We start from the raw sequence: 229,762 nt of genomic DNA, 5'->3' as shown, positions 1-229,762 counted from the left end.
GCGAACGGGACTGAGCCGCGTGCCCGGGCGGATCTGACTGTCTCGACCCGCGCGCGTGCGGGCGGGCGCCGGGCACGCGCGCGTAGGGCGCGCCCGGGGCCGCCCGGGGGTCGTACGACACTGGGGGGCGTGATCCGTTACGACGCGCTGGACTCCCTTCCCGTTCGCGCCGCCCTGCCCGCCCTGGACGACGCTCTGGAGGAGCACGGCACCGCGGTCCTCGTGGCACCGCCAGGCACCGGCAAGACGACGCTGGTGCCCCTGGAGCTGGCCGGGCTGCTGGGTGAGGGTCCGGCGCGCCGGGTGGTCGTGGCCGAGCCGCGGCGGATCGCCGCGCGGGCGGCGGCCCGGCGGATGGCGTGGCTGCTCGGCGAGGAGACCGGCCGGAGCGTCGGCTACACGGTGCGCGGTGAGCGGGTCGTGGGCCCCCACGCGCGCGTGGAGGTCGTCACGACCGGGGTGCTGCTTCAGCGGCTCCAGCGGGACCAGGAGCTGGCGGGCGTCGACGTGGTGGTGCTGGACGAGTGCCACGAACGGCATCTGGACGCGGACACGGCGGCCGCGTTCCTGTGGGACGTACGGCAGACCCTGCGGCCGGAGCTGCGCCTGGTGGCCGCGTCGGCGACGACCGACGCCGAGGGATGGTCCCGGCTGCTGGGCGATGCGCCCGTGGTCGAGGCGGCCGGCGTGTCGTATCCCGTGGAGGTGGTGTGGGCGCCGCCCGCCCGTCCGGTGCGACCGCCGCACGGGATGCGGGTGGACCCCGCACTGGTGTCGCACGTGGCCTCGGTGGTCCGGCGGGCGTTGACCGAGCGGGCCGGGGACGTGCTGTGCTTCCTGCCGGGCGTGGGCGAGATCGCGCGGGTGGCCGGCCGGCTGGGCGAGCTGGACGGCGTCGAGGTGCTCCAGGTGCACGGGCGGGCGCCGGCGGCCGTGCAGGACGCGGTGCTGGCACCCGGCGAACGGCGTCGGGTGGTGCTCGCCACCGCGGTGGCGGAGTCCTCGCTGACGGTGCCCGGGGTGCGGGTGGTGGTGGACGCCGGGCTGGCCCGGGAGCCGCGCGTCGACCACGCGCGCGGGCTGAGCGCGCTGGCGACGGTACGGGCCTCGCGGGCGGCGGGGCGGCAGCGGGCGGGCCGGGCCGGGCGTGAGGCACCGGGGACGGTGTACCGGTGCTGGACGGAGGCCGAGGACACCCGGCTGCCGCGTTTCCCGCCACCGGAGATCAAGGTGGCCGACCTGACGGCGTTCGCCCTTCAGGCGTCCTGCTGGGGCGATCCGGACGCGTCCGGGCTGGCGCTGCTGGATCCACCGCCGGGCGGGGCGATGGCGGCAGCGCGTGGGGTGTTGTCGGCGGTCGGTGCGGTGGATCCTGCCGGTCGGGTGACGGAGCGGGGCGCGCGGCTGGCGCGGCTGGGGTTGCACCCCCGGCTGGGACGGGCGCTGCTCGATGCCGGGGGCGGGCGGGCCGCGGAGGTCGTCGCGCTGCTCAGCGAAGAGGCTCCGCGGGAGTACGGGGACGATCTCGCCGGTGCCGTGCGGGGTGCCCGGGGCGGGGGTGACGCCTACTCGGGGCGGTGGCGGGCGGAGGTTCGGCGGTTGCGGGCCGTCGCCGGGGAGGTGTCCCGACAGCCTGCCCGTGAGCCTTCGTCACAGGAACGGCTCGCCGGGCTGGTCGCCGCGCTCGCGTTTCCCGAGCGGGTCGCCCGGCTCGACGGCGGTTCGTATCTCATGGTGTCCGGGACCCGGGCCGAACTCTTCGACGGGTCGCCGCTGCGCGGGGCGCCCTGGATCGCCGTGGCCGTCGCCGACCGGCCGGTGGGCAGCGGGCACGCGCGCGTGCGGCTCGGGGCGGCGGTGGACGAGGACGTCGCCCGGCTCGCCGCCGGGGCACTGCTGGCGGAGCGGGACGAGGTCCACTGGGCCGACGGGGACGTGGTGGCGCGGCGGGTGGAACGGCTCGGGGCCGTCGAGCTGTCGGTGCGGCCGCTGCCGGACGCCGATCCCGCCCTCGTACGCGAGGCGCTGCGCGAGGGGCTGCGGCGGGAGGGGCTCGGTCTGCTGCGGTGGTCGCCGGACGCGGGCGTGCTCCGGCAGCGGCTGGCCTTCCTGCGGCTGCGCCTCGGGGAGCCGTGGCCGGACGTGTCGGACGAGGTCCTGTCCGCGCGCGCGGACGACTGGCTGGAGCCCGAACTGGGGCGGGCCCGGCGGCGGGCCGATCTCGCGCGGATCGACGCCGGGGAGGCGCTCGGGCGGCTGCTGCCCTGGGCGGGCGGGGAGGCGGCGCGGCTGGACGAACTGGCGCCCGAGCGGATCACCGTACCGAGCGGGTCCAGGATCCGGATCGACTACACGAACCCCGAGCAGCCCGTGCTCGCCGTGAAGCTGCAGGAGATGTTCGGGCTTCAGGAGTCGCCGCGGGTGGCCGGGGTACCGCTGCTCGTGCACCTCCTCTCCCCCGCCGGGCGGCCCGCGGCCGTCACCGCCGACCTGGCCTCCTTCTGGCGGGACGGCTACAAGGGCGTACGGGCGGAGCTGCGGGGCCGCTATCCGCGGCATCCGTGGCCGGAGGATCCTGCCGGGGCGGAGCCGACGCGCCACACCAACGCCCGGCTCAGGCGCTGACCGGCTCCGGATCCGCGGACCGCGCGGGAGCGGGGTCGTCCGGCCGGCGGCCACGTGCCTCCAGGTACAGGGCGAGCGCCAGCAGCAGGAGTCCGACGCCCAACAGGCCCCAGGGCAGATACGAGGTGAGCAGCAGGACCAGGGTGCGGTTGTGCTTGACCAGGGCCACGGTGTGCTCGATGTAGTCCTCGCGCATCTTCACGTGCCCGGCGAACGCCGTCACCCTGTCCCGGCCGCCCAGCAGGGTGCCGCCGCGCAGTTCCTCCTGGTGGATCTCCTCGCCGTAGACGGGGGCACCGGTCACCGGTTCGACCCAGAACCTGCGGACGGTGGTGTACCAGCGGGTCGTGCCCGTCTTCGCGACCGACTCCGGGGTGATGCCCTGCACGGGCATGGTCCTGGGGAAGGGGACCTTGGTCCAGGGGACGGTCTGCTCGAAGTAGTAGACCTTCACCCCGCGGAAGGTTCGGGTGTCCTTGTAGTGGATGGGGTTGGCGGTCCGGGTCTGCGCGTCGAAGTACTGGTAGTCCCGCTTCTCGGTCAGGAACGGGAACTTGAACTCGATGCCCTGGCGGGTGACCGGGTCGCCGTCGACCATCTCACCGGTGGCGTGGACGGGTTCCTGGGAGTGGGCGTCGAAGATGTAGCGCTCGGGGAAGCTGGAGACCATGTTGCCGTCGGGGCCCTGGACGTAGGACAGGCCGTCCCAGACGACGACGTCCTTGCCCGCCGTCGCCCCGATCCGCTTCGAGGCCGCCACGTCGCCCTTGAGGGTCTGCACGATGGTGACCTTGGAGACCTTCCTGGCCTGCATCGTGCCGTAGTCGAGGAGAGTGGCGTCCTTGGCCTCCAGGACCATGTCCTGGTACTGGTTCGCGGGAATCCTGGCCAGGCGCGGGAAGGCGTACCAGCGCAGCAGCGGGGACAGGGCCGTGCAGAACACGGCGAGGGCGAGCAGGACCAGGCCGGCCGTGCGGCGCATGTCGGCCTCCCTCCCGGACGGGCGGTTACGGGTGTGCGGGCACCGTGGTGAGCAGTGGTCTGGGGGACGTGCCGCCGTCCGGTGAGCCCATGGCGGTGATCGCCACGACCAGGGCCAGCGCGAGGGCGAGGCCGATCGCGGCGGCGATCAGAGCACGCATGAGGCCTCCCCACGAACAATTCCTGACAGGTCGTCAGGTCGGGCACCGTAGCAATGGCGGAGCGAGATGAGAACACGTCGTACGCAGGTGGCACGCGGACGAGGGCGCCCCTCCGTGAAACGGAGGGGCGCCCTCGGTGGAACGCGGGGTGCGGTGTCCCTATGCGGAGTGGCTCGGAGCGGGGCTCGCCGGGCTGCTCGTGGAGGGGCTGGGCGACGGGTCGGCCGCCGCGACCGTCAGCTCGACGGTCAGGGTCGCGCCACCGGTGGTGGTGATGCGCAGCAGGAAGGTGCCCGCGGTGTCGTCCGCGTACAGCTTCGGCAGCTTGAGCAGGCCGTTGGTGTCCGTCTGGAGATCCGTCAGAGTGCGTACAACCTTGCCGTCGGCGTCCTTGAAGTAGGGACCCTTGTCGTTCTCGGCCGGGTCGTCCGCGGACTTGACGAGCGTCGCGGTGGCCGCGACCTTGTCCGCGACGGCGCCCTTGTAGGTGGCCTTCACCTCGATCTGGTCGGCGAACTCGCCGTTCGGGACACAGGTCGGCGGGGTGTCGCTGGTGCGGGCCAGGGCGTCGGCCGCGCGCGCGGTGACCGAGGCGCGGTAGTCGACGCCGTGGAGGGAGCGGCCCACGACGGCCGCGTGGACCGTGAAGTCGCCGGTCTTCTCGCCCGCCCGGAGCGATGGCGCGAGGGCCACGCCCTTGGCGTCGGTCGCGACCGTGGCGACGGTCTCGCCGCCGCTGAACGTGGCGTCCGTGGCCCCGGTGATGGTGAACCGGATCCGGACCTTGCCGACGGCCTTGCCCGCCTTGGTCTCGGTGCGCGCGCCGATCCTCGTGGTGAAGGCGTCCCCGGCCATCGCGGTGAGCTTGGCCGTGCCCACGTCCTCCAGGTGGTCCACCGTGTCGGTGGGGGTCTGCGGCGGCTTGGACGGCTGCTCCGGGGCCGGGTGCGGGGTTCCCCGGTGCGGCTTGCCCGGGGTCGAGGGCTTCGGCCTGCCCGGCTTCGCGGGCGGCGGGTTCTTGCCCGCGCGGTCGTCGCTGCGGCCCGAGGGCAGGCTTCCGGTGCCGTCGGGCACGGAGTGGGTGCCCCTGGTGTAGTAGTCGAACCACGACAGGACCGTGTGGAGGTAGTCCTGCGAGTCGTTGTAGCTGAGGATCGCCCGGTTCCTGTCCTTCTGGTCGGACAGGTCCCAGCTGTTGCGGCACAGGTAGTGGCCCGCGGCGAGCGCTGCGTCGTAGACGTTGTTGGGGTCCTCCACGCCGTCGCCGTTGCCGTCGCGGCCCGCCCATTTCCAGGTGGACGGGATGAACTGCATGGGGCCGACGGCCTGGTCGTAGGCGCTGTTGCCGTCGTACTGGCCGTGGTCGGTGTCGGGGATGAGCGCGAAGCCGTTTCCGTCGAGCTGGGGGCCGAGGATCGGGCTCAGGGTGGTGCCGTTCGCGTCGACGCTGCCACCGCGGGCCTGGCCCGACTCGACCTTGCCGATGGCGGCGAGGAGTTGCCAGGGCAGGTTGCAGCCCGGCTTGGCCTCGCGCAGGTTGTCCGCGGCCCTGCGGTAGGCGTCGAGGACGGTCGCGGGGATGCCCGCCTCGGCCTCGCCCTGCACGACCGGGGTGCCGGCGGCCGGCGTGGAGGAGGGGCTGGGCTTCGGGCTGCTGAGCGGCGGCAGGTCCGTGTAGTAGGGCGAACTGCCGGTGGCGTCGCCCGTGGAGCTGCCGCCGGTCTCCGCGTCCGGTGTGTCGACGGTGGCTCCGGCCGCGGTGTGTCTGCCCTGGTCGTCGGCTGTCACGCCCGGAGCCTGGGACGCGGAGAGCGCCGCGACCGCTGCCGCGGCCACGGCGGTCGTCGCCGCCCCCTTGCGCAACCGTTTGCCGATGTGCGCCGTCATCGAGTGAACCCCTCCCGTGGACGCCCGGGCGTCCGTCTTCTGCTGTCTGCTCGCCCTGGTGTGACGGTTGACCCGGCGCTCTGGTTGCCCCGCCCCGCTGTCCGATCGATGCGGCGGCGCCGTCGTTCGCGCGTCCCGGCACCATGGGCCCAGGCGACCCTACGGCAACTTACCGAGCGGGGGCACCCGGTGGCGCCCGGTTTTCACCGGCCCGACAGGTTCCGTTGTTCCGAGTTGTCCTCGCCCATACTTGACGGACATGTGTGCCGGGTGAAATTCGGCCAACATCCTTTCCAGGGAGACCCGTTGCCATTCACTCTCAGCCATGCGGCCGCCGTCCTGCCGGCGGTGCGCGGGGACGGATCCGGCCGGGGCAGGCTGGTTCCCGCGGTACTCGTGGCGGGCTCGTTCTCTCCCGACATGACCTATTACGCGGCGAGCGTCCTGCCGGGTGCGATGGAGTTCGGGGAGGTGACGCACTCGTTCGCCGGTGTCTTCACCGTCGACGTGCTGATCACGTGGGCGCTGGTCGGGCTGTGGCTGCTGGCCCGGGAGCCGCTGGTCGCGCTGCTGCCGCGGGCCCGGCAGGGCAGGGTGGCCGCGCTGCTGCGCTGCGGGACGCCCCGCGCACAGGTACGGCCGTCCTCGGTCGTGTGGTGGTACGTGTCGGCGGTGCTCGGCGCGCTGACGCATGTCGTGTGGGACGCCTTCACCCACCTCGACCGATGGGGGATGCGGCTGTTCCCGGCCCTCGGGCAGGAGCTGGCGGGCATGCCGCTGTACTGGTACCTCCAGTACGGCGGTTCGGCGGCGGCCGCTGTCGCGATCGCCGCGTTCCTGGCGCACGCGGTACGGCGGGCTCCCTCGGCCGAACCGGTGGGGGTGCCGCCGTTGTCCGCACGGGACCGCCGGCTGGCCGGGGCCGTACTCGGCGGCTGCGCCGCGGCGGGGGCGGCGCAGCGGGTGGCGCTGTGGTCGGGGAGCCCGGGCGGGGTCGCGGCGAAGCCCTGGGCGGTGGTGCCGACGGTGTGCTTCGGGGCGGGCGCGGGACTGGTGCTGGGGGTGCTGCTGTACGCCGTGGGGGTCAGGGTGTGGCGTCCGGTTCGGGCGCCCGCGGAGCCGCAGCGTTCGGGCGCTCGGTGAGCGGCGCCACGAAGACGGTCATCCTGCGCGGCGGGCGCGGCTTCGGAAGCAGGGCGAGGAGCAGCGCGAGGTAGCCGCGGCAGAGGTCGGCCCACTGGCGCCCGGCGAACCGGTGTCTGAGGCGTGTGGCCCTCTTGCGTACGGCCGCGGTCCGGTCGGCGGGGATGCGGGCGGTGCTTGCGTCGGCCGCGAGGGCCGGGATCCGCGAGGACGGCATCGGCGTGGGCGCGGCGGCGTCCGCTTGTGGCGTGGTCCGCGCCTGGGCCGCCCGGCGGTGGAGCATGCGTATACCCATGCCCGCATCCTTGCCGCCCGGGGTGCGAGGGGCGTTCTGACGGGGTCCACGTGAGTGACGGGTCCCTGCGGGGCCGGGCGGTGACCGGGTGGCCGGGGCGGTGATGGGGGGGCGGTGCGCCGGAGGGGGCGCTGTCGCTGTCGGCCGGTGACAGCGCCCTCTCCGGCGGGCCGGTGGTCAGTGCGCGGCCGACTCCCAGTCCGGGCCGACGCCCACCGAGACGTCCAGGGGTGCCCTCAGCCGGACCGCGCTCGCCATCTCGCGGCGGACGATCTCCTCCGTGGCGGCTCGCTCGCCGGGGGCGATCTCCAGGACGATTTCGTCGTGGACCTGGAGGAGCATGCGGGAGCTGAGGTCCGCCTCCCGCAGTGCGCGTCCGACGTTGAGCATGGCGATCTTGACGATGTCCGCCGCCGTGCCCTGGATGGGCGCGTTCAGGGCCATGCGCTCGGCCGCCTCGCGGCGCTGGCGGTTGTCGCTGTTGAGGTCGGGGAGGTAGCGACGGCGGCCGAAGAGCGTCGCCGTGTAGCCCGTCGCCCGCGCCTCGTCGACCGCACGCCGCAGATAGTCCCGTACGCCGCCGAAGCGCTCGAAGTACGTGTCCATCAGGGCCCGTGCCTCGGCCGCCTCGATGTTCAGCTGCTGGGAGAGGCCGAAGGCCGACAGCCCGTAGGCCAGGCCGTAGGACATCGCCTTGATCTTGCGGCGCATCTCCGCGTCGACGGCGGAGCGCTCCACGGAGAACACCTGTGAGGCGACGGTGGTGTGCAGGTCCTCGCCGGAGGTGAACGCCTCGATCAGGCCCTCGTCCTCGGAGAGGTGGGCCATCACGCGCAGTTCGATCTGGCTGTAGTCGGCGGTCATCAAGGACTCGAAGCCCTCACCGACGACGAAGCCGCGGCGGATCGCGCGGCCCTCGTCCGTACGGACCGGGATGTTCTGGAGGTTCGGGTCCGTGGAGGACAGGCGGCCGGTCGCGGCCACCGTCTGGTTGAAGGTGGTGTGGATACGGCCGTCGCCCGCGATGGTCTTGATCAGGCCCTCGACCGTCACACGCAGCTTCGCCTGCTCCCGGTGGCGCAGCATGATCACCGGGAGTTCGTTGTCGGTCTGGGTGGCGAGCCAGGCCAGGGCGTCCGCGTCGGTGGTGTAGCCGGTCTTGGTCTTCTTGGTCTTGGGCAGGCCCAGCTCGCCGAAGAGGACCTCCTGGAGCTGCTTGGGCGAGCCCAGGTTGAACTCGTGCCCGGCGGCGGCGTGCGCCTCCTTCACCGCCTGCTGCACCGCACCGGCGAACATCTCCTCCATCGCCGTCAGATGCGAGCGGTCGGCCGCGATGCCGTGCCGCTCCATCGCGGAGAGCAGCGCGGAGGTGGGCAGCTCGACGTCCCGCAGCAGATCCGCCGCGCCGACCTCCTGGAGACGGCCCTCGAAGGCCTGGCCCAGGTCGAGGACGGCGCGCGCCTGGACCATGAGGGCCTCGGCCTCGGCGCCGTCGTCCGCGCCGAAGGCCAGCTGGCCGTCCGCCGTGGCGGCGGGCGCCAGCTCCCGGCCGAGGTACTCCAGGGACAGCGCGTCCAGGTCGAAGGAGCGGCGGCCCGGCTTGACCAGGTAGGCCGCGAGCGCGGTGTCCATGGTGACGCCCTCGACGCGCCAGCCGTGCTCGGCGACGACCCGCATGACGCCCTTGGCGTTGTGCAGCACCTTGGGCCGGTCCGCGTCGGCCAGCCAGGCGGCGAACGCGTTCTCGTCGGCCTCGTCCAGCTGGGCCGGGTCGAACCAGGCGGCCGGCCCGTCGGCCGTGGCGAGCGCGACCTCGGCGACCGCTCCGGTGCCCAGCGCCCAGGTGTCGACCGTGGCGACACCGAGGGCCCGCGCGCCGTGCTCGGCGAGCCATGGGGCCAGCTCGCCGGTGCCGAGCACGGTGCCGTCCAGCTCCACGCCCGCCGCGACGACCGGGGTGGCCTCGGCCTCCTCGGCGCCGGGGTCGACGGCGAAGAGGCGCTCGCGCAGGGAGGGGTTCCTGATCTCCAGGGTGTCCAGGACCATCGTGACCGTCTTGCGGTCGTACGGCGCGCGCGCCAGGTCGGTGACCGCCCTGGGCAGTTTCACGTCGCGCTCCAGCTCGGTGAGCCGGCGGTTGAGCTTGACCGCTTCCAGGTGGTCGCGCAGATTCTGGCCGGCCTTGCCCTTGACCTCCTGCACGCGCTCGACCAGCTCCGCGAACGAACCGAACTGGTTGATCCACTTGGCGGCCGTCTTCTCGCCGACGCCGGGGATGCCCGGGAGGTTGTCGGACGGGTCGCCGCGCAGCGCCGCGAAGTCGGGGTACTGGGCGGGCGTCAGCCCGTACTTCTCGAGAACCTTCTCCGGGGTGAACCGGGTCAGCTCCGAGACTCCCTTCGTCGGATACAGCACCGTGGTGTGCTCGGTGACCAGCTGGAACGAGTCGCGGTCGCCGGTGACGATCAGCACCTCGAAGCCCTCGGCCTCGGCCTGGGTGGCGAGCGTGGCGATCACGTCGTCCGCCTCGAAGCCCTCGACCGCGAACCGCTGGGCGTGCATGGCGTCCAGCAGTTCGCCGATCAGCTCCACCTGCCCCTTGAACTCGTCCGGGGTCTTGGAGCGGTTCGCCTTGTACTCGGTGAACTCCTCGGAGCGCCATGTCTTGCGGGACACGTCGAAGGCGACCGCGAAGTGCGTGGGCGCCTCGTCACGGAGCGTGTTGGCCAGCATCGAGGCGAAGCCGTAGATCGCGTTCGTCGGCTGGCCGGTCGCCGTCGTGAAGTTCTCCGCGGGCAGCGCGAAGAACGCACGGTAGGCAAGTGAGTGCCCGTCCATGAGCATCAGCCGGGGCCGGCCGCCGGAGGTCTTGTCGGTCTTCTTCGATGCTGTCTCTGCCACGGACCCGATCCTGCCACGCCGCACTGACAGCCGGGACCCGCGGCCGCTCGGGCGGGCGGTGCCCGGCACCGGGCCCGGTCTCGATCGCTGTCGGTGCCGCGTGGGAGGATCGGGCCCGACCGGCCGACGGGAGTGTCCACGGCACGGCACACGCACTCGAAGGGGGAGCGCGCGATGGCGACGAGGCCACCGAAGAGCGATCCGGTACAGGACGCGCCGCAGGTCGCGGTGCCGCAGCAGGCCGCGGCCGGGCTGCCCGCCATCGGTCACACGCTGCGCGTCGCCCAGCGGCAGATGGGCGTGAGGCGCACCGCGCTGACCCTGCTGCGCGTCAATCAGAAGGACGGCTTCGACTGTCCGGGCTGTGCGTGGCCGGAGCCGGAGCACCGGCACGCGGCGGAGTTCTGCGAGAACGGCGCGAAGGCGGTGGCCGAGGAGGCGACACTGCGCCGGGTCACCCCGGAGTTCTTCGCCGAGCACAGCGTGGCCGGTCTGGCGAACCGCAGCGGTTACTGGCTGGGCCAGCAGGGCCGGCTCACCCATCCCATGTATCTGCCCGAGGGCGCCGAGCACTACGAGCCGGTGTCCTGGGAGCGCGCCTTCGGCATCGTCGCCGAGGAGATAGCCGCCCTCGGCTCCCCCGACGAGGCCGTCTTCTATACCTCGGGGCGCACGAGCAACGAAGCCGCGTTCCTGTACCAGCTGTTCGCACGCGAGCTGGGCACGAACAACCTGCCGGACTGCTCGAACATGTGCCACGAGTCGTCCGGTTCGGCGCTGAACGAGACGATCGGCATCGGCAAGGGCAGTGTCCTGCTGGAAGACCTCCACAAGGCCGACCTGATCATCGTCGCCGGACAGAATCCCGGAACCAACCACCCGCGGATGCTCTCCGCCCTGGAGAAGGCCAAGGCGGGCGGCGCGAAGATCATCAGCGTGAACCCGCTGCCCGAGGCTGGACTGGGACGCTTCAAGAACCCGCAGACCCCGCAGGGCATGCTCAGGGGCACGGCGCTGACCGACCTCTTCCTGCAGATTCGGATCGGCGGCGACCAGGCCCTCTTCCGCCTCCTCAACAGACTGGTCCTGGAGACCGAGGGCGCGGTCGACCAGGACTTCGTCGACACCCACACGCACGGGTTCGAGGAGTTCGCCGCGGCCGCCCGCGCGGCCGACTGGGACGAGACGCTGACGGCGACCGGTCTCACGCGCGCGGAGATCGAGGAAGCCCTGCGGATGGTGCTCGCCTCCGAGCGCACCATCGTCTGCTGGGCCATGGGGCTCACCCAGCACAAGCACTCCGTGCCGACCATCCGTGAAGTGGTCAACCTCCTCCTCCTGCGCGGCGCCATCGGCCGTCCGGGAGCGGGTGTGTGCCCGGTGCGCGGTCACTCGAACGTGCAGGGCGACCGCACCATGGGCATCTTCGAGCGGCCCGCGCCGGCCTTCCTGGACGCCCTGGAGAAGGAGTTCGGGTTCGCCCCGCCGCGCGAGCACGGCTATGACGTCGTGCGGGCCATCGGCGCGCTGCGCGACGGTGACGCCAAGGTGTTCTTCGCCATGGGCGGCAACTTCGTCGCCGCCTCGCCGGACACCGAGGTGACCGAGGCGGCCATGCGCCGCGCGCGGCTGACCGTGCACGTGTCGACGAAGCTGAACCGCTCGCACGTCGTGACGGGCGCGCGGGCGCTGATCCTGCCGACGCTCGGGCGCACCGAGCGGGACGTCCAGTCGGGCGGCGAGCAGTTCGTGACCGTCGAGGACTCGATGGGCATGGTGCACGCCTCGCGCGGCAGGCTGGAGCCGGCGAGCCCGATGCTGCTGTCCGAGCCCGCGATCGTGTGCCGTCTCGCGCGCGGGGTGCTGGGCGAGGGCAGCGTGGTGCCGTGGGCGGAGTTCGAGCGGGACTACGCCGCGATCCGGGACCGGATCGCCCGGGTGATACCGGGCTTCGACGACTTCAACGCGCGGGTGGCCCGCCCCGGTGGGTTCACCCTGCCGCACGCCCCGCGCGACGAGCGCCGGTTCCCGACGGCCACCGGCAAGGCGAACTTCACCGCGGCACCGGTCGAGTACCCGAAGCTGCCCGAGGGTCGGCTGCTGCTCCAGACGCTGCGCTCGCACGACCAGTACAACACCACGATCTACGGCCTCGACGACCGCTACCGGGGCATCCGGAACGGCCGCCGGGTGGTGCTGGTCAACCCCGAGGACGCGCGGGAGCTGGGCGTCGCGGACGGCTCCTACGTGGACCTGGTGAGCGAGTGGCGGGACGGTGTGGAGCGGCGGGCGCCCGGCTTCCGGGTCGTGCACTACCCGACGGCCAGGGGCTGCGCGGCGGCGTACTACCCGGAGACCAACGTGCTGGTGCCGCTGGACGCCACGGCCGACACCAGCAACACCCCGGCCAGCAAGTCCGTCGTCGTGCGTCTGGAACAATCGGCGACCGACTGAGCGTTTGCTCAGCCGACAGACAGGTGTACACAGCCAGGTGTACGACGAACGGAGCCGGGTTCATGGGTGAGCAGCAGAGCGCGAAGTTCCCGCAGGAGGTCATCGACGAGTACGCGGCGCTCGGGGTCGACCTGCCGGCGCTCTTCTCCGCGGGCCACCTCGGCACGCGGATGGGCGTGAACATCGTCGAGGCGTCCGCGGATCGGGTCGTCGGGACCATGCCGGTGGAGGGCAACACCCAGCCGTACGGGCTGCTGCACGGAGGCGCGTCCGCCGTGCTGGCGGAGACCCTGGGCTCGGTGGGCGCGATGCTCCACGGGGGCAGCTCCAAGATCGCGGTGGGTGTCGACCTCAACTGCACGCACCACCGCGGGGCGCGCTCGGGCCTGGTGACCGGCGTGGCCACGCCCGTACACCGGGGGCGGTCCACGACGACGTACGAGATCGTGATCAGCGACGAGCAGGGCCGCAGGGTGTGCACCGCCCGGCTGACCTGCCTGCTGCGTGACGTGAAGGCGGGCGACGAGGCGCACGCGCGGCCCGTCCAGGGCTGAGCCCGGCCCGTCCGGACCGAGACCCGGCACGGGCGGGCCCGTACCCGGCGGTCCCTGAACCGCCCGTCACCGAGGCGTTGCCCCTCGCCCTCCCTTCCCCTTAGCGTCGCCCCCATGTCGATGGGGCTGTCCCACGGGCAGTACGAGATCCTGCGTCAGGTCGTTGACGCGGCGCGCCCGGTGAAACGCGGTCAGGGCGCTTCGGCCGCGCACGAGTTGATCGACCGTCGGACGCGCACCGCCGGTGCCGCCCTCCACCGTCACGGATCCCCCAGCGAAGGTCCGTGGCGGTGAGCGGCGTCGGCCCCGTCGAGCCGGGGGAAGGCACGAGCGCGGGGGGCGGGGACGCCCCCGGTGCCGTCCGCCCGCCGGGGCGCGTACGCGCGCGCCTCGCGCCGCTGTACTCCCGTCACCGCCGCGCCGTAGTGGCCGTGTTCGCGGCCGCCGCCCTTCTCACGGGCGGCGGATATCTCTACGCGACCCGCCCGCGGCAGCCTCCCCCGCCCGAGCCTCCGTACCCCGCGCAGGCGGTGTCCGTGTCCTTCCTGAGCGGCCGGCCCACCCCGGCCGGCGCCCCGCCCCGCAGCTTCAGCTTCGCGGTGTCCCTCACCGTCCTGGCGGGACCCCCGGTGACCGTGACCCGGGTGACCCAGCCGTACGCCGGGCTGGCGCTGACCGTGACACCGCGCGCGCCCTTCGAAACGGAGGCCGGGGCCCCTCGCAAGATCACAATAACCATGCATGTGACGGAATGCGGAACGGTACCCAAGGACGCCGGGCTGCCTTTCCTGCAAGTAACTCTACGTAATGCGCGGGCAATGCAGGTACAGAGTTTCATCCTCGGGCCGCGCTACGCCCGGCACCTCTCCGAAGCGGTACAGGTCGCCTGCGGCAACAATTCCAGGTAATCACCAAAACCCTTGAGACACCTGAACAGATCGGCGCGGGTCCTGCGGATTCTCACCATGCGGACAGGGCGAATCAGGCTTAATTCCATTGTTCCCCTCATCGTGTACCGCTGTGCGTTACCTCGTGTCATAACAAGAGCGTCACAGCATTCGTCAGACACTCCTCCACGTTCCCCACACACGCTTAGAGTCACGGCCAGTCACCACGACGTCGGATTCTCAGTTCGACTCCGCGGGAGACTCGGCCGTTTCCACGGGGATGCGGTCGTGCCAGGGGAAAGGACTGATCGTGCGTCAACGTTCGCTCATCGCCATCACCGCCGCACTGGCGGCGGGAGCACTCACTCTCACCGCTTGTGGCTCGCGTGACAGCGGCGACAAGAGCTCGGACTCCGGCTCCGACGGCACCACCGTCGTCATCGGCGTCGACGCTCCGCTGACCGGTGACCTGTCCGCGCTCGGCCTGGGTATCAAGAACTCGGCCGACCTCGCCACCAAGCAGGCCAACAAGAAGAACTACGTCAAGGGCGTCACCTTCAAGATCGAGGCCCTCGACGACCAGGCCCAGCCCTCCTCGGGCCAGACGAACGCCACCAAGTTCGTCGGCGAGAAGGACGTCCTCGGTGTCGTCGGCCCGCTGAACTCCTCCGTCGCCCAGTCGATGCAGAAGGTCTTCGACGACGCGAAGCTGGTGGAGGTCTCCCCGGCCAACACCAACCCGGCGCTGACCCAGGGTGACGACTGGCAGAAGACCAAGGCGCGCCCGTACAAGTCGTACTTCCGCACCGCGACCACGGACGCCATCCAGGGCCCGTACGCCGCGCAGTACGTCTACAACCAGGCCAAGAAGAAGAAGGTCTTCGTCATCGACGACAAGAAGACCTACGGCGCCGGCCTCGCCGCCACGTTCACCGACGAGTTCAAGAAGCTCGGCGGCAAGGTGGCCGGCACCGAGCACATCAACCCCGACACCAAGGACTTCTCCGCGGTCGCCACCAAGGTGAAGAACTCGGGCGCCGAGGTTGTCTACTACGGCGGCGAGTACCCGCAGGCCGGTCCGCTCAGCAAGCAGATCAAGGCCGCGGGCGCCAAGATCCCGGTGGTCGGCGGCGACGGCATCTACGCCGAGGACTACATCAAGCTGGCCGGTTCCACCGGCACGGGCGACCTCGCCACCTCGGTCGGCGCGCCGGTCGAGACGCTGCCCTCCGCCAAGGAGTTCGTCTCCAACTACAAGGCGGGCGGTTACGGCGAGGAGTACGGCGCGTACGGCGGTTACTCCTACGACTCCACCTGGGCGATCATCGAGGCCGTCAAGAAGGTCGTCGACGACAACGGCGGCAAGCTGCCGTCCGACGCCCGCGAGAAGGTCACCGCGGCGATGCAGAACGTCTCCTTCGACGGTGTGACCGGCAAGGTCTCCTTCGACGAATACGGCGACGCCACCAACAAGCAGCTCACCGTGTACTCGGTCGAGAAGGGCGCCTGGACGTCCGTGGTGTCGGGTACCTACAACCCGAGCTGACCCACACCCGTATCACCGAGCCGCGCGGGGCGCTGTTCCACTGGCGCCCCGCGCGGACTCGCATCCGGCACCATCTCTCGATATCCGTCGAACTTTCCGAACGCTCGGAGGACATGCGGTGAACGAACTGCCGCAGCAGCTGGTCAACGGCCTGCTACTGGGATCCATGTACGGGCTGGTCGCCATCGGCTACACGATGGTCTATGGCATTGTCCAGCTCATCAACTTCGCCCATGGCGAGATTTTCATGACCGGTGCCTTCGGCGCGCTGACGGTCTACGTCTACATCCTTCCCGACGGCACCTCCATGCTGGTGGCCCTGCCACTGATGCTCATCGGAGCCATCCTGGTCTCCGTCACCCTCGCCGTCGGAGCGGAACGGCTCGCCTACCGGCCGCTGCGCAGCGCACCCCGCCTCGCTCCGCTCATCACCGCCATCGGTCTCTCCCTCGCCCTCCAGCAGGCCGTGTGGGCCTGGTACCCGGGCGCCAAGTCCGCGCGCACCTTCCCGAGCATCCCGGGCGGCCCCTTCGAGATCGGCAACGTCACCATCCAGACCGGTGACGTCTTCCTGGTCATCGCCGCTCCGCTCAGCATGGCCTTCCTCGCCTACTTCGTGATGCGCACCCGGACCGGGCGCGGCATGCAGGCCACCGCCCAGGACCCGGACACCGCGAAGCTGATGGGCGTCAACACCGACCGCATCATCGTGGTCGCGTTCGCCCTCGGTGCCACCTTCGCCGCCGTCGGAGCCGTCGCGTACGGCTTCAAGTACGGCCAGATCGACTTCCGCATGGGCTTCATCCTGGGCCTGAAGGCGTTCACCGCGGCCGTCCTCGGCGGCATCGGCAACATCTACGGCGCCATGCTCGGCGGCATCGTCCTCGGCGTCGCCGAGGCTCTGTCCACTGCCTACATCTCGGACATACCGGGCATGGACAAGTTCGGCAGCCAGTCCTGGGCAGACGTCTGGGCGTTCGTACTCCTCATCCTCGTATTGCTGTTCAGACCACAGGGTCTGCTCGGCGAGCGCGTCGCGGACAGGGCGTGACACCGATGACCACACAGACCGCAGCAGAGACCTCCGGCGCCACCGCCACCACCCAGTCCGGGCTCATCGCCCTGCCCGTGGCGCTCGGCCGGGCCCTCGCCACCGGCGGCGGCGCCCTCACCATCGTCTCCACGTTCCTCGCCTGGACCTGGACCGCCGCCTTCCCCGGTGACCTCACCGTCTACGGCTACCCGGGCGGCCTCCAGGTCCTCGTCCTGATCGGTGGCATCCTCACCACGCTGTTCGGCCTCGCCTCCTACGGCGTCAAGGGCCTCGACCGGCTGACCCCCGGGAGCGCCGACAGCGCCCTGAAGGTGTCCGCGCTCGGCACGTTCGCCACCGCCTGGTACACCGTCACCGCCATCAGCGTGAAGCTCGGCGGCCTGGCGAACCTGGAGCCCGGTGGCTACGTCGTGGCCATCGCCACAGCGGTCGCGCTGCTCGGCGCGCTGGCCCTGCCGTTCGAGCGTCCGGCGCCCGAGCCCTTCGACCCGGACGACACCGGGCGCGAGCGGTTCGTCCACAACGCCCGGGAGCGGTGGAACGTCGTCAAGGCGGCCTTCGCCTCCGAGGCCCCGGCCCCGGCGAAGAAGCTGCCGTCCTACGTCGAGATCCTGGTCATCGTGGCGGCCATGGCCGTCGGTCTGACCGTCTTCACCTACGGCATCGGCACCGAGTACGACCAGCTGTTCATCGGCTTCCTCCTCACCGCCGGGTTCGGCTTCGCCTCCCTCGCCAAGGCCGGGATCGTGGCCCGGGTCTCGGCGATCACCGCGCGCCACCGCAACATCACCATGACCGGTGCCTTCGTCGCCGCGGCCGCCTTCCCCTTCACCCAGGCCAACGACCAGTACGCGACGATCGGCGTCTACATCCTGATCTTCGCGACCGTCGCGCTCGGTCTGAACATCGTCGTCGGCCTCGCCGGCCTCCTCGACCTCGGTTACGTCGCCTTCCTCGGTGTCGGCGCGTACACGGCGGCCCTGGTTTCCGGTTCGCCGTCGTCGCCGCTGCACGTGCAGTGGCCGTTCTGGGCCGCGGCGCTGGCCGGCGCCGCCGTCGCAATGATCTTCGGTGTGCTCATCGGCGCCCCGACACTGCGACTGCGCGGTGACTACCTGGCCATCGTCACCCTCGGCTTTGGTGAGATCTTCCGCATCACCGTCCTCAACATGGACGGCACCTCCGGCCCGGACGTCACCAACGGCTCCAACGGCATCTCGTCGATCCCGAACCTGAACATCCTCGGGTTCGACTTCGGCCAGGAGCACACCATCCTCGGCACGACCGTGGGCCGGTTCGCGAACTACTTCCTGCTGATGCTGCTCATCACGCTCGTCGTGGTCGTGGTGTTCCAGCGCAGCAGCGACTCCCGCATCGGCCGCGCCTGGATCGCCATCCGTGAGGACGAGACGGCCGCGCTCGCCATGGGCATCAACGGCTTCCGGGTCAAGCTCATCGCCTTCGCGCTCGGCGCGTGCCTCGCCGGTCTGGCCGGCTCCGTCCAGGCCCACGTCACCTACACGGTGACCCCTGAGCAGTACCAGTTCGCCCATGTGGTTCCGCCCAACTCGGCCTTCCTGCTGGCCGCGGTGGTCCTCGGCGGCATGGGCACCATCGCCGGACCGCTGGTCGGTGCCGCGCTGCTCTACCTGATCCCCGCGAAGCTCCAGTTCCTGGGCAACTACCAGCTCTTCGCCTTCGGTGTCGTGCTCGTGCTGCTGATGCGCTTCCGCCCTGAGGGCATCATCCCCAACCGGCGCCGCCAGCTCGAGTTCCACGAAGAGGCCGAAGCGCCCGCCGTTCTCACCAAGGCAGGGGCCTGACCACGATGACTACCGACACCACCACCAAGGACGGCGTCCCCGGCGCCTCCGCCTCCGGCGAGGTCGTGCTCGACGCCCGCGGCGTCACCATGCGCTTCGGTGGCCTCACCGCCGTACGCAATGTCGACCTCACCGTCAACAGCGGCGAGATCGTCGGCCTGATCGGCCCCAACGGAGCCGGCAAGACGACCTTCTTCAACTGCCTCACCGGCCTCTACGTGCCCACCGAGGGCGAGGTCCGCTACAAGGGCAACGTCCTGCCGCCCAAGTCCTTCAAGGTGACCGCGGCCGGTATCGCCCGTACCTTCCAGAACATCCGTCTGTTCGCCAACATGACGGTCCTGGAGAACGTGCTCGTCGGCCGGCACACCCGCACCAAGGAGGGCCTGTGGTCCGCCCTGCTGCGCGGCCCCGGCTTCCACAAGGCCGAGGCGGCCTCCCGCGAACGGGCCATGGAACTCCTGGAGTTCGTGGGCCTGGACAAGAAGGCCGAGCACCTGGCCCGCAACCTGCCCTACGGTGAGCAGCGCAAGCTGGAGATCGCCCGCGCGCTGGCGAGCGAGCCCGGTCTGCTGCTCCTCGACGAGCCGACGGCGGGCATGAACCCGCAGGAGACCCGGACCACCGAGGAACTGGTCTTCGCGATCCGGGACAAGGGCATCGCCGTCCTCGTGATCGAGCACGACATGCGCTTCATCTTCAACCTCTGCGACCGCGTCGCCGTCCTCGTGCAGGGCCAGAAGCTGGTCGAGGGCGACAGCGCGACCGTTCAGGGCGACGAGCGGGTCGTCGCCGCGTACCTCGGCGAGCCCTTCGAGAACGCCCCCGGTGACGAGGAGGTGGCCGAGGTCGAGGCCGCCGAGGCGAACGCCGGGGCGAGTGCCGAGACCACGACGGACGCCGCGCCCGGCAAGGAGAACGACTGATGACCGCACTGCTCGAGGTCGAGGACCTCCGGGTCGCCTACGGCAAGATCGAGGCCGTCAAGGGCATCTCGTTCAAGGTCGAGGCCGGCGAGGTGGTCACCCTGATCGGCACCAACGGTGCCGGCAAGACCACCACCCTGCGCACCCTCTCCGGTCTGCTCAAGCCGGTCGGCGGGCAGATCAGGTTCAACGGCAAGTCGCTGAAGAAGGTCCCGGCCCACAACGTGGTCTCGCTGGGACTCGCCCATTCCCCCGAGGGGCGGCACATCTTCCCGCGCATGACCATCGAGGACAACCTGCGCCTCGGGGCCTTCCTGCGCAACGACAAGCCGGGCATCGAGAAGGACATCCAGCGCGCCTACGACCTGTTCCCCATCCTCGGGGAGCGCAGGAAGCAGGCGGCCGGCACCCTGTCGGGCGGTGAGCAGCAGATGCTGGCGATGGGCCGGGCCCTGATGTCCCAGCCGAAGCTGCTCATGCTGGACGAGCCGTCCATGGGTCTGTCGCCCATCATGATGCAGAAGATCATGGCGACCATCGCCGAGCTGAAGTCCCAGGGAACAACGATTCTGCTCGTCGAGCAGAACGCCCAGGCGGCTCTGTCGCTGGCCGACCAGGGCCATGTGATGGAGGTCGGCAACATCGTTCTGTCGGGCTCCGGCCAGGACCTGCTGCGCGACGACTCCGTGCGCAAGGCGTACCTCGGCGAGGACTGACCCGAGGACCGAACGCCGAAACGATGAGGCCCGCACCCCTTCCCCGGGGTGCGGGCCTCATCATGTCCTTGGGGCGGGGCGGTTCGGCCCTCTCCCGACGCGCGGCGGTCAGCCCTTGGCGGCCTTCTTCTCCTCGTTGTCCGCGATGACGGCCTCGGCGACCTGCTGCATGGACATCCGGCGGTCCATGGAGGTCTTCTGGATCCAGCGGAAGGCGGCCGGCTCGGTCAGCCCGTACTCGCTCTGGAGGATGGACTTGGCCCGGTCGACGAGCTTGCGGGTCTCCAGTCGCTGGGTGAGGTCGGCGACCTCCTGCTCCAGCTGCTTCAGCTCGGTGAAGCGGGACACCGCCATCTCGATGGCGGGCACGACGTCACTCTTGCTGAACGGCTTCACCAGGTAGGCCATCGCGCCGGCGTCGCGGGCACGCTCGACCAGATCGCGCTGGGAGAAGGCGGTGAGCATCAGGACGGGTGCGATGGACTCCTCGGCGATCTTCTCGGCCGCCGAGATGCCGTCCAGCTTGGGCATCTTGACGTCGAGGATGACCAGGTCGGGCCGGTGCTCGCGGGCGAGTTCCACCGCCCGCTCGCCGTCCCCGGCCTCGCCGACGACGGTGTACCCCTCCTCCTCCAGCATCTCCTTGAGGTCGAGGCGGATCAGTGCCTCGTCCTCGGCGATGACGACTCGGGTCGTCACCGGAGGCACGTGCGACCTGTCGTCGTCGGGCGCGTCTACGGGCTGTGGCGACTCGGCGGTCACGGGGGCTCCTCGTTCAGGGCAGGGGTACTGCTGACAAGAGCCTACCTAGCTACGGTATGGTGGACGCGCGGAGGGTCAAGGGAAACCTTGGAATCTGCTGGCCCCGGTAGCCCAATTGGCAGCAGGCAACGGATTCAAAACCCGTACAGTGTCGGTTCGAGTCCGACCCGGGGCACTTTTCCTCAGATTCCAAGGTCACCAGATTCCAAGGTCACCACGCGGAGTCGTTCACCTGGGACTGTCGTCCTCGCCGACGTGGTGCACCCGGACCAGGTTCGTCGAACCGGAGACGCCGGGCGGGGAGCCCGCCGTGATGACCACGATGTCGCCCTTCCGGCAGCGGCCGTACTTCAGGAGCAGTTCGTCCACCTGGTCGACCATCGCGTCCGTCGATCCCACCTGCGGGCCGAGGAACGTCTCGACCCCCCAGGTGAGACAGAGCTGGGAGCGGGTGGCCGGCTCCGGGGTGAACGCGAGCAGCGGGATGGGCGAGCGGTAGCGGGACAGTCGCCGGGCGGTGTCGCCCGATTCGGTGAAGGCCACCAGGAACCCGGCGCTGAGGAAGTCGCCCATCTCTGCCGCGGCCCGGGCGACCGCGCCGCCCTGGGTGCGCGGTTTGTTCTGTTCGGTCAGCGGCGGCAGGCCCTTGGCGAGAATGTCCTCCTCGGCCGCCGCGAGGATCCGGGCCATGGTGCGCACCGTCTCGACTGGGTGGTTGCCGACGCTCGTCTCGCCCGACAGCATCACCGCGTCCGTGCCGTCGATGACCGCGTTGGCGACATCGGAGGCCTCCGCCCTGGTCGGGCGGGAGTTGACAATCATGGAGTCGAGCATCTGCGTCGCCACGATGACCGGCTTGGCGTTGCGCCTGGCCAGCTTGATGGCCCGCTTCTGGACGATCGGGACCTGCTCCAGGGGCATCTCCACGCCCAGGTCACCGCGCGCCACCATGATGCCGTCGAAGGCGGCGACGATGTCCTCGATCGCCTCGACCGCCTGCGGCTTCTCCACCTTGGCGATCACCGGCAGGCGGCGGCCCTCCTCGTCCATGATCCGGTGGACGTCCTCGATGTCCCTGCCGCTGCGCACGAAGGACAGCGCGACGACGTCGAAGCCGGTGCGCAGCGCCCAGCGGAGGTCGGCCTCGTCCTTCTCCGAGAGGGCGGAAACCGACACGGCGACGCCGGGGAGGTTCAGCCCCTTGTGGTCGGAGATCACGCCGGGTTCGACCACCCTGGTGTGCACCCGGGGACCGTCGACGGAGACGACCTCGAGGGAGACCTTGCCGTCGTCCACGAGAATGCGCTCGCCCTCGGTGACGTCGGCGGCGAGGCCGGGGTAGGTCGTTCCGCACTGGTTCCGGTCGCCCTTCGCGTCCGGCTCGACGGTGATGGTGAAGGTGTCACCGCGTTCAAGAAGTACGGGACCCTCGGCGAAACGGCCGAGCCGGATCTTCGGACCCTGAAGGTCGGCGAGGAGGCCGACACTGCGGCCGGTTTCGTCGGCCGCCTTGCGGACGCGCTGGTAACGCTCCTCGTGCTCGGCGTGGCCGCCGTGGCTGAGGTTGAATCGGGCGACGTCCATTCCGGCCTCGACCAGTGCCTTGATCTGGTCGTATGAATCGGTGGCGGGCCCCAGAGTGCAGACGATCTTTGCTCGGCGCATGCATCGAGCCTATGCCTTACCCGCCGGTAGAGAATTGGCCCCACATGTCCACTCAACGACCTTTGCATGTAAGGACCGTTGACAAGTATTGAATTGTGCGCCGGGAGTCGCCGGGAATCACGGACGCAAGAATCACAGACGCGGGGGCGTCATCGTGAATCGCGCGTTCACCTGTGCGTAGACCTGCTGACGCTGGGGTTCGAGATCCAGGGGCGGCGCCTCTTCCGCGGAGGCCAGGGACGCCAGGGACGCGGAGCGGGCCCGGGCGCCGCCCCCGGGCGGGCGGGGTCCGGCGCTCTCCGCGCCGATGTCGGCGAGTTCCACCAGGGCGGCGAGCGAGGCGCCGACCGCCTCCGCGTACTCCCGGGCACGCTGAACGGCCTCGCGTACCGCCTGCTGCCGCGCCTCACGGTGCACCGGGGAGTCCGGGCGCAGCGCCCACCAGGGGCCGTCGACCTGGGTGAGTTCCAAGTCGGCGAGACGCGTTACGAGTTCACCGAGGGACGTGAAGTCGCGGAGCACGGCACCGATGTGGACGCGGCCGTGGTAGGTACGGACGCGTTCGCCGCGGCCGTGCGCGGACGTCTCCGGGGTGATGGCGAGGAAGCCGGTCTCCAGGCGCTCCACGGCGTCGCCGTAGGACCTGACGAGGTCGAGGACGGCGGCGTTGCGGCGGGTGAGGTCGTCCAGGGCCGCTCGCCGGTCCCGTCCCCGTGCGCCGACAGTGACTCCGATGCGGGCGATCTCCGGTGCGACTTCGAGCCGGGCCTCGCCCCGGACGGCGATCCGGGGGGCGTCGGCGGTGCCGTACGAAGCGGTCATACGGCCCACTGTGTCATGTCTTCTCAGGCGACCGCCGGGTCACTGGAGCGGCGGTTCACCCTCCGGGTCATCCGATCGCAACCTCCCGGACCTGTTGCCGCATGGCATGTGCAGGGCAGAATCTACGCGCGTCGTTGATCACCCATCGAGGAGAACGAGCCATGCCGTTGAACCGCCGGAAGTTCCTGAAGAAGTCCGCCGCGACCGGGGCCGGGGCGGTGGTCGTCGGTGCGGCGGCGGCTCCGGCGGCCGAGGCCGCGCCGGAGCGCGGGCACGACAGGCGGCACCCCAAGCGGTACTCCCTCACGGTCATGGGCACCACCGACCTGCACGGGCACGTCTTCAACTGGGACTACTTCAAGGACGCGGAGTACTCCGACCAGGCGGGCAACTCCATGGGCCTGGCCCGCATCTCGACGCTGGTCGAGCGGGTGCGCAAGGAGAAGGGCCGCCGCAACACCCTGCTGCTCGACGCCGGCGACACGATCCAGGGCACCCCGCTGACGTACTACTTCGCGAAGGTCGACCCGATCACCGCCAAGGGCGGACCGGTGCACCCGATGGCACAGGCGATGAACGCGATCGGCTACGACGCGGCCGCCCTCGGCAACCACGAGTTCAACTACGGCATCGAGACGCTGCGCAAGTTCGAGGACCAGCTGGACTTTCCGCTGCTCGGCGCCAACGCGGTCGACGCGAAGACACTGCGGCCGGCCTTTCCGCCGTACTTCATCAAGAAGTTCCATGTGCCGGGCGCCCCGCCGGTGAAGGTCGCCGTCCTCGGGCTGACCAACCCCGGCATCGCGATCTGGGACAAGGCCTATGTACAGGGCAAGCTGAAGTTCCCGGGTCTGGAGGAGCAGGCCGCGAAGTGGGTGCCGAAGCTGAAGGCGATGGGTGCCGACGTCGTCGTGGTGTCGGCGCACTCCGGTTCCTCCGGCACCTCGTCCTACGGCGACCAGTTGCCTTACGTCGAGAACGCCGCCGCCAACGTCGCCCGTCAGGTGCCCGGCATCGACGCGATCCTGGTGGGCCACGCCCACGTGGAGATCCCGGAGCTGAAGGTCACCAACGAGGCCACCGGCAAGACGGTGATCCTGTCCGAGCCGCTGTGCTACGCCGAGCGACTCACCCTGTTCGACATCGAGTTGGTGCGCGGCAAGTGCGGCTGGGAGGTCGAGTCGGTCGCCGCCTCGCTGCTGAACTCCAACTCGGTCGCCGACGACCCGAGGATCACCAGGCTGCTGAAGGACGAGCACGCGAAGGTCGTCGCGTACGTTAACCAGGTCGTCGGCACCGCGACCGCGACACTGACCACGGCCGAGGCCCGCTACAAGGACGCCCCGATCGTCGACCTGATCACCAAGGTCCAGGAGGACGTGGTCGAGGCGGCGCTGGCGGGCACCGAGTACGCCGCGCTGCCGGTGATCGCGCAGGCCTCGCCGTTCTCCCGCACCTCGGAGATCCCGGCCGGGGACGTGACCATCCGGGGCCTGTCCGGCCTGTACGTGTACGACAACACGCTGGTCGCCAAGCTGATGACGGGCGCGCAGGTCAGGGCGTACCTGGAGTACTCCGCCGAGTACTTCGTGCAGACGGCCGCCGACGCCGCCGTGGACGTGGAGAAGCTGACGAACGCGAACGGCCGCCCGGACTACAACTACGACTATGTGTCGGGTCTTCAGTACGACATCGACATCGCCCAGCCGGCCGGCTCCCGGATCAGGAACCTCACCTACAAGGGCGCCGCGCTGGACGACGCCCAGCAGTTCGTGCTCGCCGTGAACAACTACCGGGCCAACGGCGGCGGCGCGTTCCCGCACGTCGCCACGGCCAAGGAGCTGTGGGCGGAGTCGACGGAGATCCGTACCCGGATCGCGGAGTGGGTGACCGCGAAGGGTGTCCTGGACCCGAAGGACTTCGCGTCGGCGGACTGGAAGCTGACCCGCAACGGCACGCCGGTATTCTAGGACGATTTTCCGGACGGTGTCCTTCAGGACACCGTCCGGATCACTGACCGCTGTCGACCAGCGGGGTCAGGACCTGGGCCTCGCGTGCCTCCGGTACGCGGGGCCGCTCCTGAAGGCCGAACGTGGTGAACGCCGTCCGCCGTGGCAGCGGGTAGGTCTCCTTGCCCGTCAGGGAGTTGAGGATGGTGGCGCTGCGCCAGGCGGCGAGCCCCAGGTCGGGGGCGCCGACGCCGTGGGTGTGCAGTTCGGCGTTCTGCACATACACCGAGCCGGTGACACACGGGTCGAGGACGAGGCGGTACGACTCGTCCACCCGTGGCCGTGCGCTGCTGTCGAGGCGCAGATACGGCTCCAGACCGGCGAGGATGCGGTCGAGCGGGCGTTCCCGGTAGCCGGTGGCGAGGACGACCGCGTCGGTGACGAGCCGGGAACGGGTCCCCTGCTGCTCGTGATCGAGGTGCAGCTCGACCTGGGTGGTGGCGACACGCCCCGCCGTGCGGACACGGACGCCGGGGGTGAGGACGGCGTCGGGCCAGCCGCCGTGCAGGCTGCGGCGGTAGAGCTCGTCGTGGATGGCGGAGATGGTTTCGGCGTCGATGCCCTTGTGGAGCTGCCACTGGGAGGTGACCAGTCCGTCGCGGACTTCTTCGCCGAGGGCGTGGAAATAGCGGGTGTAGTCGGGCGTGAAGTGCTCCAGGCCCAGCTTGGAGTACTCCATGGGCGCGAAGGCGGCGCTCCGGCCGATCCAGTGGAGCCGCTCGCGGCCGGACGGACGGTGGCGCAGCAGGTCCAGGAAGACCTCGGCACCGGACTGTCCCGAGCCGACCACGGTGACATGGCCCGCGGCGTGGAAGGCGTCGCGGTGCGCGAGGTAGTCGGCGGCGTGGATCACCGGCACGCCGGGGGCCTCGGCCAGGGGCCTGAGCGGTTCGGGGACGTGAGGGGCGGTGCCGACGCCGAGAACGACGTTGCGCGTGAGGGTGCGGCCCAGGGTCTCGGCCTTGCCCTCGGCGCCGAGCCCGGTGAAGTCGACCTCGAAGGCGTCGCGTTCCGGGTTCCAGCGGACGGAGTCGACCTGGTGGGAGAAGCGCAGGCCGGGGAGGTTCTCGGCGACCCAGCGGCAGTAGGAGTCGTACTCGGCGCGCTGGATGTGGAAGCGCTCGGCGAAGTAGAACGGGAACAGCCGGTCGCGGGACTTGAGGTAGTTGAGGAAGCTCCAGCGGCTGACCGGGTCGGCGAGGGTCACCAGGTCGGCGAGGAACGGCACCTGGACGGTGGCGCCGTCGATGAGCAGACCGGGGTGCCAGTCGAAGCCGGCGCGCTGCTCGTAGAAGACGGTGTCCAGTTCGGCGAGCGGGTGCGCGAGGGCGGCCAGGGAGAGATTGAACGGTCCGATACCGATGCCGACCAGGTCGCGGGGTGCGTCGGACTCGTGGGGCGGGGGGTTGGTCATCGCGGCGTGGTTCCTTCCACGAGTTTCAGGAGATCGGCCAGTTCGTGCGGCCGGATGTGCGGATTGAGGAGGGTGGCCTTGAGCCACAGGGACCCGTCGAGGCGGGCCCGGCCGAGGACGGCACGGCCCTCGTGCAGCAAGGTGCGCCGTACGTCGGCGACGGCCTCGTCGGTGGCCCCGGCCGGCCGGAACAGGACCGTGCTGATGACCGGCCGGTCGTACAGCTCGAAGCCGGGGTGGTCCTGGACGAGGGCGGCGAACTCCCGCGCCCGCGCACACACCTGGTCCACGAGGGCGCCGAGTCCCGCGCGGCCGAGCGTTCCGAGGGTGACCGCGATCTTGAGGATGTCGGGGCGGCGCGTGGTCCGCAGGGAGCGGCCGAGCAGGTCGGGGAATCCGGCCTCGGTGTCGTCGTCGGCGTTGAGGTAGTCGGCGTGCTGGCGCAGGACGGCCAGGTCGCGGGGGCGGGCCACCGCGAGGAGGCCCGCGGCGACCGGCTGCCAGCCGAGTTTGTGCAGGTCGAGTGTGACGGTGTGGGCGGCTTCCAGTCCGGCGAGCTTCTCGCGGTGCCGGTCGCTGAAGACGAGTCCGCCGCCGTACGCGGCGTCGATGTGCAGGCGCGCGCCGTGTGCCGCGCACAGTCCGGCGATCTCGGGCAGCGGGTCGATGAGTCCGGCGTCGGTGGTGCCGGCGGTGGCGGCGACCAGCAGCGGGCGGGGGAAGCGGGTGAGGACCTCGTCCAGGGCGGCGGGGTCGAGCGTGCCGTTGGGCGCGGGGACCACGACGGGATCGGGCAGGCCGAGGAGCCAGGCGGCACGGGGCAGTGAGTGGTGGGCGTTGGCGCCGCACACGAGCTGGACGCTGCTGCCGGACGCCTCGCGGGCGAGCAGCAGGGCGAGGAGGTTGGACTCGGTGCCGCCGCTGGTGACGAGCGCGTCCGCCAGACCGGTCTCCTGGGCGAGCCGCCGGGTGACGAGGCCTTCCAGGACGGAGGCGGCCGGGGCCTGGTCCCAGGAGTCGAGGGACGGGTTGAGGACGCTCGCGGCGAGGTCGGCGGCTGCGGCCACGGCGAGCGGCGGGCAGTGCAGATGGGCGGCGCACAGCGGGTCGGCGGGGTCGGCGGCGCCCGCGGCGAGAGCGTGCACGAGGGTGCGCAGGGCGTCGGGGTCCCCCTGGTCGGGCAGTACGTCCCCCAGGGCGGCGGTGACGGCCGCGGCGACGGCCTCCGGGCCGCCCGAGGGCAGCGGGCCGCCGCGCGCCCGCGCGCCCTCCCGCAGCGCGCCGAGCACGGTTTCGAGCAACGGCCGCAGGGCGTCGGGCCCCGCGGGTCCTGAGGCGAGGGGCGGCGGCATGCTCATGGGCTCTCCTCCGGGGCACGGGGCAGGGGAACATCCATGCGGGACTTCGGCGGAGTTCCACCATGTACGCCCATGAGGTCGGCGCGCCCGGAAAGCCTGCGATCAGAACCCGAAAGTGGGTACTCGCGTGCGGGGAAAACCTGTTGGGGCCGATGATGGGGCGGCGTGTCGTCCGGCGCGGCCCCGAGGACGGCGGGCACGTCCGCACCTGGCCGTACGGCCCTGAGCCCCCGAACCCCGGCGACCGCCCGTCGGCCAGGTCATGGCGGGCGGTCGCCGGGGACGGATGCCGGGTCGGCTCCTATGCCTCCCGTACCGCTTCCCGCACGCGCAGCGCGCGTGCCAGGTCGTCGAGTTCGTCGGCGAGGCGGCGGCGCAGGGCGGTGACCGGGGCGGCGTCGCGCAGACAGGCCTCGCCCAGGGCGAGGTTCTCCGCGTCCACGGCGTACGCCGGGAAGGCGTGGCGTCCGGCGGCGACGGCGATGGCGGGACCGCGCCGGGCGGCGACGGCGGGCACGTCCTCGTAGTAGCGGGCCACGTACTCCCGTACCAGTTCGGCCTGCTCGGGCTGCCAGAAGCCCTGGGCGGTCGCCGTGAACAGGTAGTTGGACAGGTCGTCCGTGGCGAACATCGCCTCCCAGGCGGCGCGCTTGGCCTCCGGGTCGGGCAGCGCGGCCCGGCAGCGGGCGGCGCCCTCCTGGCCGGCGGCGCTCGGGTCGCGCTGCAGCTCGGCGGCGATGGCGGCCTCGTCGGTGGCACCGAGGACGGCGAGTCGGCACAGGACGCGCCAGCGCAGCTCGGGGTCGAGCTCGGGTCCGCCGGGCACCGTGCCGTCGGCCAGCCAGGCGGCGATGGTGTGCGGGTGGGCGGCCACGTCGATGAAGTGGCGGACGGCGATCAGCCGCAGCCCGGGGTTGTCGCCGTCCTCGGTGCGGCGGATGAGGTCGCGGCACAGGGCGGAGAGGGTGGCCTGGGCGGCGGGCCGCTCGCCGGGCGGCAGGAAGCGGTTGGCGACCTGCCCGGCGGCGAAGGCCAGTACGCCCTGCACGAGGGCCAGGTCGGTCTCCCGGGGGAGGTGGGCGCGGGCGGTCTCCAGGTAGTCGGCGGGCGGGAGTTCGCCGTCGCGGACCGCGTCGCGCAGGGCGTTCCACACGACCGCGCGGGTGAGCGGCTCGGGCAGGCCGGACAGACCGGTGCGGACCGCCTCGAAGGACTCGGTGTCGAACCTGACCTTGGCGTAGGTCAGGTCGCCGTCGTTGAGGAGGATCAGCGCGGGCCGCTTGCCGATGAGCTGGGGCGCGGTCTGCGGGATGTCGAGGCCGATGCGCTCGCGCAGCACCAGCCCGCCCTCGCCGGTGACGTCGTGGTCGTACAGGCCGACGGTGATCCGGTGCGGGCGGCTGCCCTCGCGGCCGACGGTGAGCGCGCGCGTACCGTTGTCTCCGTCGGGAGTGACGTGCGGGGTGAGCGTGTCGACGCCGGTGGTGCGCAGCCAGGCGTCGGCCCAGGCGTGTACGTCGCGGTCGGTGGCGGCGGCCAGGGAGTCGATGAAGTCGGCGAGGGTGGCGTTGGCGAACCGGTGCCGGGCGAAGTGGATGTTGATGCCGGCGAGGAAGTCCTTCTCGCCGAGCCAGGCCACCAGCTGGCGCAGCGCGGAGGCGCCCTTGGCGTAGGAGATGCCGTCGAAGTTGAGCAGGGCGGCGGCCGTGTCGTCGACGGCGTCGGGGGCGACCGGGTGGGTTGAGGGACGCTGGTCGGCGTCGTAGCCCCAGGCCTTGCGCGCCACACCGAAGTCGACCCAGGTGTCGGTGAAGCGGGTCGCCTCGATGGTGGTCTGGTACCCCATGTACTCGGCGAACGACTCGTTCAGCCAGATGTCGTCCCACCACCTGAGGGTGACCAGGTCGCCGAACCACATGTGCGCCATCTCGTGGGCGATCACCATCGCGCGGGTCTGCCGCTCGGTGTCGGTGACGGCGGAGCGGTAGACGAACTCGTCGCGGAAGGTGACCAGGCCCGGGTTCTCCATGGCGCCCGCGTTGAACTCGGGGACGAAGGCCTGGTCGTAGGAGTCGAAGGGGTAGGGCTCCTCGAACTTCTCGTGGAACCGGTCGAAGCACGCGCGCGTGACGTCGAGGATCTCGTCGGCGTCGGCATCGAGGTACGGGGCGAGGGAGCGGCGGCAGTGGATGCCGAAGGGCAGGCCGCGGTGCTCGGTGCGCACGGAGTGCCAGGGGCCGGCGGCGACGGCGACGAGGTAGGTGGAGACGGGCGGGGTGGGGGCGGCCTGCCAGCGGCCGTCGCCGAGGTGCTCGGTGACGCCGTTGGCGAGGACGGTCCAGCCGTGGGGCGCGGTGACGGTCAGCTCGAAGACGGCCTTCAGGTCGGGCTGGTCGAAGGCGGCGAAGACGCGCTGCACGTCGCCGAGGAAGAGCTGGGTGTAGAGGTATGTCTCGCCGTCGCTGGGGTCGGTGAAGCGGTGCATGCCCTCCCCGGTGCGGGAGTAACTCATGACGGCGTCGACGCGCAGTTCGTGCTCGCCCGCGGTGAGGTTCCTCAGCGGCAGCCGGTCCTGGTCCAGGGTCTCCGGGTCGAGGGGCTGTCCGTCGAGGGTGACGGAGCGCAGCTCGGCGGGCTTGAGCTCGACGAACGTGTCCCCGGCCGACAGCGCGGTGAACCGGATCACGGCACGCGAGTCGAAGGTCTCGTCCCCGGTGGTGAGGTCGAGCTCGACCGTGTAGCGGTGGACGTCGAGGAGCTGTGCTCGGGTCTGCGCTTCGTCGCGCGTCAGTACGGACATGAACGCCATGCTGCCTGATGGCTCCGACGGCGCACAGAGGCGGATCGGTACGCGGCTTATGTCCGTTCCTGGCCGGACGCCTGGGGGTTGACGGTGTCCTCGGCGATGCGCTCGTGGTGTCTGATCACCTCGGCGATGATGAAGTTGAGGAACTTCTCGGCGAAGGCCGGGTCGAGCTTGGCGTTCTCGGCGAGGCTGCGGAGCCGGTCGATCTGCCGTCCCTCGCGGGCCGGGTCGGCGGGCGGCAGCTGGTGGACGGCCTTGAGGCGGCCGACCTGCTGGGTGCACTTGAACCGCTCGGCGAGCATGTGGACGACGGCCGCGTCGATGTTGTCGATGCTGTCGCGCAGCCGGTCGAGTTCGGCGCGGACGGCGGGGTCGACGTCGCCGGTGTGGGTGTTGCTGGTGGTCATGGGTGATCACCCTAGTGCCGCGGCAGCCGTGTGTGCCGGGCCCCGCGTCTGCGGCGTGATCCGAACGACGGGCCCCGGTCCCGCACTAGAGTGGGGTGGAGTCCAGGGCGTCTTATGGGGGTCGGGGCGTGGCGAACGGCGGACCGGTCGAGCACGGGTTCCCGCATCTGGAGACGGTGCGGACGGCTGTCACCGCGCTGTACCGGCGGCTGTCGTACGAGACCGTCCGGACCTTCTCGGCCAGCGTGGCCCCCGCCGACGTGGCCTTCTGCGACACCGACGACCTGCATCTGGGCGCGCAGCGGGTGGCCCGTGAGCTGGTACGGCACTTCCGGCTGCCGGACGCCCGTATGATCGTCGGCTTCCGTGAGATGACGCACGCGGCGAGCGTGGAACTGGCGGCGGGCCCGGAGTACTTCGTCGAACTGAACGACCGGTTCCGCACCCACCGCGAGGACATCGGCGCGGCGCTGGCCCACGAGGTGACGCATGTCTATCTGCACCGGCTGGACCTGTCGTTCCCCAGCACGGCGGAGAACGAGATCCTCACGGACACGGTGACGACGTATCTGGGCGCGGGCTGGCTCCTCCTGGACGCCTACCGCGAGGACGCGGTCTCGTCGCAGAAGCTGGGCTATCTCACACCGGAGGAGTTCGGCTACGTGCTGGCGAAGCGCTCCCTGGCCTTCGGCGAGGACCCGTCGGTGTGGTTCACCAGCCCGCAGGCGTACACCGCCTACGGCAAGGGCATGGCCCGCGCCCGCCGTGACGCGCAGCAGCCCCCGCTGACCGACGCCGGCTGGGCGGGCCGTCGCCGCTACGCCCACGACCGCCGCCACGCCGACCGGCCGCAGCCCGGCACCCCGTACGACTTCAGCCCCGACGCGACCGGCGGGCTGCGGGTCTCCTTCCCCTGCCCGACCTGCCTCCAGCGGATCCGGGTACCGGTGCGGGGGCGGGTCCGCGCGCGGTGCGGACTGTGCCGGACGGTGCTGGAGTGCGACACCTGACGACTCGTCCTCACGCGCCGTACACGCGCCCCGGCTCCTGGGCCTTGGCGAGGAGCTTCAGCGCCGTCTCCCCCGCCTCGGCCGGAGTCCACCGCGCGCCCTTGTCAGCGGTGGGGCCCGGGCGCCAGCCCTCCATGACGGTGATCCGCCCGGCCTCCGCCTCGAAGACCCGGCCGGTGACATCGGCGGCGGCAGAGCCCAGCCAGACCACGAGGGGTGACACGTTCTCCGGTGCCATGGCGTCGAAGCCGGCGGCGGGGGCGGCCATGGTGTCGGCGAAGACGTGTTCCGTCATGCGGGTACGGGCCGCGGGGGCGACGGCGTTGACGAGGACGCCGTAGCGGCGCAGCTCCGCGGCCGCGACCAGGGTCAGCCCGACGATCCCGGCCTTGGCTGCGCTGTAGTTGCCCTGTCCGACGGAGCCCAGCAGGCCCGCGCCGCTGCTGGTGTTGATGATCCGGGCCACCGGTGTCCGGCCGGCCCTGGTCTCGGCCCGCCAGTGCGCGGCGGCGTGTTTCAGGGGCAGGAAGTGGCCCTTGAGATGGACCCGGAGTACGGCGTCCCAGTCGTCCTCGTCGAGGTTGACGAGCATGCGGTCGCGCAGGAAGCCCGCGTTGTTGACGAGGGTGTCGAGCCGGCCGTAGGCCTCCAGGGCCGCCGCCACCAGGGACTCGGCCCCGGCGCCGGTCGCGATGTCGCCGCCGTGGACGATCGCCTCGCCGCCCGCCGCCCGGATCTCGTCGGCGACCCGTCCGGCCGGGCTGCCGTCGCCCGGTGACCCGTCCGGGCCGACGCCGAGGTCGTTGACGACGACCCGGGCGCCCTCGGCGGCGAACGCCAGCGCGTGCGCCCGTCCGAGGCCCCGTCCGGCGCCGGTGACGACGACGACCCGGTCCGCGCAGATTCCGCTCATCTCACTCCTTGTTGTCGGCAGTGGCCGCGTCCAGGAAGGCGGGGCGTTCGCCGCCGCCGTGGACGAGCAGGCTCGCCCCGCTGATGTAGGCGGCGGCGTCGGAGGCGAGGAACACGGCGGCGGCGCCGATGTCGGCCGGCAGGGCCAGCCGTCCGAGCGGAACGGTCCCGGAGACCGCCGCGACGCCGTCCTCGCCGCCGTAGTGGAGGTGGGACAGCTCGGTGCGCACCATGCCGGCCACGAGGGTGTTGACGCGAACGTCCGGCGCCCACTCCACCGCCATGGAGCGGGCCAGGTTCTCCAGCCCCGCCTTGGCCGCGCCGTAGGCGGCGGAACCCGGCGAGGGGCGTCCGCCGCTGACGCTGCCCACCATCACGACCGAGCCCCGAGTCCGTCTGAGGTGCTCGTAGGCGGCGAGGGAGGCGGTCAGCGGGGTGAGCAGGTTCAGCTCGATCACCCGCGCGTGCCGTTCGGCGTCCGCGTCGGCGAGCCGTCGGTAGGGGGTGCCGCCCGCGTTGTTGACGAGGACGTCGAGCCGCGGCAGTGCGTCGAAGAAGTCGCGTACGGCGGACCGGTCGCGCAGGTCGAGCGGGGCGAACCGCACGCCGTCCAGAAGGACTTCGGGCGGTCTGCGGGCGCAGACGACGACGTGGGCGCCGGTGTCGGCGAAGGCCTTCGCGATCCCGGCGCCGACGCCCCGGGTGCCGCCGGTGACGACGACGGTCCTGCCGGTCGGCGAGTTGTCCACAGGCCCTCCCGCTCGTCTTCGACGGCTGCTAGCTTCGAAGCCCCACACCTAACAAATGTTTGGTGGAAAGGCAGCTGAGTGCGAAGGTAGCTGATGCGTCCATGGGTGTCTCCACCTCGTCCCCGGAAAAGGGGATTTCGCTCGTCACGGTCGACTACCCGCCGGTGAACGCGGTGCCGGCGGCAGGCTGGTCCGCCCTGGCCGGGGCCGTGCGCTCGGCGGGCCGCGATCCCCGGGTGCGCTGCGTGGTGCTGACCGCGGCGGGCCGCGGCTTCAACGCGGGCGTGGACATCAAGGAGATACAGACCCGGGGGCAGGAGGCCCTGATCGGCGCCAACCGGGGCTGCGCGGAGGCCTTCGCGGCGGTGTACGAGTGCGAGACACCCGTGGTCGCGGCGGTGCACGGCTTCTGCCTGGGCGGCGGGATAGGCCTGGTGGGCAACGCGGACGCGATCGTGGCGAGCGAGGACGCCGTGTTCGGGCTGCCCGAGCTGGACCGGGGCGCGCTGGGGGCGGCCACGCATCTGGCCCGGCTGGTCCCGCAGCATCTGATGCGGGCGCTCTACTACACCTCGCGGACCGCGAGCGCGGCCGAGTTGCACGCGCACGGCTCGGTGTGGCGGGTGGTGCCGCGCGCGGAGCTGCGGGCGGCCGCGCTGGAGCTGGCGCGCGAGATCGCGGCCAAGGACGGAGAGCTGCTGCGCATGGCCAAGGCGGCCATCAACGGCATCGACCCGGTCGATGTGCGCCGCAGTTACCGCTTCGAGCAGGGCTTCACCTTCGAGGCCAACCTCAGTGGGCTGGCCGACCGGGTCAGGGACACGTTCGGAAAGGAGGACGCGTAGGTGGGCGACAAGACGATGACCGCCGACGAGGCGGTGTCCCGGCTGGCGAGCGGGATGACGGTCGGCATCGGTGGCTGGGGGTCCCGCCGCAAACCGATGGCACTGGTCAGAGCGCTGCTCCGGTCGGGTATCGGCGATCTGACGGTGGTGTCGTACGGCGGCCCGGACGTCGGCATGCTGGCGGCGGCCGGGCGGGTGCGCAAACTGGTGACGGCCTTCGTCACCCTCGACTCCATTCCGCTCGAACCGCACTACCGGGCGGCGCGCGAGCGCGGTGGCTTCGAGCTCATGGAGATCGACGAGGGCATGTTCATGTGGGGACTGCGCGCGGCCGCGCAGCGGCTGCCCTTCCTGCCGGTGCGGGCGGGGATCGGTTCGGACGTCATGCGGGTCAACCCCGGCCTGCGGACCGTCGACTCGCCGTACGAGGACGGGGAGACCTTCGTGGCGATGCCCGCCCTGCGGCTGGACGCGGCCCTGGTGCACGTCAACCGCGGGGACCGGCTGGGCAACGGGCAGTATCTGGGCCCGGACCCGTACTTCGACGACCTGTTCTGCGAGGCGGCGGACGCGGCCTACGTCTCGTGCGAACGGATCGTCGACACGGCCGAGCTGACCAAGGAGGCACCGCCCCAGACGCTGCTGCTGCGACGGCACACGGTGACGGGGGTGGTCGAGGCCCCGAACGGCGCGCACTTCACGTCCTGCGCCCCGGACTACGGCAGGGACGAGGACTTCCAGCGGGCGTACGCGTCCATGGCCTGGCCGGAGTTCGCCGAGCGGTTCCTCGGCGGCGACGAGGGGGTGTACCGGTCGGCGGTGCGCGACTGGCGGAGGGAGCGGGGATGACCGCACTGCGGAGCGACTACTGCGTGATCGCCTGTGCCGAGGCCTGGCGTGGGGCCGGTGAGATCCTGGCGAGCCCCATGGGTCCGATCCCCTCGCTGGGTGCCCGGCTGGCCCGGCTGACCTTCGCGCCGGACCTGCTGCTGACCGACGGGGAGGCGACCCTCGTGCGGCCGGACGGGACGCCGGAGGGCTGGCTGCCGTACCGCGAGCACCTGGCCCTGGTGACCGGCGGGCGGCGGCACGTAATGATGGGTGCGAGCCAGATCGACCGGTTCGGCAACCAGAACATCTCATGCGTCGGCGACTGGGAAAGACCCCGGCGGCAACTACTCGGCGTACGCGGCGCACCGCTGAACACGTTGAACAACCCGACGAGTTACTGGATCCCGAGACACTCCAGGCGGGTCTTCGTGGAGCAGGTCGACATGGTGTGCGGGGTGGGGTACGACCGTGCCGCCCGGCATCCGGGCACGGCCCGTCACCACCGCCTCGCGCGAGTCGTCTCCGATCTCGGCGTCCTCGACTTCGCCACACCCGACCGCACCATGCGGCTGGCGTCGCTGCACCCGGGGGTGAGCGTCGAGGAGGTGCGGGAGGCGACCGGGTTCGCGCTCACGGTCCCGGAGGAGGTGCCCCGCACCCGCGAGCCCACCACCGGGGAACTGCGCCTGATCCGCGAGGTGCTCGACCCCGGCGGCGCCCGGCTGCGCGAGGTGCCGGAGGGGGCGAGGGGCTGATGGAGACGGCGTTCACCCGGCTGGTCGGGGTCCGGCACCCGATCGTGCAGACCGGGATGGGCTGGGTGGCGGGCCCACGGCTGGTGTCGGCGGTGGCGAACGCGGGCGCGCTGGGCATCCTGGCGTCCGCGACCATGACACTGGACGAGCTGCGCGGGGCGATACACGAGGTCCGGTCCCGTACGGACGCGCCGTTCGGCGTGAACCTGCGGGCGGACGCGGGCGACGCCGGCGACCGGGTGCGGCTGATCATCGACGAGGGTGTTCGGGTGGCGTCGTTCGCGCTCGCCCCTTCCCCGGAGTTGATCGCCGGGCTCAAGGCGGCGGGGGTGGTGGTGATCCCGTCGGTCGGGGCGCGGCGGCACGCGGAGAAGGTCGCCGAGTGGGGCGCGGACGCGGTGATCGTGCAGGGCGGGGAGGGCGGCGGGCACACCGGTGAGGTGGCCACGAGCGTGCTGCTGCCGCAGGTGGTGGACGCGGTGCGCATACCCGTGGTGGCGGCGGGCGGCTTCTTCGACGGCCGGGGGTTGGTGGCGGCGCTGGCCTACGGGGCGGCGGGAGTGGCGATGGGCACGCGGTTCCTGCTCACCGCGGACTCGACGGTGCCGGACACGGTGAAGGCCAGGTATCTGGCGGCGACGGTCCGGGACGTCACGGTCACCCGGGCGGTGGACGGGCTGCCGCACCGGATGCTGCGTACCGACCTGGTGGATTCGCTGGAGCGGTCCGGGCGGGTCCGTGTACTGGCGCACGCGGTGCGCCGGGCGGCCGGGTTCCGGAGGCTGTCGGGGCTCACCTGGCGGCGGATGGTCCGGGACGGGCTGGCGATGAAGCACGGCAAGGAGCTGTCCTGGAGTCAGGTGCTGCTCGCCGCGAACACGCCGATGCTGCTGCGGGCCGCGATGGTGGAGGGCCGTACGGATCTGGGGGTGATGGCGTCCGGGCAGGTCGCCGGGGTGATCGAGGATCTGCCGTCGTGCGCGGAGCTGGTGGCGCGGATCATGGCCGAGGCCGGGGAAGTCGTCGGCGCGCTGCCGGGGGCGGGGGCTTCGGTGCGGGGATGACGGAGAAGGCCGTCCGGGCCGGCTCGGTCGAAGCTCACGGTGGACGGGCTGGAACCGGCCCCGGACGCGACGTTCCCGATCGCGGCACGGCGGTGGCGCGGTGACGTGAGGTGCCGCGCCGCACGGGACAGCGGGTGCCGCGGTCCCGGGACCGTGGCACTCGACGCGTTGCAGCGGCCGGTCGTGGACTCGGTCGGCGCGTGGGGGGCTCCAGGCCGCCGACCACTTGGGGGTTCGGCGTTGGCGAAAAAGCCTGCCCTGCGGGACGAGGCGCGGCACAGGGCGGTGGCGGCCGCCCGCCGCGAGGCCGAGGTGTGCACGCGAGATGTACACGGAGGCGGCGGGCGTGCCGCCGGGCTGCTCTCCCGGCCTCCTGACGCACGGCGCCCGGAGTCCGGCGGCCCGGGCGCCGGATGTCGGGTGTCGGGCGCCGGCGGGGTGTCAGATCCGTTCGATGATGGTCACGTTGGCCTGACCGCCGCCCTCGCACATGGTCTGGAGGCCGAACCGGCCGCCGGTGCGCTCCAGTTCGTGCAGCAGGGTGGTCATCAGCCGGACACCGGTCGCACCGAGGGGGTGGCCGAGGGCGATGGCGCCGCCGTTGACGTTGACCTTCTCGGGGTCGGCGCCGGTCTCCTTGAGCCAGGCGAGGACGACCGGGGCGAAGGCCTCGTTGATCTCGACGAGGTCGATGGCGTCGATGGTCAGGCCGGTCTTCTTCAGGGCGTGCGCGGTGGCCGGGATCGGCGCGGTGAGCATGCGGATGGGGTCCTCGCCGCGGACGGAGAGGTGGTGCACACGAGCGCGGGGTCGCAGACCGTGTTCGCGTACCGCCCGCTCGGAGGCGATCAGCATGGCGGCGGCGCCGTCCGAGACCTGCGAGGAGCAGGCCGCGGTGACGGTGCCGCCGTCGACGACCGGCTTCAGCGCGGCCATCTTCTCCAGTGAGGTGTCGCGGCGCGGGCCCTCGTCGGCCGTGACCCGGCCGAGGGCGACGGTCTCGCGGTCGAAGCGGCCTTCGTCGATCGCCCGGATCGCGCGCCGGTGCGAGCGCAGGGCGTACTCCTCCTGGTCCTGCCGGGTGATGCCCCACTTGGCGGCGATCATCTCGGCGCCGGCGAACTGGTTGACGGGCTTTCGGCCGTAGCGGGCCCGCCAGCCCTCGCTGCCGGCGAACGGCCCCTCGGTCAGTCCGAGCGGCTCGGCGGCCTGCCGGGTGGCGAAGGCGATGGGGATCTGCGACATGTTCTGCACCCCGCCGGCGACCACCAGGTCCTGGGTGCCGGAGAGCACACCCTGGGCGGCGAAGTGGACGGCCTGCTGCGAGGAGCCGCACTGCCGGTCGATGGTGACACCCGGCACCTCCTCGGGCAGCCCGGCCGCCAGCCAGCAGGTCCGGGCGATGTCGCCGGCCTGCGGCCCGACCGTGTCCAGGCAGCCGAAGACGACGTCCTCCACGGCGCCCGGGTCCACGCCCGCGCGGGCGACGAGTTCCTTGAGCACATGGGCGCCCAGGTCGGCCGGGTGGACCCCGCTCAGTCCGCCCCCGCGCCGCCCGACGGGCGTCCGCACCGCTTCGACCAGGTAGGCCTCGGTCATGACAACTCCCCTGAGAGAAAGGGTCGTTCAGGATGAATGGGTCATTCGCGTATGGCGATGCCGTCCAGCACCATCGAGAGGTACTGCCGGGCGATCTCCTCCGGGCTGTGCAGCCCGCCGGGCCGGTACCAGGACGCGGCGACCCACACCGTGTCGCGCACGAACCGGTAGGTGAGCCGGACGTCGAGGTCGTCGCGGAAGACACCGGCCGCGACTCCGCGTTCCAGGGTGGACAGCCAGGCCTTCTCGAACCTGAGCTGGGACTCGGCGAGGAAGGTGAACCGGTCCTGCGCGACCAGTTGCCTGCTCTCCTTCTGGTAGATGGCGACGGCGGCACGGTGCCGGTCGATCTCCCGGAACGACTCGGTGACGAGCGCCTCCAGCGTCTGACGGGGTCCCAGACCGGAGTCCAGGACGGTGTCGTAGCCGCCCCACAGCTCGTCGAGGAAGGTGCGCAGGATCTCCTCCAGCATCGACTCCTTGGAGTCGAAGTGGTAGTAGAGGCTGCCCGCGAGCATGCCGGCGTGGTCCGCGATCTTGCGGACGGTGGTGGCGTTGTAGCCCTGTTCGGCGAAGACCTCGGCGGCAGTGTCGAGGAGTTCACGGCGGCGGTCCTGGGCGGCGGTCACCTGGGGCTTCTTCTTGGTCGGCACGGGTCCATTGTCCTAGGCGCGCTGGCTGCTGACGCTGACGACTTCGCCGGTCAGGTAGGAGGAGTAGCCGGAGGCCAGGAAGACAATCACGTTGGCCACCTCCCACGGCTCCGCGTACCGGCCGAAGGCCTCGCGGGCGGTCAGTTCCGCCAGCAGTTCCGGGGTGGTCACGCTCGCCAGGTGCGGATGCATGGCGAGGCTCGGCGCAACCGCGTTCACCCGCACGCCGTACTCCGCCGCCTCGACGGCCGCGCACCGGGTCAGGGCCATCACCCCGGCCTTCGCCGCCGCGTAGTGCGCCTGACCGGCCTGGGCGCGCCAGCCGAGGACCGAGGCGTTGTTGACGATCACGCCCGCGCCGCTCTCCCGCATCGAGCGCAGGGCCGCGCGGGTGCAGCGGAAGGTGCCGTTCAGGGTCACGTCCAGGACCCGGGACCACTGCTCGTCGGTCATGTCGGCCAGGTCGGAGGTGCCGCCGAGTCCGGCGTTGTTGACGACCACGTCCAGTCGGCCATGCTCCCGTTCGGCGGTGGCGAACAGCGCCCGCACCTGGGACTCGTCGGTGACGTCACAGGGGGTCGCGGTCACTGCTCCCGGGAACTCCCGGGCCAGCCGGGTCTCGTGCTCCTTCAGCCTGCGCGGGTGCGCGTCGCTGATCAGCACGCGCGCGCCCTCCTCCAGGAAGCGGCGGGCCGTCGCCCCGCCGATGCCCGCTCCGGCCGCCGCGGTGATGACGGCGGTGCGCCCTTTCAGCAGCCCGTGTCCGGGGACGTACGCCGGACTCTCGACGCCTGTCATGGCCCCACGCTAACCTACCAAACACTTGTTAGGGAAGCTTCCGGGAACGCTCCGGGGAAGGAGGGCCGCCGTGGACCTCGCCCACACTCCGGCCGACGAGGAGTTCCGCGCCGAGGCCCGCTCCTGGCTCCGCGCCCATGTGCCCCGCACGCCACTGCCGTCCCTGGAGACCGGGGAAGGCTTCGCGGCGCACCGCGCCTGGGAGGCCGAACTGGCCGCGGACCGCTGGTCGGTGGTGTCCTGGCCCGAGGAGTACGGCGGCCGGGGCGCCGGGCTGATGCGCTGGCTGGTCTTCGAGGAGGAGTACTGGGCCGCGGGCGCGCCCGGCCGGGTCGGCCAGAACGGCGTCAGCCTGCTCGCCCCGACCCTCTTCGAGCACGGGGGCCGGGAGCAACGCGCGCGTGTGCTGCCGCCGATGGCCACGGGCGAGGTGGTCTGGGCACAGGCCTGGTCCGAACCGGGGGCGGGCTCCGACCTCGCCTCCCTGGCCTCGCGGGCGGTGCGCACGGACGGCGGCTGGCTGCTGAGCGGGCAGAAGACGTGGTCGTCGCGGGCCGCGTTCGCCGACCGCGCCTTCGGGCTGTTCCGCAGTGAACCCGGGGCGCCGAAGCCCCACCAGGGCCTCACCTACCTGATGTTCGACCTGCGGGCACCCGGCGTCACGGTCCGTCCGATCGGCCGCCTGGACGGGAAGCCCGCGTTCGCCGAGCTGTTCCTGGACGAGGTGTTCGTGCCGGACGAGGACGTGATCGGCGAGCCCGGCCAGGGCTGGCGGATCGCGATGTCGACGGCGGGCAACGAGCGCGGCCTCACCCTGCGCTCCCCCGGCCGCTACCTCGCCTCGGCCGCCCGGCTGGCGGAGCTGTGGCGGGCCAAGGGCAGCCCCGCGTCCGCGCGCGCCCGGGTGGCCGAAGCGGTGATCGGCGCCCGCGCCTACCAGTTGTTCACCTACGCGGCCGCCTCCCGGCTCCTGGACGGCGAGTCCCTCGGCGCCGAGTCCAGCCTGAACAAGGTCTTCTGGTCAGAGCTCGACCTCACGCTGCACGAGACGGCGCTCGACCTGCTCGGCGACGACGGCGAGTTCGCGGACTCCGGCTGGGCGGAGGGCTATGTCTTCGCCCTCGCGGGCCCCATCTACGCGGGCACGAACGAGATCCAGCGCGACATCATCGCCGAGCGCCTGCTCGGCCTGCCGAAGGGACGCCGCTGATGCGCTTCCTCCTCGACGCCGAGCAGCGCGCCTTCACCGGCTCGCTGCACGCGATGCTCACGGCCGCGGACACGCCGTCCGTGATCCGGGACTGGAGCCGCGGCGACCACGCGAGCGGCCGGGCGCTGTGGTCCCGTCTCGCGGAGGCGGGGGTGTTCGGACTGGCGGTGCCGGAGGCCTACGAGGGTCTGGGCCCGCGGCCGGTGGAACTCGCGGCCGCCTTCGTGGAACTGGGCCGGCACGCGGTCCCCGGCCCCCTGGTGGAGACGGTCGCCGCGGCCGCGCTGCTCACCGGGCCGGGCCCGGCCAAACGGTTCCTGCCCGCGCTCGCCGACGGCACGGCCATGGCGACGGTCGCCTCCGGCGGTGGGTACGCCCTGGACGGGGACGCGGCGACGGTCCACCTCGCGCTCGCCCCCGACGGCCTGTGGCTGTCCCCGGGCCCCGGCCCGGTGCGCCACTCCCTGGACCCCGCCCGCCGCCTCACCCTCCTCTCCCCCGGCGGTGAACTCCTCACGCCCGGCCCGCCCACGGACCACGCCCTGGCCTGGGCCCGCCTCGCCACGGCCGCCCAGGCACTCGGCGTGGGGCTCGCACTCCTCGACCGGACCGTCGCGTACGCCGGACAGCGCAGCCAGTTCGGCGTGCCCGTCGGTTCCTTCCAGGCGGTCAAGCACCGGCTGGCCGACGCGAAGACCGCCCTGGAGTTCGCGCGCCCCCTGCTCTTCGGCGCCGCCCTGACGATGGACCCGGCGGACGTGGCCGCCGCCAAGCTGACGGCGTGCGAGGCGGCGTACTCCACCGCCCGTACCGCGCTGCATCTGCACGGTGCGATCGGCTACACCGCCGAGTACGACCTGTCCCTGTGGTTGACCAGGGCGCGCGCGCTCCGCTCGGCCTGGGGCGGTCCTGACGAGTGTCGTGAGCGGGCCCTCGGCGGACAGGCCCGCTGACCCGGCCCGGGGCGGGTCAGCGGGCCCACTTCTCGCGCAGCACCTGCTCCGCCGGTTTGCCGTGCGGGGTGTATGCCAGGCGGGCCGGTGTCTCACCGCTGCCCGGCCAGTCGTCCCACATCCACCAGCACACGCCGGCCCACCAGGAGCGGCCCTCGAAGGAGTCGAGGAGCGCGCGGTAGGCGGCGGCCTGTTCGGCGGGGGCCGGGCGTTCGCTGACGGTCCAGGAGTACGGGGCGGTGGTGGAGCCGCTCTGGCTGACGTAGCCGGCCTCGGTGAAGAGGATCCGGCGGCCCTGACGCGCCGAGAACTCGGCGAGCTCCCGCCGGATCGGGGCCCAGGCGCGGTTCAGCACGGCGGGGTCGGCGCTGGGCTTACCGGTGAGCGGCCAGTAGGCGTCGATGCCGATCACGTCGAGGGCCTTCCAGAAGCGGATGTGCCGGTACTCGTCGTAGTTGGCGGCGTAGGTCAGCGGGCCGTCGTAGTGGTCGCGGACCGCCTTGATCACCTCGGTCCACGGCGCGGTGTCGCCGGAGACCCCGGCGAGTTCGGTGCCGACCGCCAGTTGCTCGGCGTCGGTGTCCGCGGCCAGGTCCGCGTAGTGGGTGATGAAACGGCGGTAGGCGGTGAACCAGGCGCCCCGGTCGCGGGGACGGATCCGCGCGCGGTCGAGGTCGCCCGGCAGGTCCACATGCGGCTTGATCATCACCTTGAGACCGGCGGCGTGGGCCCGCTCCACGATCCGGCGCAGGCTCGCGTCGTCGGCGGTCTCCTCCGTGGTGTGCGGGCCGGAGTCGGTGGCGCGGGCCTGGTACCAGGTCGGGGTGAGGGTCACCCAGCGCGCGCCGGTGGCCCGGATGTCGCGCAGATAGCGGGGCGCGTCCGGGCTGTCGTAGTCGTCGCGGTTCCACGAGGGCAGGGTCATGCCGCGCATGGTCGTCTCCGTGCCGGGAGTGCTGCCGGGGGCGGCCCCCTTGTCCGTGCCGGTGGACGTGCATCCGGCGACGGCGAGGAGGACCGCCGCCATGACGGCGACGGTCCTCCTCTTCGGGGCGTGCGCCGTCACAGGGCCGCCGGGCTGACGAAGGTGTAACCGAGGGCCTTGATGCCGTCGATCGTGTCCTTCAGGGGCTGGAGTTCGTAGTACGGGTGGTAGAAGAAGCTCGCCACACCATCACGTACGGCCAGGTTCGCCTTGGCCGAAGCGATCAGGTCGGCGGGCAGGCGGGCCGGGTGGTTGTTGGCCGCCTCCGGCTCGTAGTTGCCGATGTTCTCGGGCAGCACCTTGGTTCCGTACACGTCCTTGACGACGTACGGGAAGAACTGTCCGATGAACGTGTTCGGGGCCGCAGAAGCGCCACCCAGGGTGCCGGCGAAGTAGAGCGAACGTTCCAGCCGGGCGTTGAAGTTGGCGCTGAACACCTTGTAGTCGGCCGCGGAGCCCGCGTAGTGCGGGGTGGTCCACAGCGTCGGCTTCGGCAGGCCCGCCAGCGTGAACTGGAGCAGGGCGCTGGTCACCCGGGTCTGCGCCCACAGGGCGGAGTCCTCGGCGACCGGGCCGTCGTAGACGACATTGTCCGCGGTGTCCACGTGAGCACGGTAGAACTCGAAGTCGTCACCCGTCACGCCGTTGTAGGGGTTGGCGACGTTCTTGTACTGGTGGGTGTAGCCGTGGTCCATCAGGACCGCGCCGTGCGCCAGCATGTACTTGAGTGCGCTGACCACCTGCGGCTTCTGCGCGAGGGTGATCGTCTGCGCGGTCCCGTTGTTGTAGGTGCCGTTCGGGTCCGTGTAGACGGGGATCACGTTGATGCCGTACGGGATGTTCTGCGAGGCGAGGTAGTCGGCCATCGACCGCAGCTCGGTGGGATCCGAGTTGGGGCTGATGTCCTCCAGCCGCACCATCGCCCGGTGCCGTTCGGCCGTGGCCGGGGCGAGGGCGTCGAAGAGCAGGTCCTCGAAGGCGATGATCCGGTCGGCCTCGGAGACGTAGGCGAACGGGATCTCGCCGATGTAGGTGAGGTTGGACGACCGCACCGCCCAGCCGAAGGTGTGTCCGTTGGAGCTGTCCAGACCCTCGGCGACCCGGGTGACGGCGGGGTAGCCGGTGCCGGTCAGGACGTTGGGGCGCAGCACGCCGCCGTCCTGGCCTGCCGGGATGTTGCGGGTGAGGTCCTGGCCGCGGTACGACACCTTCGTGACGGTGCCGACCGAGCCGCCGTCCTCGTAGTACGAGGTCGTCGGGTCCCAGCCGTACTTCTGGGCGAACTGGGTCGCGCCGACCGCGCTGCCCATGTTCCAGATGTTGGCGCCCATCCAGATCACCGGCTTGGTGCCGGCCGCCACGTCGGTGTAGAACGCGGCCGGGATGGCGTCCGGGACGCTGCCGCCGTAGTAGGTGGAGCCGATGTAGATGACGGCCGAGTACGAGTTGAGCATGCCGGCGGTGTACTGCTGCACCGGCTTGGCGGTCACCGTGCCGAAGTGGCCGGAGAGGTTGGCCGCGGCCATCGCGTACAACTCGCCGAGCTGACCGTAGGGGCCCTGGTTGTCGTACAGGACCAGAGTGGTCGGGTTGGCCGCCGCCGCCGTGTCCGCGGAGGCGAGCAGGGCGGTCGCCTGCCGGGTCACCGCGGTCGCGGTGCCGACGACGGACCCGAGGGCACCGGTGATGGGCTTCTTCTTGGCACGCCGGGCCTTGTCCGCCGCGAGCTGGGCCTTCGCCCAGCCGGCCAGGTCGATCTTGCTCAGTCCCGACCTGGGTCCATGGGCCTCACCATGGTGGCGGCGCGCTCCGGGTCCCCCCACGGCCTGCGCGTTGGTGGCCAGGAATGTGCCGCTCAGCAGAGCGACCACGACCAGTAGAACAACTGAAATTCGATTGCGTGCCCGATTCCAGGCTGGAGTCGCACGTCTCACGATAACTTCCCCCCTCTTTGCCAAATGATTGACGAAACATTTGGCGACAGGAAGGCACCGATTCTTCTGATCACCAGGTCGGCTGTCAAACGCACTCCGCGCTCATCGGAAGGTCTGCTAAGTTCACCACCGCGCGTTGGGGACGCGCACCGAATATGGGGGGACAATGTACGGACGACCCGCCCTGGGGGCACTGTTGCCTCTCGCAGGAGCGATGGCCGCACCGAAAGCCATTCCCGGCCTACCGCTGGCCAAAGCGCTACAGGCAACCGCGGGAGCCGGATTCCTGTTCTATTGCCTGACGGCCGCTCTGATACTGCTCGCCCGGGTACCGCTGCGACGGCAGCGGAACAGGGTGCGGGCCCATACCGGGGGCACTCGTGATTATTGAGTCGCTCCTGTGGTCCAGCATGGTCCTGATCGTCATGGCCGGCTGCTACAACACAAGCCTTTTCCTTCTCTCGCGACGCAGAATTCGCCGCTCCCGGACCGACCGGAGAGAACGGTTCTACGTTTTTCTGCTCGCGTGCCTCAACGAGGAGAAAGTGCTTTCCGAAAGTCTGGCGCGCATCACTTCGCTGCCCGCCGACAATTTCATGGCACTCGTGATCGACGACGGCTCGGACGACCGCACCAGCGAGATCGCACTGGCCGCGGAGCCGGGCCTCGTCCGGCTGCACCGGCGCAATCCGCCGAACGCGCGCCGGGGCAAGGGCGCCGCGCTCAACGACGGGGTGCGGTACCTGCGGGAGTCGGGCCTGCTCGCCGGACGCGATCCGGCGGACGTGGTCCTTTGCGTGGTCGACGCGGACGGGCGGCTCGATCCGCACATCATGCAGTCCGTCGACCCGTACTTCGACGACCCGGGCACGGGCGCGGTTCAGGTCTGCGTCCGTATGTACAACCGGGACCTCGGGCTGCTCGCCCGGATGCAGGACATGGAGTTCGTCGTGTACGGCGACGTCTTCCAGAGCGCCCGGCGCTTCATCGGCAGCGTGGGCATGGGCGGCAACGGCCAGTTCATGCGGCTGGCGGCGCTCGACACGCTGGACGGCGACGGCCCCTGGAGCGACAGTCTCACCGAGGATCTCGACCTCGGGGTGCGGCTGATCGCCAAGGGCTGGACCAACATGCACTGCACCACCGCCGCGGTCTCCCAGCAGGCCGTGCTCAGCCTGCGGCGCCTGGTCCGGCAGCGATCCCGCTGGTTCCAGGGGCACCTCCAGTCCGCGGGGCTCGTGCCGCTCATCCTGCGGGACGTGCCCACCCGCCCGGCGCTGGACATGCTCTACCACCTGTCCAGCCCGGTACTGATCCTGCTCACCTCGCTGCTGCCCATCTCCTTCCTGGCGGCCCTCGGCGCCACGGTCGTGGCGTCCCTTCAGGTGGGACACACGCTCGTGTCGCCCATGTGGCTGTTCGGGCCGTACGTGCTGTCGTTCACGGCGGCCTACACCTACGGCTTCGTGTACTTCAAGCGTGAGCGGCAGCTCGGGCTGACGCGCTGTGTGCTGCTCGCCCACGCCTTCGTCTTCTACGGCTACATCTGGTTCGCCGCCGGCTGGTGGGGGTTCTGGCGGATGCTCACCGGCAAACGGACCTGGCTGAAGACCGCGCGCACCTGAGCGCACCTCATCTCTCTTCTCTCAGCTTCTCTCCGCTTCTCTCAGCGTCTCTTCTTCTCTCATCTCACCGCACGTCCCGCGCGGCCCCGTGACGGTCGCGCATGCCCTAGGGGGGCTTTCCATGTCCACACCCACGTCAACCGTGCCCGTACGCGCCATGCTCGTGCTCGGCACCCGGCCGGAGGCGATCAAACTCGCCCCGGTGGCGCGGGCGATGGCCGACAGCGAGCAGTTCGAGCCGATCGTCGTGACCACCGGCCAGCACCGCGAGATGCTGGACCAGATGCTCGGACTTCTCTGTGTCGACGTACGCGTCTCACTCGACGTGATGCGCACCAGGCAGCAGTTGTCCGAGCTGACCGCCCGACTGGTCGACCGGCTGGGCGAGGTGATGCGCGAGCAGCGGCCGGACCTGGTGGTGGTGCAGGGGGACACCACCACCGCGCTGGCCGGTGCCCTGGCGGCCTTCTACGAGAAGGTGCCGGTCGCACATGTCGAGGCGGGCCTGCGCACCGGCGTCATCGACAACCCCTTCCCCGAGGAGCTGAACCGCAGCCTCATCGGCCGTATCGCCCGCTGGCACTTCGCCCCGACCTCGCGCGCCGCACGGCATCTGACCGACGAGGGGGTCCCGGCGGAGCAGGTCTTCACCACCGGCAACACGGTGATCGACAATCTGCTGTGGGTGCTGGCGGAGGGCACCGGCACCTCCGCGTTCCGCACCGCCGGGCGCCGCGTCCTGGTCACCCTGCACCGCAGGGAGAACCAGGGCGAGCGGATGCGCGGCATGGGCCGGGCACTCACCCGGCTCGCCCGGCGCGGGGACGTGGAGATCGTGCTGCCGCTGCACAAGAGTCCCGCCGTACGGGACGCGCTGCTGCCCGAACTCGACGGCCAGGCCGGAATCTCGATCGTGGAACCGCTGGACTACCTGGACTTCGCCGCGACGCTCGCCGAGTGCGATCTGGTGCTCACCGACTCAGGCGGCATCCAGGAGGAGGCGCCGAGCCTGAGCAAGCCCGCGCTGGTACTGCGCACGACCACCGAGCGCCCGGAGGCGGTCGAGGCCGGCGCCGCGCGGCTGATCGGCACGGATCCGGACACCATCGTGACCTGGGCCGGGAAGCTGCTGGACGATCCGGAGGAGTACCGGCGGATGGCGGACGCCGGCAACCCGTTCGGCGACGGGCTGGCCGCCGCCCGCGTACTGGCCCAGCTGGCCGAGGACTTCGCCGCCGAAGTACCCGTCGGCCTCACCGCTTCCGGGCCATACTCGGCGGCATGACTCCCTCACCCCTGCGCCCCGCCCGCCGGATCCCGCCGGTCCCGGCCGGGCGCAGGGGCCGTCTGCTCACCTCGCTGGCGCTGACGCTCGCGCTGGCCGCGCTGCTGTCGGTCGCGATCAGCCAGTGCCGCAGTGCCGCGCCGGCACCCGAGCCCTGGATCGACGGCACGACCCACGGCCGCTGGCTCTCGGTGTTCAACGGCCACGGCACCAACGTGGGCGACGACGGCTCCCTGTGGCTCTCCCCCCGGCCCGCCGAGGACCCGGGGAGCACCCACGCGGGCCTGGTGGTGAGCACCGCCTCCTACACGGATGTGCGGTACGAGGCACGGATGCGGACGGAGAAGCAGCTGCGTGATCCCGACCCGAACCCCTGGGAAGTGCCGTGGCTGGTCTGGGCGTACACCGACCCGGAGCACTTCTACTACATCACCCTCAAGCCCAACGGATGGGAGCTGGGCAAACGGGACCCCGCCTATCCCGGGGGCCAGCGGTTCCTGGCGACGGGGCCGGCGCCGTACCCGGTCGGCGACTGGTACCCGGTGCGGGTGGAGCAGAACGGCGCCGTCCTCGACGTCGAGACGGGCGGGAAACATCTGGTGACCTTCACCGACACCGAACGCCCCTACAACGAGGGCAGGGTGGGGGCGTACACCGAGGACGCGACCGTGCGGTTCGAGGGGCTGACGGCACGTTCGGGATGACAAAGGGGTGGCAAGGGGCGACAAAGGGCGATGGCGCCTGCCCAGTCCGGTCGGGGACTGCGGGCAGGCGCCATCTGTGTTCCGCACGCCTTTGTGCGGGACGTTCTTGAGGGGCCGTCAGACCATCAGCGAGCGGTCCGTCGGGCGGATCGGGGCCGGCAGTTCGCTGGCGCCGGCCAGGAACCGGTCGACGCCGCGGGCGGCCGAGCGGCCCTCCGCGATTGCCCACACGATGAGGGACTGGCCGCGGCCCGCGTCACCGGCGACGAACACACCGGGCACGTTGGTCTGGAAGTCCGCGTCGCGGGCGACGTTGCCGCGCTCGTCCAGCTCCAGGCCGAACTGCTCGACCAGGCCGTTCTCCCGATCGGTGCCGGTGAAGCCCATGGCGAGGGTGACCAGCTGCGCGGGGATCTTGCGCTCGGTGCCCGGCTTCTGGGTGAGCTTGCCGTCGACGAACTCGACCTCGACGAGGTGCAGCCACTGGACGTTGCCGTCCTCGTCGCCCTCGAAGTGACTGGTCGAGACGGAGTAGACCCGCTCGCCACCCTCCTCGTGGGCGCTCGTCACCTTGTAGAGCATCGGGAAGGTCGGCCAGGGCTGGGCGACCGGGTTCCGCTCGTCGTTCGGGCGGGGCATGATCTCCAGCTGGGTCACGGAGGCCGCGCCCTGGCGGTGGGCGGTGCCCACGCAGTCGGCGCCGGTGTCACCGCCGCCGATCACGACCACGTGCTTGCCCTCGGCCGAGATCGGGGTGGTGACGTAGTCGCCCTCCTGGACCTTGTTGGCGAGCGGCAGGTACTCCATCGCCTGGTGGACGCCCGTGAGTTCACGGCCGGGGACCGGCAGGTCGCGGGCGGTGGTGGCGCCGGCGGCGATGACGACCGCGTCGTACCGCTTCTTCAGGTCGGTGGCCTTGAGGTCGCGGCCGATCTCGATGCCGGTGCGGAACCGGGTGCCCTCCGCGCGCATCTGCTCGATACGGCGGTTGATGTGCCGCTTCTCCATCTTGAACTCGGGGATGCCGTAGCGCAGCAGACCGCCGACGCGGTCGGCGCGCTCGTACACGGCGACCGTGTGGCCCGCCCGGGTGAGCTGCTGGGCGGCGGCCAGACCGGCCGGGCCGGAGCCGATGACGGCGACCGTCTTGCCGGAGAGGCGCTCGGGCGACTGCGGGGCGACGTCACCGGTCTCCCACGCCTTGTCGATGATCGAGACCTCGACGTTCTTGATGGTGACCGGCGACTGGTTGATGCCGAGCACGCACGCCGACTCGCAGGGAGCCGGGCAGAGGCGACCGGTGAACTCCGGGAAGTTGTTGGTCGCGTGCAGGCGGTCGGAGGCGGCCGCCCAGTCCTCGCGGTAGGCGTAGTCGTTCCACTCGGGGATCAGGTTCCCGAGCGGACAGCCGTTGTGGCAGAACGGGATGCCGCAGTCCATGCACCGGCTGGCCTGCTTGCTGATGATCGGCAGCAGGGATCCGGGGACGTAGACCTCGTTCCAGTCCTTGACCCGCTCGGGGACGGGACGCGACGTGGCGAGCTCACGGCCGTGGTTGAGGAAGCCCTTCGGGTCAGCCATTGGTCGCCGCCTCCATCATCTTCTCCTGGGTCTCGGTCTCGGAGAGACCGGCTCGCTCGGCGGCGTCCTTGGCGGCGAGCACTGCCTTGTAGGTGCTGGGGATGATCTTGCTGAACCGGGCGGCCGCGGTGTCCCAGTCGGCCAGGAGCTTCTCGGCGACCGTCGAGGCGGTCTCCTCCTGGTGACGGCGGACCACGTCGTGCAGCCACTGCCTGTCGGTCTCGTCCAGCGGCTCCACGGCGTCGGCGTTGCCGATGTTGACGTTGTCGCGGTCGAGGTCGATGACGTACGCGATGCCGCCGGACATGCCGGCCGCGAAGTTGCGGCCCGTCTCGCCGAGGACCACCGCGTGACCGCCGGTCATGTACTCGCAGCCGTGGTCGCCCACGCCCTCGGAGACGACCAGCGCGCCGGAGTTGCGGACGCAGAACCGCTCGCCGGTGCGGCCGCGCAGGAACAGCTCGCCGCCGGTCGCGCCGTAGGCGATGGTGTTGCCCGCGATGGTGGAGAACTCGGCGAGGTGGTCGGCGGCCCGGTCCGGACGGACGACCACGCGGCCGCCGGAGAGGCCCTTGCCGACGTAGTCGTTGGCGTCGCCCTCCAGGCGCAGCGTGACTCCGCGCGGCAGGAAGGCGCCGAAGGACTGGCCCGCGGAGCCGGTGAAGGTGATGTCGATGGTGTCGTCGGGCAGGCCCGCGCCGCCGAACTTCTTCGTCACCTCATGGCCGAGCATGGTGCCGACCGTGCGGTTGATGTTGCGGATCTGCACCTGGGCACGCACCGGATGGGCGTCGGCCGCGCCGGTGGCGGACAGGGCGTCGGAGGCAAGCTTGATCAGCTCGTTGTCCAGTGCCTTGGCGAGGCCGTGGTCCTGCTCGACGACCTGGTGGCGCACCGCGCCCTCGGGCAGATCGGGCACGTGGAGCAGCGGCTCCAGGTCCAGGCCCTGGGCCTTCCAGTGGTTGACGGCCCGGGTGACGTCGAGTGTCTCGGCGTGGCCCACGGCCTCCTCGATGGAGCGGAAGCCCAGCTCGGCGAGGAGCTCGCGGACCTCTTCGGCGATGAACCGGAAGAAGTTCACCACGTGCTCGGCCTGGCCGGTGAAGCGCTCGCGCAGCACCGGGTTCTGGGTGGCGACGCCGACCGGGCAGGTGTCCAGGTGGCAGACGCGCATCATGATGCAGCCGGAGACCACCAGCGGGGCGGTCGCGAAGCCGAACTCCTCGGCGCCGAGCAGCGCGGCGATGACGACGTCGCGGCCGGTCTTGAGCTGGCCGTCGGTCTGCACCACGATGCGGTCGCGCAGGCCGTTGAGCAACAGGGTCTGCTGGGTCTCGGCGAGGCCGAGCTCCCAGGGGCCGCCCGCGTGCTTGAGGCTGGTGAGCGGGGAGGCGCCGGTGCCGCCGTCGTGGCCGGAGATCAGCACCACGTCCGCGTGCGCCTTGGACACACCGGCCGCGACCGTGCCGACGCCGACCTCGGAGACCAGCTTGACGTGGATCCGCGCCTTCGGGTTGGCGTTCTTCAGGTCGTGGATCAGCTGGGCGAGGTCTTCGATCGAGTAGATGTCGTGGTGCGGCGGCGGGGAGATCAGGCCGACGCCGGGGGTCGAGTGCCGGGTCTTGGCAACCCACGGGTAGACCTTGTGGCCGGGCAGCTGACCGCCCTCGCCGGGCTTGGCGCCCTGCGCCATCTTGATCTGGATGTCGTCCGCGTTGACCAGGTACTCGGAGGTCACGCCGAAGCGGCCGGAGGCGACCTGCTTGATGCTGGAGCGGCGCGCCGGGTCGTACAGGCGCTCCGGGTCCTCGCCGCCCTCACCGGTGTTGGACTTGCCGCCCAGCTGGTTCATGGCGATGGCGAGGGTCTCGTGCGCCTCCTTGGAGATGGAGCCGTACGACATGGCGCCCGTCGAGAAACGCTTGACGATCTCACTGGCCGGCTCCACCTCGTCGATGGAGATCGGCTGCCGGTCGGACTTGAAGCCGAACATGCCGCGCAGCGTCATCAGCCGCTCGGACTGCTCGTTCACGCGGTCCGTGTACTTCTTGAAGATGTCGTAGCTGCCGGTGCGCGTGGAGTGCTGGAGGCGGAAGACCGTCTCGGGGTCGAACAGGTGCGGCTCGCCCTCGCGGCGCCACTGGTACTCGCCGCCGATGTCGAGCGCGCGGTGCGCGGGGGCGATGCCGGAGGCGGGGTAGGCCTTGGCGTGCCGGGCGGCGACCTCCTTGGCGACGACGTCGATGCCGACGCCGCCGATCTTGGTGGCGGTGCCGTTGAAGTACGTGTCGACGAACGCCTGGTCGAGACCGACGGCCTCGAAGACCTGGGCGCCGCGGTAGGAGGCGACGGTGGAGATGCCCATCTTGGACATGACCTTGAGGACGCCCTTGCCGAGCGCGTAGATCAGGTTGCGGATGGCCTGCTCGGGCTCCAGGCCCGACAGGAAGGTGCCCGCGCGGACCAGGTCCTCCACGGACTCCATGGCCAGGTACGGGTTGACGGCGGCGGCGCCGAAGCCGATGAGCAGGGCGACGTGGTGGACCTCGCGGACGTCTCCGGCCTCGACCAGCAGGCCCACCTGGGTGCGCTGCTTGGTGCGGATGAGGTGGTGGTGGACGGCCGCGGTGAGCAGCAGCGACGGGATCGGCGCGTGCTCGGCGTCCGAGTGCCGGTCGGACAGGACGATCAGCCGGGCGCCGTTCTCTATGGCGGCGTCGGCCTCACCGCAGATCTCGGCGATGCGCGCGGCGAGGGTGTCACCGCCGCCGCTCACCCGGTAGAGGCCGGAGAGGGTCGCGGCCTTGAAGCCGGGCATGTCGCCGTCGGCGTTGATGTGGATGAGCTTGGCGAGCTCGTCGTTGTCGATGACCGGGAAGGGCAGGGTCACGCTGCGACAGGACGCCGCGTTCGGGTCCAGCAGGTTGCCCTCCGGGCCGAGCGAGGAGCGCAGCGAGGTGACCAGTTCCTCGCGGATGGCGTCCAGCGGCGGGTTGGTGACCTGCGCGAACAGCTGGGTGAAGTAGTCGAAGAGCAGCCGCGGGCGCTCGGAGAGGGCGGCGATCGGGGAGTCCGTGCCCATCGAGCCGATCGGCTCGGCGCCGGCCTTGGCCATGGGCGCCAGGATGATGCGCAGCTCCTCCTCGGTGTAGCCGAAGGTCTGCTGGCGGCGGGTGACCGAGGCGTGGGTGTGGACGATGTGCTCGCGCTCGGGCAGGTCGCAGAGCTCGATCTCGCCGGTCTCCAGCCACTCGCCGTAGGGCTGCTCGGCGGCCAGGGACGCCTTGATCTCGTCGTCCTCGATGATGCGGTGCTCGGCGGTGTCGACGAGGAACATGCGGCCGGGCTGGAGGCGGCCCTTGCGGACCACCTTGGCGGGGTCGATGTCGAGGACGCCGACCTCGGAGCCGAGGACGACGAGGCCCTCGTCGGTGACCCAGTAGCGGCCGGGGCGCAGGCCGTTGCGGTCGAGCACGGCGCCGACCTGGGTGCCGTCGGTGAAGGTGACACAGGCCGGGCCGTCCCAGGGCTCCATCATCGTGGAGTGGTACTGGTAGAAGGCGCGCCGGGCCGGGTCCATGGAGTCGTGGTTCTCCCACGCCTCCGGGATCATCATCAGCACGGAGTGCGGCAGCGAGCGGCCGCCGAGGTGCAGGAGTTCGAGGACCTCGTCGAAGGACGCGGAGTCCGAGGCGTCCGGCGTGCACACCGGGAAGACCCGGTCCAGGGCGCCGCCCCCGAACAGGTCGCCGCCCAGCTGGGACTCGCGGGCGCGCATCCAGTTGCGGTTGCCCTTGACGGTGTTGATCTCACCGTTGTGCGCGACGAAGCGGTAGGGGTGCGCGAGCGGCCACGACGGGAAGGTGTTGGTGGAGAAGCGCGAGTGGACGAGCGCGATCGCGGACGTGAAGCGGCGGTCGGACAGGTCCGGGAAGAAGGGCTCCAGCTGGCCGGTGGTCAGCATGCCCTTGTAGACGATCGTGCGGGCGGAGAGCGAGGGGAAGTAGACGCCGGCCTCGCGCTCGGCGCGCTTGCGCAGCACGAACGCCTTGCGGTCCAGCGCGATGCCCTCGCTGGCGCCGTCGGTGACGAAGATCTGCCGGAAGGCCGGCATGGTCGAGCGGGCGGTGGCGCCGAGCAGCACGGGGGCGACCGGGACCTCGCGCCAGCCGAGGACGGTGAGGCCCTCTTCGCCGGCGATCGTCTCGATCTGTGAGACGGCGTCGTCGGTGCCCTGCTCCGGCAGGAAGGCGATGCCGACCGCGTACGAGCCGGCGTCGGGGAGCTCGAATCCGGCCACCTCGCGGAAGAAGGCGTCGGGGACCTGGGCGAGGATGCCCGCGCCGTCGCCCGAGTCGGGCTCGGAGCCGGTGGCGCCGCGGTGCTCCAGGTTCCGCAGAACCGTGAGCGCCTGTTCGACCAGCGCGTGGCTCGCCTCACCGGTGAGGGTGGCCACGAAGCCGACGCCACAGGCGTCGCGCTCGTTGCGGGGGTCGTACATACCCTGTGCAGCAGGGCGAGCATCCATGAAGGACCAGTTCTGGCCATTCGCGGAATGCTGGGACGGCTGGCGCGGCGTACGCATCGGCTCTCCCGTCGTCGTCATGTGGCAGGTGGCGAGTGCCGAGGGACGACGTTGGCCCTCTGCGGAGATCTGCGAGATCGCGAAGATCTGTGAGATCCACGGCGATCTGTTGAGATCAGTGGAGATCAAAATTTCGTGCAGGTTACATGATGAGCTGAATCCCGGAAACCGGATACTCGTGTTCCACCATGCGGACGCCAGGGGGTACGGCGGGGTGCCGCGCGAAGGCGGCGAGGTCATGGGGGAGCCGGACGGACAGGATCGGTCGGATCGGTGTCGTCGGCCCGAAGAGCGGGGGGAGCGTCGTCGCCCACCCCGCAGGTGCGCGCGGCGGGCGTCATTGCCTACAGCGCTTACGGCTCATGCCCCGTGGTCAGTCATTCGAAACCCACGAGTAACGGGTACTTATGCGGCCCATCGCATAAGCGCCGGCCTGCCTATCCTACGGCTGTCCCGATCAAGCCGCCCAGGGCATAGGTCACACCGGCCGCCGCACCGCCGAGCGCGAGCTGCCGGAGCCCGCTGAACCACCAGCTGCGGGCCGTCACCTTGGCCACCACGGCACCGCATCCGAACAGCCCGACCAGCGCGAGCAGCAGCGCGGGCCAGAGCGCGGTCGCGCCCAGCAGGTACGGCAGTACGGGCAGCACGGCGCCCAGCGCGAAGGAGCCGAACGAGGACACGGCCGCGACGAGGGGTGAGGGCAGGTCGCCGGGGTCGATGCCCAGTTCCTCGCGGGCGTGTATCTCCAGGGCCTGCTCGGGATCCTTGGACAGCTGCCGGGCCACCTCGCGGGCCAGGTCCGGCTCGACTCCACGGGCCGCGTAGAGGGCGGCGAGCTCCTTCTCCTCGTCCTCCGGGTGTTTACGCAGCTCACGCCGCTCGATGTCGAGCTCCGCCTCGACCAGCTCACGCTGGGAGGCGACGGAGGTGTACTCGCCGGCCGCCATGGAGAAGGCCCCGGCGGCGAGACCGGCGAGGCCGGTGATCACAATGGTCTGGTGGCCGACCGAGCCGCCCGCGACACCGGTGAGCAGGGCGAGGTTGGAGACCAGTCCGTCCATGGCACCGAAGACGGCGGGGCGCAGCCAGCCGCCGTTCACGTCGCGGTGCGTGTGGTTGTCCCGGTGCGCCTCGTGCAGCGGCGCGTCCAGATCGATGATGGCCATGATGTCCCCCGGTGAGCTGAGGCAAAGCTAAGTTTTGGACTCGTTCTACTTTTCGACAACAACGAATCTACGCCTTGATCTTCCCGCCCGCCAGCAAGGAAAGGCTGAGCTAACCTGCGGTTTTACCCGGCGATGCTCATCCGAGTGTGATCTTGCACATATGTCGACCGGGTGACGCTGTGCGTCAGGAGGCTCAGGTGAACCGCTCGGGTGGCACACATTCCGCATGGCATCGATCGCCTGCATTCCGCCGGTCCCGGCGCCGGGTGACGCCGCCGGGCTCCGCGAACGAGCACGCGGCGCACTGCTCGGCCTCGCCGTCGGGGACGCGCTCGGCGCCCCGGCGGAGAATCTGCGCCCGTCCGAGATCCGCGCCCGCTGGGGCCGGATCACCGGGTACGTCGCCGAGAAGCCGTCCGGCACCGACGACACCGAGTACGCGATCTTCTCCGGGCTGCTGCTCGCCCGGCACGGCTCGGCGCTCACACCGGCCCATGTCGAGTCGGCCTGGCACCAGTGGATCGCCGACCGCGCGGAGGGGCCCTTCCGCGGGGCGGGCTTCAGCGAACGCGGCACCCTGGAGAATCTGCGGCGGGGCCTGGCCGCGCCGATCTCGGCCCAGCACCGGCACGCCTGGAGCGACGGCCTCGCGATGCGGGCGGCCCCCTTCGGGGTGTTCGCGGCGGGACGGCCCGCCGAGGCGGCCCGGCTGGTGGCGATCGACGGCTCGGTGAGTCACGACGGCGAGGGCATCTACGGCGGCCAGGCGGTGGCGGCCGGAGTCGCGGCGGCGATGGCGGGAGCCCCGCCCAGCGCGGTCGTCGCCGCCGCCCTCGCGGTCGTCCCCGACGACTCGTGGACGGCCCGCTCGCTGCGCCGGGCGGTGACGGTGGCCCACCGCGGCGAACGTGCCGTCCGTTCCGCCGTGGTCATCGGCGGCTACCCCTGGACCGACCTCGCGCCGGAGGCGGTGGCGCTGGCCTTCGGCGCGTACGCGGCGGCCGACGGCGACTTCCGGGAGGCCGTCCTCACGGCGGTGAACATGGGCCGCGACGCCGACACCACGGCCGCGGTCGCGGGCGCCCTGGCCGGCGCGACCCAGGGTGTCCGCGCCGTCCCGCCCGACTGGGCCGCCGCGATCGGCCCCGCCCGCGGCACCTGCCTGCCCGCCATGGCCGGCCACCACGTGCTCGACGTCGCCGAACTGCTGGTGCCGGGCGAGGGCGGCAAGTGGGGCGCCGACGTGGTCGTCCCCGACTACCTCCCCGGGGTGGTCAGGGAACTCGGCGCCGCCCCACGGCACACGACGCTCCGGCCGGGCCGGACCACCCTGGTGGCCGGCGCGAACGGCGTCAGCGAAGTCCTGCCGAACCCCGGTGCCGACGTCGTCAGCGAGGTCCTCCCATGAGCCGCCGCATCGAGGGCCTCCTGCTGGGCCTGGCCGCGGGCGACGCCGCCGGATGGCCCGCCGCCCGACACCGGGCCGCGCGGATGCCGGAGTGGACGCGACGGCTGACCCGGGAGCTGGACACGTTCGCGGAGCAGAACGCGACCACCACCCTCCCCGTGCCCATCGCGCTGAACCAGCCGCCCGAGCCGCTGCGGCTCGGCCCCTCCGACGACGCCGAGTGGGCGGTGTTCGCGGCGGAGGCGGTGCTGCGGGCCGGGGACGACAGCGTGCTCGGCGACCTGAGCCGGGAGCGCCGGACCCGGGCCGCCATCGACCTCACCTGGAGCGCCGTCGCCTCCGAGGTGGCCGCGGCGGCCGACCGTGCCCCCGAGGTGGAGTCGGCGGTACTGCCCTTGCGCGCTCGCATCTCGGTGCGCGCGGGCCTCGGCAACCTTGCCGCCGGCCTGCGGCCGCCCGCGACCGGTCACGACAACCCGCACTTCTTCGACGACGCGGCCTGTGTCCGCGCCTGCGTCCTGGCCGTGGCGCATCCCGGTGACCCCGGGCGCGCGGCCGACCTGGCCGAGTTCGACGCCCGCTACACCCAGGACGGCGACGGGGTGCACGGCGCGCGGGCGATGGCGGCGGCGCTCGCGCTGGCCCTCGCCGGGGCGGACGCCGAGACCTGTGTGACGGCCGCGCTCGGGGAGCTGCCCGGGGAGACCGAGATCGGCCGCAACGCCCGGCAGGCACTGGCGCTCGCCCGGGACACGGAGACCGCCTTCGCCCTCATCCCGCTGCTCGAACACCAGATCGTCGACCATGTCTACAGCTACGGCATCGCCGCCGCCGAGACGGTCCCGGTGGCCCTCGCCCTGGCCGTGGCGGCGGGCGGCAGGATCGCCGAGGCCGTGCCCGCCGCGGCCTGCCTCTCCCGGGTCGCCGACTCGGCCCCCGCCCTCGTCGGCGCGCTGACCGGCGCCCTGGGCGGCGGCGAGTCGATCCCGGCCGCCTGGCGGGACGCCTGCCGCACCCTCCCCGGCTGCACGCTCCCCCGTCTGACCGGCACCGACCTGGTGGAACTCGCCGGACTCCTGGAAGCCGCGCAACCGGCCGTACCAGGAGGATGATTCGGGGCATGACGCCCAAAGGACAAGAAAACAGCGGTGCTGGGCTGGACGAACGCATCACCGGCGCCCTCGTCGGGGCCGCGGTCGGCGACGCCCTCGGCGGTCCCGTCGAGGGCTACTCCCCCGACCAGATCCTCGAACGCCACGGCGGCCGCGTCACCGGCGTCGTCGGTCCCTGGCACGGCGACGACTGGCGCACCGCCCGCCCCATCGCCCCGTACCACAAGGGCGATGGACACGTCACCGACGACACCCTGATGACGCACGCGCTGGTCCGGGTGTACGCGAAGGTCCGCGACCACCTCGACGCCTACGCGGTCGCCGACCACCTGGTCCCGGACCTGATGACAAACCCGCGCTGGATTCCGGAGCTGGAGGCCGAGGCACTCCCGCTCCAGCGGGTCTTCCTCGCGGAGAAGTGGCTGGTGGCGCGGCTGGCGTACGGTCACGTGGACCCTCGGGAGGCCGGCACCGGCAACATCGTCAACTGCGGTGCGGCGATGTACATGGCCCCCGTCGGCCTGGTCAACGCGGCCGACCCGGTGGCCGCCTACACCGAGGCGCTCGACATCGCGGGCGCCCACCAGTCGTCGTACGGCCGGGAGGCGGCCGGGGTCTTCGCCGCCGCGGTCGCGGCGGCGTGCGCGCCGGGGGCGACGCCGGAATCGGTGGTGTCGGCCTGTCTGCGGCTCGCGAAGGACGGCACACGGGAGGCGATCGAGCGGGTCTGCGAAGTCGCGGCCGGGCAGCGTGACTTCGAGTCGGCACTGGTGCCGCTGCGGCAGGCGGTGGCCCCGTACGACACGGTCGGCCCCGACTACCGCTCGCCCTCCCTCGCCGCCCGCCGCCCGTCCCGTCTCCACTCGATCGAGGAACTCCCGGTCGCGCTCGGCATGCTGGTCGTCTCCGGCGGCGACTACCGGCAGGCCGTGCTCGGCTCGGTCAACTACGGCCGTGACTGCGACTCGACCGCCACGATGGCCGGTGCCCTGGCCGGGGCCCTCGGCTCGCCGGTCCCCGACGACTGGTCGAAGCGGGTCGCCGAGGCCAGCCGCCTGGACCTGTGGGAACCGGCGCGGGCGCTCACCGAGGTGGCCCGCGAGGTCTTCGCCCGGGACGTACGGCGGCGGCGGGCGCACGAGCGGGCGTTCACCGAGCTCGGGGGCCCGGAATGCTCCGACTGACGTGGGTCCAGCCGGAGGACCTGCTCGGCCACGAACTGCGCCAGGCGCGTCAGGACGGCCGCGAGCCCTCGGCGATCGCGACGCGCTGGCGGGCGGCGGGCGGCGCCGAGGCCCCTGCCCGGGCCGGGGCCTCCCAGACGCGGGGGTCCCGGTATCTGCGGCTGCTGGCCGAGGATCTGCTCGACGAACTCGCCGATCTGCCGAGCAGACTGGCGGACGAGGAGCCGACGGAACTGGCCCGGATCAAGGCACTCTGCCCGGCCTGGCCCGCACCCGCCCCCGTACGCACCCCCACTCCCCCGCTCGCCCTGGAGGCCGCCTGGCTCGGCCGGGCCGTGGGCTGTCTGCTCGGCAAACCGGTGGAGAAACTCCCCCTCGACGGCATCCGCGCACTCGCCAGGGCCACCGGCAACTGGCCCCTGAACACCTGGTTCACCGCGAAGGGCGTCCCCGCCGAACTCCTCGACATCCACCCCTGGAACCGCCGCTCGGCCGCTACCTCGCTGCTTGAGAACATCGACGGCATGCCCGAGGACGACGACCTCAACTACCCGCTCCTCAACCTGCTTCTGCTCCGCCGGCACGGCCGGGCCTTCAGCACCGCCGACGTGGCCCGGCTCTGGCTCGACGAACTCCCGGCGGGCCGCACCTTCACCGCCGAGCGGATCGCCTACCGCAACCTCCTCACCGGCATCGAGCCCCCGCACACCGCCCGCCACCGCAACCCCTTCCGCGAGTGGATCGGCGCGCTGATCCGCGCCGACGTGCACGGCTGGACGAACCCGGGTGACCCGGCGGCCGCCGCCGAGCAGGCGCACCGCGACGCCACCCTCAGCCACACCGCCAACGGCGTCTACGCGGCGATGTTCACCGCGGCCGCCATCGCCGCCGCGGCCACCGGCACCCACGACGTCCACGCCTGTCTGCGGGCCGGCCGCGCGGTGGTGCCGGAGGAGTCCCGGCTGGCCGCGGCCGTCGACCACGCCGTACGACTCGCCGCGCGTCACGCGGACTTCGACACCGTCGTGGACGAACTGCACGACACGCACTCCGCCCATCACTGGGTGCACGCCGTCCCCAACACCGCGCTGATCGCCGCCGCCCTCACCCACGCGGACGGCGACTTCACCGGCTCGGTCTGCCGCGCGGTCTCCGGCGGCTGGGACACCGACTCGAACGGCGCGACGGCGGGCAGTGTCGCCGGGCTCCTGGCCGGCTCCCCCGCCGCACTCCCCGACCGCTGGACGCGCCCGCTGAAGAACCGGCTCGCCACCTCCGTCGCCGGTTTCGACGGCACCGGTTTCGACACCCTCGCCCATCTCACCCACCTGGAGGCGACCCGCCCATGACCCATATCGCCGTGCTCGGCAGCTTGAACATGGACCTCGTCGTGTACGTCGAGAAGGCCCCGCAGGCCGGGGAGACCGTCACCGGACGCGAGTTCCGCACCACTCCCGGCGGCAAGGGCGCCAACCAGGCGATCGCCGCGGCCCGTTCCGGCGCCACCGTCTCGATGATCGGCGCCGTGGGCAACGACGCCTTCGGCACCCGGCTGCGCGAGACGCTGGAGCACTCCGGCGTGGACACCGACGACCTGCGCACCATGGAGGGCCGGTCCGGCACCGCGCACATCGTGGTGGACGCCGAGGGCGGCAACTCGATCGTGGTGATCCCGGGTGCGAACGGCACCGTGGACCATCTCTCCCCCGGCGACGAGGGGGTGATCGCCTCCGCCGACGCGCTGCTCCTGCAACTGGAGATCCCGTTGCGGGCGGTGCTCGCGGGCGCCGAGGCGGCCCGCCGGCACGGAGTCCGGACGATTCTCACCCCCGCGCCCGTGCAGCCGCTTCCGCCCGCGCTGCTCGCCGCCACCGACCTGCTGGTCCCCAACGAGATCGAGGCGGCGGCCCTCACCGGCCGCCCGGAGCCGCGCGAGGCCGGGGCCGCCCTGCTCGACCTGGTGCCGGAGGTGGTGATCACCCTCGGCGCGACCGGCTGCCTCTATCTGGCCCGTGATGTCGAACCGCTCCTGATCCCCGCGCCCCGGGTGGCGGCGGTGGACTCGACGGGCGCGGGCGACACCTTCGTCGGCGCCCTCGCCGTCGCCCTCGGCGAGGAGCGGCCCATCCGGGAGGCGCTGACCTGGGCCGCCGCGGCGGCCGCCGTCTCGGTGCAGCGGGAGGGCGCGTCGGCGGCGATGCCCTACCGCCCGGAGATCGAAGCGCAGTACGGCGCATGAACACGACGACACCGACCCCGCCACCGCCCCTGGACGGCCTTCGCGTCCTCGACCTGGCCACCCTGTTCGCCGGTCCCCTCGCCGCCACCCTGCTCGGTGACTTCGGCGCCGAGGTGATCAAGGTCGAGCACCCGGCCAAGCCCGACCCCTCCCGTGGCCACGGGCCCGCCAAGGAGGGAGTCGGGCTGTGGTGGAAGCTGCTCGGCCGCAACAAGCGCGCCATCACTCTCGACCTGTCAAGGCCCGGCGGCCGTGCCACCCTGCTGCGGCTGGCCGCGGCCGCCGATGTCGTCGTCGAGAACTTCCGCCCCGGCACCCTGGAGAAGTGGGACCTGGGCTGGCCGGAGCTGTCCGCCGCCAACCCACGGCTGGTCCTCGCCCGGGTCACCGCCTTCGGCCAGTTCGGCCCCTACTCGCACCGCCCCGGGTTCGGGACCCTGGCGGAGGCGATGAGCGGTTTCGCCGCTATCACCGGCGAGCCCGACGCGCCCCCGACCCTCCCACCCTTCGGCCTCGCCGACTCCATCGCGGGCCTCGCCACCGCGTATGCGGTGATGACGGCGCTGGCCGCCCGGGAGCGCACCGGCGAAGGGCAGGTCGTGGACATGGCGATCATCGAGCCGATCCTGACCGTGCTCGGGCCGCAGCCCATCTGGTACGACCAGTTGGGCCATGTGCAGCCGCGCACCGGCAACCGCTCCACGAACAACGCCCCGCGCAACACCTATCGCACGGCGGACGGCGCCTGGGTCGCCGTCTCCACGTCCGCGCAGTCGGTGGCCGAGCGGGTGATGCACCTGGTCGGCCGTCCGGAGCTGATCGAGGAGCCGTGGTTCGCGACCGGCGCCGGCCGGGCGGAGCACACCGAGGTCCTGGACCGGGCGGTGGGCGGCTGGATCGCCGCCCACACCCGGGACAACGTCCTCGCGGCCTTCGAGAAGGCGGAGGCGGCCGTCGCACCGGTCCAGGACGTACGGGACGTGATGACCGACCCGCAGTACCAGGCGCTCGGCACCATCACGGCCGTGGACGATCCGGAGCTGGGCACGCTGCGCATGCAGAACGTGCTGTTCCGGCTCTCCGCCACGCCCGGCGCGATCCGCTGGGCGGGCCGCCCGCACGGCGCGGACACGGAGGAGGTGCTGACCGAGCTGGGCCTGACCCCGGCGGAAATCGGCTCCCTGCGCGCGGAGGGCGTCCTGTGATCCCGTTCCCGCTCACCTGGCTCTACGTCCCCGGCGACCGCCCGCACGTGGTGGCCAAGGCGCTGGCCTGCGGCGCGGACGTGGTGGTGATCGACCTGGAGGACGCGGTCGCCCCCGACCGGAAGGCATACGGCCGTACGGCCACCGCCGAGCTGCTGTCCGAACCCCACGCGGCCCGGATCCACGTCCGGGTCAACGCCCTGGACGGGCCGTGGGCGGCGGACGACCTGCGGGCGGTGGCGGCGCTGCCCGGGGTGTCCGGGCTTCGCCTGCCGAAGGTGACGTCCGCCGGGGAGGTCGTCCGGGTGGCGGAGGAGACCGGTCTCGCCCTCTACGCCCTCCTGGAATCGGCCCTGGCCATCGAGCGCGCCCACGCGATCGCGTCGGCCCACCCGTCGCTGCGGGGTGTCTCGCTGGGCGAGGCGGATCTCCGGGCCGATCTGGGGGTACGCGACGACGCGGGCCTGGACTGGTGCCGTTCCCGGGTGGTGGTGGCCGCGCGGGCGGCCGGGCTCGCCCCGCCGCCGCAGTCCGTGCACCCCGACATCCGGGACCTGGAAGGGCTGGCCGCGTCCTGCGCCCACGGGCGTGACCTCGGATTTCTCGGACGGGCCGCCATCCATCCCCGGCAGCTTCCGGTGATCGAGCGGGCGTATCTCCCGACGGACCAGGAGATCGAGGAGGCGGAGACGATCGTCAAGGCCGCGACGGAGGAGCAGGGCGCGCTGGCGCTGCCGGACGGCCGGTTCGTCGACGCTGCGGTGGTGGCGGCGGCCCAGCGCACGCTGGCCCTGGCCCACCGGACCTGAAACCCGGGGTCCCTGCGCATACGGCGAGGGCGCCCGGAACGACTGCTCGTTCCGGGCGCCCTCGATGTTGTCGTGATGGGGCGGCCTGGGGCCGGGATCAGCCCTTCTTGGTCGCGGACGACGCCGACTCGGCCTCGTCGGCGGACTTCGCCTCGTCCGTCGGCCCGGACGCGTCCGCGGCTTCGGCCCCGGATTCGGGCGCGCCCTCGGATCCGGCCCCGCCGGATGCCTTGCCCTCGGACTTCCGGCCTTCGGAGTTCCGGCCCTCGGAGTTCCGGCCCTCGGAGTCCTTGTCCTCGACGTCCTCGACGTCCTTGCCGTCGGCGCTGTCGGCTCCGTCGGCGGACCCCTCGACGGGCTCGCCGAGTTCGTCGGCCGCGCCCGGCTCCACGACCGTCTCCCGTCCGGGCCGCTTCCTGGACGACAGCACGATGTAGGCCACCGCGAGCAGGAACACGATGATCGCGGTCCAGTCGTTGAGGCGGAGGCCCAGGATGTGGTGGGCGTCGTCGACGCGCATGTACTCGATCCAGCCGCGGCCCACGCAGTACGCGGCGACGTACAGGGCGAAGGCCCGGCCGTGGCCCAGCTTGAAGCGCCGGTCGGCCCAGATCACCAGGACGCCGACGCCGACGCACCACAGCGACTCGTAGAGGAAGGTCGGGTGGTAGTAGCCCGGCACCCGGCCGCCCTCGGAGGACGTGATGTGCAGCGCCCATGGAAGGTGCGTCTCGCGGCCGTACAGCTCCTGGTTGAACCAGTTGCCCCAGCGGCCGATGGCCTGGGCGAAGGCGATGCCGGGGGCGATCGCGTCGGCGTAGGCGGGCAGCGGGATGCCCCGGCGCCGGCAGCCGATCCAGGCGCCGACCGCTCCGAACGCGATGGCGCCCCAGATGCCGAGGCCGCCCTCCCACACCTTGAAGGCGTCCACCCAGTCGCGGCCCGCGCTGAAGTACAGCTCGTAGTCCGTGATCACGTGGTAGAGCCGGCCGCCGACGAGGCCGAAGGGCACGGCCCACACGGCGATGTCGGCCACCGTGCCGGCCCGGCCGCCGCGGGCGATCCAGCGCTTGTTGCCGAGCCAGACGGCTACGAAGACGCCGATGATGATGCAGAACGCGTAGCCGCGCAGCGGAATCGGGCCGAGGTGCAGGACCCCGCGCGACGGGCTGGGAATGTAGGCAAGTTCCATGGCAGGGTCGACGCTACCGTGCCGGGCCGGACACGCGGCATGCGGCCCGGCTACGGGTCCATAACGGGGGCGTGAGAATGACTACCCCCGACCGCCCGACTCCACCAGCTGCTTCAGCTTGTCCGGGGTCATGGACTGGTCCTGGTAGATGTTCTTGCCGTTCACCAGGACGGTCGGCGTGCCGCTGAATTTCCCGGCCGCGAAGGCTGCCTGGGACTTGTTCACCCAGTTGTCGTGCTTGCCGTCGTTCACACAGGCGCGGAATGCGGGCGTGTCGAGACCGTCGACCTTGCCCGCGAGCTCGATCAGCCTGGCGTTGTCGCCGTAGGCGTCGTCGGTCTCCGAGGGCTGGTTCTCGAAGAGGACGTCGTGGTACTCGCGGAACTTGCCGGCGTCCTGGGCGCAGGCCGCCGCGTTGGCCGCGCGCAGCGAGCCGGTGCCGTGGAGGTTGCCGTCGATGAGTCTGACCAGGTGGTATTCCACTCTGGCCTTACCGGTGTCGGTCAGTTCGTGGATCGCCGGGCGGTACACCGTCTCGAAGGACTTGCAGGCCGGGCAGCGGAAGTCCTCCCACACCGTGATCGTGGTTCCGGCGTCGTCCTTGCCGACCGGGATCGCCAGGCTGTCCTTGCCCTGCGCGCCTGAGGGCGCCACCACCGGGCCCGCGCTCTTGCCGCTGCCCTTGTCCTTGCCCGCGTTCGCGGCGATCACTCCGATCACCGCCGCCAGTGCGAGGACGCAGACGACGCTGCCGCCCACGATCAACGTGCGGCGTCGCTTCTCCGCGGCCTTCTGCTTCTCACGCTCGGCCGCAATCCGCTCCCGGGCGGTGCGCTTCGCGTCACGGTTCTTCTCGCTCACACCCCCAGAACGAACCGGGGAGGCGCAGCGCGCCTCCCCGGTCCCAGGTCCACCCGTTCGAGTGACCGAAATCTCCTGTTACGCCTGGCCCGCGTTACGCCTGGCCGCGCACGCCCTTCGCCAGGTCGCCGGCGAGTTCGCGGACCGCGGCGACACCGGCCGCCTGGTCCGGGGCGTCCAGCATCCGCTTCACGAAGGCCGAGCCGACGATCACGCCGTCGGCGAACCCGGCGACCTCGGCGGCCTGGGTCCGGTCGGAGACCCCGAGGCCGACGCAGACGGGCAGCCCGCTGCCGGTGGCCCGGGTGCGCCGCACCAGGTCGGCCGCCTGGGCGCCGACCGACGCACGGGTGCCGGTGACGCCCATCAGCGAGGCCGCGTAGACGAAGCCGCTGCCCGCCGCCGTGATCTCGGCGAGCCGGGCGTCCCTGCTGCTGGGCGCGACCACGAAGACCGTGGCGAGCCCGTGCTTCGTGGCGTGCTCGCGCCACAGCGCCGACTCCTGCACGGGCAGGTCGGGCAGGATGCAGCCCGCACCGCCCGCGTCGGCGAGTTCGGCGGTGAACCGCTCGACGCCGTAGCGGTCGATGGGGTTCCAGTACGTCATGACGAGCACCGGCTTGCCGGTCGCCGCGTGCGCCTCGCGGACCGTGCGCAGGACGTCCGCGATCTTCACCCCACCGCGCAGGGCGATGTCGTCGGCGGTCTGGATGACCGGGCCGTCGAGGACGGGGTCGCTGTGCGGCAGTCCCACCTCGACGATGTCGGCGCCGCCGTCGAAGGCGGCCTTCACCGCCTCGATGCCGCCGTCCACGGTCGGGAATCCGGCCGGGAGGTAGGCGATGAGCGCGGACCGTCCCTCGGCCCTGGCTGCGGCGAGGGTGTCGCCGAGCAGCTGAATGTTCCCGCTCACTTGGCGTCTCCCTCGATCTCGGCAGTGTCGGCGGCGTCGGAGGCCACCTCGGCGTCGGTGTCGTACAGGCCGAAGTAGCGGGCGGCCGTGTCCATGTCCTTGTCGCCACGGCCGGACAGGTTGACCACGATCAGCCCGTCCCTGCCCAGCTCCCTGCCGACCTCCAGGGCACCGGCGAGGGCGTGGGCGCTCTCGATGGCCGGGATGATGCCCTCGGTGCGCGACAGCAGACGCAGGGCCTGCATCGCGGCGTCGTCGGTGACCGCGCGGTACTCGCCGCGGCCGCTGTCCTTGAGGTAGGAGTGCTCGGGTCCGATGCCCGGGTAGTCGAGGCCGGCCGAGATCGAGTACGGCTCGGTGATCTGGCCCTCCTCGTCCTGGAGGACGTAGGACCGGGAGCCGTGCAGGATGCCGGGCTCGCCCGCGGTCAGGGTTGCCGCGTGCTCGCCGGTCTCGACACCGTGCCCGGCGGGTTCGCAGCCGATGAGGCGCACGGAGGTGTCCGGGATGAAGGCGTGGAAGAGGCCGATCGCGTTGGAGCCGCCGCCGACACAGGCGATGGCGGCGTCGGGCAGCCGTCCGGCGCGCTCCAGGATCTGACGGCGGGCCTCCACCCCGATCACCCGGTGGAAGTCGCGGACCATGGCCGGGAAGGGGTGCGGTCCGGCGACGGTGCCGAAGAGGTAGTGGGTGCGGTCGACGTTGGCGACCCAGTCCCGGAACGCCTCGTTGATGGCGTCCTTCAGGGTGCGGCTGCCGGACTTCACGGCGACGACCTCGGCACCGAGCATGCGCATGCGGGCCACGTTGAGGGCCTGTCGCTGGGTGTCGACCTCGCCCATGTAGATGGTGCAGTCGAGGCCGAACAGGGCGCACGCGGTGGCGGTGGCGACGCCGTGCTGGCCCGCGCCGGTCTCGGCGATGACGCGGGTCTTGCCCATCCGCTTGGTGAGCAGGGCCTGGCCGAGCACGTTGTTGATCTTGTGGGAGCCGGTGTGGTTGAGGTCCTCGCGCTTGAGGAACACCCGGGCGCCACCGGCGTGTTCGGCGAACCTCGGCACCTCGGTGAGGGAGCTGGGGCGGCCGGTGTAGTGGACGAGCAGGTCGTCGAGTTCGCGGGCGAACTCGGGGTCGGCCTTCGCCTTGTCGTACTCGACGGCGACCTCGTCCACGGCGGCGACGAGGGCCTCCGGGATGAACTTGCCGCCGTACGGGCCGAAGTAGCCTTCGACGTTGGGGACTTGACCCTCGGGGTCGGGAATGAAGAACTCGCTGGGCATGCGGAAACCTCACGGTGAGCTGTGGAATGCACTGATCGCCGTGGGGGCGGGAAGGGTCAGTCGGTCGCCCCGCGCCCCCAAGGGGCGCGCTGCCATCGCCGGCCGTTCACCTGCCCCGGTTCGTCCCCGATGACGTACCGCACCCTGCGGCCGTGCACCCGGCGTGCGGGCGCGCGGCAGCCCCGGGGGCGGCAGCCGCGCGCGAGGCGGGCGTACCGGTCCGGGGCGGTCGTGGTGATCGGAGTCGTCATCGGCGTCAACCCTACCGGTGTGTCAGCCCCGGCCGTGCCGCAGCGCGGGGTGTTCGCCCGCGGCGACCAGGTCGGCGACCGCCGTCTTCGGGTCGCGCCCGGTGACCAGCGACTCGCCGACCAGGACGGCGTCGGCACCCGCGTTGGCGTAGGCGATCAGGTCGTGCGGGCCCCGGACGCCTGACTCGGCGATCTTGACGATGCTGTCGGGGATCTCCGGCGCGATCCGCTCGAAGGTGCCCCGGTCGACCTCGAGCGTCTTGAGGTTGCGGGCGTTGACACCGATCACCTTGGCACCGGCGTCCACCGCACGCTCGACCTCCTCCTCGTCGTGCACCTCCACGAGGGGGGTGAGGCCGATGGAGACGGCACGCTCGATCAGTGACTCCAGGGCGGACTGGTCGAGGGCCGCCACGATCAGCAGCGCGAGGTCGGCGCCGTACGCGCGCGCCTCCCACAGCTGGTACGACGTGACGATGAAGTCCTTGCGCAGGACCGGGATGTCCACGCGGGCGCGGACCGCCTCCAGGTCCGCGAGCGAGCCGCCGAAGCGGCGCTGCTCGGTCAGGACCGAGATGACGGCGGCGCCGCCCGCCTCGTAGTCCGCCGCGAGCCCCGCCGGATCGGCGATCGCGGCCAGCGCGCCCTTGGACGGGCTGGAGCGCTTGACCTCGCAGATCACCTTGACGCTGTCGCCGCTGAGCGCGGCCACGCCGTCCTTGGCTGCGGGCGCCTTCGCCGCGCGCTCCTTCAGCTCGTCGAGGGTGACGCGTGCCTGCCGCTCAGCAAGGTCGGCACGGACTCCGTCGATGATCTCGTCGAGCACACTCACGCGAGCGGCCCCCTTCCGAACGATCGAAAACCCATGGTCAATGCGATGGTATCCGGAGGAGGGCCCAGGCTTCGCATCCGGTGGACGGTGGTCCCACAAGCTGGACATTCCGTCCGCGCCGGCCGGTCCCCTCAGGGATGCAGCCAACCGCCGAACGGCAGGTTCCGTACGACGGTGAACACCGCCACCAGCGCGCCCGCACCCCACAGATACGCCGGACCGGGGACGAGGCGGAGCGGGCGCCGGCGCACCACGGCGAGGACCCACAGGGTCCACACCACCGCGAAACCCAGGTAGCCGAGCACGGCCATCGCGTTGTCCCGGAACGCGGCCGCGAGGTCGCCGTGGACGAAGGCGTGCGCGCTGCGCAGCCCGCCGCAGCCGGGGCAGTAGAGACCGGCGAAGCGGAACAGGGGGCACACCGGGTAGTGGCCGGGCTCGTTGGGGTCGACGGCGCCGACGTACGCGAACGCCCCGGCGACCACCGCGAGGATCGCGGCGGGCACGGCAGGCCCGGCCGGGGCGGAGGCCCGGGGGCGCTGGATGGTCGGGCCGGTCCGGCTGTCGGGGTTCACGTCTCGCATTGTGCCGTGCACGGGCCGCACGCGCGCGAAGGGGCGGCGCGCACCCTCGGTGCCGGGCCGCCCCTTCGCGGTGAAGTCCTGATCAGCCCTCGGCACCGGCCGGCTCGGGGGTCACGGCGGCCCGGGGCTGCGGCTGGCGCACCGCGTGGGCGTCCTTCGGCATTCCGAGGCCCATGGCGCGCATGATCATGCCGACCACACCGCCGAGCACCACGATGGCCATGCCGGCCCAGAAGCCGAGCGGCTGGGCCATGACCATGAACGCGCCCGCGACGCAGAAACCGATGAAGGCGATGGTGACACCGGTCCAAGCGGCCGGGGTGTGTCCGTGGCTGCTGCCCGCCATTGCTTGCTCCTCATTGCTGTGTGCGTGCGTGGTGCCGCATGTTGCCTGGTGCGCCGCATGTGGCGCGTGAGAGCCGAGAGCTCACCGTCCATTGTTCCGTATTCGGACGCATGCCGTGAGCTGGGGTGGCGTCTGGTTCGCCACATCGGTCCCGGCCGGGTCACACCCCGGTCGGGTCCTCGCCCCGGTCCAGGGCCTTCCAGAGTTCTTCAGGGCGGTCGGGGTCGGTGGGCCGGGCGGTGCGGCGCGGGCGGGCGGTGCCGCGTTCGTAGCGGCCGGACATGGCGGGCCACAGGCGTCCGTAGCGCAGGGCGAGCAGTCCGGCGGCCAGCAGCAGGACACCGCCGGCGACGGCCACGTAGGGCCAGCCGGTATGGGTCAGTGCCTGCGCGGCGGCGGAGGTGTCGCCGGTGACCTTGGCGGCCTGGTCGTCCAGCACGGAGCCGTCCGTGGCACCGGACAGGGCGGCGGCGACCGTGCCCGCGCCGGACAGGGTGAGGAGCCCGGCGACCAGCAGGCGTCCGCCGCGGCGGACGGCGAAGACGGCGACGAGCGCGGCGAGGGCCACTATGGCGAGGGCCGCGGGGACGCCCGTCACGTCGCTGCCCCTGGCGGTCAGCGGGAAGGAGCCGCCGGCCATCTCCGCGGTGCCCTGCGCCCAGCGCTGCCGGGTGGCCAGCAGCACCACGGCGGCGCCGAGCGCGCCGCACAGCAGGGCGAGGGCGAGGCTGCGGCGGCCGGACCGTGCGGGGCCCGCGGCTTCGGAACGAGGGTGAGGTACGGCTGTCACGTACTCCACTATCGCCTGAACCCCGGGCGAACCGTCACCCGGGGTTCACGTGAGACACGCCCTACTCGCCGAATCCGCCCAGCCGGTTGGCGGTGTGCACCGCGCGCAGCACCGCCGCGGCCTTGTTGCGGCACTCCTGGTCCTCGGCCACCGGGTCGGAGTCGGCGACGATGCCGGCGCCCGCCTGGACGTACGCGGTGCCGTCGCGCAGCAGGGCCGTACGGATGGCGATGGCGGTGTCGGAGTCGCCCGCGAAGTCGAGGTAGCCGACACAGCCGCCGTACAGTCCGCGGCGGGACGGTTCGAGTTCGTCGATGATCTGCATGGCACGCGGCTTGGGTGCGCCCGAAAGGGTGCCCGCCGGGAAGCAGGCGGTGAGGACGTCAAAGGCGGTACGGCCCTTGGCGACCGTGCCGGTGACCGTCGAGACGATGTGCATCACGTGCGAGTACCGCTCGATGGACATGAAGTCGACCACCTCGACCGAGCCGGGCGAGCACACCCTTCCGAGGTCGTTGCGGCCGAGGTCGACGAGCATCAGGTGCTCGGCGCGCTCCTTGGGGTCGGCGAGCAGTTCGTCGGCGAGGGCCTGGTCCTCCTGCGGGGTGGCGCCGCGGTGCCGGGTGCCGGCGATGGGGTGGACCATGGCCTGCCCGCCCTCGACCTTGACGAGCGCCTCGGGGCTGGAGCCGACGACGTCGAAGGCTCCGCCGTCCCCGTCGGGGAACCGGAACAGGTACATGTACGGGGACGGGTTGGTGGCCCTGAGGACCCGGTACACGTCCAGCGCGCTCGCGGTGCACGGGGTCTCGAAGCGCTGCGAGGGCACCACCTGGAAGGCCTCGCCGGCCCGGATGCGCTCCTTGATGTCCTCGACGGCCACCCGGAAGTCCGGGCCGCCCCAGCGGGCGGTGTACTCGGGCAGTTCGGAGGGCGGCAGGACGGCGGGGGGCTGGGCGACCGGACGGGAGAGGTCGGCCTCCATGGCGTCCAGGCGGGCCACCGCGTCCGCGTACGCCTCGTCGACACCGGTGTCGAGGTCGTTGTGGTTGATCGCGTTGGCGATCAACAGGACGGAGCCCTCCCAGTGGTCCATCACCGCGAGGTCGCTGGTCAGGAGCATGGTCAGCTCGGGGAGCCGGAGGTCGTCGCGTTCGCCGGGGCCGATCTTCTCCAGGCGGCGCACGATGTCGTAGCCCAGGTAGCCGACCATGCCTCCGGTGAAGGGGGGCATGCCGTCCTGGTGGGGGGTGTGCAGGGTGTCGATGGTGGCGCGCAGGGCGGCGAGCGGGTCGCCGTCCACCGGGACGCCGACGGGCGGCGTGCCGAGCCAGTGGGTCTGTCCGTGGCGGGTGGTGAGGGTGGCGGCGGAGCGGACTCCCACGAACGAGTAGCGGGACCAGGAGCGACCGTTCTCCGCGGACTCCAGCAGGAAGGTGCCGGGCCGCTCGGCGGCGAGCTTGCGGTAGAGGGCCACCGGGGTGTCGCCGTCGGCGAGGAGCTTGCGACTGACCGGGATGACCCGGCGGTCGGTGGCCAGCTTGCGGAACGTCTCTAGGTCCATGGCCGCTGACCCTACTGACCGGCGGCGGTTGTGCCGGAATCGGCGTCCTGGAACAGCACGTCGGCGTCGAAGCAGGTACGCGCGCCGGTGTGACAGGCGGCGCCGGTCTGGTCGACCTTGACCAGCACGGTGTCGGCGTCGCAGTCGAGGGCGACGGAGACGACCCGCTGGACATGGCCGGAGGTGTCGCCCTTGACCCAGTACTCCTGGCGGCTGCGCGACCAGTAGGTGCAGCGGCCGGTGGTCAGCGTGCGGTGCAGCGCCTCGTCGTCCATCCAGCCGAGCATCAGCACCTCTCCGGTGTCGTGTTGCTGGGCCACGGCGGGGAAGAGTCCGTCGGTGCCGCGCTTGAGGCGTGCGGCGATCTCCGGGGCGAGACTGCTGGGCGGGGGCAGGCTGGTCATGGGTGCCATTGTGCCGCGCGACACCGACAGTGACGGCGCGCTGTCCACTGGGCGGACCGGCTACCCGGTCGTAGGCTGACATCATGTCGACCTTCGCCAAGCGTGAACGGCTCCTGCTCGCCGACCTCTTGGAAACCTGCGGCCCCGAGGCGCCAACCCTCTGCGAGGGCTGGCGGACACGTGACCTGGCCGCCCACGTGGTGCTGCGGGAGCGGCGCCCCGACGCCGCCGGGGGCATCCTGATCAAGGCGCTCGCGGGGCGGCTGGAGAAGGTGATGGCGGAGTTCACGGCCAGGCCGTACGAGGAACTGATCCAGCTGATCCGTACCGGTCCGCCGCGGTTCTCGCCGTTCGCGCTGAAGCAGATCGACGAGGCGTCGAACATCATCGAGTTCTACATCCACACCGAGGACGTCCGCCGGGCCCAGGAGGACTGGACGCCGCGCGAGCTGGACCCGGTGTTCCAGGACGCGCTGTGGTCCCGTCTGGAGCGCTCCGCCCGCCTGCTGGGCCGTGGTGCCCCGACCGGTGTGGTGCTGCGCCGCCCGGACGGCCAGACGGCGATCGCGCACCGTGGCACGCCGGTGGTGACGGTCACCGGTGAGCCGGGCGAGCTGCTGTTGTTCGCGAACGGCCGGCAGGACGCCGCCCGGGTGGAGCTGGACGGCGAGAAGAGCGCGATCGAGAAACTGCACGACTCGAAGCGGCTGGGCATCTGAGCGGCCGGGCATCTGAGGGGCTGACATGATCAAAGTCGCGATGACCGGTGTGTTCGTCGACGACGTGGCCAAGGCGCACGTCTTCTACACGGACGTCCTCGGTTTCGAGACGCGTACCGACCTCGACCTGGGCGGCGGCACGCGGTTCGTCACGGTCGGCGCGCCGGACGGCGCCCAGCCGGACCTCCAGCTGCTGCTGGAGCCCGGCGACAGCCCCATCGCGGAGCCGTACCGGCTGGCGCTGTACGCGGCGGGGATCCCGTGCATCGTCTTCTCCGTGGACGACATCCGGGCGGAGTACGACCGGCTGCTCGGCCTCGGCGTCCGGTTCACGCATGCGCCGCAGGAGCAGGGCCCGGTGATCGCGGCCGTGTTCGACGACACGGTCGGCAACCTCGTCCAGCTGACCCAGCCGAAGGGCTGAGCGTCAGCCGGGCAGTTCCGCGCGGCGCAGGGCCGGGGCGAGCAGTACGACCACCCCGCCGAGCGCGCACACGGCCGCGCTGACCACGTACACCGGCCCGAGGCCCCAGGCGCCGATCGCGGCGGCCGCGAACGGCATGCTCAGTGGCGCGAGGCCGAGGCTGACCAGGCTGGCGACGGCGGTGACCCGGCCCAGGTAGGCGGGGTCGGCGTGGGTCTGGAGCAGGGCACCGCACATCGCGCCGCTGAGGCCGGCGAGCAGGCCGACGAGCAGCGCCACGCCCACGGCACCGGCGAGGGCCGGTACGAAGGCCAGGGCGCCGATCGCGGCCGCTCCGGCGAGGATCGCGACGGCGGCGACCAGTCCCGCGCGGGGCAGCCGTCCCCGTACGGTCAGCAGCAGTGAGGACGCCGCGGCACCGGTGCCGAACCCGGCGAGCACCCAGCCCAGCCCGGAGGCGTCCCAGCCGCGGTGGTCGGCGAGCAGGGCCAGGCCGACGTTGAACGGGCCCACGAAGCCGAGGTCGCCGAGGGCGATGGCCAGCACCAGCGGGGCCAGGACAGGGTGCCGGCGGATGTAGGAGAGCCCGGCCCCCAGGTCCCGCCAGGCGGTCTGCCGCGGGTCGGTGCCGTCCCGCGGCAGCGGCTGCACCGGCTCGTCGTGGATCCGCAGGGACATCAGGAGCGGCACCGAGACGGCGATGAGCAGCCCGGCGACGCCGAACGCGGCCGCCGCGCCGCCCAGGGCCACGCCGAGGCCACCGAGCGGCGCGCCGGTGACGATGGCGAACCGGACGGCGAGGCCGCGCATGCCCTGGACCCGGGCCAGCTGGTCCTTGGTCGTGATCCTGGCCGGCAGGGCGCCCACGGCGGGCACGAACACGGCGTCGACGGTGCCGAAGACCAGGGCGAGCACGACGAGCGGCCACAGCCCCGGGCTGGTCAGGAACAGCAGCGCGGCCACCGCGAGGACCGCCGCGCAGCGCACGACGTCGCTGCCGATGACGACCCGGCGCGGGCCCAGCCGGTCGGCGATCACTCCGCCGCCCAGCATCAGCAGGGCCCTCGGCAGCGCGGAGGTCGCCATCACGACTCCGGCCTGCGCCGGGGTGCCGGTCTGCACGGCGGCCCAGGACAGCGCGATGAAGTAGACGCTGTCACCGAGCATGGACGAGGCGTAGGCCCCGAGCCAGCGCAGGACGTTGGGATCACGATGAGCGGGCCGGCCCTCGGCGACGGGAGCCTGCGGTATGAGCGCGTGAGTCACGCCGGACCCTTCTGGGACGCGGAACGGGAAGCCGTACACGTGGCAGGGCGACATGTTCGCACCCCCCGCTCGCGGCGTCACCGCACCGGATGCCCCGCCTCCCGCAGCGCCCCCTTGACATCGCCGATGCGCAGGTCGCCGAAGTGGAAGACGGAGGCGGCCAGGACGGCGTTCGCGCCCGCCTCGACGGCCGGGGAGAAGTGCTCCAGTCTGCCCGCGCCGCCGGAGGCGATGACCGGGACCCGGACGTGCTCGCGTACGGCGGTGATCATCTCCAGGTCGTAGCCGTCCTTGGTGCCGTCCGCGTCCATCGAGTTGAGCAGGATCTCGCCCGCGCCCAGTTCGGCAGCCCGGTGCGCCCACTCGACGGCGTCGATGCCGGTGCCACGGCGGCCGCCGTGGGTCGTCACCTCGAAGGAGCCGGACTCCGTGCGCCGGGCGTCCACCGAGAGGACCAGGACCTGCCGGCCGAACCGCTCGGCGATCTCCCGGATCAGCTCCGGGCGGGCGATCGCGGCCGTGTTGACGCCCACCTTGTCCGCGCCCGCGCGCAGCAGCCTGTCGACGTCCTCGGCCGTGCGCACGCCGCCGCCGACGGTGAGCGGGATGAACACCTGCTCCGCGGTGCGGCGCACCACGTCGTAGGTCGTCTCACGGTCGCCGGAGGAGGCGGTGATGTCCAGGAACGTCAGCTCGTCGGCGCCCTCGGCGTCGTACACCTTGGCCATCTCGACGGGGTCGCCCGCGTCGCGCAGGTTCTGGAAGTTGACGCCCTTGACGACCCGGCCGTTGTCCACGTCCAGGCAGGGGATGACTCGTACGGCCAGGGTCATGCGGACTCTCCGGACTCTCCTCGGAACGCCTCGACCTCGACCTCGACGACCAGACTCGGGTCCACGAGACCGGAGACGATGATCATGGACGCGGCGGGCCGGACGGAGTCGAACAGCTCCTTGTGGGCGCGGCCGACCTCGTCCACGTCCCGTGCGTGGGTGATGTACATGCGGGTGCGTACGACGTCGTCGCGGCCCAGCCCGAGCTGCTCCAGCGCGGCCAGCGCGACGTTGAAGGAGTTGACCGCCTGTTCGTACGGGCCGCCGCCCGTGATCTGGCCGTTCACGACGGACGTGCAGCCCGAGACCAGGACCAGGCCGTTCGGCAGCGCCACCGCGCGGGAGTAGCCGAACTGCTCCTCCCAGGGGGCGCCCGTCGTCACGCGTCGCACACCACTCACCGGGCTACCGCCTCCAGGGCTTCTTCCAGCGTGAACGCCTTCGCGTACAGCGCCTTGCCGACGATGGCGCCCTCGACACCGACGGGCACCAGCCCGGCGATGGCCCGCAGGTCGTCCAGCGACGACACGCCGCCGGAGGCCACGACCGGCCGGTCCGTCGCCGCGCAGACGTTCTTCAGCAGCTCCAGGTTCGGGCCCTGGAGGGTGCCGTCCTTGGCGATGTCCGTGACGACGTACCGCGCGCAGCCCTCCCGGTCGAGGCGGGCCAGCGTCTCGTAGAGGTCGCCGCCGTCGCGGGTCCAGCCGCGGCCGCGCAGGGTGGTGCCGCGCACGTCGAGACCGACGGCGATCCGGTCACCGTGCTCGGCGATGACCCCGGCGACCCACTCGGGGGTCTCCAGGGCGGCGGTGCCGAGGTTGACGCGGGTGCAGCCGGTGGCGAGGGCGGCGGCGAGGGTGTCGTCGTCGCGGATGCCGCCGGACAGCTCGACCTTGATGTCCATCGCGCCGGTGACCTCGGCGATCACCGCGCGGTTGTCGCCGGTACCGAACGCGGCGTCCAGGTCGACCAGGTGCAGCCACTCGGCGCCGGAACGCTGCCAGGCGAGGGCCGCCTCCAGGGGGGAGCCGTAGGAGGTCTCGGTTCCGGACTCGCCGTGCACCAGACGGACGGCCTGGCCGTCGCGGACGTCCACGGCGGGGAGGAGTTCGAGCTTGCTCACAGTGTTCCGATCCAGTTGGTGAGGAGCTGGGCTCCGGCGTCGCCGGACTTCTCGGGGTGGAACTGCGTGGCCCACAGGGCGCCGTTCTCCACGGCCGCCACGAAGGGCTTGCCGTGTGTCGACCAGGTCACCCTGGGGGCGGTCAGCGCCGGGTTGTGCGTCTCCAGGGTCCAGTCCTGGACCGCGTAGGAGTGCACGAAGTAGAAGCGCGCGTCCGCGTCCAGGCCCGCGAACAGCTCGGAGCCGGCCGCCGCCTCGACGGTGTTCCAGCCCATGTGGGGCACCACATCCGCCTGGAGCGGTTCGACCGAGCCGGGCCACTCGTCGAGGCCCTCGGTCTCCACGCCGTGCTCGATGCCGCGCGCGAACAGGATCTGCATGCCGACGCAGATGCCCATCACCGGCCGCCCGCCGGACAGCCGGCGGTCGATGATCCAGTCCCCGCGCGCCTCGCGCAGCCCTTGCATACAGGCGGCGAAGGCGCCGACGCCCGGCACCAGCAGGCCGTCGGCGTTCATGGCCTTCTCGAAGTCACGGGTGATCTCGACGTCGGCCCCCGCGCGCGCGAGGGCACGCTCGGCCGACCGGACGTTCCCGAAGCCGTAGTCGAAGACGACGACCTTCTTCGGGGAACTCGGGCTCTTCGGAGAGGCGGTCAACTAACTCCACACCTCCAGCCGCATGACACCCGCCACGAGGCACATGGCCGCGCCGATGGAGACCAGCACGATGAGGCTCGTGGGCATCTTCTGCTTGACGAAGGAGATGACGCCGCCGAGGAAGAAGAGGCCGACGACGATCAGCACGGTGGACAGACCGTTCATGGTGTTAGAGAGCGCCCTTCGTGGAGGGGAGGATGCCGGCCGCGCGCGGGTCGCGCTCGCTGGCGTAGCGCAGGGCCCGGGCCAGCGCCTTGAACTGGCACTCCACGATGTGGTGCGCGTTGCGTCCGTAGGGCACGTGCACGTGCAGCGCTATCTGTGCCTGGGCCACGAAGGACTCCAGGATGTGCCGGGTCATCGTGGTGTCGTACTCGCCGATCATCGGCGCCATCTTCTCGGGCTCGGTGTGCACGAGGTACGGGCGGCCGGAGAGGTCGACGGTGACCTGGGCGAGGGACTCGTCCAGCGGGACCGTGCAGTTGCCGAAGCGGTAGATGCCCACCTTGTCGCCGAGCGCCTGCTTGAAGGCGGCGCCGAGCGCGAGGGCGGTGTCCTCGATGGTGTGGTGGGAGTCGATGTGCAGGTCGCCGTCGGTCTTCACGGTCAGGTCGAACAGGCCGTGCCGGCCGAGCTGGTCGAGCATGTGGTCGTAGAAGCCGACGCCGGTCGCGATGTCGGTCTTCCCGGTGCCGTCGAGATCGATCTCGACCAGGACCGAGGTCTCCTTGGTGGTGCGCTCCACGCGTCCTACGCGGGTCATGCGTCCAGCTCCTTCTTCAGCTCACGTACCGCGTCGAGGAACGCGTCGTTCTCCTGCGGGGTTCCGGCCGTCACCCGCAGCCATCCCGGTACGCCGTTGTCCCTGACCAGGACACCCCGGTCGAGGATCCGCCGCCAGGCGTCGTGGGCGTCGGCGAAGCGTCCGAACTGGACGAAGTTGGCGTCGGACGCGGTGACGTCGTAGCCGATCGCACGTAGTTCGGTCACCAGCCGGTCCCGCTCCGCCTTGAGCTGCTCGACGTATTTCAGCAGCGTGCCGGTGTGCTCCAGGGCGGCCAGCGCGGTCGCCTGGGTGACTGCGGACAGGTGATACGGCAGTCGTACTAGCTGTACGGCGTCCACGACCGCCGGATGCGCCGCGAGGTAGCCGAGGCGCAGTCCCGCCGCCCCGAACGCCTTCGACATGGTCCTGGAGACGACGAGATTCGGCCGACCTTCGAGCAGCGGGAGCAGCGAGTCGCCGTGGCTGAACTCGATGTACGCCTCGTCCACGACGACCATCGAGGGACCGGCCGCCTGGGCCGCGTCGTACAGCGCGAGGACCGTCCCGGCCGGGACGGCGTTGCCGGTGGGGTTGTTGGGGGTGGTGACGAACACGACGTTCGGCCGGTGCTCGCCGATGGCGCGGGCGGCGGCGGCCGGGTCGATGTCGAAGTCGTCGCCGCGCGGGCCGGAGATCCAGCCGGTGCCCGTACCGCGCGCGATGAGCGAGTGCATCGAGTACGACGGCTCGAAGCCGAGCGCCGTACGCCCGGGGCCGCCGAAGGTCTGGAGGAGCTGCTGGATGACCTCGTTGGAGCCGTTCGCGGCCCAGATGTTCTCGGCGCCGAGGCGGTGGCCGCAGGTCCGGGTCAGATATCCGGCCAGCTCGGTGCGCAGCTGGACGGCGTCCCGGTCGGGGTAGCGGTTCAGGTCGCGGGCGGCCTCGCGCACCCGCTCGGCGATCCGCTCGACCAGCGCTTCGGGCAGGGGGTAGGGGTTCTCGTTGGTGTTCAGCCGTACCGGGACGTCCAGCTGGGGCGCGCCGTAGGGGGACTTGCCGCGCAGCTCGTCGCGGACGGGCAGGTCGTCGATTCCGAAGCTCACGTGCTCGCCGGTACCTTCCACCCGAACCTCGCCTTGATCGCCGCGCCGTGCGCTGGCAGGTCCTCCGCCTCTGCCAGGGTCACCACGTGGTGCGCGACCTCGGCCAGCGCGTCCTTCGAGTAGTCCACGACGTGGATGCCGCGCAGGAAGGACTGGACGGAGAGGCCGGAGGAGTGACAGGCGCAGCCGCCGGTGGGCAGGACGTGGTTGGAGCCGGCCGCGTAGTCGCCGAGCGAGACCGGGGCCCAGGGGCCGACGAAGATCGCGCCGGCGTTCCTGACCCGGTCGGCGACGGCGGCCGCGTCGGCCGTCTGGATCTCCAGGTGCTCGGCGCCGTACGCGTCGACCACCCTGAGGCCCTCCTCGACGCCGTCGACCAGCACGATCGCGGACTGCCGGCCGGCCAGGGCCGGGCGGATCCGGTCCTCGACGTGCTTGGTGGCCGCGACCTGCGCGTCCAGCTCCTTCTCCACGGCGTCCGCGAGGTCGGCGGAGTCGGTGACCAGCACGGCGGCCGCCAGCGGGTCGTGCTCGGCCTGGCTGATCAGGTCGGCGGCCACGTGCAGCGGGTCGGCGGTCTCGTCCGCGAGGACCGCGATCTCGGTGGGGCCGGCCTCGGTGTCGATGCCGATGCGGCCGGTGAAGTAGCGCTTGGCCGCGGCGACCCAGATGTTGCCGGGGCCGGTGACCATGGTGGCGGCGGGGCAGGACTCGGTGCCGTGGGCGAACATCGCGACGGCGGTGGCGCCGCCCGCCGCGTAGACCTCGTCCACGCCGAGCAGTGCGCACGCGGCGAGGATCGTCGGGTGGGGCAGCCCGCCGAAGTCGGCCTGCGGCGGGGAGGCCAGCGCGATCGACCGGACGCCCGCCTCCTGAGCGGGCACCGCGTTCATGATCACGGAGGATGGGTAGACGGACCGGCCGCCGGGCGCGTACAGGCCCACCCGGTCGACGGGCACCCACTTCTCGGTCACCGAGCCGCCGGGCACCACGTGCGTCGTGTGTGCCCTGCGGCGCTGGGCCCGGTGCACGAGACGGGCACGCCGGATGGACTCCTCCAGGGCCGCGCGGACGGCCGGGTCGAGGGCGGCGAGCGCGTCGGTGAGCGCCTGGGCCGGGACACGGACGGATTCCAGCCGTACGCCGTCGAACTTCTCCGCGAAGTCGATCAGCGCCGCGTCGCCCCGATGATGCACGGCCTCGCAGATCGGACGCACCTTCTCCAGGGCGGCCGAGACGTCGAAGTCGGCTCGGGGCAGCAGGTCGCGCAGGGCCGGACCCTCCGGGAGGGCGTCGCCGCGCAGATCGATTCGGGAGATCACATGCCCAATTCTCGCAGACCGCTTCCGGGCACCGCCCGCGCGTATCAATGGCTGATACAGAACGTGGCCGGAACCCGGAAGATCACCTTCACGTCAGTGTTCCGGGGGTTACTCAGCGGGCATCACGGTCGTACGAACACGACTCGCGAGTAACCCCAGGAGGCGCGAGTGGACGAGGGAGAAGGAAGAGGGCGTGACCGAGGGGGCCGATGACACACATTCCGGGGATCTGCCGGACGATCTGACCGCGGCCGAGGCCGGCATGTGGCAGGCCTTCCGCAACGGCAGCGTGTACGACCTGAGCAGCGGGGACTCCGTGGTCGACGACCCGCACGGCGGGCATCCCTGGGGACCCGAGCGGACGGTGCGGGCGCGCATGGTCGCCTGGCTGCTGCTCGACGGGCCGCCGGCGCTCGCGGGCCGGGTGGCCTCCCTGAAGCTCACGGGGGTGCGGATCACCGGAGTCCTGGACGTGGCGGGCGGCACGGTCACGCCGTACCTGGAACTACGGGACTGCCGTTTCGACCAGCAGGTGCTGCTGCCCGAGGCCCACTGCACCACCGTACGGTTCGTGAACTGCTCGATGCCCCGCCTGGAGGCCGCCCGGCTGCACACCGAGGGCGATCTGCACCTGCCGCGGTGCCGCTTCCACAACGGCGTCCGGCTGAGCGACGCGCACATCGGCACGGATCTGCTGCTCAACCAGGCCATCGCGTACCGGGACCGCAGCGGCCGCTCGATCGCCGCGGACGGCATGACCGTCGGCCAGGACCTCCAGGCGGAACTCCTTGAGTCGAACGGCGAGCTGAGCCTGCGCGGCGTCCAGGTCGGCGGCTCGCTGAGCCTGCGCGGGGCACGGCTGCTCAACCCGTACACCCGGCTCGCGCTGAACGCGCCGCAGCTGACGGTGGGGCGCACGCTCTACCTGACCCCGGCCGGGGTGGGCAGCCCGCTGCTGATCGGCACCACCCCCGCGCGCGGGACGCGCATCCAGCGGTTCGAGTGCCAGGGCGGGGTGCGGCTGGACGACGGGCGCTTCGGGGACGCGGTCGACATGGAGCGGGCCTGGTTCGCCTTCACCGAGGACCACGAGCTGTCGCTGCGCCGGGTGCAGACGCCCGAGCTGCGGTTCCTCGGGGACCAGCCGCAGCGCGGCAAGGTGGTGCTGTCGGGCGCGCGGACCGGCACCCTGGTGGACCGGGCGGGCAGCTGGCCCGGCCCGGGCAGCCTGCACATGGGCGGCTTCGCGTACGAGAACCTGGTGCCGCGGGGCCCGTTCCCGCTGGCCCGGCGGCTGGACTGGGTCGCCGCGGCGACCGCCGAGTACAACCCGGAGCCGTACGAGCGGCTGGCCGCGGTGCTGCGCGCGGCCGGCGAGGACGAGGACGCCCGGGAGGTGCTGCTCGCCAAGCAGCGCCGGCGCCGCGAGACGCTGCCGCTGGGCGCCAAGCTGTGGGGGTACGCGCAGGACCTGACCGTGGCCTACGGGTACCGGCCGGGGCGGGCCGCCGTGTGGATGGCGGTGCTGTGGGCGGCGGGCACGCTGGTCTTCGCGCACGCCGATCATCCGCCGATGAACCCCGACGGGCATCCTGCCTGGAGCCCGGCGCTGTTCACCCTGGACCTGCTGCTGCCGGTCATCGACCTGGACCAGGTGGGCCAGTGGCAGCTGGGCGGGGCCTGGCAGTGGCTGTCCGCGGCGATGATCCTGCTGGGCTGGATCCTGGCGACCACGGTGGCGGCGGGCGCGACACGGCTGCTGCGGCGGGGTTAGCGGTACACGGCTGCCACGGCGGGGTCAGGGCGTACGTGGCGGGGTTGGGCGGCATTGGGAGGCCTGGTCACCCTTTACCCGTCCTTGACCGGTGCGCGTACAACTTTCCACAGGTTGCGCTTTCCCTCTGGCGCATCCCGGACCCACGGACCTTCAATGGTCGGCACCATGGCTTCGCTGCCCGCTTTCATCCGCCCCACCCGGATGACGAGGATCTTCGCGTTCGCGGCCGTACCACCGGCCGCCGACGACGACGTGCTGCTAGATGCGCCCGACGACCGGCTCGGCCCCGCCCTCGTGGCGGCCGGGCGCGGAGAGTACGCGACCGCGGCCGAGCTGCTGGCCGCCACCCGCGCGGCCGCCGAGTGGGAGAACCGCGACCGGTACGTCCGGCGGCTGGCCGCCTTCGCCCGGTCGCGCGCCGAGTGGTTCGAGCGGTGGCGCGCGGACACACCGGACGACCCGGACGGACTGCTGGTCGCGGCCCAGCTCGCGGTGGACCGGGCCTGGCCGTCCCCGGCCCGCGCCGAGCTGCTGCGGGACGTCAGCGTGCTGATCACGGCCGCCGCGCGCGCCGACGACCGCGACCCGGTGCCATGGCGTCTGGCGCTGGACCACGCGCGCGGCTCGCACGCCGGACCCAGGTACTTCGAGGAGCTGTGGGCGGCGGCGATCCGCCGCGCCCCGCACCACTACGGCTGCCATGTGGCGGCCCTGCGCTATCTGGCCGCCTCCTGGCACGGCTCGCACCGCGAGTGCTTCGACTTCGCCGATCTGGCCGCGCAGGACGCGCCGCCCGACTCGCTCGTCCAGGCACTGCCCGCGCGGGCGGCCCTCGGCTATCTGACCGACGACTGCGGACCCGAGGTGGGACGGCAGCGGCTGGAGGCGGCCGCCGACCGGGCGATCGCGCTCTCCGCCCGCTTCCCGGCGGCGGACCCCTGGCCGGCCGAGATCCGTAACAAGCTGATGTACGTGCTCGTCACGCTGGGCCGCCGCCGCGACGCGCTGAACCAGCTCCACCTGATCGGGCCGTACGCCACGTCCTTCCCCTGGGACCGGCTGTCGGACGACCCGCTGGGCCACTTCCTGCGGCTGCGCGCCGAGCTGCTGACCATGGCCCGCCCGGCCCCGGATGCGGGGCCGGTGCCGTTCACCAGGCGCCCGCGGATCGGGCACGGCGGACACGGGCGTGCCGGTGACCATTAGGGTGGCGCCCGTGACCACCGTCCGTCTCCCCCTCTTCCCGCTCAACTCGGTGTTGTTCCCGGGACTGGTGCTCCCTCTGAACGTCTTCGAGGAGCGCTATCGCGCCATGATGCGCGAACTGCTGAAGACCCCCGACGACGAACCGCGCCGGTTCGCCGTCGTGGCGATCCGTGACGGCCACGAGGTGGCCCCGAGCGCGCCCGGCATGCCGGACCCCACGGCCGTGCCCGAGCGCGGCCCCGCCGCCGGCTTCGGCCCGGACCCGGTCAAGGCCTTCAACGGGGTGGGCTGCGTGGCGGACGCGGCAACCATCAGGGAACGGGCGAACGGCGCCTTCGAGGTGCTGGCTACCGGCACGAACCGGATGCGGCTGCTGTCGGTGGACGCGTCCGGCCCCTTCCTGACGGCCGAGGTCGAGGAGCTCACGGAGGAACCCGGCGAGGAGGCGGGCGCGCTGGCGGAAGGGGTGCTGCGGGCGTTCCGCCAGTACCAGAAGCGCCTCGCGGGCGCGCGGGAACGCTCCCTGTCCGCGTCCGCCGAGCTGCCGGACGAGCCCGCGGTGGTCTCCTACCTCGTGGCGGCGGCCATGGTGCTCGACATGCCGACCAAGCAGCGCCTGCTCCAGGCCACCGACACCGCGACGCGGCTGCGCGAGGAGCTGAAAATCCTTCGCTCGGAGACGGCCATCATCCGTAACCTGCCGTCCCTGCCCGCGTCGGACCTGACGCGCGGCCCGACGAGTCTGAACTGAACCGACCCGAACTGATCTGGACATGGCGAAGAAGTCGAAGAAGCAGCAGCCCGGCGGCACACCCGCGACGGTGGCCCTCACAGCGGCGGGCGTGGCCCACACGATCCACTCCTACGACCACGACCCCGCACACTCCTCCTACGGCGAGGAGGCGGCCGAGGCGATGGGCGTCTCCCCCGACCGGGTCTTCAAGACCCTGGTGGCGGACGTCGACGGCGCGCTGACGGTGGCCGTGGTCCCGGTGGCGGGCTCCCTCGACCTCAAGGCCCTGGCGACGGCCGTGGGCGGCAAGCGGGCGGCCATGGCGGACCCGGCCCTCGCGGAACGCACCACGGGCTACGTCCGCGGCGGCATCTCACCCCTGGGCCAGCGCAAGAAGCTCCCCACGGTCCTGGACGAGTCCGCCTCGGCCCACGACACGATCTGCGTCTCGGCGGGCCGCCGGGGCCTGGAGGTGGAACTCTCCCCCACCGACCTGGCCGGCCTCACGCACGCGACACTGGCGCCGATCGGGCGGGGATAGGCACCCGACGGCCGGGGGCCCGCCGGGTGCCCGGCTAGTCCTGCGACGCCCCGTACAGATCCTGCTGGTACGGCCCCTGCTCATAGGGGTCCGGATCCCTCGGCCCGAACAGCGCGGTGAGCCCCAGGTGGACCACCAGCGCCGCCACCGGCCAGGCCAGCAGCGCCGCCTTCGCCCGCAGCTCCAGCGGACCCGTGAAGGTCACGCCCTTGCCGACCGCCTTGGCATGGGCGATGACGTCCTGCTCGGGTCCGAGCCACATCCCGAGCCGCCAGGCGAGCAACGAGGCCAGCAACCCACCGATGCCGAGCCCCGCGACCAGCGGCACGCCCCCGCGCCGCCGCAACAGGAAGACGGCTCCCGCGCTGACCGCGCCGAGGGCCGCCGCGAGAAGCGTGAAGGTGCCGTCCACCCCGGCCGACTGCTCCCCCTCGCCGTCCTTGGGGTAGACCATCCAGGTCTTGTCGATCAGGTATCCGACCCGCGGGACGTCCGGGGCCAGCCACAGCCACAGCAGCCCCAGCAGCACTCCGCCCAGCGCGACCGCCAGCGCGATCACGGCGGCCTCGCGCAGTTCGGTCCGCAGCCCTGGGCCGTCCTGTTCGTACGCGCTCGTGGTTCCGGCGGGCGGCGGCGCCTGCCGGTCCTGCTGCGGGGACTGGCCGTGCGGCGGCGGGGGCGGAGTCAAAGGTGCGGTCACCCGAACATCGTGCCAGGTCGGCTCGTACGGCGCGTCACCGGACGGCGGCCCGCCGGTAGGCCCAGGTGGCCACGGCCAGCGAGATCACCCCGACACCCGCGCACACACCCAGGTTGGCGGCGACGAACGCCCAGTCGGGACGCTCCCCGAAGGTTCGCGCGTAGGCCTCCACGCCGTACGTCGACGGCAGCAGGTCCCGGGCCAGCTGTACCAGCCCCGGCATCCGGTCGGGCGGCAGCACACCGAGCAGCAGCGCCGCCGACATGCCCAGCTGACCGAGCAGCGTGGCCAGTTCGGGCCGGGGCGCGAGCAGCCCGAACGCGGCGCCGAGCCCGGCGAGCGCGGCACCGGCGAGCGGGATCACGGCGGCCAGGATCCAGAGGTTGGTCAGCGGCAGCCCGAAGAGCACACAGCCGAAGACGGCCGTCACCAGCGTTCCCGGCACGGTGAAGGACGCGTACGCCCCGGCCGCGCCCAGCACCACCGCCGCCGGCGGCACCGGCAGGGTCGCGTAGTGGTCGAGCCCTCCGGCGGCCCGCAGCTGACCGAAGTACTGGGCGAGCAGGTTCAGCGCCACGTACGCGACGACCACCACGGACGAACCCGCCACCACGGACTGGGCCTCGGACCGGGTGTCCACCACCCCGCGCATCATGACCATGATGCCGACGGACTGGAAGGTCGCCACGAACAGCAGGGGGATCCGCGCCACCCGCGCGCGGGACAGCTGAGCCCGGTACACGGCGGCCAGCGAGGGCCACAGCCGGGCGGCCGGCGCGAGCCCGGCCGGGCTCGTCGCCGCCCTCGGCACCGTCAGGACGCTTTCCGGCGGAGACTGCGCGGATACGACACTCACGTCGAGCTGCTCCTCTTCCCTACGACGGCCGAGCCGCCCTTCAGGGGACCCTACGGATACGGCGCCTCGCGCGCTCACGCCCTCACCAGACCCTGCCTTGCGGCGCCGCCCAGCGCCAGGTACACGTCCTCCAGGCTGGGCGTGGCGAGGGTGAAGTCGTCCAGGGCGGCGAACGCGGCCCCGCCGGTGACCGTGGCGACCGCCGCACGGGCCTCCTCGGGCGCGAGCCGCAGCGTCCAGCGGCGTCCGGCCTCCACGGCGCGTTCCCGCAGCGCGGCCACCTCCGGAACATCCAGCGGAGCCCGCTCCCGCCACACCAGTTCCACCCGCACCTCGCCGGCCACTCGCTCCTTGAGCCCGGCCGGGGTGTCACAGGCGATGACCCGGCCCTGGTCGAGCACGGCGACCCGGTCGAGCACGGTCTCCGCCTCGATGACGTTGTGGGTGACCAGCACCACGGTGGTGCCGCGTTCGGCACGCCTCCGGTCGACGGCCGCCCACACCGCGCGCCGGGCCACCGGGTCCATGCCGGTGGTCGGCTCGTCCAGCACGAGCAGCGGGCGCTCGCCGACCAGGGCGGTGGCGAAGCAGGCGAGCCGGCGCTGACCGCCGGAGAGCTTCTTCAGCGCCCGCCCGGCGATCGGCCCGAGCCCCAGTTCGTCCAGTACCGCGTCCCGCTCCGCGCGTACCGCGGGCACGTCCAGGCCGCGCAGGCGTCCGGTGGTCTCGACGGCGAGCGACACGGTGAGCTCGTCGAGGGCGGTGGATTCCTGGCCGAGGTAGGCGAGGATCCTGGAGGCCCGCTCCGGGTGGCGCACGATGTCGTGGCCGAGCAGATGGACGCTGCCGGCGTCCGGCCGCAGCAGACCGGTGATCTGCCGTACCAGGGTGGACTTGCCGGCGCCGTTCGGCCCGAGCAGCCCGAAGATCTCGCCACGCCGGACGTCCAGGGCCACATCGTCGGTGGCCCGGACCTCGGGAGAGCCGGGCGCCCCACGCCGGCCGCGCACGGCCGGATAGGTCTTGGTCAGACCGCGCACGGCGCACACGACGTCATCCGGATGCCGAAATGCCTGTCCCGCGCGCGTACTCACAAAGGACGAGAGTACGGGGTCCGGGACCCCCGCTAGGCTCTGGGGGCGTCCATCCCGAGCGCGGCCTGCCCCGGGCTGGAGCCTGTCACCAGCGAAAGTCCAGCGCTCACTCCCCCGCGGGCGCGTGCTCCGCGCCCGCCGGGACGTCGATCTCGCGCCAGAAGCCCGCCCTGATGGCATAACGGTCATGTTCGTCGATCTGGTCGTCCTTGTGGGCGAGCAGCCCGAAACGGGCCGCGTAGCGCAGCAGCTCCCCGTCGACGCGGTGCGGGATGCGGGGGTACATGCCGGAGAGCTTCTGGAGGTGGCTCTGGTCGCCCAGCCGGGACATCCACCGCCGGGCGAAGACCTGACCCACCTCGTAGGGGTCGCCGCCGACCGTGGTGATGTCCTCCTCCCGGTCGGCCCAGCGCTGCTCGGCCGTGGTCAGCTGCGCGAGCGTGGGCATGGAGGCGGCGTCGGGCGGCTCGGCGGCGGTGCCCGGCCGGTCCACCCAGCCCTTGTCCGAGGACCAGCGCAGGGTCGCGGTGGCCGGGTGCTGGACGGCCTGGGCGCCGGGCGCGCGCAGGGCCGCGAGGTCCTTGGGGGTGGGCACGCCCTTGGGCGCGGGGACCCGTTCCTGGGCGCCGTTCTCGGTGGCGTGGCCGGCCTGGGCGTGTTCCGTCTCCTCGGCCGGCCGGTCCGCGGTCGCGGAGAGTGCGGATTCGGGCAGCGGGGCGGAGAGGATCGCGGCGATCTCCGGGCGGGGCGCGGGCGGGGGTGCGCAGACGCCGCCGAGTTCCTTCGCGCGCACGGCCTTGGTGATCCAGCTGCGGTCCAGGACGCGACGTTCGTCGGCCTCCGCGACCAGGTCCTCGGACTGGTTGTAGTCGCCGTCCGCGGCCTGTACGGCCCACAGGTGGACGGCGACGCCGTGTTCCTTGGCGGCCATCATGCCGGGCAGCAGGTCGCCGTCGCCGGTGACCAGGACGATGTCGGAGCAGGCTCGGTTGCGGGCGAGTTCGGTCAGCTCGGCGTGCATGGCCGCGTCCACGCCCTTCTGCGCCCAGCGGCCGTCGCTTCGGGTCAGGGCGCCGAGCCGGACGGTGACCCGGGGCATCACGCGCAGTCTGCGGTGCTCGGGCTGGGGGACGCGGTCGGGGGCGCCGTCGAACCAGTAGATGCGCAGCAGGGGCCGCTGGGTGTCGGCTTCGGCGCGTTCGCGCAGCGCCTGGATGAGCGCGGTGTGGTCGACGGTGATGCGGGATCGCGAGGGCTCGCCGGCGAGCAGGCTGGCCGCGGCTCCCAGCAGATACCCGGCGTCCACCAGGACGATGCAGCGGTCCACACGACTCACCCTCTTCCCGGGAGGTTTGCTTCGGGCTTGCTTCGAGTCTGCCCGACCGCGCGGAGCTTAACGGCCCGAACTCGATCTTCGGCGTGGCGTTTCGGGTGATCCCTTGCCGATCACCCCTGTCACAGACGGTAATTATCCGACATGCGTCTCTTGTCAGCCTATGTGAATCTGAATCCGGCTCTGGCCCTCAGATCCCCCACAGGAGGCAGATCACCATGGCCAAGAACAAGAACCGCAAGCAGGGCAGCCCGCAGAACCGTGCGTCGCAGGCCGAGCAGGCACGCGAGCAGGCGCAGCGGTCGTCGACGGAGGCGCACGAGTCCCCGGCGTCGAACATCCAGGGCAGCCCCGCGGATGTTGCCCGTAAGCAGAAGAAGAGCTTCGGCCACAACTGAGGCCGGGGCCGTTGAGCCCAGGCGGTGAAGAGGGGCGTACCCGGTGTCGGGTACGCCCCTTCGGCGTGGTCACCCCGCCAGGCAGGACGGGCCGAGCAGTACCTTCAGGTCGCCGAACAGAGCCGGGTCGGGCTTGACCCGGTGCCGGTCGAGGCGCAGGACGGTCGTCTTGCGCGGGCCCTGGAGCCTGATGCGGACCTCGCTGTCGCCCTTGTGGTGGCTGAGGATCTCGCCGAGGCGGCTGACCATGGGCGGGGTGACCCTGGTGACCGGGATGGTCAGGACCACGGGGGCGTTGGTGCCCGCGTTGGACAGGTCGGGGACCATCAGCTCCATGGCCACGAGCCGCGGCACGTCCTCCCGCTTGTCCAGTCGGCCCTTGACGAACACGACGGCGTCCTCGACGAGTTGCGTCGAGACGAGCTGGTACGACGCCGGGAAGAACATGCACTCGATGGAGCCGGCGAGGTCTTCGACCGTGGCGATGGCCCAGGCGTTGCCCTGCTTGGTCATCTTGCGCTGCAGGCCCGAGATGATGCCGCCGATGGTGACCACCGCGCCGTCGGCGTGCTCGCCTCCGGTGAGCTGCGAGATGCCGGCGTCGGCCTTGTCGGACAGCACGTGCTCCAGCCCGAACAGCGGATGGTCGGAGACGTACAGACCGAGCATCTCCCGCTCCTGGGCGAGGAGGTAGGTCTTCTCCCACTCCTCGTCGGTGAAGACGACGTCGAGTCCGAAGCCCGGCTCGCCCGCGGTCTCGTCACCCATCCCGCCGAAGAGGTCGAACTGCCCCTCGGCCTCCTTGCGCTTGACCGCGACCACGTTGTCGATCATCGGCTCGTACTGCGCGGTGAGGCCCTTGCGGGTGTGTCCCATCTCGTCGAAGGCGCCGGCCTTGATCAGGGACTCCGTGGTGCGCTTGTTGCAGACCACGGCGTCGACCTTGTCGAGGTAGTCGGGGAAGGAGGCGTACTTCCCCTTGGCCTTGCGGCACTTGATGATCGACTCGACGACGTTGGTGCCGACGTTGCGGACGGCGGAGAGGCCGAAGAGGATCACGTCGTCGCCCTGGGCGGCGAAGTTGGACTCCGACTCGTTGACATTGGGCGGGAGCACCTTGATGCCCATGCGGCGGCACTCGTTGAGATAGACCGCCGACTTGTCCTTGTCGTCCTTGACGGAGGTGAGCAGCCCGGCCATGTACTCGGCCGGGTAGTTCGCCTTGAGGTAGGCGGTCCAGTAGGAGACCAGGCCGTACGCGGCCGAGTGGGCCTTGTTGAACGCGTAGCCGGCGAACGGGACCAGGACGTCCCACAGTGCCTGGATGGCCTCGTCGCTGAAGCCCTTCTTCCGGGCGCCCTCCTGGAAGAGGACGAAGTTCTTCGCCAGTTCCTCGGGCTTCTTCTTGCCCATCACGCGGCGCAGGATGTCGGCCTCGCCGAGCGAGTAGCCCGCGATGATCTGGGCGGCCTTCTGCACCTGCTCCTGGTAGACGATCAGGCCGTGGGTGACGTCCAGGACCTCCCGCAGGGGCTCTTCGAGCTCCTTGTGGATCGGGGTGATCTCCTGGAGCTTGTTCTTGCGCAACGCGTAGTTGGTGTGCGAGTCCATGCCCATGGGGCCCGGGCGGTACAACGCCGACACGGCGGAGATGTCTTCGAAGTTGTCCGGCTTCATCAGACGCAGCAGCGAGCGCATGGGGCCGCCGTCGAACTGGAAGACGCCGAGGGTGTCCCCGCGCTGGAGCAGTTCGAAGGTCTTCGGGTCGTCGAGCGGGAGGCTCAGGAGGTCGATGTCGATCCCCTTGTTGGCCTTCACCATCTTGACGGCGTCGTCCATGATCGTGAGGTTGCGCAGGCCGAGGAAGTCCATCTTCAGCAGGCCGAGCGACTCACAGCTCGGGTAGTCCCACTGTGTGATGGTGACGTTGTCGGTGTGCCTCACCCAGACCGGAACATGCTCGGTGATGGTCTCGCTGGACATGATCACGCCGGCCGCGTGCACACCCATCTGCCGGACCAGGCCCTCGACGCCCTTGGCGGTGTCGATGACCTTCTTCACGTCCGGCTCGTTCTCGTACATCCCCCGGATCTCGCCCGCCTCGCCGTAGCGCGGGTGAGAGGGGTCGGTGATGCCGTTCAGGTCGATGCCCTTGCCGAGGACGTCGGCGGGCATCGCCTTGGTGAGCCGGTCGCCCATGGCGTACGGATAGCCCAGCACGCGCGCGGAGTCCTTGATCGCGTTCTTGGCCTTGATCTTGCCGTACGTGCCGATCATGGCGACCTTGTCGGCGCCGTACTTCTCCGTCACGTACCGGATGACCTCGACGCGCCGACGCTCGTCGAAGTCGATGTCGACGTCGGGCATGGAGACGCGTTCGGGGTTGAGGAACCGCTCGAAGATCAGGCCGTGCGGGATCGGGTCGAGGTCGGTGATGCCCATGGCGTAGGCGACGATCGAGCCGGCCGCGGATCCTCGGCCTGGGCCGACCGCGATGCCGTTGTTCTTGGCCCACATGATGAAGTCGGCGACCACGAGGAAGTAGCCCGGGAACCCCATCTGGATGATGACGTCCATCTCGTACTCGGCCTGCTTCTGACGGTCCTCGGGGATGCCGCCGGGGAAGCGGCGCTCCATACCGCGGCGGACCTCCTCCTTGAACCAGGTGACCTCGGTGTAGCCCTCGGGGATATCAAACTTCGGCATGAGGTTCTTGGCCTCGAACATGCCGGTGGTGTCCACCATCTCGGCCACCAGGAGCGTGTTGGCGCAACCCTCCTGCCAGGCGTCCGAGGAGTCGATGGCGTACATCTCGTCCGTGGATTTGAGGTAGTAGCCGGTGCCGTCGAACTTGAAACGGTCGGGGTCGGAGAGGTTCTTGCCGGTCTGGATGCACAGCAGGGCGTCGTGGGCCCCGGCCTCGTGCGCATAGGTGTAGTGCGAGTCGTTGGTGACCAGCGGGGGGATGCCGAGTTTTCTGCCGATCTCCAGGAGGCCGTCGCGGACCCGGTGCTCGATGTCGATGCCGTGGTCCATCAGCTCCAGGAAGTAGCGGTCCTTGCCGAAAATGTCCTGGTAGTCGGCTGCGGCCTTGAGGGCCTCGTCGTGCTGTCCGAGGCGCAGCCTGGTCTGCACCTCACCGGAGGGGCAGCCGGTGGAGGCGACGATCCCCTCGGACCACTGCGCGATGGTCTCCTTGTCCATCCGGGGCCACTTCTGCAGCCAGCCCTCGGCGTAGGCGTCGGAGGAGAGCCGGAAGAGATTGTGCAGGCCGGTCCTGTTCACCGCCCACATCGTCTTGTGGGTGTAACCACCCGAACCGGAGACATCGTCCCGCTTCTGGTGCGGCTGGCCCCACTGGATCTTGCGCTTGTTGCGCCGCGACTCGGGAGCGACATACGCCTCGATCCCGATGATCGGGGTGACTCCGGCCTTCTTCGCGGAGTGGAAGAAGTCGTACGCCCCGTGCAGGTTGCCGTGGTCGGACATGGCGATGTGCGTCATGCCCATCTCGTTGCATGCGTTGAACATGTCCTTGAGCCGCGCGGCACCGTCCAGCAGCGAGTACTGGGTGTGGACGTGCAGGTGCGTGAAGGGCGGCTTTGACACGGTCTGGGCCTCCGAGGCAAACATGCGCCGACGATCTTACGACCGGGTGCGGACAGTCTGGGGGACAGCGTCGAAGTCTATGCCCCGGGACTGACACGGATCGGGCACTCCCGCGTACCTTCATGCGTTGGGACAAGTCGGAAGGCCTGTCCGGACGGATGTCCGATCCGTCCCCCACGTCTCGCACCACCCGCACCAGGAGGCACCCAGCGATGTCGGCACCCCAGCTCAACGACGAGCAGCGCGGCGAGGAGATCCTCGCCGTCTTCGACACCGCCTTCGGCCAGCTCCTGGCCGCCGACCCGGCCGCGTTCCGGGTGAAGTTCCGGAAGATGGCGGCCTCGGCCTTCGCCTTCTACCGGGGCACGGCGGCCCTCTTCTACCACGACCTCGATGCGGAAAAGCGGGGCGGCCCGTACCTGGACGACCGCACCTCGCGCGTGTGGATCCACGGGGACCTGCACGCGGAGAACTTCGGCACGTACATGGACTCCAACGGCCGCCTGGTCTTCAACGTCAACGACTTCGACGAGGCGTTCGTCGGCCCCTTCACCTGGGACCTGAAGCGCTTCGCCGCCTCCGTCGCCCTGATCGGCTACGCGAAGGCGCTCAGCGACGAGCAGATCACCGAGCTGGTGCGGGTGTACGCGGGCGCGTACCGCCAGCGCATCCACTCGCTGGCCACCGGCGCCAAGAGCGACGAGGTCCCGCCCTTCACCCTGGACACCGCGCAGGGCCCCCTGCTGGACGCGCTGCGCGACGCCCGCTCGCTGACCCGGTTCGAGCTGCTGGACTCGATGACGGAGATCCGGGACTTCGAGCGCCGCTTCGCCTCCGGCGGCGGCTCCATCGAGCTGGACGCGGCCACCCGGTACAAGGTGCTCGCCGCGTTCGACGGCTATCTGGAGACGCTTCCGGAGACCTCCCTGGACCGCCCCGACTCGTACCGGGTGAAGGACGTCGTGGGCCGCCGCGGCATCGGTATCGGCTCGGCCGGACTGCCGTCGTACAACATCCTCCTGGAGGGCCACAGCGACGCCCTGGAGAACGACGTCGTGATCTACATCAAGCAGGCCCAGACCCCGGCCGTCTCCCGGCACATCACGGACCCGGCAATCCGCGACTACTTCCAGCACGAGGGCCACCGCACGGTGATCTCGCAGCGCGCCCTCCAGGCGCACGCCGACCCCTGGCTCGGCTGGACCGAGCTGGACGGGGCGGGCCAGCTGGTCGCCGAGGTCTCGCCGTACGCGGTGGACCTGGACTGGGGTGACATCGACGACCCGGAGGAGATCGCGACCGTCGTCGCCGACCTGGGCCGGGCCACCGCCACCATGCACGCGGCGGCGGACGACCAGTCCGGCGAGTCCCTGGTGCCGTTCTCCACGGAGCGGGCCATCGACGCGGCGATCGCTGCCGACGAGGAGGGCTTCGCGGACCTGCTGGCCGACTTCGCGCACGGTTACGGCTCGCGTGCGCGGGCCGACCACCAGATCTTCGTGGACCTGTTCCGCAACGGCCGGATTCCGGGCCTGTAACGCTTTCATCGCTCACGCACCGCGCACAGGAAACCTTTAGGGGTCCCCTACTCGCGTACGTGACAGACTCTCCCCGCCATGGACATATCCGGGACCCAGCTCAGAGCCGTGCGCGCGGCGCTGTTCACGGCCTTCGCCGTGACGCTCAGCACCGCGTCGCACGTGCTGCTGTCCCGGGCCCCACTGCCGCTCAGCACGGTCGCCGCGGTCGCCGTCGGCGTCTACGTCACCGCGTACGCGCTGGCGGGCCGCGAACGCGGCTTCGGCCCCATCGCGGCCCTGCTGATACCGCTGGAGCTGGCCGCCGACACGGTGTTCACCACCGGCCAGCACACCTGCTACGGCAAGGCGGGCGGCCCGGTCGCCGGACCCCTGCACGCCTTCGGCTTCGACATGCTGTGCCGCGGCGGCGTCGGCACCCCGCTCGCCCAGGTGGCGGGCGGTTCCGGCAGCGGCCCCGCGCTGCTGGCGCACGCCGACCCGGGCGCCGCCTGGCTGCTGCTCGCCGCGCACATCGGCGTCGGCCTGCTGGCCGCCGCCTGGTTGCGCCGCGGCGAGCGGGCGCTGACCCAGCTGTTGCGCGCGGTGGCCGCCACCGCCTTTCGGCCGCTGCTGCTGGCGGTCGCCGCGGTGGCGGTACGGCTGACTCCGGTACGACGGCTGCCGCGGCCCGCGCCGCGCGCGGCCGCCGCCCGTGAGCTGCTCTTCGTCCACTCCCTGGGACGGCGTGGACCGCCGGACGTGGCCGTCGTCGCCTGACGACGGCATCCGGACACCGGCAGTCCCCCACCCACACTCCGCGTACGACGTGCGCGGGTCCCCCATGGAGAACATCGAGATGAGCAAGCGGAACAGCCAGTCGGCGAAGACGGCGGCCCGGGAGCGGCTGCGCCTGGAGCGCGAGAAGCAGGCCAAGCGCGCCAAGGTCAGGCGACAGGTCATCGTGGCCTGCTCGGTGGTGGCCGTGCTGGCCGCCGCGGGCGGCATCGGCTGGGCCATCGTGCAGGCCAACAAGCCCAGCTACTGGGACGGTCTGACGGACGCCAAGGTCGTCGCCCCGGCCAACACCACGGGCACCGACGGCACCACGGTCGTCATCGGCAAGGACACCGCGAAGAAGACCCTGAAGGTCTACGAGGACCCGCGCTGCCCGGTGTGCGCCGCGTTCGAGCAGACCGTCGGCTCGGCGGTGAAGAAGGACATCGACGGCGGCAAGTACAAGATCCAGTTCATCGGCGGCACGTTCCTCGACGGCGACGGCAAGGGCGACGGCAAGGTCAAGATCGGTTCGCGGGGTGAGGGCTCCAAGAACGCGATGAGCGCGCTCGGTGCCGCGCTGAACGTGAGCCCGGAAGCCTTCCTGGAGTACAAGACGGCGCTGTACTCCAAGCAGTGGCACCCGGAGGAGACGGACGACAAGCTCAAGGACGACGCCTACCTCATCAAGATCGCGAACACCGTCTCCGCCCTGAAGAACAACACCAAGTTCGAGACCGCGGTGAAGAACGGGACCTACGACGCCTGGGCCCTCGCCATGTCGGAGACGTTCAACACCAACAAGGACGACGTGAGCGGCACGCCGAGCTTCGTCATGAACGGCAAGAAGCTCACCGGTGCCGACGGTTACGCCCCGATGTCGGTGGCCGACTTCAACACCGCGGTGGACGCGGCCCTCAAGGGCTAGTCCTTCACAATCCGCACCACAGAACAACTGAATCCGAAGAGTGGGCGAACTTTTTACGAGTTCGCCCACTCGCGGCCATACCGATCAGTAACCTGATCGGCCGTGACCAGTCGATACAACGCCTCCGAGGGCACCAACTCCCTCGCGCCCCGCCGCCGTACGGTCGTCAAGGCCGCGGCGGCGACCGCTGGAGCCGCGATCGTCGCGGCCCCGCTCGCCGCGGCGCTGCCCGCCAGCGCCGCCGGCCAGGCCCCTGCCTTCCTGCACAGCGTCGCCTCCGGCGACCCGCTGCCCGACGGCGTCCTGCTGTGGACGCGCGTGACTCCCACCGCCGAGGCGGTCCCCGGTTCCGGGCTCGGCCCGGACACCGAGGTGAGCTGGGTCGTCGCCACGGACAAGTCGCTGACGAACATAGTCGCCAAGGGTTCCACGACCGCGACGGCCGCCTCCGACCACACGGTCAAGGCGGACATACGCGGCCTCGCCCCCGCCACCGACTACTGGTTCCGCTTCTCCTCGGGCGGCACGGACTCCCCGGTGGCGCGCACCCGCACCGCGCCGGCGGCGAACGCGGCCGTGCCGGGCCTGCGCTTCGGCGTGGTCTCCTGCGCCAACTGGGAAGCCGGCTACTTCTCCCCCTACCGCCACCTCGCCGCTCGCAACGACCTGGACGCGTGGCTGCATCTCGGCGACTACATCTACGAGTACAAGTCCGGTGAGTACGCGGCCCGCGGCAAGGTCGTCCGCGCGCACGCCCCCGCGAACGAGATCCTCACGCTCGCCGACTACCGCACCCGGCACGGCAGGTACAAGACCGACCCGGACCTCCAGGCGCTGCACCTGAAGGCACCGGTCGTCGCGATCTGGGACGACCACGAGTTCGCCGACAACGCCTGGTCCGGCGGCGCGGTCAACCACACCGAGGGCGCCGAGGGCGCCTGGACCGACCGCCAGGCGGCCGCCAAGCAGGCCTACTTCGAGTGGATGCCGGTCCGCCCCGCCATCGCGGGCACCACCTACCGCAAGCTGCGCTTCGGCAAGCTCGCCGACCTGTCCCTCCTCGACCTGCGCTCCTTCCGCTCCAAGCAGGCCGCCACGGCCAGCGGCTCGGTCGACGACCCGGACCGCACCCTCACCGGACGCGCCCAACTGGACTGGCTGAAGGCCGGGCTGAAGGCCTCCGACACCACCTGGCGGCTGGTCGGCAACTCGGTGATGATCTCGCCGTTCTCCTTCGGCAACCTCTCCGCCGATCTGTTCAAGCCGCTGGCCAAGCTGCTCGGTCTGCCGCAGGAGGGCATCGCCGCCAACACCGACCAGTGGGACGGCTACACCGACGACCGGCGCGAGCTGCTGTCCCACCTGCGCTCCAACGCCATCGGCAACACCGTCTTCCTGACCGGTGACATCCACATGGCATGGGCCAACGACGTGCCGATGGACGCGGGGACCTACCCGCTGTCGGACTCGGCCGCCACCGAGTTCGTGGTCACCTCGGTGACCTCGGACAACCTGGACGACATCGTCAAGGTGCCCGAGGGCACCGTCTCCCTGGTCGCCTCGCCGCTCATCCGCGCCGCCAACCGGCACGTCCACTGGGTCGACACGGACCGCCACGGCTACGGCGTCCTGGACATCACGGCCGACCGCGCGCAGATGGACTACTACGTCATCTCCGACCGCACCAAGGCCAACGCCGGCTCCTCCTGGGCCCGTTCGTACCGCACCCGCTCCGGCACGCAGCAGGTCGAGCGCACCTACGACCCGGTCTGACCGTGCCCGGGCCCACGACCTGCTAGAGCGATTCGAGGAAGCCGAGTGCCACCCGCCAGGTGGCCTCGGCGGCCTCCTCGTCGTAGTCCGGAAGACCGGGGTCGGTGTACAGGTGACCGGCCCCGGTGTACCGGTGGACCTCGACCTCGGCGCCCGCCCGGCGCATCTGGAGGTACCAGGCGCTCAGCCAGTCGTCCGGTTCGAACGGGTCCGGCTCGGCCACGTGCAACTGGACCTGGAGGTCGTCCGCGGAGGCGTTCGGCGCGAGGTCCGAAGTGCCGTGCAGGAGCAGCAGCCCACGCGCCTTGTCGTCGCCGAGGGCCAGGGTCTGCGCGACGGCGGCACCCAGCGAGAACCCGGCGTACACCAGCCCTCGTTCCGAGTAGGGCGCGGCAGCGAGCACGGCCCGCTTCAGCAGCTCGTCCTTGCCGATCTCCTCCCGGTACTCCCTGGCCTCCTCGACCGTCTCGAACGTGCGGCCCTCGAAGAGGTCCGGCGTCCACACCTCGTGTCCCGCCTCCCGCAGACGGTCCGCCGCCGCGCGCACCGCGGGTCTGAGGCCGTAGGTCGAGTGAAAGAGCATGATGTTCATCCGGCCATGGTGCCAGCCGGGCAGGTCGGCGCCGGTCTCCGGTCCCGGGTCCGGTCCGGCCGCCGTAATACCCACCACGTGCCTGAACACACATGTTCATGATTGCCCGGTGCCGGTTACGTTCGGAGGCATGGAGAACGTCATCCGCCCACTGATCGTGGTCGGCGGCTCCGTCCTGCTGACCCTGCTCATCGGTTGGGCCACGGATCTGCTGCTGCGCAAGGCCGACGCCCGGCACAGCGAGACCCCCTTGTGGGGGCTGCTGCGCCGCGCCCGGATCCCCTACCAGCTGGTGCTGTGCGCGGCCCTGCTCAGAGGCTCGTACGACCAGGCCAAGCTGCTGGAGGCGCATCGCGTCGGGATCGGCCGGACGCTGACCCTGGTGCTGATCGGGTCGGTGGCCTGGCTGGTGATCCGTATCGCGGCGGCGATCGTCGAGACCTCCTACAGCCGGTACGCCCGAGCACACCGGGACCCCGCCCGGGTGCGCCGGGTACGCACCCAGGTCTCGCTGATCATGCGCGTGGTCGCCGCGGTCGTCGGCGTGGTCGCGGCCGCCGCGATGCTGCTGACCTTCCCCGCGATGCGCGCGGCCGGCGCGTCACTGCTGGCCTCCGCCGGCATTCTCGGCATCGTCGCCGGTGTCGCCGCCCAGTCCACCCTCGCCAACCTGTTCGCCGGGCTGCAGATCGCCTTCGGCGACATGGTCAGGATCGGCGACACCGTCGTGGTCGACGGCGAGTGGGGCACGGTCGAGGAGATCACACTGACCTTCCTGACCGTCCGGACCTGGGACGAGCGCCGGATCACCATGCCCGTCTCGTACTTCACCTCGAAACCCTTCGAGAACTGGTCGCGCGGCACCCCGCAGATGACCGGCACCGTCTTCTGGCACCTCGACCACTCGGCACCGGTCGAGCCGATGCGCGAGAAGCTGCGGGACATCCTGCGCGAGTGCCCGGCCTGGGACGGCCGCGACTACACACTGGCCGTCACCGACTCCACCCCGAACACGCTCCAGGTGCGCGCGCTCGTGACCGCCAAGGACTCGGACGACCTGTGGACGGTACGGGTGGCGGTCCGCGAGCAGATGATCCGTTGGCTGTCCGCGGAGCACCCCTACGCGCTGCCGCGGGTCAACACGGCCGACGCCGCCCTGCCGCCCGGCGGGGTCCCGTCCCCGGACGGCGCGCCGCGCCGGGCCCACGAGCCGCCGCGCCCCGGCCGGGGGTGAGACGCCCCGCGCCGGGGGTGAGACGCCCCGCGCTCACCGCAGGCTGCGCACGTCCAGGTGACGCAGGACGCGGTCCACGACCTCCGGGTCCGCCCCCGGCTCGCTGCGCGCCGCCAGCACCTCGTGCCGTGCGGCGCTCAGCATCTCTCCCTGGATCCGCCGGACCCGCTTCAGGCGGCGCACCCGCTGGTCGTGGGCCTCCCGGCGCTCGTCCTCGCCGATGTCGGGGCTGATCCGCACCCCGATGTCGAAGGCGCTGCGCAGCATCTGCTCGGACAGTTCATCGGGCAGCTCCTCGACCTGCTCCATCTCCCTGAGCCGCCGTTTCGCCGCTTTGGCCGCGCGCACGGCGAGCTGCTTCTCGAACTCCTTCTCCCGTTCGCTGTCGGCCTGCACTCCCAGCCGTTTCACGAGCCAGGGCAGAGTGAGTCCCTGGAGCACCAGGGTTCCCATGATCACCCCGAACGCGATGAAGACGATCTCGTCGCGGTCGGGGAAGGCGGACCCGGCGTCGGTCTTCAGCGGGACGGCCAGCGCCAGCGCCACCGAGGCCACCCCGCGCATCCCGGACCACCACATGACGACGGTCTCGCGCAGGCTCATCGGGATCTCCTCCTCGACGTCCCGCTTGGCGTGCAGCCGCTTGGTCAGCCAGCTGGCCGGGATCAGCCACACCAGCCGTACGAAGACCACCACGGCGAGGACGGCGGCGGCCCAGCCGAGCATCTCGCCCCAGCGCCCGGCGGCGGTCCGGATCGCGTTGTGCAGTTCCAGTCCGATCAGCCCGAAGGCGACGCCGGTGACGAGGGTGTCCACGACGTCCCAGAAGGTGTGTCCGGCCAGCCGGGTCATCACGTCGTCGGCGCCGAGGGCGTACTCGGCGAGGAACAGCGCGGTGGTGAGCACGGCGAGCACCCCGGAGCCGTGCAACTCCTCCGCGAGCACATAGGACGCGTACGGCACCAGCAGGGTGAGGCCGATCTGGAGCGTCGGGTCGCCCAGCAGGTCGAGCAGCTTGTTCGCGCCCCAGCCGAGTCCGAGTCCGACGGCCACCGCGACCACCGCGGACAGCACCAGGTCGAGACCGGCCCGCCAGGGCGAGAAGGTGCCGCTGACGACGGCGGCGATCGCCACGTGGTACAGCACGATCGCCGTGACGTCGTTGAACAGTCCCTCGCCCTCCAGGATCGACACCAGCCGGCGCGGCAGACCGAGCTGTCCGGCGACGGCGGTCGCGGCGACCGGGTCGGGCGGGGCGACCAGCGCGCCCAGGGCGACCGCGGCCGGGATCGACAGCCCCGGCACGATCGCGTCGGCCACGAAGGCCACACAGGCGGTGGTGACGAACACGAGGGCCACGGCCAGCAGGAAGATCGGCCGCTTGTTGGCCGCGAACTGCCGCCACGAGGTGCGGCGCACCGCCGCGTACAGCAGCGGGGGCAGCAGCAACGGCAGGATCAGGTCGGGCGGGAAGTCCACGTTCGGCACGAAGTCGGCCACCGCGAGGGCGATCCCGAACAGGGTCATCAGCACCGGCGCGGGCAGTCCGAAGCGGTCGCCGAGCGGGACACTGACCAGGGCCCCGAGCAGCATCGCGAACAGCAGGGCCAGCTGGTCCACGGGCAGTACTCCGGTGGTAGACGATCACGGCAGGCCTCAAGCCTGCCATGGCGCGCCACCGGACGCGTCGTACCGCCGGGGGCGGCTCAGGCCCAGGTCTCCTCGCGGACCTGGTCCAGGGCCTGCTGAAGGTCGTCGGGGTAGTCGCAGGCGAACTCGGCCCACTGCCCGTCACCGGGGTGCTCGAAGCCGAGCCGTACCGCGTGCAGCCACTGGCGCGTCAGGTTCAGCCGCTTGCCGAGGGTCGGATCGGCGCCGTAGGTGAGGTCGCCGACGCACGGGTGGCGGTGGGCGGCCATGTGCACGCGGATCTGGTGGGTGCGGCCGGTCTCCAGCTTCACATCGAGCAGGGAGGCGGCGCGGAACGCCTCGATGAGGTCGTAGTGCGTCACCGAGGGCTTGCCCTCGGCCGTGACCGCCCACTTGTAGTCGTGCTGGGGGTGGCGGCCGATGGGCGCGTCGATCGTGCCGCTCGTCGGGTCGGGGTGGCCCTGGACGAGCGCGTGGTAGCGCTTGTCGACCGTGCGCTCCTTGAACTGGCGCTTGAGCGACGTGTACGCGTACTCCGACTTGGCGACCACCATCAGGCCCGACGTGCCGACGTCGAGGCGGTGCACGATGCCCTGGCGCTCGGCGGCGCCCGAGGTCGAGATCCGGTAGCCCGCGGCGGCCAGGCCGCCGATCACGGTCGGGCCGCTCCAGCCCGGTGACGGGTGCGCCGCCACACCGACCGGCTTGACGATCACGACCACGTCGTCGTCGTCGTGCACGATCTCCATGCCCTCGACCGGCTCGGCCACCACCTGCACCGGCGCGGGCGCGCCGGGCATCTCGACCTCCAGCCAGGCGCCGCCGCGCACCCGCTCCGACTTGCCGACCACCGAGCCGTCGACCTGAACCTTGCCTGCCGCGGCCAGCTCGGCCGCCTTCGTACGGGAGAAGCCGAACATTCGGGAGATGGCGGCGTCGACGCGCTCGCCCTCCAGGCCGTCGGGCACGGGCAGGGTGCGGATCTCGGGAATCGTGCTCACCCGTCGAGTATGCCGGACGGGCACGGCCACCCCGTACGAGAGCCCCGGCGGCCCTGGCGGCCCCGGTGGCTCGCAGGTCGCTCAGTCCTTGTGGACGGTGCCGTCCGGGTCCAGTCCGCGGAAGGACAGCAGCACGATCAGGATGCCGCCGCAGACGATCGCCGAGTCGGCCAGATTGAAGACCGCGAATCCCTTGGGCGCGATGAAGTCCACGACCTCGCCCTGGAAGAGTCCCGGGGAGCGGAAGATCCGGTCGGTGAGGTTGCCCAGCGCGCCGCCGAGCAGCAGGCCCAGCGCGATCGCCCAGGGCAGGCTGTAGAGCTTTCGGGCCAGGCGGACGATCACCACGATGACGGCTGCCGCGATCACCGTGAAGATGATCGTGAAGGCCTGTCCGACGCCGAAGGCGGCGCCGGGGTTGCGCAGGGCGTTGAGCTCCAGCCAGTCCCCGACGAGCTTGATCGGCGCGTGGTTCTCCAGCCTGGCCACCACGATCATCTTGCTGACCAGGTCGAGGGCGTACGCCAGGAAGGCCACCAGGAACAGCACGGCGACGCGGCGCCTGCCGCGGGGCCGCTCGGCCAGGGTGTTCGTGCCGGCTGCTCCGGCCACTGCGGCCGCCCCGTCCACATCGGACAGGCCGGGAACGCCGGACGCGCCGGCGGTCGCCGCCCTGTCGTCGCTGTCGTCCGGGGTGTCCGGCGTACCGATGATGCGCTCCGCCTCTGCCACGTGAGTCCCTCAACCTAGGTGCCTGACTGAGACGAGACTACGGCAAGCCCCGGACGACCCACCTGATCAGTAGCGGCGTTCCTGTTTCTGCTTGCACTCGACGCACAGGGTGGCGCGCGGGAAGGCCTGCATCCTGGCCTTGCCGATGGCGTTGCCGCAGTTCTCGCACAGGCCGTAGGTGCCCGCTTGCAGACGTTCGAGGGCGTGGTCGGTCTGGATGAGCATCTCGCGCGCGTTGGCGGCCAGCGCCAGTTCGTGCTCACGCGTGATGTTCTTGGTGCCGGTGTCCGCCTGGTCGTCGCCCGCACCGTCCCCGGAGTCCCGCATCAGGCCCGCCAGGGCCTCCTCGGAGGAGCTGATCTCGGCGCGCAGCCGCGCGTCCTCGGACAGCAGCTCGGCGCGCGCCTCCTCGACCTCCTCGGGCGTCCAGGGGTCCTCGCCCGGACGCACCGCGAGCTCGCCGGGGGCCACCGCGGCACCCCGCGCCTTGGGAACGGCGGTCTTCGCCGCCGTCGCCGTGCCAGGAGTCTTCTTCGCAACCACCGTCGTGGCTCCCGTCTGCTTCGCGGCCCGCGCCGCGCCCACTTTCTTGGCCGTGCTCTTGGCTGTGCTCTTCGCCGTGCTCTTCTTGGCCACGCTCTTCTTGGCCACGCTCCTGGCGGAGGTGTCCGGGGCGGCGGCCTTCCCAGGATCCGTCCGCTTCGCGGCCGTCTTCTTGGCGGCCTTCTTTCCGGCGGTCTTCGCCGCCTTGGCGGCCACCGTGCCATCCACCTCACCGTGCGCCGGGTCCGCCTTCTTCGAGGCTGCCTCCTTGACCTCCTTGACCTCCTTGGACACCTTTACCTGCTTGGCCTTCGCGACCTTGGGGGCGGCGGTCCGAGACGTCTTCACCGGCTTGACCGGCTCCACCGGAGACCCGGCGTGCGCGTTCCGTGACACGGCGCTTCCCCGGACGCTCTTCTTCCCCCCCATGCCCTTGGCCGTACCGCCGGAGGCCGCGTCACCCGAGACGGTCGCGCCTCCGGATCCGTCGGACGTCACCTGCTGTACGGCGGTCTTCTTCGCCACCATGCCGCGGCCCCTTCACATATTGTGATATTGCACGCGAATCGTGCTGGGACGATAAATCGACTTGGGTCCCGCGGCAACGGGGCACGCCGCCCGATCCACCCGCCCCGCACCCCCGCGCCGCAGGTATGCATGCGTTGTGCCCAGCTCCCGCCCGGATATCCACCGCGCCGGGCATCCCGGGACGCCACACCCGCGCACGTCGCCATTCGGGTCACCGAAAACCGGTCGGCCGCTGTCCCCGGGGCGCCGTACACTGGGCGCAGCGAAAGGCGTGGATGGGGACGAGTAGCGGCGTACGCAGCCCAGAGCGACCCGGGGACGGTGGAAGCCCGGGGGTGAGCGCGACGTGAAGATCACCCCTGAGCCGCCGGAAGAAAGCCCCGGGCAGTACCAGGGGCCGGTAGAGCCGGCATCGCGACCTCAATGAGGGGGCTCACGGGCGCGCACGGCGCACGGCGGGCCAAGGAGGGTGGTACCGCGGGAGCGCCGCACACGGCGTACGTAGCACATACGGCTCTCGTCCCTCCGACGGAAGGCAGCAAGTCCGTTGGAGGAAGCCCGCAGATGACAGCGCCGACGTACCGTCAGGTACCCGCCCAGGTCGACCTGCCCGCGCTCGAGCACGCCGTGCTCGACTTCTGGCGCGAGCAGAAGATCTTCGCCAAGACTCTGGAGCAGTCCGAGGGCCGCCCGGAGTGGGTGTTCTACGAGGGCCCGCCCACCGCGAACGGCATGCCCGGCGCCCATCACATCGAGGCGCGGGTCTTCAAGGACGTCTTCCCGCGCTTCCGCACCATGCGCGGCTATCACGTGGCCCGCAAGGCGGGCTGGGACTGCCACGGCCTGCCCGTGGAACTGGCGGTCGAGAAGGAACTCGGCTTCTCCGGCAAGCAGGACATCGAGGCGTTCGGCATCGCGGAGTTCAACGCCAAGTGCCGCGATTCGGTGCTCCGCCACACGGACGCCTTCTCGGAACTGACGACCCGCATGGGCTACTGGGTCGACCTCGACGACGCCTACGTCACCATGGACCCCGAGTACATCGAGTCCGTGTGGTGGTCGCTCAAGCAGATCTTCGAAAAGGGCCTGCTGGTCCAGGACCACCGCGTCGCCCCCTGGTGCCCGCGCTGCGGCACCGGTCTGTCGGACCACGAACTGGCGCAGGGCTACGAGACGGTCGTGGACCCGTCGGTGTACGTCCGGTTCCCCCTGACCTCCGGACCGCTCGCCGGCCGGGCCGCGCTCCTGGTGTGGACGACGACCCCCTGGACCCTGGTCTCCAACACGGCGGTCGCGGCACACCCCGACGTCAGCTATGTCGTCGCGACGAACGGCGAGGAGAGCCTGGTCGTCGCCGAACCGCTGGTCGCCAAGGCCCTCGGCGAGGGCTGGGAGACCACGGGCGAGACCTTCACCGGCGCCGAGATGGAGCGCTGGACCTACCAACGTCCGTTCGAGCTCGTGGAGTTCCCGGAGCCCGCGCACTTCGTCGTGAACGCCGAGTACGTCACCACCGAGGACGGCACCGGTCTGGTCCACCAGTCCCCCGCCTTCGGTGAGGACGACCTCAAGGTGTGCCGCTCCTACGGCCTGCCCGTGGTCAACCCCGTGCGCCCCGACGGCACCTTCGAGGAGGACGTCCCGCTGGTCGGCGGGGTGTTCTTCAAGAAGGCCGACGAGCGGCTCACCGAGGACCTGGGCGAACGCGGCCTCCTCTTCCGGCACCTGCCGTACGAGCACAGCTATCCGCACTGCTGGCGCTGCCACACCGCGCTGCTCTACTACGCGCAGCCCTCCTGGTACATCCGCACCACAGCGGTCAAGGACCGGCTGATCGAGGAGAACGAGAAGACCAACTGGTTCCCGGAGACGGTCAAGCACGGCCGGTTCGGCGACTGGCTGAACAACAACATCGACTGGGCGCTGTCCCGCAACCGCTACTGGGGCACCCCGCTGCCGATCTGGCGCTGCGAGGAGGACCACCTCACCGTCGTCGGCTCCCGCGCGGAGCTGACCGGGCTGACCGGCACGGACCAGTCGGGCCTGGACCCGCACCGCCCGTTCATCGACGAGGTGACCTTCGCCTGCCGCCACGACGGCTGCGGCGGTACGGCCACGCGCGTGCCCGAGGTCATCGACGCCTGGTACGACTCGGGTTCGATGCCGTTCGCGCAGTGGGGCTACCCGTACAAGAACAAGGAGCTGTTCGAGAGCCGGTATCCGGCGCAGTTCATCTCCGAGGCGATCGACCAGACACGGGGCTGGTTCTACACGCTGATGGCGGTCGGCACGCTGGTGTTCGACAAGTCGTCGTACGAGAACGTCGTCTGCCTCGGCCACATCCTGGCCGAGGACGGCCGCAAGATGTCCAAGCACCTGGGCAACATCCTGCAGCCGATCCCGCTCATGGACCAGCACGGCGCGGACGCGGTGCGCTGGTTCATGGCGGCGGGCGGCTCCCCGTGGGCGGCCCGGCGGGTGGGCCACGGCACGATCCAGGAGGTCGTCCGCAAGACGCTCCTGACGTACTGGAACACGGTCGCCTTCCAGGCCCTGTACGCCCGTACGTCCCAGTGGGCACCCAGCGAGGCCGACCCGGCCCCGGCCGACCGTCCGGTCCTCGACCGCTGGCTGCTGTCCGAGCTGCACGCGCTCACCGACCTGGTGACGCAGGCACTGGAGGCGTACGACACGCAGCGTGCCGGGAAGTTGCTGTCCGCGTTCGTCGACGATCTCTCGAACTGGTACGTCCGCCGGTCCCGTCGCCGCTTCTGGCAGGGCGACAAGGCCGCGCTGCGCACGCTGCACGAGGTCGTCGAGACGGTCACCAAGCTGATGGCCCCGCTGACCCCGTTCATCACCGAGCGGGTCTGGCAGGACCTGGTCGTGCCGGTGACCCCGGGTGCCCCGGAGTCCGTGCACCTGGCCTCCTGGCCCGAGGCGGACCTGTCCGCGATCGACCCGGAGCTGTCCCGCCAGATGGTCCTTGTGCGCCGCCTGGTGGAGCTGGGACGCGCCACGCGCGCGGAGTCGGGGGTCAAGACCCGCCAGCCCCTGAAGCGCGCTCTGATCGCCGCCGGTGGCTTCGAGACGCTGCACACCGAGCTGCACGCGCAGATCACCGAGGAGCTGAACGTCGAGTCCCTCGCGTCCCTCTCCGAGGTCGGCGGTTCCCTGGTCGACACGACCGCCAAGGCGAACTTCCGGGCGCTCGGCAAGCGCTTCGGCAAGCGCGTCCAGGACGTGGCCAAGGCCGTCGCGAACGCCGACGCGGCGGCGCTGTCCCTCGCCCTGCGCGAAGGCACGGCGTCGGTGGAGGTCGACGGTGAGACGGTCACCCTCGCGCCCGACGAGGTGATCATCACGGAGACCCCCCGCGAGGGCTGGTCGGTGGCCTCCGACTCGGGTGCCACGGTCGCCCTGGACCTGGAGATCACCGAGGAGCTGCGGCAGGCGGGCCTGGCCCGTGACGCGATCCGGCTGATCCAGGAGGCGCGCAAGAACAGCGGCCTCGACGTGGCGGACCGTATCGCGCTGCGCTGGACCTCCACGGACCCCGTGGTTCTGGCGGCCCTGACCGAGCACGCCGGCCTGATCGCCGACGAGGTCCTCGCCACGGACTTCCTCACCGAGGACAGCGCCCGGGGCGAGGCCGACGACGCCTACGGCGAACCGTTCACGGACGAGGGACTGTCCCTCACGTTCCGTCTGCGCAAGGCGTAGCCGCTCGGACACACAGGGCTCGGTCCCCTCCCGTGCGGGACCGGGGACCGAGCCCTGTCCACACCCGCCGTCACCGGCCCCATCACCTCAACGCGGCCGCAACGCGCGTAAAAAGGGCGGCGCCCCGGTTCGATTTCTCGAATTCCGGGGCGCCGCCCTTTTTGAACGCTGCCGACGCCTGGGGCGTACTACCGACCGTGGCCGGCCGTCAGTTGTCGTCCTCGTCGATCAGGAACCCACGCATCGGCGAGGGAGCCTGACCCATCGGGGAGGGGCCCTGCGGGCGGACCGGAGCCATCGGCTGGGTCATGGCCGGGGACATCTGCTGCTGGCCGCCGTAGGACGGTGCAGCGGGGCCCGCCGGGCCACCCATCGGCTGGTTGCCGCCGTAGGACGGGGCACCGGCGCCCGCCGGAGCCATGGAAGGCGTCGGGGACGGCGGCAGCGAGGCGGTCGCGGGAGTCCGCGGCGGAGCGAGCGAGTCGTCGGCCTGGGTCTCCAGCTGCCGCAGCTGCGACTCCAGGTACGACTTCAGACGCGTACGGTACTCGCGCTCGAAGCCGCGCAGGTCCTCGACCTTGCGCTCCAGCGTGGCGCGGGCGGACTCCAGGGAGCCCATCGCGACGCGGTGCTTCTCCTGCGCGTCCCGCTCCAGGGCGTCGGCCTTGGCTCGGGCGTCACGCTCCAGACCCTCGGCGCGGCTGCGGGCCTCGCCGACGATCTTGTTCGCCTCGGAGCGGGCCTCGGCGATCGCCTGGTCGGCGGTCTGCTGGGCCAGCGAGAGGACACGGGCGGCACTGTCGCCGCCGGGGCCCTGACCGGGGCCGCCCATCGGACCACCCATGGGGCCGCCCATCGGACCACCCATCTGCTGCATGGGCTGGCCGCCCATCGGACCCTGGCCCATCGGCCCCTGGCCCATGCCGGGCTGGCCCATCGGCCCCTGGCCCATGGGACCCTGACCCATCGGGCCGGGCCCCTGCGGTCCACCCTGGCCACTGGGGCCGGCGGGCAGCTGCGGAGCACCGCTGGGCAGCTGCGGCGGACCCCCCATGGGGCCGCCCATCTGCTGCGGCGGGCCCGATATCCCGGCGGGCACAGGAGAGCCGGGACCGCGCATACCCTGCTGGGGCATGCCGCCCTGCTGGTCCTGTTCCGGGGGCTTGCGCATGTTCTGCTGGTTCTGGGCAGCCGCGCGCGTGGCCGCGGCCAGTTTGGCGCGCAGGTCCTCGTTCTCACGCAACAGCCGTGTCAGTTCGGCCTCGACCTCATCGAGGAAGGCATCGACCTCGTCCTCGTCATAGCCTTCTCGGAGGCGGACGGTCGTGAACTGCTTGTTCCGCACGTCCTCGGGGGTCAACGGCATCTCTTCACCTCAACGTAGTCGTCGGCATCGGCAAGACGGTAGTTCACATCACTCACAGCCGGCTCACGATCGAGATCAGGATGTAAACAATGATCATCAGTACGAAGAAGGACAGGTCGAGCGCCACGCCCCCGAGACGCAGCGGCGGGATGAACCGCCGCAGAAGCTTGAGCGGTGGGTCGGTGACAGTGTAGGTCGCCTCCAGAACGACCACCATCGCCTTGCCGGGTTGCCATGAGCGGGCGAACTGGAAGACGTAGTCCATGACCAGCCGGAAGATGAGCACGAAGAGGAAGCACATCAGCGCGATGTAGATGACATCCAGGACCACGCTCATGAGCCGTGCTTCCCTCTCCCCTGTTTCCCGTACTTCTGGTGCTGCGGTTTCCGGTCTTGCGTCTCAGCTCTGGTTGAAGAACCCGCCCTCTGCGATGCGGGCCTTGTCCTCCGCCGTGACATCGACGTTAGCAGGCGACAACAGGAACACCTTCTGCGTCACCCGCTCAATGCTCCCGTGGAGACCAAACACCAATCCCGCCGCAAAGTCGACAAGTCGCTTCGCATCGGTGTCATCCATCTCGGTCAGATTCATGATCACCGGGGTGCCCTCACGGAAGTGTTCCCCGATGGTACGGGCCTCGTTGTAGGTCCGCGGGTGAAGTGTGGTGATCCGGTACGGCTCTCGTTCGGACACGACCTTGGGCATGATCACCGGCGCGTTCTTCTCCAGGGACTGACGTTCTTGTGTGATGGACGACACGGGCGCGATGCGCGCCGGACGGCCTGATTCCGCAGGTAGCGAAGCCGCGTGCGGGGCCGGGTCGCGGTGCGCGGGAGCCTGCACGACTCGCACGGATTCGTCCCTTTGTGCCTGGTGTGATCCGTGAGACTGGTGTGACGCATCGTGTCGCCGGTGATCCCGCTCCAGCTCGGGGTCGAGCTCGGGCTCGAAGTCGTCATCGGGGTCGAAACCGCGGCCGTCGTAACCATCGTCCTCCACGAGGCCGAGGTAGACCGCCATCTTGCGCATCGCGCCGGCCATGCTCTGAGTCCTCCGCTCTGTGGTGGATCGACCGGCGACTGCCCAGCCCCTGCGATCCACGAGGTCGTGTGCCCGCCTTCGGCGGCATTGACCATATTTTCTGCTGTGGTCCGACTTCCTGGCGACGTTACCCGAGCCCGGCGCGGACTCCGAGTACCGCCGTACCGACGCGCACATGTGTCGCTCCGGCCGCCACGGCCTGTTCGAGGTCCGCACTCATCCCTGCGGACACCATGTTCGCAGCCGGATGGGCTCGGCGCAGGTCGGTCGACAAATCCATCAACCGCTCGAAGGCGGCTTGTTGACATCCGGCGTACTCCCCGGTGAGCGGGGCGACCGTCATCAGTCCGTCGAGCCGCAGTCCCGGGGCACCGGCGACGAGGGCGGCCAACTCTTCGATTCCGCCCGGTCCCACACCGCCCCGCTCCCCCCGCCCGACCTCGCCGGCGTCCAGCGCCACCTGGATCAGACAGCCGACCTCGCGGCCGGTCCGCTCCGCCTCCTTCGACAGAGCGGTGACGAGCCTGGAACGGTCGACAGACTGCACCACATTCGCGTAACCGACCACAGACCGAACCTTATTGGTCTGCAACTGACCGACAAAGTGCCAGTTCAGCGGTAGATCCGCACATGCCGCAGCCTTGGGCGCCGCGTCCTGGTCCCGGTTCTCGGCCACGTGCCGCACGCCGAGCTCCGCCAGCATCCGCACATCGCTCGCCGGGTAGGTCTTGGTGACCACGATCAGGGTCACCTCCTCCCGCGGCCGCCGGGCGGCCGCGCAGGCGGCGGCGATGCGCTCCTCCACCCTCGCCAGATTCGCGGCGAGTTCACCGATGCGGTCAGTCATGCGCCATCAGTCCAGCCACACATAGCCGGCGAGCCGTCCGGTGGCACGGTCGCGGCGATACGAGAAGTAGTCGTTCGACTCCAGCGTGCACACCGGTGACTGCGCCCGGTCGCGCACCCCGAGCCGTTCGAGCTGCGCGTGCACGCCGGCGCTCACGTCGACCGCCGGTGTGCCCCAGCTCGTCTCGGCGTACGCCGCCGGTTCGACCTCGGCCACCTCGGCGCGCATCGCTTCCGGCACCTCGTAGCACCGGCCGCACACGGCGGGCCCGATGCGGGCGGCGATCCGGGACGGCTCGGCGCCCAGCCCGGTCATGGCGTGCACGGCGGCGGGGACGACCCCGGCGACCATTCCGGGCCGCCCCGCGTGAGCCGCGGCCACCACTCCGGCGACCGGGTCGGCCAGCAGCACGGGCACGCAGTCGGCGGTGAGTACGGCGAGGGCGAGCCCGCGGCGCGCGGTGACGACCGCGTCGACCGGCGGGATCTCCTCGGCGGAACCCCACGGGCCGTCCACGACGGCCACGTCCGCGCCGTGCACCTGGCGCATCCAGACCACCATGCCGGGGTCGATCCCCAGCTCCCCGGCGGCCAGTTCGCGGTTGGTCCGCACGGCGGCGGGGTCGTCACCGACCGCGCCGCCGAGGTTGAGCTCCTCGTACGGAACGGCGCTCACCCCGCCCCACCTGTCGGTGAAGGCGAAGTGCGCGCCGCTCGCGTTGTCGCGCTGTCCTATCACTTCAGGAAGTCCGGCACGTCCAGTTCCTCCGCCGCGCTGTCCGCGTAGGTCCGCGGGGACGGCGGGAGCGGCTGGGCGACCGGGGCGTCGTTGACCGGGGCCGGGGCCGGAACGGACTCCGACTCCTCCTTCGGGGTCACGCTGCCGAGCGAACCGAAGGACGGACGGCTCTCCGTCTGGCGCGCCGGTGCGGACTCCTCGCGGCGGCCGGAGGCCGAGGACGAACCGAGGACGTTGTCCCGGCGGGTCGGCGGCTGACCGCCGTCGAACCCGGCCGCGATCACGGTAACCCGGACCTCGTCGCCGAGGGCGTCGTCGATGACCGCGCCGAAGATGATGTTGGCCTCGGGGTGGGCGGCCTCGCTGACCAGCTGAGCGGCCTCGTTGATCTCGAACAGACCGAGGTCGGACCCGCCGGAGATGGAGAGCAGCACGCCCCGGGCTCCGTCGATGGATGCCTCAAGGAGCGGCGAGGAGATCGCCATCTCGGCGGCGGCCACCGCGCGGTCGTCGCCGCGGGCCGAGCCGATGCCCATGAGGGCCGAACCGGCCTCGGACATGACCGACTTGACGTCGGCGAAGTCGAGGTTGATCAGGCCGGGGGTGGTGATGAGGTCGGTGATGCCCTGGACACCGGAGAGCAGGACCTGGTCCGCGGACTTGAAGGCGTCCAGGACCGAGACCTGGCGGTCCGAGATGGACAGCAGCCGGTCGTTGGGGATGACGATGAGGGTGTCGACCTCTTCGCGCAGTTCGGCGATGCCGTCCTCGGCCTGGTTGGCACGGCGCCGTCCCTCGAAGGTGAACGGGCGGGTGACCACGCCGATGGTCAGGGCGCCCAGGGAGCGGGCGATGTTGGCCACGACGGGCGCGCCGCCGGTGCCGGTGCCGCCGCCTTCACCGGCCGTCACGAAGACCATGTCGGCCCCCTTGAGGACCTCCTCGATCTCCTCGCGGTGGTCCTCGGCCGCCTTGCGGCCAACGGCCGGGTTGGCCCCGGCGCCGAGTCCGCGGGTCAGTTCCCGGCCGACGTCGAGCTTGACGTCGGCGTCGCTCATCAACAGCGCCTGCGCGTCGGTGTTGATGGCGATGAACTCGACGCCCTTGAGACCGACCTCGATCATCCGGTTGATGGCATTGACACCACCGCCGCCGACACCGATGACCTTGATGACTGCGAGGTAGTTCTGCGGTGCTGCCACGTCGAAGGCCTCTCGCCTCGAATTACGTTGCCGTCGTCGCGCGTGTGCCGCGCGCCGCCGGCTGATGCCGAAATGGGACGGTCCAAGTGCCGACCCGAACCCTAACGCTGAAGTTTAGGGTTATCAGTGTGTCTGTTCCTTGGAGTCTTCCGAACAGGACACTAAGTCGACACGTGGCGCACGTACAACGAACACGCCGAACCTCCCGTTTTTCTTTTCACCCTATGTGATCAGCCGTAGCAGTGCCCAACCAGGGTGCTGGCCTGCGCTGATGTGCGTCAACTCCCCGATGACGCGGGGGCGGTGGGAACGCTGACGTCGAAGTGCCGTGCGCCGGAGGCCGCTTTCATCAGGGCGGTGAGGCCGCGGGCCTTGGCGGGGCCGTTCTCGTCGCTACCCCAGGCGACCGTGCGACCGCCGGACAGCTCGAGCGAGATGTCGTCGTATGAACGGACTTTGACCACCCGGGTGTCCCGTGCGACGGCGGCCGGAATGTCACCGGCGACCCGCACCGCCTCCCGCACGAGGGCGTCGGTCCCGAAGCGGCGCAGGCTGGCCGTCGCCGAGCCCGGCCGGGAGGCGGCGAATTCCAGCACCGGGACGCCTTTCGGGGCCTGCGAAACCGTAGCGAAACGGACACCTTCGTCGTCCACTTCGATGAAGTTTCCGCCTTTTCGGACAAGCAGGACGGGGGTACGCTCGGTGACTTTCAGTCCGATTCCATGGGGCCAGGAGCGGACCACGTCAACCGTGTCAATTCGGGGCAATTTTCGGCGGAGCCGGGCCTCGATGGCATCGGTGTCGACGGAAATCAACGGCTCCCCGACCGGTACCTCGGCCGCCTCGCGGACCTCCGCAGAAGTCAGCACAGCCGTTCCGGAGACCGACACCCGTTCCACGCGCAGCCATTCCGAGCCGTAGAGCAGCCAGACGGACCCGGCGCCCAGAAGTACGACGGCGATGGCCAGGATGACGATCACACGAAAGCGTGGCGGGCGTGGCCGCCGGACGGGCGGCGGGCCGGACGTCTCCTGTCGGCGGTCACCGCGCTCGGCGGTGGTCGGTCCGGCCACGCTCTCTGCCCTCCGTGCACATATTCCTAACGGCGCGAGGCGATCGCCTCGTACACCATGCCGACGAGCAGGTCGTCGGCATCCCGGCGACCGAACTCACCGGCGGCGCGGGACATCTCGTACAGCCGGTGCGGGTCGGCGAGCACGGGCAGGACGTTGCGCTGGACCCACTCGGCGGTCAGCTCCGCGTCGTCGACCAGCAGTCCGCCGCCGGCCTTCACCACCGGCTGGGCGTTGAGCCGCTGTTCGCCGTTGCCGATGGGCAGCGGGACATAGGCGGCCGGGAGCCCGACGGCGGACAGCTCGGCGACGGTCATCGCACCCGCACGGCAGAGCATCATGTCGGCCGCGGCGTACGCGAGGTCCATCCGGTCCACGTAACTTACCGGCACATAGGGCGGCATCCCCGGCATCTGGTGCACCTGCGGCAGTTCGTTCTTCGGGCCGACCGCGTGCAGGATCTGGATACCCGCCTGCTGGAGCCAGGGCGCCACCTGCTGGGTCACCTCGTTGAGGCGCCGGGCGCCCTGCGAGCCGCCGGAGACGAGCAGCGTGGGCAGGTTGGGGTCGAGGCCGAAGCGGGCACGGGCCTCCGGGCGGGCGGCGGCGCGGTCCAGTGTGGCGATGGCGCGGCGCAGCGGGATGCCGATGTAGCGGGAGTTGCGGAGCTTGTTGTCGGGCGTGGAGACGGCGACCTGGGCCGCGTACCGGGAGCCGATCTTGTTGGCGAGGCCGGGCCGGGCGTTGGCCTCGTGGATCACGATCGGCACGCCGAGGCGCTTGGCGGCGAGGTAGGCGGGCAGCGCGACGTATCCGCCGAAGCCGACCACGCAGTCGGCCTTGGTGCGCTCCAGGATCTGCTCGGTCGCCTTGATCGTGCCGCGCAGCCGGCCGGGCACGGTGATCAGCTCGGGAGTGGGCTTGCGCGGCAGCGGCACCGCCGGGATCAGCGCGAGCTCGTAACCGCGTTCGGGCACGAGCCTGGTCTCCAGACCGCGCTCCGTGCCGAGGGCTGTGATGCCCATGGTCGGGTCCTGCCTGCGCAGGGCGTCCGCGAGGGCGAGCGCCGGCTCGATGTGGCCGGCGGTCCCCCCACCGGCGAGTACGACATGCACCGAAATTCACCGCTCTCCGGACGGACGCGCCGCCGAGGCACGCCGTCGCATCGTGTTCCATCTCCGGGGCCCCGGAGGACCCCCGGCCCGCTTTCTACCAAACCGGGGTTGCCGCATGGCAAGCGCCGCCCGCGCACCGGGCTCGTCACGCGCGAACGCGATGAGCAGCCCGATGGCGAACATGGTCGGCAGCAGAGCGGACCCTCCGTAGGAGAACAGCGGGAGAGGGACACCGGCGATCGGCAGCAGACCGAGCACCGCACCGATGTTGATCACCGCCTGGGCGGTGATCCAGGTGGTCACACCTCCCGCGGCATACCTCACGAAGGGGTCCTCCGTGCGTCCGGCCACGCGGATACCCGCATAGCCTAGAGCCGCGAAGAGGGCGACCACGGACAGCGTCCCCGCCAGGCCCAGTTCCTCACCGGTGACGGCGAAGATGAAGTCGGTGTGGGCTTCGGGTAGTTGGCCCCATTTTTCCACACTCGCGCCGAGGCCGGATCCGAAGAGTCCACCGGAGGCGAGGGCGTAGATGCCGTGCACGGCCTGCCAGCAGTCGGCGACCCCGGAGCGGGGTTCGGTGGCGCCGATGCAGGCGAGCCGGGCCATCCGGTTCGGGCTGGTCTTGATCAGGATCACACCGATCGCGGAGGCGACCCCCAGCACGCCGACGAACAGCCGGGTGGGCGCTCCGGCCAGCCACAGCAGCCCGAACAGGATCGCCGTCAGGATGATCGCGGTGCCCATGTCGCCGCCGAGCATGATCAGCCCGAGCAGCAGGAAGGCGACCGGGACAAGCGGCACCAGCATGTGCTTCCACTGGTTGAGCAGCCGCTTCTCCTGCTTGCGGGCGATCAGGTCCGCGCCCCACAGCACCAGGGCGAGCTTGCCGAACTCGCTGGGCTGGATCTGGAAGGAGCCGCCGAGGGAGATCCAGTTCTGGTTGCCGTTGACCGACATCCCTATCCCCGGCACCTGCACCAGGGCCATCAGGAAGACGGCGCCCGCGAGGATCGGGTAGGCCAGGGCCCGGTGCAGTCGCACCGGCATGCGGGAGCCGGCGAACAGCAGGACGCCGCCGATGACCGCCGCGAGGAACTGCTTGCGGAAGAAGTACGACCCGGGCAGCGCGAGTTGGAGCGCGGTGATCTGCGAGGCCGAGTAGACCATCACCAGGCCGAGCACGGTGATGAGCAGACTGCCGCCGAGGATCAGGTAGTAGGCGGTCAGCGGGCGGTCCCAGGCCTTCTGCGCATGCGTGTAGAGCCGTCGTACCGGGTTGTCGCGGGAGCTCCGGGACGTGGCGGGGCGCCGTCCCGCGGTTCGCTGGACCGGCGGACGGCCCGTACGGCTACTGGACATCACCGGCTCCTCGCCCCCGCCGACCGAACCCGAACCACAACCGAGTCACGCGTTCCTCCCAGGGTCCCGCAAGCACCCCTGGGTGGCCGGGACCCGCCGTCAGGCGCCCGCGCCGAGTTCGCGGACCGCCTCCGCGAACGCGTCACCGCGCCTGTTGTAGTTGGTGAACATGTCCATGGAGGCGCAGGCCGGGGCCAGCAGTACCGTGTCGCCTGGCCGCGCGAGCCGCTTCGCCTCCTGGACCGCCTGGAGCATGGCCCCAGTGTCGGTCCGGTCGAGGTCCACCACGGGTACTTCCGGCGCGTGTCGCGCGAGGGCGTCGCGGATCAGGGCACGGTCGGCGCCGATGAGGACGACGCCGCGCAGCCGCTTCGCCGACCTGGCGACCAGCTCGTCGAAGTCGGCGCCCTTCGCCAGACCGCCCGCAATCCATACGATCGGGTCATATGCCGCCAAAGAGGCCTCTGCCGCGTGGGTGTTGGTCGCCTTGGAGTCGTCGACGTAGGCGACACCGTCCACGTCGGCCACGTGCGCGATGCGGTGGGCGTCCGGGGTGAAGGCTCGCAGACCGTCGCGCACGGCGGTGGCGGGCACTCCGAAGGCGCGCGCGAGGGCGGCCGCGGCAAGGGCGTTGGCGATGTTGTGCGGGGCCGGCGGGTTGACGTCGGAGACCTCGGCCAGCTCCTGCGCGTTCTTGTGGCGGTTCTCCACGAAGGCGCGGTCGACCAGGATGCCGTCCACGACACCGAGTTGGGAGGGGCCGGGGGTGCCGAGGGTGAAGCCGATGGCCCGGCAGCCCTCCTCGACGTCCGCCTCGCGCACCAGCTCCTCGGTACGCGGGTCGGCCACGTTGTAGACACAGGCGACCCGGTTGCCCTCGTAGACACGGCCCTTGTCGGCGGCGTACGCCTCCATCGAACCGTGCCAGTCGAGATGGTCGGGAGCCAGGTTGAGGACGGCGGCCGAGTGGGCGCGCAGCGAGGGCGCCCAGTGCAGCTGGTAGCTGGACAGCTCGACGGCGAGGACGTCGTACTTCTCCTCGCCGAGCACGGCGTCCAGCAGGGAGACACCGATGTTGCCGACGGCGGCCGTGCGCAGACCCGCCGCGGTAAGGATGGAGGCGAGCATCTGGACGGTGGTGGTCTTGCCGTTGGTGCCGGTCACGGCCAGCCAGGGTGCGGCGTCCGGGCCGCGCAGCCGCCAGGCCAGCTCGACGTCGCCCCAGACCGGCACGCCCGCCGCGGCGGCGGCCAGGAACAGCGGCTTGTCCGGCTTCCAGCCGGGCGCGGTGACGATCAGCTCGGTGCCCTCGGGCAGGGTCTCGGCGTCACCGAGGCGCACGGTGACACCGAGCGCCTCCAGTTCGGCCGCCTGGGCGCGGGCGCGTTCGTCGTCGCCGTCGTTGACGACCGTGACGTACGCACCGAGGCCGTGCAGCACCCGGGCCGCCGGGACGCCGGAGACACCCAGCCCGGCGACGGTGACGCGCTTGCGCTGGAAGTCGAAGTCGAAGAACCCGGAGGATCCGGAAGATCCAGAGGACCCCAAGGACTCAGAAGACCCGGAAGACACCGAGGAGGTCACTTGTCCGCTGCCCATCCCGCGTAGAAGAGGCCGAGTCCGACAATGACACAGATGCCCTGGATGATCCAGAACCGGACCACCACAAGGACTTCGGACCAGCCCTTGAGTTCGAAGTGGTGCTGGAGTGGTGCCATCCGGAAGACGCGCTTGCCGGTGAGCCGGAAGGAGCCGACCTGGATGACGACCGACATGGTGATGAGGACGAACAGACCGCCGAGGATGGCGATCAGCAGCTCGGTGCGGGAGCAGATCGCGAGGCCCGCGAGCACACCGCCGAGCGCGAGCGAACCGGTGTCGCCCATGAAGATCTTGGCCGGCGAGGTGTTCCACCACAGGAAGCCGAGGCAGGCGCCCATCAGCGCGGAGGAGACCACCGCGAGGTCGAGCGGATCGCGCACCTCGTAGCAGGCGCCGGGGTTGGTGAGGGTCTGCGCGTTGGCGCAGGACTCCTGGAACTGCCACACCCCGATGAACGTGTACGCGCCGAAGACGAGCACGGAGGCGCCGGTGGCGAGGCCGTCGAGGCCGTCGGTGAGGTTCACGCCGTTCGACATCGCGAGGATCATGAACAGCGCCCAGACGACGAACAGCACCGGGCCGATGGCCCAGCCGAAGTCCGTGATGAAGGACAGCTTGGTGGACGCCGGGGTGTTGCCGCGCGCGTCGGCGAACTGGAGCGACAGGACGGCGAAGCCGATGCCGACGATGAGCTGGCCGGCCATCTTCGCCTTGGCCCGCAGACCGAGCGACCGGCGCTTGACGATCTTGATGTAGTCGTCCAGGAAGCCGACCAGGCCCATGCCGACCATCAGACCGAGGACCAGCAGACCGGAGAAGGTCGGGGTGGCCGGCTTGTCGGTGGTCCAGGAGGTGATGACCTTGGACAGGAAGTAGGCGGCGACGGTCGCGAAGATGAAGGCGATACCGCCCATGGTGGGCGTACCGCGCTTGCTGGCGTGCTCGCGCGGGCCGTCGTCACGGATGTACTGGCCGTAGCCCTTGCGGGCGAGCAGTTTGATCAGCAGCGGGGTGCCGATCAGGGTGAGGAACAGACCGATGACTCCCGCGAACAGGATCTGCTTCATCATCGGGCATCGACCCCGCCCTCGACGAGCGCCTGCGCGACACTCTCCAGACCGACCGACCGGGACGCCTTCACGAGTACGACGTCTCCCGGGCGCAGCTCGCTGCGCAACAGGTCGACCGCCGCCTGTGCGTCGGACACGTGCACCGACTCCTCACCCCACGAACCCTCGTTATATGCGCCCAGCTGCAGCCAGGACGCTTCCCTGCCCCCGACCGCGACGAGCTTGCTGACGTTGAGCCGGACGGCGAGCCGTCCGACCGCGTCGTGCTCGGCGAGCGCCTCGTCCCCGAGCTCGGCCATCTTGCCGAGCACCGCCCAGGTCCGCCGCCCCCTGCCCATGGCCGCGAGCGCGCGCAGCGCTGCTCGCATGGACTCGGGGTTGGCGTTGTAGGCGTCGTTGACGATGGTCACGCCGTCCGGGCGCTCGGTGACCTCCATGCGCCAGCGGGAGAGGGAGCCTGCCTCGGAGAGCGCGATGGCGATCTCGTCCGCGGACATGCCCAGCTCATGAGCGACGGCGGCCGCGGCGAGCGCGTTCGACACGTGGTGCTCACCGTACAGGCGCATGGTCACATCGCTTGCACCGGAGGGTGTGAGAAGTCTGAAGGCCGGCTGTCCGCTGTCCGTGAGTCGCACGTTCTCGGCACGTACGTCCGCTTCGGCCGACTCGCCGAAGAGGATCACCTTCGCCTTGGTTCGGGAGGCCATGGCCCGTACCAGCGGGTCGTCGGCGTTGAGGAGAGCCGCTCCGCCGTCCTCCGCCGGGGGAAGCGCCTCCACCAGTTCGCCCTTGGCCTGGGCGATCTGCTCGCGGCCGCCGAACTCGCCGATGTGGGCGGTGCCGACGTTGAGGACGAGACCGATCCTCGGCGGGGTCAGTTCGGTGAGGTAGCGGATGTGGCCGATGCCCCGGGCGCCCATCTCCAGGACCAGGAACCTGGTCTCCTCGGTGGCGCTGAGGGCGGTCAGCGGCAGCCCGATCTCGTTGTTGAAGGAGCCCGGCGTGAAGACGGTGGGTGCCTTGGTGCGCAGTACCTGGGCGATGAGGTCCTTGGTACTGGTCTTGCCGGCCGAGCCGGTGAGGGCCACGAGGGTCGCGCCGAGCCGGGCCACGACATGCCGTGCCAGGGCGCCGAGAGCGGTCTGGACGTCGTCCACGACGATCGCGGGCACGCCGACGGGGCGCGACGCCAGTACGGCGACCGCGCCCGCCTCGACGACCTGGGCCGCGAAGTCGTGGCCGTCCACGTGCTCGCCGGCGAACGCGGCGAAGAGGCTGCCGGGCGCCACCTCGCGGGAGTCCCGGACGACCGGTCCGGTGACCCGGACGGACGGATCCGGTATGTCGTGCGGCTGCCCGCCGACGGCTGCTGCGATCTCGGCGAGGGAGAGGGCGATCACAAGTTCATCCCTGGGTGTTCTGGATAGCGTCGCGAAGCACCTGGCGGTCGTCGAAGGGACGGACCACTCCGGCGATGTCCTGGCCCTGCTCATGGCCCTTGCCGGCGACCAGGACGGTGTCCCCGGCGTGTGCGCGGGCGACGGCGGCGGCGATCGCGGCGGCCCGCTCCTCGAACAGGACCACCTCGCCGCGTTCGTGCGCGGGTACGGAGGCCGCGCCCTGGAGCATGGTCGCGAGGATCGCCAGGGGATCCTCGGAGCGCGGGTTGTCGGAAGTGAGTACGGCCGTGTCGGCGAGGCGGGCCGCGGCGGCGCCCATCGGGGCGCGCTTGGTCGTGTCACGGTCGCCGCCGCAGCCGAGGACGACGTGCAGCTGGCCCTTCGTCACCTTGCGCAGCGCCTTGAGCACCGATTCGACCGCGTCGGTCTTGTGCGCGTAGTCGACCACCGCGAGGTAGGGCTGTCCGGCGTCCACCCGTTCGAGCCGTCCCGGCACGCCGGGCACCGCGGCGACGCCGTCGGCGGCGGACTGCGGGTCGAGTCCGGCGGCTGCGAGGGCGACCACGGCGGCGAGGGTGTTCGCCACGTTGAAGGGACCGGGCAGCGGCGACTTGGCGTGCACGCGCTCGCCCTGCGGGCCGAGCGCGGTGAACGTCGAGTCCATCGGCCCGATCTGCACGTCCTCGGCGCGCCAGTCGGCGTCCGGGTGGCCCTCGGCGGAGAAGGTGACCACCGGGACGGTGGCCTCCCCGGCGAGCCGTCGGCCGTACTCGTCGTCCACGTTGATCACGGCGCGCCTGCTGCGTTCCGGCGTGAACAGCTGTGCCTTGGCCCGGTAGTAGTCCTCCATGTCGGAGTGGAACTCCATGTGTTCCGGGCTGAGGTTGGTGAAGACGGCGATGTCGAAGACACAGCCGTCCACCCGGCCGAGGACCAGCGCGTGGCTGGAGACCTCCATGGCGACCGCGTCGACGCCGCGCTCGCGCATGACGGCGAACAGGGCCTGGAGGTCGGTGGCTTCGGGGGTGGTTCGCTCGGACTTGATGCGCTCGTCGCCGATGCGCATCTCGACCGTGCCGACCAGGCCGGTGGACCTGGCGGTGCGCAGACCGCCCTCCACGAGGTAGGCGGTGGTGGTCTTGCCGGAGGTGCCCGTGATGCCGATCTGGAGCAGGTCGTCGCCGGGACGGCTGTAGATGGTGGCCGCGAGTTCGCCCATCCGCGCGCGCGGGTCCTCGACCACGAGCACCGGCAGGCCGGTGGCGGCGGCGCGCTCGGCGCCCGCCGGGTCGGTGAGTACGGCGACCGCGCCGAGGCCGGCGGCCTGGGTGACGAAGTCGGCGCCGTGCAGACGGGCGCCCGGGAGGGCGGCGTACAGGTCACCGGGGCGGACGGCGCGCGAGTCGTGGGTGATCCCCGTGACGTCGGCGGTGCCCCGAGGGGTGACGGCACCCAGCTGATCGGCGAGTTCCGCGAGGGAAGTGGCGGAGACCCGGACCGGTCGCGGCGGCCCCGGATAGGTCACGGAAGCGCCTTTCGTTTGGGACTGATCAGCATGTGGCACGGCGGTGAGCGTACCGGGCGCACCCGCTCCGGAGCGAAGCGAGGGGCTGGAGGGGCCGCGGTTCCCGGCGTCGGGAGTGATCGTTGTCACGGGCTCGTTCCTGGTGGTTCGGTGCGGGGTGCCCCGGCCGGTCAGGGTTTGTAGGAGACCGGCAGGCTGGCGGCCCGGGCTCCGGTCGGCGGGATCTGGAGGGTCTTCAGGGCGAACTCCATCACCTGCTTGTAGATGGGGCCGCAGATCTGGCCGCCGAAGTAGCTGCCCTTGGTGGCGTTCTGGATGGCGCAGTAGACGGTGATCCGGGGCTTGTCCGCGGGCGCGAACCCGGCGAAGGAGGAGGTGTAGCCGCGGTACTTTCCGGTGGCCGGATCCACGCGGTTGGCCGTACCCGTCTTGCCCGCGACCCGGTAGCCGGGGATGCGCGCCTTGGTGCCCGTGCCCTCCCGGTCGTCCACCACGGACTCCAGCATCTGGGCGAGGGTCTTCGCCGTCCTGGCGCTGACCACCCGCGTCTCCTTGGGCTTGGGGGCGGGGGTGAAGCGTCCGTCGGCGCCCTTGGTGCCGCGCACCAGGGTGGGTTCGACGCGGACGCCGCCGTTGGCGATCGCCGAGTAGACGGAGGCCGCCTGCATGGCGTTGAGGGACATGCCCTGGCCGAAGGGGATCGTGTACTGCTGCGAGGTGGACCACTTGCCGGCGGGAGCGAGGATGCCCCTGGTCTCGCCGGGGAAGTCGAGTCCGGTGTAGCCGCCGATGCCGAACTTGCGCAGGTACGAGTAGAGGACCTTGTTGGCCTCGGACTGGGTCTTGCCGAGCTGGCCGGTGGCGAGGATGGTGCCGATGTTGCTGGACTTGGCGAGGACGCCGTTGAGCGTGAGGTGCCAGGTGCCGTGGTCGACGTCGTCCTGGAAGAGGCGGTCGCCGCGGTGCAGCCGGTTGGGTACGACGACATGGGTGAGCGGGGTGGCCGCGTTCTCCTCCAGCACGGCCGCCATGGACATGACCTTGGCGGTGGAGCCGGGTTCGTAGGCGTCCTGGAGTGCGGGATTGCCCATCGCGTTGGAGTCGGCCTTCGACAGGTCGTTGGGGTCGAAGCCGGGTGAGCCGGCCATGGCCAGGATCTCTCCGGTGCGGGTGTCCTGGACGATCACATAGCCGCGGTCGGCCTTGGACTTCTGCACCTGCTCGCTGATCGCGTTCTGCGCGGCCCACTGGATGTCGCGGTCGATGGTGAGCTCGACGTCGGAGCCGGCGACCGCGGGGGTCTCGGTGTAGCCCGCGGTGGGCACCTGGCGGCCGCCGGACTGGGCGTAGCGGAGCTTGCCGTCCTTGCCGGTCAGGGTCTTGTTGAGCTGCTGCTCGATGCCCCCGCCGCCCTTGCCCTCGGCGTTGACCCAGCCCAGTATCCCGGCGGCGAGGTCGCCGTTGGGGTACACACGCTTGCTGCTGGGGTCGGAGAAGACACCGGCCAGCACGTTGACGGCCGACTTGTCCGTCTCCGCCTTCTTGGTGAGCGCGGCCCTCAGGTCCTTGATCTGGTTCCAGACCTGCGGGGTACGCCGGCCGGCGAGCTTGACGTAGCGCAGCGCCTTGTTGGCGGGCCGGAGCTTGTCGACCAGCGTCTCCTGGTCCTGGCCGAGGATCGGCGCGAGGAGCGCGGCTGCCTGCTCGGGGCCGTCGTCGATGCCCAGTTGCTTGCGGGTGAACATGGTCGGGTCGGCGGTGATGTCGTACGCGTCCTCGCTGATCGCGAGGGCGACGCCGTTGCGGTCGGTGATCCCGCCGCGCTCGGCGGCGACGGTGTGCACGACATACCGGTTCTGCTCGGCCCTGGCCGCGTAGGCGCTCGCGTCGACGGCCTGCACCTGGAGCAGCCGTACGACGAAGGCCAGCAGCACCAGGGTCAGCGCGAGCCCGACCATGCGCAGCCGGGGCCGGGGGCTGCCGAGCCGCAGACGCCGGGGAGCGACGGCCGGACGTACCTGCCGCGGCCGCCGGACCGCCGGCCGGCTCCCGGGACCGGGCTGCCGGCGCGCACCGCTCCGCGGCCGCGGCGGCTTGGCGGGACCCGGCACACGACGGCGCGGGGATTGCCTGTCGGACACTTCCGTCACCTGCCGGGAGTCGGGGTCGGGGCGGGACAGGGGGTGAAGGCGGCCGGGCCGATGGCCGGGGTGCCCGATGGCACGAACCCGGCCCGGACCACCGGGGCGGGCGGCGCGACCGGACCGGGAACACGGCGGCGCGAGGACTGCCCCACGGACACCTCCGGCACCCGCCGAAGGCCGGAGGCGGGCCGGTCGGTGGCACGGGCCCGGTGGCGCGGGTGCTTCCTGTCGGACACGGCGCTCACCTGCCGGGAGTCGGGGTCGGGGTGGAGGAGGCCGGTGGTGGGGTCCGGGGTGCGGGCGCGGTCGGGACGGCCGGCGGGATCGCCTCGGGCGGGACGGATGCGACGGATGTGAGGGGGTGGCCGAGGGCGGCGGGGGCGGGGGCGCCCTTCACGGAGCCGTCGGGGCCGAGGAAGGCGGGGTCGCCGCCGGGCACCATGCCGAGTTCACGGGCTCGGCGCTGGAGGGCGTCGGGGGCGGAGTAGGCGTCGATGTCCCGCTGGAGTGCCTGCTGCTCGTCCTTGAAGTTCTTCGTCTGCCTCTGGAGGTCGTCGAGCTGGAAGGAGCCTTCGCTGAGCGCGGAGTTCAGCACGAGCAGTCCGATCAGGCCGCCGCCGAGGAGCAGGACGACCAGGAAGACGAACGGCGTGCGGGCGGCCTGTCCCGGCCCGGCGGGCAGGAGCCGCGTGAGCCGGGCGGCCCTCCCCTTCAGTTCGGGTTTCCCGCTCACTTGCCCTCCGGTGGGTTCCGGGTGCCCCGCTCACTCACTCGGCGTCCTCCCTGATGCGTTGGGCCCCGCGCAGCCGCGCGGGAGCGGCCCGGCGGTTCTCGGCGACCTCTTCCTCGGTGGGAAGTTCGGCACCGCGCGTCAGTAGCTTGAGCCGGGGCTGGTAGCGCTCGGGCACGACCGGCAGGCCGGGCGGCGCGGTGGTCGCGGCGCCGGCCGCGAACACCTGCTTGACCAGGCGGTCCTCCAGCGAGTGGTACGACAGGACGGCGATCCGTCCGTCCACGGCGAGTGCCTTGACCGCGGCCGGGATCGCCCGCTCCAGGACGGAGAGTTCGCCGTTGACCTCGATGCGCAGGGCCTGGAAGGTGCGCTTGGCCGGGTTGCCCCCGGTGCGCTTGGCGGCCTGCGGCAGCGCGTCCCGGATCAGTTCCACGAGCCGCCCGCTGTTGCTGAACGGCTCCTTCTCGCGCTCGCGGACGACGGCGGAGACGATCCGCTTGGCCTGCTTCTCCTCGCCGTACGCCCGCAGGATGCGGACGAGTTCGCCAGGCGGGTAGGTGTTGAGGACCTCGGCCGCGCTCATGCCGGTCGTCTGGTCCATCCGCATGTCGAGGGGGGCGTCCTGGGCGTAGGCGAAGCCCCGGTCGGCCTCGTCCAGTTGCATGGAGGAGACGCCGAGGTCGAACAGGACGCCCTGTACGCGCGGGATGCCGAGTCTGTCGAGGACGTCGGGCAGTTCGTCGTACACCGCGTGCACGAGGGTGGCCCGCTCGCCGTGGGGCGCGAGCCGCTCGCCGGACAGCCGCAGCGCCTCCTTGTCCCGGTCGAGTGCGACGAGCCGCGCCTCGGGGAACCGCGTCAGCAGCGCCTCGCTGTGCCCGCCGAGGCCCAGGGTGCAGTCGACGACCACGGCTCCCGGCCGCTCCAGGGCGGGCGCCAGCAGGTCCAGGCACCGCTGGAGCATCACCGGGACGTGTCGACTCTCGCTCAAGGGGGCCTCTCAGGTCCGGCACGGGCCGTACGCACCGCCGGGTCCCCGCCCAACCCCAGTCGGGCCGGCCGGGAGCGGGAGGAGGCCGAGCCGTACGTACACGCCGCGCGCATGGGGAGACGGTCCGGGCGGGCGCCGGGGTCTCCGGGGGAATCTCAGTCCAGCGGGGAGAGCCTCGCCTCCCGCTTCGCGTCACTTTAGTCCACCGTGTCTCGCGGTCAATCAACCGGCCTGCGCGTCGCGCAGCGGGTGCCGGGTGGGGTCGCGAATGAACGGGAATCACCCGTCCGGCCCAGGTTTACCCTCCGTGTGGGTTAGCTCACAACAAGCCACAGTGGCGTTCTTTGTCCACTCTCACGACAGGCTCGGACCAGGGGTGACCAGTACCGTCGTCACTATGACGACTTCCGCAGCAGTTCCCACCGGATCCGAAGACGCCATAACCGACGGCGACAATGTGACGGATCGCCTGGTCGAGGCCAACCGGCGATACGCCGCCGCCTTCACCGACCCCGGCATGGACGCCCGGCCCGTGCTGCGCGTCGCCGTGGTCGCCTGCATGGACGCCCGACTCGATCTGCACGCCGCACTCGGCCTCGAACTCGGCGACTGCCACACCATCCGCAACGCGGGCGGTGTGGTCACGGACGACGTGATCCGCTCGCTCACCATCAGCCAGCGCAAGCTGGGCACCCGCAGCGTCGTCCTCATCCACCACACCGGCTGCGGCCTGGAGTCCCTCACCGAGGACTTCCGCACGGAACTGGAGATGGAGGTGGGCCAGCGCCCGGCATGGGCCGTGGAGTCCTTCCGGGACGTGGACCAGGACGTGCGGCAGTCCATGCAGCGGGTGCGCACCTCCCCGTTCCTGATGCACACCGACGACGTGCGGGGCTTCGTCTTCGACGTCAAGACGGGTCTGCTGCGCGAGGTCGACCCGGCCTGATCGGGCCGCCACCGCCCGGAGATCCCGTCACCCCGGCACCGAAAAGACAATCGAAAACACCGCAAGACCGGCATAGTGCCGGCGGTTGTCCACAGGCGAGTGACACTAATCGGCAACGACGGCAAGAATGCGGGGTGTGACGTCACGCGGAACGAAACGCGCGTGACGCCCGTATATCGGGGTGGGCCGGTCCGCGCACGGAGCGTCGGCCCAGGCAAAACGGGCCGAGGAGGGCCGGGTGACGACCTATGACGATCGAGCGAGCCTCACAGATCTGACCGCCACTGTGGAGCGGATCCGCAGTTCGGTGGAAGGAGTGATCGAGGGCAAGCCCGAGGTCGTACGGCTTTCGCTGACCGTGCTGCTCGCCGAGGGGCATCTTCTGATCGAGGATGTCCCCGGCGTCGGCAAGACGATGCTGGCCAAGGCGCTGGCACGGTCCATCGACTGTTCGGTGCGGCGTATTCAGTTCACGCCCGACCTGCTGCCGTCGGACATCACGGGCGTGTCCATCTGGGACCAGCAGCGCCGGGACTTCGAGTTCAAGCCGGGTGCGATCTTCGCGCAGATCGTGATCGGCGACGAGATCAACCGGGCCTCGCCCAAGACACAGTCCGCGCTGCTGGAGTCGCTGGAGGAGCGGCAGGTCACCATCGACGGGCAGACCTACGAACTGCCCAGCCCGTTCATGGTGGTGGCCACGCAGAACCCGGTCGAGATGGAGGGCACCTACCCGCTGCCCGAGGCCCAGCGCGACCGTTTCATGGCCCGGGTCTCCGTGGGCTACCCCAGTGTGGAGGCCGAGTTGCAGATGCTCGACGTCCACGGCGGGGTGAGCCCGCTGGAGGACCTCCAGCCGGTGGCGCACGCCCACGACATCCTGAAGCTGATCGAGGCCGTGCGCGGCGTCCACGTCGCCGAACCGGTCCGGCGGTACGCGGTGGAACTGGTCGCCGCGACCCGCACGCACCCCGACCTGAGACTGGGCGCCTCACCGCGCGCCACGCTGCACCTGCTGCGCGCGGCGAAGGCGTCCGCCGCACTCAGCGGCCGGGAGTTCGCGCTGCCGGACGATGTGCAGGCCCTCGCCGTGGCCGTGCTCGCGCACCGGCTGCTGCCCACCGCCCAGGCCCAGCTCAACCGGCGCACGGCGGAGCAGGTCGTCCAGGAGATCCTCCAGCACACCCCGGTGCCGGCCCAGCACCGGCAGAGCGGCTTCGGCGGACTGGGCGGAGGCGTTCCGGCGTATCCCCAGCAGCCTCCGCGGAGCATGTGATGAGCACCGGGGGGGCTTGGGCGGCGGAGGCCGGCCGGCAGGACAGGGACACCACGGGCGGGGTCCGCACGGCCCTCGCCGGGCTGACCACCCGCGGCCGTTCCTTCCTGGCGGCCGGCATCGCGGCCGCGATCTGCGCCTACGTGCTCGGCCAGAACGACCTGCTGCGGGTCGGGCTGCTGCTGGCCACGCTGCCGCTGATCTGCGCGACCGTGCTCTACCGCACCCGCTACCGGGTGGCGACGAACCGCCGCCTCTCCCCCGCACGGGTCCCGGCCGGCGGTGAGTCCCGGGTCCATCTGTGCGTGGACAACGTCTCCCGGCTGCCGACGGGTCTGCTGATGCTCCAGGACCGGGTGCCGTACGTGCTCGGCCCGCGGCCGCGCTTCGTGCTGGACCGGATGGAGCCGGGCGGCCGCCGCGAGGTGTCCTACCGGGTCCGCTCGGACCTGCGCGGACGCTATCCCCTCGGACCGCTCCAGCTGCGCCTGACGGATCCGTTCGGAATGTGCGAACTGACCCGTTCCTTCTCGACGTTCGACACCCTGACCGTGATACCGCGCGTGGAACCACTGCCGCCGGTCCGGCTCAACGGCGAGGCGAAGGGGTACGGCGACGGGCTACGGCGCTCGCTGGCCCTGGCGGGCGAGGACGACGTGATCCCGCGCGGCTACCGCTACGGCGACGACCTGCGCCGCGTCCACTGGCGTTCCACCGCCCGCCACGGCGAGCTGATGGTGCGCCGGGAGGAGCAGCCGCACCGTTCACGCTGCACGGTCCTGCTCGACACCCGCGGCACGGCCTTCGACGGCGCGGGCCCGGACTCGGCGTTCGAGTGGGCGGTGTCGGGCAGCGCGTCGGTCCTGGTGCACATGCTCGAGCGCGGCTTCTCGGTGCGGCTGTTGACCGACACCGGCAGTGCGATGCCCGGCGAGGGCGGCGACGGCTTCGCGGGCGTCGGCCAGGAAGGCACGGACGCGGCCGGGATGCTGCTGGACGCTCTCGCCGTGATCGACCACTCGGACGGCGCGGGCCTGTCCCGTGCCCACGACGCGCTGTCCGGCGGTGGCGACGGGCTGCTGGTCGCCTTCCTGGGCGACCTCGACGACGCCCAGGCCGCCATGGCCGCCAGGATGCGCGGGCGCGGCGGCGCCGCGGTCGCCTTCCTGCTGGACAGCGACGCGTGGCAGCACCGGCCGGGCGGCGTGCCCGGTCCCGGGCACCGGCAGGAGGAGCGGCTGCACCTGCTGCGCGAGGCGGGCTGGACGGCCCTGAGCGTGCCACGCGGCGCCTCGCTCGGTGAGTTGTGGCGCCGGGCGGACCGCGAGCGCGTGGGCGTCTCCGCGCTGGGCGGCGGGAGGGCACTGTGATGAGCGGGCGTGGAAGGCTTGCCGTGTGCGCGGCCGCGGCGACGCTGCTGGCCTCGTGCGCGCTGCTGCCCCTGGTCGACAAGTCGATCTGGCTGGTGCAGGCGGCGTTCCTGGTGGCGGTGCAGACGGGAGTGGGCGCGGCGACCCGGCGGGTGCCGCTGGCCCGGCCGCTGACCATCGCGGCCCAGGCGCTCGTGACGCTGATGCTGCTCACCCTGTTCTTCGCCCGCGAGTACGCGGTCCTCGGGCTGGTGCCCGGCCCGGACGCCGTGCAGCACCTCGGGGACCTGCTGCGGCAGGGCTCGCAGGACGTCAACACGTACGCCATCCCGGCGCCGCTGAGCGACGGGATCCGGCTGATGCTGATAGGCGGCGTCCTGCTGATAGGGCTTCTGGTGGACGCCCTCGCGGTGACGTTCCGCAGCGCGGCCCCGGCCGGGCTTCCGCTGCTCGCGATGTACTCGGTGGCCGCCGGGCTGTCCGACGGCGGCACCGACTGGCTGTGGTTCCTGGCCGCGGCGGGCGGCTATCTGATGCTGCTGCGCGCCGAGGGCCGGGACCGGCTCTCGCAGTGGGGCCGGGTCTTCGCCGGCGCGCCGCGAGGCCCGGGCGAGAAGGCGGCCGACGCCGTGGCCCCGGTCCGCACCGGGCGGCGCATCGGCGCGGTCGCGCTCGGTGCCGCGCTGGTCGTGCCGCTCGTCCTGCCCTCGATGCACGGCGGCCTGCTGGACAGCACCGCCGGCGGCGTGGGCTCCGGAAACGGGAACGGGAACGGCGGCACGATCTCCGCCGTCAACCCCCTGGTGTCGCTCCACGACAGCCTGAACGTGGAACAGGACCGGCAGGTGCTGTCCCTGCGGACCAGCACCGACGACATCTCCGACCTCTACCTTCGGATCGTCTCCCTGGACGACTTCGACGGCGTCACGTGGAAGCCGTCCCAGCGGCATGTCGTCGACGTGCCGGACACGTTCCCCGCCCCGGTGGGACTGAGCCCCGACGTCAAGCGCACCACGGTCAAGACCACCGTCTCGGCCGCCGACTGGTACGCCCAGGACTGGCTGCCCATGCCCTACCCGCCGAGCGGGGTGAGGATCGGCGGCAAGTGGCGCTACGAACCCGCGGGCATGACGCTCGTCGGCGACCACGGCCAGAACACGCAGGGCGCGACCTACCAGGTGACCAGCCTGGAGGTGCGGCCGACGGCGAAGCAACTGGCCGAGGCGCCACCCGCGTCGGACACGTTCAACGCCGAGTTCACCGACGTGCCGGACACACTGCCACCGGTCGTGGCCGCCACCGCGAGGAAGGTCACCTCGGGCGCGGCGACCTCCTACGACGCGGCAGTGAAGCTCCAGGACTACTTCGCCGTGTCGGGCGGCTTCCAGTACGACACCCGGGTGTCGGTCGGTACCGGCCGCGACGCGATAGCGCACTTCCTGGAGAAGAAGCAGGGCTTCTGCATCCACTACGCCTTCGCCATGGCCGCGATGGCACGCACGCTGAACATCCCGGCCCGGGTCGCGGTGGGTTTCGCTCCCGGTACCGCGACGGCGGACGGCACGGTGTCGGTCGGCCTGAGAGACGCGCACGCCTGGCCCGAGCTGTATTTCCAGGGAGTGGGCTGGACCCGCTTCGAGCCCACCCCGACACGGGGCACGACGCCGTCGTACACCCGGTCCAACACGCCGGACCCCTCCCAGCCGAACCAGCCCCGCCCGTCCACGACGGCGAGCGCGGAGCCCTCCGCGGCGGCCTCCCGGAGCGAGAACTGCACGGCGCAGCTGCGCAAGCAGGACCTGTGCTCCGGCGCGTCGGCCCAGGCCGTGCCGCTGCCGGGCGACGACGGTCCGCAGTGGTGGCGGTTCGTGCTGTGGGCACTCGCCGTGCTGGTCTGTGCGGCGGTCCCGCTGGCGCCGATGGCGTGGCGGCTGCGGCTGCGCGTGGTCCGGCTGGGCGGGCACGCCCGCACCGGCGAGGGTGCGGCGGCGCACACGATGGCGGGCTGGCGGGAACTGACCGACACGGCCTGGGACTTCGGTATACCGCCGGACGACTCGCTGACTCCGCGCGGCGCGGCCGCCCGGATCGTTCGGCTCGGGCAACTCGATGAGGCGGCCGCGGCCGCGGTGCACCGGGTGGCCGACGCGGTGGAGCAGGTGCTGTACGCGCCGCGGCCGCGGCCGGCGTCGGGTCTCGCGGCGGACGTGCGCCAGGTGATCGCCGGGCTGGGTAAGGCGGGCCGCCGTGCCCGGCTGCGTGCGCTGCTGGCGCCGCGCTCCACCGTGCGGGTGCTGTGGGCGGCGCAGGCCCGCTGGGCGGCCCTGCGGGCCAGGGTGGCGGCGGTCCGCCCGACACTGCCGCGCAGGCCGTCGGGACAGCGGGGCTGACGGGCCCGGCGCGGGGCCGGCGGAGCTGATGACCGCCGGCAGAGCCGACGACTGAGGGGTGACCACCCGGTGGGTGGTCACCCCTCAGTCGTGCTGGATCGCTACTGGCCCTGTTCGTCCCGGCGGCGCTGCCAGCGCTGCTCGATGCGGTCCATCATGGAGCGCCGGGGCCGTCCCTGCCCGCGAGCGGCGCCGCCGCCGGTGGACTGCTCGCCCGGCTTGGGAGCCCTGCGCCACCCCGTTACGGCGAGTACGGCACAGCCCAGCATGACGAGGAAGCCCACCACGCTGATCCAGATCTGCTGTGCGACCATTCCGGCCATGAGGAGCGCGATACCAATGAGGAAGCCGACGACTGCCTGGTAGACCCGTCGCCGGGTGTACGTGCGCAGCCCGCTTCCCTCAAGCGCTGTCGCGAACTTGGGGTCTTCGGCGTACAGCGCTCGCTCCATCTGCTCAAGCATTCGCTGCTCGTGCTCGGAGAGCGGCACGGAGTCCTCCTCATCGTGCAGTCGCCGGGGCGACCCGGGGGGTCCCTTCAGGATAGGCAGGGAATCGCCCCCGTGAAACCCGCCCCTCTACGCCAATTGGCCAACCGGAGTACCGGCATGACCTAACCGGCTCGCTGAGGCTTCCATTCCCCAGCGGCCGGCCCGTCATGCCGGGCGTTCTCCCTCGATCATACGGCGCAAACCCCTCGTTCGGGGGGCCTGTGGCGTACTCCATGTGCGGTCGAGGCGCTGATCAGCGGCATGACCCGGGGCCGGTTCAGGCCTCACTGGCACCGCGGGTCTCACCCAGCACGTGCAACTGGGTGGCGACCGAGTGGAAGGCGGGCAGCTCGGCCGCCGCGGCCTCCAGCTTGAGCAGGGCGTCCAGGGCTCCGGGCTCGGTGTCCACCAGGACGCCCGGGACCAGGTCGGCGAAGACCCGCACGCCGTGCACGGCGGCCGTCACCAGGCCGGCGCTCTCCACGAGCGCGGTGAGCTGTTCGGCGGTGAAGCGGTGCGGCACGGGGTCACCGGGGCCCCAGCGGCCGGCCGGGTCCTCCAGCGCCTGTTTGGCCTCCGTGAAGTGGCCCGCGAGGGCGCGGGCCAGCACGGCGCCGCCGAGGCCCGCCGCGAGCAGGCTGAGGACGCCTTCGGGGCGCAGGGCGGCCACCGCGTTGCGGACGCCTTCGGCGGGGTCGTCCACGTACTCCAGGACGCCGTGGCACAGCACCGCGTCGTAGCCGCCGCGCTCGACCACGTCGAAGAGCCCGTGGGCGTCGCCCTGCACACCCTGGACCCGGTCGGCGACCCCGGCCTCGGCGGCCCGGCGCTCCAGCGCGAACAGCGCGTTCGGGCTGGGGTCGACGACGGTGACGCGGTGCCCGAGGCGGGCCAGGGGTACGGCGAAGTTGCCGCTGCCGCCGCCGGTGTCGAGCACGTCCAGCGCGTCCCGGCCGGTGGCCTTGATCCGGCGGTCGAGGGCGTCCTGGAGGACCTCCCAGACCACGGCGGTACGCAGGGAGGCGCGGGGTCGCATCGGGTCCGGCACGCTGTTGACTCCTCCGGGCAGGCTTGCGGGCGTCCTCCACCTTATTGCCTCCGCCGCCGTACCCCCGCTGCCGTACCCGGTCGCCTTGGTGGTGGCTTGGTGGCGCAGTGGTGATGCAGTCGTGGCGCCGTGGTCAGCCCGCGTCCTGGCGCGGCTGCGGAAGGACCGGCTGGAGCACCAGCATCCGCTCGACGATGCGGACGAACATCGCCACGTCCCGTATGAGGTCGTCGGCGTCCCGGCGCCCGGCCGCGCCCTCGATGCCCGCCTCCGCGCGGGCACGGCGCCGGGCGCCGGAGGCGAACAGCGCGCTCCACTCGGTGAGCTCGGGCGCTATCTCGGGGAGCACCTCCCACGCGCTCCTGATACGGGCGCGGCGCCGGGACGGCGGCTCCGGGCGGGCGCGTGCGGCGAGGACGGCGGCGGCCGTTCGCAGGGCGGCGAGGTGGGCCGTGGCGTAGCGTTCGTTCGGAGTTTCCAGGGTGGCGGCCTCGTCGAGTCCGGCACGGGCCTGGGCGAGCAGGTCGAGAGCGGCGGGCGGGGCCGTGGCACGGCGGAGGACGGGGTGCACGTCGCCCGCGGGGCCGGTGGTCAGCGAGGGGGCAGGGCCGGTGGCGGCGCGCCGACGAGCGGCGGACGGGTTGGCCATGACGAACCTCCTGGTGGGATCCGATGGTGCCGTATGTGCTCATCGTGCGGTATGGCACTGACAATCCGTTCTGACCTGGGCTTTTGCCTAGATCGCGAGTTCGGGTTAACTTTTGCACTGACCAGTCAGTTCAAATGGGAAGACGCCCGGGGACGTTCGGGGGACGTCCCCGGGCCCCAGGGGATGGGGTAATCGTGAGCAGTCCGCCAGGACTCGCCGTACACGCCCGGGACTTCGGACTCAAGGGTCCACGGGGCTGGGCGTTCCAGGGGATCTCGGCCGACGCGGAGCCCGGCGCGCTGATCGCCGTCGAGGGGCCGTCCGGTTCCGGCCGTACCAGCCTGCTGCTCTCGCTCACCGGCCGGATGAAGGCCACGGAAGGGTCGGCGACCGTCGGCGAGGCCCGGTTGCCCAAGCAACTCGCGGCGGTGCGCCGCCTCAGCGCGCTGGCCAACGTCGCCGGGGTCACCGACCTCGACCCGGCCCTGACCGTCGGCGAGCATCTGCGCGAACGGGCACTGCTCCAGCACCGGTTCGGGGACTCCCTGCGCGCGCTGACCCGGCCGCGGGCCGAGCGGGCGCGGGAGGCGAAGCAGCGGATCGACACAGCGCTGGACGCCGCCGGACTCGACCTGGAGACCCTGCCCAAGGGACCCCGGACCGCCGTCCGCGACCTGGAACGGATGGAGGCCCTGCGGCTCTCCCTGGCGCTGGCCCTCATCGGTGGGCCCCGGCTGCTGGGCATCGACGACATCGACCTCAAGCTCTCGGACGCCGAACGGGCCCAGGTCTGGGACCTGCTGACCGCCCTCGCCGCATCCGGCACGACGGTGATCGCGGTGTGCGCGGAGGCCCCGGCCGGTGTGACCACCGTGTCCACGACGGCCGCGCCGGACGGCACCGACGAGGACCCGACGGACGAAGACGCGACGGACGAGCCGGGCACGACGGAGACCGGCAAGACGGAGACCACGGGGAAGACCGAGAAGGGGGAAGAGGCCGATGCGCTCGCCGAAACTGGCCGCGCTTGAGTTGAGGCGCTTCGGCCGGGGCAAGTTGCCGCGTGCCGCCATGGTGGCGCTTCTGCTGCTGCCGCTGCTGTACGGCGCCCTGTACCTGTGGTCCTTCTGGGACCCGTACGGCCGCCTGGACCGCATCCCGGTCGCACTGGTGAACGACGACCGGGGCGCGACCGTCGGCGGCGAGCACCTCGCGGCAGGCGACGACATCGTCAAGGGGCTGCGCGACAGCGACACCTTCGAGTGGCACGAGGTGAGCGCGGGCGAGGCGCGCGACGGCGTGGAGGACGGCACCTACTACCTGTCGCTGACCATGCCGTCCGACTTCAGCCGGCGTATCGCCTCCAGCTCCGGCGACGCCCCGGAGACAGGCGCCCTCCAGGTGCGCACCAACGACGCGAACAACTACATCGTCGGGCAGATATCCAGGTCCGTCTTCAGCGAGGTGCGCACGGCCGCGTCCACCAAGGCCTCCCGGGCCGTCCTGGACCGGATCTTCATCTCGTTCTCCGACATCCACGGGAAGACGGTCGAGGCCGCCGAGGGCGCCGACCAGCTCACCGGCGGCATCGGGAAGGCGGAGAAGGGTTCCAAGGACCTCGCCGACGGACTCAAGGACGCCAAGAGCGGCAGCGGCGAGCTGTCCAAGGGCCTGACGAAGCTCACCAAGGGCGCCTCAGACCTGGAGGACGGCGCGAAGCGGGTCTCCGAGGGCACACAGAAGCTCGCCGACAACGTGAACGCGGTCTACGACGACGCCGGACCGTTCCTGAAGGACAACGAGAAGTCCATCGGGGACGCGGCCCGGCTGGTCGCCGACTCGGCGACGGCGGTCGACCACAACCTCAAGGAGCTGGTGCAGGCGGCCCCGGGCGCGGCCAGGTCCGCGCACACGGCGTCCGAGACGCTCGACGACGTCTACCGCGAGCACTGCGAGACCCCGCTGCTGACCGGTGACATCTGCCCCGCCCTGAAGAAGGCGAAGCAGGCGGCCGCCGACGTGTCCACGGTGGCCGACGACCTCAACACGCTGATCGCCGACCAGAACGGCGACCTGAAGACGCTCCGCGCCAACCTCGGGACGCTCCGCAAGCAGGCCCTGGCCCTGGCCGACCGGTCGCCGCACCTGTACGAGGACGTGGACGGCGCCGTCAAGCAGATCAACGCGCTGAACAGCGGCGCGGGCAAGGTCGCCACGGGCGCCAGGAAGCTGCACTCCGGCCTCGGCACGGCCGGGTCCGGCGCCTCCGACCTGGACGACGGCGTCGGCAAGCTGTCGACGGGCGCCGAGGACCTCAACGGCGGCATCTACAAGCTCGGGGACGGCTCGGGCAAGCTCGCCGGCGGGCTGCACGACGGCGCCGGGCAGATCCCCGACTACGGCAAGCAGGACCGCGACCGGCGCACGAAGGTGATGGCCGACCCGGTCCAGCTGGCCGCCAGGGACCTGCACAAGGCGCCGAACTACGGCACCGGATTCGCCCCGTACTTCATCCCGCTGTCCCTGTGGGTGGGCGCGATGGTGGCCTACATGCTGATCCAGCCGCTCAACCGGCGGGCCCTAGCGGCCGGCGCGGCCGCGTCGCGCATCGCGCTGGCGGGCTGGTTGCCGGTGGTCGCGGTCGGAGTGCTCCAGACGGCCGCCCTGATGGCCGTACTGCACTGGGCGATCGGGCTCCAGATGGTCCGGGCGGCCGGCACGGTGGGCTTCCTGTTCCTGGTGTCGGCGTGCTTCGCGGCGCTGGTGCAGTGGCTCAACGCGCGGTTCGGCGCGGCGGGCCGGATCCTGGTGCTCGCCCTGCTGATGCTCCAGCTGACGTCAGCAGGCGGCACGTATCCGGTGCAGACCAGTCCGCGCTTCTTCAACGCGATTCATCCCTTCCTGCCGATGAGCTACATCGTGGAGGCCCTGAGGAGGCTGATCACGGGCGGCGGTCTGGGCCCGGTGTGGCAGGCGTGCGGCGTTCTGGTCGCGTTCACGGCGGGCGCTCTCGCGCTCACCGCGCTGTCTGCCCGCCGTCACCAGGTGTGGACGCTGGACCGGCTCCACCCGGAGCTGAGCCTGTGACCCCGGAACCAGTGGCTGTGAGACCTGTGAGAATCAGCCCCATGGAACGCAGCAGCACCCCGTCGGGCGGCAGCACACGCCGCGAGGCCACCCGGCAGAAGCTCTACGAGGCCGCCGTCACTCTCATCGCCGAACAGGGCTTCTCCGCCACCACCGTGGACGAGATCGCCGAGCGCGCCGGAGTCGCGAAGGGCACGGTCTACTACAACTTCGCGAGCAAGTCCGTCCTCTTCGAGGAGCTGCTGCGGCACGGCGTGGGACTGCTGACCGCCTCCCTCCAGGAGGCGGCCGACGGCACCGCGCGCGCGGGCGGCAGCAAGGTGGACGCCCTGGACGCGATGGTGCGCGCCGGCCTCGTCTTCATCGACCGCTATCCCGCCTTCACCCAGCTGTACGTGGCCGAGCTGTGGCGCACCAACCGGGCCTGGCAGTCCACACTGATGGTGGTCAGGCAGGAGGCCGTGGCGGTCGTCGAGGGCGTGCTGCGCGAGGGTGTGGCGGGCGGCGAGTTCAACGAGGAGATCGACGTCCAGCTGACGGCGGCCGCGCTGGTCGGCATGGTGCTGGTGGCCGCGCTGGACTGGCAGTCGTTCCAGCCGGAGCGCTCCCTGGACGACGTTCACGCGGCGCTGTCGCGGTTGCTCCAGGGCCGGGTGAGCGGGACGGGCTGAACACGGAAGGCGCCGGTCCTCCGGCGGCCGCGTCACCGCGAGCCGCCGTCGGACCGGCGCCTTCCGTGTTCCCCGTTCCCCCGGGGTTCCCCAGGTTTCCCCGGGTTTCCCCGTGCCCCCTTCGGTCGTCCCGTCGTTCCGTCGCCGGACCGGCGGAGGGAGCGGCCAAGGGGCACGGGTTCCGGTTCCGCCGCCCCGTGTCGGCGGTGCCGGAGATCGCGCCCCTTTCCCTGGGACCACTTTCCCGTTCCCGGCGGTTGCCTTCCATCCGCACAGGTACTCATCTCGCTGATTGAGTACGCGTACTCAGCCGCCCGCACTCATCTGCCCGGGCCGTTCCGGTTCGTACTGGTTACGATCATCTCCGTGTCGGTACTCCCCCTGGTCTTCACCAGTGGCTGGGCCAGCGGCGTCAACGCCTACGCGCTGGTGCTGCTGCTCGGTCTGTTCGGCGCGGCGGGGGTCAGCGACGAGATCCCCCAGACGCTCCAGCGTCCCGAGGTGCTCGCCGTGGCGGGTGCGTTGTTCCTGTGCGAGGCGGTCGCCGACAAGATCCCGTACGTCGACTCGGTGTGGGACGCCGCCCACACCGTGGTCCGGCCGCTCGCCGGTGCCTGGGTCGGGGCGCTGCTGGCCGGGCACAGCGGCTCGCTGTCCGACGTGACGGCGGGTCTGGTAGGCGGCTCGACCGCGCTAGCCAGCCACACGGTCAAGGCGGGCACCCGGATGGCGGTCAACGCCTCACCCGAGCCGCTGAGCAACGTGGTCATGAGTCTGGCGGAGGACTTCGGGGTGGCCGGCGTCGTGACGTTCGCGATGTTCCATCCCCTGGCTGCCGCGGTGATCGCGGCGGTGCTGCTGGCCGGTGGGCTGGTGGTGCTGTTCCTCGTGGTGTCGCGGATCCGCCGTTTCCTGCGGCGCAGGGCGCAGCGCCGGGAGGAGCGGCACCTGGCCGCGCGAGAGGGCGGGCCGCCGGGCTGACCGCCCGCGCGTCCCGTTGTCGGTGGCGGTCGATAAAGTCGCGGGCATGGCACGGATTGTGGTGATCGGCGCCGGGATGGGCGCGATGGCGGCCGCTGCCCGGCTGGCCGTGGCGGGCCACCAGGTGGTGGTGTACGAGCGCACGGAGACGTACGGCGGTGCGGTGCGCCGGTTCGAGCGGGACGGGTTCGGCTTCGACACCGGCCCGGGACTGCTGACCCTGCCCGCCGTCTACCGCGACCTGTTCGTCAAGACGGGCAAGGAGCCGCTGGAGGCCTGTGTCGACCTCGTGCAGGTCGACCCGTCGTCGCGGCACGTGTTCCCGGACGGCACCGAGGTGTCCCTGCCCAACGCCTCGCGCGCGGGTGTCGTCTCGGCACTGGACGAGGCGCTCGGGGCGGGCGCCGGACAGCGCTGGGGCGACTTCCTGGTGCGGGCCCGGGAGGCCTGGGACCGCACCCGCCGCCCGCTGCTCGAGGAGCCCCTGTGGCCGAACTGGCAGGTGCTGGCGGACCGTGAGCCCTATCCGTCGGTCCCGCACAGACGTCTGCTGCGCACCCGCCGGGCCGGCACGCTCGCCGAGGTGGGCGCCTGGGAGCTGCGCGACCCTCGGCTCGCGGCGCTGCTGGAGTGCCACGCTCTGGCGTACGGCCTCGATCCCCGGACCGCTCCGGCGAGTGCCGCGGTGCTGCCGTACCTGGAGCACGCCTTCGGCACCTGGTATGTCCGCGGTGGCATACGGGAGCTGGCGCGCGCGGTGTACGAGCGGTGCCTGGCCCGCAGGGTGGAGTTCGTGTTCGGCGCCGAGGTCACCGGGATCCTGGAGAAGGACGGCCGGGCGTCGGGTGTGGAGTTCGCCGACGGGACCGCGGCGGAGGCGGACCATGTGGTGGCGGGCGTGGATCCAATACGGCTGCGGGGGCTGACGGAGTTGCCTCCGGACGGGGACGGTGAGGTGCGCGCCGAGGCCGTGACGCCCGGGACCGGACGATTGGCGCTGCTGCTGGCGCTGCGCGGTGCGCGGGAGGCCGGGGCCGCCCACCGCACGGTCGTGCACGCGCCGGACCCCGAGAGGGAACTGGACCTGCTGACCTCCCCCGGTGGCGCGTTGCCCCTGCGCCCCACGGTGACCGTGCTCCGCCCAGGGGACCCCGCGCTCACCCCGGACGACGCGCACGAGTCCGTGGTGGTGTCCGCCGTGGTGTCGGCCGACTTCGACTGGGCTGCGAACGCCACGGTCCGGCGGTGCGCCGAGTCCATGCTCGAAGCGGCCGGGAGGGCGGTGCCCGGGCTGCGGGAGCGCCTGCTGTGGCACGAGGTCCGCACCCCGCTGCACACGTGGGAGGAGACGGGTGCCGGCCACGGGGCCGTTCCCGCCCCCGCGCTCGCCGCGGGCCGGGGCCGTCATCTGCATCCGGCGAACACCACACGGCTGCCCGGTCTCCACCGGGTCGGCGGCTGGTCGCACCCCGGCGGCGGGCTACCCCACGCGGGTATGTCGGGCGCGCTGGTGGCCGGGCTGATCGTGGAGGGGCCGGAGTTCCGCGGTTCCCAGTAGGGGGCGGGCCTGCGGTTCAGAAACGGTACTGCTCGTCGAATCCGTTGCCCGGCTGCTGCCCGTTGCCCTGGTAGGGGTACTGCTGCTCCTGCGGGAGCTCGCTGCCGTAGTTCTCGTCGGTGCGCTGCTGCGGGACCCAGACACCGCCGGACGGGGTCTCCTGGTAGCCGCCGCCCGCGTACTGCTCCTGGCCGTAGGGCTGCTGGGCGTACTGCTGGCCGGTGGTGTCGTAGCCGGTGCCGTAGGAGGCGCCGCCGTAACTCTGGGCGCCGATGTACGGGTCGGAGTAGTTGGCGTACTGCTGCTGGCCGCTCGTGTCGTAGCCGTACTGCTGCTGGTAGCCGGAGTAGTCGTACGCGTAGGCCTGGTCGGTGCCCTGGGCCGCGCCCTGGGCAGCGGCGGCCGCGTGGGCGGGGTCGCCGCCGTATATGCCGTAGGAGCCGGTGTCGTCCGGGAGGGGCTGCGGCTCGTAGACGGCGGTCGTCTCGGCGGCGGTGGGCTGGGCGGGGCCGGCCGGGGTGAACACGTCGTCGCGGTCGTAGTCGTCGGCCGTGTACGCCGAGGCGGCGCTGTCGGCGGCGTCCTGGTCGTCGTAGCGTGCGTCGGCCGCTTCCGGTCCTGGGCCGTCGAGAACCGGGTCCTGGCGGTCGGCCCTGCCGCGGCGGCGCTTGCTGCCGACGGCCTCCTCGGCCTCGGGGCGCTTGACGGCCCAGCCGGCGTCGAAGCCCCGGCGGAACGAGAGGGTGACATAGGTCTGGCCGACCGCGAAGGCGGCCGCGCCGAGGCCGATCACCACGATCGACGGAATCAGTACGCCCAGCACCACACCGACGAAGCCCGCGAAGGCGAGCAGTCGCCAGCGAAGGCGTGCCTTGTACTGAAGCAGCACCTCGCCCAGCAACCACAGTGCGACGATGCCGAACGCGATGTAGAGGACCGTCCAGCCCATGTACGCCCCTCTCCCAGTAACCGCTACGCAGTGTGTCGTATACCGGTGCGGCCGGTCTAGGCCTGCGGGGGATGGTGCAGACCCAGGTTCTCGTAGATTTCCAGCGGTGCCGTGGAGTTGTTGAGCGTGATGAAGTGCAGTCCGGGTACTCCCTCGGCCAGCAACCGCGCGCAGAACTCCGTGGCGAATTCGATACCAATGGAGCGTACCGCCGCCGGATCGTCCTTCGCTGTGAGGATCCGCTCTTTCAGGGCGTCCGGGAAGCTGGCGTTGCTCAGTTTCGGCAGTCTTTCCAGCATCCCGACGCTGGTGACCGGCAGGACCTCGGGGATCACCGGGGTGTCGCAGCCCGCGGCCGCGACCCGGTCGCGCAGGCGCAGGTAGGACTCGGGCTGGAAGAACATCTGCGTGATGGCGTAGTCGGCGCCCGCGCGGCACTTGTCCACGAAGTGGTCGACGTCGGTGTCCCAGTCGCCGGAGCGCGGGTGCATCTCCGGGAAGGCGGCGACGCCCACGCAGAAGTCGCCCGACTCCTTGATGAGCCGGACCAGTTCGGCCGCGTAGGTCAGGCCCTGGGGATGCGGCACCCAGTCGCCCATCGGGTCGCCGGGCGGGTCGCCGCGCACGGCGAGCATGTTCCGGATCCCGGCGTCGGCGTACTGGCCGATGATGTTGCGCAGTTCCGCGATGGAGTGGTCGACGGCGGTGAGGTGGGCGACCGGCGTGAGCGTCGTGTCCACGACGATCTGCTGGGTCTCCTTGACCGTCGTCGCCCGGGTGGTGCCGCCGGCGCCATAGGTCACCGAGACGAAGTCGGGGGCCACCGCCTCCACCCTGCGGAGCGCGTTCCACAGGCTCCGCTCGCCCTTGGGGGTCTTCGGCGCGTAGAACTCGAACGAGTACGTCTTCTTGCCGGTGGCCAGGATGTCGCGCACGGTACGGGCGCGATCCGTCCTGGTCGATGCGGTTCCTAGGGCCATACCCGCAGGTTAGTCAGGGGTGGCCGGACACCCAACCGAACGGCGGAAATATGACCGTTTTGCCGACTTCCTGTCCACCCCTTGGGACGAGCCCGCGGGCACGCCCTACGGCACCCGGCGCATCCGCTCGCGGAACTCGGCCGCCGCCGCTCCCGGATCGTCCGCCTCGGTGATGGCGCGGACGACGACCACCCGGCGGGCGCCCGCCTCGATCACCTGGTCGAGGTTGCCGAGGTCGATGCCGCCGATGGCGAACCAGGGGCGGTCGGTGCCGAGGGCCGCCGTGTGGCGGACCAGGTCCAGTCCGGGGGCGTGACGGCCTGGCTTGGTGGGGGTGGGCCAGCAGGGGCCCGTGCAGAAGTAGTCCACGCCGTCCTGCGCCGCGGCCGCGTCGGCCTCCGCCCCGGCGTGTGTGGACCGGCCGATCAGTACGTCGTCGCCCAGGACGGCGCGGGCCGCGGGCACCGGGAGGTCGCCCTGGCCCAGGTGGAGCACGTCGGCGTGGGCGGCGTGGGCGACGTCCGCCCGGTCGTTGACCGCGAGCAGCCGGCCGTGCCGGGCGCAGGCCTCGGCGAACACCTGGAGGTGCTCGAGTTCCTCGGCCGCCTCCATGCCCTTGTCCCGCAGCTGCACGATGTCCACCCCGGCGGCCAGGACCGTGTCCAGGAACTCGGGGAGGTCGCCCTGGCGCTTGCGGGCGTCCGTGCAGAGGTAGACACGGGCCTCGGCGAGACGGTCACGTGCGGTGGCGATGTCGGACACGGGTCGGGTCCCCCGGGTTGTCGGTGCGCGGGCCTGCCGGCGGCCCGGCCTTGTCGGTGTGAGCCACCGGTGGACCCGTGGCTCCCGGACACGGCTTTGGACGGCCGGCCGGGCAGCGCCCTGGGGGCGCCACCCGGACACTACCGGGACCGCGGCACCGGCCGGTCACGGCCCCGGCATCTACATGATCAGACGGCGAGCGCCTGGGCGCGGCGCTTCACCTCCGTGCCGCGGTTTTCACTCAGTGCCTGGGCGGGGGTGCCGGGCAGGGTGGGGTCGGGGGTGAAGAGCCACTCCAGCATCTCTTCGTCGGTGAAGCCGTCGTCCCGCAGGAGCGTCAAGGTGCCGGACAGGCCCTTGACGACCTTGTCCCCGTCGATGAAGGCGGCGGGGACGTGCAGCGCGCGGTTCTCGCCACGGCGTACGGCAATGAGCTGGCCATCCTTGACCAGCTGCCGCACACGTGTCACCTCGACGCCGAGCTGTTCGGCGATGTCGGGGAGGGTGAGCCATGCGGGGACGAGAGCATCGGTCTTTGCGTCAATCTCGGTCACGGAAACAGCGTGCCATCCCGGACTGACAGTCGGAAGTCGGGCCCGCTGTCGTCACGCTCGTGCCACGGCCTGCTTCAGTGGTCGAGCCGGGTCCGTGAGCAGATTCCGGTCCACCGGCGTGCCCGCCTCGATCAGCCGCCGGCCCTGTGCCAGGTCACGCGGTCTGCCCACCGCCAGCAGGGCGACGAGCCGGTCGCCCCGCAGCCAGCAGACGGTCCAGGCGGGTCCGGACGGGTCGCCGCGCCACAGCAGCGTGTCGGCCGCCGCGTGATGACCCGCGTACTGGACGAAGCGGCCGAACTGCTCGGACCAGAAGTACGGGACGGGGTCGTAGACGGCCGGGGACTCGCCGATGATGCCGGCGGCCACCGTGCGCGGCCCCTGGAGGGCGTTGTCCCAGTGGTGGACGAGCAGCCGCTCGCCGTACCGGGCCGACGGGAATGAGGCACAGTCGCCGACGGCGTACACGTCGGGGGCGGAGGCGCGCAGATGGTCGTCGGCCACCACGTCGCCCTGCGCGCCCAGCTCGATGCCCGAGCCGGCGAGCCAGCCGGTGGCGGGATGCGCGCCGATGCCGACCACGACGGCGCCCGCGGGTACCCGGGTGCCGTCGCCGAGGACCACCGCGCCCGGCTCGACGCCCGCCACGCGCGCGCGGGTGCGCAGGGTGGCGCCGCTGTCGGCGTACCAGGCGGTCATCGGCAGGGCCACCTCGGGCGGCAGCGCTCCGGCGAGCGGATGGTCGGCGGCCTCCACGACGGTCACCGCGCAGCCGGCCTCACGGGCCGCGGTGGCGAACTCGGCGCCGATCCAGCCCGCGCCGACGACCACGATGTCGTGCTGGCGGGTGAGCACCGGCCGCAGTCGTTCCGCGTCGTCCAGGGTGCGCAGCAGGTGCACCCCGGGGACGCCCTCCGTGCCGGGCAGCCGGACCGGTTCGGCACCGGTCGCGAGGACCAGGACGTCGTAGGGAACGGGCCCGGAGCCGGTGTCCAGCTCGTGGTCGGCGGTGCGCACCCCCAGTGCCTCGCTGCCCAGGCGCAGATCGATGCCGAGCGACTCGAAGTCGACCTCGAAGGCGGAGCCCTCGGACTTGCCGAGCAGGACGGCCTTGGACAGCGGCGGCCGGTCGTACGGCTGGTGCGGCTCGGCGCCGATCAGCGTGACGGTGCCGTTGAAACTCTGCTCCCGCAGGGCGACGGCGGTCTGCACCCCGGCCATGCCCGCGCCGACGACGACCACTCGCCGTCCCCGTGACGTGCCCCGTTGCTGCGTCTGCTCGCCCACCCGATCACCGCTCACCCGGTCACCATAGACAATTGACAAACTGTCAGTCAGGGGGCGTGCTGGGTGAGCTGCTCCACAATGCTGGTGCCGCTGCCTTCCTGGGACTCCCACCGCCAGGTCTCCTCGAGCCGTACCCGTCCGTCGGGCAGTTCGACGACCGTGGACACGCAGTGCCCGCCGGACGTGCTGCCGTCCTGCTTGAGCTGCGTGTAGCGGAAGTCCAGCCGGTCGCCCTCGCGGGTGCCCACCAGGTGCCCGCGCACGATGTCGCCGCCCGTGTACTCGGCCCAGACCACGCCGTCCTTCTCGTGGTAGGTGAACCGGGTGCGGGTGCCCACCTGGCCGGGGGCCTGGTCGGCCACCGGGGCGAGGGTCAGTCCGTCGAGCGAGCGGGCCATGACGCCGGGACTCCTTGGTTCGAGCGGTAGGGTGGCCAACGTACAGAACTCGCGGGAGCCCGGACGCACCGGGCTGAGAGGGAGGCTGGCGGCCTCCGACCGTACGAACCTGATCCGGGTCATGCCGGCGAAGGGAGGGGCTGAACGCCCATGTCGTCAGGTACGTCGGACGTCCTCGTCGTCGGGGGCGGGATCATCGGCCTGGTCACGGCCTGGCGTGCCGCGCAGCGCGGCCTCGCCACCGCCGTGGTGGACCCAGAGCCCGGCGGCGGCGCCGCGCGGGTCGCGGCGGGGATGCTGGCCGCGGTCACCGAACTGCACTACGGCGAGCAGATGCTGCTCGGGCTGAACCTGGCGTCCGCCCGTCGCTACCCGGACTTCGTGGCCGAGCTGACCGAGCTGACCGGCCATGACCTCGGCTACCGCCGCAGCGGCACCCTCGCCGTCGCGCTGGACGCCGACGACCGTGCCGATCTGCGCGAGCTGCACGCCCTCCAGCAGCGGTCGGGTCTGGAGGCCGAGTGGCTGTCGGGACGCGAGTGCCGGCGCCTGGAGCCGATGCTCGCGCCCGGGGTGCGCGGCGGACTGCGGGTGGACGGCGACCACCAGATCGATCCGCGTCGGCTCTCGGACGCGCTGACGGCCGCCTGTGAGCTCGCCGGGGTGGTGTTCCACCGCACCTGGGCGGAGCGGCTGTCCGTCGTGCGCGACCGGGCCGCCGGGGTCGTCACCCGCGAGGGCGAAGTCCTTGACGCGGGCCGGGTGGTGCTCGCCGCCGGGAGCCTGAGCGGGCGGCTCGCGGGCGTGCCGGACGAGGTGCTGCCGCCGGTGCGGCCGGTGAAGGGGCAGGTGGTACGGCTGACGGTGCCGGCCCGGTACGCGCCCTTCCTGAGCCGTACCGTGCGCGCCGTGGTGCGCGGCGGCCATGTCTACCTGGTGCCCCGGGAGAACGGCGAGCTGGTCGTGGGCGCGACGAGCGAGGAACTGGGCTGGGACACGACGGTGACCGCGGGCGGGGTGTACGAGCTGCTCCGGGACGCCCACGAGCTGGTGCCGGGGATCACCGAGCTGCCGCTCACCGAGACCCGGGCCGGGCTGCGTCCCGGCTCCCCCGACAACGCCCCGCTGCTCGGCCCGACCGGGCTTGACGGGCTGCTGCTGGCCACCGGGCACTACCGCAACGGTGTACTGCTCACCCCGGTCACCGGCGATGTGATGGCGTACGTCCTGGTCACCGGCGAGCTGCCGGAGGAGGCCCGCCCCTTCACACCACAGCGCTTCGCCGCGCCTTCGGCTGCGTCATTCCCCTCGCAACACGGCTCGTCACAACACGGCTCGTCACAACACGGCTCGGAGCGGTCCGCATGAACATCTCGGTCAACGGAGAGCGCCGGGAGATCGCGCCCGGCACGGATCTCGACACTCTGGTCGGTTCGCTGACCGCGGCGCCGCGCGGAGTGGCCGCCGCGGTGAACGAGACCGTCGTACCGCGCGGGCAGTGGTCCGCCACGGACCTCGCCGAGGGAGACCGTGTCGAGGTCCTCACCGCCGTCCAAGGAGGCTGACCCATGGCAGACGATCCCTTCGTCCTCGGCGGTACGCCGTTCTCGTCCCGGTTGATCATGGGCACCGGCGGCGCGCCGAGCCTGGACGTGCTGGAGCGGGCGCTCGTCGCCTCCGGCACGGAGCTGACCACGGTGGCGATGCGACGGGTCGATCCCACGGTGCACGGTTCCGTACTGTCCGTGCTGGAGCGGCTCGGCATCCGGGTGCTGCCCAACACGGCGGGCTGTTTCACCGCCGGCGAGGCCGTCCTGACGGCCCGGCTGGCCAGGGAGGCGCTCGGCACGGATCTGATCAAGCTGGAGGTCATCGCCGACGAGCGGACGCTGCTGCCGGATCCGATCGAGCTGCTGGACGCGGCGGAGACACTGGTGGACGACGGCTTCACCGTGCTGCCGTACACCAACGACGACCCGGTTCTGGCCCGGAAGCTGGAGGAGGTCGGCTGTGCGGCGGTCATGCCGCTGGGCTCGCCGATCGGCTCCGGACTCGGCATCCGTAACCCGCACAACTTCCGGCTGATCGTCGAGCGGGCCGGGGTGCCGGTGATCCTGGACGCGGGCGCGGGCACGGCGTCCGACGCGGCGCTGGCGATGGAACTGGGCTGTGCGGGTGTGATGCTCGCCTCGGCGGTGACCCGGGCACAGGAGCCGGTACTGATGGCGGAGGCGATGAAGCACGCGGTCGAGGCGGGCCGGCTGGCCCGGCGCGCGGGCCGTATCCCGCCCCGCCACTTCGCCGAGGCCTCCTCCCCCACGGAGGGGCTCGCGCACCTGGATCCGGAGCGCCCGGCGTTCTAGGACACGGCCTGGCGCGCCGGAGCGACAGTCACAGGTCTGCTGCATTCCGTCCCCGAAACGGCGCAACGTCGGGCGCTGTCGGTCACGGCTCGTAGACTCACCTGCGTGGATACGACCCTTCAGGACCCTCTCGTCGGGCAGGTGCTCGACGGCCGTTATCGCGTCGAGGCGCGGATCGCGGTCGGCGGGATGTCCACGGTCTACCGGGCCTTGGACATCCGTCTGGACCGGGTGCTCGCCCTCAAGGTGATGCATCCGACGCTGGCGGCCGACGCGGCGTTCGTGGACCGCTTCATCCGCGAGGCGAAGTCCGTCGCCCGGCTGGCCCATCCCAATGTCGTCCAGGTCTTCGACCAGGGCGCCGACGGGTCGTATGTGTATCTCGCCATGGAGTACGTCGCCGGGTGCACCCTGCGGGACGTGCTGCGCGAGCGGGGCGCGCTCCAGCCGCGGGCGGCGCTGGACATCATGGAGCCGGTGCTCGCCGCGCTCGGTTCCGCGCACCGCGCCGGGTTCGTGCACCGGGACATGAAGCCGGAGAACGTGCTGATAGGGGACGACGGCCGGGTCAAGGTCGCCGACTTCGGTCTGGTGCGGTCCGTGGACACGGTGACCAGCACCACGGGCGCCGTGCTGGGCACGGTCTCCTATCTGGCGCCGGAGCAGATCCAGCACGGCACCGCGGACCCGCGCGTGGACGTGTACGCGTGCGGTGTCGTGCTCTACGAGATGCTGACCGGCGGAAAGCCGCACGAGGGCGACACGCCCGCCGCGGTGCTCTACAAGCACCTGCACGAGGACGTGCCGCCGCCCTCGGCCGCGGTACCCGGGCTGCCGTACCAGCTGGACCGGCTGGTGGCCGCGGCCACCGCGCGCGCCATGGACGTCCGCCCGCAGGACGCCGTGACGCTGCTGGCCCTGGTCCGGGAGGCGCGCGCGGGGCTCGGTGACGAGCAGCTGGACGCGATGCCGCCGCAGGCGCTGTCCGCGGGGCACGACATCACCGAGGACCGGACGAGTGTGATCCCGCGCTCGCTGACCGTGCCCCGGCTGCTGCCCGTGAACCCGGTCAACGAGGACGACGAGGCCACGGCCGCCGTCCACCGCACCAGCCGCTTCGAGACGCCGCCGGTGCCCGAGCGGCGGCGACCGGCCCGGCGCGGGCTGCTCACCCTGGTCGCCACGGTGCTGCTGACCCTCGGGGTCGGCGCCGGAGTCTGGTACATCAACTCCGGCCAGTTCACCAAGGTCCCGCCGGTGCTGTCGAAGACCGAGGCGCAGGCGAAGCAGCGGCTCGGGGACGCCGGGCTGGACGTGGGGAAGGTCAAGCGCGCCTACAGCGACACGGTGCGGCGCGGCACGGTCATCGGCACGGATCCCGCGCCCGGTGCCCGGATCCGGGACAACGGCTCCGTGGCGCTGACGATCTCCCTCGGCCCCGAGATCGTGCGGGTGCCGGACCTCGCCGACCAGCGGCTCGGGGCGGCGCAGGCCCAGCTGAAGTCGGGCGGTCTCGAGCCGGGCATGGTGACCCGGGAGTTCAGCGAAAGCGTCGCCAAGGGGCAGGTGATCAGGACCGACCCGGTGGCGGGCACCAAGCGGCACGCGGGCTCCGCCATCGCGCTCGTGGTCAGCAAGGGCAGCCCGGTGGACGTCCCGGACGTCACCGGCGACAGCCTGGAGGACGCCAGGCGGGAGCTCACGGACGCCGGGCTCAAGGTGAAGGTCGCCACGGGTCAGATCAATTCCGAGTACGACCGCGGCGAGGTCGCCGAGCAGACCCCGGCGGGCGACAGCGAGGCGGCCGAGGGCGACACGGTGACGCTGACGGTCTCCAAGGGCCCCGAGCAGATCAAGGTCCCGGACGTGGTCGGGGACAGCGTGGACGACGCGCACAAGGCGCTGGAGAAGGCCGGCTTCAAGTTCGACGACAACCGCGGGCTGCTCGGGCTGTTCGGGGACACGGTGAAGAGCCAGTCGGTCGACGGCGGGAAGACGGCGCCCAAGGGGTCGACGATAACGATCACCATCCGCTGACGATCACCTCCGCCGACGGGGGCGCCACCGGGGCATGGGACCCTGAACGGGTGAGCAGTAAGCATTACGGTGCCGTCCCCGGCGCCTCGCGCAACCCTGTCGGCGGTCATGTTCCGGTGGCCGGCGGACTCCACTCCGTCGGTCTGGCGTACGCCGCCGAGCTGGAGGCGGAGGCCGTCCAGGTCTTTGTCGCCAACCCGCGCGGCTGGGCCACGCCGACCGGGAACCGGCGGCAGGACGAGGAGTTCCGCGCGGCGTGCGCCGAGCGGTCGCTCCCGGCGTATGTGCACGCCCCGTACCTGATCAACTTCGGCTCGCACACCGAGGCGACGGTCGAGCGGTCGGTGGAGTCGCTGCGGCACTCGCTGCGGCGCGGGCGGGAGATCGGCGCGCTGGGTGTGGTCGTGCACACGGGCAGCGCGACGGGAGGCCGGGAGCGGGCCGTGGCGCTGAAGCAGGTACGGCAGCACATGCTGCCGCTGCTGGACGAGCTGACCCATGACGACGACCCGTTCCTGCTGCTGGAGTCGACCGCCGGGCAGGGTTCCTCGCTGTGCTCCCGCACCTGGGACTTCGGGCCGTACTTCGAGGCGCTGGACGCGCATCCGAAGCTGGGCGTGTGCCTGGACACCTGTCACATCTTCGCCGCCGGACACGACCTGGCCGGTCCCGACGGCATGCACAAGACGCTGGACCTGCTGGTCGACACGGTCGGCCCGGGCCGGCTCAGGCTGGTCCACGCCAACGACTCCAAGGACGTGGCCGCCGCGCACAAGGACCGCCACGAGAACATCGGCTCCGGCCACATCGGCGAGGACCCGTTCCGCGCGCTGATGACCCATCCGGCGACCGAGGGTGTGCCCCTGATCATCGAGACGCCGGGCGGCCGCGAGGGGCACGCGGCGGACGTGGCGAGACTGAAGGCGCTGCGCGACGGGTGAGAGCCGGGGCGGGTCTCCCGTCGCCCGGGGCCGGCACCCCGCGCGGTGTCAGAGTTCGGGGCCGTCCCCGGATTTCTCCTGGTAGGAGTAGCGCTGTTCCCGCCAGGGGTCGCCTATGTTGTGGTAGCCGCGCTCCTCCCAGAAGCCGCGTCGGTCGGCGGTCATGTACTCCACGCCACGGACCCACTTGGGTCCCTTCCAGGCGTACAGATGGGGGACGACGAGGCGGACCGGGAAGCCGTGTTCGGCGGTGAGGAGTTCGCCGTCCTTGTGGGTGGCGAAGATGGTGCGGTCCGAGGTGAAGTCCGCCAGGCGCAGGTTGGAGCTGAAGCCGTACTCCGCCCAGACCATCACATGGGTGACGTCCGGCGCGGGCGGTGCGCCGGCCAGGATCTCGCGGGCGGGGACACCGCCCCATTCCGCGCCGAGCATGCTGTACTTCGTCACGCAGTGCAGATCGGCCACCACGGTGGTGTACGGCAGGGCCGTGAACTCCTCGTGGCTCCAGCAGCGCTTCGCGCCGTCGGCGGTGGCACCGAAGACCCTGAACTCCCAGCGTTCGGGACGGAACTTGGGCACCGGACCGTAGTGCGTCACCGGCCAGCCGCGCTGCAGCCGCTGTCCCGGCGGAAGCCCGGACCCCGCCGCTTCTCCAGATGCGCACTCCGCCGGATGACCCATGACTCCATCCTGACAGACCCCGGACAGTGCGCTTGACCAGCCATGCCTCGCGAAAGCGACAATTGGCTGGAAACAGCATCAAGTAGTGGCAAGTACGCCCTTACTTACTAAGCACGCACTTACTGGACGATCTTCGACACCGGTGCAATCATGCGGCCGTCGGCCGCAACCTCACCCGTTCCCCGTATGGAAGGAGCCCATGCGATGCAGGGCGACCCCGAGGTCATCGAATTCCTCAACGAGCAGCTCACCGGTGAGCTCACCGCGATCAACCAGTACTTCCTGCACGCGAAGATGCAGGAGAACTTCGGCTGGACGAAGCTCGCGAAGTACACCCGGCACGAGTCGTTCGACGAGATGAAGCACGCCGAGGTGCTCACCGACCGCATCCTGTTCCTGGACGGACTCCCGAACTACCAGCGGCTCTTCCATGTGCGGGTGGGCCAGACCGTCAAGGAGATGTTCGAGGCGGACCGCGAGGTCGAGGTGGAGGCGATCGACCGGCTCAAGCGGGGCATCAAGGTGATGCGGGAGAAGGGGGACATCACGTCCGCGAACATCTTCGAGGACATCCTCGCCGACGAGGAGCACCACATCGACTACCTGGACACCCAGCTCGAACTGGTGGAGAAGCTCGGCGAGGCGCTCTACCTCGCGCAGCTGATCGAGCAGCCCGAGAGCTGACCCGTCAGGCGGCCTCGTCCAGCTCGGCCAGTTCGGTCAGCACCGGCCGGCCCTGGTCGGCCAGCTCCCGGCGCGGGCACGCGCCACGGCCGAGGATGGCCTGGATGCGCCGCACACACGAGCCGCAGTCGGTGCCCGCCTTGCAGGCGGAGGCGATCTGCCGGGGGGTGCAGGCGCCACCCTCCGCGTGCCGCTTGACCTGGGCCTCGGTGATGCCGAAGCAGCTGCAGACGAACACGCGGGTTCACCTCCCGGACGGGATCGATCGATGACGCCTGTCCCGTAGTCGGTGAGGCTAACCTAACCTTACCTGCCATGCCGGAGACGCAAAAGTGCGCTGGGGCGCGGATCGTATGTGATCCGCGCCCCAGCGCATACAGTCCCTGTGCGACTACTGGTCCCGGTACATCTCCGCGACCAGGAACGCCAGGTCCAGCGACTGGCTGCGGTTCAGGCGCGGGTCGCAGGCCGTCTCGTAGCGCTGGTGCAGGTCGTCCACGAAGATCTCGTCGCCGCCGCCCACGCACTCGGTGACATCGTCACCGGTCAGCTCGACGTGGATGCCGCCCGGGTGGGTGCCCAGGCCCTTGTGGACCTCGAAGAAGCCCTTGACCTCGTCCAGCACGTCGTCGAAGCGGCGGGTCTTGTGGCCCGAGGCCGCCTCGAAGGTGTTGCCGTGCATCGGGTCGGCCACCCAGGCCACCGTCGCACCGGACGCCGTGACCTTCTCGACCAGCTCGGGAAGCCGGTCGCGGATCTTGTCGGCGCCCATCCGGACGATGAAGGTCAGGCGTCCCGGCTCGCGCTCGGGGTCGAGGCGGTCGATGTAGCGCAGCGCCTCCTCGGCCGTCGTGGTCGGGCCGAGCTTGATGCCGATCGGGTTGCGGATCTTCGAGGCGAACTCGATGTGCGCGCCGTCCATCTGGCGGGTGCGCTCACCGATCCACACCATGTGCCCGGAGACGTCGTACAGCTGGCCGGTGCGGGAGTCGACCCTGGTCAGGGCGGACTCGTAGTCGAGCAGCAGCGCCTCGTGGGAGGAGAAGAACTCGACCGTCTTGAACTCCTCCGGGTCGGTCCCGCAGGCCCGCATGAAGTTCAGCGCGTTGTCGATCTCGCGGGCGAGCTGCTCGTAGCGCTGCCCGGACGGGGAGGACCGCACGAAGTCCTGGTTCCAGGCGTGCACCTGGCGCAGGTCGGCGTAACCGCCGGTGGTGAAGGCGCGCACCAGGTTCAGCGTGGAGGCCGACGCGTGGTACATGCGCTTGAGCCGCTCGGGGTCCGGGATCCGGCTCGCCTCGGTGAACTCGAAGCCGTTCACCGAGTCGCCGCGGTACACCGGGAGGGTGACGCCGCCGCGGGTCTCGCTCGGCTTGGAGCGCGGCTTGGAGTACTGGCCGGCGATGCGGCCGACCTTGACCACCGGCACGGAGGCGGCGTACGTGAGCACGGCGCCCATCTGGAGCAGGGTCTTCAGCTTGCTGCGGATATGGTCCGCGGACACCGCGTCGAACGCCTCGGCGCAGTCGCCGCCCTGGAGGAGGAACGCCTCTCCCTTGGCGACGGCCGCCATCCGGGCGCGCAGCTGGTCGCACTCGCCCGCGAAGACGAGCGGCGGATACGACTCGAGGTCCGCGATCACTGCGCGCAGAGCCTCGGTGTCGGGGTACTCGGGCTGCTGCGCCGCGGGCAGGTTTCGCCAGGTGTTGCCAGCGCCGGGGCTGGTCTTAGCGTTCACGGTCACGCTCTCAACCCTAAGGGGTGCCGACCGGGCTTCCCGCCCCTGCCCAGCAAATGAGACACGGGATACGCACTGTGGACATGCGGTAGGGTTTCCGGCATGTTCGCGCACTCGATCCAGAACTGGTGGTGGACCGCTCATCCGGCGGCCCGCTGACTGCGCGTATCCAAGACTTCGCGAAGGCCGCCCGAGGGGCGGCCTTCCGTGTTTCCACCACCTGGGCCGTTCCTCACCGGCGTCGACCGACATCGACGGAAGAGGAACCCATGGACCTGGCACAGCTCCTGCACGACGACCGCCCCTTCGCCCTGCTGCGCCGCCGCACCCCCGGGCGCGCCGGGACCGCCGGGGACACAGTGGAGGTGCTGGTCGGACCGGTGACCACGTGCGAGCGGCTCGCCGAGCTGCCCGACGAGGGGCTGGCCCTCGTGCCGTTCCGGCAGATCCGTGAGCGTGGCTTCGGTGTCCGTGACGACGGGACACCCCTGGCGGTGCTGACCCCCGAGGAGTCCTACGAGATCCCGCTCGCGGAGGCGCTGGACCAGCTCCCGTCGCACGCCGTGCGGGTGGAGGGCGGCGGTTTCGACGTCGGGGACGAGGAGTACGGCGAGATCGTCGGGCGGGTGCTGCGCGACGAGATCGGGCGGGGCGAGGGCGCGAACTTCGTCATCCGGCGGACGTACCGGGGCGAGCTTCCCGGCTTCGGCCGCGCGGACGCCCTCGCGCTGTTCCGGCGGCTGCTGGCGGGCGAGCGGGGCGCGTACTGGACCTTCGTGGTGCACACCGGGGACCGCACGCTGGTCGGGGCGAGCCCGGAGGTGCACGTCCGGATGTCGGGCGGCACGGTCGTGATGAACCCGATCAGCGGCACGTACCGGTACCCGGAAGGCGGTCCGACCCCCGAGCACCTGCTGGAGTTCCTCGCCGACGGCAAGGAGACCGAGGAGCTGTCGATGGTGGTCGACGAGGAACTCAAGATGATGTGCACGGTCGGCGACATGGGCGGGGTGGTGGTCGGGCCGCGTCTGAAGGAGATGGCGCACCTCGCGCACACCGAGTACGAGCTGCGCGGCAAGTCCTCGCTGGACGTGCGGGACGTCCTGCGGGAGACCATGTTCGCGGCGACGGTGACCGGCTCGCCGGTGCAGAACGCCTGCCGGGTCATCGAGCGGTACGAGTCCGGCGGGCGGGGCTACTACGCGGGCGCCCTCGCCCTGCTGGGCAGGGACCCGGGCGGGGCCCAGACCTTGGACTCGCCGATCCTGATCCGCACCGCGGACATCGACGCGGCGGGGCGGCTGGAGGTCGCGGTCGGCGCGACGCTGGTACGCGGCTCGGACCCGGCGGGCGAGGTGGCGGAGACGCACGCGAAGGCGGCGGGCGTACTGGCGGCGCTCGGGGTGCGGCCGTCCCGGCCGCGGGAGGAGCACACCCGTCCCCGGCTGGCCGACGACCCGCGGGTACGGGCGGCGCTGGACGGGCGCCGTGCCTCGCTGGCGCCGTTCTGGCTGCGGATGCGGGAGCGCGCCCGGGAGCTGACCGGGCACGCCCTGGTCGTCGACGCCGAGGACACCTTCACGGCGATGCTCGCGCATCTGCTGCGGACCGCCGGACTGGAGGTGACCGTACGGCGCTATGACGAACCGGGCCTGCGGGAGGCGGTGCTCGGGCACCCGGGGACGGTCGTCCTCGGGCCCGGTCCCGGCGATCCGGCCGATCTCGCCGATCCGAAGATGCGGTTCCTGCGGAACCTGACCGCCGAGGTGCTCCGGGGGCACCGGCACGGCGTCCTCGGTGTCTGCCTGGGTCACGAGCTGATCGCGGCCGAGCTGGGCCTGGACATCGTCCGCAAGGAGGTGCCTCACCAGGGGGCGCAGACCACGGTCGACCTGTTCGGCCGGGCGGAGACCGTCGGCTTCTACAACAGTTTCACGGCGCGCTGCGACGACGCGGCGGCGGCCGAGCTGGCCGCGCACGGAATCGAGGTGAGCCGGTCGGCGAACGGCGAGGTGCACGCGCTCCGGGGCGCCGGGTTCGGCGGGGTCCAGTTCCACCCGGAGTCCGTGCTGACGCTGAACGGGCCGGCGATCGTGCGTGAGCTGATCGACCGGCTGCCCCAGGACCGCGCCGCCGCCCGGCCCTGAGCACACCGCCGCGGGCGGGGGTCAGCCGAAGAAGACCCCGGCCTCTTCGTACAGCTTCGGGTCGACCGTCTTCAGCCGGGCCGTGGCCTGGGCGATCGGGACCCGGACGATGTCGGTGCCCTGCAGGGCGACCATCTTGCCGAAGTCACGGTCGCGGACGGCGTCGATGGCGTGCAGGCCGAAGCGGGTGGCGAGCCAGCGGTCGAAGGCGGTCGGGGTGCCGCCGCGCTGGACGTGCCCGAGGACGGTGGTCCGCGCCTCCTTGCCGGTGCGCCGCTCGATCTCCTTGGCGAGCCACTCGCCGACGCCGGAGAGCCGCACATGCCCGAAGGAGTCCGTCGACTGGTCCTTGAGGACCATCTCGCCGTCCTTGGGCATGGCGCCCTCTGCGACCACCACGATCGGGGCGTAGGACGCCTTGAAGCGGGAGGTGATCCAGGCGCACACCTGGTCGAGGTCGAAGCGCTGCTCGGGGATCAGGATGACGTTCGCGCCGCCCGCGAGCCCGGAGTGCAGGGCGATCCAGCCGGCGTGCCGGCCCATCACCTCGCAGACCAGGACCCGCATGTGGGACTCGGCCGTGGTGTGCAGCCGGTCGATGGCCTCCGTGGCGATGGAGACGGCGGTGTCGAAGCCGAAGGTGTAGTCGGTGGCGGAGAGGTCGTTGTCGATGGTCTTCGGCACGCCGACGCACGGCACCGCGTACTCGTCGGACAGCCGGGCGGCCACGCCGAGGGTGTCCTCGCCGCCGATCGCGATCAGCGCCTCGACCTCGTGCTTGGCGAGGTTGTCCTTGATCCGGCGGATCCCGTCCTCCTGCTTGAGGGGGTTGGTCCGCGAGGAGCCGAGGATGGTCCCGCCACGGGGCAGGATGCCGCGCACCGCGGGGATGTCTAGGCGGACGGTGTCGCCTTCGAGGGGGCCGCGCCAGCCGTCCCGGTAGCCGACGAATTCGTAGCCGTACTCCTGTACGCCCTTGCGTACGACGCCCCGGATGACGGCGTTGAGCCCGGGGCAGTCGCCGCCCCCGGTCAGTACTCCGACCCGCATGGAAACATCCCTTCACCGCGTTGCCTGATGAGGGCCACGCTAATGGTGAGCCATGTCACACAGGGATGGGCGGGAAGGGCAATTCCGGTGAATCGGCGGGCGATTGGTTGACGTCACGCCGGCCCCCGGGGGAACCGGCGTCAGTCGTCGTCCAGTCCGCGCTCTATGGCGTACCGGACCAGTTCGACCCGGTTGTGCAGCTGGAGTTTGCCGAGGGTGTTCTGGACGTGGTTCTGCACCGTGCGGTGGGAGATGACGAGCCGCTCGGCGATCTGCTTGTAGCTCAGGCCCTTGGCGACCAGCCGCAGCACCTCGGTCTCGCGCTCGGTCAGCCGGGGTGCCTTCGGCTCGTCGGTGTCCGCGGCGGGCGCGGGCTCGGAGGCCAGCCGGCGGTACTCGCCGAGGACCAGACCGGCGAGACCGGGCGTGAACACCGGGTCGCCGGCCGCCGTACGGCGCACCGCGTCCAGGAGTTCCTCGGTGGACGCCGACTTCAGGAGGTATCCCGTCGCCCCCGACTTCACGGCCTCCAGCACGTCGGCGTGCTCGCCGCTCGCCGACAGCACCAGGACCCGCGGCGCCCGGTCGGTGCCGACCAGCTCCTTGCAGACCTGGACGCCGGGCTTGACGGGCAGGTTGAGGTCCAGCACGAGGACGTCCGGCACGGCGGCCCGGGCTCGGCGCACCGCCTGCTCGCCGTCCCCCGCGGTGGCGACCACCTCGAAGCCCGACTCGGCCAGGTCGCGGGCGACCGCGTCGCGCCACATGGGGTGGTCGTCCACCACCATGACCCTGATCGGGTCCTGCCGCTGTGTCATTTCTTCTCCGCCTTCCCCCGGAACGCCTCCGGGCCCGTGCGGACCCTCGGTACCTTCAGTTCGACTTCCGTGCCCTGACCGGGCGTCGAGATCAGCTCGGCGCTGCCGCCGAGGTCGCGCAGCCGTCCGCGGATCGACAGGGCCACCCCGAGTCTGCCCTCGCCCTCCGCCTCGGCGAGCCGGCCGGCGGGGATCCCGGGTCCGTCGTCCCGGACGGTCACGATCACCTCGTCCGGCTCGTCCTCCACGAGGATCCAGGCCCGCGCGTCCGGACCCGCGTGCCGGCGCACGTTGTCCAGGGCGGCGCCGACCGCGGCGGCCAGTTCCCCGGCGGCGGCGGCCGGGAGCCGTACCGGTGCGCCGGGCTCGGCCAGGCTGACCCGCGCAGCGGCGTACGGCAGGAGGAGGGTGCGCAGATCGACGGGGGCGGCCGGGTCGGCGGGCTCCCGCGCGGTTTCCGCGGCCGTCTCCTCGGCTGTGGCGACCGCCTCGCCGGAGGGGCGCGGTACGGGCAGCACCCCGCCGGAGACCAGCGCGCGCAGCGCGGCCTCCTGCTCCCCCGCCATACGGCCCAGCTCGGCCGCCTCACCACCGATGACCGCGCCGCGCCGCTGCACCATCGCGAGGACCTGGAGCACGCTGTCGTGGATGTCCCGGGCGAGCCGCTCCCGCTCCCGGGTGGCGGCCTCGATCTCCAGGGCGCGGGCGAGGGTGCGCTCGGAGGCACGGGCGACCTCCACGACGTACCCGATGGCGAGGGAGGCGACCCAGACGAGGGTCACGTTGTGCACGGTGTCGCGGGCCCACTGGCCGCGCTCGACCAGGTTGGCGAGGGCGACCGGGGTGGAGGCGAACGCGGCCCAGCGCCAGCCGCCCTTGAGGGCGAAGGCGAGGACCGAGCCCGCCGTCCAGATCGAGGGCAGGGTGGCACCGCTGCGCTCGATGTGCTCGCCGGTGACGACCCATGGGGTGAGGACGATGCCGGTGAGCGCGACCGCGAGGTCGACGACGAGGAAGCGTCGGGTGCAGGCCGCCGCGTTCTGCACCCGGGGCAGCGTGGCGAGCGTCCAGACGGTCAGTACGGCGTAGTAGGCGAGGGCGAGGACCGGGCGGTCGTAGTCGTGGTAGGCGAAGGCGAACAGGCCGACCGCGTACAGCAGGGTGAGGACGCGGTAGCCGGTGAGCGCACGCCACATCGGCAGCTCGACCGACATCCTCAGGACTTTCTCGCGCTTCGGCACGCCCCCCACCCTCCGGCCGCCCCCGCGGGCTCCGTACTCCCGACCAGGCCTACTTCGTCCCGGCCTTCTCCGCCTTCTCGGCCTTCTCCGCCTTTTCGGCTTCCCTCGAGGCCTTCGCGGCGTCGGCCAGCTGGCGCTTGGCGGCGGTCGCGTAGATGTCGACGTACTCCTGGCCGGACAGTTTCATGATCTCGTACATGACCTCGTCCGTCACCGCGCGCAGCACGAAGCGGTCGTGCTCCATTCCCTGGTAGCGGGTGAAGTCGAGGGGCTTGCCGATCCGGATGCCGGGCCGCATCAGCTTCGGGAGGACCTTGCCCGGCGGCTGGATCTTCTCGGTGTCGATCATCGCGACGGGGATGACCGGGGCGCCGGTGGCGAGGGCCACGCGCGCGAGGCCACCGGGCTTGCCCCGGTAGAGGCGGCCGTCGGGCGAGCGGGTGCCCTCGGGGTAGATGCCGAACAGCTCACCGCGCTCCAGGACGTCTATGCCGCTCTTGATCGCCGCCTCGCCCGCGCCGCGCGCGCCGGAACGGTCCACCGGGAGCTGGCCGACCCCCTTGAAGAAGGCCGCCGTCAGCCGTCCCTTGACGCCGGGTGTGGTGAAGTACTCCGCCTTGGCGATGAAGGTCACCTTGCGGTCGAGGACCGCGGGCAGGAAGAACGAGTCCGAGAACGAGAGGTGGTTGCTCGCCAGAATGGCGGGCCCCTCGGCCGGAATGTGCTCCAGCCCTTCCACCCAGGGTCTGAAGGCGACCCGCAGCGGTCCCCCGATGGCGACCTTCATCGTGCCGTACAACAACCGAGTGCCTCCTGTTTTCCGTCGATCAGACCTTAACCCGGAGCACCGTCAATGGGGCCGTCGACCCTGGTCGGTGTCAGTGCGGTCGCGTACGGTGAAGGGCATCTGGACTCGTCGTTCACGCCTCTCTCACGATTAGGAGCCGAAGGTGCCGGTTCTCCCCGGAGCCGAGCCGTACCGCCACGAGGGCGGGGAGGTCGGCGTCCTCCTCTGTCACGGCTTCACCGGCTCGCCCCAGTCGCTGCGCCCCTGGGCGGAGCATCACGCCGGGCACGGCCTGACCGTGTCGCTGCCGCTGCTGCCCGGGCACGGCACCCGGTGGGAGGACATGCAGCTCACGGGCTGGCAGGACTGGTACGCGGAGGTGGACCGCGCGCTGCGGGTGCTCCGCGAGCGCTGCGCCCGGGTGTTCGTCGCGGGGCTGTCGATGGGCGGCGCGCTGGCGCTGCGGCTGGCCGCGAAGCACGGCGAGGACGTCGCCGGTGTGGTGGTGGTCAACCCGGCGAACCGGATGCACGGCCTGGCGCCCTACGCCCTTCCGGTGGCCCGGCACCTGGTGCGGACGACGAAGGGCATCGCCAGCGACATCGCGAAGGGCGGCGCGGCGGAGACCGGCTACGACCGGGTGCCGCTGCACGCGGCCCACTCCCTGCGGAACTTCTTCCGTGTACTGGACGGCGAGCTGCCCCAGGTAACCCAGCCGCTGCTGCTGCTGCACAGTGCGCAGGACCATGTGGTGCCCCCGGCCGACTCGGCCCGCGTCCTGAGCCGGGTGTCCTCCGTGGACGTGACCGAGGTCGTGCTGGAACAGAGTTACCACGTGGCGACGTTGGACCATGACGCGGACCGGATCTTCGAGGAGAGCCTCGCCTTCATCGGCCGGCTCGCACCCAGTGTCGGCACAGAAGGGACGGCCGCAGTTGGCTGAGCACGACTCCGACCGCGAGGATCGCGAGCCGGACGAGAAGGGTGTGCCCTTCGACGAGGACGCCGCCTGGGCGGCGATCGTCGCGGGGTACGGCGACGAGCCGCCCGACCCGCCGGGATCGAGGCCCTACCGGGCGATCGAGGATCTCGCGCTCCCCGATCCCGTCCCGGACGAGGACGGCGACAGTGATGGAACCGGTGGGAAGGCGGCCGGGGCCGGGGAGCTGTCGGCCGCCGGGCCGCTGGGCAGTTCCATCTCGTTCGCGCCCGGCGTCGGGCCCCGTGACTACGTGGTGCCCGAGGCGTCCGACGACGACTTCGACGAGGACGACGAGGGCCACTTCGTGCCGCCCGAGCCGCCTCCGCTGCCCGACGCCGACACGACCGCCCGGTTCGCCTGGCTGGGCGTGGTGGGCGGTCCGTTGCTGCTCCTGCTGGCCGTGCTGCTGGGCTGGGACATGACGTGGTGGCTGGCGACGCTCGGCATCGGCGGCTTCCTCGGCGGTTTCGCCACGCTGGTGGCCCGGATGAGGACGGACGACGACGGGGACGGCGACCCGGGCAGGGGGGCCGTCGTCTGAGCGGCGCCGGCCCCGTCACACCGCCGGCACCCTGAGAGCGGCGAGCACCGGAAGGTGGTCGGTGGCCGCCCGCAGATCGGCCCGGGTGACGCCGGGCAGGTCCGGCGGGACGCCGCAGCCCAGCACCTCGACGCCCTTGCCGGCGAAGATCGCGTCGATGCGCTGGTGGGGGTCGCTGGGGGTGGAGGTGTACTCGCCGCCCCAGGGGGCGGTGGCCCGGCAGTCCTGAAGGCCCTCGGCCAGCCGCCGGAAGGTCCGGCCGTCGGGGCGTTCGTTGAGGTCCCCGCCGGCGATCGTGTACTCGGTGCCCATCGCGGCCAGCCGGTCCAGGAGCAGGCCGCCCTGCTCGTGGCGCTCGGCCTGGTCCAGGCTGAGATGGCAGCTGAGCACGCCCACGCGTGCCCCGCCGAACCGTACGACGGCGGTGGCGAAGCCGCGCCTGTGGAGTCCCGGGGTGAGCGGGAGGAGCACGTCCTCGGTTCGTTCGACGGTGGCCCTGAGCGAGCAGAGGATCGCGGGACCCGCCGCGGTGCCTCCGCCGGTGAGGATCACCTGGCCGGTGGCCGCGGCCAGGCGGGCCAGCTTCTTGCGCCAGCGGAAGAAGCGGGGGGCTTCCTGGACGAGGGTCAGGTCCGGGGCGCAGGCGGTGATCACCCTCGACAGCGCGGCGGTGTCGTCCCGCATCGAGCGGATGTTGTAGCTGAGGACCCGGACGACGGCCGAACCGTCCGGTTCCGTAGTGGAGTTGGGGAGGGGCATGGTGGTCGCCATGACGCCCAACCTACGACGATGCCCGCCGCCCGGGGACCAGACGCGGCGGGCACTGTCAGCACCGCGGAACCGCTCGCTGCGGAACCTGCCGGCTACATGATCGGGTCCGGCTCCCTGGCCAGGTCGGCCGCTCCGACCAGGCCTGCCTCGTTGCCGAGCTGGGCCACGATCACCTCGGCCACGGGGCGCCAGTTGCCGCCGACCAGCCAGCGCTTGTACGACTTACGGATCGGGTCGAGGACCAGTTCGCCCTCCTCGGAGAGACCGCCGCCGACGATGAACGCGGAGGGGTCGAAGAGGGAGGCCAGGTCGGCGAGGCCGGCGCCGGCCCAGCGGGCCAGCTCGCGGTAGGAGTCGACGGCGACCGGGTCGCCCTGGCGGGCGGCCATGGAGATGTGCTTGCCCTCGATGCCCGCGGGAGTGCCGTCGCCGAGGCCGAGCAGGATCTCGGCGTGCTCGGGGGTGGCGTTGGCGCGCTGCTTGGCGTACCGGACCAGGGCGCGGCCGGAGGCGTACTGCTCCCAGCAGCCCTGGGAGCCGCAGCCGCACATCAGGCCGTCCGGGACCATCCGGATGTGGCCGAACTCGGCGGCGACGCCGAAGTGGCCGCGGCGCAGCTTGTTGCCGATGATGATGCCGCCGCCGAGGCCGGTGCCGAGGGTGATGCAGATGACGTTGCGGTGGCCCTTGCCCGCGCCGAACTTGTACTCGCCCCACGCGGCGGCGTTGGCGTCGTTCTCGACGACGACCGGGAGACCCACGCGGGCCTCGACCTTCTCCTTCAGCGGCTCCTGGCGCCAGTCGATGTTGGGGGCGAAGTAGACGGTGGAGCGCTGTCGGTTCACGTATCCGGCGGCTCCGATGCCCACGCCGACGATCTCGTGCCCGGCGCGCGCGCCCTCCACGGCGGAGGCGATGGCGTCCACGATCGCTTCGGGCGTGCCCGGGGTCGGCACCTTGTGAATCGAGAGGATGTTGCCTTCCTCGTCGACCACACCGGCCGCGATCTTGGTACCGCCGATGTCGACGCCGATGGTGAGTCCCATGAATCCCTCAGTTTCGGTCGAGCCCCGCTACGGCCAACCGTACCCGAGGCACTGCCCGCGGAGGCTTTCAGTCCAGGTCGATGCGTTCTCCCGGGCCGGAGTCGTCGCCCCGGTCCTTCGGATCCGTGGTCGCGGCTTTCGTGTCCGCCGCGCCCGTCGTGTCTGGCGTGTCCTGCGGGTCCGGCGTGCCCGTCGTGCGGGATGTCCAGCGCTGTTCCTGGTGCTGCACGGCGGAACGGTAGGCGGCGAGCAGTTCGCCGCCGGCCGCCGCGAGGTGGTCGAAGAACTCGGGGTTGCGCTCGATGACGGGGTCGACGGCGGCCTTGGCCTGCTGGACCACCTGTCGCACCGCCTGCTGGGCGGCGGGACCGGCGACCGCCCCGAGCAGCGGGGACTGGAGGCCGGACAGCTTGTCGGCGACGGCGTCGACGAGTTTGCGCAGTTCCTCGGCGGCCGAGCCCGGAGGCGGGCCGTGCTGGGCGCGGCGCCGGGCCCGCTCGGCCTCCAGATCCTCGGCGCAGGCGGTGGACCAGGCGTCGGCGTCGGTCGCCCGCACGTCTTCGGCCGGGTCCGGCTCGGAAGGCTCAGGTGTGGGGCGCTCTTCGCTCATGACGGACTCCTGACTACGGTTCGTCTCTTCGACGTTACCCGAACGGGCGTACTGGGTTCACGGTCCTCGGTGCGGGACTCGGGTGACGCTCCGGCGCCGGACGAGCGGTAATCACTTCGCGCGCGGCCACAGGTCCGGGTCCGGCGCGAACCGGATGCGCAGTTCGTCGTCGCGCAGGGCGGCACCGGCCACGGTGCAGCGGCGCAGGGCGGACGGGAGCGGCACGATGCGGCGGAACGGGCCGACGGTGATCACGAGCTCGTCGCCGCGCCGGACGAGGTCGAGTTCGTCGCGTATCGCGCCCGGCAGCGGGATGTGCCAGACCAGTACGCCGTCGGCGGCGATCCGGTCGGTGACGGGCCACTCGACCGGGGTGGGCGCCGGGTTGACCGGGGGCGCGGCGAGCCGGGTGAGGTCGGCGGCACCGTGCGGGTCACGGCCCAGGTGGGCGACCGGGTGGACGTCGTACGACTCCCGCCAGTCGTCCAGGGCCTTGCGCTGCTGGGCGGCGAGTGCGGCGAGCCAGGTGTCGGTGGTGGTCTCGGGCAGGACCCGGTTGCCGACCAGGGTCTCGGTGCGCAGCCCGCGCAGGGCGAGGCCGAGGGCGGCGGTGCGGACGGCGTCGGCGCCGGCCGGTCCCGGTTCGGCGACCATGTGTACGGAGGTGGCGCGGTCGGCGACGACGGATTCCACGGCGGCGAGTTCGACGTCCCAGCGGGCCGCGGTCTCGTAGAGCCAGTCGGCGGGCATCGGGACGCCGGCGAGCCGGCCGAGGACGGGGCGCAGGGCGCGGGCGGCCTGTCGTTCGGGCGGGAGCAGGCGGCGCAGGTAGCGGCGCAGTTCCTCGGGGAGGGCGAGCAGGCCGAGGGCCCGCGGGGTGGCCGGGAGGTCCACGACCAGCAGGTCGTAGCGCTCGGAGAGGGCCGCGTCGCGCAGGGCGCGCAGGAAGGACAGTTCCTCGGCGCCGGGGAGCGGGGTGACCTCTTCGGCGTCGAGGCGGGACGCGCCCAGGAGGTCGAGGACGTTCTTGGCGCGGGTCTGGAACGCGGTGAGGTCCTCCCGGAAGCCCTCCGCCGGGTCGGGCCGCCAGGCCGTGAGGTCCGGCAGGATCCGCGTCGGAGCGGGTCCGGTCGGCGCGCCCAGCGCCGCACCCAGGGTGTCCGCCCGGTCGGCGCTGAGCACGAGGGTGCTGCTTCCGCCGGCCGCCGCGCGCAGTGCGGTGGCGGCGGCGACGGTGGTCCGTCCGGAGCCGCCCGGGCCGGTGATCAGGATGGTGCGCATGAGGGTGAACGGTACCTTCGCGGGCGTACGGGGGTGACCAGCACCCGTTGCCTCACCCGTCGGGGGCGGCCGCCTACTTCCCGCCGAATTCCACTCCGGATTCCACGCGCTTCTTCAGTCCCGCGAGGGCACGGTCGATGATGACCTTCTCGGCCTTGCGCTTGATCATGCCGAGCATGGGGATCTTGACGTCGACGGTGAGCTGGTAGGTCACCTCGGTGGCGCCGGCGCCGGAGGGCCTGAGGAGGTAGGAGCCGTCCAGGGAGCGCAGCATCTGGGACTTGACCAGGGTCCAGGAGACCTCGTTGGCGCCGGTCCAGGTGTAGGCGAGGGTCTGGTCGTCCTTGATGGCGCCGGCGTCCATGACGAGGCGGACCTGTTCGGCGCGGCCCTGGCCGTCGGTCCCCAGCACCTCCGCCTCCTTGACCTCGCCGGTCCAGTCCGGGTAGCGGGCGAAGTCGGCGATCACCGCCATGACGTCGGCCGGGACCGCCTCGATCGTGATGCTCGAACTGGTGTGTTCCGCCATCGCCGTGGCTCCTCCGGATGCTGGCCGCTAGTCGGGCTCGCCGTGCGCGAGCGTGCGCACGTGTGTGCAGCGTGAAGGCTACCGCGCGCCCGGTCGGCCGCCTTCACCCCGTCCGGGGTCGGTCACCATTCGAGCGCCCAGGGTTGTCCGGTCCCCGCGAAGTGCCCGACGTTCACGCACTCGGTCGCACCGATCCGCATCCGTCGCACCAGGGGCTGGTGGACGTGCCCGAACAGGGCGTAGCGGGGCCTGGTGCGGCGGATCGCGTCGAGCAGCGCGCGGCTGCCGCGTTCGAAGCGGCGGGCCATGGTGTCGTACACCAGTTCCGGGACCTCCGGGGGGATGTGGGTGCAGAGCACGTCGACCTCACCGACGGCCTCGATCTTCGCGGCGTACTCCTCGTCGCTGATCTCGTACGGGGTCCGCATCGGGGTGCGCAGGCCGCCGCCGACGAAACCGAAGGTGCGCCCGCCGATCTCCACCCGCTCGCCGTCCAGGACGGTCGTGCCCGGCCCGGCGTACTCGCGCCACAGGGGCGGCATGTCGACGTTGCCGTAGGTCGCGTACGTCGGTGTCGGGAACGCGGCGAACAGTTCGGCGTACTGCTTGCGTACAGCCTCCTCGATCGCGGTGGCCCGGTCGGTGCCGACGCCCGCCCACAGCCGGGCCCCGAACTCCCTGGCCTCCTCGAAGCGGCGGGCGGTGCGCAGTTCCACGAGCCGGCCGGCGTTCCCCGCGCCGAACAGGTCGGGGAAGATGCCGCGCGAGTGGTCGTGGTAGTCGAGGAAGAGCACCAGGTCGCCCAGGCAGATCAGGGCGTCGGCGCCCTCGCCGGCCCTGGCCAGGTCACGGGCGTTGCCGTGCACGTCGCTGACCACGTGGACGCGCGTCCTTCGGTTACCGGCGGGTGTGGGTGCCATGGTGATCAAGGGTAAGCGTGTGCGGCATGGGTGAACAGTGTGGCCGGACCTGCGGTTACTGGCCAGTCAGCAAGGGCGTGGACTACCGTACGCCGAGGAAAACCCAATCTGTGTGACGCAGCGAACATCTCGCGGGGACCCCCTGTCGTAGAAGCCATACCGGCGGGTAACGTCCGGGCAGTCCAGTCGTGCTCTGGATTTCAACCACCGGCCCTCAAGGCTCGTGGGGGACAACCGGAGTACCTGCCCGAGCCTTGGACCGGACCGTCGCATCACACAACGTCGTGGCGCCGGCGCCCTATGAGGAGCAGCAGTCTTGCGCGAGTTCAGCCTTCCGGCTTTGTACGAGGTCCCCGCGGACGGCAATCTGAGCGACATCGTCCGCAGAAACGCCGCGCAGCACCCTGACGTCGCCGTCATGGCCCGCAAGGTCGACGGTGTCTGGCAGGACGTGACGGCCACGGTCTTCCTGGCCGAGGTGCTCGCCGCGGCCAAGGGGCTCATGGCCGCCGGCGTCCAGCCCGGCGACCGGGTCGGCCTGATGTCCCGCACCCGCTACGAGTGGACCCTCCTGGACTTCGCGATCTGGAGCGCCGGCGCGGTCACCGTGCCGGTGTACGAGACCAGCTCCCCGGAGCAGGTGGAGTGGATCCTCTCCGACTCGGGCGCGACGGCCTGTGTCGTGGAGCTGGACGCGCACGTCGCCGCCGTCGAGTCGGTGCGCGACCGGCTGCCCGCCCTCAAGCACATCTGGCAGATCGAGGCCGGGGGCCTGGAGGAGCTGGGCCGGCTCGGCCAGGACGTCACGGACGCGGCCGTCGAGGAGCGCAGCTCGGTCGCCAAGGCGGACGACCCGGCAACCATCGTCTACACCTCCGGCACCACCGGTCGGCCCAAGGGCTGTGTGCTCACCCACCGTGCCTTCTTCGCGGAGTGCGGGAACATCGTGGAGCGGCTGCGGCCCCTGTTCCGCACCGGTGAGTGCTCGGTGCTGCTCTTCCTGCCGCTCGCGCACGTCTTCGGCCGGCTGGTGCAGGTCGCGCCGATGATCGCGCCGATCAAGCTGGGCAACGTCCCGGACATCAAGAACCTCACCGACGAGCTGGCCGCGTACCGGCCGACGCTGATCCTCGGCGTCCCGCGCGTCTTCGAGAAGGTCTACAACTCGGCGCGCGCCAAGGCGCAGGCCGACGGCAAGGGCGCCATCTTCGACAAGGCGGCGGACACCGCGATCGCGTACAGCAAGGCGCTGGACGCTCCGTCGGGCCCGTCCCTCGGGCTGAAGATCAAGCACAAGGTGTTCGACAGGCTGGTCTACAGCAAGCTGCGGGCGGTGCTCGGCGGCCGGGGCGAGTACGCGATCTCGGGGGGAGCCCCGCTGGGCGAGCGGCTCGGACACTTCTTCCGGGGCATCGGCTTCACGGTCCTCGAGGGCTACGGCCTGACCGAGTCCTGCGCGGCGACCGCTTTCAACCCCTGGGACCGGCAGAAGATCGGCACGGTCGGCCAGCCGCTGCCCGGTTCGGTGGTGCGCATCGCCGACGACGGCGAGGTGCTGCTGCACGGCGAGCACCTGTTCAAGGGGTACTGGAACAACGAGGCCGCGACCGCCGAGGCGCTGGCCGACGGCTGGTTCCACACCGGTGACATCGGCACCCTGGACGAGGACGGCTACCTCAGGATCACCGGCCGCAAGAAGGAGATCATCGTCACCGCGGGCGGCAAGAACGTCGCCCCGGCCGTGATCGAGGACCGGATCCGGGCGCACGCGCTGGTCGCGGAGTGCATGGTGGTGGGCGACGGGCGGCCGTTCGTGGGCGCGCTCGTCACCATCGACGAGGAGTTCCTGGGCCGCTGGGCGGCGGACCACGGCAAGCCGGTGGGTGCCACCGCGGCGTCGCTGCGCGAGGACCCGGATCTCATCACTGCGATCCAGTCCGCGATTGACGACGGCAACGCCGCGGTGTCGAAAGCGGAATCGGTGCGGAAGTTCCGCATTCTGCCCTCCCAGTTCTCGGAGGAGTCGGGCCACCTGACGCCGTCCCTGAAGCTCAAGCGGAATGTGGTGGCGAAGGACTACGCGGCCGAGATCGAGGCCATCTACCAGAAGTAGTACGCCTCCTGACGGAGTGTCATGGCGCGGTGTCCTCGGCGAGGACCCGCGCCATGTTGCGTTCGGCGAGCGCGGTGATGGTGACGAACGGGTTCACCCCGATCGAGCCCGGCACCAGCGAGCCGTCGGTGACGTAGAGCTTCGGGTAGCCCTTGACCCGGCCGTAGTCGTCGGTGGCCCTGCCCAGCACGCAGCCGCCCAGCGGGTGGTACGTGAAGTCGTCGGCGAAGACCTTGCTGTTCGAGCCGAACAGGTCGTACCGGTAGATGGTCAGGTTGGCCGCGTTGATCCGGTCGAACAGTTTCTTGGCCATGGCGACGGAGACCGCGCTCATCGCCGGGGTCCAGCCCAGCTTCACGCCGCCGCTCGCCGCGTCGTAGGTGAACGTCGCCCGCTGGGGGTTCTTGGTGATCGCCAGGTAGAGGCTGATCCAGTGCTCGAACCCCATGGGCAGCGGGGCGATCTCGGCGAAGACCGGGTTGTCGGCGTTGGCCCAGTCGTCGATGCCGAGCACGGGCATGGTGGCCTGGTTGGCGCCGACCGTGTCCCAGATGTGGTTGGCACGCCCGACCATGGTGTTGCCGTTGGTGCCCCAGCCCGCGCCCACGCTGGAGTTCAGGCCGGGCAGGGTGCCGGTGTCCCGGGCGCGGACCAGGAGTTCGGTGGTCCCCAGGCTGCCGCCGCCGAGGAACAGATAGGTGCAGGTGTACACCTTGGTCTCCACGACCGCGCCGGTGTTGTCGATGCGGTCGACGGTCAGGGCGTACGACCCGTCGTTCGCCCGGCCGATGGTGCGCACCTTCTCCATGGTGTGGATGGTGACGTTGCCGGTGCCGAGGGCGGCGGCGAGGTACGTCCGGTCGAGGCTGCGTTTGCCGTAGTTGTTGCCGTAGATGACCTCTCCGCCGAGCGCAGACTTCGTGGCCGTGCCGGCCGCCTCGCGCTGCATGTAGCCGAAGTCGTAGACGTTGGGCACGAAGGTGGTCTTCAGACCGGCGTTGGCTGCGGCCTTGCGGGAGGTGCGGGCGAACTTGTACCACTCGGTGGACTCGAACCAGGCCGGGTCGATGGTGTTGACGCCGAGCATGGAACGGGCGCGCGGGAAGTACGTGTTGTACATCTCGGTGGCGTCCACGGTGGGGAACTGCTCGGTGAAGTACGACTGGAGCGGGGTGACCGCCATGCCGCCGTTGACCAGGGAGCCGCCGCCGACGCCCCGTCCGACGTAGACGGACATGCTGTCGAAGTGCACCCGGTCGAGGACGCCGGGGTAGGCGCTGATGTTCTTGTTGACGAGGTCCAGCCACAGGAAGGTGGCGAGCGGGGCCTCGGTGCGCGTGCGGAACCACATGGAGCGCTGGTCCGGGGCGTTGGTGGAGCAGAAGATCTTGCCGTCGCCGCCCGCGGTGTTCCAGAGCCGGCCCATCTCGATCACCAGGGTGCGGATGCCGGCCTGGCCCAGACGCAGGGCGGCGACGGCCGCGCCGTAGCCGGAGCCGACGACGATCGCGGGGGCGCTCTCGACTGCGGCCGGTTCGGCGGCTTGCGCGGACTGCAGGCCTATGCGGGTGAGACCGGCGGTGGCGGCGGTCTGGAGGGCGACCATGCCCAGAATTTGACGTCTCGTCAGCTGACGTTGCATCAGTTTTGCTGTCATGCGCGCAGCATGGGCGGATTTTCCGGTTCCGCCTAGAGGAACGGCAGCCTTTGGGCCGTCCCTTTGAAGCATCCTTTTATCTCAGCTGAAGCTCTTTTTACTTGAGGGGCAGACTTTCACAGCAGCTCTTCAAGCCGCCCGGCGAGCAGGTCCCAGCGCCACTTCTCCTCGACCCAGCGGCGCCCCCGCTCGCCCATCCGGTGGCGCAGTTCGGGGTCGCCGAGCAGGGCGACGATCCGGTCGGCCGCGTCCTCGGGGGAGCCGCCGCGCACGACCCAGCCGGTCTCGCCGTCGAGCACCGCGTCGGGCGCCCCGCCCGAATCACCGGCGACGACCGGCAGACCGGTGGCCGAGGCCTCCAGATAGACGATGCCGAGCCCCTCGACGTCGAGTCCGCCGCGCCGGGTCCGGCACGGCATGGCGAAGACGTCCCCGGCGCCGTAGTGCGCGGGCAGCTCCGACCAGGGCACGGCGCCGGTGAAACGCACCGAGTCGGTCACCCCGGTCTCCCGGGCCAGCCTGCGCAGCTCCTTCTCGTACGGCCCGCCGCCGACGACCAGCAGTACGGCGTCCGGCTCCTCGGCGAGGATGCGCGGCATGGCCAGGATCAGCGTGTCCTGTCCTTTGCGCGGTACCAGCCGGGAGACGCACACCACCACCGGCCGCTCGGTCAGCCCGAGCCTCGCCCGCACCTCGTCGCCGCCGGATCCCGGGTGGAAGGTCTTCTCGTCGACGCCCGGCGGCAGCTGGACCATCCGCCGGGCCGCTTCCGGGGTGAGCGCGGTGGCGATCCGCGAGCGGGTGTACTCGCCGAGATAGGTGATCGTGTCGGTCGACTCGCCGATCCGGCGCAGCAGCTGGCGCGCGGCGGGCAGCTGGGCCCACGCCGCCTCGTGCCCGTGGGTGGTGGCCACCAGCCGCCGGGCGCCGGCCCGGCGCAGCGCGGGCGCCATCAGACCGAGCGGCGCCGCCGCCCCGAACCACACCGAGGTGCACCCGTGCTCCCGCAGCAGCCCCACGGCCCGCCGGGTCGCGGCGGGGGTGGGCAGCAGCATGGTCGTGCGGTCGCGGACGACGGTGTAGGGCTGCTCGGCGTCGAAGGCGGCGGTGGCCTCGACACCCTCGCGGCTCCGCTTCCAGGTGGAGGCGTACACGACGAGCCGCTCGGGGTCCAGCCGGAGGGCCATGTTGTGCAGGAAGGCCTGGATGCCGCCCGGCCGGGGCGGGAAGTCGTTGGTGACGATCAGGGTCTTGTGCATCGCCGCCGACCCTATCCAACCCCCACGCGCGGCCGTGCCTCATGGCACGCGCACAGCGGGCCGGTGGATCATGTGTCCCGACCGGACGGCCGGACGAAAAGGTGCGTAAGTGAGCAGAGCGGTGTGGCTGCTGGGCGTCTGGGGTGTCACCCGGCTGGTCCTGCTGCTCTACGTCCTGCGGGTGTGGGCCTTCCCCGGCGCGGACGTGACGACCGACGTCTCCGTGATCTACCAGGGCTGGTACGACGTGCTGCGCCAGGGCACGTTCCCGCTGCACGACGTGACCTGGCAGTACCCGCCCGCCGCCGCGCTCGCGATCCTCTCCCCCGGTCTGCTGCCCTTCCTCGGCTACACCACCGCCTTCTTCGTCCTGGCCTGTCTCGCCGACCTGACCGTGCTGTCGCTGCTGGGGTACGCGGGCGGGCGCCGCGACCGCTCGCGGCTCGGGGCGTGGATGTGGGTGGCGGGGGTACCGCTGCTCGGGCCGACGGTGTACGCCCGCTACGACCTGCTGGTGACCGCGCTGGCGGTCGGCGGGCTGCTCACGGTGGCCCGGCACCCCCGGGCGGCGGGTGTGCTGGCGGGCCTCGGGGCGATGGTCAAGGTGTGGCCGGTGCTGATCCTGACGGGTCTGCGCGGCCGGGACGGGCGCCGGGCGTGGGCCGCCGCCGCGACCGCCGCCGGGGCGCTGGCCCTGCTGTTCGCGCTCACCATGCCCGGCGCCTTCGCGTTCCTCGCCTTCCAGCGCGACCGGGGTACCGAGGTGGAGTCGCTGGGCGCCCTGGTCTTCCACGCCGCACGGCACTTCGGCTGGCGGGGCGAGGTACTGCTGAACTACGGCTCGGTGGAGTTCCTCGGTCCGTACGTCGGCGTGGTGAGCACCGCCGCCCTGGGCCTCACCGGCGCCGCGTTCGGCTGGCTGCTGCTGTGGCGACTGCGGGTGGCCCGGCGCGGGACCGGCTCCCCGCCCTCGGCGGTCGCGGACGCGGCGTTCACGGCGGTGCTGCTGTTCACCGTGACCAGCAGGGTGATCAGTCCCCAGTACCTGGTGTGGCTGATCGGCCTGGCCGGGGTCTGTCTGTGCTTCCCCGGCACCCGGATGCGCCCGCCCGCGCTGCTGCTCCTGCCCGCGGCCCTGCTCACGGTCCTGGAGTTCCCGGCCGGTTTCGAACACGTCGTGGCGAGCGACGCGTACGGCACGGCCCTGCTCTTCCTGCGCAACGGCCTGTTGCTCCTCGCCGCGCTGCTCGCCGCCCGCGGCCTGTGGCGCTCCACGTCGGACCGGCTCCCGGTCAGCCGAGCTGAGCGTCCACGTAGTTCCGCCAGTCGGTGGTGAAGGCCCCGGGAGTCGTGTCCAGGACCTGTTTCAGGGCCCGGGCGACCGCGCCCGGGCGGCTGTTGTGGGCGCCGACGGCGCGGTAGAACGCGTCGAGCCGGGACTCGCCCCAGCGGTCGGCGATCATCCGGCAGGCGAGCCAACCACCCTCGTAGGCCCGGGCCAGCCGGGCGGGATCGTTGCTGAAGCCGAAGTCCTGGTCGGTGGGCAGCTGGGCGGGGACGCCGCCGCCCCGCACGGCCCGGGCCAGCTCCGGCGCGGCGTCGGACGGGGCGCGGTCCGTGTCGCGGTAGGCGACCCAGTCGGCGTAGCCCTCGGAGAGCCACAGCGGAGTGGCCGCGGTGGTGTCGGCGCGGGTGGCCACATGGGTCGTCTCGTGGGTGATCACCACCTGTTTGCCGACCGCGCCGAGCATGGCGTACGCCTCCGGGTTGACGACGACCCGGTCCGCGGGCGCCCGCCCGGAGCCTCCCGCCTCACCGGTGGTGACGGCGGCGATCCCGCGGTACGAGGACGGGGGCGAGCCGAGGAGCCCCGCCATGCCCTCCAGCGACCGCGGCACCAGGACGACGACCCGCCGCGTCCAGCGGGTGCCCCACGCCTGGGACACGGCCGGTACCGCGCGGTCGGCGAGCCGGGCGTAGGTGCGCAGCGTGCCCTCCGGCTGACCGGTCCCGAGGACCAGGCTGTGGGCGCCCTCGACGGCCTTCACCGCACCCTGGTCCCACAGCTGCTGGTCGGACTTCACCGCGGGCCGGTCGGAGTCGACGTACCAGCGGCCGTCGGCCGTGAGCCGGAGGGTGAGCCTTCGGGCGGTGGTCACCGGGGCCTTGTCGTAGCCGCCGACGCGGTAGCTCAGCTCGGCGTCCGCGGTGGCGGTGGCCCCGCTGCGGCGCGCGCCGGTCACCCGGTACGTCCAGGACGCGAGCGGCACCCCGCGCAGGTTCTCGTACGGGGTGCGGGTGCCCGTGCGGCCGTAAGCCGTCTCGTCGTGTCCGAGCAGGGCCGCGGCCCGCCGGTCGAGCACGTGCTGCACCTCGGTCCGCGCGGAGTCGACAGCGGACTGTCCGTGGCATCCGGTCAGGGAGGCGGACAGCAGGCAGAACCCCACCGCTCCCGAACCCCACGCCCGCCTGCGACCAGCCACCCGCCGATGGTACGGCCAGGCACGCGGCGGTCGGTCCCGGGTGCGGTCAGACCCGGGTGATGGAGGAGATGGGCATCATCCCGACCGGGTCGTAGCGCACCGCCGCGCCCGGGTGGGGTGCGTGGATCACCTGGCCGTTGCCCACGTACATCGCCACATGGCTGGCGTCGGAACGGTAGACGACCAGGTCACCGGGACGTGCCTGGGAGAGCGGGATCTGCCGCCCGGCGTACCGCTGCTGCTGCGAGGTGCGCGGCAGCTGGATCCCGGCGCGCGCGTACGACCACTGCATCAGGCCCGAGCAGTCGAAGCCGTGGGGCCCGTTGGCGCCCCAGACGTAGGGGCGGCCCAGGGCGGAACGGGCGGCGGCGATGGCCGCGGCCGCGCGGCCGCTGGGGGTGGCGACACCCGCGAGGTCCGGCAGGTCGGAGCGGCCGTCGCGCGAGGCCCGGTCGTAGGCGGCGCGCTCGGCCGCGGGCAGCGAGTTGAGCAGTAGCCGGGCTCTGGCCAGCTTCCGTTCCACGGACCGCTTGTGCGCGGCGACGGACCTGCGGGTCCGTTCCAGGGCGGCGAGCTTCCCGGACGTCTCGGCGCGCTCCTGGGCGAGCAGACGCATCACCGACCTGAGTTCCCTGAGCCGGCCGGCCTGCTGGGTGCCGATCCGGTCGAGCGTGGCCGCCTTGTCGAGGTAGTCGACCGGGTCGGAGGAGAAGAGCAGGGCGACGGTGGGATCGAGGCCGCCGGAGCGGTACTGGGCGCCCGCGAGCGAGCCGAGCTCGTCCCGCATGGCGTTGATCCGCCCCTGCTGCCGGGCGATGTGGTCCTGGGCCAGGCTCACCTGTCCGCGCAGCGCATCGGCGCGCTCGGCGGCCTGGTCGAAGGCCTCGGTGGCGCGTTCGGCCTCCTCGTAGAGCCGGTCCACCTCCGCCCGGGTGTCGGCGTGCGGTGCGGCGGTCGCCGGTGCGGCGCCGACGGCCCCCACGGCGACAGCGGCGGCGGACAGTACGCACAGGGCGACGGCACCCCGGTCGAACCCGGACGGCACAAGGCGGCGATGGGACCCCACGGGAAGCCGCGCTCCTTCCGCTGGCGGACGTCTGACTGCTCGGAAACCCGGCAGACAGTAGCCGTGCGGACACGCTTCGCGCCAAAAGGCGTTCGGGGCCGGTCAACGCGGCGACCCGCCGCTGACGCAGGTCAGCGGCGGGTCGCGGAGTCAGTTTCGGTTGTCGCGAATCGCCCGATCGGGCGCAGCAGTCGGGTCGGGACCGACGTCAGATCCGGACGCCGAACTGGAACGGCATGTTGTCCATCGACTCGTAGCGCACGACGGTGCCGGTGCGCGGGGCGTGCAGCACCTGGCCGTTGCCCGCGTAGAGACCGACGTGGTGGTGGTCGCCGTAGAAGATCACCAGGTCGCCGACCTGGAGCTGGCTCCTCGTGAGGTGGGTGCCCGCGTTCGCCTGGTCCTGGGAGATGCGCGGGATGGTGACGCCGGCCTGGCGGTAGGCCCAGGAGGTCAGACCCGAGCAGTCGAAGGTGGCGGTACCGGTGGCGCCGTACTGGTACGGGGTGCCGAGCTTGCTCTGGGCGGCGGCGAAGGCCGCGGAGGCCCGGCCGCTGGCCGAGGTGTCGTTGCCCAGGTCGACGCGCTGGCTCGCGGAGCGGCTGGAGCGGTTCTGCTCGGCGTCGAGGGAGGCCCGTTCCTTGGCGGTCAGGGTGTTGAGCAGCCTCTGCGCCTCGGCGAGCTTGCCCTGGACTTCCTTCTTCTTCTTGCCCAGTTCGGTGCGGGTGGCGGCGAGGTCCTTGAGCTTGTCCGTGGCCTCGGCCCGCTCCTGGGCGAGTTCGCGCTGTTTGCCCTGGATCTTCTGCAGGGCCTCGGCCTGCTGGCCGCTCAACTGGTCGAGCGTGGACGCCTTGTCGAGGTAGTCGTCCGGGTTCGAGGAGAGGAAGAGCTGCACGGACGGGTCGATGCCGCCCGAGCGGTACTGGGCGCTGGCCAGCGAACCGAGACCGTCGCGCAGCTTGTTGACGTCTTCCTGGCCGCGGGCGACGTTGTCCTGGATGGTGGAGATCTCCTTCTGGAGCTTCTCCTGCTTCTCCTTGGCGCCGTTGTACTTCTCGGTGGCCTGCTCCGCCTCTTCGTAGAGCTTGTCGACCTTGGCCTTGACCTCGCCCTTGCTGGGCTTCGCGCTGGGCGCCGCGTTGGCGGCGTTCGCGCCGAGAGCGACGGCGGCGGCTGCCGCGGTGGTCAGCACGGTCACGCGCATGCGACTCGGCTGCTTGGGTCGACGGTGGGACGCCACGGAGACGGGCTCCTTCTTTTGAGTGATCACCCGTGTGGAGGTTCGAAGCCCGACCTTAGTGACCTTGCTGTGATCAGTTCAAATCCTCACAGAAAAAAAATCCGCCCCGCCATGCATTCTTTGCACTCAACTCACATGGGGTGACTTCGGCTTGACAGCCCGTGGAGCACCATCCGCACCAATTCGGGCATGCGGCCTTTACGTTCACCTTCAGGACAGGCGCTTGAGAAGTACCGCGGAAGCGACGGGACGGGCACCCGCCCTGGCGACGCCGTCGGCCACCTCCCGGTCGGTCGAGGCGACGATGACCGGGCGGCCCGGCGGCTCGGCGCGGACGAGCTGCCGGATGAGCTCGTCGGCCGTCACACCGGGCTTGGAGAACAGCACCCGCACTCCGCGCGGCGGGGCGAGCAGCACCGGCGCGGCCAGTTCGGCGCCGTCGAAGACACAGGTCACCTCGGCGCCGGTCTGCGCGGCGAGCTGCGAGAGCTGGCCGAGCAGTCTGAGCCGCTGCTTCTCCAGCGGCATCTGCGGATAGCCGGTCTTGGTGACGTTGTAGCCGTCGACCACCAGGTGCGCCTGCGGAAGGGCGAGCAACTGGTCCAGGATCGCCGGGTCGTGCTCGGACAGCGCCCGCGCGGCGATGTCCTTCGGCGTCATCCGCCCCGGCTCGACCGCGTCCACGGTCTCGGCCGGGCGTACGGACACGGGCGGCAGCGCCAGTTCCCTGCGCAGCCCCTGGGCCGCGTCCAGCACGGTGTCGAGCAGCAGCCGTACCCGCATGTCCTCGACGCTGCGGCCCTCCCGGGCCGCCCTGCGGGTGGCTTCCAGGGCCGCCTCGGTCTCGCCCAGACGGGCCTTGAGGCGCCGGGTCTCGCTCTCGGCGGCGGACACCTGCGCCTGGCCCTCGGCGCGTGCGGCGTCGCTCTCACTCCGCAGCTTGCGCAGTGCCGCCTCGCCGCGCTTCACATCGCTCTGGGCCGCGCGGAGCTTGCGGTGAAGCGATTCCGCTTCCTTCCTCGCCGCCTCCAGCTCGGTGCGCAGCCGCTCGGTCTCGCCGCGGGTCTGCTCCCGCGCCCGGTCCAGTTCCTCGCGCAGCCGGTGCAGTTCGGCCCGGCTCTCCTCGTCGGCCCGCTCGGCGTCGGCGCGCTGGGCCTCCTCGCCGGCCGCGGTGACCAGCTTCACCCAGCCCGCGGGGCGCAGCACATACGCCGCGGCCGCCACGTCCAGCGGATCCGCGGCCGGGGGCGGCGATCCGGAGTCGAGGGCGCCGGCCAGCTCCGGCTGGGCCTCTCTCAGCTTCTCGCCGATGCGCTGCCGGAACAGCAGATCGGTCTCCAGGGCCGCCGCCATGGCGTTCCCGGCGAACTTGGCCCGGCGGTTGGGGGCGAACCGGGCGTACTGCCGCAGCTGAGGCGGCAGTTCGCCGACGGTCAGCCCGCCGAAGCCGTCCGCGACGATCTGCACGACCCGTCGCCGCACACCGTCGGGCAGTGGACGGTCAAGCACCTCAGCGGTGCCGTCGCCCGGCCCCCCGCCTGCGGTCTCCACCATCCGTCACACCCCAATACCTGTACGGGGCCGCTCCTGCTCAGGAGTCGGCGCCCGGCCTGTCCACGAGTTCCACCTGGTCCACCGCGTTGCACCAACGGCACCGGACCGACTCGATGGTCTCACTCACCACCTCACGCTCCTCCACCTTCGGCTCCCCGGCGAGGTCCAGGTGGACGTACTCGACGACCTTCGACGCGCGCGTCACATCGAAGCGCGTGAGGTTGCCGCAGAGGGTGCATCGCCACCGCGTCGTCGTGGTCGGCAGGGGAACCGGCATCGTGACTCTTCGCTTCCTTCTGAATGGCGTGGGTCCGAATGGTGTGGGTCGTAACCCTACGGCCTGCGGGGGACTCGCCGCTGGTCCGTCCACGGCGGCGAGGCGATCTGCCCGAGTCCGCCCTGTTACGTCATGCTCTGTATTCATGATCAGCAACTGGAGCACGTCGGCCGGCCGGACCGTCAGGACGGTCCGGGGCACGTCCGCGCCCATGACATACGGACTCATCACCCTGTGCTGCCTGATCTTCGTGCTCGGGCCGGCGTCCGGGCTGAATCCCGCGTACGGCACCGGGGACGCCCTGGTCGCCGCCCAGCGGGCGTACTTCCGGCACTGGGGTGTGATTCCCGCGGAGCTGTTCGACGGCCCGGCCCGCGAAGCGCTCACCCCGGCCACCGCCCTGTTCGTGCACGGCAGCTGGGTGCATCTGCTCGGCAACATGCTCTTCCTCTACGTCTTCGGGGCGATGACCGAGGAGCGGATGGGCCGCGTGCGCTTCACCCTCTTCTACATCGGCTGCGGCTATCTCGCCCTGATCGGCTACGCGGCCGCCAACGCCGCGTCCCAGCAGTCACTGGTCGGCGCGTCCGGGGCGATCTCGGCGGTGCTCGGCGCGTTCCTGTACCTCTTCCCCGACGCCCGTGTCACCAGTCTCCTCCCCTTCCTCTTCTTCCTCCCGCTGCGCTTCCCGGCCTGGGTCGTGCTGCCCTTCTGGGCGGCCCTCCAGTGGCTGGCCGCCAGCCAGCCCACCGAGGGGCCCGGGGTGGCCTACCTCGCCCACCTGGTCGGCTTCACCCTGGGCTTCCTCTACGCATGGGTGTGGTCCGGGCGGACGACTAAAGTGAGGGCCGCCCCAGCTCCGGCTCCCGAGGGAGAGAACCAGCCGTGATCACCGCGATCGTGCTCATCAAGACCAGCGTGGACCGGATCCCCGAGATCGCGGAGCAGATCGCTTCGCTGGACTCGGTGAGCGAGGTCTTCTCCGTCACCGGCACCTACGACCTGATCGCCATGGTGCGGGTCCGCGAGCACGAGGACCTCGCGGACGTCATCCCGGGCCGCATCAGCAGGATCCCCGGCGTGGAGGCGACGGACACGCACGTCGCCTTCCGCACGTACTCCCAGCACGACCTGGAGGCGGCGTTCGCGATCGGGCTGGAGAACTGACGCGGTGCCCGTGAGCCGTCACACGGCCGGGACGCAGCGGCCGTTCTCCGTGCGGTAGCGCCACTTGGCTCCCTCGCGGACCAGTTCCCGTACGGCGTTCACGAACCGCTCGACGTGCTCGTCGGGGGTGCCCGCGCCGAAGCTGACGCGGATGGCGTGCGGGGCGGCCTCCTGGGCGCCGCAGTCGCCCGGGGAGTCCGCGTCGGCGCCCAGCAGGGTGCGGACCAGGGGGTGGGCGCAGAAGAGGCCGTCGCGGACGCCGATGCCGTACTCGGCGGAGAGCGCGGCCGCGAAGTGGGAGCTGTTCCAGCCCTCGATCACGAAGGAGATGACGCCGACCCGGGGGGCGTCCTCTCCGAACAGGGACAGCACCCTGGCCCCGGGCACCTCGGCGAGCCCGGCCGTGACCGTGCCGATCAGGTGCCGCTCGCGGGCGGCCAGGGTGTCGAGCCCGGCCTCGGTGAGGGCCTTGCAGGCCGAGGCGATGGCGTAGGCGCCGATCACGTTCGGGGAGCCGGCCTCGTGACGGGCGGCCGTCTCGTGCCACTCCACGTCCACTCCCCCGTCCGCGCGCCGGGTGACCGTACGGCTGGCACCACCGCCCGCCAGGTACGGCTCGGCCGCGCGCAGCCAGTCGGCACGGCCGGCCAGCACACCGGAGCCGAACGGCGCGTACAGCTTGTGCCCGGAGAAGGCGACCCAGTCCACGTCCAGGTCGCGGACGCTCACCGGGTGGTGCGGGGCCAGCTGGGCCGCGTCCAGCACGATCCGGGCACCGTGCGCGTGGGCCGCGGCGGCCAGCTCGCGTACCGGCCACAGCTCGCCGGTGACGTTCGAGGCGCCGGTCACACAGACCAGGGCCGGACCGTGGGAGTCGCGGTCGGCGAGGGCCCGCTCCAGGGTCTCGACGGCCTGCCGGGGGCTGCGCGGGGCGTCCAGGCAGGTGACCTCGGCGCCCTGCCAGGGCAGCAGGGCCGCGTGGTGCTCGGTCTCGAAGACGAACACCTGGCAGCCGGCGGGCAGCGCGTGGGCGAGCAGGTTCAGGGAGTCCGTGGTGGACCGGGTGAAGACCACCTGGTCGGTGTCGCGGCAGCCGAGGAACTCCCCGACCGTCCGGCGGGCGTTCTCGAACAGGTCGGTGGAGAGCTGGGAGAGGTACCCGGCGCCGCGGTGCACGCTGCCGTAGTACGGGGCGTACGCGGCCACGTCGTCCCAGACCCGCTGGAGCGCGGGCGCGCTGGCCGCGTAGTCGAGCGCGGCGTAGCCGACCTCACCACCGGTGACGAGCGGCACGGTGACGTCCCGGCCGAGGACGGGCAGCGGGGCACAGACGGCGGGGGTGGCGTCGGTGTGGGCGGTGGAGGCGGTGGCGGTGGCGACAGACATGGCGAACTCCCGTGAGAGGCAAGCGGAATCACCGTGCGAGCGCATACGGCTCCAGCACGGAGAACACCGAGAAAAGGGGAAAGGGGTACGCGGAGGCGGGGCTGTACGCCCTATCGCATTCGCTTGCTCACGGAAGGCTCCCTCGAACGACCAGGACCCCTGGCGTGTCCACTCAGAAGAGTGCGAGGGGTCCGCGCTTGCCGTAGACCTCGCTGCCTACGACCTGGTCCTCACCCGGGGCACCCCGCCACGGACGGAGGGTTGCCGGACAGTCGGCCGGGGCCTCATGACTGTCACTCATGACCTGGACAGGAACGTACGTGATGTGCTCTCGGTCCCGCAACCCGTGTCCGGATCGCGGGACCGACACGAAAGGCGTCACGCGTTGCTGGCGGCCACCCAGCGTTCCAGGGCCCTCTTGGCGGCGCCCGAGTCGATCGACTCCGCCGCCCTGGCCATCCCGGCCCGCAGCTGCTCCGCAAGCGTCCCCGGCCCCGGGTCCAGGGCCACCAGGGCCGCCGCCGAGTTCAGCAGCACCGCGTCCCGCACGGGCCCCGGCTCGCCGTCGAGGAGCCGTCTGGCGACTGCCGCGTTGTACGACGGGTCGCCGCCGCGCAGCGCCTCCACCGGAACGAGTTCGATGCCGACGTCACGCGGGTCGAAGCTCTCCTCGGTGACCTTGCCGTCCCGCACCGTCCAGACGTGGGAGGTGGCCGTCGTGGTCAGCTCGTCCAGACCGTCGTCGCCGCGGAACACCAGGGAGGAGTTGCCGCGGTCGGCGAGCACACCGGCGATCATCGGCGCGAGGCGCGGGTCGGCGACGCCGACCGCCTGGGACCGCACCTTAGCCGGGTTGGTGAGCGGGCCGAGCGCGTTGAAGACCGTACGGATGCCCAACTGGCCGCGGGCCGCGGCGACATGACGCAGCGCCGGGTGGAACTTCACCGCGAAGCAGAAGGTGATGCCCGCCTCCTCGGCGACCTCCACCACCCGCTGCGGGGTGAGGTCGAGATTGACGCCGAGCTTCTCCAGGACGTCCGAGGAGCCGGACGCGGAGGACGCCGCCCGGTTGCCGTGCTTGACCACCTTCGCCCCGGAACCGGCCACCACCAGCGCCGACATCGTGGAGATGTTGACCGTCCTGGCGCCGTCGCCGCCCGTGCCGACGATGTCGACCGTGCGGCCCGACACCTCGATCACCTTGGCATGCTCGTACATCGCCCGGACGACGCCGCTGATCTCCTCGACCGTCTCGCCCTTGGCGCGCAGCGCCACCACGAACCCGGCGATCTGCGCGTCGGTGGCCTCGCCGCGCATGATCCGGTCCATCGCCCAGGCGGTCGCGTCCGCGCTCTGGTCGCGGCCCTCCAGCAGGGCGTTCAGCACCTGAGGCCAGGAACGGGCCGCCGCGGTGTCGCCTCCGGCGGGGGTCACAGCGCTCATAAGCCGCTCCTGGGTCTTTGTCCCGGATGGGGGACATGGGTGTTGAACGGGTACTTGACTGCGTCCACCCTATCCAGCCGCCGCGAACGGCGAAGGGCCCCGTCCGGTGTCCGGACGGGGCCCCTGCCGTGGCGTGGCGTGCGCAGCGATCAGTGGTGGCCGTGGCCGCTCGTGATCTCCTTGTACTCCTCGACGGTCGGCTTCGGGATCTGGGAGTCCTCACCGTAGAAGCCGCTGCTGAGCTTGGCGCGCAGCTTCTCCGCACCCGTCACCTTGCGCTCGACACCGTTCTCGTCGACCGTCGGGCCGATCTCGGCCGGCTTGTACTGCTCGTGCGCCGTGAGCGTGTGCAGCTGCTCCTGGCTGAGCGGCTCGTGGACCTCGATGAACTCACCGTGCGGCAGGCGCTTGATGATGCCGGTCTCGCGACCGTGCAGCACCTTGTCCCGGTCCCGGCGCTGGAGGCCGAGGCAGATCCGCTTGGTGACGATGAACATGAGGACCGGTCCGACGAAGACGAAGATCCGGACGAACCAGGTGACCGCGTTGATCGACAGGTTGAAGTGGGTGGCCCACAGGTCGTTGCCACCGCCGACCAGCAGGGTCAGGTACACCGTCATCCAGGCGACACCGAGAGCGGTGCGCGTCGGGGCGTTGCGCGGGCGGTCCAGGATGTGGTGCTCGCGCTTGTCGCCGGTGACCCAGGACTCGATGAACGGGTAGACCGCGATCGCGACCAGCACCAGCGGGAAGATGACCAGCGGGATGAACACGCCCAGGACGAGCGTGTGACCCCAGAAGTTGATCTCCCAGCCGGGCATGAAGCGGATCAGGCCCTCGGAGAAGCCCATGTACCAGTCGGGCTGGGCGCCGGTGGACACCTGGTCCGGACGGTAGGGGCCCATGGCCCAGATCGGGTTGATCTGCGCGATCGCGGAGATGACCGCGATGGCTCCGAAGACCAGGAAGAAGAAGCCTCCGGCCTTGGCCATGTAGACCGGCAGCAGCGGCATGCCGACGACGTTCTTCTCGGACTTTCCGGGACCCGCGAACTGCGTGTGCTTGTGGTAGAAGACCAGGATCAGGTGGCCCACCATCAGGCCGAGCATGATGCCCGGCAGCAGCAGGATGTGGATCGAGTAGAACCGGGCGACGAAGTCGTGGCCGGGGAACTGACCGCCGAAGAGGAAGAACGACAGGTACGTGCCCACGATCGGCACGGACAGGACCGCGCCCTCCATGAAGCGGACACCGGTGCCGGAGAGCAGGTCGTCCGGGAGCGAGTAACCGGTGAAGCCGGTGAACATGCCGAGGACGAACAGCAGGAAGCCGAACAGCCAGTTGACCTCACGCGGCTTGCGGAACGCGCCGGTGAAGAACACGCGCATCATGTGCACGAACATGCCGGCGAGGAAGATCAGCGCGGCCCAGTGGTGGATCTGCCGGATGAGCAGGCCACCGCGCACGTCGAAGGAGATGTGCAGGGTCGAGCTGAACGCCTCGGACATCAGCTGTCCCTGCAGCGGGACGTAGCTGCCGTGGTACTCCACCTCGTTCATCGACGGGTGGAAGAACAGCGTCAGATACACACCCGTGAGGATGATGATGATGAAGCTGTACATGCACACTTCGCCCAACATGAACGACCAGTGGTCGGGGAAGATCTTGCGCATGTTGGCCTTGGCCAGGGAGTAGATCCCGAGCCGGCCGTCGGCCCAGTCGGCGACTCGCTCGCCGGCCGGTGCCTTCCCGCGCGCGCGGGGCTGGGTGTTCTCGTTCGTGCTCATCCGCGCTCCCAGAATGCAGGACCGACGGGCTCTTCGAAGTCGCCGAGCGCCTCGAGGTAGCCCTCGTCGTTCACACCGATGCGCAGCTGCGGCAGGGCGTGACCGGCGGGGCCGAAGATCACTCGGGCACCGTCGGAGAGGTCGAAGGTGGACTGGTGACAGGGGCACAGCACGTGGTGCGTCTGCTGCTCGTACAGGGAGATCGGGCAACCGACGTGGGTGCAGATCTTCGAGTACGCGACGATGCCCTCGTGCGACCACTCGAGCTCGCGCTTGTCCTTGATGTTGTCCGGCTGGAGCCGGACGATCATCAGGGCGGCCTTGGCGATCTCGGTCTGGAACTCCTCGTCTTTCTCCTCCAGGCCCTCGGGCTTGGCGAAGGTCAGCGAGCCGACGGCGACGTCCTCGGGACGCAGCGGCTCGTCGGTGTTCATGTTGACGAGCAGCTTGCCCTTCGACCACATGGTGTGGCGGAGCGAGGTCCCGGGCAGCGGGCCGAGGTCGCGCAGCAGCATGACGCCGGAGAGCGGCACCAGCGTGAGCGCGCCGAACATCGTGTTGCGGACCAGCTTGCGACGGCCGATCGCCGACTCCTTGGCACCCTGCTTGAAGTCCGCGTGGACCTTCGCGCGGACCTCGGGGGACGCCTCGATGGCGTGCCGCTCGTCGGCGACCTCCACGTCGGACATCAGGGTGCGGGCCCAGTGGACCGCGCCCGCGCCGATGCAGAACAGCGCCACGCCGAGGGTCAGGCCCAGCGCGAAGTTCAGCGCGCTGAGGTGACCGATCGGGAAGACGAAGATCGACTTGTCGTGCGGGATCGTCACGTAGGAGGCGATGAAGGCGACGGTGGCCAGCATCGACACCGTGAACAGGAAGGCGACGACGCGCTCGGACCGCTTGGCGGCCCGCTCGTCGATGTCCTGGATCCGGTGCTCGTGGGGCGGCAGGCCGGGGTCCGCGAAGGGGTTCTTCTCGTCCGCGACGCTCACCGCGCCGTGCGCGGTCTCCTGCTCAGCGGGCAGGTTCTCTTCTGGAATGTCTTGGCTACTCATGACTTCTTGGCCTTTGCGGTCCGAGCGGCGACCCAGACGGCGACCGCGATCAGCGCACCGAGACCGAAGATCCACGCGAACAGGCCCTCGGTGACCGGCCCGAGGCCGCCCAGTTCGAGACCGCCCGGGTTGTTCGTCTCACTGCTGTCGACCGCGTTCAGGTACGCGATGATGTCCTTCTTGTTCTTCTCCGACAGGGTCGTGTCGGGGAAGGACGGCATGTTCTGCGGGCCGGTGAGCATGGCCTCGTAGATGTGCTTCGGGTCGACACCCTCAAGGGTCGGCGCGTACTTGCCGTCGGTCAGGGCGCCACCCTTGCCGGTGAAGTTGTGGCACTGAGCGCAGTTGGTGCGGAACAGCTCGCCGCCCTTGGCGATGTCGGCACCTTCCGGGCCGTACTGCTCGCTCGTCGGCTGCGCGGGGCCGGCACCCAGCGAGGCGATGTACGCCGCGAGCTGGTTGATCTGGTCCTGCGTGTAGATGGGCTTCTTGCGCGGGACCTGGGCGCCCTGGGAGGTTGCGGCGGGCATACGGCCGGTGCCGACCTGGAAGTCGACCGCCGCGGCGCCGACGCCGACCAGGCTCGGACCGTCGGAGGAGCCCTGGCCACCGGTGCCGTGGCAGCTGGCGCAACCGACCGAGTAGAGCTTCTTGCCCTCATCGATGGTCAGGGACTGGGAGGTCTCATCGGCCTGCGCCTTGCTCGCGGGCGCGAACACGGCGTACAGCCCCCCCGTGGCCGCCAGCGCGAGGAGTAGGACGACGACCGCCGCCAGCGGATGGCGTCGTCGTGCGGAGAGCTTTTTCACGGATTACCCCGGTGTCAGGATCTTCTGCGTCGATGCTTCTGGATGTGCGTTGCGATAACGCGCGTGGGATCGGGCCCGGCTACTTGATCATGTAGATCGTCGCGAAAAGGCCGATCCAGACGACATCGACGAAGTGCCAGTAGTAGGACACGACGATGGCGGCTGTCGCCTGCTCGTGAGTGAACCTCTTGGCCGCGTAGGTCCGGCCGAGGACCAGCAGGAAGGCGATGAGACCGCCCGTCACGTGCAGGCCGTGGAAGCCGGTGGTCAGGTAGAAGACCGAGCCGTACGGGTCGGAGGAGAGCGAGAGCCCGTCCTTCTTCACCAGTTCGGTGTACTCGAAGATCTGACCGCCGATGAAGATCGCACCCATGATGAAGGTGACGATGAACCAGGCCCTGAGCTTCTTCACATCACCGCGCTCGGCGGCGAAGACGCCCATCTGGCAGGTGAAGGAGGAGAGCACCAGGATCGTGGTGTTCGTCGCCGAGAACGGGAAGTTCAAGGCCTCGGCCATGTGCTTCCAGTGTTCCGGCCCGGTCACCGATCGAAGGGTGAAGTACATCGCGAAGAGGGCCGCGAAGAACATCAGCTCGGAACTCAGCCAGATGATGGTTCCGACGCTGGTGAGGTTCGGCCGGTTGACCGACGGGTGCGCGTGCCCGGTTTCTACTGTCGTTGCTGTCGCCACGACCGACATTATGTCGGTCGCTTATCCCGCCCTCACTCCGGGGGGTGCCGTTCGGGGTGTCCGCACCGTGTGTACTGCCCGTATGGCGCATCGGCGGGCTCTTCGAAGGGCTCTTCGAAGTCGTGTGCGGACCAGTGTTGACAGGGTGTCGGAAGGGGTAGCATCCGCCGCATCGGTCCTGTCCGTACGACCGGTTCTGTCCGCACGACGACGAAGTCCCGGAGGAACAATGCAGCCGACCGCCACGGTGCTGGTCTACAGCGACGACTCCAACACCCGCGAGCAGGTGCGGCTGGCCACCGGGCGCAGGCCCGCCGCCGACGTCCCGCTGGTCGAGTTCCTCGAGTGCGCGACACCCGCCGCGGTCGTCGCCGAGCTGGACAAGGGCGGGATCGACGTCTGTGTGCTGGACGGCGAGGCCGTGCCGATGGGCGGCATGGGGCTGTGCCGCCAGATCAAGGACGAGGTCTTCCACTGCCCGCCGGTGCTGCTGCTGATCGCACGGCCCCAGGACGCCTGGCTGGCCACCTGGAGCCGCGCTGACGCCGCTGTGACGCTTCCGGTGGACCCGGTGGAGTTCGCGGGCGCCCTGGCCTCCCTGCTGCGCCGGCAGAGGCTGCAGAGCGCCTGAGGGACTCTCCTGGGCCGCCGCGCGGGGTGGGGCGGGGTCACACCGCTGTCGGGCGGAGCCGTTCCGTGTTCCGCGGGGCGGGGCCCGACTGCTTGCCGTTGGTCAGCGCGCTGCCCGTGCGCCACTTCGTCCAGTCGAGGTTCCAGTCGCCGAAGCCGTTGCCGAACGGCTCCATCTGGTGTCCGTTGGTGTTGACGACCTTGACGATGTCGCCCGGCTTGAAGGTGTTGTAGAACCACTGGGCGTTGGCGGTGCTCAGGCCGGTGCAGCCGTGGCTGACGTTGGCGTAGCCCTGGGAGCCGACGGACCAGGGGGCGGCGTGCACGTACTCACCGGACCAGGTGACCCGGGTGGCGTAGTAGACGTCCAGGTCGTAGGCGTCGGAGCTGCCCGCGGCGATGCCGACGGTGGTGCCGCGCATGCGTACGAGGTACTGCTTCTCCAGCACGACCTTGACCCCGTTGCGGGTCTCGAAGCCGGGCTTGCCGGTGGTGACCGGCAGGGTCTTGATGGCCGCGCCGTTCTTGTAGACCGTGAGGGAGTGCTTCGCGGCGTCGGTCAGGGCGAGCATCTGGTCACCCGTGGTGATCGTCAGCGGCTGCGCCCTGCCGCCCCACACCTGGTCCGAGACCTTGATGCCCTCCAGGTTGCTGTGCACGTCGATGGTGGCGTGCGCGGGCCAGTAGTCCCTGGGGCGGAAGTGCAGCTGCTTGTCGTTCACCCAGTACCAGGAGCCCTCCACGGCGGGCGTGGAGTCCACTCTGAGGGCCTGCTCGACCACGGCGCGCTGGGCCTTGTCCTTGACGGGCAGGTTGAGGTCGGCGGTGATGGGCTGGCCCACGCCGTACTCGCCCGCCTTGGGCCCGAAGGTGACGTCCAGGGTCTTCTTGCCGGTGTGCTTGCTGGTCTCGAAGGTGAGGGTCTTGCGCCCGGGCGCCCCCGCGTTGTCCTCCGTGCTGACCCGCACCGTGTAGTGGGCGTCGGCGGCCAGCGGTGAGGTGCTGTGCCAGCGGCTGCCGTCGGCGGCCAGTTCGCCCGCCACGAAGCGGCCCGTCGCGTCCGCGGCCGTGACGTCCGTGATGCGCTCGTCGCCCTCGGCCGAGACCTCCAGGGGCTTGTCCGGATCGGCCTTCTTCCCCGCTCCGGTGGGGGTGTTGACAGAGATCTGGTCCGTCACTTCGTACGGCTTCGCCGCCAGGGGGTTGTCGCCGCCCGAACCGCACGCGGTGACGCCTGCGCCGATGGCGGTCACCAGCAGCGTGCAGCCGATGACGACGGTGCGGGTGCGCGGAGAGGTTCTCATGCCCTCAAGCTAAGAAGATTTTCATACCTCAGCGCGGTGAGTGGGCCGGATGGGGGAACGACGTGTGGGCCGGAAGACGGAAAACAAGGAGCCCGGGCCTCCTGATGGAGGTCCGGGCTCCTCAAATGCTCGGCGGCGTGCTACTGGGTGCGGTTCTCACCGTGGTAGTACTCGAAGACCCAGCCGAACAGGCCGATCAGGATGAGCGGTGCCGAGAAGTACAGCAGCCACCAGCCGACGGCCACACCGAGGAAGGCCAGCGCGCCACCGATACCGAGGGCGAGCGGCTGCCAGCTGTGCGGGCTGAAGAAGCCCAGCTCGCCCGCGTCGTCCGCGACGTCGGCCTCCTTGTTGTCCTGGGACCCCGCGTCGACCCGCCGGGCGGTGAAACCCAGGTAGAAGCCGATCATGAGGCACAGGCCGAAGGCCAGGAAGAGCGCGGTGGTACCGGCCGGCTCCTTCGACCAGACGCCATAGACGATCGCCATGACGAGGACGAAGGCGCTCAGCCAGACGAACATCCAGCCCTGGATCTTCACTTGCCGGCCTCCTTGCTGCCCGCGATGGCGCCGCCGTGACCGGCGTGCTCCAGCTGCTCAAGGGCCGCGATCTCAGGGTGGTGCAGGTCGAACGCCGGGGATTCACTGCGGATCCGCGGCAGGGTGAGGAAGTTGTGACGCGGCGGCGGGCAGGACGTCGCCCACTCGAGCGAGCGGCCGTAGCCCCACGGGTCGTCGACGCCGACCGGCTTGCCGTACTTGGCCGTCTTCCACACGTTGTAGAGGAACGGCAGGATCGACAGGCCCAGCAGGAACGAGCTGATGGACGAGATCGTGTTCAGCGTCGTGAAGCCGTCGGCCGCCAGGTAGTCGGCGTAACGACGCGGCATGCCCTCGGCGCCCAGCCAGTGCTGGACCAGGAAGGTGCCGTGGAAGCCGATGAACAGCGTCCAGAAGGTGATCTTGCCGAGGCGCTCGTCCAGCATCTTGCCCGTCATCTTCGGCCACCAGAAGTGGAAGCCGGAGAACATCGCGAACACGACGGTGCCGAACACCACGTAGTGGAAGTGCGCCACCACGAAGTACGAGTCGGACACATGGAAGTCCATCGGCGGCGAGGCCAGGATGACACCGGTCAGACCACCGAACGTGAAGGTGATCAGGAAGCCGGTGGCCCACAGCATCGGGGTCTCGAAGGACAGCGAGCCCTTCCACATCGTGCCGATCCAGTTGAAGAACTTCACACCGGTCGGGACGGCGATGAGGAACGTCATGAAGGAGAAGAACGGCAGCAGCACTCCGCCGGTGACGTACATGTGGTGCGCCCACACCGTCACGGACAGGCCGGCGATCGAGATGGTCGCCGCGATCAGGCCCATGTAGCCGAACATCGGCTTGCGGGAGAAGACCGGGATGACCTCGGAGATGATGCCGAAGAACGGCAGCGCGATGATGTACACCTCTGGATGGCCGAAGAACCAGAAGAGGTGTTGCCACAGCAGTGCGCCGCCGTTGGCGGCGTCGAAGACGTGGGCACCGAATTTCCGGTCCGCCTCCAGGGCGAACAGCGCGGCCGCGAGGACCGGGAAGGCGAGCAGGACCAGGACGGCGGTCAGCAGCACGTTCCACACGAAGATCGGCATGCGGAACATGGTCATGCCCGGGGCACGCATGCAGATGATCGTGGTGATGAAGTTGACCGCGCCGAGGATGGTGCCGAAGCCGGAGAAGGCCAGACCCATGATCCACATGTCGGCGCCGATGCCCGGCGAGCGGACCGCGTCCGACAGCGGGGAGTAGGCGAACCAGCCGAAGTCGGCCGCGCCGTCCGGGGTGAGGAAGCCACCCACCGCGATGGTCGAGCCGAACAGGTAGAGCCAGTACGCGAACATGTTCAGCCGCGGGAACGCGACGTCGGGCGCGCCGATCTGGAGCGGCATGATCCAGTTCGTGAAGCCGGCGAACAGCGGCGTCGCGAACATCAGCAGCATGATCGTGCCGTGCATCGTGAACGCCTGGTTGAACTGCTCGTTCGACATGATCTGCATGCCGGGACGGGCCAGCTCGGCGCGCATCAGCAGCGCCATGACGCCGCCGATCAGGAAGAAGGCGAACGACGTGACGAGGTACAGCGTTCCGATCGTCTTGTGGTCGGTGGTCGTCAGCCACTTCACCACGACGTTGCCGGGCTGCTTGCGCCTGACCGGCAGCTCGTTCTCGTAAGAGTCCTCAGCTGCGGCGGCACCCTGGGGATCGTTGAGGATGCTCACAGGTTGTTCGTCTCCCGGTTCTTCTCGTGCGGCGTCTGCTCGATGCCGGCCGGAATGTAACCGGTCTGCCCCTTCTTGGCGAGGTCCTTGAGGTGCTGCTCGTACTGCTCGGGCGAGACGACCTTCACGTTGAACAGCATCCGGGAGTGGTCGACGCCGCAGAGCTCAGCACACTTGCCGAGGAAGGTGCCCTCCTCGTTGGGCGTCACCTGGAAGGCATTGGTGTGCCCCGGGATGACGTCCATCTTCATCAGGAACGGCACCACCCAGAAGGAGTGGATGACGTCGCGCGAGGTGAGGACGAAGCGGACCGTCTTGCCCTTGGGGAGCCAGAGGGTCGGACCGGGGTTGTGCGTCTCCGGGTTCCGCGTGCCCGGGGTGCCGACGTCGTAGACACCGCCGGCGTTCGCCGGGAACTCCTTCTTGAACCGGTCCGGGATGCCGTTCAGCTCCGGAGCGGTCTTCGCGTCTCCGGTCGAACCGGGAACGCCCTCGATGTAGTTGAAGCCCCAGCTCCACTGGAAGCCGACCACGTTGACGGTGACGTCGGGCTTCTTCGAGAGGTCGAGGAGCTTCGTCTCGTCCCGGGCCGTGAAGTAGAACAGCACCGAGATGATGATGATCGGGACCACCGTGTACAGCGCCTCGATGGGCATGTTGTACCGGGTCTGCGGGGGTACCTCGACCTTGCTGCGGCTGCGCCGGTGGAACATGGCGCTCCACAGGATCAGGCCCCACACCAGCACGCCCACGGCGAGCGCGGCCGCCCAGGACCCCTGCCACAGGGAGAGGATCCGCGGAGCCTCTTCCGTGGCCGGGGTGGGCATACCAAGGCGGGGGAAGTCCTTGTATGTGCAACCGGTAGCGGTCGCAAGGACCAGGCCCGCGGTCATTGCCTGCAGCAGCTTCCGCCGCATCGGGCGCCGCGGCGAGCGGTCGGAGCCGTTGGGACTCACGTAGCGCCTTCCCGAGAGTCTCGCCCGCGCTTTGGCTGCGGCCTTCTCGCTGGTCGGTCGCCGTCCTGCGTCGGGCAGGGGTTTGATGTTTATGCGGACCAAACCCTAGCCGACGCCCTCCGGGGGTTCGCGGGGAGGGTGCCATACGCGCTACGGGTCACCCGAAAGCGCCTAGTAGCTCGGGGGTTCGGATGGTTTGGCGGGTGCGGGCGCATGCCGTTTCCCCCGCCAGCGCGACAGAGCGGCAGGTCGGCACGGTCCCGCGCCCCCTCGTAAGTTGCCCCAAGCTTTAACGTTGCCGCATGTCCTACTTCGACGCCGCCTCCTCCGCCCCCCTTCACCCCGTTGCCCGTCAGGCGCTGTTGGCTGCACTGGACGAAGGGTGGGCCGACCCCTCCCGGCTCTACCGGGAGGGTCGGCGGGCACGGATGCTGCTGGACGCGGCGCGGGAGGCGGCCGCCGAGGCGGTGGGGTGCCGGGCCGACGAGCTGGTGTTCACCTCCTCCGGCACCCGGGCCGTACACAGCGGTGTCGCGGGGGCGTTGGCGGGTCGACGCCGGACCGGAAGTCACCTGATCGTGTCAGCCGTCGAACACTCCTCGGTCATCCATTCGGCAGAGGCGTTCGAGGCGGCGGGCGGATCGGTGACCCGGGTACCGGTGCAGCGCACGGGGGCGGTGACCGTCGAGTCGTACGAGGAGGCGCTGCGCCCGGACACCGCGCTGGCCTGTCTCCAGTCGGCCAACCACGAGGTGGGGACCGAGCAGCCGGTGGCGGCGGTGGCCGAGGCGTGCCGGGCGGCCGGGGTGCCGCTGCTGGTGGACGCGGCCCAGTCGCTGGGCTGGGGGCGCGTCGAGGGCGACTGGTCGCTGCTGACGGCGAGCGCCCACAAGTGGGGTGGCCCCTCCGGGGTGGGGCTGCTGGCCGTCCGCAAGGGTGTCAGGTTCGCACTCCAAGGCCCCCTGGACGAGCGGGAGTCGGGGCGGGCGGCCGGGTTCGAGAACCTTCCGGCGATCGTGGCCGCGGCGGCTTCGCTGCGGGCGGTGCGCGCGGAGGCGGACCGGGAGGCGGTACGGCTGCGGGAGCTGACGGAGCTGATCCGGACGCGGGTGCCGATGACGGTGCCGGACGTGGAGGTGGTGGGCGACCCGGAGCGGCGGGTGCCCGGGATCGTCACCTTCTCCTGTCTCTATGTCGACGGGGAGGCACTGCTGCACGGGTTGGACCGGGAGGGGTTCTCCGTGTCGTCCGGATCGTCCTGCACGAGCAGCACGCTGACGCCGAGCCATGTGCTGAAGGCGATGGGAGTGCTGAGCGAGGGGAACGTACGGGTGTCGCTGCCGCCTGGGACGGCGCAGGAGGACGTCGAGCGGTTCCTGGCGGTGCTGCCGGGGGCGGTGGCCGGGGTGCGGGAGAAGCTGGGGGCGGCGCCGGCTCCGGCGGGCGTGGTGCGGGCCGGGGAGCTGGTGGTGGACGCCCTCGGGAAGCGCTGCCCGATCCCGGTGATCGAGCTGGCCAAGGTCATCGGGAACGTGCCGGTGGGCGGCACGGTACGGGTCCTCTCGGACGACGAGGCCGCGCGGCTGGACATTCCGGCCTGGTGCGAGATGCGGGGCCAGGAGTACGTCGGTGAGGAGCCGGCGGACCACGGTTCGGCCTATGTGGTCCGCCGGGTGTCGTAGCGGGGCTACGCGAGGTGCACGCGGACCTCGTCGGCGGCCTCGTGACCGTACGCCTTGGTGAAGCGGTCCATGAAGTGGGCGCGGCGCAGCTGGTACTCCTGGGTGCCGACCGTCTCGATGACGAGCGTGGCGAGCATGCAGCCGACCTGGGCGGCGCGCTCCAGGGTGACGCCCCAGGCCAGGCCGGAGAGGAAGCCGGCCCGGAAGGCGTCGCCGACGCCGGTGGGGTCGGCCTTGCGCTCCTCCTCCGCACAGCCGACCTCGATCGGGTCCTCGCCGGACCGCTCGATACGGACGCCGCGGGAGCCGAGGGTGGTGACGCGGTGGCCGACCTTGCCGAGGATCTCCTCGTCGGTCCAGCCGGTCTTGGCCTCGATGAGGCCCTTCTCGTACTCGTTGGAGAAGAGGTAGGCCGCCCCGTCCAGCAGTATCCGGATCTCGTCGCCGTTCATACGGGCGATCTGCTGGGAGAAGTCGGCGGCGAACGGGATGTTCCGCGAGCGGCACTCCTCCGTGTGGCGGAGCATGCCCTCCGGGTCGTCGGCGCCGATGAGGACCAGGTCGAGGCCGCCGACGCGGTCGGCGACGGTCTTCAGCTCGATGAGCCGGGCCTCGCTCATGGCGCCGGTGTAGAAGGAGCCGATCTGGTTGTGGTCGGCGTCCGTGGTGCACACGAAGCGGGCGGTGTGCAGGGTCTCGGAGATGCGGACCGACTCGGTGTCGACGCCGTGCCGGTCGAGCCAGGCGCGGTACTCGTCGAAGTCGAAGCCCGCGGCGCCGACCAGGATGGGCCGGGTGCCGAGCTGACCCATGCCGAAGGCGATGTTGGCGCCGACTCCGCCCCTGCGTACGTCCAGGTTGTCGACGAGGAAGGAGAGCGAGACCGTGTGCAGTTGGTCCGCGACGAACTGTTCGGCGAAACGGCCGGGGAACGTCATGAGGTGGTCGGTGGCGATGGAGCCGGTGACTGCGATGCGCACGGCGAGGACTCTCCAAGGGGGAGACGGGTTGACGTTTTACGCTACCCGGTTCTGACGGGGCTCTGAAGCTGGCAAAACTACCCGATAGTAGCTCTTTCTTCGCGAGGCTCGACGTGCATACGGTGCGGCTATGACGAAGCTGACGGTCGAAGCCCCCGCTCCGGCGGACCTGGAAGGCGGCCTGGCGTCGCTCCGCGGTGACTGCGCACGGATGGTCGGTCACTGGGCAGCGCCCGAACATCACACTGCCCCTCCGGTGCCCCTGTCACTCATCCACGGCGTGACCGTTCCGGTGCGGTCCGCACGGCTGCTGGACGCCATGTCGGACTACGGCGACTGAGCCCCCCGGCGCTCACCGGGGAACCGCACGCTCCCCCGCCGCGTCCCATCGCCGTCCCCCGCGAAGGGGACGCGGGACACGACCCAGCGAGGAGCGATGCGGTGAACACCGAGCGACCCGATCAAGACGACGCGGAGGCCTCCGGCGGCAGGCCGGAGAACGCCACTCCCGCGGGCGACTCGGAACCGGCGAAGGGCTCCGCCGGTCTGGCGAAGAACAAAGCCGAGGGCTCCGCCGGCCTGGCGAAGGGCGGGACCAACGACTCTTCCGACCCGGCGAAGGGCGAGACCGCCGCCGCGTCCGCGGCCCAGAACGCATCGGGTGGCGCGGCGGCGGATGGTGCGGATGGGCACAGCACGCGCGCGAACGGCGCGGACGCGGTCGGCGCGGACGCAGACAGCACGGCAGACAGCGCGGTGGCGAACGGTGTGGCGGCCGACGGCGCGGACGAAGACACCACGCGCGTGGACAGCACACCGGCGAACGGCGCGGATGCGGGCGGCGCAGGGGCGAACGGCGCGGACGCAGAAAGCACGGACCCGCACGGCGCGGCGGCGGTCGGCGCGAGCGCAGACAGCACGGCGACGGTCAGTGCGGTGGCGGGCGGCGCAGGGCCGAACGGCCCGGACGCGGACACCACGCGCGCGGACAGCGCGGCGCCGTTCGGCGCGGGCGCAGAGAGCACGGCGACGCGCAGCGCGGCGGCGAACGGTGCGTCGGCCGACGGCGCGGGCGCAGACGGTGCAGCGGTGGATTCTGATGGTTCGGCGAGGTCACAGGCCGGGTGGCGGCGGTCCGGGGTGATCGCGGCCGCTGTCGTGGCCGCGGTGCTCGTCGTCGGGGGTGGTGGGACCTATCTGGCAACCGCCGGTGATGGTGGCGGTGGCGCGGACGCAGGTGCGGGGGGAGCGGGTGGCGGGGCCACTCCGCCGCCGCTCCCGCTGGACGACTCCTCCGCTTCGGCCTCCTCGGGGGGCAACGGCATCGCGCCCGGTGAGCCGAACCCGTACGGCGTGACCTACCGGGCGGACGGAAAGCTGCCCGACGGCCCCGGCTCGGCCGCCGTCTACCGGTCGACGGGCGAGGTCGGCAAGGAGGACGTGGCCCGGCTGGCGAAGGCTCTAGGGGTCGACGCGACGCCGGTGACCGTCGGGGACTCCTGGCAGGTCGGCGCGGGCAAGGACGGTTCGGGCCCGGTTCTGCGCGTGGCGCGGCAGGCGCCGGGTTCCTGGACCTTCAGCCGTTACTCGCCCGGCACGGACAACTGCAAGAAGATCACCACCTGCCACGCCCAGGACCCGGCCGCCCCGGCCGCCACCCCGGTGAGCGTGGCGGACGCCGAGAAGGCGGCGGCGCCGGTGCTGAAGGCGCTGGGACAGGACGACGCGAAGGTGGACGCGCGGCAGGTGATGGGCGCCCAGCGGGTGGTGAACGCCGATCCGGTGGTCGACGGGCTGCCCACGCACGGCTGGACGACCGGACTGACCGTCGGTGTGGGGGGCGAACTGGTCGGCGGCAGCGGGCAGCTGACGGCGCCGGCGAAGGGCGCGTCGTATCCCGTCCTCAGCGCCGACCGGGCCCTGAAGCTGATGAACTCCGCACCGCGGACCGACCACCGCATGGGCATCGGCGGCTGCGCCGATCCCGTACCGCTGAAGGACCGCTTCGAGCAGCCGTGCGGCGCCGGGAAGTCCGGGACTCCGGGAGCTCCGGGAACCTCGGCAGCGGCGGGGAATTCGCCCACGGTCACGATCGAGCGCGCGGTGTTCGGACTGGCCGCGCACTCCGTGGGCGGGCGGCAGGCACTGGTCCCGTCCTGGCTGTTCGAGGTGCGGGGCGCGCAGCCGGGCGCGGCCGACACGGTGACGTATCCGGCGGTCGACCCGAAGTACCTCACCTCGGCCTCCGCGCCGGAGACGAAGTCACCGACCTCACCCACCTCACCGAAGCCGCCGAAGCCCAGGAACGCCGCGGCGACCGGCTACAAGGCCGACGGCGAGAACCTGACCGTGACCTTCTCGGGCGGGGTGTGCGCCGACTACACGGCCTCCGCGGACGAGGACTCGGACCGGGTGACGGTCACGGTCACCGAGAAGCCCTGGCCGGGCAAGGTCTGCATCATGATCGCCAAGCAGTACGAGCGCACCGTCCACCTGCACGGTTCCCTGGGCTCACGGGAGGTGGTCGGCCCGGACGGCCAGAAGATCCCGAAGCAGGCGGGTTAGGGCGCCGGTCGTCCGTCACCGAAGACCGCGAAGGCGGCGGCCCCGTCGGAGGGGGCCGCCGCCTTCGCGGTGTGTTCGGGGATACGGCTCAGCTGAAGGAGTCGCCGCAGGCGCAGGAGCCCGTCGCGTTCGGGTTGTCGATCGTGAAGCCCTGCTTCTCGATCGTGTCCACGAAGTCGACGGTGGCGCCGACCAGGTACGGAGCGCTCATGCGGTCGGTGACGACCTTCACGCCGTCGAAGTCCTTCTTCACGTCGCCGTCGAGGGAGCGCTCGTCGAAGAAGAGCTGGTAGCGCAGACCGGAGCAGCCGCCGGGCTGGACGGCGACGCGCAGTGCGAGGTCGTCACGGCCCTCCTGGTCGAGCAGGGCCTTCACCTTGGACGCGGCGGCGTCGGTCAGGATGATGCCGTCGGTGACGGTGGTGGTCTCGTCCGATACGGACATCTACATCTCTCCCGGGTTGTACGGAGACTGCTTGCCGACGTGTTTCAACCGGCGGGCCCGCGGATTCATTCCGGGCCGAGCACATGCGTTTTCGCTTATCGCTTCCACCTCATGCTCGCACACGCCCGCTGAAGCGAACAGGGAACCAGGAGTGGGTGCGCAAGTCGGGGCGGGATTCACGTCACATCGACACAATCGGCATCGTCAAACTGACGTGAAGCGGTTATGATAGATAGCGTCAGTTAGACGAAAAGAAGAAAGGGTGCGTGTCGTGACCACCGCCCAGACCACGGAGCTCGACGTACAGCCGACTCCGCTCGCCCTGCTGCTCCTCGGCCGCGAGGCCGACCCGAAGAGTGAGCGGGGTGTCGACTGTCCAGGTGACCTGCCCGCGGCGTCCGACCCCGACCTGGTCGAGCGCGCCCGCGCGGCGAAGGAGAAGCTCGGCGACAAGGTCTTCGTACTCGGCCACCACTACCAACGCGACGAGGTCATCCAGTTCGCCGACGTCACGGGCGACTCCTTCAAGCTGGCGCGGGATGCCGCCGCGCGGCCCGAGGCCGAGTACATCGTCTTCTGCGGTGTGCACTTCATGGCCGAGTCGGCCGACATCCTGACGTCCGAGGACCAGAAGGTCGTGCTGCCCGACCTGGCCGCCGGCTGCTCCATGGCCGACATGGCCACGGCCGAGCAGGTCGCGGAGTGCTGGGACGTGCTGACCGAGGCAGGCGTGGCCGAGCAGGTCGTGCCGGTGTCGTACATGAACTCCTCCGCGGACATCAAGGCGTTCACGGGCAAGCACGGCGGCACCATCTGCACGTCGTCGAACGCGAAGCGGGCCCTGGAGTGGGCCTTCGAGCAGGGCGGCCCCTCGGAGACGAAGGTGCTGTTCCTGCCGGACCAGCACCTGGGCCGCAACACCGCCGTCCGCGACATGGGCATGTCCCTGGACGACTGCGTGCTCTACAACCCGCACAAGCCGAACGGCGGCCTCACGGCGGACGAGCTGCGCGCCGCCAAGATGATCCTGTGGCGCGGTCACTGCTCGGTGCACGGTCGCTTCAGCCTCGACTCGGTCAACGACGTGCGCGAGCGCATCCCGGGCGTGAACGTCCTGGTCCACCCCGAGTGCCGGCACGAGGTCGTGGCCGCGGCGGACTACGTCGGCTCGACGGAGTACATCATCAAGGCCCTGGAGGCCGCCCCGGCCGGTTCCAAGTGGGCCATCGGCACGGAGCTGAACCTGGTCCGCCGCCTGGCGAACCGTTTCGCCCCGGAGGGGAAGGAGATCGTCTTCCTCGACCGCACGGTCTGCTTCTGCTCGACCATGAACCGCATCGACCTCCCCCACCTGGTCTGGACCCTGGAGTCCCTGGCCGAGGGCAAGCTGGTCAACCGCATCGAGGTCGACCAGGAGACCGAGGCGTTCGCGAAGCTGGCGCTGGAGCGGATGCTCGCGCTGCCGTAGTCACGGCAGGGACGCGCCCGGGCTCGGTACGTCAGTCCGTCCTCGGGCGCACCAGCCCCGACTCGTACGCGATCACCACGAGCTGTGCCCGGTCCCGCGCGTGCAGCTTGGCCATGGCCCGGTTGACGTGTGTCTTCACCGTCAGTGGGCTGACCTCCAGCCGCTCGGCGATCTCGTCGTTGGAGTTGCCGCCGGCGACCTGCACCAGTACCTCGCGCTCCCGGCCGGTCAGCGCCGCCAGCCGGCCGGAGAGCGTGGGGTCGGCGTCGTCCGCGCCCTGCGCGAGGAAACGGGCGATCAGGCCCTTGGTGGCCGTCGGGGAGAGCAGCGCCTCACCGCCCGCCGCGATCCGGATGGCGTTCAGCAGTTCCTCGGGTTCGGCTCCCTTGCCGAGGAAACCGGAGGCGCCGGCCCGCAGCGCCCGCACCACGTAGTCGTCCACCTCGAACGTCGTCAGGATGACCACACGGACCTCCGCGAGGGCCGGGTCGGTGCTGATCATCCGGGTGGCCGCGAGGCCGTCGGTGCCGGGCATCCGGATGTCCATGAGGACGACCTGGGCCTGCCGTTCCCGGGCGAGCCGTACCGCCTCGGCCCCGTCGGACGCCTCGCCCACCACCTGCATGTCCGGCTCGGAGTCGACCAGCACCCGGAAGGCGCTGCGCAGCAGTGCCTGGTCGTCGGCGAGCAGGACACGGATGGTCATACGGGCTCCTCCGGGGCGGCGGCGCGGGTCCTGACCGGCAGGATCGCATGCACCCGGAAGCCGCCGCCGTAGCGGGGACCGGTGGTGAGGGTGCCGCGCAGGGCGGTGACGCGTTCGCGCATGCCGAGCAGACCGTGCCCGCCGCCGACCTCGGTCGTGGCGTCGTCGCCCTCGCCGTCGTCCAGCACGGTGACCTCTATGTGCGGGCCCACGCGTACGACGCTGACCTCGGCCCGGGCATCGGGGCCCGCGTGCTTGCGCACATTGGTCAGGGCCTCCTGGATGATCCGGTACGCGGCGAGGTCGACGGCCGCGGGCAGTACGGCACCCTGGTCGGCGCGGGCGACCTCGACCTGGAGCCCGGCACTGCGGAAGGTGCCGGCCAGCTCGTCCAGGCGGCTCAGGCCGGGGGCCGGCTCGGTGGGGGCCTCGGGGTCGCCGGACTGGCGCAGCAGGCCGACGGTGGCGCGCAGTTCGTTCAGGGCCGAGCGGCTCGCCTCGCGGACGTGCGCGAGGGCCTCCTTCGCCTGGTCGGGCCGCTTGTCCATGACATGGGCGGCGACACCGGCCTGCACGTTGACCAGGGCGATGTGATGGGCGACGACGTCGTGCAGGTCGCGGGCGATGCGCAGCCGCTCCTCGGCGACGCGCCGCCGGGCCTCCTCCTCCCGGGTGCGTTCCGCGCGCTCGGCGCGTTCCCGCATGGCGCCGACGACCGCGCGGCGGCTGCGGACGGCGTCGCCCGCGGTGGCGCCGATGCCGGTCCAGGCGAAGACGGCGAGGTTCTCCTGGGCGTACCAGGGCAGTGGCCCGGCGAGCATGGCGGCGCCGGTCAGCACGGTCGTGGTGAGGAGACCGACCCGCAGCGTGGTGTGGCGGTCGGTGGCGGCGGCGACCGTGAACAGGGCGATCACGGCGGACATCACGACCGGGGCACGGGGATCGCCGGTGACGCACTCGACCAGGGAGACGGTCCCGGTGACCGCGAGGACCGTCTTCGGGGCGCGGCGTCGCGCGACGAGCGCGACGGCGCCGACGGCGATGAGGAACAGGCTCAGCGGGTCCGGGGTGCGCACGTCCCAGCTGCCGCCGTCTCCTCCGCCGCTTCCCCCGCTGGGGTCCAGGAAGGATCCGAGGGCCATGCACACCAGGGCGCCCGCGGCGATGCCCGCGTCGAGAGCCAGGGGGTGCGCTGTCAGTTGGCGGCGGGCGCGCTCCAGAGTGCTGCTCACGGAGCGAACAGTACGGCGCCCGGTGCCCGCGCCCCCAGCCCTGTTCAGCCCGGGATCAGGCCGTCGTCGCTGAGCAGCTCCCGGACCTCCTCCAGGGTGGCGTCCGGGGACGGCAGGATGAGGTCGGAGGGGGTCAGGGAGTCGTCGGGAACGGGAGCGCCGAGTTCGCGGACCCTGCCCAGGAGGGACTGGAGGGTGCGGCGGAAGCCGGGGCCGTCGCCGTTCTCCATCTCGGCCAGGAGCTCGTCGTCCAGCCTGTTCAGTTCGCTGAGGTGGCTGTCGGCCAGCCTCATCTGACCCTCCCCCATGATCCGTACGATCATGTCCGCCATCTCGCCCTCCAGGGGGTCGGCCACGGCTGCTGCGGCGTCTACTGCTTGTCGAAGCGGGGGGTGTCCTGCGACTGCTGCTGGGGCTGCGCCTGGCCGGTGCCGCCCTCGATCGCCTGCTGCGACGAGCCCCCGGCCAGCTCGGCCTTCATGCGCTGGAGCTCCAGCTCGACGTCCGTGCCGCCGGAGAGGCGGTCCAGTTCGGCCTGGATCTCGTCCTTGGCCATCCCGGAGGGGTCGTCCAGGGCGCCGGAGGCCAGCAGTTCGTCGATGGCGCCGGCGCGGGCCTGGAGCTGGGCCGTCTTGTCCTCGGCGCGCTGGATGGCGAGGCCCACGTCGCCCATCTCCTCGGAGATGCCGGAGAAGGCCTCACCGATGCGCGTCTGGGCCTGGGCGGCGGTGTACGTCGCCTTGATCGTCTCCTTCTTGGTGCGGAAGGCGTCGACCTTGGCCTGGAGCCGCTGGGCCGCAAGGGTGAGCTTCTCCTCCTCGCCCTGGAGCGTGGAGTGCTGCGACTCCAGGTCGGTGACCTGCTGCTGGAGGGCGGCGCGGCGGGACAGGGCCTCGCGGGCCAGGTCCTCGCGGCCCAGGGCGAGCGCCTTGCGGCCCTGGTCCTCCAGCTTGCCGGACTGCTGCTGGAGCTGGTTGAGCTGGAGTTCCAGCCGCTTGCGCGAGGTGGCCACGTCGGCGACGCCGCGGCGGACCTTCTGGAGCAGCTCCAGCTGCTTCTGGTACGAGTAATCGAGGGTCTCGCGAGGGTCCTCGGCCCGGTCAAGGGCCTTGTTCGCCTTCGCGCGGAAGATCATCCCCATACGCTTCATGACACCGCTCATGGGCTTCGCGCGCCCCCTTCTGACGGACTCCAGCTCACCGATCCTGCGACAGAACCCACAGTACGGGCCCTGCCTCTATTACCGCACTGTTCGGGGGCGGATGCGCTCCTCCCCAAGAACGACCACGAACGGGTCCCCCTCCGGCGCAAGGAGTAGGTGGCCCCCCGAGCACGCCCTCCCTGTCCCCTACGGACGCGCGGTGTTGCCGGATCGTTCCCGGCCGGGCTGGGGTCCACGGCCCGTCACCACGTACCCTTGGGTTTTGTGTTCCGTAGCCGTGCCAAGGAAGAGAAAGTCCCCGCCGACAAGGCGCCGGTGAACTTCTCCAAGCAGCCCCGTGACCCGCAGGCCCCGAAGGGCAGGCCCACGCCCAAGCGCAGTGAGGCCCAGTCCCAGCGCCGCAGCGTCGCCAGTACGCCGACGACCCGCAAGGAGGCCTCCAAGCGTCAGCGCGACGAGCGCCGTGCGGACATGGAGCGGCGCCGTCAGGCGCTGGCGAGCGGCGACCAGCGATACCTGCCCGCGCGCGACAAGGGCCCGGTCCGCCGGTTCGTCCGCGACTGGATCGACTCGCGCTGGAACGTGGCGGAGTTCTTCCTGCCGCTGGCCGTGCTCATCCTCGTGCTGAGCGTGGTGCGTGTCCCGGCGCTCCAGCAGATCGCGCTGCTGCTGTGGCTGATCGTGATCGTGCTGATCGTGCTCGACGCGGCCGTCTCCGGCTTCCGGCTGCGCAAGCGGCTCGCGGAGCGCTTCCCCGACGAGAACAAGCGGGGCGCGGTGGCCTACGGCCTGATGCGCTCGCTCCAGATGCGCCGGCTCCGGCTGCCGAAGCCGCAGGTCAAGCGCGGAGAGCGGCCCTGAGCGCAGAGGCCTTCTCCGGGGGTGCGGCGAGTGCCTGGCTCGACGGGCTGGGCGGGCTGCGCGATGTCGTACGGCAGGAGCTGGTGGCCCGGCAGCTCGACGAGCAGGTAGCGGCGCGCTTCCCGGTCGGGCAGCGGCTGCGGGTGCTCGACGTGGGCATGGGCCAGGGCACGCAGGCCCTGCGGCTGGCCCGCGCCGGGCACCAGGTGACCGGCGTGGAGCGGGATGCCACGATGATCGCGGCCGCTCGGGAGGCCCTTTCCGGTGAGCCGGAGGGGATCCGCGAGCGGATGCGGATCGTGGAGGGCGACGGGCACGAGACCGGCGTGCACTTCCTGCCGGGCAGTTTCGACGTGGTGCTGTGCCACGGCGTGCTGATGTACGTGGCGGAGCCCGACGCACTGCTGGCGGGACTGGCCCGGATGCTCGCCCCCGGGGGCCTGCTGTCGCTGCTGGTGCGCAACGGGGACGCGCTGGCCATGCGGCCGGGGCTGTCCGGGGACTGGTCGCAGGCGCTGCGCGCGTTCGGTACGACCGCCTACCGCAACCGGCTGGGCCTCGACGCGCGGGCCGACCGGCTGTCGGCGCTCACGGCCACCCTGGCCGGGATCGGGGCACCGCTGCACGCCTGGTACGGCGTGCGGGTCTTCACGGACACGGCGGCGGACGGCGCGGAGCCCCCGGCGGCGCTGGACACGCTGCTGGACGCCGAGGAGCGGGCGGGACGGACGGATCCGTACCGCGGGGTCGCGGCGCTGCTGCATCTGTGCGGCGTACGGGGCTGACGGGGTACGGGGGGTGAATCCCCGTACCCCGGGTGACGTTCCCGAGCCTCGCTCCTGCGCCTACGCCTCGGTGGCGTGCAGGCTCATCGGCCCGTAGATCTCCGAGGTGTCCTCGAAGAGCCGTACCTGGTCCGCTCCGCCTTCGAGGAGCTGCTTCCAGTACTCACCGATCCAGGACTCGGCGTCGCCCTGCGTGGTGAACTCCTCGGGCTGCACCGCCGGCTCGATCTCCGTCCCGTCGGTCTTCTCGAAACGCCACGTCCATGCCGCCATGTACGCCTCCCTGGTGTCCTGGTCCGGCTGGTGATCAGCAGCCTATGCGCTCGGCCGGGTCCGGCGTGAGAGGGCGGGCGGGTCGGCGCCCGGTGCGCGCCACCGGCGGGGACGGGTGAAAATCTGTCCGTGGAAGTGACCTTGCTCGGTACCGGTGCCCCCGCCGGACTGCCCCGCCCCGACTGTTCCTGTGCCGTGTGCGCGAGCGCGCTCGGGACGGACGCGCGGGCGGCGACCGCGGTCCTGGTGGACGGGGCCCTGCTGCTCGATCTGACGCCGGGAGCGGCGTTCGCGGCCGCGCGGGCCGGGCGCTCGCTCGGCGGGGTGCGGCAGGCGCTGCTGTCGCATCCGCACGACGGTCCGGCGGTGGAGGTGCCGGCCGGGCTGCCGCAGCCGGTGCGGGTGCCGGACGGGCGGGAACTCGCCCTGCTGACGGGGCATCGGGTGCGGGCGCTGGCGATGGACGCGGGCGGCACCGGGTACGCGGTGACCGGTGCGACGGGGCGGCGGATGCTCTATCTGCCGCCGGGGTCCGCGCCGGCCGGCCTGGAGGAGGGTTCGGCGCCGGCCGAGGCGTACGACCTGGTCCTCGCGGACGTCGTGGGGCGGCCGGACGCGCTGGCCAGGCTGCGGGCGGTGGGCGCCGTGGGACCGACGACGGACGTGGTCGCCGTGCATCTGGACCACGACGTGCCGTCGGGCGCCGAACTGCGGCGGCGGCTGGCGGCCGCGGGTGCCCGGGCGGTGCCGGACGGCACGACGCTGGAGACGGGGGTGTACGAAGAGGTGCCCGACGTGCCGCGGCGCACGCTGGTCCTGGGCGGCGCGAGGTCGGGGAAGTCGGTGGAGGCCGAGCGGCGGCTGGAGGCGTTTCCCGACGTGCTGTACGTGGCGACGGGCGGGACGCGCGGCGGGGACACGGAGTGGGCGACACGGGTGACCGCGCACCGGGAACGGCGGCCGGGCTCGTGGCGTACGACGGAGACCTGCGACCTGGTGCCGCTGCTGGCGGAGGACGGGCCGCCGCTGCTGATCGACTGCCTGTCGCTGTGGCTGACGGACGCGATGGACTCGGTCGGGGCGTGGGACGACGCGGAGTGGGCGGGCGGCGGTGAACGGGCCCTGCGGGCACGGGTGCTCGACCTCACGGGGGCGGTGCGGTCGGCCCGGCGGGCCGTGGTGGCGGTGTCGAACGAGGTGGGCTCGGGCATCGTGCCGGCCACCGCGTCCGGCCGGCGCTACCGCGACGAACTCGGCCGGCTGAACGCGGCGTTCGCGGCCGAGTGCGAGCAGGTGCTGCTGGTGGTGGCCGGGCAGGCGCTGGTGCTGAGGGGGTGAGGCTGAGGCGCTGGTGCTGAGGGGGTGGGTTACGCGATGTCCTTGCGGGCGACGACTCGGTAGCTGTTCGAGAAGCGGGTTCGGCGGAGCAGCGGGGCCAGGGCGTGGTCCAGGGCGGTGGCCGCGCTCACCAGGGGGGCCGCGGCGCGGCGCCAGGACTTCGGCAGGACGTGGGCCAGGGCCAGCGCGAGGGCGGCCGACAGGTCGTGGGGGGTGTGGGGTTCCCTCCGGTCGGTCGCGATGACGGTGCAGCCCTGGGACTCCAGTTCCGCGCGGACGTTGTCCAGGGGCATCAGGTGCAGGTGACGGGGTCTGCCGTAGGGCGGCCACCACTTGCCGAGGAGTACGGCGAACGCGCTGTGCGGGTCGGGGACTTCGACCAGGAGGTGGCCGCCGGGGCGCAGTACGGCGAGGGCGGCGTGGAGCTCGGCGCGCGGGTCGGGGGTGTGCTCCAGGTGGTGGAGCATGCTGACCACGTCGTAGCGGGAGCGCAGGCGGTCGAGGATCTCGGGAGTGGTGAGCCGACCGCGGTGGGCCTCCTCGATCCGGCCGGATCTGCGGGCCCGTTCCACGCGCGGGGTCGGATCCAGGCCGTCGAAGGCGGTGTAGGCGAAGAGTTCCTTCACCGCGGCGGGGAAGTGGCCGTGGCCGGTGCCGACGTCCAGCCAGCTCTCCGGTTCGGGCAGGGCCAGTAGCGCGCGGGCGGCGGCCTGGTGACGGCGGCGTCCGGAGCGGCCGGTGACGGTGCGTTCGGCGAGGGCCTCCAGGTGCCCGGCGTAGAACTCCCGGTGGTGGAAGGCGAGCCCCTCCGGGGTGAGCCGCGGGTTCTGGAAGACGTGGGCGCAGTCCAGGCATTGGTCGGCCGCGAATCCGCCGGGCCGGTGGTGGCGGCGTCGGGGCACGCGCAGCCGGGTGCGCAGTCGCCGCGAGCCGCACCAGGGGCAGTCCTCGCGGCGCGGCTCGTGGAAGGTTTCCGTGGACTGCATGGGCGACTCCCTGTACGACAATCTGCTGCAAAACGGAACGTATGGGATCGCGATCTTGGGTGCCAAGACGCCGTACGGGTATGGCGTCGACGCGGCACCGGACTGTTCGTCCGCTGCCGGTACTGTTCGGCGAATGAGCTCGCTGAATCTCGACGACTTCACCGATCTGATCGAGCGCCCCGACGGGGGCGTACGCCGTGACGCCGAGGCACGCCGGGAGCGCCTGCTCGTGCCGCCCGGATCCCTGGGCCGCCTCGACGACCTCGGCGAGTGGCTGGCCGCCGCGCGCGGCACCGTGCCGGTGCGGCCCGTCGAGCGGCCGCGGGCGGTGCTCTTCGCCGGTGACCACGGGATCGCCCGACTGGGCGTCTCCGCGCGTCCCGCGGGCGACGCCGTGCGGCTGGTGCGGTCCGTGCTGTCGGGCGGCAGCCCGGTGTCGGTGCTCGCGCGGCGGCTGGGGGTGCCGGTGCGGGTCGTGGACATGGCGCTGGACTGCGAGCCGGACACACTGCCCGAGGAGGTCGTGCGGCACCGGGTGCGGCGCGGCAGCGGCCGTATCGACATCGAGGACGCGCTGACCGCCGAGGAGGCGACGGCGGCCTTCCGGGCGGGTGTCGCGATCGCCGACGAGGAGGCCGACTCCGGCACGGATCTGGTGGTGCTCGGCGATGTGAGCGTGGGTGGCACCACGGCCGCGGCGGTGCTCGTGGCGGCGCTGTGCGGGACCGACGCGTCGGTGGTCACCGGGCGGGGCGGGGTCGCCGTCGACGACCTGACGTGGATGCGCAAGTGCGCGGCCGTCCGGGACGCGCTGCGCCGGGCCCGGCCGGTGCTCGGGGATCAGCTGGAGCTGCTCGCGGCGGCGGGCGGGGCCGACCTGACCGCGATGACCGGGTTCCTGCTCCAGGCGGCCGTACGGAAGATGCCGGTCATCCTGGACGGGGTCGTGGCGGCCGCGTGCGCGCTGGTCGCGCAGCGTGTCGCGTTCCGGGCGCCGGACTGGTGGCTGGCCGGGCACGACAGCGGCGAGCCGGGGCAGGCGAAGGCGCTGGACCGGATGGGGCTGGAGCCGCTGCTGAGCCAGGGCGTGACCGTCGGGGAGGGCGCCGGGGCGCTGCTCGCGCTGCCGCTGGTGCAGGCCGCGGCGGCTCTGGCGGCGGAGCTCCCGGAGAGGGATCCGGAACTTCTTCCGGAGGAGGATCCGGAGAAGGAGCAGGAGACCGGGGCGGTCTGAGTACGGCCTGAATGTCGTGATTCACCATATGCGCGGGCATATCATCCTTTTCCATGGGAGATGCCCGAATTGCCACAGACCCGGACGGTGAAAGGGAGCGGCGGTCCACCGGGGCCTCCCGGCGGGCCGCCGCCTTCGCCGTCTGGTACCTGCGGGCGGTCGCCTTCATCAACTTCCTCAGCGCGGTCTGGGTCTCTCTCGGTCAGGACGTGCGGCGGCACAACCAGGAGAACCTCTTCACCCCGTACCTGCTGACCGCCGGCTTCGCCTCCGGGGTGTTCACCACCTTCCTGGCGATCACCATGCGGCGACGCAAGCGGGCCGCGTGGATCCTGAACCTGGTGCTGTGCGGGCTGTTCCTGGCGCTGTTCGCCTTCGCCGTGGCGTTCCCGGAGATCCGGCGGTACGCCCAGAACTGGATCTCGCTGATCCTGACCGCCGCGTTCTTCGCCGCACTGCTCGTGGGGCGGCGGGAGTTCTACGCCAAGGGCGACCGGTCCAACACCAAGCTCGCCGCCACCGTCGCCGTCGGCGGCGGGCTGCTCGCCTCACTGCTGGCCGCGTTCCTGGTGACCGTCACGAACCGGTCCCCGGACGCGGCCAGTTCGACGTTCCTGGAACGATGGCACTACGGCGCCCTGCGGCTGATCTCGGTCGCGGCCGGCGAGTCCCGCTTCCCCGGGATCTCCACCCCCAACTGGGTCAACGTCGTCATCAATGTGATCAGCACGGTCCTCGTGCTCGTCGTGCTCTACGCCGCCTTCCGCTCCCGGCGCGCCGTCGACCCGCTCACCGAGGACGACGAGCTGCGGCTGCGGGCGCTGCTGGAGCGGCACGGCGAGCGGGACTCGCTCGGGTACTTCGCGCTGCGCCGGGAGAAGAGCGTGGTGTGGTCGCCGACCGGGAAGGCGGCGGTCGCCTACCGGGTGGTTAGCGGGGTGTCGCTGGCCTCCGGGGATCCGATCGGCGATTCGGAGGCCTGGCCCGGGGCGATCGCGCCGTGGCTGGCGCAGGCGCGGGAGCACGGCTGGATCCCGGCCGTGATGGGCGCGAGCGAGGAGGCCGGGACCGTGTACGCGCGGCACGGCCTCGACGCGCTGGAGCTCGGTGACGAGGCGATCGTGGAGGTGGCCGAGTTCACGCTGGAGGGCCGGGCGATGCGGACCGTGCGGCAGGCCTACAACCGGATCAAGCGGGCCGGGTACCAGGTGCGCATCCGACGGCACGCGGACATCCCGGACGACGTGATGGCCCATCTGCTCCGGCGGGCGGACGACTGGCGGGACGGGGCGACCGAGCGCGGCTTCAGCATGGCGCTCGGCCGGCTCGGGGACCCGGGAGACGGGCAGTGCGTGATGCTGGAGTGCACGGACGCGAGCGGGGAGCTTAAGGCCCTGCTGTCCTTCGCGCCCTGGGGGCCGCACGGACTGTCCCTCGACCTGATGCGGCGGGACCGGGACTCCGACAACGGGCTGATGGAGTTCATGGTCCTCGAACTCCTGCGCAGGGCACAGGAGATCGAGATCACTCAGGTCTCTCTCAACTTCGCGGTGTTCCGCTCGGTCTTCGAGCGTGGCGCACGCCTCGGCGCCGGGCCGGTGCTGAGGCTGTGGCGGTCGCTGCTCAGCTTCTTCTCGCGCTGGTGGCAGATCGAGTCGCTGTACCGCGCCAACGCGAAGTACCGGCCCATCTGGGAACCGCGGTTCCTGCTCTTCGAGAAGAGCGCGGACCTGCCGCGCATCGCCCTGGCGGCGGCGCGCGCGGAGGGGTTCCTGGAGGCGCCGGGCCTGCCGAAGTGGCTGCACCGCAAGCACCTGGAGACACACAGATGAGAACGCTCGCCCGCTGGGCCCGCGCCGAATGGGGGCCGCTCCACGTCATCGTGCGCCACGCGCTGACCGAGCGGCGCCTGCGGGCGGTTCCCATGGCGCTCGGCGCGGTGTGCCTGACGGCGGCGCTCCAGTTCACGCAGAACCAGTCCTGGGGCTACCAGTTCGTCCAGCACACCGGTGCCGTACGCGCCGACGACCCCCTCTGGCTCGCCCTCCTGCGCACCCCGCTGTCCCTGTTCGTCCCCGCCCTGGACCTGCCCGTGTGGGGCGCCCTCGTCCAGCTTCTCCTCGTGTTCGGCATCGCCGAGATCTGCCTGGGCCGGTGGCGGACGCTGGCCATCGCCTACGTCGCCACACTCGCCGGCACCCTGTACGCCCGCGCCGCCATCGCCCTGGGCCCCCACACCCCGCTGGGCCTGCCCACCACGGACGCCCATGTGGTCGACACCGGCCCGTCGGCGGCCGTGGTGGGCCTCGCCCTGTACCTCGCCCACCGCTACGGCGCCCGGGTCACGGGGGCCGGGGTGATCGCGGCGATGGTCGCCGAGGTCCTCGTCAAGAACAACCTCGCCGGCAAGGAGCACCTGGCCGCGATCGCGGGAGTCGCGGCCCTGTGCGGCGCCCAGTCCCTCCTGAGCGGACGCGGGAACCGCGGGTCACGGGGGCCGGGACGTACGGCGCCTGCGGCCTCCGGCGGCGCCCCGGCTTCCGGAGGCGGAACGGGAGGACGGCTGGGGGCCGGGGCGGGCAGTGGGTCACGGCCGGGGCCGGGGCGTGGATCGCGGTCGGCGAGGAGTGGAGCACGGTCGGCCGGGCGTGGAACGAGGTCGGCGGGGCGTGGATCGCGGTCGGCGTCAGGGGCGGGCTCCGCATCGCCTCCGGTGCGGGTCTGACCCTCAACTCGCCCTGCCCGGCGGGAGACGCTCCGGGTCCGGCTTGCCGGCGATCCAGTTCTGGACGGTGCGGCTGGGGCCGGCCCAGCGTCGGTCGTGGTGGTAGACGCGCAGGGCGGCACGGGCGCGGGCACGCGGGCGGTTGCGGTAGAAGCGGCGGGCCCACCGGGAGCCGGGGCGGGCCAGGCGGAGCGCGCCGTACAGGGCGAGCGGGGGCAGGACCACACCGAAGATCGCGGTCCGTGCCTTGCCCTTGGTCAGCGCGACCAGGGAGAGCAGGAAATTGGCCACGATGGTGAGCACGGCGACGGCCCGGTCCTGGAGCTCCTCCTGCGAGAGGTCGTTCACGCCGAACGGGGAGAAGCCCGCGAGAAGCAGTCCGACCAGGGCTGCGGTGACCACGACCACCTCGACGCTCTGGCGGCCCTCCTCCGTCCAGTAGACGTCGGCGAGATGCAGGATCAGCGCGAACTCGTCCAGAACCAGCCCCGCGCCGACGCCGAACAGCACGGCGCACAGCGGCGCCCCGAGACCGCGGCCGCCGCTCGCGATGGAGCCGAAGCCGCCGATGATGGTGAGGATGACGCCGGGGACGACATGGTGGATGTGCACCCCGCCCGCCTTCACATTGCGGAACGGCCCCCGCCCGGCCCGGATCAGCCGGGTGATGACACGCGTGACCACGAAGGTCACGACGAACGCGGCGAGGGCGAACAGCAGCGGGAGCTTGCCGGGTTCGATGATGTTCCGGTACAGCCAGTGCCCCATATCGGCACTTTATAGTGCAAAACCCCCTTCACCCCGCATGATCGCCCGGGCAGCAGCCCGGTAACCTGCGCCGGTGCCCGCATCGACCCCCTGGCCGGACGGCCTGCGCTTCGCCTTCGGCACCCTCACCGTGCTCCCGGTCAGGGTCACCCGCTGGGACCGCGAGACCGCGCGTGGCGGCATGCTGTGCGCCCCGCTGCCCGGCCTCGTGGTCGGTGGCTGCGCGGCCGCGCTCGGCGTGCTCCTGCTGTTCCTCGGCACCGGCCCGCTCCTCGCCGCCGTGGCCACCACCGCCGTACCGGCCGTCCTCACCCGCGGTCTGCACCTCGACGGTCTCGCCGACACCGCGGACGGGCTGGGCAGCGGCAAGCCCGCCGACGACGCGCTACGGATCATGAAGCAGTCGGACATCGGACCGTTCGGCGTGCTGACCCTGCTGTTCGTCCTGCTCGCCCAAGTCGCCGCGCTGGCCCAGGCCTACGACGGCTCATGGGCGCGGGGCGCGCTGGCCGCCGTGGTCTCGGCGACCGTGGCCCGCCTCGCGCTGACCCTCGCCGCCCGCACCGGGGTACCGGCGGCCCGGCCGGAGGGGCTGGGGGCGGCGGTGGCCGGGGCGGTGCCGACCGCGGGCGCGCTGACCGTCGCGCTCGCCGTCGTCGCCGGGTCGGCGGCCGCGGGCGCCCTGTTCGGGCCGTACGACATCGCCCGCACCGCCCTCGCGGCGGTGGCCGCCGCCGGAGCGGCCGAACTCCTGCTCCGGCACTGCCTCCGCCGCTTCGGCGGGGTCACCGGCGACGTGTTCGGCGCCCTCGCGGAGACGGCGGCGACAACGGCACTCGTGACGCTGTCACTCGGCGGTTAGGCAAGCCGCCGTGCTCCCGGCAGCAGCAGCTCGCCATACTGAGGGCGCCGCCGATCGTATGCCGGAGTGAGTGGCCACCGGGACGCGCGTAGGCTCGTCCCGGGTGTTCGCCGACAGGGTGAAGGCCCCGCACGAGACGCGCCCCGGCCCGGGGTCGGCTCCCGGGCCCGGTCGACCCACCCACTCGGCCACAGCAACTTCACATCGGAAGCGAGATTTCACCACAGTGACTGCTCTCACTCTCAGCACCGCCGCGGCGCCCGGCCTGCGGGCCGACGCGATCGTGATCGGTGTCGCCAAGGGCACCGCCACCCGGTCCGCGGGCCTGGTCGTCGCGCCGGGCGCCGAGGCCGTGGACAAGGCGTACGACGGCCGGCTCTCCGACCTCCTGGAGACGCTCGGCGCCACCGGTGCCGAGGGCGAGCTGACCAAGCTGCCCTCCCCGACCGGTTTCAAGGCCCCGCTCGTGGTGGCGGTGGGCCTGGGCGCGCAGCCGGAGAAGGACACGGCCCACACCGCCGAGGCGCTGCGCCGGGCCGCCGGTGTCGCCGCCCGCGCGCTCGCCGGAACCAAGAAGGCCGCCTTCGCGCTGCCCCTCGCCGACGCGGACGCCGTCGAGGCGGTCGCCGAGGGCGTGCTGCTCGGCGCGTACTCCTTCGACACCTACAAGGAGAACGCGTCCGGCAACGGCGCCAGGGCGAAGAACGGCCGGGCGCCGCTCGCCGAGGGCGTCCTGCTCGGCGGCAAGTCCCGCGACGCGGCGCACAAGGCGGCCCTGACCCGCGCCACCGCGGTCTGCGAGGAGCTCAACCGCGCCCGCGACCTGGTCAACACCCCGCCGAACGACCTCACCCCGGCCCACTTCGCCGCCATCGCGCAGGCCGCGGGCAAGGAGCACGGCATCAAGGTGCAGGTGCTCGACGAGAAGGCCCTGGCCAAGGGCGGCTACGGCGGCATCCTCGGCGTCGGAGGCGGCTCGGAGGCGCCCCCGCGTCTGGTGAAGCTGTCGTACACGCACGGCAAGGCGAAGCAGCACCTGGCCTTCGTCGGCAAGGGCATCACCTACGACTCGGGCGGTATCTCCCTCAAGCCGGCCGGCCACAACGAGACGATGAAGTGCGACATGAGCGGCGCCGCCGCGGTGTTCGCCGCCGTCGTCGCGGCCGCGCGCCTGGGCCTCGAGGCCAATGTGACCGGCTGGCTGGCGCTGGCCGAGAACATGCCGTCCGGCAGCGCCGTGCGCCCGGGTGACGTGCTGCGCATGTACAGCGGCAAGACCGTCGAGGTGCTCAACACCGACGCCGAGGGCCGCCTCGTCCTCGCCGACGCGCTGTGGGCCGCCTCCGCGGAGAAGCCGGACGCGATCGTGGACGTGGCGACGCTGACCGGCGCGATGGTGCTGGCGCTGGGCAACCGGACCTTCGGTGTCATGGCCAACGACGACGCCTTCCGCACGGCGATCCAGGAGACGGCCGAGCAGGTCGGCGAGCCCGCGTGGCCGATGCCGCTGCCCGAGCACCTGCGCAAGGGCATGGACTCCCCCACCGCCGACATCGCCAACATGGGCGAGCGGGCGGGCGGCGGCCTGGTCGCGGGTCTGTTCCTGCGCGAGTTCGTCGGTGAGGGCATCACCTGGGCCCACCTCGACATCGCCGGCCCCGCCTTCAACGAGCAGGGCCCCTTCGGCTACACCCCGAAGGGCGGCACGGGTTCCGCCGTGCGCACCCTGGTCAAGCTCGCCGAGCGGGCCGCCGACGGCGACCTGGGCTGACGGCGCACACCCGGCCCCGGAGAGGCGTCTCTCCGGGGCCGGGTTCTTCGCCGGGCACCCTCGGGGGTTCGCCCTCGACGAAATCCGTGGGTTCGTCCCGGCCGTGACCTTGAGACGTGATGGAAGAGACGTCGCGGACCGCCGCCCGGCGTCTCCTCCGTCTCCGACAAGTGCGAAGATGGGGCACGGCAGGACAGGGCCCCCACCACAGGGCCGAGACAGAGCGGCCGGACACCAGCCGCCGACCGGTCACCGTAGACCGGCGTGGCGCACATGCATGGAGGACGTGACGTGGCGAACGACGCCAGCACCGTTTTCGACCTAGTGATCCTCGGCGGTGGTAGCGGTGGTTACGCCGCGGCCCTGCGCGGGGCTCAGCTGGGCCTGGACGTCGCCCTGATCGAGAAGGACAAGGTCGGCGGCACCTGCCTGCACAAGGGGTGCATCCCCACCAAGGCCCTGCTGCACGCGGGCGAGATCGCCGACCAGGCCCGCGAGAGCGAGCAGTTCGGCGTCAAGGCCACCTTCGAGGGCATCGACGTCCCGGCCGTCCACAAGTACAAGGACGGCGTCATCTCCGGCCTCTACAAGGGCCTTCAGGGACTCATCGCCTCCCGCAAGGTGACGTACATCGAGGGCGAGGGCCGGCTGTCCTCCCCCACCTCCGTCGACGTCAACGGCCAGCGCGTCCAGGGCCGCCACGTCCTGCTGGCGACCGGCTCCGTGCCGAAGTCGCTGCCGGGCCTGGAGATCGACGGCAACCGGATCATCTCCTCCGACCACGCCCTCGTCCTGGACCGCGTGCCGAAGTCCGCGATCATCCTCGGCGGCGGTGTGATCGGCGTCGAGTTCGCCTCGGCGTGGAAGTCCTTCGGTTCCGAGGTCACCGTCATCGAGGGCCTGAAGCACCTCGTCCCGGTCGAGGACGAGAACTCCTCGAAGCTCCTCGAGCGCGCGTTCCGCAAGCGCGGGATCAAGTTCAACCTGGGCACCTTCTTCCAGAAGGCCGAGTACACCCAGGACGGCGTGAAGGTCACCCTCGCCGACGGCAAGGAGTTCGAGGCGGAGGTCCTGCTCGTCGCCGTCGGCCGCGGCCCGGTCTCGCAGGGTCTCGGCTACGAGGAGCAGGGCGTCGCGATGGACCGCGGCTACGTCCTCGTCGACGAGTACATGCGCACCAATGTTCCGACCATCTCCGCCGTCGGTGACCTGGTCCCGACGCTCCAGCTCGCGCACGTCGGCTTCGCCGAGGGCATGCTGGTTGCAGAGCGTCTGGCCGGTCTGAAGACCGTTCCGATCGACTACGACGGTGTGCCTCGCGTGACGTACTGCCACCCGGAGGTCGCCTCCGTCGGTATCACCGAGGCCAAGGCCAAGGAGATCTACGGCGCGGACAAGGTCGTCGCTCTGAAGTACAACCTGGCGGGCAACGGCAAGAGCAAGATCCTCCAGACCGCGGGCGAGATCAAGCTCGTCCAGGTCAAGGACGGTGCCGTGGTCGGCGTCCACATGGTCGGCGACCGCATGGGCGAGCAGGTCGGCGAAGCCCAGCTGATCTACAACTGGGAGGCGCTGCCCGCGGAGGTCGCCCAGCTCGTCCACGCCCACCCGACGCAGAACGAGGCGCTCGGCGAGGCCCACCTGGCCCTGGCGGGCAAGCCGCTGCACGCGCACGACTGACCCCTCGGTCGACCGGCGCGAAATGCGCCGAACGCGACGACACAGACTTCCGCACTTTCCGTAAGGAGAAACCGAAACCATGGCGGTTTCCGTAACCCTTCCGGCGCTCGGCGAGAGCGTCACCGAGGGCACTGTCACCCGCTGGCTGAAGGCCGAGGGCGAGCGCGTCGAGGCCGACGAGCCTCTGCTGGAGGTGTCGACCGACAAGGTCGACACCGAGATCCCGGCGCCCGCCTCCGGCGTGCTGGCCTCCATCAAGGTCGCCGAGGACGAGACGGTCGAGGTCGGCGCCGAGCTGGCCGTCATCGACGACGGCACCGGCGCGCCCGCCGCCGCTCCCGCCCCGACCGCCGCCGAGGCACCCGCTCCGGCTCCCGCACCGGCCCCCGCGGCCGAGGCCCCCGCCGCCCCCGCCCCGGCCGAGGCCGAGGCCCCCGCCGCTCCGGCCGCTCCGGCCGGTGGCGCCTCGGGCACGGACGTGGTCCTGCCCGCGCTCGGCGAGTCCGTCACCGAGGGCACCGTCACCCGCTGGCTGAAGTCGGTCGGCGAGACCGTCGAGGCCGACGAGCCGCTGCTCGAGGTCTCCACCGACAAGGTCGACACCGAGATCCCGGCGCCCGCCTCCGGCGTGCTCCTGGAGATCGTGGTCGGCGAGGACGAGACCGCGGAGGTCGGCGCCAAGCTGGCCGTCATCGGCGCTCCGGGCGCGGCTCCGGCCCCCGCAGCCCCGGCCCCTGCCGCCGAGGCCCCCGCCGCCCCGGCCCCTGCCGCCGAGGCGCCCGCCGCGCCGGCTCCGGCCGCCCCGGCGCCGGCTCCGGCCGCGCCCGCCCCGGCTGCCCCCGCTCCGGCTCCGGCCGCGCCCACTGCCGCGGCGGCGCCCGCAGCCCCGGCTCCCGCACCGGCCGCCCCGGCGCCGGTCGCACCCGCGGCCGCTCCGGCCGCGACCGCCGGTGACGACGGCGCCTATGTGACCCCGCTGGTGCGCAAGCTCGCCGCCGAGCACGGCGTCGACCTGGCCACCGTCAAGGGCACCGGCGTCGGCGGCCGCGTCCGCAAGCAGGACGTCATCGCCGCCGCCGAGGCCGCGAAGGCCGCCGCCCCGGCTCCGGCCGCCGCCACCGCCCCGGCCGCCGCCAAGAAGGCCCCGGCGCTGGAGGCCTCCCCGCTGCGCGGCCAGACCGTCAAGATGCCCCGCATCCGCAAGGTCATCGGCGACAACATGGTCAAGGCGCTGCACGAGCAGGCCCAGCTGTCGTCGGTCGTCGAGGTCGACGTCACCCGTCTGATGAAGCTGCGCGAGAAGGCGAAGGAATCCTTCGCGGCCCGTGAGGGCGTCAAGCTCTCGCCGATGCCGTTCTTCGTCAAGGCCGCCGCCCAGGCGCTGAAGGCCCACCCGGTCATCAACGCCCGGATCAACGAGGCCGAGGGCACCATCACCTACTTCGACACCGAGAACATCGGTATCGCGGTGGACTCCGAGAAGGGCCTGATGACCCCGGTCATCAAGGGTGCGGGCGGCCTCAACATCGCCGGTGTCTCCAAGGCCACGGCGGACCTGGCGGGCAAGGTCCGGGCCAACAAGATCACCCCGGACGAGCTGTCCGGCGCGACCTTCACCATCAGCAACACCGGTTCGCGCGGCGCGCTGTTCGACACGATCATCGTGCCGCCGGGCCAGGTCGCGATCCTCGGTATCGGTGCCACGGTCAAGCGTCCGGCCGTCATCGAGACGGAGGAGGGCACGGTCATCGGCGTACGCGACATGACGTACCTGACCCTCTCCTACGACCACCGTCTGGTGGACGGCGCCGACGCGGCCCGTTACCTCACGGCGGTCAAGGCGATCCTGGAGGCGGGCGAGTTCGAGGTCGAGCTCGGTCTCTGACCGGAATCAGGCAGTACGACACCCCGTCCGGAGCTTTCCGGGCGGGGTGTCGTGTTTGTCGGCACACAAAGCGTGTAAGGCTCGTCTCACCTGCACGAAAGCACCGGCACTCGCCCTACCCGCGGAGCGCACCGGCCGTATTGTCTAAGCGTCAGCCCTCCCCGAAGGAGCCGCCCTCATGACCACGCCCGTCGTCCACTCGCTGCGCGAGCAGATCCGCGAGCACATCGTGGAGGGAATCGTCAGCGGGCGCTGGCAGCCGGGCGAGCGCATCGTGGAGCGGCGCATCGCGACCGAGCTGGAGGTCAGCCAGACCCCGGTCCGGGAGGCGCTGCGCGAGCTGGAGTCGCTGCGGCTGATCGAGTCCGCGCCCAACAAGGGCGTACGGGTCCGGAATCTCACCGCGGCCGACCTGGAGGAGAGCTATCCGGTCCGGGCCGGTCTGGAGGCCATCGCGGCGGAGCTGGCGGCGGAGCGCCTCGCGCTGGACTGTTCGGCGCTGGAGCCGCATGTGCTGGCCCTGTACGACGCCGACCGGGCCGCCGACGGGACGGCCCAGGTCCGCCACACGGTCGGCTTCCACCGTGAGCTGGTGCGCGCGGCGGCCAACTCGGTGCTGCTGCACACCTGGGAGGGCCTGGGCATCGAGGTGTTCACGGCGCTGTCCATCCGCTGGCTGGGCACGGTGCAACAGTCGTACGCCGAGGAGCACGAGGAGCTGGTGCAGGCCTTCAAGCGCCGGGATCCGCGGATCGCGGAGCTGGTCAAGGCGCACGTGCTGGGGTGCGCCCCGCGCGCCTGAGGCAGTCGAGCGCACCCGCGCTCACCTGCGAAAACACCTGTCAGATGCGGCACCCGGTGCCCATTTCAAAGGCACCGCGTGCCTACTTTCTCGGAATCGAGATGTTTTTCCCCTCAACCCTTTGATCGATCATCGATCAGGGAGTTAGAGTCGCCGACGGACTTCCACCGAGGTCCCACTGCCCTGTCCTGCCAAAGACCAAGGGCAACCCCCTTCGACTGAGGAAGGCGGCGACATGACCGACCTCTACGCCATCCAGCGCAGCGAGCTCGACCAGCTCCCGGACCGCGACCCGGAGGAGACCGCCGAATGGCGGGCCTCACTGGACGCCGTGGCCAGGGAGGCAGGGCCGCACCGTGCCGCGTACCTGATGCGGCGCACGCTGGAGCGCGCCGAGGGCAACGGCATCGCGCTGCCCAAGCTCCTGGAGACCGACTACGTCAACACCATCCCGACCGCTGCCGAGGCCCCCGTGCCCGGTGACGAGGAGATGGAGCGGAAGATCACCGCGTGGAACCGCTGGAACGCGGCCGCGATGGTGACCCGCGGCAGCAAGTACGGCGTCGGCGGCCACATCGCCACCTTCGCCTCCGCCGCCTGGCTGTACGAGACCGGCTTCAACCACTTCTTCCGCGGCAAGGAGGCCGACGGCTCGGGCGACCAGCTCTACATCCAGGGCCACGCCTCCCCCGGCATCTACGCCCGCGCGTTCCTCGACGGCCGGCTGGACGAGCACCACCTGGACAACTTCCGCCAGGAGTCCGGCGGCAACGGCCTGCCGTCGTACCCGCACCCACGGCGCCTGCCCTGGCTGTGGGAGTTCCCGACGGTGTCCATGGGCCTCGGCCCGCTGTCGGCGATCTACCAGGCACGCTTCAACCGCTACCTCACCAACCGCGGCATCAAGGACGTCTCGGCGTCCCACGTGTGGGCGTTCCTCGGTGACGGCGAGATGGACGAGCCCGAGTCGACGGCGGCGCTCGCGCTGGCCGCCCGTGAGGAACTGGACAACCTCACCTTCGTCATCAACTGCAACCTCCAGCGCCTCGACGGCCCGGTCCGCGCCAACTTCAAGATCGTGCAGGAGCTGGAGGCCCAGTTCCGCGGCGCGGGCTGGAACGTCGTCAAGACGCTGTGGGGCACGGCGTGGGACGAGCTGTTCGCGCTCGACACCACCGGCGCGCTGGTCCGCCGTCTGCGCCAGGTCCCGGACGCCCAGGTGCAGACGTACCAGACCCGCGGCGCCGCCTACATCCGCCAGGACTTCTTCGGCGCCGACCCGGCGCTGGCGGAGATGGCGAAGCTGCTGAGCGACGACAAGATCCTGGAGTGCTTCCACCTCTCCCGGGGCGGTCACGAGGCACGCAAGGTGTTCGCCGCGTACAAGGCCGCCGTGAGCCACAAGGGCGCGCCGACCGTGATCCTGGCCCAGACGGTCAAGGGCCACACCCTGGGCGAGGGCTTCGCGTCGAAGAACGCCAACCACCAGATGAAGAAGCTGTCGGTGGACGAGTTCAAGCGGATGCGGGACCTGCTGGAGCTGCCGATCCCGGACAGCGCCTTCGCCGACGGCACGGTGCCCTACGGCCACCCGGGCGCCGACGCCCCCGAGGTCCGTTATCTCCAGGAGCGCCGCGCGGCCCTCGGCGGCCCGGCACCGGCCCGCCGGGTCCACCCGCTCGCCCCGCTGCCCGCGCCCGCCGAGAAGGCGTTCGCGGCCTTCGACAAGGGGTCCGGCTCCCAGAACGTGGCCACCACCATGGCCTTCGTGCGCCTGGTGAAGGACCTGGTCCGGGACAAGGAGACCGGCCGCCGCTGGGTGCCGATCGTGCCCGACGAGGCCCGCACCTTCGGCATGGAGTCGCTGTTCCCCTCCCTCGGGATCTACTCCCCCAAGGGTCAGACGTACGAGCCGGTCGACCGCGACCAGCTGATGTACTACAAGGAGGCCAAGAACGGCCAGATCCTCAACGAGGGGATCACCGAGGCCGGTTCGATGGCCGACTTCATCGCCGCGTCGACCGCGTACTCGACGCACGGCGAGGCGATGATCCCGTTCTACATCTTCTACTCGATGTTCGGCTGGCAGCGCACCGCCGACCAGATGTGGCAGCTCGCCGACCAGCTCGGCCGGGGCTTCCTGGTCGGCGCGACGGCGGGCCGTACGACGCTGACGGGCGAGGGTCTCCAGCACGCCGACGGCCACTCCCCGGTGATCGCCGCGACGAACCCCGCCGCCCTCAGCTACGACCCGGCGTTCGCGTACGAGATCTCGGTCGTCGTCAAGGAGGGTCTGCGCCGTATGTACGGCGAGGCCGCCCCGGGCGAGGACCAGAACGTCTTCTACTACCTGACGGTCTACAACGAGCCGATGCCGCAGCCCGCCAAGCCGGCCGGCCCCGGTGTCGACGAGGGCATCCTCAAGGGCCTGTACCGCTTCAACACGGCGGAGTCGGCAGGGCTGACCCCGGTGGCGAACGCCCCCCGCGTCCAGCTCCTCGGCTCGGGTACGGCGATCCACTGGACCCTGGACGCGCAGAAGCTGCTCGCCGAGGACTGGGGCGTGGCGGCGGATGTCTGGTCGGCGACGTCCTGGACCGAGCTGCGGCGTGACGCGCTGGAGGCCGACGCGGCGCTGCTGCGCGGTGAGGAGCGGGTGCCGTACGTCCGGCAGGCGCTGAGCGGCGCCGAGGGCCCGGTTCTCGCCGTGTCCGACTACATGCGCCAGGTTCCGGACCAGATCGCGCAGTGGGTCGAGCAGGACTGGTCCTCGCTGGGCGCCGACGGCTTCGGCCTGTCGGACACCCGTGACGCGGCCCGCCGCCACTTCGGCGTCGACGCCCACTCGATCGTCGTGGCGGCCCTTGCCCAGCTGGCCAGGCGGGGCGAGGTCAGGGCGTCCGCGGTGAAGGAAGCCCGGGACAAGTACGGCATGTAAGGGCGCGAGCTCCTGCGGAGGGGTACGGCGGGCGACCGTCGTACCCCTTTGACGTCCCTATAACGATCCGCCGCACTCCACGTGCGTTGCACCAGCCGAAGCACGATGCTTGACCCGTGATGGAAGAGTCGGAGTTCTGGGACCTGGTCGACGCCGCCCGTGAGACCGCCGAGGGCGACCCGGAGGAGCAGGCCGACGTGCTCGTGGAGCGGCTGCTCCAGCTGGATCCGGAGTCGGTCCTGGACTTCGCCCGTCACTACGAGTCCCGCTACAACCGCGCGTACCGCTGGGAGCTGTGGGGCGCCGCCTGGGTGCTGCTGGACGGCGCCAGCGACGACGCCTTCGACTTCTTCCGGTGCTGGCTGATCGGGCAGGGCCGGGACGTCTTCGAGGGCGCCGTGCACGACCCGGACGCGCTGGCGGAGTTGCTGGGCGAGTTCGACGAGGAGATCGACGGGGACGGCGAGGAGCTGGGTTACGCGGCGGACGAGGCGTACGAGCAGCTGACCGGGACGGTCGCCCCGGATCTGGGCATCGTGCCCGCCCCGGCGGAGCCGGAGGGTGAGCCCGTCGACTTCGAGAACGAACGGTCGCTGGCCGAGCGCTACCCGAGGCTGTGGGACCGGTTCCGGGGCTGACGGCCGGTGTCCGTGGAGAGGTGGGCCTGGGGCCGCTCGGCCCGTACCGGGTGGTGCAGGGGTGCCCTGTTGGCCTGTTCGAGGGCGGAGGCGGTGACCGCGGCCGGGCCGAGGATCACGGTTGCGGCGGTGCAGACGACGGCCCAGGGGCTGCGTGCGGCCCGGGCGGCCCAGCCGGCGTTCTCCCTGCTCACCTTGTTCATATCCCCAGCTCCCGTCGGCTCGTGTGGTCCATTGACGGTAGGGCGTGGGGATCTGAGCGGCCTGCGTGTCGCCTATGGCCTTGCTTTGGACAGCCTGCCCTGGAGGCGTGCCGCCGCCTCGCGGATGTCCGGGAGCCGTGCGGTCATGGCGGCGCCCGGGCAGCTCGTCATGTAGCCGTCGTCGTGGCCCGCGAGGGCGGGCAGGGTGGCGGCGGTTCCGGCCGCGTAGCGGCTGAGGCCGTTGCTGGAGACGAGCTGGACGCGGGAGCGCGGGTCGATGCCGGCGGGACCCAGTTTCCAGGCGGCGAGGGCGGCGATCGCGTCCGTCATCGCGCGCGGTACCGGCACTCCGGCGGTGAAGGTGCCGATGGCGGCGATGCCGGTGGTGCGGTGGTTGAAGCCTTGGGCGTGCGCGCCGGTGACGGCGCGGTCGATGCCGCCCGCGCGGCCCTCGTAGATCGTGCCGCAGCGGTCGACCAGGAAGTTGTAGCCGATGTCGTCCCAGCTGCGTACGCCGGTCTGGCCCGAGTAGAGGTGGCGGATGATGCGGGGCGTGTCGGTGCAGGCGTAGCCGTTGGGTGAGTCGGTGTGGTGGACGAAGACCGCGACGACCTCGTCGTCGTAGCGCGGCGGTGGCTGGATACGTGCCGTGGTGGCGTCCATCCAGGCGGTGCGCGGCAGGATGCGGGGCCGGGGTGCGAGGTGCGCCGGGACCGGGATGCGCGCGCCGGGGTGTGCGGGCCGGGTGAGGGCGACCGGGCGGTCGGTGCCGCCGCGCGCGGACAGCACGGTCACGAGGACGGCGGCGAGGACGGGCAGGCAGCCGAGCGGGACGAGGAGCCATCGCGGGCGCCGCGCTCTTCGCAGGAGACGCATGCGTCCCACTGTGGGTGTGATCCAATGCGGGCGCGACGTGCGCTGTGCCACCTGGTGGAACCATCGTCCCGGTGCGGGCGTTTTCGGAGGTACGGGCCCGCGTGCCCGGTTCGGTCGGCCAGGTGTGCGCGACTGATCACTTGATCGCTGGGGCCGTCCCGCTCGTAATAGGGGGTCCGAGAAGAAAGGCGGCTTCGTGGACCTGCTCGACCTGCTGCTCGCGCTGGTGATCCTCGTGTACGCGGTGTCCGGCTACCGGCGTGGACTGCTGGCCGGCTGTGTTTCGCTCGCCGGGTTCGTCGGCGGCGCCGCGATCGGTGTGTGGATCCTGCCGTGGGTGATGGACCTGGTCACCCGGGGGACGACGACGGCGACGGTGGTCGCGGTGCTGACCGTGCTGGTGCCGGCGGTGGTCGGCCATGAACTGGCGGGGCGGCTGGCGCTGCGGCTGCGCAGTGAGCTGGCGCGTACCGGCCGGGACTCGCTGCGGGTGGCGGACGGCATCGGCGGGGCGGCGGCGAACTCGCTGGCGGTGCTGATCGTCGCCTGGGTTGCGGCGAGTGTGCTCGGCGCCTCCTCGTCCCCGGCGCTGACGACGGCGATCCGGGACTCGGCGCTGTTGCGCGCGGTGCAGAACGCGATGCCGGTCACCACTCCCTCGTGGTTCTCCGATGCCACCTCCGCGCTGACCCAGGCGGGTTTCCCCCAGGTCTTCAACCCGTTCGAGAACGAGTCGACCGCCCAGGTCGCCAGGCCGTCCGGGGACAGTGTCACGGCGAGAGCCACGAACGCCGCCCGGACGAGCACGGTGAAGATCGAGGGCGCCTCAGGTGTGCAGGGCCGCGAGGGCAGCGGCTTCGTGTACGCGGCGGAGCATGTGCTGACCAACGCGCACGTGGTGGCCGGAATCGCCCGGCCGAGCGTGCGGGTCGGCGGGGTCGGGCGGACGTACGAGGCCCGGGTGGTGCTCTTCGACCCGGACCGGGACGTGGCGGTGCTGTACGTGCCGGGTCTGGGCGCGCCGGTGCTGCGCTTCGACGAGGAGGCGGCGCGCGGCGGGGCCGCGGTGGTCGCGGGCTATCCGCAGGACGGGGACCTGGACCTCCAGGCGGCCACGGTGGCGAGCCGGGTGCGGGCGACGGGCCGGGACATCTACAACGACAGCACGGTCACCCGCGAGATCTACTCGATCCGCTCGACGGTCCGCCCCGGCAACTCGGGCGGCCCGCTGCTGACCACGGACGGCCGGGTGTACGGCATGGTCTTCGCCCGCTCCACCTCCGACAACGAGACGGGCTACGTCCTGACGGTGACCGAGATAGCCGCCGACGCGGCACGCGGGGCGACGGCCACGGAGACGGTGGACACCGGGAACGTCGTCACGTCGTAGCCGGGCCCGTCGCGGCCGGGCCGGGCGGGTCAGAGCGGGCGGCCCATGAACACGTCGTCCACGTAGGCGCCGTCCAGCAGGAACTCCTCGGGGAGCACTCCCTCGACCACGAAGCCCTCCGACGCGTAGAGCGCCCGAGCGGGGGTGTTGTGGCCGAGGACGCGCAGGGTGAGGCGACGGGCGCCGCGGCGACGGGCCTCCTCGACCGCGGCGCGGACCAGCGCGCGGCCGACGCCCCGGCCGCGGGCGTCGTCGTGGACGGCCAGGCCCTGGATCTGCCGGACGTGCGCGTTGGAGGCGAGCCGGGTGGGGAGGGCGAGCCGGATGTAGCCGACGATGCGCCGGTCGATTTCGGCCACCAGGATGTCCTCGGGCGTGGTGCGCTCGCCGAAGAAGGGTGCGTAAGGCGGCTGCGGCTCGGGCATCACCGCGTGCAGATACGACCAGGTGACCCGGTCGAGGCGGGCCAGCTCGTCCTCGTCGTCCGGCAGGGCGGTGCGTATGTACGGATCCGGCATGACGGCCACCTTAGACGTGACGTCGGACGTGACGGGAGCGCGGAACGGGGCAGGATGGGCGCATGGAACGATCTCGAATCGCGGTGGCGGGTGCGTCCGGTCTCATCGGCAGCGCGCTGGTGCGGTCCCTGACCGCGGACGGCCACGAGGTGGTGCGGCTGGTCCGCCGCGGGGCCCGGAGCGCCGACGAGGTGTGCTGGGACCCCGAGGGGCAGTACGTGGACGCGGCGGGGCTGGCGGGCTGCGACGCCGTGGTCAGCCTGGCGGGCGCGGGAATCGGCGACCAGCGCTGGACGGACGCGTACAAGCGGAAGATCAGGGACAGCCGGGTGCTGGGCACGGCGGCGCTCGCGGAGGCCGTGGCCGCGCTGGACGAGCCGCCGCGCGTGTTCGTCAGCGGCAGCGCGATCGGTTTCTACGGCGACACCGGTGACCGTGCCGTGGACGAGCGGACGCCACCCGGGGACGGTTTCCTGCCCTCCGTGTGCGTCGAGTGGGAGGAGGCGGCCGCGCCCGCCCAGGAGGCGGGGGTGCGCACGGTGTTCGCCCGCACCGGGTTGGTCGTGGCTCGCGGCGGCGGCGCGTGGGGGCGGCTGTTCCCGCTGTTCAAGGCCGGTCTTGGCGGCCGGATGGGGAACGGGCGGCAGTACTGGTCGTTCGTCGCGCTGCACGACGAGGTGGCCGCGCTCCGGCATCTGATCGACACCGAGGAGCTGTCAGGCCCGTTCAATCTGACCGCGCCCGAGCCGCTGACGAACGGTGAGATCGCAGCGGCGATGGGGCGGGTGCTGAAGCGTCCTGCGGTGCTGCCTGTTCCGGCTCCGGTGCTGCGGGCCGCGCTGGGCGAGATGGCGTCGGAGGTGCTGGGCAGTCAGCGGGTGCTGCCGAGGCGGCTGTTGGAGTCGGGCTTCGAGTTCGCGTTCCCCGGGATCGAGGACGCGATCCGGGCCGCCCGCTGACCGCGTGGCGCCGACCGCACGGAGCCGCCTCCTGACCGCACGAAGGTGACCGTATGCGACCGCCGTGCGACCGTGCTCTGTCGATGCGCGACTGTTCTCGACCGATCGCGGCCCTAACCTCGTCCCGAACTCGGGTATCCCTGGAGCCGGTTGGGGGCATCACGTCTGCACCGGCCGCGCAACGTGGAGGAGGGGCCTCGTGCTTGAGCCCGTGTACCAGGCGGACGTAGTCATCGTGGGAGCCGGCATCGCCGGACTGTCGGCGGCCCATCGGCTGACCAGCGCAGGAGTAACGACCGTAGTCCTGGAGGCCGCCCCTTACGTGGGCGGCCGCATGTCGACCGAGAAGGTGGACGGTTTCCGACTCGACCGGATCGGACAGCTCCTGTCCACCGCGTATCCCGAGCTGCGCCTGACACCGGGGCTGGACGACCTCGTCCTGCGCCCCTTCGCACCGGGCGTCCTGCTGCACCACGACGGACGCCGCCACCGCGCCGGCGCCCCGGCGGGCGGAGGGAGCGCGAGGGGCGCACTCCATGCGGTGCGCGCCCTGGCGAGCGCTCCCAGGAGTTCGGCCGCGTCGCCCGCACGCGCGAGCACCCCGACGGGCGGTGCCGTCGACCAGGCCCGGCTCGGCGTCGCGCTCGCCCGGATCGCCGCCACTCCCGTCGAGCGTCTGCTGTCCCGACCCGAGCAGCCCGCAGCCCAGGCCCTCGCGGCCCGCGGGGTGCCCGCCCGCACCATCGCCGGCTTCCTGCGTCCGCTGCTCGCCGCCCTGCTGTGCGACCCGGAGCTGACCACGTCCAGCCGGTGCGTCGACCTCGCACTGCGCGCCTTCGCGGCCGGCCGGCTCTGCCTGCCCGAGGGCGGCGCCGACACCCTGCCGGAGCTGCTCGCCCGTGCGCTGCCGCCCGGCACCGTGCACACCGGCGTGCGGGCCACCTCGGTCGCCACGACCGGGGTGACCACCGCCGAGCACGGCGAGTTCCGCTGCCGTGCGGTGCTGCTGGCCACCGACGCGCGGGCCGCGGCCGAACTGCTGCCCGGACTGCGGGTACCGGACTTCCACCCGGTCACGGTGGTGCACCACACCACCGACGAGCCCCCGGCCACCGGCTCCGCGCTGCTGCTCGACGCCGAGCGCGGCGGACCGGTCGCACACACCGCGGTGGTCAGCACCGTCGACCCGAGCCGCGCGCCCGCGGGCCGGACCCTGATCTCCTCGACCGTCCTCGGCACTCCCCCCGAGGAGGTCGACACGGCCGTACGCATGCACCTGTCCCGGCTGTACGGCACCTCGACCCGCCGCTGGGAGACCCTCGCCGTGCACCACACCGCCGAGGCCGTCCCGGTGATGCGCCCACCGCACGACCCACGCCGTCCGGTACGGCTCCTGGCGGGCCTGTACGTGTGCGGCGACCACCGCGACACCAGTACCGTCCAGGGCGCGCTGCACTCGGCCCACCGGGCCGCGTCGGCCATCCTGGCGGACCTCGGGGCGGCGGGCTCGATACACCGCGCCGACCCGCTGCCGGCGTCGATGAAGCGGGCGGCCTGAGGCCACCCGGGTCCGCTCACCCCAGAGCCGCCACCTTGTCCCGGTAGCCCCGGACCGGAGCCGCGTCCTTGTAGGGCTCCAGCCGACGCTCGAAGTCCTTGACGTACTCGATCGCCCGTACGGAACGCATCTCCACCGCCTGCCCGGCCGCCTCCGCGCCCAGCACGCAGGCCTGGTCCAGTTCGCCGAGGCCCAGGCGGGCGGTGGCGAGGACGACCCGGCAGAACAGACGGCTGCGGGCGAACGTGGGGGCGCGCAGTTGCAGCGAGCGCTCCGCGTGCTGCGCGGCGGCGCGGAACTGCTGGAGGTCCCGGTTGCAGTGCCCGAACTCGTCGGCGAGCTGCGCCTCGTCGAAGAACCGCGCCCAGTACGGCACCTCGTCCCCGGGCCGGGCCGCCTCCAGCGCGCGCTCCGCGCGGGCCATCGCGCCGGAGCAGGCCCGTACCTCGCCGAGTACGCCGTGCGCGCGGGCCTCCGCCGCATGCAGCAGCGCCTGCACCACCGGCGGGGCCGTGGTCCCCACGCCCTGCTGCGCCACCCGCGCCAGCTGCACGGCCTCCCGGCCGTGCCCGAGGTAGACGGCCTGCCGGCTCATGGTGACCAGGACGTAGGCGCCGTACGCCCGGTCCCCGGCGGCCTGGGCGAGCCGCAGCGCCTGGACGAAGTAGCGCTGGGCGAGCCCGTGCGCGGCGATGTCGTACGACGTCCAGCCCGCCAGCCGGGTCAGGTCGGCGGCGGCCGCGAACAGGCGCCGGCCGGTCTGCTCGCCGTAGGTGCCGCGCAGCATCGGCTCGCACTCGTGCTCCAGGTAGCGCACGAGGGCCTGGCGGGCGTGGCCGCCGCCGTAGGCGTCGTCGAGGGTGCGGAACAGCTCGCCGACCGAGCGCAGGGCGGCGATGTCGCCGCCGGTGATGCGCTGGCCGGGCCCGCGTTCGGCGTGGACACGGGCACGGGCCGGTTCGGCCGGGGGCACGAGTCTGGGCAGGACGGGACGTCCCTGGGCGGGCACCCGGGGCACGGGTTCGCCCCGCGCCACCCGGTCGTCGGCCCGGCCGATCAGCCAGTCCCGGCTGGGCACGACGAGCCCCGCCGGGGTGAACGCGATCTTGCGCAGCTCGATGTGGCTGCCGGAGTCCTTGCGCCACAGCCCGCCGACGATGTCGACGGCCTCCTCGGGGGTCGCCGCGAACTCCAGCCCGGCGTACACCGGCGCACAGGCGTCCAGGCCGAGATCCTGGGCCGTGAGCCTGCGCCCGAGGCGCCGGGTGAAGACCTCGGCGATGAGCGCCGGTGTGGTGCCCCGGGGCTGCTGTCCGCGGAGCCACCGGGTCACGGACGTCTTGTCGTATCTCAGGTCCAGCCCGTGTTCCAGGCCGAGCTGGTCGACGCGACGGGCCAGTCCCGCGTTGGAGAATCCCGCTTCTGCGATGAGCGCGGCGAGCTGTCGATTGGGAGTGCGCTGCGCGGGTCGTTCCGTCATCTGCGGTGCGGTCTCCTGCCTTCCAGGACTGTGAGGTGCCCGGATTGCTTGTGAGCAGCTCTTCATGGCCTCGTGAACGGCGCGAATGTAGCGGAGAGTGAGCACCTGATCGCAGGCTTCCGGTTTCATTCATCCGATCGTGTGAGGATTGACCTCAGGGCTGACGTGCTCCGGACGGTCGTACAGTGGCTTGGG

At 71.5% G+C, this 229,762-nt stretch carries 207 protein-coding genes, 1 tRNA gene and 2 riboswitches (1 of these 210 cut by a window edge); of the genes, 87 read left to right on the top strand and 121 right to left on the bottom strand.

Annotated elements, in window-relative coordinates; translation table 11 throughout:
• Positions 1–14, top strand: partial view of a class I SAM-dependent methyltransferase gene (locus tag ACIPK3_RS05170; protein ID WP_402566644.1) — the 3' portion only. Its footprint begins 889 nt before the window's first position; the window shows 14 of its 903 coding nt (coding positions 890–903); its start codon lies off the left edge, out of view; the stop codon is at positions 12–14.
• A gap of 115 nt (positions 15–129) precedes the next feature.
• The gene (hrpB, locus tag ACIPK3_RS05165) at positions 130–2,625 is read left to right on the top strand and encodes an ATP-dependent helicase HrpB (RefSeq protein ID WP_402566643.1); all 2,496 of its coding nucleotides are present in this window, start codon (positions 130–132) and stop codon (positions 2,623–2,625) included.
• Here the strand turns inward: hrpB and ACIPK3_RS05160 are convergent.
• From ACIPK3_RS05160 to ACIPK3_RS05150, 3 genes are all read right to left on the bottom strand, one after another.
• Entirely contained in the window at positions 2,615–3,607 is a 993-nt protein-coding gene (locus tag ACIPK3_RS05160; protein ID WP_402566642.1) for a DUF3068 domain-containing protein, read from the bottom strand. The genes hrpB and ACIPK3_RS05160 overlap by 11 nt on opposite strands.
• A 25-nt stretch (positions 3,608–3,632) precedes the next feature.
• Positions 3,633–3,767 (bottom strand): SPW_0924 family protein, encoded by a 135-nt coding sequence (locus tag ACIPK3_RS05155; protein WP_402566641.1) that lies wholly within the window; start codon positions 3,765–3,767, stop codon positions 3,633–3,635.
• Positions 3,768–3,926: 159 nt separating this feature from the next.
• Positions 3,927–5,654 carry a lytic murein transglycosylase gene (locus ACIPK3_RS05150; protein ID WP_402566640.1) on the bottom strand — a complete coding sequence of 576 codons (1,728 nt, stop codon included), beginning with the start codon at positions 5,652–5,654 and terminating at the stop codon, positions 3,927–3,929.
• A gap of 306 nt (positions 5,655–5,960) precedes the next feature.
• Here ACIPK3_RS05150 and ACIPK3_RS05145 point away from each other — a divergent pair, with 306 nt between their 5' ends.
• Positions 5,961–6,797, top strand: coding sequence for a DUF4184 family protein (locus ACIPK3_RS05145; protein ID WP_402566639.1), 837 nt, complete (start codon positions 5,961–5,963; stop codon positions 6,795–6,797).
• Here ACIPK3_RS05145 and ACIPK3_RS05140 read toward each other — a convergent pair.
• The gene (locus ACIPK3_RS05140) at positions 6,739–7,092 is read right to left on the bottom strand and encodes a hypothetical protein (protein ID WP_402566638.1); all 354 of its coding nucleotides are present in this window, start codon (positions 7,090–7,092) and stop codon (positions 6,739–6,741) included. The two genes, ACIPK3_RS05145 and ACIPK3_RS05140, sit on opposite strands and share 59 nt — an antisense overlap.
• A gap of 177 nt (positions 7,093–7,269) precedes the next feature.
• Positions 7,270–9,993: a DNA polymerase I gene (gene polA / locus ACIPK3_RS05135; protein WP_402566637.1), complete on the bottom strand. Its 2,724-nt coding sequence runs from the start codon at positions 9,991–9,993 to the stop codon at positions 7,270–7,272.
• Positions 9,994–10,167: 174 nt separating this feature from the next.
• Here polA and ACIPK3_RS05130 point away from each other — a divergent pair, with 174 nt between their 5' ends.
• The 8 genes from ACIPK3_RS05130 to ACIPK3_RS05095 all read left to right on the top strand — a co-directional run bounded on the left by ACIPK3_RS05130 (position 10,168) and on the right by ACIPK3_RS05095 (position 19,953).
• Positions 10,168–12,447, top strand: a complete 2,280-nt coding sequence (locus ACIPK3_RS05130; RefSeq protein ID WP_402566636.1) for an FdhF/YdeP family oxidoreductase — start codon at positions 10,168–10,170, stop codon at positions 12,445–12,447.
• 62 nt (positions 12,448–12,509) lie between these two features.
• Positions 12,510–13,001, top strand: a complete 492-nt coding sequence (locus ACIPK3_RS05125) for a hotdog fold thioesterase (RefSeq protein ID WP_402566635.1) — start codon at positions 12,510–12,512, stop codon at positions 12,999–13,001.
• A 290-nt stretch (positions 13,002–13,291) separates the two neighbouring features.
• Entirely contained in the window at positions 13,292–13,909 is a 618-nt protein-coding gene (locus ACIPK3_RS05120; protein WP_402566634.1) for a Tat pathway signal sequence domain protein, read from the top strand.
• Positions 13,910–14,198: 289 nt separating this feature from the next.
• On the top strand, positions 14,199–15,434 hold the full coding sequence (locus ACIPK3_RS05115; RefSeq protein WP_402566633.1) for a branched-chain amino acid ABC transporter substrate-binding protein: 1,236 nt from the start codon (positions 14,199–14,201) through the stop codon (positions 15,432–15,434).
• Between the two features lie 118 nt (positions 15,435–15,552).
• Entirely contained in the window at positions 15,553–16,485 is a 933-nt protein-coding gene (locus tag ACIPK3_RS05110; RefSeq protein WP_402566632.1) for a branched-chain amino acid ABC transporter permease, read from the top strand.
• 5 nt (positions 16,486–16,490) lie between these two features.
• Positions 16,491–18,311 (top strand): branched-chain amino acid ABC transporter permease, encoded by a 1,821-nt coding sequence (locus ACIPK3_RS05105; protein ID WP_402566631.1) that lies wholly within the window; start codon positions 16,491–16,493, stop codon positions 18,309–18,311.
• Positions 18,312–18,316: 5 nt separating this feature from the next.
• Positions 18,317–19,237 carry an ABC transporter ATP-binding protein gene (locus tag ACIPK3_RS05100; RefSeq protein WP_402566630.1) on the top strand — a complete coding sequence of 307 codons (921 nt, stop codon included), beginning with the start codon at positions 18,317–18,319 and terminating at the stop codon, positions 19,235–19,237.
• Positions 19,237–19,953 (top strand): ABC transporter ATP-binding protein, encoded by a 717-nt coding sequence (locus ACIPK3_RS05095; protein ID WP_402566629.1) that lies wholly within the window; start codon positions 19,237–19,239, stop codon positions 19,951–19,953. Before ACIPK3_RS05100 ends, ACIPK3_RS05095 begins: the two co-directional genes overlap by 1 nt.
• A 108-nt stretch (positions 19,954–20,061) precedes the next feature.
• On the opposite strand, the gene ACIPK3_RS05090 is transcribed toward ACIPK3_RS05095, so the two are convergent.
• Positions 20,062–20,715 carry an ANTAR domain-containing response regulator gene (locus ACIPK3_RS05090; RefSeq protein ID WP_402566628.1) on the bottom strand — a complete coding sequence of 218 codons (654 nt, stop codon included), beginning with the start codon at positions 20,713–20,715 and terminating at the stop codon, positions 20,062–20,064.
• A gap of 100 nt (positions 20,716–20,815) precedes the next feature.
• Between ACIPK3_RS05090 and ACIPK3_RS05085 the strand changes: the two genes are divergently transcribed.
• A tRNA-Leu gene (locus ACIPK3_RS05085) sits at positions 20,816–20,890 on the top strand.
• 53 nt (positions 20,891–20,943) lie between these two features.
• Here the strand turns inward: ACIPK3_RS05085 and pyk are convergent.
• Positions 20,944–22,380: a pyruvate kinase gene (gene pyk, locus ACIPK3_RS05080; protein WP_402566627.1), complete on the bottom strand. Its 1,437-nt coding sequence runs from the start codon at positions 22,378–22,380 to the stop codon at positions 20,944–20,946.
• A 132-nt stretch (positions 22,381–22,512) separates the two neighbouring features.
• Positions 22,513–23,202, bottom strand: coding sequence for an SIMPL domain-containing protein (locus ACIPK3_RS05075; protein WP_402566626.1), 690 nt, complete (start codon positions 23,200–23,202; stop codon positions 22,513–22,515).
• Positions 23,203–23,363: 161 nt separating this feature from the next.
• Here ACIPK3_RS05075 and ACIPK3_RS05070 point away from each other — a divergent pair, with 161 nt between their 5' ends.
• A complete protein-coding gene (locus ACIPK3_RS05070; protein ID WP_402566625.1) occupies positions 23,364–25,172 on the top strand; it encodes a bifunctional metallophosphatase/5'-nucleotidase in 1,809 nt (602 codons plus the stop codon).
• A 40-nt stretch (positions 25,173–25,212) separates the two neighbouring features.
• Here the strand turns inward: ACIPK3_RS05070 and ACIPK3_RS05065 are convergent, their stop codons facing one another.
• The 4 genes from ACIPK3_RS05065 to ACIPK3_RS05050 form a co-directional block, all read right to left on the bottom strand.
• On the bottom strand, positions 25,213–26,625 hold the full coding sequence (locus ACIPK3_RS05065) for a lysine N(6)-hydroxylase/L-ornithine N(5)-oxygenase family protein (protein WP_402566624.1): 1,413 nt from the start codon (positions 26,623–26,625) through the stop codon (positions 25,213–25,215).
• Complete coding sequence (locus ACIPK3_RS05060) at positions 26,622–27,983, bottom strand: pyridoxal phosphate-dependent decarboxylase family protein (RefSeq protein ID WP_402566623.1); 1,362 nt, start codon at positions 27,981–27,983, stop codon at positions 26,622–26,624. Before ACIPK3_RS05060 ends, ACIPK3_RS05065 begins: the two co-directional genes overlap by 4 nt.
• Before the next feature lie 301 nt (positions 27,984–28,284).
• Complete coding sequence (pepN, locus tag ACIPK3_RS05055; RefSeq protein WP_402566622.1) at positions 28,285–30,783, bottom strand: aminopeptidase N; 2,499 nt, start codon at positions 30,781–30,783, stop codon at positions 28,285–28,287.
• Between the two features lie 56 nt (positions 30,784–30,839).
• Complete coding sequence (locus ACIPK3_RS05050) at positions 30,840–31,196, bottom strand: chorismate mutase (RefSeq protein WP_402566621.1); 357 nt, start codon at positions 31,194–31,196, stop codon at positions 30,840–30,842.
• 128 nt (positions 31,197–31,324) lie between these two features.
• Here ACIPK3_RS05050 and ACIPK3_RS05045 point away from each other — a divergent pair, with 128 nt between their 5' ends.
• Positions 31,325–32,206: a hypothetical protein gene (locus ACIPK3_RS05045; RefSeq protein WP_402566620.1), complete on the top strand. Its 882-nt coding sequence runs from the start codon at positions 31,325–31,327 to the stop codon at positions 32,204–32,206.
• Between the two features lie 10 nt (positions 32,207–32,216).
• Here the strand turns inward: ACIPK3_RS05045 and ACIPK3_RS05040 are convergent, their stop codons facing one another.
• Together ACIPK3_RS05040 and ACIPK3_RS05035 are read right to left on the bottom strand one after the other, a co-directional pair.
• Positions 32,217–33,119 carry an SDR family oxidoreductase gene (locus ACIPK3_RS05040; RefSeq protein WP_402566619.1) on the bottom strand — a complete coding sequence of 301 codons (903 nt, stop codon included), beginning with the start codon at positions 33,117–33,119 and terminating at the stop codon, positions 32,217–32,219.
• Between the two features lies 1 nt (position 33,120).
• Positions 33,121–33,867, bottom strand: a complete 747-nt coding sequence (locus ACIPK3_RS05035; protein WP_402566618.1) for an SDR family oxidoreductase — start codon at positions 33,865–33,867, stop codon at positions 33,121–33,123.
• Between the two features lie 101 nt (positions 33,868–33,968).
• On the opposite strand from ACIPK3_RS05035, the gene ACIPK3_RS05030 reads away from it, so the two are divergent.
• The 4 genes from ACIPK3_RS05030 to ACIPK3_RS05015 are packed head-to-tail and all read left to right on the top strand — an operon-like array spanning position 33,969 to position 37,362.
• Entirely contained in the window at positions 33,969–34,712 is a 744-nt protein-coding gene (locus ACIPK3_RS05030; RefSeq protein ID WP_402566617.1) for an enoyl-CoA hydratase family protein, read from the top strand.
• Complete coding sequence (locus ACIPK3_RS05025) at positions 34,713–35,561, top strand: CoA transferase subunit A (RefSeq protein ID WP_402566616.1); 849 nt, start codon at positions 34,713–34,715, stop codon at positions 35,559–35,561.
• Positions 35,558–36,298: a CoA-transferase subunit beta gene (locus tag ACIPK3_RS05020; protein WP_402566615.1), complete on the top strand. Its 741-nt coding sequence runs from the start codon at positions 35,558–35,560 to the stop codon at positions 36,296–36,298. The genes ACIPK3_RS05025 and ACIPK3_RS05020 overlap by 4 nt, the downstream gene beginning before the upstream one ends.
• On the top strand, positions 36,298–37,362 hold the full coding sequence (locus ACIPK3_RS05015) for an NAD(P)H-dependent flavin oxidoreductase (RefSeq protein WP_402566614.1): 1,065 nt from the start codon (positions 36,298–36,300) through the stop codon (positions 37,360–37,362). Before ACIPK3_RS05020 ends, ACIPK3_RS05015 begins: the two co-directional genes overlap by 1 nt.
• Positions 37,363–37,803: 441 nt before the next feature.
• Here the strand turns inward: ACIPK3_RS05015 and ACIPK3_RS05010 are convergent, their stop codons facing one another.
• From ACIPK3_RS05010 to ACIPK3_RS05000, 3 genes are read right to left on the bottom strand one after another with little or no spacing between them, the layout of a single operon-like run.
• Complete coding sequence (locus ACIPK3_RS05010; RefSeq protein ID WP_402566613.1) at positions 37,804–38,961, bottom strand: acetyl-CoA C-acetyltransferase; 1,158 nt, start codon at positions 38,959–38,961, stop codon at positions 37,804–37,806.
• A gap of 41 nt (positions 38,962–39,002) precedes the next feature.
• Positions 39,003–39,614 carry a TetR/AcrR family transcriptional regulator gene (locus ACIPK3_RS05005; RefSeq protein ID WP_402566612.1) on the bottom strand — a complete coding sequence of 204 codons (612 nt, stop codon included), beginning with the start codon at positions 39,612–39,614 and terminating at the stop codon, positions 39,003–39,005.
• A 12-nt stretch (positions 39,615–39,626) separates the two neighbouring features.
• Positions 39,627–40,412: an SDR family oxidoreductase gene (locus ACIPK3_RS05000; protein WP_402566611.1), complete on the bottom strand. Its 786-nt coding sequence runs from the start codon at positions 40,410–40,412 to the stop codon at positions 39,627–39,629.
• 70 nt (positions 40,413–40,482) lie between these two features.
• On the opposite strand from ACIPK3_RS05000, the gene ACIPK3_RS04995 reads away from it, so the two are divergent.
• Together ACIPK3_RS04995 and ACIPK3_RS04990 are read left to right on the top strand one after the other, a co-directional pair.
• Positions 40,483–41,622: an acyl-CoA dehydrogenase family protein gene (locus ACIPK3_RS04995; RefSeq protein WP_402566610.1), complete on the top strand. Its 1,140-nt coding sequence runs from the start codon at positions 40,483–40,485 to the stop codon at positions 41,620–41,622.
• The gene (locus tag ACIPK3_RS04990) at positions 41,622–42,575 is read left to right on the top strand and encodes an acyl-CoA dehydrogenase family protein (RefSeq protein ID WP_402566609.1); all 954 of its coding nucleotides are present in this window, start codon (positions 41,622–41,624) and stop codon (positions 42,573–42,575) included. The genes ACIPK3_RS04995 and ACIPK3_RS04990 overlap by 1 nt, the downstream gene beginning before the upstream one ends.
• Positions 42,576–42,591: 16 nt before the next feature.
• Here ACIPK3_RS04990 and ACIPK3_RS04985 read toward each other — a convergent pair whose 3' ends face one another.
• Complete coding sequence (locus ACIPK3_RS04985) at positions 42,592–43,602, bottom strand: glycoside hydrolase family 113 (protein ID WP_402566608.1); 1,011 nt, start codon at positions 43,600–43,602, stop codon at positions 42,592–42,594.
• Between the two features lie 35 nt (positions 43,603–43,637).
• On the bottom strand, positions 43,638–45,431 hold the full coding sequence (locus tag ACIPK3_RS04980) for a DUF2334 domain-containing protein (RefSeq protein WP_402566607.1): 1,794 nt from the start codon (positions 45,429–45,431) through the stop codon (positions 43,638–43,640).
• A gap of 473 nt (positions 45,432–45,904) precedes the next feature.
• On the opposite strand from ACIPK3_RS04980, the gene ACIPK3_RS04975 reads away from it, so the two are divergent.
• From ACIPK3_RS04975 to ACIPK3_RS04965, 3 genes are all read left to right on the top strand, one after another.
• Positions 45,905–47,119, top strand: a complete 1,215-nt coding sequence (locus ACIPK3_RS04975; RefSeq protein WP_402566860.1) for a glycosyltransferase — start codon at positions 45,905–45,907, stop codon at positions 47,117–47,119.
• Positions 47,120–47,240: 121 nt separating this feature from the next.
• On the top strand, positions 47,241–48,404 hold the full coding sequence (gene wecB / locus ACIPK3_RS04970) for a non-hydrolyzing UDP-N-acetylglucosamine 2-epimerase (RefSeq protein ID WP_402566606.1): 1,164 nt from the start codon (positions 47,241–47,243) through the stop codon (positions 48,402–48,404).
• Entirely contained in the window at positions 48,401–49,108 is a 708-nt protein-coding gene (locus ACIPK3_RS04965) for a calcium-binding protein (RefSeq protein WP_402566605.1), read from the top strand. Before wecB ends, ACIPK3_RS04965 begins: the two co-directional genes overlap by 4 nt.
• A 117-nt stretch (positions 49,109–49,225) precedes the next feature.
• Here ACIPK3_RS04965 and ACIPK3_RS04960 read toward each other — a convergent pair whose 3' ends face one another.
• The 3 genes from ACIPK3_RS04960 to ACIPK3_RS04950 all read right to left on the bottom strand — a co-directional run bounded on the left by ACIPK3_RS04960 (position 49,226) and on the right by ACIPK3_RS04950 (position 56,443).
• On the bottom strand, positions 49,226–50,689 hold the full coding sequence (locus ACIPK3_RS04960; protein WP_402566604.1) for a glutamate synthase subunit beta: 1,464 nt from the start codon (positions 50,687–50,689) through the stop codon (positions 49,226–49,228).
• Positions 50,682–55,274: a glutamate synthase large subunit gene (gltB, locus tag ACIPK3_RS04955; protein ID WP_402566603.1), complete on the bottom strand. Its 4,593-nt coding sequence runs from the start codon at positions 55,272–55,274 to the stop codon at positions 50,682–50,684. Before gltB ends, ACIPK3_RS04960 begins: the two co-directional genes overlap by 8 nt.
• 437 nt (positions 55,275–55,711) lie before the next feature.
• Positions 55,712–56,443, bottom strand: coding sequence for a VIT1/CCC1 transporter family protein (locus ACIPK3_RS04950; protein WP_402566602.1), 732 nt, complete (start codon positions 56,441–56,443; stop codon positions 55,712–55,714).
• Between the two features lie 226 nt (positions 56,444–56,669).
• Between ACIPK3_RS04950 and ACIPK3_RS04945 the strand changes: the two genes are divergently transcribed.
• Genes ACIPK3_RS04945 through ACIPK3_RS04915 form a run of 7 tightly spaced genes read left to right on the top strand, consistent with a single transcriptional unit; the run spans position 56,670 to position 64,400 of the window.
• Positions 56,670–57,851: an ADP-ribosylglycohydrolase family protein gene (locus ACIPK3_RS04945; protein ID WP_402566601.1), complete on the top strand. Its 1,182-nt coding sequence runs from the start codon at positions 56,670–56,672 to the stop codon at positions 57,849–57,851.
• The gene (locus ACIPK3_RS04940) at positions 57,848–58,963 is read left to right on the top strand and encodes an ADP-ribosylglycohydrolase family protein (protein WP_402566600.1); all 1,116 of its coding nucleotides are present in this window, start codon (positions 57,848–57,850) and stop codon (positions 58,961–58,963) included. Before ACIPK3_RS04945 ends, ACIPK3_RS04940 begins: the two co-directional genes overlap by 4 nt.
• A gap of 8 nt (positions 58,964–58,971) precedes the next feature.
• Positions 58,972–60,147, top strand: a complete 1,176-nt coding sequence (locus tag ACIPK3_RS04935) for an ADP-ribosylglycohydrolase family protein (protein WP_402566599.1) — start codon at positions 58,972–58,974, stop codon at positions 60,145–60,147.
• Positions 60,135–61,496 carry an ADP-ribosylglycohydrolase family protein gene (locus ACIPK3_RS04930; protein WP_402566598.1) on the top strand — a complete coding sequence of 454 codons (1,362 nt, stop codon included), beginning with the start codon at positions 60,135–60,137 and terminating at the stop codon, positions 61,494–61,496. The genes ACIPK3_RS04935 and ACIPK3_RS04930 overlap by 13 nt, the downstream gene beginning before the upstream one ends.
• Positions 61,493–62,386: a ribokinase gene (gene rbsK, locus ACIPK3_RS04925; protein WP_402566597.1), complete on the top strand. Its 894-nt coding sequence runs from the start codon at positions 61,493–61,495 to the stop codon at positions 62,384–62,386. The genes ACIPK3_RS04930 and rbsK overlap by 4 nt, the downstream gene beginning before the upstream one ends.
• Positions 62,383–63,591 (top strand): CaiB/BaiF CoA transferase family protein, encoded by a 1,209-nt coding sequence (locus tag ACIPK3_RS04920; RefSeq protein ID WP_402566596.1) that lies wholly within the window; start codon positions 62,383–62,385, stop codon positions 63,589–63,591. Before rbsK ends, ACIPK3_RS04920 begins: the two co-directional genes overlap by 4 nt.
• On the top strand, positions 63,588–64,400 hold the full coding sequence (locus ACIPK3_RS04915; protein ID WP_402566595.1) for an HpcH/HpaI aldolase/citrate lyase family protein: 813 nt from the start codon (positions 63,588–63,590) through the stop codon (positions 64,398–64,400). The genes ACIPK3_RS04920 and ACIPK3_RS04915 overlap by 4 nt, the downstream gene beginning before the upstream one ends.
• Positions 64,401–64,497: 97 nt before the next feature.
• Here ACIPK3_RS04915 and lgt read toward each other — a convergent pair whose 3' ends face one another.
• The 11 genes from lgt to hisI form a co-directional block, all read right to left on the bottom strand.
• Positions 64,498–65,592, bottom strand: coding sequence for a prolipoprotein diacylglyceryl transferase (lgt, locus tag ACIPK3_RS04910; protein WP_402566594.1), 1,095 nt, complete (start codon positions 65,590–65,592; stop codon positions 64,498–64,500).
• 81 nt (positions 65,593–65,673) lie between these two features.
• Positions 65,674–66,453: a DsbA family protein gene (locus ACIPK3_RS04905; protein WP_402566593.1), complete on the bottom strand. Its 780-nt coding sequence runs from the start codon at positions 66,451–66,453 to the stop codon at positions 65,674–65,676.
• Positions 66,454–66,547: 94 nt separating this feature from the next.
• Positions 66,548–67,366 (bottom strand): tryptophan synthase subunit alpha, encoded by an 819-nt coding sequence (gene trpA, locus ACIPK3_RS04900; protein ID WP_402566592.1) that lies wholly within the window; start codon positions 67,364–67,366, stop codon positions 66,548–66,550.
• On the bottom strand, positions 67,363–68,646 hold the full coding sequence (gene trpB / locus ACIPK3_RS04895; RefSeq protein WP_402566591.1) for a tryptophan synthase subunit beta: 1,284 nt from the start codon (positions 68,644–68,646) through the stop codon (positions 67,363–67,365). Before trpB ends, trpA begins: the two co-directional genes overlap by 4 nt.
• A 56-nt stretch (positions 68,647–68,702) precedes the next feature.
• Complete coding sequence (trpM, locus tag ACIPK3_RS04890) at positions 68,703–68,897, bottom strand: tryptophan biosynthesis modulator TrpM (protein WP_402566590.1); 195 nt, start codon at positions 68,895–68,897, stop codon at positions 68,703–68,705.
• A gap of 22 nt (positions 68,898–68,919) precedes the next feature.
• Complete coding sequence (trpC, locus tag ACIPK3_RS04885; protein ID WP_402566589.1) at positions 68,920–69,729, bottom strand: indole-3-glycerol phosphate synthase TrpC; 810 nt, start codon at positions 69,727–69,729, stop codon at positions 68,920–68,922.
• 131 nt (positions 69,730–69,860) lie between these two features.
• Positions 69,861–70,313, bottom strand: a complete 453-nt coding sequence (locus ACIPK3_RS04880; RefSeq protein WP_402566588.1) for a DUF2752 domain-containing protein — start codon at positions 70,311–70,313, stop codon at positions 69,861–69,863.
• A gap of 82 nt (positions 70,314–70,395) precedes the next feature.
• Positions 70,396–70,659, bottom strand: a complete 264-nt coding sequence (locus ACIPK3_RS04875) for an HGxxPAAW family protein (RefSeq protein WP_402566587.1) — start codon at positions 70,657–70,659, stop codon at positions 70,396–70,398.
• A gap of 160 nt (positions 70,660–70,819) precedes the next feature.
• Positions 70,820–71,458, bottom strand: a complete 639-nt coding sequence (locus ACIPK3_RS04870; protein WP_402566586.1) for a TIGR02234 family membrane protein — start codon at positions 71,456–71,458, stop codon at positions 70,820–70,822.
• 52 nt (positions 71,459–71,510) lie between these two features.
• Entirely contained in the window at positions 71,511–73,013 is a 1,503-nt protein-coding gene (locus ACIPK3_RS04865) for an anthranilate synthase component I (protein ID WP_402566585.1), read from the bottom strand.
• 11 nt (positions 73,014–73,024) lie between these two features.
• The gene (gene hisI / locus ACIPK3_RS04860) at positions 73,025–73,417 is read right to left on the bottom strand and encodes a phosphoribosyl-AMP cyclohydrolase (RefSeq protein ID WP_402566584.1); all 393 of its coding nucleotides are present in this window, start codon (positions 73,415–73,417) and stop codon (positions 73,025–73,027) included.
• 83 nt (positions 73,418–73,500) lie between these two features.
• Between hisI and ACIPK3_RS04855 the strand changes: the two genes are divergently transcribed.
• Both ACIPK3_RS04855 and ACIPK3_RS04850 read left to right on the top strand, forming a co-directional pair.
• On the top strand, positions 73,501–74,136 hold the full coding sequence (locus ACIPK3_RS04855) for a TIGR03085 family metal-binding protein (RefSeq protein ID WP_402566583.1): 636 nt from the start codon (positions 73,501–73,503) through the stop codon (positions 74,134–74,136).
• Between the two features lie 25 nt (positions 74,137–74,161).
• Entirely contained in the window at positions 74,162–74,560 is a 399-nt protein-coding gene (locus ACIPK3_RS04850; protein WP_402566582.1) for a VOC family protein, read from the top strand.
• 3 nt (positions 74,561–74,563) lie between these two features.
• Here ACIPK3_RS04850 and ACIPK3_RS04845 read toward each other — a convergent pair whose 3' ends face one another.
• The 9 genes from ACIPK3_RS04845 to hisD all read right to left on the bottom strand — a co-directional run bounded on the left by ACIPK3_RS04845 (position 74,564) and on the right by hisD (position 81,632).
• Complete coding sequence (locus ACIPK3_RS04845; protein WP_402566581.1) at positions 74,564–75,826, bottom strand: MFS transporter; 1,263 nt, start codon at positions 75,824–75,826, stop codon at positions 74,564–74,566.
• A 77-nt stretch (positions 75,827–75,903) separates the two neighbouring features.
• Positions 75,904–76,659 (bottom strand): imidazole glycerol phosphate synthase subunit HisF, encoded by a 756-nt coding sequence (gene hisF / locus ACIPK3_RS04840; protein ID WP_402566580.1) that lies wholly within the window; start codon positions 76,657–76,659, stop codon positions 75,904–75,906.
• Positions 76,656–77,060, bottom strand: coding sequence for a RidA family protein (locus ACIPK3_RS04835; RefSeq protein WP_402566579.1), 405 nt, complete (start codon positions 77,058–77,060; stop codon positions 76,656–76,658). The genes hisF and ACIPK3_RS04835 overlap by 4 nt, the downstream gene beginning before the upstream one ends.
• The gene (priA, locus tag ACIPK3_RS04830; RefSeq protein ID WP_402566578.1) at positions 77,057–77,782 is read right to left on the bottom strand and encodes a bifunctional 1-(5-phosphoribosyl)-5-((5-phosphoribosylamino)methylideneamino)imidazole-4-carboxamide isomerase/phosphoribosylanthranilate isomerase PriA; all 726 of its coding nucleotides are present in this window, start codon (positions 77,780–77,782) and stop codon (positions 77,057–77,059) included. Before priA ends, ACIPK3_RS04835 begins: the two co-directional genes overlap by 4 nt.
• A complete protein-coding gene (hisH, locus tag ACIPK3_RS04825) occupies positions 77,779–78,441 on the bottom strand; it encodes an imidazole glycerol phosphate synthase subunit HisH (RefSeq protein WP_402566577.1) in 663 nt (220 codons plus the stop codon). The genes priA and hisH overlap by 4 nt, the downstream gene beginning before the upstream one ends.
• Positions 78,442–78,606, bottom strand: a complete 165-nt coding sequence (locus ACIPK3_RS04820; protein WP_402566576.1) for a hypothetical protein — start codon at positions 78,604–78,606, stop codon at positions 78,442–78,444. It abuts the gene before it with no gap.
• A gap of 4 nt (positions 78,607–78,610) precedes the next feature.
• Positions 78,611–79,204, bottom strand: coding sequence for an imidazoleglycerol-phosphate dehydratase HisB (gene hisB, locus ACIPK3_RS04815; RefSeq protein ID WP_123977923.1), 594 nt, complete (start codon positions 79,202–79,204; stop codon positions 78,611–78,613).
• Positions 79,201–80,310, bottom strand: a complete 1,110-nt coding sequence (locus tag ACIPK3_RS04810) for a histidinol-phosphate transaminase (RefSeq protein WP_402566575.1) — start codon at positions 80,308–80,310, stop codon at positions 79,201–79,203. The genes hisB and ACIPK3_RS04810 overlap by 4 nt, the downstream gene beginning before the upstream one ends.
• A complete protein-coding gene (hisD, locus tag ACIPK3_RS04805) occupies positions 80,307–81,632 on the bottom strand; it encodes a histidinol dehydrogenase (RefSeq protein WP_402566574.1) in 1,326 nt (441 codons plus the stop codon). The genes ACIPK3_RS04810 and hisD overlap by 4 nt, the downstream gene beginning before the upstream one ends.
• A gap of 193 nt (positions 81,633–81,825) precedes the next feature.
• Between hisD and ACIPK3_RS04800 the strand changes: the two genes are divergently transcribed.
• From ACIPK3_RS04800 to ybaK, 4 genes are all read left to right on the top strand, one after another.
• Positions 81,826–83,406: an oxidoreductase gene (locus ACIPK3_RS04800; RefSeq protein WP_402566573.1), complete on the top strand. Its 1,581-nt coding sequence runs from the start codon at positions 81,826–81,828 to the stop codon at positions 83,404–83,406.
• A gap of 156 nt (positions 83,407–83,562) precedes the next feature.
• Positions 83,563–84,615: a hypothetical protein gene (locus tag ACIPK3_RS04795; protein WP_402566572.1), complete on the top strand. Its 1,053-nt coding sequence runs from the start codon at positions 83,563–83,565 to the stop codon at positions 84,613–84,615.
• Positions 84,616–84,625: 10 nt separating this feature from the next.
• Complete coding sequence (locus ACIPK3_RS04790) at positions 84,626–85,366, top strand: LON peptidase substrate-binding domain-containing protein (protein WP_402566571.1); 741 nt, start codon at positions 84,626–84,628, stop codon at positions 85,364–85,366.
• 22 nt (positions 85,367–85,388) lie between these two features.
• Positions 85,389–85,889 carry a Cys-tRNA(Pro) deacylase gene (gene ybaK / locus ACIPK3_RS04785; protein WP_402566570.1) on the top strand — a complete coding sequence of 167 codons (501 nt, stop codon included), beginning with the start codon at positions 85,389–85,391 and terminating at the stop codon, positions 85,887–85,889.
• A 34-nt stretch (positions 85,890–85,923) separates the two neighbouring features.
• On the opposite strand, the gene ACIPK3_RS04780 is transcribed toward ybaK, so the two are convergent.
• From ACIPK3_RS04780 to ACIPK3_RS04765, 4 genes are all read right to left on the bottom strand, one after another.
• Positions 85,924–86,589 carry an AAA family ATPase gene (locus ACIPK3_RS04780; protein WP_402566569.1) on the bottom strand — a complete coding sequence of 222 codons (666 nt, stop codon included), beginning with the start codon at positions 86,587–86,589 and terminating at the stop codon, positions 85,924–85,926.
• 34 nt (positions 86,590–86,623) lie between these two features.
• Positions 86,624–87,445: an ABC transporter permease gene (locus ACIPK3_RS04775; RefSeq protein WP_402566568.1), complete on the bottom strand. Its 822-nt coding sequence runs from the start codon at positions 87,443–87,445 to the stop codon at positions 86,624–86,626.
• 74 nt (positions 87,446–87,519) lie between these two features.
• Positions 87,520–88,494: an ABC transporter ATP-binding protein gene (locus tag ACIPK3_RS04770; RefSeq protein ID WP_402566859.1), complete on the bottom strand. Its 975-nt coding sequence runs from the start codon at positions 88,492–88,494 to the stop codon at positions 87,520–87,522.
• Between the two features lie 151 nt (positions 88,495–88,645).
• Complete coding sequence (locus tag ACIPK3_RS04765; RefSeq protein ID WP_402566567.1) at positions 88,646–89,866, bottom strand: NYN domain-containing protein; 1,221 nt, start codon at positions 89,864–89,866, stop codon at positions 88,646–88,648.
• A gap of 224 nt (positions 89,867–90,090) precedes the next feature.
• Here ACIPK3_RS04765 and ACIPK3_RS04760 point away from each other — a divergent pair, with 224 nt between their 5' ends.
• Complete coding sequence (locus ACIPK3_RS04760) at positions 90,091–90,270, top strand: hypothetical protein (RefSeq protein ID WP_402566566.1); 180 nt, start codon at positions 90,091–90,093, stop codon at positions 90,268–90,270.
• 69 nt (positions 90,271–90,339) lie between these two features.
• Here the strand turns inward: ACIPK3_RS04760 and dnaE are convergent, their stop codons facing one another.
• Entirely contained in the window at positions 90,340–93,879 is a 3,540-nt protein-coding gene (dnaE, locus tag ACIPK3_RS04755) for a DNA polymerase III subunit alpha (protein ID WP_402566858.1), read from the bottom strand.
• A gap of 212 nt (positions 93,880–94,091) precedes the next feature.
• Here dnaE and ACIPK3_RS04750 point away from each other — a divergent pair, with 212 nt between their 5' ends.
• The 4 genes from ACIPK3_RS04750 (at position 94,092) to ACIPK3_RS04735 (ending at position 98,874) form a co-directional block, all read left to right on the top strand.
• Positions 94,092–95,417 (top strand): DUF2252 domain-containing protein, encoded by a 1,326-nt coding sequence (locus ACIPK3_RS04750; RefSeq protein WP_402566565.1) that lies wholly within the window; start codon positions 94,092–94,094, stop codon positions 95,415–95,417.
• 78 nt (positions 95,418–95,495) lie between these two features.
• A complete protein-coding gene (locus tag ACIPK3_RS04745; protein ID WP_402566564.1) occupies positions 95,496–96,176 on the top strand; it encodes a hypothetical protein in 681 nt (226 codons plus the stop codon).
• 79 nt (positions 96,177–96,255) lie between these two features.
• Positions 96,256–97,101: a thioredoxin domain-containing protein gene (locus ACIPK3_RS04740; RefSeq protein ID WP_402566563.1), complete on the top strand. Its 846-nt coding sequence runs from the start codon at positions 96,256–96,258 to the stop codon at positions 97,099–97,101.
• 102 nt (positions 97,102–97,203) lie between these two features.
• Positions 97,204–98,874, top strand: coding sequence for an alkaline phosphatase D family protein (locus ACIPK3_RS04735; protein WP_402566562.1), 1,671 nt, complete (start codon positions 97,204–97,206; stop codon positions 98,872–98,874).
• 22 nt (positions 98,875–98,896) lie between these two features.
• Here ACIPK3_RS04735 and ACIPK3_RS04730 read toward each other — a convergent pair whose 3' ends face one another.
• Complete coding sequence (locus tag ACIPK3_RS04730; RefSeq protein WP_402566857.1) at positions 98,897–99,466, bottom strand: dienelactone hydrolase family protein; 570 nt, start codon at positions 99,464–99,466, stop codon at positions 98,897–98,899.
• Between the two features lie 130 nt (positions 99,467–99,596).
• Here ACIPK3_RS04730 and ACIPK3_RS04725 point away from each other — a divergent pair, with 130 nt between their 5' ends.
• Entirely contained in the window at positions 99,597–100,700 is a 1,104-nt protein-coding gene (locus tag ACIPK3_RS04725; RefSeq protein WP_402566561.1) for a mechanosensitive ion channel family protein, read from the top strand.
• Between the two features lie 33 nt (positions 100,701–100,733).
• Here ACIPK3_RS04725 and ACIPK3_RS04720 read toward each other — a convergent pair whose 3' ends face one another.
• The 4 genes from ACIPK3_RS04720 to ACIPK3_RS04705 all read right to left on the bottom strand — a co-directional run bounded on the left by ACIPK3_RS04720 (position 100,734) and on the right by ACIPK3_RS04705 (position 105,154).
• Positions 100,734–102,320, bottom strand: a complete 1,587-nt coding sequence (locus ACIPK3_RS04720; protein WP_402566560.1) for a Na+/H+ antiporter — start codon at positions 102,318–102,320, stop codon at positions 100,734–100,736.
• Between the two features lie 86 nt (positions 102,321–102,406).
• The gene (locus tag ACIPK3_RS04715; protein WP_402566559.1) at positions 102,407–103,351 is read right to left on the bottom strand and encodes an RluA family pseudouridine synthase; all 945 of its coding nucleotides are present in this window, start codon (positions 103,349–103,351) and stop codon (positions 102,407–102,409) included.
• Between the two features lie 81 nt (positions 103,352–103,432).
• Positions 103,433–104,083: a signal peptidase II gene (lspA, locus tag ACIPK3_RS04710; RefSeq protein ID WP_402566558.1), complete on the bottom strand. Its 651-nt coding sequence runs from the start codon at positions 104,081–104,083 to the stop codon at positions 103,433–103,435.
• Between the two features lie 66 nt (positions 104,084–104,149).
• Complete coding sequence (locus tag ACIPK3_RS04705; RefSeq protein ID WP_402566557.1) at positions 104,150–105,154, bottom strand: TraR/DksA C4-type zinc finger protein; 1,005 nt, start codon at positions 105,152–105,154, stop codon at positions 104,150–104,152.
• 564 nt (positions 105,155–105,718) lie between these two features.
• Here ACIPK3_RS04705 and ileS point away from each other — a divergent pair.
• Positions 105,719–108,877, top strand: a complete 3,159-nt coding sequence (ileS, locus tag ACIPK3_RS04700) for an isoleucine--tRNA ligase (protein WP_402566556.1) — start codon at positions 105,719–105,721, stop codon at positions 108,875–108,877.
• Positions 108,878–109,085: 208 nt separating this feature from the next.
• On the opposite strand, the gene ACIPK3_RS04695 is transcribed toward ileS, so the two are convergent.
• The 17 genes from ACIPK3_RS04695 to rsmH form a co-directional block, all read right to left on the bottom strand.
• On the bottom strand, positions 109,086–110,243 hold the full coding sequence (locus ACIPK3_RS04695) for a DivIVA domain-containing protein (RefSeq protein WP_402566555.1): 1,158 nt from the start codon (positions 110,241–110,243) through the stop codon (positions 109,086–109,088).
• A gap of 52 nt (positions 110,244–110,295) precedes the next feature.
• Positions 110,296–110,580: a YggT family protein gene (locus tag ACIPK3_RS04690; RefSeq protein ID WP_402566554.1), complete on the bottom strand. Its 285-nt coding sequence runs from the start codon at positions 110,578–110,580 to the stop codon at positions 110,296–110,298.
• A gap of 63 nt (positions 110,581–110,643) precedes the next feature.
• The gene (locus tag ACIPK3_RS04685) at positions 110,644–111,285 is read right to left on the bottom strand and encodes a cell division protein SepF (RefSeq protein WP_402566553.1); all 642 of its coding nucleotides are present in this window, start codon (positions 111,283–111,285) and stop codon (positions 110,644–110,646) included.
• A 127-nt stretch (positions 111,286–111,412) separates the two neighbouring features.
• A complete protein-coding gene (locus tag ACIPK3_RS04680; protein ID WP_402566552.1) occupies positions 111,413–112,132 on the bottom strand; it encodes a YggS family pyridoxal phosphate-dependent enzyme in 720 nt (239 codons plus the stop codon).
• A 6-nt stretch (positions 112,133–112,138) separates the two neighbouring features.
• A complete protein-coding gene (pgeF, locus tag ACIPK3_RS04675; protein WP_402566551.1) occupies positions 112,139–112,870 on the bottom strand; it encodes a peptidoglycan editing factor PgeF in 732 nt (243 codons plus the stop codon).
• Positions 112,867–114,072, bottom strand: coding sequence for a cell division protein FtsZ (gene ftsZ, locus ACIPK3_RS04670; protein ID WP_402566550.1), 1,206 nt, complete (start codon positions 114,070–114,072; stop codon positions 112,867–112,869). The genes pgeF and ftsZ overlap by 4 nt, the downstream gene beginning before the upstream one ends.
• A 278-nt stretch (positions 114,073–114,350) precedes the next feature.
• The gene (locus tag ACIPK3_RS04665; RefSeq protein WP_402566549.1) at positions 114,351–115,145 is read right to left on the bottom strand and encodes a cell division protein FtsQ/DivIB; all 795 of its coding nucleotides are present in this window, start codon (positions 115,143–115,145) and stop codon (positions 114,351–114,353) included.
• Between the two features lie 26 nt (positions 115,146–115,171).
• A complete protein-coding gene (gene murG, locus ACIPK3_RS04660; RefSeq protein WP_402566548.1) occupies positions 115,172–116,260 on the bottom strand; it encodes an undecaprenyldiphospho-muramoylpentapeptide beta-N-acetylglucosaminyltransferase in 1,089 nt (362 codons plus the stop codon).
• Positions 116,261–116,266: 6 nt separating this feature from the next.
• Positions 116,267–117,622 carry a putative lipid II flippase FtsW gene (gene ftsW, locus ACIPK3_RS04655; RefSeq protein WP_402566547.1) on the bottom strand — a complete coding sequence of 452 codons (1,356 nt, stop codon included), beginning with the start codon at positions 117,620–117,622 and terminating at the stop codon, positions 116,267–116,269.
• A 99-nt stretch (positions 117,623–117,721) separates the two neighbouring features.
• Entirely contained in the window at positions 117,722–119,170 is a 1,449-nt protein-coding gene (gene murD, locus ACIPK3_RS04650; RefSeq protein WP_402566546.1) for a UDP-N-acetylmuramoyl-L-alanine--D-glutamate ligase, read from the bottom strand.
• Between the two features lie 32 nt (positions 119,171–119,202).
• Positions 119,203–120,291: a phospho-N-acetylmuramoyl-pentapeptide-transferase gene (mraY, locus tag ACIPK3_RS04645; RefSeq protein ID WP_402566856.1), complete on the bottom strand. Its 1,089-nt coding sequence runs from the start codon at positions 120,289–120,291 to the stop codon at positions 119,203–119,205.
• Positions 120,291–121,694, bottom strand: a complete 1,404-nt coding sequence (gene murF / locus ACIPK3_RS04640) for a UDP-N-acetylmuramoyl-tripeptide--D-alanyl-D-alanine ligase (protein ID WP_402566545.1) — start codon at positions 121,692–121,694, stop codon at positions 120,291–120,293. The genes mraY and murF overlap by 1 nt, the downstream gene beginning before the upstream one ends.
• A 4-nt stretch (positions 121,695–121,698) precedes the next feature.
• On the bottom strand, positions 121,699–123,219 hold the full coding sequence (locus ACIPK3_RS04635; RefSeq protein ID WP_402566544.1) for a UDP-N-acetylmuramoyl-L-alanyl-D-glutamate--2,6-diaminopimelate ligase: 1,521 nt from the start codon (positions 123,217–123,219) through the stop codon (positions 121,699–121,701).
• 170 nt (positions 123,220–123,389) lie between these two features.
• On the bottom strand, positions 123,390–125,360 hold the full coding sequence (locus tag ACIPK3_RS04630; protein ID WP_402566543.1) for a peptidoglycan D,D-transpeptidase FtsI family protein: 1,971 nt from the start codon (positions 125,358–125,360) through the stop codon (positions 123,390–123,392).
• 5 nt (positions 125,361–125,365) lie between these two features.
• The gene (locus ACIPK3_RS04625) at positions 125,366–125,599 is read right to left on the bottom strand and encodes a hypothetical protein (protein ID WP_402566542.1); all 234 of its coding nucleotides are present in this window, start codon (positions 125,597–125,599) and stop codon (positions 125,366–125,368) included.
• Between the two features lie 5 nt (positions 125,600–125,604).
• Positions 125,605–126,096, bottom strand: a complete 492-nt coding sequence (locus ACIPK3_RS04620) for a septum formation initiator family protein (protein ID WP_402566541.1) — start codon at positions 126,094–126,096, stop codon at positions 125,605–125,607.
• Between the two features lie 34 nt (positions 126,097–126,130).
• The gene (rsmH, locus tag ACIPK3_RS04615; protein ID WP_402566540.1) at positions 126,131–127,087 is read right to left on the bottom strand and encodes a 16S rRNA (cytosine(1402)-N(4))-methyltransferase RsmH; all 957 of its coding nucleotides are present in this window, start codon (positions 127,085–127,087) and stop codon (positions 126,131–126,133) included.
• A 397-nt stretch (positions 127,088–127,484) separates the two neighbouring features.
• On the opposite strand from rsmH, the gene ACIPK3_RS04610 reads away from it, so the two are divergent.
• The 4 genes from ACIPK3_RS04610 (at position 127,485) to ACIPK3_RS04595 (ending at position 133,069) form a co-directional block, all read left to right on the top strand.
• Entirely contained in the window at positions 127,485–128,033 is a 549-nt protein-coding gene (locus ACIPK3_RS04610; RefSeq protein WP_402566539.1) for a beta-class carbonic anhydrase, read from the top strand.
• A 238-nt stretch (positions 128,034–128,271) separates the two neighbouring features.
• Positions 128,272–129,309 (top strand): AAA family ATPase, encoded by a 1,038-nt coding sequence (locus ACIPK3_RS04605; RefSeq protein ID WP_402566538.1) that lies wholly within the window; start codon positions 128,272–128,274, stop codon positions 129,307–129,309.
• Entirely contained in the window at positions 129,309–130,679 is a 1,371-nt protein-coding gene (locus tag ACIPK3_RS04600; protein ID WP_402566537.1) for a DUF58 domain-containing protein, read from the top strand. Before ACIPK3_RS04605 ends, ACIPK3_RS04600 begins: the two co-directional genes overlap by 1 nt.
• Positions 130,679–133,069: a transglutaminaseTgpA domain-containing protein gene (locus ACIPK3_RS04595; protein WP_402566536.1), complete on the top strand. Its 2,391-nt coding sequence runs from the start codon at positions 130,679–130,681 to the stop codon at positions 133,067–133,069. The genes ACIPK3_RS04600 and ACIPK3_RS04595 overlap by 1 nt, the downstream gene beginning before the upstream one ends.
• A 101-nt stretch (positions 133,070–133,170) precedes the next feature.
• On the opposite strand, the gene ACIPK3_RS04590 is transcribed toward ACIPK3_RS04595, so the two are convergent.
• The 3 genes from ACIPK3_RS04590 to ACIPK3_RS04580 form a co-directional block, all read right to left on the bottom strand.
• A complete protein-coding gene (locus tag ACIPK3_RS04590; protein ID WP_402566535.1) occupies positions 133,171–133,560 on the bottom strand; it encodes a DUF3040 domain-containing protein in 390 nt (129 codons plus the stop codon).
• A 277-nt stretch (positions 133,561–133,837) separates the two neighbouring features.
• Complete coding sequence (locus ACIPK3_RS04585; protein WP_402566534.1) at positions 133,838–134,608, bottom strand: methyltransferase; 771 nt, start codon at positions 134,606–134,608, stop codon at positions 133,838–133,840.
• Between the two features lie 133 nt (positions 134,609–134,741).
• Positions 134,742–135,257 (bottom strand): SAV_6107 family HEPN domain-containing protein, encoded by a 516-nt coding sequence (locus ACIPK3_RS04580; RefSeq protein WP_402566533.1) that lies wholly within the window; start codon positions 135,255–135,257, stop codon positions 134,742–134,744.
• 194 nt (positions 135,258–135,451) lie between these two features.
• On the opposite strand from ACIPK3_RS04580, the gene ACIPK3_RS04575 reads away from it, so the two are divergent.
• The 5 genes from ACIPK3_RS04575 (at position 135,452) to ACIPK3_RS04555 (ending at position 141,554) form a co-directional block, all read left to right on the top strand.
• Entirely contained in the window at positions 135,452–136,288 is an 837-nt protein-coding gene (locus ACIPK3_RS04575) for an ATP-binding cassette domain-containing protein (protein ID WP_402566532.1), read from the top strand.
• Positions 136,260–138,344: a YhgE/Pip family protein gene (locus ACIPK3_RS04570; RefSeq protein ID WP_402566531.1), complete on the top strand. Its 2,085-nt coding sequence runs from the start codon at positions 136,260–136,262 to the stop codon at positions 138,342–138,344. The genes ACIPK3_RS04575 and ACIPK3_RS04570 overlap by 29 nt, the downstream gene beginning before the upstream one ends.
• Positions 138,345–138,385: 41 nt before the next feature.
• Entirely contained in the window at positions 138,386–139,015 is a 630-nt protein-coding gene (locus ACIPK3_RS04565) for a TetR/AcrR family transcriptional regulator (RefSeq protein ID WP_402566530.1), read from the top strand.
• A 366-nt stretch (positions 139,016–139,381) separates the two neighbouring features.
• Complete coding sequence (locus ACIPK3_RS04560) at positions 139,382–139,996, top strand: DUF4126 domain-containing protein (RefSeq protein WP_402566529.1); 615 nt, start codon at positions 139,382–139,384, stop codon at positions 139,994–139,996.
• A 46-nt stretch (positions 139,997–140,042) separates the two neighbouring features.
• Positions 140,043–141,554, top strand: coding sequence for a phytoene desaturase family protein (locus tag ACIPK3_RS04555; RefSeq protein WP_402566528.1), 1,512 nt, complete (start codon positions 140,043–140,045; stop codon positions 141,552–141,554).
• 16 nt (positions 141,555–141,570) lie between these two features.
• Here ACIPK3_RS04555 and ACIPK3_RS04550 read toward each other — a convergent pair whose 3' ends face one another.
• The 6 genes from ACIPK3_RS04550 to ACIPK3_RS04525 form a co-directional block, all read right to left on the bottom strand.
• Positions 141,571–142,503, bottom strand: coding sequence for a hypothetical protein (locus ACIPK3_RS04550; RefSeq protein ID WP_402566527.1), 933 nt, complete (start codon positions 142,501–142,503; stop codon positions 141,571–141,573).
• A gap of 56 nt (positions 142,504–142,559) precedes the next feature.
• On the bottom strand, positions 142,560–143,483 hold the full coding sequence (metF, locus tag ACIPK3_RS04545; protein ID WP_402566526.1) for a methylenetetrahydrofolate reductase [NAD(P)H]: 924 nt from the start codon (positions 143,481–143,483) through the stop codon (positions 142,560–142,562).
• Positions 143,484–143,588: 105 nt separating this feature from the next.
• Complete coding sequence (thiE, locus tag ACIPK3_RS04540; protein WP_402566525.1) at positions 143,589–144,245, bottom strand: thiamine phosphate synthase; 657 nt, start codon at positions 144,243–144,245, stop codon at positions 143,589–143,591.
• A gap of 188 nt (positions 144,246–144,433) precedes the next feature.
• A complete protein-coding gene (locus ACIPK3_RS04535) occupies positions 144,434–144,799 on the bottom strand; it encodes an Rv2175c family DNA-binding protein (protein ID WP_402566524.1) in 366 nt (121 codons plus the stop codon).
• Between the two features lie 51 nt (positions 144,800–144,850).
• Positions 144,851–146,086, bottom strand: a complete 1,236-nt coding sequence (locus ACIPK3_RS04530) for an NAD(P)/FAD-dependent oxidoreductase (RefSeq protein WP_402566855.1) — start codon at positions 146,084–146,086, stop codon at positions 144,851–144,853.
• 47 nt (positions 146,087–146,133) lie between these two features.
• Positions 146,134–146,484 (bottom strand): hypothetical protein, encoded by a 351-nt coding sequence (locus tag ACIPK3_RS04525; RefSeq protein WP_402566523.1) that lies wholly within the window; start codon positions 146,482–146,484, stop codon positions 146,134–146,136.
• Between the two features lie 41 nt (positions 146,485–146,525).
• Positions 146,526–146,638, top strand: a riboswitch (TPP riboswitch).
• Here ACIPK3_RS04525 and thiO point away from each other — a divergent pair.
• The 5 genes from thiO to ACIPK3_RS04500 all read left to right on the top strand — a co-directional run bounded on the left by thiO (position 146,635) and on the right by ACIPK3_RS04500 (position 151,825).
• A complete protein-coding gene (gene thiO / locus ACIPK3_RS04520) occupies positions 146,635–147,852 on the top strand; it encodes a glycine oxidase ThiO (RefSeq protein ID WP_402566522.1) in 1,218 nt (405 codons plus the stop codon). (Overlaps the previous riboswitch by 4 nt.)
• Positions 147,849–148,049 (top strand): sulfur carrier protein ThiS, encoded by a 201-nt coding sequence (gene thiS, locus ACIPK3_RS04515; RefSeq protein WP_402566521.1) that lies wholly within the window; start codon positions 147,849–147,851, stop codon positions 148,047–148,049. Before thiO ends, thiS begins: the two co-directional genes overlap by 4 nt.
• A 3-nt stretch (positions 148,050–148,052) precedes the next feature.
• Complete coding sequence (locus tag ACIPK3_RS04510; protein ID WP_402566520.1) at positions 148,053–148,847, top strand: thiazole synthase; 795 nt, start codon at positions 148,053–148,055, stop codon at positions 148,845–148,847.
• A gap of 105 nt (positions 148,848–148,952) precedes the next feature.
• Positions 148,953–150,884, top strand: a complete 1,932-nt coding sequence (gene pknB / locus ACIPK3_RS04505; protein ID WP_402566519.1) for a Stk1 family PASTA domain-containing Ser/Thr kinase — start codon at positions 148,953–148,955, stop codon at positions 150,882–150,884.
• A 50-nt stretch (positions 150,885–150,934) separates the two neighbouring features.
• Positions 150,935–151,825 carry a deoxyribonuclease IV gene (locus tag ACIPK3_RS04500; protein ID WP_402566518.1) on the top strand — a complete coding sequence of 297 codons (891 nt, stop codon included), beginning with the start codon at positions 150,935–150,937 and terminating at the stop codon, positions 151,823–151,825.
• Positions 151,826–151,873: 48 nt separating this feature from the next.
• On the opposite strand, the gene ACIPK3_RS04495 is transcribed toward ACIPK3_RS04500, so the two are convergent.
• Complete coding sequence (locus ACIPK3_RS04495) at positions 151,874–152,506, bottom strand: sulfite oxidase-like oxidoreductase (RefSeq protein WP_402566517.1); 633 nt, start codon at positions 152,504–152,506, stop codon at positions 151,874–151,876.
• Between the two features lie 204 nt (positions 152,507–152,710).
• Between ACIPK3_RS04495 and bfr the strand changes: the two genes are divergently transcribed.
• Positions 152,711–153,190, top strand: a complete 480-nt coding sequence (bfr, locus tag ACIPK3_RS04490) for a bacterioferritin (protein ID WP_402566516.1) — start codon at positions 152,711–152,713, stop codon at positions 153,188–153,190.
• 4 nt (positions 153,191–153,194) lie between these two features.
• Here the strand turns inward: bfr and ACIPK3_RS04485 are convergent, their stop codons facing one another.
• Positions 153,195–153,428, bottom strand: a complete 234-nt coding sequence (locus tag ACIPK3_RS04485; protein ID WP_402566515.1) for a bacterioferritin-associated ferredoxin — start codon at positions 153,426–153,428, stop codon at positions 153,195–153,197.
• 153 nt (positions 153,429–153,581) lie between these two features.
• Entirely contained in the window at positions 153,582–154,934 is a 1,353-nt protein-coding gene (locus ACIPK3_RS04480) for a class II 3-deoxy-7-phosphoheptulonate synthase (RefSeq protein ID WP_402566514.1), read from the bottom strand.
• 96 nt (positions 154,935–155,030) lie between these two features.
• Here ACIPK3_RS04480 and ACIPK3_RS04475 point away from each other — a divergent pair, with 96 nt between their 5' ends.
• Both ACIPK3_RS04475 and ACIPK3_RS04470 read left to right on the top strand, forming a co-directional pair.
• Positions 155,031–155,087, top strand: coding sequence for a trp operon leader peptide (locus tag ACIPK3_RS04475; RefSeq protein WP_079033853.1), 57 nt, complete (start codon positions 155,031–155,033; stop codon positions 155,085–155,087).
• Between the two features lie 110 nt (positions 155,088–155,197).
• On the top strand, positions 155,198–157,075 hold the full coding sequence (locus ACIPK3_RS04470; protein ID WP_402566513.1) for an anthranilate synthase family protein: 1,878 nt from the start codon (positions 155,198–155,200) through the stop codon (positions 157,073–157,075).
• A gap of 21 nt (positions 157,076–157,096) precedes the next feature.
• On the opposite strand, the gene ACIPK3_RS04465 is transcribed toward ACIPK3_RS04470, so the two are convergent.
• The 4 genes from ACIPK3_RS04465 to ACIPK3_RS04450 all read right to left on the bottom strand — a co-directional run bounded on the left by ACIPK3_RS04465 (position 157,097) and on the right by ACIPK3_RS04450 (position 160,983).
• Positions 157,097–158,125 carry a 6-phosphofructokinase gene (locus ACIPK3_RS04465; RefSeq protein ID WP_402566512.1) on the bottom strand — a complete coding sequence of 343 codons (1,029 nt, stop codon included), beginning with the start codon at positions 158,123–158,125 and terminating at the stop codon, positions 157,097–157,099.
• Positions 158,126–158,265: 140 nt separating this feature from the next.
• A complete protein-coding gene (locus tag ACIPK3_RS04460; protein ID WP_402566511.1) occupies positions 158,266–158,943 on the bottom strand; it encodes a response regulator in 678 nt (225 codons plus the stop codon).
• A complete protein-coding gene (gene macS, locus ACIPK3_RS04455) occupies positions 158,940–160,184 on the bottom strand; it encodes a MacS family sensor histidine kinase (RefSeq protein ID WP_402566510.1) in 1,245 nt (414 codons plus the stop codon). Before macS ends, ACIPK3_RS04460 begins: the two co-directional genes overlap by 4 nt.
• Before the next feature lie 49 nt (positions 160,185–160,233).
• Complete coding sequence (locus ACIPK3_RS04450) at positions 160,234–160,983, bottom strand: lysophospholipid acyltransferase family protein (RefSeq protein WP_402566854.1); 750 nt, start codon at positions 160,981–160,983, stop codon at positions 160,234–160,236.
• Positions 160,984–161,134: 151 nt separating this feature from the next.
• Here ACIPK3_RS04450 and ACIPK3_RS04445 point away from each other — a divergent pair, with 151 nt between their 5' ends.
• Complete coding sequence (locus ACIPK3_RS04445; RefSeq protein ID WP_402566509.1) at positions 161,135–161,914, top strand: alpha/beta hydrolase; 780 nt, start codon at positions 161,135–161,137, stop codon at positions 161,912–161,914.
• On the top strand, positions 161,907–162,494 hold the full coding sequence (locus ACIPK3_RS04440; RefSeq protein ID WP_402566508.1) for a hypothetical protein: 588 nt from the start codon (positions 161,907–161,909) through the stop codon (positions 162,492–162,494). The genes ACIPK3_RS04445 and ACIPK3_RS04440 overlap by 8 nt, the downstream gene beginning before the upstream one ends.
• Before the next feature lie 15 nt (positions 162,495–162,509).
• Here ACIPK3_RS04440 and ACIPK3_RS04435 read toward each other — a convergent pair whose 3' ends face one another.
• The 6 genes from ACIPK3_RS04435 to ACIPK3_RS04410 form a co-directional block, all read right to left on the bottom strand.
• On the bottom strand, positions 162,510–163,265 hold the full coding sequence (locus tag ACIPK3_RS04435; RefSeq protein ID WP_402566507.1) for an endonuclease/exonuclease/phosphatase family protein: 756 nt from the start codon (positions 163,263–163,265) through the stop codon (positions 162,510–162,512).
• Positions 163,266–163,357: 92 nt separating this feature from the next.
• The gene (locus tag ACIPK3_RS04430; RefSeq protein WP_402566506.1) at positions 163,358–164,311 is read right to left on the bottom strand and encodes an ROK family glucokinase; all 954 of its coding nucleotides are present in this window, start codon (positions 164,309–164,311) and stop codon (positions 163,358–163,360) included.
• A gap of 67 nt (positions 164,312–164,378) precedes the next feature.
• Complete coding sequence (locus ACIPK3_RS04425) at positions 164,379–164,921, bottom strand: DUF5304 domain-containing protein (protein WP_402566505.1); 543 nt, start codon at positions 164,919–164,921, stop codon at positions 164,379–164,381.
• 111 nt (positions 164,922–165,032) lie between these two features.
• Complete coding sequence (locus tag ACIPK3_RS04420; RefSeq protein WP_402566504.1) at positions 165,033–166,202, bottom strand: ArsA family ATPase; 1,170 nt, start codon at positions 166,200–166,202, stop codon at positions 165,033–165,035.
• Between the two features lie 73 nt (positions 166,203–166,275).
• Complete coding sequence (locus tag ACIPK3_RS04415) at positions 166,276–166,731, bottom strand: SRPBCC family protein (protein ID WP_402566503.1); 456 nt, start codon at positions 166,729–166,731, stop codon at positions 166,276–166,278.
• A gap of 122 nt (positions 166,732–166,853) precedes the next feature.
• Positions 166,854–167,651: a metallophosphoesterase gene (locus ACIPK3_RS04410; protein WP_402566502.1), complete on the bottom strand. Its 798-nt coding sequence runs from the start codon at positions 167,649–167,651 to the stop codon at positions 166,854–166,856.
• A 316-nt stretch (positions 167,652–167,967) separates the two neighbouring features.
• Here ACIPK3_RS04410 and ACIPK3_RS04405 point away from each other — a divergent pair, with 316 nt between their 5' ends.
• Positions 167,968–169,764 (top strand): AMP-dependent synthetase/ligase, encoded by a 1,797-nt coding sequence (locus ACIPK3_RS04405; protein ID WP_402566501.1) that lies wholly within the window; start codon positions 167,968–167,970, stop codon positions 169,762–169,764.
• 19 nt (positions 169,765–169,783) lie between these two features.
• Here the strand turns inward: ACIPK3_RS04405 and ACIPK3_RS04400 are convergent, their stop codons facing one another.
• Together ACIPK3_RS04400 and ACIPK3_RS04395 are read right to left on the bottom strand one after the other, a co-directional pair.
• Positions 169,784–171,370, bottom strand: coding sequence for a GMC oxidoreductase (locus ACIPK3_RS04400; protein WP_402566853.1), 1,587 nt, complete (start codon positions 171,368–171,370; stop codon positions 169,784–169,786).
• Between the two features lie 167 nt (positions 171,371–171,537).
• On the bottom strand, positions 171,538–172,680 hold the full coding sequence (locus ACIPK3_RS04395; protein ID WP_402566500.1) for a glycosyltransferase family 4 protein: 1,143 nt from the start codon (positions 172,678–172,680) through the stop codon (positions 171,538–171,540).
• A 109-nt stretch (positions 172,681–172,789) separates the two neighbouring features.
• On the opposite strand from ACIPK3_RS04395, the gene ACIPK3_RS04390 reads away from it, so the two are divergent.
• The gene (locus tag ACIPK3_RS04390; RefSeq protein ID WP_402566499.1) at positions 172,790–174,016 is read left to right on the top strand and encodes a glycosyltransferase 87 family protein; all 1,227 of its coding nucleotides are present in this window, start codon (positions 172,790–172,792) and stop codon (positions 174,014–174,016) included.
• Here ACIPK3_RS04390 and ACIPK3_RS04385 read toward each other — a convergent pair.
• The 5 genes from ACIPK3_RS04385 to ACIPK3_RS04365 all read right to left on the bottom strand — a co-directional run bounded on the left by ACIPK3_RS04385 (position 173,973) and on the right by ACIPK3_RS04365 (position 179,300).
• Complete coding sequence (locus tag ACIPK3_RS04385) at positions 173,973–175,163, bottom strand: hypothetical protein (RefSeq protein WP_402566498.1); 1,191 nt, start codon at positions 175,161–175,163, stop codon at positions 173,973–173,975. The genes ACIPK3_RS04390 and ACIPK3_RS04385 overlap by 44 nt on opposite strands.
• A 46-nt stretch (positions 175,164–175,209) precedes the next feature.
• The gene (locus ACIPK3_RS04380; protein WP_402566497.1) at positions 175,210–176,229 is read right to left on the bottom strand and encodes an NlpC/P60 family protein; all 1,020 of its coding nucleotides are present in this window, start codon (positions 176,227–176,229) and stop codon (positions 175,210–175,212) included.
• 208 nt (positions 176,230–176,437) lie between these two features.
• The gene (locus ACIPK3_RS04375; RefSeq protein ID WP_402566496.1) at positions 176,438–177,469 is read right to left on the bottom strand and encodes an NlpC/P60 family protein; all 1,032 of its coding nucleotides are present in this window, start codon (positions 177,467–177,469) and stop codon (positions 176,438–176,440) included.
• 210 nt (positions 177,470–177,679) lie between these two features.
• Complete coding sequence (locus ACIPK3_RS04370; protein WP_402566495.1) at positions 177,680–179,023, bottom strand: NYN domain-containing protein; 1,344 nt, start codon at positions 179,021–179,023, stop codon at positions 177,680–177,682.
• Positions 179,024–179,060: 37 nt separating this feature from the next.
• Positions 179,061–179,300 (bottom strand): hypothetical protein, encoded by a 240-nt coding sequence (locus ACIPK3_RS04365; RefSeq protein WP_402566494.1) that lies wholly within the window; start codon positions 179,298–179,300, stop codon positions 179,061–179,063.
• 145 nt (positions 179,301–179,445) lie between these two features.
• Here ACIPK3_RS04365 and ACIPK3_RS04360 point away from each other — a divergent pair, with 145 nt between their 5' ends.
• Together ACIPK3_RS04360 and ACIPK3_RS04355 are read left to right on the top strand one after the other, a co-directional pair.
• Positions 179,446–180,189, top strand: a complete 744-nt coding sequence (locus ACIPK3_RS04360; RefSeq protein ID WP_402566493.1) for a rhomboid family intramembrane serine protease — start codon at positions 179,446–179,448, stop codon at positions 180,187–180,189.
• Positions 180,186–180,467: an Lrp/AsnC family transcriptional regulator gene (locus ACIPK3_RS04355; RefSeq protein WP_402566492.1), complete on the top strand. Its 282-nt coding sequence runs from the start codon at positions 180,186–180,188 to the stop codon at positions 180,465–180,467. Before ACIPK3_RS04360 ends, ACIPK3_RS04355 begins: the two co-directional genes overlap by 4 nt.
• Positions 180,468–180,485: 18 nt before the next feature.
• On the opposite strand, the gene ACIPK3_RS04350 is transcribed toward ACIPK3_RS04355, so the two are convergent.
• The 6 genes from ACIPK3_RS04350 to ACIPK3_RS04325 all read right to left on the bottom strand — a co-directional run bounded on the left by ACIPK3_RS04350 (position 180,486) and on the right by ACIPK3_RS04325 (position 187,647).
• Entirely contained in the window at positions 180,486–181,853 is a 1,368-nt protein-coding gene (locus ACIPK3_RS04350) for an aminotransferase class V-fold PLP-dependent enzyme (RefSeq protein ID WP_402566491.1), read from the bottom strand.
• A 188-nt stretch (positions 181,854–182,041) separates the two neighbouring features.
• A riboswitch (SAM riboswitch) is annotated at positions 182,042–182,158 on the bottom strand.
• A gap of 73 nt (positions 182,159–182,231) precedes the next feature.
• Positions 182,232–183,296, bottom strand: coding sequence for an anthranilate phosphoribosyltransferase (gene trpD, locus ACIPK3_RS04345; protein WP_402566490.1), 1,065 nt, complete (start codon positions 183,294–183,296; stop codon positions 182,232–182,234).
• A gap of 149 nt (positions 183,297–183,445) precedes the next feature.
• Complete coding sequence (locus ACIPK3_RS04340; RefSeq protein WP_402566489.1) at positions 183,446–185,083, bottom strand: cytochrome bc complex cytochrome b subunit; 1,638 nt, start codon at positions 185,081–185,083, stop codon at positions 183,446–183,448.
• Complete coding sequence (locus tag ACIPK3_RS04335) at positions 185,080–186,138, bottom strand: Rieske 2Fe-2S domain-containing protein (RefSeq protein ID WP_402566488.1); 1,059 nt, start codon at positions 186,136–186,138, stop codon at positions 185,080–185,082. Before ACIPK3_RS04335 ends, ACIPK3_RS04340 begins: the two co-directional genes overlap by 4 nt.
• Complete coding sequence (locus ACIPK3_RS04330; protein ID WP_402566487.1) at positions 186,135–186,947, bottom strand: c-type cytochrome; 813 nt, start codon at positions 186,945–186,947, stop codon at positions 186,135–186,137. The genes ACIPK3_RS04335 and ACIPK3_RS04330 overlap by 4 nt, the downstream gene beginning before the upstream one ends.
• Positions 186,948–187,026: 79 nt before the next feature.
• On the bottom strand, positions 187,027–187,647 hold the full coding sequence (locus ACIPK3_RS04325) for a heme-copper oxidase subunit III (RefSeq protein WP_402566486.1): 621 nt from the start codon (positions 187,645–187,647) through the stop codon (positions 187,027–187,029).
• A gap of 220 nt (positions 187,648–187,867) precedes the next feature.
• Here ACIPK3_RS04325 and ACIPK3_RS04320 point away from each other — a divergent pair, with 220 nt between their 5' ends.
• The gene (locus ACIPK3_RS04320; RefSeq protein WP_402566485.1) at positions 187,868–188,269 is read left to right on the top strand and encodes a hypothetical protein; all 402 of its coding nucleotides are present in this window, start codon (positions 187,868–187,870) and stop codon (positions 188,267–188,269) included.
• A 37-nt stretch (positions 188,270–188,306) separates the two neighbouring features.
• Here ACIPK3_RS04320 and ACIPK3_RS04315 read toward each other — a convergent pair whose 3' ends face one another.
• From ACIPK3_RS04315 to coxB, 4 genes are all read right to left on the bottom strand, one after another.
• Positions 188,307–189,572 (bottom strand): Ig-like domain-containing protein, encoded by a 1,266-nt coding sequence (locus ACIPK3_RS04315; protein ID WP_402566484.1) that lies wholly within the window; start codon positions 189,570–189,572, stop codon positions 188,307–188,309.
• Between the two features lie 140 nt (positions 189,573–189,712).
• A complete protein-coding gene (locus tag ACIPK3_RS04310; RefSeq protein WP_402566483.1) occupies positions 189,713–190,111 on the bottom strand; it encodes a cytochrome c oxidase subunit 4 in 399 nt (132 codons plus the stop codon).
• Positions 190,108–191,841 carry a cytochrome c oxidase subunit I gene (gene ctaD / locus ACIPK3_RS04305; protein WP_402566482.1) on the bottom strand — a complete coding sequence of 578 codons (1,734 nt, stop codon included), beginning with the start codon at positions 191,839–191,841 and terminating at the stop codon, positions 190,108–190,110. The genes ACIPK3_RS04310 and ctaD overlap by 4 nt, the downstream gene beginning before the upstream one ends.
• Positions 191,838–192,797 carry a cytochrome c oxidase subunit II gene (coxB, locus tag ACIPK3_RS04300; RefSeq protein WP_402566481.1) on the bottom strand — a complete coding sequence of 320 codons (960 nt, stop codon included), beginning with the start codon at positions 192,795–192,797 and terminating at the stop codon, positions 191,838–191,840. Before coxB ends, ctaD begins: the two co-directional genes overlap by 4 nt.
• A 302-nt stretch (positions 192,798–193,099) precedes the next feature.
• On the opposite strand from coxB, the gene ACIPK3_RS04295 reads away from it, so the two are divergent.
• Positions 193,100–194,479 (top strand): cysteine desulfurase/sulfurtransferase TusA family protein, encoded by a 1,380-nt coding sequence (locus ACIPK3_RS04295; RefSeq protein ID WP_402566480.1) that lies wholly within the window; start codon positions 193,100–193,102, stop codon positions 194,477–194,479.
• Positions 194,480–194,484: 5 nt separating this feature from the next.
• Here ACIPK3_RS04295 and ACIPK3_RS04290 read toward each other — a convergent pair whose 3' ends face one another.
• Positions 194,485–195,459, bottom strand: a complete 975-nt coding sequence (locus tag ACIPK3_RS04290; RefSeq protein ID WP_402566479.1) for a carbohydrate kinase family protein — start codon at positions 195,457–195,459, stop codon at positions 194,485–194,487.
• Positions 195,460–195,589: 130 nt separating this feature from the next.
• Between ACIPK3_RS04290 and ACIPK3_RS04285 the strand changes: the two genes are divergently transcribed.
• Both ACIPK3_RS04285 and ACIPK3_RS04280 read left to right on the top strand, forming a co-directional pair.
• On the top strand, positions 195,590–195,799 hold the full coding sequence (locus ACIPK3_RS04285; RefSeq protein ID WP_402566478.1) for a hypothetical protein: 210 nt from the start codon (positions 195,590–195,592) through the stop codon (positions 195,797–195,799).
• Positions 195,800–195,900: 101 nt separating this feature from the next.
• The gene (locus tag ACIPK3_RS04280) at positions 195,901–198,024 is read left to right on the top strand and encodes a hypothetical protein (protein ID WP_402566477.1); all 2,124 of its coding nucleotides are present in this window, start codon (positions 195,901–195,903) and stop codon (positions 198,022–198,024) included.
• An 88-nt stretch (positions 198,025–198,112) separates the two neighbouring features.
• On the opposite strand, the gene erpA is transcribed toward ACIPK3_RS04280, so the two are convergent.
• Positions 198,113–198,469, bottom strand: coding sequence for an iron-sulfur cluster insertion protein ErpA (erpA, locus tag ACIPK3_RS04275; RefSeq protein WP_402566476.1), 357 nt, complete (start codon positions 198,467–198,469; stop codon positions 198,113–198,115).
• Positions 198,470–198,740: 271 nt separating this feature from the next.
• Between erpA and nadA the strand changes: the two genes are divergently transcribed.
• On the top strand, positions 198,741–199,937 hold the full coding sequence (gene nadA, locus ACIPK3_RS04270; protein WP_402566475.1) for a quinolinate synthase NadA: 1,197 nt from the start codon (positions 198,741–198,743) through the stop codon (positions 199,935–199,937).
• Between the two features lie 31 nt (positions 199,938–199,968).
• On the opposite strand, the gene ACIPK3_RS04265 is transcribed toward nadA, so the two are convergent.
• From ACIPK3_RS04265 to ACIPK3_RS04250, 4 genes are read right to left on the bottom strand one after another with little or no spacing between them, the layout of a single operon-like run.
• Positions 199,969–200,643 (bottom strand): response regulator, encoded by a 675-nt coding sequence (locus ACIPK3_RS04265; protein WP_402566474.1) that lies wholly within the window; start codon positions 200,641–200,643, stop codon positions 199,969–199,971.
• The gene (locus ACIPK3_RS04260) at positions 200,640–201,875 is read right to left on the bottom strand and encodes a sensor histidine kinase (RefSeq protein ID WP_402566473.1); all 1,236 of its coding nucleotides are present in this window, start codon (positions 201,873–201,875) and stop codon (positions 200,640–200,642) included. The genes ACIPK3_RS04265 and ACIPK3_RS04260 overlap by 4 nt, the downstream gene beginning before the upstream one ends.
• A 44-nt stretch (positions 201,876–201,919) precedes the next feature.
• Entirely contained in the window at positions 201,920–202,198 is a 279-nt protein-coding gene (locus tag ACIPK3_RS04255; protein ID WP_402566852.1) for a hypothetical protein, read from the bottom strand.
• Between the two features lie 47 nt (positions 202,199–202,245).
• Positions 202,246–203,037 (bottom strand): PspA/IM30 family protein, encoded by a 792-nt coding sequence (locus ACIPK3_RS04250; protein WP_402566472.1) that lies wholly within the window; start codon positions 203,035–203,037, stop codon positions 202,246–202,248.
• Positions 203,038–203,301: 264 nt separating this feature from the next.
• Between ACIPK3_RS04250 and ACIPK3_RS04245 the strand changes: the two genes are divergently transcribed.
• Positions 203,302–203,898: a DUF3043 domain-containing protein gene (locus ACIPK3_RS04245; RefSeq protein WP_402566471.1), complete on the top strand. Its 597-nt coding sequence runs from the start codon at positions 203,302–203,304 to the stop codon at positions 203,896–203,898.
• A gap of 83 nt (positions 203,899–203,981) precedes the next feature.
• Entirely contained in the window at positions 203,982–204,683 is a 702-nt protein-coding gene (locus ACIPK3_RS04240; protein ID WP_402566470.1) for a class I SAM-dependent methyltransferase, read from the top strand.
• A 60-nt stretch (positions 204,684–204,743) separates the two neighbouring features.
• Here ACIPK3_RS04240 and ACIPK3_RS04235 read toward each other — a convergent pair whose 3' ends face one another.
• The gene (locus tag ACIPK3_RS04235) at positions 204,744–204,956 is read right to left on the bottom strand and encodes a hypothetical protein (RefSeq protein WP_402566469.1); all 213 of its coding nucleotides are present in this window, start codon (positions 204,954–204,956) and stop codon (positions 204,744–204,746) included.
• 129 nt (positions 204,957–205,085) lie between these two features.
• Between ACIPK3_RS04235 and ACIPK3_RS04230 the strand changes: the two genes are divergently transcribed.
• Positions 205,086–206,294 carry a bifunctional adenosylcobinamide kinase/adenosylcobinamide-phosphate guanylyltransferase gene (locus ACIPK3_RS04230; RefSeq protein WP_402566468.1) on the top strand — a complete coding sequence of 403 codons (1,209 nt, stop codon included), beginning with the start codon at positions 205,086–205,088 and terminating at the stop codon, positions 206,292–206,294.
• 29 nt (positions 206,295–206,323) lie between these two features.
• Here ACIPK3_RS04230 and ACIPK3_RS04225 read toward each other — a convergent pair whose 3' ends face one another.
• Complete coding sequence (locus ACIPK3_RS04225; RefSeq protein ID WP_402566467.1) at positions 206,324–207,280, bottom strand: class I SAM-dependent methyltransferase; 957 nt, start codon at positions 207,278–207,280, stop codon at positions 206,324–206,326.
• 133 nt (positions 207,281–207,413) lie between these two features.
• Here ACIPK3_RS04225 and cobT point away from each other — a divergent pair, with 133 nt between their 5' ends.
• From cobT to ACIPK3_RS04210, 3 genes are read left to right on the top strand one after another with little or no spacing between them, the layout of a single operon-like run.
• Positions 207,414–208,514, top strand: coding sequence for a nicotinate-nucleotide--dimethylbenzimidazole phosphoribosyltransferase (gene cobT / locus ACIPK3_RS04220; protein ID WP_402566466.1), 1,101 nt, complete (start codon positions 207,414–207,416; stop codon positions 208,512–208,514).
• A 53-nt stretch (positions 208,515–208,567) separates the two neighbouring features.
• Positions 208,568–210,346: a phosphatidylglycerol lysyltransferase domain-containing protein gene (locus tag ACIPK3_RS04215; protein WP_402566465.1), complete on the top strand. Its 1,779-nt coding sequence runs from the start codon at positions 208,568–208,570 to the stop codon at positions 210,344–210,346.
• Positions 210,343–211,239, top strand: a complete 897-nt coding sequence (locus ACIPK3_RS04210) for a hypothetical protein (protein WP_402566464.1) — start codon at positions 210,343–210,345, stop codon at positions 211,237–211,239. The genes ACIPK3_RS04215 and ACIPK3_RS04210 overlap by 4 nt, the downstream gene beginning before the upstream one ends.
• Before the next feature lie 3 nt (positions 211,240–211,242).
• On the opposite strand, the gene ACIPK3_RS04205 is transcribed toward ACIPK3_RS04210, so the two are convergent.
• Positions 211,243–212,007: a hypothetical protein gene (locus ACIPK3_RS04205; protein WP_402566463.1), complete on the bottom strand. Its 765-nt coding sequence runs from the start codon at positions 212,005–212,007 to the stop codon at positions 211,243–211,245.
• Between the two features lie 73 nt (positions 212,008–212,080).
• Here ACIPK3_RS04205 and ACIPK3_RS04200 point away from each other — a divergent pair, with 73 nt between their 5' ends.
• From ACIPK3_RS04200 to ACIPK3_RS04170, 7 genes are all read left to right on the top strand, one after another.
• Positions 212,081–212,869, top strand: coding sequence for an adenosylcobinamide-GDP ribazoletransferase (locus ACIPK3_RS04200; RefSeq protein ID WP_402566462.1), 789 nt, complete (start codon positions 212,081–212,083; stop codon positions 212,867–212,869).
• A 226-nt stretch (positions 212,870–213,095) separates the two neighbouring features.
• Positions 213,096–214,640 (top strand): leucyl aminopeptidase, encoded by a 1,545-nt coding sequence (locus tag ACIPK3_RS04195; RefSeq protein ID WP_402566461.1) that lies wholly within the window; start codon positions 213,096–213,098, stop codon positions 214,638–214,640.
• A gap of 291 nt (positions 214,641–214,931) precedes the next feature.
• Entirely contained in the window at positions 214,932–216,320 is a 1,389-nt protein-coding gene (lpdA, locus tag ACIPK3_RS04190) for a dihydrolipoyl dehydrogenase (protein WP_402566460.1), read from the top strand.
• Between the two features lie 79 nt (positions 216,321–216,399).
• On the top strand, positions 216,400–218,205 hold the full coding sequence (gene sucB, locus ACIPK3_RS04185) for a 2-oxoglutarate dehydrogenase, E2 component, dihydrolipoamide succinyltransferase (RefSeq protein ID WP_402566459.1): 1,806 nt from the start codon (positions 216,400–216,402) through the stop codon (positions 218,203–218,205).
• Positions 218,206–218,383: 178 nt separating this feature from the next.
• On the top strand, positions 218,384–219,007 hold the full coding sequence (locus ACIPK3_RS04180) for a GntR family transcriptional regulator (RefSeq protein ID WP_402566458.1): 624 nt from the start codon (positions 218,384–218,386) through the stop codon (positions 219,005–219,007).
• A gap of 235 nt (positions 219,008–219,242) precedes the next feature.
• Positions 219,243–221,945, top strand: a complete 2,703-nt coding sequence (gene aceE / locus ACIPK3_RS04175; RefSeq protein WP_402566457.1) for a pyruvate dehydrogenase (acetyl-transferring), homodimeric type — start codon at positions 219,243–219,245, stop codon at positions 221,943–221,945.
• A gap of 119 nt (positions 221,946–222,064) precedes the next feature.
• The gene (locus ACIPK3_RS04170; protein ID WP_402566851.1) at positions 222,065–222,583 is read left to right on the top strand and encodes a DUF4240 domain-containing protein; all 519 of its coding nucleotides are present in this window, start codon (positions 222,065–222,067) and stop codon (positions 222,581–222,583) included.
• Here the strand turns inward: ACIPK3_RS04170 and ACIPK3_RS04165 are convergent.
• Positions 222,550–222,786, bottom strand: coding sequence for a hypothetical protein (locus ACIPK3_RS04165; protein ID WP_402566456.1), 237 nt, complete (start codon positions 222,784–222,786; stop codon positions 222,550–222,552). The two genes, ACIPK3_RS04170 and ACIPK3_RS04165, sit on opposite strands and share 34 nt — an antisense overlap.
• A gap of 72 nt (positions 222,787–222,858) precedes the next feature.
• The gene (locus ACIPK3_RS04160) at positions 222,859–223,662 is read right to left on the bottom strand and encodes a peptidoglycan recognition protein (protein ID WP_402566455.1); all 804 of its coding nucleotides are present in this window, start codon (positions 223,660–223,662) and stop codon (positions 222,859–222,861) included.
• Positions 223,663–223,858: 196 nt separating this feature from the next.
• On the opposite strand from ACIPK3_RS04160, the gene ACIPK3_RS04155 reads away from it, so the two are divergent.
• Positions 223,859–225,052: a MarP family serine protease gene (locus ACIPK3_RS04155; RefSeq protein WP_402566454.1), complete on the top strand. Its 1,194-nt coding sequence runs from the start codon at positions 223,859–223,861 to the stop codon at positions 225,050–225,052.
• A 29-nt stretch (positions 225,053–225,081) separates the two neighbouring features.
• On the opposite strand, the gene ACIPK3_RS04150 is transcribed toward ACIPK3_RS04155, so the two are convergent.
• Positions 225,082–225,570, bottom strand: coding sequence for a GNAT family N-acetyltransferase (locus ACIPK3_RS04150; protein ID WP_402566453.1), 489 nt, complete (start codon positions 225,568–225,570; stop codon positions 225,082–225,084).
• Positions 225,571–225,632: 62 nt separating this feature from the next.
• Between ACIPK3_RS04150 and ACIPK3_RS04145 the strand changes: the two genes are divergently transcribed.
• Both ACIPK3_RS04145 and ACIPK3_RS04140 read left to right on the top strand, forming a co-directional pair.
• Positions 225,633–226,529: a TIGR01777 family oxidoreductase gene (locus tag ACIPK3_RS04145; protein ID WP_402566452.1), complete on the top strand. Its 897-nt coding sequence runs from the start codon at positions 225,633–225,635 to the stop codon at positions 226,527–226,529.
• A 199-nt stretch (positions 226,530–226,728) separates the two neighbouring features.
• A complete protein-coding gene (locus tag ACIPK3_RS04140; protein WP_402566451.1) occupies positions 226,729–228,087 on the top strand; it encodes an NAD(P)/FAD-dependent oxidoreductase in 1,359 nt (452 codons plus the stop codon).
• 16 nt (positions 228,088–228,103) lie between these two features.
• Here ACIPK3_RS04140 and ACIPK3_RS04135 read toward each other — a convergent pair whose 3' ends face one another.
• Entirely contained in the window at positions 228,104–229,567 is a 1,464-nt protein-coding gene (locus ACIPK3_RS04135) for a regulator (protein ID WP_402566450.1), read from the bottom strand.
• Between the last annotated feature and the right edge of the window lie 195 nt (positions 229,568–229,762).

It is taken from the genome of Streptomyces sp. NPDC086787, assembly GCF_044745865.1.
In the GTDB taxonomy this organism is placed as follows: domain Bacteria; phylum Actinomycetota; class Actinomycetes; order Streptomycetales; family Streptomycetaceae; genus Streptomyces.
This window is presented reverse-complemented; position numbering and strand designations above follow the sequence as displayed.

Coding starts and splice junctions, on each gene's coding strand:
- ACIPK3_RS05160 (WP_402566642.1), bottom strand. CDS start 3,607: ATGCGCCGCACGGCCGGCCTGGTCCTGCTCGCCCTCGCCGTGTTCTGC.
- ACIPK3_RS05155 (WP_402566641.1), bottom strand. CDS start 3,767: ATGCGTGCTCTGATCGCCGCCGCGATCGGCCTCGCCCTCGCGCTGGCC.
- ACIPK3_RS05150 (WP_402566640.1), bottom strand. CDS start 5,654: ATGACGGCGCACATCGGCAAACGGTTGCGCAAGGGGGCGGCGACGACC.
- ACIPK3_RS05140 (WP_402566638.1), bottom strand. CDS start 7,092: ATGGGTATACGCATGCTCCACCGCCGGGCGGCCCAGGCGCGGACCACG.
- ACIPK3_RS05130 (WP_402566636.1), top strand. CDS start 10,168: ATGGCGACGAGGCCACCGAAGAGCGATCCGGTACAGGACGCGCCGCAG.
- ACIPK3_RS05125 (WP_402566635.1), top strand. CDS start 12,510: ATGGGTGAGCAGCAGAGCGCGAAGTTCCCGCAGGAGGTCATCGACGAG.
- ACIPK3_RS05105 (WP_402566631.1), top strand. CDS start 16,491: ATGACCACACAGACCGCAGCAGAGACCTCCGGCGCCACCGCCACCACC.
- ACIPK3_RS05100 (WP_402566630.1), top strand. CDS start 18,317: ATGACTACCGACACCACCACCAAGGACGGCGTCCCCGGCGCCTCCGCC.
- ACIPK3_RS05095 (WP_402566629.1), top strand. CDS start 19,237: ATGACCGCACTGCTCGAGGTCGAGGACCTCCGGGTCGCCTACGGCAAG.
- pyk (WP_402566627.1), bottom strand. CDS start 22,380: ATGCGCCGAGCAAAGATCGTCTGCACTCTGGGGCCCGCCACCGATTCA.
- ACIPK3_RS05075 (WP_402566626.1), bottom strand. CDS start 23,202: ATGACCGCTTCGTACGGCACCGCCGACGCCCCCCGGATCGCCGTCCGG.
- ACIPK3_RS05070 (WP_402566625.1), top strand. CDS start 23,364: ATGCCGTTGAACCGCCGGAAGTTCCTGAAGAAGTCCGCCGCGACCGGG.
- ACIPK3_RS05065 (WP_402566624.1), bottom strand. CDS start 26,625: ATGACCAACCCCCCGCCCCACGAGTCCGACGCACCCCGCGACCTGGTC.
- ACIPK3_RS05060 (WP_402566623.1), bottom strand. CDS start 27,983: ATGAGCATGCCGCCGCCCCTCGCCTCAGGACCCGCGGGGCCCGACGCC.
- pepN (WP_402566622.1), bottom strand. CDS start 30,783: ATGTCCGTACTGACGCGCGACGAAGCGCAGACCCGAGCACAGCTCCTC.
- ACIPK3_RS05050 (WP_402566621.1), bottom strand. CDS start 31,196: ATGACCACCAGCAACACCCACACCGGCGACGTCGACCCCGCCGTCCGC.
- ACIPK3_RS05040 (WP_402566619.1), bottom strand. CDS start 33,119: ATGAGCGGAATCTGCGCGGACCGGGTCGTCGTCGTCACCGGCGCCGGA.
- ACIPK3_RS05030 (WP_402566617.1), top strand. CDS start 33,969: ATGGGTGTCTCCACCTCGTCCCCGGAAAAGGGGATTTCGCTCGTCACG.
- ACIPK3_RS05020 (WP_402566615.1), top strand. CDS start 35,558: ATGACCGCACTGCGGAGCGACTACTGCGTGATCGCCTGTGCCGAGGCC.
- ACIPK3_RS05015 (WP_402566614.1), top strand. CDS start 36,298: ATGGAGACGGCGTTCACCCGGCTGGTCGGGGTCCGGCACCCGATCGTG.
- ACIPK3_RS05010 (WP_402566613.1), bottom strand. CDS start 38,961: ATGACCGAGGCCTACCTGGTCGAAGCGGTGCGGACGCCCGTCGGGCGG.
- ACIPK3_RS05000 (WP_402566611.1), bottom strand. CDS start 40,412: ATGACAGGCGTCGAGAGTCCGGCGTACGTCCCCGGACACGGGCTGCTG.
- ACIPK3_RS04990 (WP_402566609.1), top strand. CDS start 41,622: ATGCGCTTCCTCCTCGACGCCGAGCAGCGCGCCTTCACCGGCTCGCTG.
- ACIPK3_RS04985 (WP_402566608.1), bottom strand. CDS start 43,602: ATGGCGGCGGTCCTCCTCGCCGTCGCCGGATGCACGTCCACCGGCACG.
- ACIPK3_RS04975 (WP_402566860.1), top strand. CDS start 45,905: ATGGTCCTGATCGTCATGGCCGGCTGCTACAACACAAGCCTTTTCCTT.
- wecB (WP_402566606.1), top strand. CDS start 47,241: ATGTCCACACCCACGTCAACCGTGCCCGTACGCGCCATGCTCGTGCTC.
- ACIPK3_RS04965 (WP_402566605.1), top strand. CDS start 48,401: ATGACTCCCTCACCCCTGCGCCCCGCCCGCCGGATCCCGCCGGTCCCG.
- ACIPK3_RS04960 (WP_402566604.1), bottom strand. CDS start 50,689: ATGGCTGACCCGAAGGGCTTCCTCAACCACGGCCGTGAGCTCGCCACG.
- gltB (WP_402566603.1), bottom strand. CDS start 55,274: ATGCGTACGCCGCGCCAGCCGTCCCAGCATTCCGCGAATGGCCAGAAC.
- ACIPK3_RS04950 (WP_402566602.1), bottom strand. CDS start 56,443: ATGGCCATCATCGATCTGGACGCGCCGCTGCACGAGGCGCACCGGGAC.
- ACIPK3_RS04945 (WP_402566601.1), top strand. CDS start 56,670: ATGGCATCGATCGCCTGCATTCCGCCGGTCCCGGCGCCGGGTGACGCC.
- ACIPK3_RS04940 (WP_402566600.1), top strand. CDS start 57,848: ATGAGCCGCCGCATCGAGGGCCTCCTGCTGGGCCTGGCCGCGGGCGAC.
- ACIPK3_RS04935 (WP_402566599.1), top strand. CDS start 58,972: ATGACGCCCAAAGGACAAGAAAACAGCGGTGCTGGGCTGGACGAACGC.
- ACIPK3_RS04930 (WP_402566598.1), top strand. CDS start 60,135: ATGCTCCGACTGACGTGGGTCCAGCCGGAGGACCTGCTCGGCCACGAA.
- rbsK (WP_402566597.1), top strand. CDS start 61,493: ATGACCCATATCGCCGTGCTCGGCAGCTTGAACATGGACCTCGTCGTG.
- ACIPK3_RS04920 (WP_402566596.1), top strand. CDS start 62,383: ATGAACACGACGACACCGACCCCGCCACCGCCCCTGGACGGCCTTCGC.
- lgt (WP_402566594.1), bottom strand. CDS start 65,592: ATGGAACTTGCCTACATTCCCAGCCCGTCGCGCGGGGTCCTGCACCTC.
- trpB (WP_402566591.1), bottom strand. CDS start 68,646: ATGCCCAGCGAGTTCTTCATTCCCGACCCCGAGGGTCAAGTCCCCAAC.
- trpM (WP_402566590.1), bottom strand. CDS start 68,897: ATGACGACTCCGATCACCACGACCGCCCCGGACCGGTACGCCCGCCTC.
- ACIPK3_RS04880 (WP_402566588.1), bottom strand. CDS start 70,313: ATGCGAGACGTGAACCCCGACAGCCGGACCGGCCCGACCATCCAGCGC.
- ACIPK3_RS04875 (WP_402566587.1), bottom strand. CDS start 70,659: ATGGCGGGCAGCAGCCACGGACACACCCCGGCCGCTTGGACCGGTGTC.
- ACIPK3_RS04865 (WP_402566585.1), bottom strand. CDS start 73,013: ATGGACCTAGAGACGTTCCGCAAGCTGGCCACCGACCGCCGGGTCATC.
- hisI (WP_402566584.1), bottom strand. CDS start 73,417: ATGACCAGCCTGCCCCCGCCCAGCAGTCTCGCCCCGGAGATCGCCGCA.
- ACIPK3_RS04855 (WP_402566583.1), top strand. CDS start 73,501: ATGTCGACCTTCGCCAAGCGTGAACGGCTCCTGCTCGCCGACCTCTTG.
- ACIPK3_RS04850 (WP_402566582.1), top strand. CDS start 74,162: ATGATCAAAGTCGCGATGACCGGTGTGTTCGTCGACGACGTGGCCAAG.
- hisF (WP_402566580.1), bottom strand. CDS start 76,659: ATGACCCTGGCCGTACGAGTCATCCCCTGCCTGGACGTGGACAACGGC.
- ACIPK3_RS04820 (WP_402566576.1), bottom strand. CDS start 78,606: ATGAACGGTCTGTCCACCGTGCTGATCGTCGTCGGCCTCTTCTTCCTC.
- hisB (WP_123977923.1), bottom strand. CDS start 79,204: ATGACCCGCGTAGGACGCGTGGAGCGCACCACCAAGGAGACCTCGGTC.
- ACIPK3_RS04795 (WP_402566572.1), top strand. CDS start 83,563: ATGGTCGGCACCATGGCTTCGCTGCCCGCTTTCATCCGCCCCACCCGG.
- ybaK (WP_402566570.1), top strand. CDS start 85,389: ATGGCGAAGAAGTCGAAGAAGCAGCAGCCCGGCGGCACACCCGCGACG.
- ACIPK3_RS04760 (WP_402566566.1), top strand. CDS start 90,091: ATGGCCAAGAACAAGAACCGCAAGCAGGGCAGCCCGCAGAACCGTGCG.
- ACIPK3_RS04750 (WP_402566565.1), top strand. CDS start 94,092: ATGTCGGCACCCCAGCTCAACGACGAGCAGCGCGGCGAGGAGATCCTC.
- ACIPK3_RS04745 (WP_402566564.1), top strand. CDS start 95,496: ATGGACATATCCGGGACCCAGCTCAGAGCCGTGCGCGCGGCGCTGTTC.
- ACIPK3_RS04740 (WP_402566563.1), top strand. CDS start 96,256: ATGAGCAAGCGGAACAGCCAGTCGGCGAAGACGGCGGCCCGGGAGCGG.
- ACIPK3_RS04730 (WP_402566857.1), bottom strand. CDS start 99,466: ATGAACATCATGCTCTTTCACTCGACCTACGGCCTCAGACCCGCGGTG.
- ACIPK3_RS04725 (WP_402566561.1), top strand. CDS start 99,597: ATGGAGAACGTCATCCGCCCACTGATCGTGGTCGGCGGCTCCGTCCTG.
- ACIPK3_RS04705 (WP_402566557.1), bottom strand. CDS start 105,154: ATGGTGGCGAAGAAGACCGCCGTACAGCAGGTGACGTCCGACGGATCC.
- ileS (WP_402566556.1), top strand. CDS start 105,719: ATGACAGCGCCGACGTACCGTCAGGTACCCGCCCAGGTCGACCTGCCC.
- ACIPK3_RS04695 (WP_402566555.1), bottom strand. CDS start 110,243: ATGCCGTTGACCCCCGAGGACGTGCGGAACAAGCAGTTCACGACCGTC.
- ACIPK3_RS04690 (WP_402566554.1), bottom strand. CDS start 110,580: ATGAGCGTGGTCCTGGATGTCATCTACATCGCGCTGATGTGCTTCCTC.
- ACIPK3_RS04685 (WP_402566553.1), bottom strand. CDS start 111,285: ATGGCCGGCGCGATGCGCAAGATGGCGGTCTACCTCGGCCTCGTGGAG.
- ACIPK3_RS04680 (WP_402566552.1), bottom strand. CDS start 112,132: ATGACTGACCGCATCGGTGAACTCGCCGCGAATCTGGCGAGGGTGGAG.
- ftsW (WP_402566547.1), bottom strand. CDS start 117,622: ATGTCCAGTAGCCGTACGGGCCGTCCGCCGGTCCAGCGAACCGCGGGA.
- mraY (WP_402566856.1), bottom strand. CDS start 120,291: ATGAAGCAGATCCTGTTCGCGGGAGTCATCGGTCTGTTCCTCACCCTG.
- ACIPK3_RS04610 (WP_402566539.1), top strand. CDS start 127,485: ATGACGACTTCCGCAGCAGTTCCCACCGGATCCGAAGACGCCATAACC.
- ACIPK3_RS04600 (WP_402566537.1), top strand. CDS start 129,309: ATGAGCACCGGGGGGGCTTGGGCGGCGGAGGCCGGCCGGCAGGACAGG.
- ACIPK3_RS04595 (WP_402566536.1), top strand. CDS start 130,679: ATGAGCGGGCGTGGAAGGCTTGCCGTGTGCGCGGCCGCGGCGACGCTG.
- ACIPK3_RS04580 (WP_402566533.1), bottom strand. CDS start 135,257: ATGGCCAACCCGTCCGCCGCTCGTCGGCGCGCCGCCACCGGCCCTGCC.
- ACIPK3_RS04570 (WP_402566531.1), top strand. CDS start 136,260: ATGCGCTCGCCGAAACTGGCCGCGCTTGAGTTGAGGCGCTTCGGCCGG.
- ACIPK3_RS04565 (WP_402566530.1), top strand. CDS start 138,386: ATGGAACGCAGCAGCACCCCGTCGGGCGGCAGCACACGCCGCGAGGCC.
- ACIPK3_RS04555 (WP_402566528.1), top strand. CDS start 140,043: ATGGCACGGATTGTGGTGATCGGCGCCGGGATGGGCGCGATGGCGGCC.
- ACIPK3_RS04550 (WP_402566527.1), bottom strand. CDS start 142,503: ATGGGCTGGACGGTCCTCTACATCGCGTTCGGCATCGTCGCACTGTGG.
- metF (WP_402566526.1), bottom strand. CDS start 143,483: ATGGCCCTAGGAACCGCATCGACCAGGACGGATCGCGCCCGTACCGTG.
- ACIPK3_RS04525 (WP_402566523.1), bottom strand. CDS start 146,484: ATGGCCCGCTCGCTCGACGGACTGACCCTCGCCCCGGTGGCCGACCAG.
- thiO (WP_402566522.1), top strand. CDS start 146,635: ATGTCGTCAGGTACGTCGGACGTCCTCGTCGTCGGGGGCGGGATCATC.
- thiS (WP_402566521.1), top strand. CDS start 147,849: ATGAACATCTCGGTCAACGGAGAGCGCCGGGAGATCGCGCCCGGCACG.
- ACIPK3_RS04510 (WP_402566520.1), top strand. CDS start 148,053: ATGGCAGACGATCCCTTCGTCCTCGGCGGTACGCCGTTCTCGTCCCGG.
- ACIPK3_RS04495 (WP_402566517.1), bottom strand. CDS start 152,506: ATGGGTCATCCGGCGGAGTGCGCATCTGGAGAAGCGGCGGGGTCCGGG.
- bfr (WP_402566516.1), top strand. CDS start 152,711: ATGCAGGGCGACCCCGAGGTCATCGAATTCCTCAACGAGCAGCTCACC.
- ACIPK3_RS04470 (WP_402566513.1), top strand. CDS start 155,198: ATGGACCTGGCACAGCTCCTGCACGACGACCGCCCCTTCGCCCTGCTG.
- ACIPK3_RS04465 (WP_402566512.1), bottom strand. CDS start 158,125: ATGCGGGTCGGAGTACTGACCGGGGGCGGCGACTGCCCCGGGCTCAAC.
- ACIPK3_RS04460 (WP_402566511.1), bottom strand. CDS start 158,943: ATGACACAGCGGCAGGACCCGATCAGGGTCATGGTGGTGGACGACCAC.
- ACIPK3_RS04435 (WP_402566507.1), bottom strand. CDS start 163,265: ATGGCGACCACCATGCCCCTCCCCAACTCCACTACGGAACCGGACGGT.
- ACIPK3_RS04430 (WP_402566506.1), bottom strand. CDS start 164,311: ATGGGACTCACCATCGGCGTCGACATCGGCGGTACCAAGATCGCGGCC.
- ACIPK3_RS04425 (WP_402566505.1), bottom strand. CDS start 164,921: ATGAGCGAAGAGCGCCCCACACCTGAGCCTTCCGAGCCGGACCCGGCC.
- ACIPK3_RS04420 (WP_402566504.1), bottom strand. CDS start 166,202: ATGCGCACCATCCTGATCACCGGCCCGGGCGGCTCCGGACGGACCACC.
- ACIPK3_RS04415 (WP_402566503.1), bottom strand. CDS start 166,731: ATGGCGGAACACACCAGTTCGAGCATCACGATCGAGGCGGTCCCGGCC.
- ACIPK3_RS04410 (WP_402566502.1), bottom strand. CDS start 167,651: ATGGCACCCACACCCGCCGGTAACCGAAGGACGCGCGTCCACGTGGTC.
- ACIPK3_RS04400 (WP_402566853.1), bottom strand. CDS start 171,370: ATGGTCGCCCTCCAGACCGCCGCCACCGCCGGTCTCACCCGCATAGGC.
- ACIPK3_RS04395 (WP_402566500.1), bottom strand. CDS start 172,680: ATGCACAAGACCCTGATCGTCACCAACGACTTCCCGCCCCGGCCGGGC.
- ACIPK3_RS04370 (WP_402566495.1), bottom strand. CDS start 179,023: ATGGTGGAGACCGCAGGCGGGGGGCCGGGCGACGGCACCGCTGAGGTG.
- ACIPK3_RS04365 (WP_402566494.1), bottom strand. CDS start 179,300: ATGCCGGTTCCCCTGCCGACCACGACGACGCGGTGGCGATGCACCCTC.
- ACIPK3_RS04360 (WP_402566493.1), top strand. CDS start 179,446: ATGATCAGCAACTGGAGCACGTCGGCCGGCCGGACCGTCAGGACGGTC.
- ACIPK3_RS04350 (WP_402566491.1), bottom strand. CDS start 181,853: ATGTCTGTCGCCACCGCCACCGCCTCCACCGCCCACACCGACGCCACC.
- trpD (WP_402566490.1), bottom strand. CDS start 183,296: ATGAGCGCTGTGACCCCCGCCGGAGGCGACACCGCGGCGGCCCGTTCC.
- ACIPK3_RS04340 (WP_402566489.1), bottom strand. CDS start 185,083: ATGAGCACGAACGAGAACACCCAGCCCCGCGCGCGCGGGAAGGCACCG.
- ACIPK3_RS04335 (WP_402566488.1), bottom strand. CDS start 186,138: ATGAGTAGCCAAGACATTCCAGAAGAGAACCTGCCCGCTGAGCAGGAG.
- ACIPK3_RS04325 (WP_402566486.1), bottom strand. CDS start 187,647: ATGTCGGTCGTGGCGACAGCAACGACAGTAGAAACCGGGCACGCGCAC.
- ACIPK3_RS04320 (WP_402566485.1), top strand. CDS start 187,868: ATGCAGCCGACCGCCACGGTGCTGGTCTACAGCGACGACTCCAACACC.
- ACIPK3_RS04315 (WP_402566484.1), bottom strand. CDS start 189,572: ATGAGAACCTCTCCGCGCACCCGCACCGTCGTCATCGGCTGCACGCTG.
- ACIPK3_RS04295 (WP_402566480.1), top strand. CDS start 193,100: ATGTCCTACTTCGACGCCGCCTCCTCCGCCCCCCTTCACCCCGTTGCC.
- ACIPK3_RS04285 (WP_402566478.1), top strand. CDS start 195,590: ATGACGAAGCTGACGGTCGAAGCCCCCGCTCCGGCGGACCTGGAAGGC.
- erpA (WP_402566476.1), bottom strand. CDS start 198,469: ATGTCCGTATCGGACGAGACCACCACCGTCACCGACGGCATCATCCTG.
- ACIPK3_RS04265 (WP_402566474.1), bottom strand. CDS start 200,643: ATGACCATCCGTGTCCTGCTCGCCGACGACCAGGCACTGCTGCGCAGC.
- ACIPK3_RS04255 (WP_402566852.1), bottom strand. CDS start 202,198: ATGATCGTACGGATCATGGGGGAGGGTCAGATGAGGCTGGCCGACAGC.
- ACIPK3_RS04250 (WP_402566472.1), bottom strand. CDS start 203,037: ATGAGCGGTGTCATGAAGCGTATGGGGATGATCTTCCGCGCGAAGGCG.
- ACIPK3_RS04235 (WP_402566469.1), bottom strand. CDS start 204,956: ATGGCGGCATGGACGTGGCGTTTCGAGAAGACCGACGGGACGGAGATC.
- ACIPK3_RS04225 (WP_402566467.1), bottom strand. CDS start 207,280: ATGCAGTCCACGGAAACCTTCCACGAGCCGCGCCGCGAGGACTGCCCC.
- cobT (WP_402566466.1), top strand. CDS start 207,414: ATGAGCTCGCTGAATCTCGACGACTTCACCGATCTGATCGAGCGCCCC.
- ACIPK3_RS04215 (WP_402566465.1), top strand. CDS start 208,568: ATGGGAGATGCCCGAATTGCCACAGACCCGGACGGTGAAAGGGAGCGG.
- ACIPK3_RS04210 (WP_402566464.1), top strand. CDS start 210,343: ATGAGAACGCTCGCCCGCTGGGCCCGCGCCGAATGGGGGCCGCTCCAC.
- ACIPK3_RS04205 (WP_402566463.1), bottom strand. CDS start 212,007: ATGGGGCACTGGCTGTACCGGAACATCATCGAACCCGGCAAGCTCCCG.
- sucB (WP_402566459.1), top strand. CDS start 216,400: ATGGCGGTTTCCGTAACCCTTCCGGCGCTCGGCGAGAGCGTCACCGAG.
- ACIPK3_RS04180 (WP_402566458.1), top strand. CDS start 218,384: ATGACCACGCCCGTCGTCCACTCGCTGCGCGAGCAGATCCGCGAGCAC.
- aceE (WP_402566457.1), top strand. CDS start 219,243: ATGACCGACCTCTACGCCATCCAGCGCAGCGAGCTCGACCAGCTCCCG.
- ACIPK3_RS04170 (WP_402566851.1), top strand. CDS start 222,065: ATGGAAGAGTCGGAGTTCTGGGACCTGGTCGACGCCGCCCGTGAGACC.
- ACIPK3_RS04165 (WP_402566456.1), bottom strand. CDS start 222,786: ATGAACAAGGTGAGCAGGGAGAACGCCGGCTGGGCCGCCCGGGCCGCA.
- ACIPK3_RS04160 (WP_402566455.1), bottom strand. CDS start 223,662: ATGCGTCTCCTGCGAAGAGCGCGGCGCCCGCGATGGCTCCTCGTCCCG.
- ACIPK3_RS04150 (WP_402566453.1), bottom strand. CDS start 225,570: ATGCCGGATCCGTACATACGCACCGCCCTGCCGGACGACGAGGACGAG.
- ACIPK3_RS04145 (WP_402566452.1), top strand. CDS start 225,633: ATGGAACGATCTCGAATCGCGGTGGCGGGTGCGTCCGGTCTCATCGGC.
- ACIPK3_RS04135 (WP_402566450.1), bottom strand. CDS start 229,567: ATGACGGAACGACCCGCGCAGCGCACTCCCAATCGACAGCTCGCCGCG.